The organism is Sorangium sp. So ce1036, assembly GCF_051369805.1.
GTDB lineage: Bacteria > Myxococcota_A > Polyangia > Polyangiales > Polyangiaceae > Sorangium > Sorangium cellulosum_F.
In genome coordinates this window covers 1813881-2042645 of the sequence record NZ_JBBMOX010000001.1, presented here as the reverse complement: position 1 = coordinate 2042645, position 228765 = coordinate 1813881, and the positions used below count along the sequence as shown (strand labels likewise).

Here is a 228765-nt window from a genome sequence, read left to right as displayed (position 1 = left end):
AGCGGCGGCTTGAGCAGGCCGGCGGCGCCGAAGAGCGCGCCGGCCACGACGAGCGCCGCCGCGGTCGGCGAGGGCCGCGGCGCGCCGGCGCTGCCGCGCGGCGTGGCGGCGAGCAGGGCGAAGAAGGTGAGCATGCCGCCGAACGACTCGGGCTGGGCCGTGTGCCAGAAATCGAGCTGGGCGTGCACGAGCACGGCGAGCGCAGCGGCGACCACGCCGATCCGGCGATCGCCGAAGGCGCGCCCGGCGAACGACGCCATCGCGAGGCACATGCCGGTGAGGCCGAGGACCTCGAGGACGCGGATGCCCCACTGCGCCGGGCCGAAGAGGGCGCGCGCGAGCGCGTAGAGGACGAAGATGCCGGGCGGCTTGAAGTCGAACGCGTCGCGGTACGGCATGCCGCCGTCGAGCACCGTGCGCGCGACCATGGCGTAGATGCCCTGATCGCGGCCGAAGCCGTAGGTCAGGATCTGCAGCAGGAAGAACGCGATCACGCCGAGCGAGAACGCCTCGAGCGCCGGCGCGCCCGCGACGCGCGCCCGCGCCAGCGCCGGCGACGACGGCAGGCGCTCGCGCGCGGTGTCGCTCGAGGTGGCCCGGGGACAGCGGGCCGCGGTCGCATCCGGCGCGGCGTCACGCACCGGGGTCTTTTACCGGGTCGGGCGCGCCAGCGTCTACGCAGGATTCCCGCCGTCCTGCGTCGGGGGGCGCGGCGGCCGCGTGCGGCGCGCCCTCGCCGGGGCGGCCCGCCCCCGCCGGCTGGCCGGCGGATGGGCGCGGCGCGGCGCCTCGGCTGGCCGCGGGGTGTCAGGGCGCGGCGCGGCCCGGAGTGTCCGCGCCCTGCGGCCGCGCGCTGACAGAGGATGTACATCGGGCGAACATGTGCCGTTGCTCTCGAAGGGCGGGCAGCGTATACGACCGTGCCGCTCTGCCCTGAGAAACGGGCGCTCGCGGCGGCGCACATTGGAGGAGCGAGAAGCGATGGTGGATGTTCGCATGCCACAGCTCGGCGAGAGCGTGCTCGAGGGGACCGTGTCGAGGTGGCTCGTGCGCGAGGGCGATTTCGTCAAGCGCGAGCAGCCGCTGCTCGAGGTCGCGACCGACAAGGCAGACACGGAGATCCCGGCGCCGACAGCGGGGCGCGTCGCGCGGATCGCGGTGGCGGAAGGGACCATCGTCGCCAAGGAGGGCCTGCTCTGCCAGATCGATGAGACGGCGGAGGCGGAGGCCCAGCCGGCCCAGGGCGCGGGCGCCGCCGCCGAGGCGCGGCCCGCGGCGCCGGCGCCGGGCAGCAACGGGCACGACGAGGGCGCCCGTCCCCTGTCGAGCCCCTCGACGAAGAAGCTTGCGCGCGAGTCGGGCGTCGACCTGCGCGAGGTGCAGGGGACAGGCGACCGCGGCCGGATCACCCGCGACGACGTGATGCGCGCGGCGCAGGGCGCGGCGAGCCCGGCGGCCGCCGCGGCGAGCCCGGCGTACCCGGCGGCCGCCGCGGCGAGCCCGGCGGCGGAGCTGTCGCAGCTCATCCAGGCGAGCGGCGGGTTCGTCCCGCCGGTCCCCGGCGTCGGGTTCGGCGCGTACAAGGTGCCGCCCTACACGCCCAGGCCGGGCGACAAGGTGGTGCCCTTCAGCCGGCGGCGCCGCATCACCGCGGACCACATGGTCTATTCCAAGGTGACGTCGCCGCACGTGGTGACGGTCGCCGAGGTCGACCTCCACGAGACGTCGAAGCTGCGCGACCAGCACAAGGACGCGTTCAAGAAGGCGGGCTCGTCGCTGACGTTCCTGTCCTTCGTGTGCGCCGCGGCCGTCCGCGCGCTGCGGGAGCACCCCGAGTTCAACGCGCGCGTGCTCGAGAACTCGTACGTGGTGCTGCGCGACGTCAACCTCGGCGTGGCGGTGGACACGCCAGGCGGCCTCATCGTCCCGAGCATCAAGCAGGCGGACGAGCTCTCGCTCCGCGGCATCGCGCGGAGCATCGACGAGCTGGCGGGGCGCGCGAAGTCCGGCAAGATCACGGCCGACGATCTCGCGAACACGACGTTCACGGTCTCGAACCCCGGCCTGAAGGGCAACCTGTTCGGCGGCGCGATCATCTCGCAGCCGAACGTCGGCATCCTCAGGATGGGCGAGATCAAGAAGCGCGTCGTGGTGGTCACGAAGGACAAGGAGGACTCGATCGCGATCCACCCGGTCATGTTCCTCGCCCTGTCGTACGACCACCGCATCATCGACGGGGTGCTGGCGAACTCGTTCCTCTGGCGCGTCGCCGACATCCTTTCACGCGGGGAGTTCGAGGTATGAGCGTGAAGAGCGACGTGCAGGGCTTGCGGGCGCTGAGCGAGGTCGATCCGGAGATCGCCGAGCTCATCCGGAGAGAGGAGCGGCGGGAGGCGGACACGCTCCGGCTGATCGCGAGCGAGAACTACGTGTCTCGGGCGGTGCTCGAGGCGACGGGCTCGGTGCTGACGAACAAGTACTCCGAGGGCTACCCGCACAAGCGCTATTACGAGGGCCAGCAGCAGATCGACGTCGTCGAGGAGCTCGCGCGCACGCGGGTGGCGAAGCTGTTCGGGGCCGAGCACGTGAACGTGCAGCCCTACTCGGGCAGCCCGGCCAACCTCGCCGTCTACCTCGCCTTCCTGCAGGCCGGCGACACGATCATGGGCCTGGGCCTGCCCGCGGGCGGGCACCTGACCCACGGCTGGACGGTGAGCATCACCGGGAAGTACTTCAAGAGCGTGCCGTACGGCGTGCGCGAGGGCGATCACCGCATCGACCTGGATCAGGTCCGCGATCTCGCGCGCGAGCACCGGCCGAAGCTCATCTGGTGCGGGACGACGGCGTACCCGCGCACGCTCGACTTCGCCGCGTTCCGGGCGATCGCGGACGAGGTGGGGGCGATCCTGGCGGCGGACATCGCCCACATCGCGGGGCTCGTGGCCGGCGGGGCGCACCCGTCGCCGGTGGGCATCGCGGACGTGGTGACGTCGACGACGCACAAGACGTTCCGGGGCCCGCGCGGCGCGATGATCCTGTGCAAGAAGGAGCACGCGAGCGCGATCGACAAGGCGGTGTTCCCGGGCCTCCAGGGCGGGCCGCACAACCACACGACGGCGGCCATCGCGGTCGCGGCGAAGGAGGCGTCGGAGGACGGCTTCCGGGCCTACGCGAAGCAGATCGTGGAGAACGCGAAGGCGCTCGGGCGCGCGCTGGAGGCGCGCGGCTTCCGGCTCATCACCGGCGGGACCGACAACCACCTCCTGCTCATCGACATGACGCCGAAGGGGATCGGGGGGAAGCCCTACGCGCAGGCGCTCGATCGCGCGGGCATCGTCGCCAACTACAACTCGATCCCGTTCGATCCGCGCAAGCCGTTCGATCCGTCGGGGCTGCGCATCGGCACGCCCGCGGTGACGTCGCGCGGCATGGGCGTCGCCGAGATGGAGCGCCTGGCGGGCTGGATGGACGAGGTGGCGCAGCACATGAACGACGAGGCGCGCCTCGCCCGGATCGCCGCCGAGGTCGAGGAGCTCTGCCGCGGCTTCCCTGCGCCCGGCATCCGCCTGTAGACCTGTAGATCGGCCGCCCTCCCACCACGCCACTTTCAGATCAGCGCGGGTAGGTGCCGGCGCCGGGCGCGTCGTCCGGCGCCCGGCTCCGTGTCGCATCGCCTCCTTGGCGCGGGCCTCGCTGTGGGGGAGGCCTCGCCGGGGGCTTACGCCGGTAGATGGGTCCACCGTCCGCCCCAATCCCGTCAGACGCGAGATGGGCACGTATCCGAAGCGGGAGGCCGCTCGCTACTTCACGTAGAGCTGGGCTGCGGCGACGCCGGAGCCGGCGGTGGCCTTGACGATGATCTTGGCGTTGATGCCCACCGGCAACGACCAGCGGTAACAGTTGCCACGGCCGCCGAGCGAGGCGTTGGAGCCGCTCGAGTTGTCCTGCGCCAGCACCGACGAGCCCATCGGGATCGGGGTCAGCGCCACGAGGCTGATGTCGAGCTCGGTGATCCCCGCGCCCACGCCGAGGACCGTGTAGCACTTGCCGGGCATCAGCTGGATCGGATGCTCCAGGGTCTGCCCGGCGCTGAACTGGCCCGCAATCGGTCCCCCCTCCTTCGTCATGCCCTGCGCCTCGCTCGCGGCAAGGGCGTTCAGAGGGATGGTCGCGGCCGAAGCGAGGTTCGGATCGATCGGCGTGGCGCCGCCCGCCGTGCTCCCACCCCCGCTCGGCGCAGGCTGGCCGCCGGGCTGCTGACCCCCAGGGAGCGGGAACGGCCACGGAAAGCCGCCAGGCTGCGCGGGCTGCTGCGGCGCAGGTTGCTGCGGCGCAGGCTGCTGCGGCGCGGGCTGCTGCGGCGCGGGCTGCTGCGGCGCAGGTTGCTGAGGGTACGGCTGCTGGTAGCCAGGCTGCTGCGGGTACGGCTGCTGGTAGCCGGGCTGCTGCGGGTACGGCTGCTGGTAGCCAGGCTGCTGCGGGTACGGCTGCTGGTAACCAGGCTGGCTCGCATAGCTCGGCGGCGGGGATGCCTCTCGCTGTTGACAACCGACGGCGAGGGCTGCGGTGAGGATGATGCCAGGCAAGACGCCCATCGTACGGAGCAAAAGAACCTCCTCAGACTCTGCGGCGGAACGCCGCGTTCATTCTCACTGACGCGCCCCCGACGCAACGGGTCCCTCGCAGCGAGCTCCCCGGAGCAACCCCCCGGCGCCCGATCCACCGAGCTCCGAGGTCGTCCGCCGGATGTCGCTTTGGACGGGCAACGCCCCCGCTTTCATCGCATCCACCCGGCGGAATCATGCCGCTTCCGCCACGATTTCCGGGCCCCGAAGCGCCCAGCCGCGGCTGGCCACGAGAAAAAAGTGAGGTAGCCTACGGCATGACCGACCACGGCTCCCGTGCGAAGTTCGATCGTCCCGGAGAGTTCTCGCAGCGGTTTCTCGAGCGGGAAATTCTGGCGAGCGCCGGCATGGGGATTGCGGCCGACAGGGCGCAGCTCCACCTTGGGCGCGCGGTCTCCTTCCTGGAGCAGGGAATGCTGCGGGAGGCGCTGGTCGCGGCCAACTCCGCCGCCTACCTCGACGATGCGGTCCGTCCCGAGGCGCTCCTCGTCGCGCGCATGTGCATCCTGCGCGAGCTCGCCGGCGGGCCCGGCGGCTGAACGACAGACGGCCGCGCTCTGCCCTGGAGCCGCCGCGCCCTGCCCTGGAGCCGCCGCGCTCTGCCCTGGAGCCGCCGCGCTCTGCTCAGGTCGGCCCCGCGAGACGCCTCGCACATAGCCCCCAGCCGCTGTCGGGTGTATGAGCGCCCGTGAGCACAGTTGTCCCCGGAAGCGGAGCCGCAGAGTGCGGCACGGCCGTGCTCGAGGAGGGCGCAGATGACGGTGACGGGTAGGTCGTTGGGTTCAGCAATGCTCTTGGCTCTGGCGGCGGCGCTGGGCTGCGGCGGCGGCAAGGAGCCGGAGTTCGCGGACGACACCCCCCCGGACGCGGGGACGCCGCCGCCCCCGCAGCCGACCGCGTCCGTCCCGCCCCCGGACGCCGGCCTCCCCCCGGCCACGGTGCCCACCGCTGCGCCCTGCGATGGAGTCCAGTCCCTCGCGATGACCACGATGTTCCAGGGCCGCGCCCCCGGCGAGGCGCCGAGGATGCAGCCGGAAGGGACGCCCGTGTGCAACGTGGTGCCCGAGGGACAGACGGCCTCCGGGCAAACCTTCATGCTCCAGCCGGGCCACTGCTACACGTTCCTGGCGCAGGCGCTCCCCACGGTCACCGAGGTCGATCTCCAGCTCGAGCTCGACCTCAACGCCGGAGGCCAGCCGGCGCTCGCCGCGCTCAACCTGAAACCGGTGCTCGCCGTCGACTCGGACACCGGCCCGACAGCCGCCATCGGTGCCAAGCAGAGCTGCTACCAATGGCCCTTCCCGATCCCCGCCACGGTCAAGCTGGTTGTCAAGGCGCGCACCGGCTCGGGCCCGGTCGCAGCCCAGGCCTACAGCCGCAAGAAGTGAGCTCCGCGCGGGCCGCGCCGCGCCCCGCGCCCCGCGCCGAGGAGCCGTCGGGGCGCGGCGGGCCGAGGAGCCGTCGAGGCGCGGCGGGCCGGATGGCCTCCTGCCGCCACGGGCGCCCCGCGCGGAGCCTCGCGCCCCGGGCACGGAGAGCCCCGGCCGCCCGGAGCGCGGTTCCCCCCCCGCCTCCGGTACGAGCCCCCCCGAGCGGCGGTCACCCGCACAGGAGACGGGTCCAGCTCGGCGTTTTCGGCGCGGAAGCGCACTCCAGTGCGCTGAGCACCGAAAACGTCGAGATGGGCCCGTATCCGAAGCGGGTGACCGCCGCTCCCGCTCGAGCAGGAACGGCCACGTTGCCGTGGCCGCTCTGCGCTCCGCGGTGAGATCCGGCAGGCTACAGGAGCGCGTCCTTGATGGCCTTGATCGGCCGAGCCCGGACCGACTTGCTCGCCGGCTTGGCGGCGAACGTCATCGGCTGCTTGGTAAACGGGTTGATCCCCTGGCGCGCCTTCGTCGCAGGGCGCTTGACCACCCGGAACTTCGCGAAGCCCGGCAGCGTGAACACGCCCGACTTCTTGAGCTCGCGATGACCGATCGTGATGAGGGACTCGAGAACGTTCTTCACCTGCTTGCGGCTCAGCTCATCACCGGCAGCTTCGGTGATGGCCTGGATCAGGCCGCTCTTGCTCAACGTCTTCTTCGCGCCGCCCCCGGCCGTCTTCTTGGTTGCCATGGCACTCTCCTCGGACATGAGCTCGCGCGCGACACCTCGTCGCGCACAGCCTTAGCGAACCTTACACACGGCACAGGACAAAAAAAGACAAAACTGCGGGGAGAAATCGCGATTTCTGAGCTCGGGCATCGCGCGGACCCCTGAAAGGCCGCGCCGGAGCGGCGCGCCAGAGGGGGGTGCGCGCCGCGGGGATGGTCGGCCTGCGCGGCGCCGCCGCCCGCCGGAGAGAGCCCCAAGAGCGCCGAAAAGCGCATGGATTCGAGGGCTTCCGCCCCTCCCGCGCGCCGCCTCGGGCGGCCGCAAGGCAGGTCGCCGCGACCAGGGCATACAGGACGAGGCGCGCGGAGGGGGGTTTAGCCGGCGGGGACTCGGGGCACGCCCTAGTCCCACCCGTCCGGAGTCCGGCCAGCGATGGCCGGACTTCTGCGCCGCTTCGCGGCGGCTCCGCACGGGCGGGCCTAGCCTTGTTTCCTCGGGCCTCCGCCCCGAGCCCCGGCGCCCGTCGCGCAGCCGCCCCGGTCCCGCGCGACGGCGATCCCGCGCGGGATCGCCGTCGCGCGGAGCGGGTCTGCCCGGCGCCGGCCAGGCGCTGCTCGGCGCCTTCAACCGGCGCGCAGCTCGTCGAGCAGCGCCCGGGCCGCCTCGAGCGACCCATCCTCGGAGACCGACCTGTCGAGCATCAGGCGAGCTTTCCGGCGATCCCCGGCGGCGAGCGCCATGGCCCCGAGGTGGTAATAGGCCACCGCGCGCGCGGCCGGCGTGGTGCCGCCTTCTCCCGGCTCGGTGGCAATCTTCATCATCGTCACCGCCCGGTAAGCGCGCGCCGCGAGGTCCTGCTCCCCGAGCTCGAGCGCGCTCTCGCCAAGCTCCATGGCGAGCCCGCCGTTCTGTGGGTCGTTCTCGAGCGCCCTCGAGAGCGCGGTCAGCGACTCGCGTGCATTGCCCTCGGCGGCCTCGATCCGCGCGATGCGGTGGTAGACGGCGCCGAGCAGCCTCGAGCGACGACCCTTGTTGGCGGCGATGAGCTCCAGTGTGACGGCGCGCGCCTCCGCGGGGCTGCCCGCGATCGTCAGCGCGTCGATGAGCAGGAGGGCCACGTCGTGCTCCTCCGGCCTGAGCGAGCGCGCCTCCCGGAGCACGGGGATCGCCTGCGCCGCGTCGCCGGCGTCGAGGAGCAGGCGGCCGGCGCGGACGAGGAGCGTGAAGCGGCCGGCCACGTCGGACGCGGCCGCGGCGTCCTCGAGCGTCATGGCGGCGAGCTCGCGGCTCGCGCCGATCTCCGCGTACAGCGCGCGCAGGCGGTCGCGGATCTCGGCGTGGCCCGGCGCGGCGCGGAGCGCGCGCTCGAGCCCGCCGCGGGCGTCGGCCAGGTGGCCCGCGCGCGCGCAGGCGTCGGCGAGGCGCAGCGCGGTGGCGACGAGCGCGTCGCCCTCCTCCAGCGCGATGAGCCGGCGGTAGACGGCGCTCGCGGCGTCCCACCGCCCGGCGGACTCCTCGAGGCCGGCGAGCGCCCTGAGCGCCGCGCGATCCCTGGTGTCCGCCTGGAGCAGGTCGCCGAGGTGCGCGCGCGCGCGGTCCCGGTCGCCCGCGCGCGCGAGGATCTCGGCCAGGCGGAGCCGGAGCGACCGCGGCGTGACCGCTCCCGCGCCGCCCGGCGGGGGCGCCGCGGCCGCGCCCTCGCCCTGGCCAGGCCGCGCGATCGCGCGCTCGAGCGCGCGCTCGAGCTGCGCCACGAGCTCGCCCGCGTAGTCGGCGCCGCCGAGCGCGTAGGCGCGCTCGAGATCGGCGAGCGCTCGCTCCCCCTCCCCGAGCGCCTCGTGGACCTCGGCCCGCGCGCGGTAGAGCCACGGGTCGTCCGGGCTCGCCTCGAGCGTCGCCGTGAGCGCGCGGACCGCGCGGGCGTGCTCTCCCGCCGCGCCGCACGCGTCGATGAGCGCGCAGAGGACGTCGCGATCGCCGGGGGCGACGCCGAGGGCGCGCTCCAGGAGCTCGGCCGCGGCCGCGGCGTCGCCCGCGCGGTCGCGGAGGATCTCGGCCGCGCGGCACAGGCGCTCGACGCGCGCCGCGGCCGAGCCCTCGACCTCGGCCGCGAGGACGTGGAGCTCCGCGAGCGCGGGCCACGCCTCGCGGGCCGCGTAGCGCGACGCGAGCTCGTCGCGGAGCCGGTCGCTCGTGGGGCAGGCGGCGTAGCCGGCCCTGAGGGCGGCCTCGGCCGCGGCGTCGTCGCCCCGCGCGCCGTGGAGCTCCGAGAGCTCGAGGGCGAGCCGCGCCGCCTCGCCCCCCTGCTCGAGGCGCAGCAGCTTCTCGAGCGCGTCGATGAGGTCGTCGGCGCTGCCCTGCGCGCGGCCGAGCCGCTCGAGGGCGCGGAGGACGTCGCGGCTCTTGCCGTCCCAGTCGGCGGCCGCGAGGTAGACGTCGCGCGCGGCGCGCGCGTCGCCCCGCTGCTCGAGCAGGGCGCCGAGGCGCATCGAGATCGACACGATCGAGGCGACGTCCGCGCGATCCTTCGCGGCGTCGAGCTGGAGCGCGAAGAGCTCGGAGAGCTCCTCGGTGCGGCCGGCCTCCTCGAGCATCGTGGCGAGGAGGATGGCGGCCTCCACCTGCGCCGGGTCCTCGTCGAGGATGTCGCGGAGCAGGAGCGCCGCCTCGTCCGGGGACTCCCGCGCGAGCAGGCGCGCGCGCTCCAGGCGCAGCGCGCAGCGCTCGGAGATGTCGTCGACGAGCGGGATCGTCTCCTCGAGCAGCGCCGACAGGCGCGCGGCGTCGCCGCTCCGCCGGTACACGCCGGCGAGCGGCATCCAGATCTCGCGCTCGGCGGGCTCGCGGCCGCGGAGCTCCTCGTAGAGCCGCGCGGCCCGGCGGAGGTCGTCGAGCGGGCCGGCGGCGAGCCCCGCGGCGCGCAGCAGGAGCGCGCGCTCCTCGTCGGGCGCCGACACGCGCGCGGCGCGCTCGCACAGCCACGCCGCGGCCGCGACGTCGCCGGCCTCCTCGCGCAGCTCGGCCAGCGAGACGAGCGCCCACGCGGCGCCGGGCGGATCGGACGGGGGGGACGAGGCCGAGGCGACGATGCGCTGCAGGATCGACTCGGCCTGCTCGCGATCGCCGAGCGCGCGGGCGGTGCGGACCGCCTCCTCGAGGACGCCCGGGCCCTCGATCTCCGCGAGCAAGAGGAGCGCGTCCACGAGGGCGCGCGGGCGCCCGCTCTGCCGCGCGAGGCGCTCGAAGAGGCGGATCCCGCGCGGGTGCCTCGGGTCGGTGCGGAGCGCGCCCCGCAGGATCGCCTCGGCGCGATCCGGCTCGGCGTCGAGCTCGAGCGCCTCCTCGAGCAGCGAGATCGCCTCGTCGACCGCCGCCGCGTCCGACGCGAGCAGCGCGGCCAGGCGGTAGCGCGGGTCGGCGCGATCCGCGCGGCCGGGCGGCGCGCCCTCGGCGGACGCCGCGCGCGGGGGCGCGGGCGCCGCGTCGGCGAGGTCGATGCGCTTGCGGAGGACGTCGGCCAGCGCGGCGCGGTCGCCGAGGCGGTCGTAGAGGCCCTCGAGGGCGCGCCACAGCGCCTCCACCTCGGCGCGCGCCTCGCCCGCGGCCGGCGCCCTGGCCGCGATCCTCGCCTCGGCGCGGCGGTAGACGGCCACGGCGCGCTCCGGGCCCTCGGGCGCGAGCTCGAGGGCGCGGCCGAGGCGCAGGAGGAGCGCGACCTCGTGCGGCTCGCCCGCCGCGCGGGCGACGAGCCGCTCGAGCAGATCGAGGACCCTGTCCGTCTGGTCGAGGCGGCGCGCGAGCTCCAGGGCGGCGTCGTGGGCGGCGCCCGCGCCCGGCGCGAGATCGAGGGCGCGGAGGCGGGCGCCGAGCGCGGCCTCCGGGCGATCGAGCGGCCCCTCGTAGAGCGACGCGAGCTCGGAGAGCGCCGCGGCGGCGTCCTCGGCGGGCTCCAGGATGGGGCCCGTGAGCCGGGCCTCGAGGGCGCGGGCGAGCAGGTCGTGGCGGCCGCGGGCGCGCAGCGCGGCGAGGAGCTTCTCGTGCTCCGACTCGCTCTCGCGCGCGGCCTCGAAGGCGGACTCGACGTACTCGGCCTCGCGCTCGGGCGCGCCCTGCCGCTCCGCGATCTCGCCGAGGGCGAGCAGGACCTCGGCCCGGCTGAACGACGTGGCCGAGGGGCGGCTCAGGCTGGAGCGGGGCGGCAGCGTGCTCCGCCGCGCGCCGGAGGGCCCCTCGCCCTCGTCCCGCGGCCGGCGCGCGACGAGCAGGAGCGCGCGGTAGGCGCGGTGCGCGCGCTCGAGCTGGCCGTCCTCGAAGGCGAGGCCGGCGAGGCCGTGGAGCGCGTCGGGGTGCGCGGGATCGACGCGCAGCGCGTTGTCGAACTCCGCCATGGCGCGGGCGCGATCGCGGGTGGCGAGGGCGACGCGCGCGAGCTCGTAGTGGACGAGCGCGCGCTCCTTGGGGCGGCGGCCGCCGAAGTCGGCGATGATCCCGCGCAGCTCCGCGGTCGCGTCCTCGGTCCTGCCCGCGGCGGAGAGCGCCCGGCTCCGCGAGAGGCGCAGCGAGAGGTCGTCCGGGGCGAGGGAGATCGCCTCGTCGAGGAGCGGGATCGCGGCGGCGGGCGCGCCGCCGCGCGTGAGGTAGAGGTCCGCGGCCTCGCGCAGGAGCGCGAGGCGGGCCTGCGCCTCGTCCGCGCGCGCGGCGTCGCCCGCGATGAGCTCGGCCAGGGCGATCCACGCGCCCGCGGCGCGGTAGAGGTAGGCGAGCCGCTCGCGGAGGGGCGCGGGCTGCGCCGCGCGGGGCAGCGCCCGCTCGAGGGCGGCGCGGGCGCGATCGGCCTCCCCGGCGGAGAGGTGCGCCTCGGCGAGGCGGAGCGCGGCCGCGTGCAGCTCCTCGGGCGGCGCGCACGCGGCGAGCCGCTCGAGCGCCTCGGCGGCCGCCGCGTGCTCGCCGCGGCGCGTGAGCAGGCGGGCGAGGGCGTCGAGCGCGCGGGCCGAGCCGAGGTCCGCGGCGCGGCGGTAGCTCGCGATCGCGCGCTCGGGCTCGGCGAGCTCGTGCTCGGCGAGCGACGCCGCCTTGAGCCACAGCTCGGCGGCCGGGGGGCCGCCGCCCTCCGCCTCGCGCGCGGTCGCCTGCTCCTCGCAGAGGAGCATGAGCTCGCGGTGCAGGCCGCCCTCCTCGAGGAGCGCGGCGAGCCGCTCGATCGACGCGGCGTGGCCCGGGCTCTCGGCGAGGTTCTCGCGGAGCCGGGCGATCGCCTCGGCGCCGCGCCGCGCGGCCGCGAGCAGCTCCGCGGCGTCGCACCGGAGCGCGACGCGGCGCGCGGCGTCGCTCGAGGCCGCGATCTGCCGCTCGCGCAGGCGCACGAGCGCCTCGCGCCGCGGGGCGCCGGCGTCGCGGAGCAGCGCCGCGAGGCGCTCGCCGACCGCCTCGTCCGCCGGATCCTCGTCGACGAGCGCGCCGTAGAGGGCGATCGCCTCCTCGGGCTCCGCCGCCTCGGCGGCCACGCGCCGGAGCCGCCGCCGCTCGCCGGACGGGAGCGGGAGCGCGGCGCCGCGCCGGCAGAGCGCGACGATCTGCGGCCGCTCGCCCGCGTCCGCGAGCATGCCGACGAGCGCGTCGATCGCCCACAGGGCGGCGCGCGCGGGGGGCCACGCGGCGGGGCTCGGCGGCGGCGCCTCCTCGTCGTCGTGAAGGCGCCGCGCGGCGAGCTCGAGGAGCTCCGCGGCGATCTCGCGGGCCCGCGCCGCGTCGCCCACGACGTCGCGCGCGGCCTCGACGGCCTCGCGGTAGAGGGCGAGATCGTGCCCGGTCGCCGCCGCGAGCCGGAGCAGCGCCGCGACGAGCGAGGGCCCGGGCCGGCGCCGCCTGAGCTCCACGAGCTCGAGCAGGATCGCGCTGTCCCCGGGGTCGTGGAGGAGCGCCTGCTCGAACGCGCGCTCGGCGGCGTCCTCGTCGGCGCGCGCGTCGCGGTGAAAGCGCCCGACCCGGAAGGTGAGGTCGCGGAGCGCGGCCGCGGGGACGTCGCCGCGGCGCTCGAGCGCGGGGAGCGCGTCGGCGATCGTCTGCCAGCGGCCCGCGGCGTCGGTGAGCCGCATCAGGTCCACGGGCGGCTCGGCGCCGGGCGACAGGAGGAAGGCGCGGAGGGCGAGCTCGAAGGCGCCCTCGCGATCGCCGCCGCGCTCCTCGAGCAGCGCCGCCGAGGCCTTCAGGACGGCGACCCGCGCGGCGTCCGTCTCGGCCGCGGCGAGCCGCGGCTCGAGCAGCGCGATCTGGCCGCGCCAGTCGTCCGCGGCGACGCAGAGATCGAGCAGCGCGGAGACCGCGGCGACGAGCGCGCCGCGGTGCTCGGGCGAGGCCGGATCGACGCGGCGGAGCAGCTCCGCGAGGCCCGCGCGGGCCGAGGGCGCGCCGGCGTCCTGGACCCCGCCGACGTCCCCGACCCGGCCGGCGCCGTCGCCCTGTCCGCCGTCGCCCCATCCGCCGTCCGCGCCCTGCGCCGCGCCCTGTCCCGCGGCGTCCTCCCCGTCCTGCCCGCGCGCGGCCTGCTCGGCCTCGTGCGCGCGGCGGTAGGCGGCGACGGCGCGCTCCCACGCGAGCGTGCGGTCGCGGTGCACGTCGCCGAGCCGGAGGTAGAGCGCCGCGCGCCGCGCCGCGCCGGGGCCGGAAGGAGATGCGCCGGCCGCCGACGCCTCGGCCTCGAGCAGCGCGACGAGGTCGTCCCAGCGCTCGGCGCGCGCGTAGAGCGCGGCCAGCGCATCCCCGCTCTCCGGGTCGGGCGCGAGCTCCTCGCGGACGCGGCGCCAGACGGCGATGGCCCGCTCGGTGTCGCCGAGCTCGCGCTCGAAGAGGCGCGCCACGCGCCCGAGGTCGCGCCGGGCGCCCTCGCCGCCCCGCGCGGCCGCGCGGCGCTCCAGGACGGTCGCGAGCTCGCGGAAGCGGCCGGCGCCCTCGAGGATCGCCACGAGGCCGTCGAGCGCCTCGAGGTCGTCGCCATCCTCGGCGAGGCGCGCCGAGTACGCCGCGATCGCCCGCGCCTCGTCGCCCAGCCGCGACGAGGCGAGCCGCGCGAGCTCGCCCAGCGCCGCGCGCCGCGCCGCGGGGTCCCTCTCGAGCGCCGCGAGCGTGTCGAGCACGTCGCACCGCTCGGCCGCGCGGTCGCCCTCGGCGAGGAGCCGATCGAGCGCGCGGGCGGCGCCGAGCGCGGCCTCGTCGTCCCCGTGGCGCTCGGCCAGCGAGGAGAGCCGGCGGAAGAGCGCGATCGCCCCGTCGATGTCGTGGAGCCGGTCGCGGCGGAGGAGCGCGGCCTCGCGCACGAGCGCGAGCGCCTGCGCCGCGCCCTCGGCGCGGGGCTCGGCCGCGGCGAGCACCTCGGCGAGGCGGTCGTGCCGGCCGAGGCGCTCGGCCAGCTCGGCGAGCTCGGCGCGATCGCCCTCGCCCGCCGGGCTGAGCTCGACGAGCTCGGCCAGCCGCTCGAACGCGCCCGGCTCGTCGCCGAGGGCGTCGCGGCGGAGGCGCACGATCTCGCGCAGCAGCGCGGGGCGATCGCCCGCGCCGGCGCCCTCGAGCTCGATCTCGAGCACGCGCGCGAGGTCCTCGGGCCTCCCCTCGGCGCGGTAGCGCTTCGCGAGCAGGACGGCCGCGCGCTGCCGCGCCGCGCGCGCGGGCGCCGCGCCGGCCCCGCCGGGGGTCGCCTGCTCCTCCGGGATCGCCGCGAGGATGCGCTCGAGCAGATCGAAGGCGGCGCGCGGCGCCGGGACGCCGTCCAGCATCTGCTCGACGACGGGGAGCGCCGACGCGGCGTCGCCGACGCCGTCGATCCAGAGCAGCGCGACGCGCTCGCGGAGCCGCTCCGCGGCGTCGCCGGAGAGCCTCGGCAGCTCGGCCGCGAGGAGCTCGATGAGCGCGCGGTGCCGGCCGTGCCGCTCGTAGAGCCGCTCGAGCGCGGCGCGCGTGCGCGCGTCGTCCTGCAGCGGCAGGAGCAGCTCCAGGTACCGCATGGTCCGCTCGCCGTCGCCGGCGAGATCGCGCGCGACGGCCGCGGCGTCCTCCAGCAGGAAGACGCGATCGTCGGCCGACGAGGTGCGCTCGAGCGTCGCGTCGTAGAGCGCGAAGAGGTCGTCCCAGCGCTCGGCCGCGTTGTAGGCGAGCTTCAGCCGCTCGAAGCCCCAGAGCGAGCCGGGCACGAGCTCGACGAGCCTCCGGAGCAGCGACAGGACGACGTCCGGCGCGTCGAACCACTCCTCGTGGTGCTCGACGGCCCGCCGGCCGATCTCCTCGACGATGTCGGGCGGGAGCGCCGCGCCCGCGCGCTCGTCCGCGAGCGCCGCGGCGTACGCGGCCGCGACGCGCTCGGGCTGCTCCGCGCGGCGCCCGAGGTCCTCGACCCGATCCCAGAGGGAGAGCTCGCCCGGCAGCTCGGAGACCGCGCGCAGCGCGACGTCGAGGCCCCGCGCGGGGCGCTCCTCGTGGAGGTCGAGCAGGCGCTCGAACCAGCCGCGCCGGATCGCGGCGCCCTCCTCGGCGGCGAGCCTGCCCGCGTCGAGCGCGCCGCGCAGGGAGCCGAGCGGCGCGGTGTCGGCCGGCGCGCGCGGCGCGGCCTTCATCGCCGGCGCGGGCGAGCTCGCGAGGAGCGTCTCGAGCAGCGCGGCGCGCGCCTCGGGGTCGTCGAGCGCGTCGCACGCCCGCTCGAGGAGCAGCGCGGCGCGCGCCTGCGTCTCGGGGCGCGCGAGCGTGCGCTCGGCGATCTCGAGCACCGCGGGCTCGACCGTCCCCGCCTCGATCGCGGGCGCGATCGCGTCGAGCGCCTCCGCGGGCCGATCCAGCCGGTCGAGCAGGAGCGTCGCGAGCTCGACGTCGAGCGCCACGCGCGCGCCGCCCTCGCTGCGCTCGCGGCGCGCCGCGAGCACCTCGGCCGCGCCCTCGTGGTCGCCGAGCTCGGCGAGCAGGCGCCCCCGCGCCGCGAGCGCGTCGTCGTTCTCCGGATCCGCCTCGAGCAGCCGGGCGTAGAGCGCCGCGGCCGCCGCGCGGTCGCCGATCTCCTCCTCCCACGCGGCCCACGCGGCGAGCGCCCGGAGGCGCTCTTCCTCGCGCGCGCGCTCCGAGAGCAGCGTGAACAGCCACCGCCGGTCCACGCGGCGCGCGAGCGTGTCGGGGCTCTCTGCGAGGAAGCCGCGGAACGCCTCGAGCGCGGCGGGGTCGAGCGGCGCCGGCGCGGCGTCGCCCTCGGCGGGGGGCGCGAGCAGGCGCCGGTAGACGACGGCGGCGTCGTCCTGCCGGTCGGGATCGGCGGCGAGCACGCGCGCGAGCGCGGCGTCGATCGAGCGGACCCGCGCCGCGGCCTTCGCGGCGGGCGCGCCCGAGGGGGGCCCGCCGGAGGGGGGCGCGCCGCCGTCCCCGCCGGCCCGCACGCGGTCACGGAGCCAGAGCGCGGCGTCGACGAACCGCGACGTCGCGCGCGCGCGGGTCGCCGCGCCCTCGAGCGCGGCGAGCGCGGCGAGCGCCTCCTCGTCGCTCGGCGCGGTGTCGAGCATGACCTCGCACACGGCGGTGAGCCGGTCCCAGGCCCCCTGCCCGCGGTAGAGCGACACGAGACGGCCGGCGGCGTCGCGGTGCCTGGGCGAGACGGAGAGCACGCGCTCGTAGAGCTTCTGGGCCCGCTCCGGATCCGCGAGCGGCCCCTCGGCGAGCGAGGCGGCGCGCTGCCAGGCCGCCACCGCGGCCTCGACGTCGCCCTCCGGGGCGGTGCCCGCTGGCGCGGCCTCCCCGGGCGCGGCGCTCGCCGGCGCGGCCTCCTCGGGCGCGGCGCTCGCCGGCGCGGCGCCCGCGCCGCCGATCCCGAACGCCGCCAGATCGCCGAGCCGCTCCAGCCAGAGCACCTCGTCGTGCGGATCGGCCGAGGCGGCGACGCGCCGCTCGAGCGCGTCGCGGAGCAGCGACGCGTCGCCGGCCGAGCGCGCGAGCGCCTCCATCGCGGAGAGCGCCGCCTCGGAGAGCGCGGCGCCGCTCGCGAGGATCGCGCGGTAGTGGGCGGCCGCGCCCGGCGCGTCCCCGCCGCGCTCGGCCGCCTCGGCCATGCGCAGCTCGTGCGCGACGCGCTCCCCGGGCGCGACGGCGGGGAGCCGCTCGGCGAGCGCGCCGTAGAGCGCGTCCCACGCCTCGCCCGCCGCGTACGTCTCGAGCAGCGCCTCGTACGCCGCGTCGTCGTCCGCGTCGTCCTCGATGGCGGCGCGGTAGGTCGCGGCCGCGCCGGAGAGGTCGCCGAGGTCGCGGCGCTGGATCGTGCCGATCGCGTGCAGGAGCTCGCGCCGCCGGGCCGGCGGGCACGGCTGCGCGAGCGCCTCGCGGTAGAGCGCGAGCCGCTCCTCGGGGCTGCCCTGCTCGCGCAGGAGCGCGTCGACGCGCGCGATGAGCTCGGGCGACGAGGGCTCGAAGGCGAGCGCCCGCCGGTACAGGGCGAGCGCCTGCGCCACGTCGCCGTTCGCGAGCAGCGCCTCGCCCGCCCGCCGCGCGAGGTGCGACAGCGCCGGGCTGTCCACCGCGCGCTCGCCGAGCGCCCCGGCGAGCGCCCGCGCGCGCCGCGCCGACTCGCCGCCGTGCTCGGTGAGCCGCTCGATCTCGGCGACCCACCGCGCGATCTGCTCGGGCGCGGCCGCGGTCGCGAGGGAGAGCCCTCGCGTCGCGAGCTCCAGCGCCTTCCTCGGGTCCCTGAGCTCGCGCTCGGCCACGGAGGCGGCCTCCTCGAGCGCCGCAAGCCTGCCCGCGGCCGCGGCCCCGGCCGGCGCGCCCTCGGCCTGCGCGGCGGGCGCGATCTCCGCCCGCGTCTCGAGCACCCGCACGAGCAGCGGCGCCGCGCCGTCGGCGCGCGCGACCGGCTCGAGCACCGCGCAGGCGGCGAGCCGCAGCGCGTCCGGGAGGAGCAGGCGGGCGCTCGGGCGCGACGCGGCCGGCTCGGCGCCGCCGCTGGGGCGCGACGCGGCCGGCTCGGCGCCGCCGCCCGGGGGCGGCCCCAGCATCTTCTCGACCGCGAGCCGGCTCGGCCGGTCGGTCGGATCGAGCGCGAGCGCCTCGCGGTACGCGGCGAGCGCGCCGACCGGATCGTCGAGCCGCGCCATGCGGATCGCGCCCACCCGGGCGAGGACCGCGGCGCGCTCCTTTCCGTGCGCGAGCTCGGCCTCGGCCTCGAGGAGCGCCTCGAGCTCGGGCCAGCGCCGCTCCTGCTCGAGCAGCGGGATGAGCCGCGCGTGCGCCTCGCGCGACGCCCCGAACGCGGCGATGAAGCGGCGCCAGGCGGCGACGGCGGCCGGCGCGTCCGGGAGCCGGGTGCGCAGCTCGGCCGCGCGGAACGCGAGCTCCCGCGCCGCGCGCCGGTCCGGCTCGGCCTCGGCGCGCCGCTCGAGGACCCACGCGAGGCCCTCGTGCGCGTCGGTGGCCTCGTACAGCCGCTCGAGCGCGGCGAGCGCCGCGGCCTCGCGCGAGGATCCCGCCTCCGCGAGCCTGCGGTAGGCGGCGATCGCGCCGGCCGTGTCGCCGAGCTCGTCCTCGTAGAGCCGCGCGAGCCGCTCCGCCGCCCCCTCGCGCGCCACGGCGTCGGCCTCGGCCTCGACGAGCCGCTCGAGCGCGGCGGCGAGCCCGCGCGTGTCGCCCTCGCGCTCGCAGAGCCGCCCGAGCCCGCGCGCGGCGCGCCGCACGGCGGCCGGATCGGGCTCGCCGTCGAGCGCCTGCTGGTAGGACATGCGCGCCCTCCGGGCGTCGCCGAGGCCCTCGTACAGCTCGCCGAGCTCGGCGGCGATGCGGGCGCGGAGCGGCTTCTCCTTGGCGGCGGCGGCCGCGCGCGCGAGCACCCGCGTCGCGTCGGCCTTCCGGTCGAGCGCCGACGCGAGCGCGAGGTAGCGCTCGCGCACGACCTCGTCGGCCGGGTCGACCGCGAGGATCTGCTCGGACAGCGCGAACGCCGACGCGAGATCGCCGAGCTTCTGGAACTGCAGATCGACGAGGCGCCGCTGCACCTCGACGCGGCGCGGCCCGCGGAGGTTCTCGATCTGCAGGGACATCATGCGGGCCGCTTCCTGGGCCCTGCCGAGCCGCAGGTACGCCGCCTCGAGCGCCGCGGCCGCGCGCACCAGGACGGTCTTGCGCGCGAGCAGGGCCTCGCCCGTCCGGAGGGCGGCCTCGTGGTCCGGGGCCTGCGCGAGCACCTCCTCGACGTGCGGCAGCGCCCGGTCGATCTCCTTGAGCGGCCCGCTGTAGAGGTCGATGAGGCGCGCGCGGATCTCGAGCGCGTCGGGCGGCGCCGCCTCCGCGGCGAGCGCCTGCTCCAGCATGCGCGCGACCTCGGGGAGCCGCCCGGCGCGCGCGTAGCGCGCCTCGAGCGCCCAGCGGGCCGCGGCGTCGCCGGGCTCGATCCGGAGGATCTGCTGGAGCAGCTTGACCGCGCGCTCTTCTTCCTTGCCGCTCGCCTCGATGAGCGCGTGGGCGCGGCGGAGCAGCTCGAGCTGCTCCGCGCGGTCGGCGCGGCTGCCCGCGGCGAGGGCATAGAGGTCGGCGAGCCTGGGCGGCTCGTCCGCGTCGAGGAGGATGCGCTCGAGCCGGGCGAAGGCCTCCTTGTGGGACGGCTGGGCGGCGAGGGCGCGCTCGAGGTAGGGGCGGGCGCCGCCGGGGTCGCCGAAGGAGTCGGCGAGGAACTCGGCGGCGTGCACGAGGACCTCGGCCTGCGCGGCGGGCGGGAGCATGCCGAACCTCCGCTCGCCCACGAGGCGCTCGTAGGCGAAGGCGAGCTCGGAGAAGCGGTCGTGGGCCGCGGCCGACTCGTGCAGCTTCGCCCACAGCTCGGGGTGCGGGCTCCCCTTGGCCGCGGCGGCCACGAGCACGTCGAGCGCGGCCGGTTCGTTGTCGATCCCCTGCTCGAGGGCAGCCTCCAGGTTATCGAGACGAAACGAGACGCGCGCGCTCTTCGTGTCCTGCTGCATGCTCTCCGGACCTCGGCTGTCGAAGGGGCGCAAGGCCGGCGATCCGGCGCTGCCCTCGGACCTGCGCTCGCATCCGCTGCGAGCGATGCCCAAGGTAACAGGAGCGTTTCCCCGTGGGCTCTGCGAAAGGACGCCCGGGCCGGGCGGGATCGCGCGGCGGGCGCGGGCCGCGCGCGGGCGTGCGGCGTTGCGCGGCGGGCGCTGGCTTTCGCGGCGCGGCGCGGCGCGGCAGCGGCGAAGGCTGGTGAGGAGGGAGGAGCTACGACACCGGAGTCCATGTCGATGCATGGCGGCGCCGCGTCGGACAGGCGCGCTTCGCACCTGGATGTGCGGAGGTCGTGTCGCTCGGCCCGGGCCGAGGCGACCCGACGCGGTGCGCGTACTACCCGCCCACCGCCACGCGCTCCCACGTGAACGGCACCGGCGCGCCTGGATCGACGGTGAGCCTCAGCCACTCGCTCACGGTCTCGCCCTCGACCACCACCCGCGTGAGGTTCGGCACCGGCGCTGCCCGCCTCGAGCGGCCGATCCACCCGGTCACGGTGCGAGTCGCCCTGCACGAGCAGGACGGGACGAACGAACCTGCGGGCGCGCGTCGCGAGGCGCTGGACGATCTCCACGAACCCGGTCGTGGACCCCGAGAACGTGTCCGCTTGCATGAGATGCCTCCTCGATCGACGCGCCGCTCGTAGCGGGACCGCGTGCGCGATCGAGGATACCGGCTCAGCCTCGGGTCCGCCGACGGCTCACTGCGTGACGACCTGCTTCCAGCCGGTGGCGCCGGGGGTTGCGCCCGACGCCGCGACCTTGCGGTACGAAACGCCGCTCGTCAGATCGACGTACTCGGACCCGAGCGGCGCGTAGAGGCTCCCCTCGGGCGCGCCGTTGCCGATCAGGCGGAAGTAGCCCGTCGGGATCGCCCCGTTCGGGTACGCCTGCGCGAACGAATGCTGGACGCCGGGGACCTGGGAGACATCGACGTCCAGGATGCGAAGCCGCTGCGGCGGGGTGCCCGTCGCGACGAGGTCCTCGGGGAACAGCTTGATCCCGTTCAGCTGCGTCGGCGTGGCCTGGTCGTCGAAGATCTTGCCGCCGGAGATCGTCACGTCGGTCGTCCCGACGATGGAGATCCCCTGCTTGTAGGCGTCGCCCGCCGCGGTCAGCTTCATGTTGTTGTACACGATCGGGTTCGTCACGGAGACCTGCTGCAGGATGGCCCCCGCATGGCCCCTGAGGCTGAGGCCCGGTTCCCCGTTGTCGTGGAGCGTCACGTCGTCGATCCTCAGGTTCTTCACGGCCGTGACGCGGATGCCATGCTGGTCGTTGTCGAACACCTGGGCCTGGCTGATGGCCACGTCGGTCGGCGCATTGCCCTCGTGTACGCTCCCGATCAGGATGCCGTTCTGGCCGTTGCCCCAGAACTGGCCCCCCAGGATCTGGATGTCCTTCGCCGCGGTCCCCAGGCTGTTGTCCGGGGGATAGCTGACGACCGCGATCTGCACCCCGTCGCCCGCGTTGTTGTAGGACTGGCAAGACGACACAATGACGCGCGACCCGCCCCAGATCGCGATGCCAGGGGCGGGGCCCGCGCCCCCCGTGATCATGTTCTTGAACGTGCTGTTGATGATGCGCAGCCCCCCCGACGCCGAGCCGTCCAAGGCGACCCCCGTGCGGTAGGAGGCCTGGATACCCGGCTTGCTCATCCCGTCGACGACCACCCCGTCGATCGTGCCCGTGGTCCCATTGCTCGTGCTGATGCCGTTGATCCTCCTCGACGTGGCGGACGGAGAGCCCAGGATGCGCACGTTGCGAACCGTGCAGTCGACGCAGTTGTTGAGGTTGAGGACGCCCGCGTTGTCCTGCCCATGACCGCTCGTCGCGTCGATGGACAGGTTGTCGATCGTGACGTTCTTGACCGGGAGAAACTCGTTCGACGCGGACAGCTTGGTGACCGTGAGCGCGATGACATCCGCGTTGAGCTGCAACGTCGCCGCGGTGCCGCCAAGGAGCGTGAGGTTGTCGACCTTGGCGTTGATCCTGTTCTCCACGCAGTAATTGCCCGGCGGGAAATACACGACCGGATACGGGGTCCCGCACTGCGCGGCGCTGTCGATGGCGCTCTGGATCTCGTCGGACTCGTCCCCGGTCACAGCGCACCCGCGGCCGGTCGCGCCGTAGTCCCTCACATTGATGACCGACATGCCGCCGATCACGGACGGCGCGCCGCCATCGGGCGAGCACGAGAGCTGGCCGACGGCCTCGCCGACCTCGAGATACGGCGTGCCCTGCTCCGGCGTGCAGGCAAGGAGGATCAAACAAGCAGGAGCGATCGCTCTGGTTGCAATGGTCATCAAGGTCTCCTCGGAAAGGATTGCGCGCCTTGTGTCGCGATGAGGTTCGAGCACGACAAGGCATGAGGCGACGTCCCGAGGACTGCGCGCGGCGCGCGCCGAGGCTGGGGCCGCGGGCGCGCCCCGGACAGCGGCGGGGGACGTCGCCACCGCCCCTGGCAAGGACGGCGCCAGCCACGTCCACCGGCGTGGCGCGGCCGGGCGGCCCGCCCAGGCGCCTTGTCCAGCGCCGCAGATCGATCGGCCCCGGTGCGAGCGCCGCGCTGGCACCGGGGCACGTGCCACGCTGGCACGCTGGCACGTGGGTCGCCGCCTCCGAGGAGCGCTTCCGGGATGTCGAGGTGGAGGACACGGGCGAATCGTCGTCGCTGGCGAAGCCGTGGGATCCCTCGAAGATCCGGATCAACACGAAGCCGTTCTCCCTGCGGCAGGTCGTCGACATGATCAATGACGACGACATCGATCTGGCTCCGGATTTCCAGCGCCTCTACGTCTGGAAGCCGGCGCAGCGGTCGCGGCTGTTCGAGTCCGTCCTGCTCGGTATCCCGCTACCTGCCTTCTACTTCAACCAGGACTTCCAGGGGGCGATGCAGGTGGTGGATGGGGTCCAGCGCCTCACCACGATCCATCGCTTCGTGGCAGGCGGTTAGCCCCTCGCCGATCTCGAGCACCTCAAGGACCTCGAGACTCGGACATTCAACAAGCTCGACGTCGTCCTGCGGCGGCGCTTCCAGCAGAGCCAGATCTTCGTCAACGTCATCGAGCCTCAGACGCCCGATGACGTGAAATTCGACGTGTTCCGGCGGATCAACACGGGGGGCAGCCCGCTCACCCCCCCAGGAGATCCGGCACTGTATGAGCCGCAAGCGCTCGCGGGACCTGCTCAAACAGCTGACGAGCCTTCCCGCGTTTCACCAGGCGACCGACGGGGCTTTCCGCCACGAGCGCCGGATGGCGGATCGAGAGGTGGCGCTTCGTTTCTGTGCGTTCCGCTCGCTCGGGGACATCGACGAGTACCGCGAGTTCAGCAGCCTCGATTCGTTCCTGCTCGACTTCACGCGCCGCGCGGACGGCATCCACCCCTCGAAGCCGAGCCTGTCGGACGAGGAGCTCGCGAAGCTGTGCGCGGATTTCGATCGCGCGATGCGCGCCGCGTCGGTGGTGTTCGGCAGCACCGCGTTCCGCAAGTTTCCCACGTGAGCGAAGCGACGCGGCCCCAACGATCGCTCCCTGTTCGAGAGCTGGGCGGTCGCGCTGGCCGACTACGAGCCCAGCCAGCTCGAGCCGTTCAAGTCGGCCATCGTGAGCGCCGCGCGCGAGCGCATGGGGAACTACGATTACAACGGGGCGATCAGCCAGGGGACCGGCGATCTCTCCAAGGTCGAGCTCCGCATCGGCGTGGCGCGAGAGCTCCTGAGGGGCGCCGCGGGATGATCACGTCGCTGGAGATCACCGGGTTCAAGCGCTTCTCCTCGTGCAAGCTCGACCTCGCGCCCCTCACGGTGCTGACAAGGCTGAACGGGGCTGGGAAGACCACGGTCATCCAGGCGCTGCTGCTCGCGCGGGAGGCGAGCCTCTCGGAATCCGGCTCCGTGCCGCTCAATGGGCCCTTTGGTCTGGAGCTGGGGAGCGCTCAGGACGTCCTCAATCTTCACACCGCGCTCGAGGCATCCGAGCTCGCCATCTCCGCAGTGATGGATGACGGCAGCGCGGCACATTTTCTCCTCGACGCGCGTGAAGAGCGCCTGTTGCACCTCCCCATCAAGGAGCGGCCGGCACGGTGTCCGCGGGCGCTGGGCGGTCCTCACCGGGCGTTCCCGTATCTCTCCGCCGAGCGGCTCGGTCCGCGCGACGTGCTCGGCGCCAGCGCCAGGCCCACCGACGATCTCGGCGTGGGGATCCGCGGCGAGTACTGCGCGCACGTGCTCGCCGTCCACGGGCTCGCGCACAAGGTCGTGGGCGCGCGGCTGCACCCCGACCGACGAAGCGAGGCCGATATTTTCCTCAAATATCAGGTCGAGGCCCGGCTCTCCGACATCGCCCGTCCCGCGGAGATCGACACGGTCTGGTTCCCCAACACCGCGGTCACCGCGCTCCGCTTTCGGTCTCCGGGAGGCGACTGGGTGCGAGCGCCGAACATGGGCTTCGGCGTGAGCTACAGCCTCCCGATCGTGCTCGCAGGGCTGTTCGCTCCAGAGCAGCACGGGCTGCTGCCCGCGAGGTAGCCGATGCGCTTCGTCTTGGAGGAGGCGAGCTGGGCCTGGGATGGTGAAAACAGAGATGCGTACATCGAGCGGATAGAGCAGCTCCTCGATCGGCTGGACGTCGCCCGCGAGCGGGAGGAGCGCTGGGCCGCGAGCCGGGAGCTGCTGGAGCAGAGGGTCTTCGGTGCGTACAAGCTCATGGACCTCCTCTGGCCAGGGAGGACAAGCCGGTCACGAAACCCATCACCCATGAGCTCGTCGAGCGGCGGTTCAGGGGATGGAGGCTCGAGATCGCCCCCGAGAACTCCGATGTGCAGGCTGACGGAACGTGCCGCCGGGCCAGGGAGCGGATGCTCGGAGGGCGGAAGCTGTACTGTGAATGGCATTACAAGCTCGAGAGGCATACCAATCGCGCCCACATACATGCGCCTGTCCCTGAATCCGGCGGGAAGGTCATCGTGGCGATCTTTCGTGATCACTTGCCGCTCCCGGGCGACAAGTAGGCGGTCGCGCTCGTCGCCGCGGCCTCGCGCGGGTGGCGGGGCAGCCACCGCTGCACCTCAGCTTCGCCTGCGCGACGCTGCCCTGCATGGTTTCCGCGATATCCGTGCTCATCGATATCGTGCTCTGGCGGACCGCTCCGTTCGCGTCGGCCGTCGGATATCCTGAGATCCATCCGAGGGCCCTCTTCGACCGGTTGGACGGCTGGCGACGGCGGTCCTGTCGGCGGACGGCGGCCATCGCTTGCAAACGAGGCGGACCTGTCTCGACGGCGATCTTCAGGATCGCCAGCGGAGCCGCCATGTCCATCAGGAGGCCTGTAGGGATCCTGCCCGCGCCCGCGCGCGAGGGGACGACGACAGTCCTTGTTCGTCGCGATGCTCCGGGCGCGCACGGCTCGATCGTGCACAACGCGGCGCGCGGTACGTCGGTTGCTCCGAGCCCACCGCGGCCGCGGAGGCGGTCGCACTTACAAGGAGAGAACGAATGAACCGACTGACTCGAATCGGTGCGCTCCTCGCCGCCCTGTCGATCGTCGCCTGGAGCGACAGGGATGTGGAGGCAGCTCCGATATCTGCCGCCGTGAGCAGCAAGCAGCTCAAGGACCTGACGGACGGTGACGTCGAGCTCGCGTGCCAGTCGCTCACGGAGAGGGTGGCGCTCTCCAGGGAGGATGCCTGCGAGTTCGCCGGCGTCCTGTGGTCCACCCTCGGGGGGGCGTGCGACACGGTGAAGGAGAAGTGCATGGCGGCGCCCGAGGAGCCGCCCGCGCGCGAGGGGGAGGCGGCGCCCCCCGAGGCCCCGGCCACGAGCTGTCTGCCGCCGGTCGAGGCGCGCGATGGCTGCACCGCGACCGTGGCCGAGTTCGAGGCGTGCCTGCTCGCCCACGCCGACGTGATCCGGTCGCTCACGTGCGACTCCTCCATCAGCGCGCTCGAGGCGCCCATCCCCGCGTGCGACCTCATCCTGCAGAAGTGCCCCGCGCTCGCCGGCGCGCCCGAGGACGACGACCAGGGCCAGGGGACCGCCCAGCCCTGACGCGGCGGCGCGCGCAGGCCCTGCCGGCGCGCGCGCTCGGCCCCGCTCATCCGACCCGGCCCCGCGGACGCGGCGATGCCCTGAGCGGTGCGCGGCCGCCTGCGGACGGACGGAGCGCACGCCCCGATCTTCCGGGGGCGGCCGCGCCATCTGCGCAAGATCCCGTGCAACTCGCGCAACTCACGCAAGGACACGCGCTCAACTCGCGCAACTTGCGCAACGACGCGCGCGCAACGGGCCTCGTGCGCGCCGCGATGCCCCGGGGGCGCGCGCGCTCACGGGGCTGGCGTACGGCTTGCTGAGCTCCCGCGCGGGGCCGTGAACCGCGCGGCGCGCCGCCGCCGTCCCGGAGGAGGAGGTCTGTCGGGTGCAACCCCCCCGCGCTCCTCGCTCCGGACGGCCCCGAAGGAGGTCTCGGTACCGTGAACGGACATATCGCGCCCACTGGCTCCTCATGCATGGATCGAGAGATGACAGCACGGAAACAGGACCTGCGCGACGCGCGCGCGTTCCTGGCGCAGGTCGAGGTGGACAGGGACCTCGCAGAGAAGATGGCGCAGGCCGACGGGGACATGACGCGCATCCTCGCGATCGCCGCGGAGGCGGGCCACGCGTGCACCGCTCGGGAGCTCACGGCGGCCTATGAAGAGCTCGTGCGCTCCGCGCCCGAAGCCTCGGCCTGCGACCTCGGTGATCCGGGGATCCATCCGCTCCGCGCGCCGTCGGATCTCGGCCATGCGGCGGTGTACCTGAGCCTCCGCGCGCCGTCGGATCTCGGCCATGCGGCGGTGTACCTGAGCCTCCGCGCGCCCGCCGAGCGCTGCTGTCCGGCGTCCCCCTGAACCGCCGCGCCCCCGCGCGCGCAGCGCGGGGCGCGCCCTCTCCTCACCTTGGCGTTCCGGGATGGGAAGCGTCGCCGGGCGCTTCAGGAGATGAGCCCATGATCCAGGCACCTGGTCCGAAGGGACACCCGCTGCACGGCTCCTGGCGGGAGTTCCGGGACGACCCGCTCGCGTTTCTGCTCGACGGCGCGCTGGCGTACGGCGATTTCTTCCGGTTCCGGCTCGGGCTGACGCGGTGCTTCGCCGTCTCGGATCCGGCCGCCATCCTCGCGGTGTTCACGGACCGGGACGGGTTCACGGACAAGACCCCGTCGCACCGCATGCAGGATGCTTATCCGCGGAGCGTGGCCCGCCTCGAGGGGGGCGACCACCTCGAGCGGCGACGGGCGCTCGCGCCGGCGTTTCAACGCGAGGCGCTCCTCGCGCGGGCCGGAGGGGCGATGCGCGCCGTGCGCGGTGGGCTCGGGCGCCTCCGCGCCGGGGAGCCCCGCGCCGTGCTGCCGGTGCTCGAGGACGTGGCGCTGCGGAGCGCGGCGATGCTGCTCCTGGGCGACGCGGGTGGAGAGGTCGTGGAATCGATCGCGACCGAGCTGCCGCGGGTGGAGGCGTGGCTCGGTCACGCCGCGAGCGACGAGGGGGCGTATCAGCAGGCCAGGGCCGCGCTCGCGGGCGCGATCGCGCGCGCGGCGGAGCGCCGGCGGGCCGCCGGGAGCCCGGCCGCCATGGACCTGCTCGAGGCGCTGGTCCGCGCCGTGGACGCCGGCCGGATGTCCGAGCAGGACATGATCGACGAGATCGTGATGATGCTGGTGACCCACGTGCCCACGGCCGCGGCCTCGGCCTGGGCGCTCGTCGAGCTCGCGCGGCACCCGGAGGTGCGGAGCAGCCTGGAGGAGGAGCTCGACGCGCTCGCCCCGGAGGGAGCGGACGTGGAGAGGGCGCCGCTGCTGTCCAGGGTGGTGCTCGAGACCTTGCGGCTGCACCCGCCGGTATGGGTGCTGGCGCGCGAGGCGCGGCGGGAGTTCCGTCATGGGCCGCACGCGGTGAGCGCCGGGGACGAGGTGCTCGTGAGCCCCTACGTGATGCAGCGCCTTCCGCGGTACTGGGAAGATCCGGAGGCGTTCCTCCCGGATCGCTTCGATCCGGCCTCTCCGGGGCACGGCGCGCGCCCCTCGGCGGCGTTCCTCCCGTTCGGGCTCGGGATCCGCAAATGCATCGGCGAGCGGACCGCGCTGCTGCAGATGAAGCTGATCCTGGCCGCCTCGCTGCGGGAGCTCCGGTTCGAGCTGCCCGCGGGGTACGAGGCTTCCGTGGACGGCCGGCGCCCGCTCGTGCCCCGGGATGGAGCGCCGATGGCCGTGGAGCGGCGCCGGGCGGTGGGGCACGTCGGGTGCTCACCTCTGGAGCTTGCGTTCCGGTGAGCCCCTTTGATGGCTCGCCTGCACGAGCTCCCCCTCCGGAGAGCCCTCGGGTTGCCCCAGAATCCGGCGCAGCGTCCACCACGGACGCGCCCCATGGATTCCCGCAATGCGGGCTCAGAGCGCGGCGGGGCTCGAGTCCAGCGCGCCGCCGAGCGAGCTCCAGTCCGACCAGTCGTTGTCGCGGCGCCTGTGCCAGATGGCGTTGTCATGGCCGCGCGCCAGCACGACCAGGTGCCCCTCGGGCGTGATGGCCGATCCGGGCTGATCGACCATGTGGCCGCCGAGCGAGCTCCAGCCCGACCAGTCGCGGTCGTGGTGCTTGTGCCAGATCGCGCTGTCGGTGCCGCGCACGAACACGGTCAGGCGCCCGTCGGCGGTCACGACGGCCGAGGGCCCCGCGGCGAGGCTTCCGCCGAGCGAGCTCCAGCGCGACCAGCGGCTGCCGTTGAAGGAGCAGTGCACGAGCGAGCCGCTCGTGTGCCTCGCGAAGACGACGAGGCGGCCATCGGCCGTGACGGTCGCCGCCGGGTCGTGCGTCGTCGCGCCGCCGAGCGAGCTCCAGTCCGACCAGCCCTGGTCGTAGTACCTGTGCCAGATCGCGTTGTCGTCGCCGCGCGCGAACACCGCGAGGCGCCCCTCGCGCGTCACGGCCGCGGCGGGCGCCGACGCGAAGTCGCCGCCGAGCGAGTACCAGCCGGACCAGCCGCCGTCGTAGAAGATATGCCAGATCGTGTTGTCATCGCCCTTGGCGAACACGACGAGCCGCCCGTCCGGCGCCATCGCCGCCGCGGGCGCCGAGGTCAACCTCCCGCCGACCGAGCTCCAGGCCGCGCCCGCGCTGTCGTAGAACTTGTACCAGAGGGCGTTGTCCGTGCCCTTCGCGAACACGACGAGCGTCCGCGCGGTCGTATCGCGGACGCCCGACGACCGGCTCGAGAGGAAGGTCGTCCCGACTCCGGACGTCGGGGTCGAGGCGGCGGTCCCCTCGCCTCGTGCCGCGGGCTCCAGCGGATGCAGTCCGGAGACTCCGCCCTCGGCCGGGGTGGAGACAGCGCTCGGCTCCGTGCAGCATGCGACCGAGACGAGCAGACTCGAACCGACGAGACCATGGATACACCTGCTGTTCATTGGCCTCTCCTGCACAGCCTCACGGCCGGGGTGGTGGTCAATTCACCTTCCATGCACCACATGTGCCTACCCGAACTGCTCCACGCGCGGTGATCCGTCCGGTCTGCCGGGCGCGCGGCGTGGGGGCGCATGCCGGTCGGGTCCGGGGGCCTATACTCGGGCGCGGGCTGGCGCGCGCCTCGTCGCGGCAGCCGCCCTCTCCCCGGACACGGAGCGCTGCATGCGGCATTCTTCTGGCTCGATCCCCCCTCCCGGGGGCCCCCGCCTCGCTTCCGCGACGACGCGCGCGCGGCGCTCCTGGCTCGGGTGGGCCGGCTTCTCGGGCCTGCTCCTCGCGGCCATCCTCGTGCCCTTTTTCCTCTTCGCGGATCGCATCGAGGCGACGGCCCGCGAGCACCTCGCGGCGCCGCCGTCGGGCGTCGGGACGGCGCTCTTGCTGGGCGGGCTGCTCGCGGGGGATGTCGTCCTGCCGGTGCCGTCGAGCTTCGTGAGCACGGCCGCGGGCGGGTTGCTCGGGTTCTGGCGGGGGACGGCGGTCTCGTGGGCGGGCATGATGGTGGGCTCGGGGGTGGGTTACTTGCTCGGCGCGCGGGCGGGGGCGCCGGCCTTGCAGCGGATGGTGGGCGAGGCGGAGCTGTCGCGCCTGACGCAGGCCGCCGGACGGCACGGCCCCTGGTTCCTGCTGCTCTTCCGCGGCGTGCCGGTGCTCGCGGAGGCCTCGCTCTTCTTCGCCGGCGCGGGGCGCATGCCGGTTCGCGCCTTCGTCGCTGTGACGGCCCTGGCCAACCTGGGCGTCTCGGCGAGCTACGCGGCGGTGGGGGCTTCCGCCGCGCGGCTCACGTCGATCCTCTTGCTGCTCTCGGGGATCGTGCTGCTCCCGGGGCTCGCGCTGCTGCTCGTCCGCCGCCTCCGGTGAGCTCCTTTCGCTCGTCGCTGCGCGGGAGCTCCCGGGGGGGATGCCGTCCTGCCGTGATCTCGAGGCCGCCTGGCTCGCCTGGAGCGGAGGCGATTGAACGTTCCGCGAGGGTCCGGGCACCGAGGTCTGTTCGGTCGCGCATCGGGGCGAGCCCCTGAAGGGATCTCCGGGGCGCGCGGACGACGAGGAGTTACGGATGAAGATGGTTTCGTCTGCCCGTGCGGCGCGGAGCCCCGCGCCGCGATCTGCCCGGCGCAGGCTCATGAAGCCGCTGCTCGGCCTCGCGGCGTTCACGGCGCTCTTCGGCGTGCTCGCGTGGCGGCTGGACAGGCCCTCGTCGGCCGCGAGCCTCGCCGGCGCGGCCGCCGGGAACCCGCTCGGCCAGCTCTCCCGATCCGACATCGATCGCGCGCCCATCACCGGCGTGGTCGAGGAGCGGCTCCCGGCGGGCTCGTACACGTACCTGGCCGTGCGCACCGACGCGGCCGTCGTGTGGGCCGTCACGCTCGGCGACGCGCCGCCGCCCGGCGCGCGGGTGAGGGTGCGGAGCATGGGCAGCCGCACGAGCTTCCATTCGCGTCGCCTCGACCGGACGTTTCCCACGCTCGTCTTCGGGATCGTCTCGCGCATCGACTGATGTCCACCGGCGGCACACGAGACAGAAAGGACCATGAGAATGCACCTGCGCACATTGAACGATGGAATCGTCGCCTCGTCACGCCGGCTCGCCGCCGCGCTCCTTGCAGGGCTCGGTTTGCTGGCCTCGGGGTGCGGATCCGATTCCAAGGAGGGGAACGAGGCGGCCGACTCGCCCTCCGGGTGCGTGGGCGGCGCGCTCGAGGCCGATCTGGAGGCGCCGCCGCTGAGCGGGCCTGGCGTCGATCCCGGGACCGGGGAGGTCCGGCCGCGTCCGGATGGATCGTCGTACGTGGTCAGCACGACCTACGGGATACCGAGGTCGGGCGACGACGTGAGGGAGCGATACCTGCAGTATTTCGGGGCGATCCAGGAGCAGCTCGCGTCGCAGCCGGGCCTCGTCGCATTGCAGCTGGGGCTGTCGGCGTCGTGCGGCTCCGGGCGCACGCTGGCGGTGTGGGAGTCGTCCGAGGCGATGTACGACTTCGTCATGAGCCCGGCCCACCTGGCGGCGATGGACGCGGCCGACGAGCTGCTCGAGCCGGGGTATGGGGTCACGCACTGGGAGACGGCCGATCCGGAGGAGATTTCGTTCGCGGAAGGGGCGCGTCGCATCAAGGCGGCCTCGGCGCGGTGAGCGGGCGCGGCCGACCTCGGCCGGCCGACCTCACCCAGGTTGACCTCCACCCGAAACAACGCAACGCGTCATCACAAACCTCGACCCCAACCCCGGTCGGCCTGCCTCATCGACCCCAACCTCGGTCGGCCCTCGACCCCAACCTCGGTCGGCCCTCGACCCCAACCTCGTCGACCCCAACCTCGGTCGGCCCTCGACCCCAACCTCGGTCGGCCCTCGACCCCAACCTCGGTCGGCCTCGTCGTTGACCCCAACCTCGGTCGGCCTCTCGACCCCAACCTCGGTCGGCCCGTGGTCCGCGAGCCCGCCTGCTATCGCCCTCTCCCGGCGAGACTGCCCGCGCAGAAACGTCGTTCGCCTCGTCCTTGGCCCGCGCGGCGGGTCAGGCGGGGCGGGCTGGGCCATCGCGGCGCGCCGGCCGTCCTCGCTGTCGTGGCCATGGTCCGGAGCGCGCGTACCTCGATGTCGTCGGCGATGCGCTCTTCGAGGAGGCGCATCGGCGAGCCTGGAGCTCGCGCGCTCGCCCACAGGACGGCCGCGGCCTCCCTCGCCGGCGCTGCGGTGCGCACGCTCGCCCAGCGCGAGGCGAGCTCCGAGACGCAGAGCCCGTGGTAGCCGCACGCCTCGTTGAGGAGCGCGGCATCAAGCACGCCCGCGAGCCGGCGCGCCGCGCGGGCGTTCGTCGTCACGCGGTCGATGAGGACGCGCAGCGCCTCGCCGGAGCGTTCCTCCTCCTCGTGACCCCCCTCCCCTCCCGCCACCGCGCCGGTCTCTTCGCACGAGAGCGCGAGCGCGACGATCAGCCGGAGAACGCGCGGCGAGCAGTACCACGGGCGCGCGTCGTCGAGCCCGTGCGGACACAGCGCGCACACGCGCGCCCCCTCGCGCGCCGTATCGCTCCGCGGACCGCCGCTCACCCAGCACCGAGGAGCCGCCGCGGGAACGCGGCAACGTGACCCCGGTACAGTCGCCCCCTTCACGACCGCCCCCGTCCGCCGCACGCGATGCCGCGAAACGCGCGGCACCCGGTGCCGCGAAACGACAGCTGCCGCCAGAAGGCGCCCGCCTCCAGCCCGCCTCCGGAAACCGCCCAAGCGCGCACCAATTTGATAATGAACTTCATTTTCAATAACGGTATCCAGCGCATCGGCACAGGTCAAGGAAATTTGGAGCCGACCTGACCGTGGAGCCGACCAGCCGACCCGACCGTGGTTGCGGTAGCCGACCCGACCGTGGTTGCGGCAGCCGGCAACCGACCGGACACGACCTTTGTTGCGGCAGCCGACCGTGGTTGCGGCAGCCGACCGTGGTTGCGGCAGCCGACCGTGGTTGCGACAGCCGACCGTGGTTGCGGCGGCTCCCCCCACCCCCGCCCCCGCACCACGCTCCCCCACCCCCGGCCCCCTACCAGGCCGTGACCTCGAACCCCTCTCCGGCCACGAGCCGGACCGCGTGGAGCTCGTCGAACCCCTCGGCGAAGGACGGTGCCTCGAAGCGCCTGGCGGTCGCGAAGATGGCCACGTCCGGCACGCGCAGCGTCCCCTGCCGTCCCCGGTTGCGCTCCAGGCACTCGTCGACCCGCACCACGAAGCAGTACCCGACGACGAGCGCGCCGTGCGCGCGGCCGAGCGCCACCAGCGGCGCCCGGACGAGCGCGGTCGGATGGGTGTTGTCCACCACCACCGACCGGCCCTCCCCGAGCGCCGCCGCGATGAGCCGCTCCTGGCGCGCGTCCTTGTGCTTCGCCCGCCGCGGGAAGTGGTCCTTGCTGACGTGAACGTGCCCGCCGGGCCACCGCGCGCGCGTGAAGCTCGTCTTGCCCGCGCCTTGCAGGCCCATGAGCACGACCAGCGTCAGCTCCGGCCGAGCGCCCTCTTCCGTGACCATCGTGGCCGCTCCGTCCAGCGTCCTTTCACCGGACGCCCCGCCGCGCAAGGCCCCCCTGCGGTGGTGGTCACGTTTGGGGTGCTCACCTCCGGGGCTTGCGTTCCGGCGGGCCCCTTTTGTGGCCCGCCTGCACTCCAGCCCCTCCGGTGAGCACCCCAAACGTGACCACCACCCCCCCGCCGGAGCGGCGGCGGGCGATCAGCGCCTCGTCATGTAGAAGGTGCCGAGGCACATCTCGTCGGTCGTGCCCTCTCCCCAGACGACGTCCCTCGGCACCTGCGGCCTCCCGTCGACGAGCGGCTGGTTCTCCGGCGTGTTGTCCCAGCGGCACTCGAGCGACAGCCTGTCGCCCGGGTTCAGCACCTTGGGCGCCGCGAGCTTGTAGCTCCCCTGCCAGTGAAAATCCCAGCGCGGGATGTCGAGCACGCACTCGGAGCTGCCGTCCGCCCGCTCGATCGCGAGGCGGCCGCTCCGCCCCAGCGTGTGCATGTGGAAGCCCGCGATGTGGATCTCGAACGGCTCGCCCCCCGTGAGCGGCCGCGTCGGGTCGATCGCCCAGCGATGGACCACGTCGCGCTCGAACGCCGGGATCGCCATCAGATCGGTGTCGATCCAGGCCGGGTTCGCCCAGGGCTGAAAGACGCCCTCCCGCTCGACCGAGCTCTCCATCATCACATCCATTGCCGAGCGATCCGGCAGCTTGCCCGCGGTCAGCGTGTTGTAGTGGATCTGCAGGATCAGCCGTGATCCCGACGCGACCCGGATGCCCGTCCCCGGCGGGAAGGTCACGGGCCCGGCGCCCGGGACCCAGGCGCCGAGCCAGCGCGGCCTGAGCCCCGGCCCGCCGAAGCACGGATATCCGGGCCCCGCGTCGGACGCATCGAGGGCGTCGACCGTGGCGAGCTGATCGGGGTCCGCCACGAAGGCGATCACGTGGTGGACGGTGCGCTGCTCCCCGGGCCTGACCCGGAAGCCGGTCACGTAGCGCGTGCCCTCCGCGGGCCAGTCGACCACGAAGCACCGGTAATCGTCCGGCTCCTCGACCGGGGTGTACTCGGTCGGCATCTCGAGGGAGAGGTCCACGCGCGCGAGGTCGTCGCCGGCCGGCCCCCCGAGCGGCGGGCCCTCCTCGGCCGGGTCGCCCTCGACCGCGCCGCCGTCGACCCACGCGGCGATCGTCTCGATCTGCTCGTCGGACAGCGAGCGATCGCCCACGTACTCGGCGCAGGCGTCGTCGGCCAGCCAGGGGGGCATCGTGCGATCGACGACCGCCCGCTTGATGGCCGCGGCCCAGGGCGCCGCCGCGTCGTGGCGCTCCAGGGAGAACGGCGCGATGCCCCCTGTGGTGTGGCACCCCGCGCACTTCGCGTCGAAGATCGGCTTGATGTCCCGGTAATAGGAGAGGTTCGCCGGGGCATCGCCGCCCGCCGCGGCCTCGCGCTCGCCGCCGCCGCAGCCGGCGACGGCGAGCGCGATTCCCATCCATGCCCATGACCCCGTGGAGCCCGCGCGCATCATCAAAGGAGCAACCTCCTGCCATCCGACCCGATCCGGACGGCCATCGAATGGCGTACCCCGCGCGCCCTCGAATGGGAATGCTTTTCCAGCCGACCGACCCCGCCCGACGCCGCCCCCCTGTGTGGGCGGCGCGCGGACGGTCGCTCTTCCATCGCAGCTCCGGGGGCGCCGTGACCTGGGCCTCGGGCCTCGCTGCACGGCTCACCCGCGGAAGCGACGGAAGAACGCGCGCACGTCTCCGATGAACAGATCGGGCTCTTCCATGGCCGCGAAGGTGCCGCCGCGGTCGAACTCCGACCAGTGCACGATGTTCTTGTTATCGCGCTCGGCGAACCTGCGGATAGGCGCGATGATGTCCCGGGGGAACACCGCGACGCCGGTCGGCAGCGTGGAGGGCTCCACGTCGGCGGCGAGATCCGCGTCCTCGGGGGTGTCCGGGGTCTCCACGAACGAGCGCGAGGACGAGGCGGCGGTGTTGGTGAGCCAGTAGAGCATCACGTTGGTCAGGAGCCGGTCGCGGCCCACGGCCTCCTCGGGGGTGTCCTCGCAGTCGGTCCACTCCTTGAACACGCTCGTGATCCAGGCGAGCTGTCCTGCCGGTGAATCCGAGAGGCCGTAAGCGAGCGTCTGGGGTCGGGTCGACTGGATCTTCTTGTAGCCGTAGAGCTCCTTCATGTAGTAGCCGGTGAACGCGAGCCGCGCCTGCTCCGTGTCGGTCAGGCCGGAGAGCTCGTCGGGATCGCCGGACGGCCACGAGATGAGCCCGTTCGTGTGCACGCCGATGACGTGGTCGGGGTCGACGAGCCCGAGCTCGCGGGAGATCCACGTGCCCCAGTCGCCGCCCTGGGCGCCGTAGCGGGGATAGCCGAGCCGGCGCATGAGCTCGGCCCAGGCCCGCGCGATCCGGCGCGCGCCCCACCCCGGCTCGCGGGTCGGCCCGGAGAGCCCGTATCCCGGCAGCGAGGGGATGATCAGGTGAAAGGCGTCCGCCGGATCCCCGCCGTGCGCGCGCGGGTCGGTGAGCGGGCCGATGACGTCGAGGTACTCCACGATCGAGCTCGGCCAGCCGTGCGTCACGATCAGCGGCAGCGCGCCCGGCTCGCGCGAGCGCACGTGCAGGAAATGGATCCTCTGGCCATCGATCGTGGTCGTGAGCTGCGGGAGCGCGTTGAGCTGCGCCTCGTACCTGCGAAAGTCGTACGCGGTGCGCCAGTACGCGGCGAGCTCCTTCATGTACGCGAGCGGGACGCCGTACGACCAGCCGCCACAAGGCAGCTCGTCGGGCCAGCGGGTGCGGGCGAGGCGGTCGCGCAGGTCGTCGAGGGCCGCCTGCGGGGTGTCGAGGCGGAAGGGCCGGATCTCGAGGTCGGTCGGCGAGGTCGAGGTCATCCGTACGGTGTACGGTACCGTGAACGAAGCGTCAACCGGCCGCGTGCGGAGCGCGCGCGGCGGAGGGCCAGGGCGCCGATCGCGGCGGCGGCGAGCGGGGTGCCCCACCCCGGGCCGCCGCCGGAGGGCGGCGCCGCGCTGCACGTCACGATCTGGTCCTCCGCGCACTCCGGGGAGAACCCGTGCGGAGGAAGCGGGTTGCACTCCACCGCGGAGAGATCCCGCGGCGGATAGATCTGACAGATGCCCGCGATGTCGTCCGCGTGCAGCGTCCGGAAGCTCAGCGGGTCCCACGCGTCATACATGAAGTGCATGGTCGCCTCGGGACCGGCGAGGGAATGATCGAGGCCCAGGAAATGCCCGACCTCGTGCGTGACGATGGAGAGGAGATCGTACTTCGGCGCAGGCGCGCCCTCGTCGAGCGAGAAATCGAAGAGATCGGTGTTGATCTCCATGTCGGCGCCCCAGATATTGCCCGTCCTGGTGTCGAACTGCACCGTGGTGAGCGCGAGCATCTTCGGGTTGTGGCTCGCGTAGGAGAGCCAGCTCATGTCGCGGAAGACGACCACGTTGGCGTTGCCCGGCACGAGCCCGTCGACGATCCGGGTCTTCTTGTCCCTGGCGTTCAGCTCCACCTTTCCGCACGTGACCGGCCCGAAGTTGTGCGCGCGGATGCTCGGCGTCCCGTCGCCGCAGGGCGCGGCCTCCCACGTCCTGAACGCGGCGTCGAGCGTGTCGGAGATCTGCGGGTAGGAGATCTCGCGCGACGCGTCCTCCTGGACGGCGAAGCCGATACAGGGGTTGGGCCAGCGGAGCGGCATGCACGTGCCGATCGGCTGGTCGTCCTGCAGGCACAGGCTCGTGTCCTTGCAGCTGTTGGAGCGGCAGTAGGCCGACGCCCGCGGCGCGCTCGCCAGGACGGCCAGGACAGCGGCAGCGCAACAGGACATCACACCCTTCGTCGACATCGAGCCCTCCACAAACCCCTGACGCCAGGGCGAAGGTAGCAGCGGGCGAGCGAGGCCGGGGGCCTTTCGCTTGCGGCGCCTTGCCGCCCGCCGGCCCCGGGCCATCCTGAGCCCCATGGGCGGGCGCGGGGACGAGGCGGACGGCGGGGCCGGACCGGCAGAGGACGGGCCGGCGGCGCCGAGCTTCCTGTGCGACGCGATGCTGGGCGGCCTCTCGCGCTGGCTGCGCGGCGCGGGGTACGACGCGGCCTTCGAGCACGGGATCGACGACGGCGAGCTCGTGCGCCGCGCCCAGGAGACGGGCCGGCTGCTCCTGAGCTCCGACGCCGGAGTGTTCCAGAGGCGCCCGCTGCGCACGGCGGCGGTGCGCGGGATCTACGTGCCCCGCGGGCTCCGGCCGATGGAGCAGGCCGGCTTCGTGCTGCGGGAGCTCGGGCATCATCGTCGCGACGGCAAAGGTCCACGACTGCTCCCTGACGACGGCGGACCACGAGATCCTTGCCTACCCTCACGTATCCGTCATTCCAGCCAGCTGACCTTGGCAGGCCGGCGTCCCGGTGGTGCTGGCCTCGCGCTGCCCCGGCGGCCGGGTCACGCCCACGTACGGCGCGCCAGGCGGCGGGCGGCGGCTGCGTGAGCTCGGGGTGATCGCCGCAGGCGCGCTCTCGGGACCGAAGGCGCGGCTCGCGCTGATGTTCGCGCTGGGGGCGGGGTTCGATGCGGCGCGCTTGCGCGACCACTTCGAGCAGCATACCGGGTAGGCGCGCGCCCGGGGCGAGCGCGGGAGCCGCTGCCGGCAGGCGCAGCGCCGCGAGCGCCTCAGACCCCGGCCGCCTCGTAGATCGAGCGCCAGAAGTCCACGAACGCCGGCGGCGCGCTGGGCGAGTCCATCAGCCGCTGGGTCATCAGCACGCCGATCACGCCCGTCTCCGGATCCCAGTAGCAGGAGGTTCCATAGCCGCCATCCCAGCCGATGCCGCGCGGCTCGCCCGGCTCCGCCCGGGTGACGACGGAGAGCCCATAACCCCAGCCGTGTCGGTCCCAGAAGCCGGGGCCGAAGGGCGAGATGGCCTTCTGCTCCGGGGTGATGTGATCCCTGGTCATGAGCTCGACCGAGCGCTCGGAGAGCAGCCGTTTCCCCTCGTGCGCGCCCTGGTTCAGCATCATCCGCGCGAAGGCGAGGACGTCGTCGGCCGTCGACACGAGGCCCCCCGCGGCCGACTGGAAGCCGGGCGCGCGGCTGAACCGGCTCTCGGGGCCGGCGGGATCGAAGATCGCGAACGCCCCCGTCCCGGGATCTCGCGCATAACACGCGGGCAGGCGATGGAGCTCCTCGGCCGGCACGCTGAAGCCGGTGTCCTTCATGCCCAGCGGCGTGAAGATCCGCTCGCGCAAGAGGGCCTCCAGCGGCTGGCCCGAGGCCCTTTCGATCAGCACGCCCAGCACGTTCATGCTCGTGTCGTACATCCATGCTTCGCCCGGGTGGTGCATCAGGGGCAAAGAGCCAAGGCGCTGCATCCACGCCTCGGAGCTCGGCGCGTCGGGGAGCCGAGGCCCGACGGCCACGCCCTTGTCGATCATCGCCTGGACGATCGGGTGGTCGCCCGGCTCCATGATCGCGCCCATGCCCATGCGAAGGGTGAGAAGATCGCTGACCAGGATCGGACGCCGCGCGGGCTCGGTGTCGTCCACGGGGCCGTCCAGGGCTCTCAGGACCCTGCGGTTCGCGAGCTCCGGGAGCAACGAATCCACCGGATCCTCGAGCCGGAGCTTCCCGTCCTCGACCAGCATCATGGCCGCTGCGCCCGCGATCGGCTTGGTGAGCGACGTGATCCGGAAGATCGCGTCGCGCCGCAGGGGCTCGGCGTCGCCGAAGGCCATCGCGCCGATCGCGTCCGCGTGCGTCGCGTCGCCCCGGCTGACCAGCGTCACGACGCCGGGCAGGTCGCCCCGCTGCACGTGAGCCGCCATCACCGCGTGCATCCGTTCCAGTCCCGCCCCGGAGAACCCTCGCTCGCCGCTCACCTGCTCCTCCTCCTCCTCGGGGCGACAGGCGCCCCACGCCCCTGCGGCCATCAGCGCCGCGAGCCTCGACATCGCGCGGCGGCGATCGACGCATCCCAGCGCCGCGCCCCCTCCTCGACCCCGCATCGCTCCCTCCCGCTCGAGCGCCAGAACCGATTGCGAATCGCAACCAGTTGCAGGTTAGAATTTCTGATGCGAGGATGCAACCGGTTTTTGGAGGAGCCGCAGTTCTGGGAGCCGCGGGATGAGCGCCACGCACCGATCGGGCTGTCCGATCAATCTCTCGCTCGAGGTGTTCGGGGATCGCTGGAGCCTGATCGTCCTGCGCGACATGATGTTCGGTGGCCGCCGCCACTTCCGTGAGCTGCTCACCCGGTCGGAGGAGCGGATCTCCTCGAACATCCTCGCGGATCGCCTGAGGTCGCTCCAGGAAGCGGGCATGATCACGAAGACCGACGACCCCACCCACAAGCAGAAGGCGGTCTACAGCCTGACGGAGAAGGCGATCACCCTGGTCCCCATCTTCGCGCACCTGGGCGCCTGGGGTCGCCGGCACCTGCCGGTGAGCGAGGAGCTCAGCATCCGCGCCCAGCTCCTCGAGGAGGGCGGACCGGCGATGTGGGACCAGTTCATGGACGAGCTGCGCGAGGCCCACCTCGGCGTCCCGGCCCGCCGTGACGGCCCCACCGTCGCCGAGCGGCTGCAGGCCGCCTACGAGGCAATCTGCAGCCGCTCGGCGCGGCGTCGGTGACCGCGACGGGCGCGGAGCCCGCCGACGCCGACGGCCGAGCGAGCGCGCGCGGGCGTGCGCTCAGCTCCGCCGCGCGACGCCGCGCGCCCCCGGCAGCGCGCTCCGCCATCGCTCGATGGCGTCGGGCAGGGCGCGCACACTCGCACGCGGACAAGGAAGAGACGTCGTGAGGCCTCGTCGGCGCCCCGACGCCCGAGCGCGGCCGCGCCGGGCCCTCAGCACGCGAGGGCCGCGGGGTGGCGCCATCGCCAGAGGGCGAGGCGAATGCGCAGCACGGCCGCGAAGAGGCGCATGAACGGGCTGTCGGACCGGGGCAGCGGCTGCACCCGGGTGTTCTGAAATGACGCCACCCGCCAGCGCCCGTCGTCGCCCCGCGTCACCACCAGCGTCTGCCGCGATCGCCGGCCCGCGGGCGCCGCCTTCTGCCAGGGCCACAGCACCGCGCCGGTGCTGACGACCACCGCCGTGTCGGGGCCGAGGAAGCGCACGCCCTCGACCTCGCCGACCAGGCGGGTGCCGGCGAGCACGCCGGCGAAGAGCTCCTCGTGCGCCCTGCGGTTCGCCTCGCGGCCGCGCAGCCACGAGCCGTCGAACGTCACGTAGTCGGAGTCGGGCGTGTAAAACGCGTCGACGGCGCTCGCGCCCTCGCGCGCCCACGCCTCGCACAGGGCCTCGAACATGCGCCGAATGGCCGCCTCGTCGGTCGAACGATCCATGAGGGCTCTCCTTGCCAGTTAACTCTCTTAGTAAGTAAGATAGTTACCACGACTTGTCAAGCCGGCGGCGGCTCGGGTAGAGTGCGGGCGGATCGAGGCGAGAGGCGATGGCCGCGAAACGGGCGAGCGCGAAGGCGGTGAGCGAGCTGATCGACAGCCTGGGCGACCGGCTGGGCCGCGAGCTGAGCACCCAGTCGGTGCTTCTTCACCAGGCGATCGCCGAGCGGCTGGGGCTGAAGGGCACGGATCACAAGTACCTCGACGTCCTCCGGCGGGCGGCGGAGGCGGGTCCGGTCACCCCGGGCGACCTGGTGCAGCTCACGGGGCTGACCTCGGGGGGGGTGACCGGGGTCCTCGACCGGCTCGAGGCGGCGGGGTTCGTGCGCCGCGTGAGGCACCCGACCGATCGGCGGCAGCTCGTGGTCGAGCCGGTGGCCGAGCGCTACGCCGAGATCAGCGCGCTCTTCGCGCCGTTCCGCGAGCGCTGGGCGGCGCTCTGCGCGCGCTACTCGCTCGACGAGCTGCGGCTCATCTGCGACTTCTTCGAGCAGGCGACCGCGCTGATGGCCGAAGAGATCGCCCGCATGCCTCGCCCGGCCGCGCCCGGAGCCGCCCCGGCGAGCGACGCGCCGCGCGCCGGGGCGCGCACCGCCAGGGGCACGAAGGCGCGCCCGCGCCGGGCCCCCTGATCACCGCAGCCGTGCCGGAGCCGGGAGCCGGGGCTGAACGCCGCGAGGGCCTCCTGCTCCGGGGCGCGCCTGCCCCCGAAGGGCCGGGCGTGATCAGACCGGCACGCCCCGGGCATTTTGCGGGCTGCATCAGCGAGCTGCGATCCGGGGGCTTCAGCCCGCCTCGCGCGCAGCCACAGACGAAACAAGCACGGTGATCCATCGCGGCCCTCGCGACAGCGAGGACCTGCGCGCCTGTGTCTCTGCGCGCGCGAGCGCACCTCGCGCGTGCGCCGGGTCATCCCTTCTCGTGAACAGCCGGGGAAGCCACCACATGACACGTATCGAGAAAGATTGCATCGACAGCGAATCGACGCGACGACGGGGAGGAGCCGCCCGCGCGTGTCGCGCCGGTCGCCCCTGCGCTGGTCCGGGCAGGCGGACGCTCGGCGCGCTCCGGGAGAGCGTTGGGCCCGTGTTACGGACGGCGCTCCTCTGCGGTCTCCTGCCCCTCTCCGTGTCCGTGCTGGGGGGTTGTTCGGGCTCGGACGAGGCGTCGTCGACGTCCGGCGGAGCCGGCTCCCAGACCGGAGATCCGGGCGCGCAGCCTGGCGCTCCGGGCGGCTCGGGCGGCTCGGGCGCGCAGCCTGGCGGTCCGAGCGGCTCGGGCGGCTCGGGCGCACAGCCCGGCGGTCCGAGCGGCTCGGGCGGCTCGGGCTCTCAGACGGGAAATCCGGACGAGTCTCACCCGGAGGATCCGAAGCCGTACGTCGCCTTCGAGCCCGGCCCCGACACCTTCCCCCTGGTCGCCGCGGGCGAGGCGGCGCCGCTCGTCGTGAGCGCGAGCGACTATCCGGGCGTGATCCGGGTGGTGAACGACCTGCAGACCGACATCGACCGGGTCACCGGGGTCGAGCCCCAGATCTCGGTCGACACGATCCCGCAGGTCGAGGACGTCGTGCTCATCGGGACCCTGGGCAAGAGCCCGCTCGTCGACCGGCTGGTGACCGAGAAGAAGCTCGACGTCACCGGCATCGAGGGCCGGTGGGAGACATCCCTGCTGCAGGTGGTGGACGACCCGGCCCCGGGCGTCCGCCGCGCGTTCGTGATCGCCGGCAGCGACCAGCGCGGGACCATCTTCGGCGCGTACGACGTCTCGCGGAACATCGGCGTGTCCCCCTGGCACTACTGGGACGACGTCCCGGCGCACGAGCACGGCGAGATCTACATCCTGCCCGGGCGCTTCTCGCAAGGAGAGCCGAAGGTGAAGTACCGCGGCTTCTTCATCAACGACGAGAACCCCGCCCTGGGCACCTGGGCGCGCAACACGTTCGGCGACGCGCCCAACCCCAGGGCCCCGGACGGCTTCAACCACGAGCTCTACGCCAAGGTGTACGAGGTCATGCTCCGCCTCAAGGCCAATTACCTGTGGCCGGCCGTGTGGGGCAGGTCGCTCTTCGACGACGACCCCGAGAACCAGAAGCTCGCCGCCGAGTACGGGATCGTGATGGGGACCTCGCACGAGGCGCCGATGATGCGGGCGCAGCACGAGTGGGACCGCTACGGCAGCGGGCAGTGGAACTTCGACAACAACACGGAGTACCTGAAGAAGTACTGGGCCGACGGCATCCGGCGGATGGGCGACTACGAGAGCGTGGTGACCGTCGGGATGCGCGGCAACGGCGACCTGCCCATCGACAACGGCGGCAACATCGATCTGATGCAGCGGATCGTGGCGACGCAGCGGGAGATCCTGGCCGACGTGACCGGCAAGGACGTCACCACCATCCCGCAGGTCTGGACGCTCTACAAGGAGGTCCAGGCCTTCTGGGACGACGGCATGCGGGCGCCGGACGACGTGATCATCAACTGGTGCGACGACAACTGGGGCAACATGCGCGAGCTGCCCGACCTGTCCGCGCCGAAGCGGTCCGGCGGCTACGGGCTCTATTACCACTACGACTACGTGGGCGGCGGGCGGAACTACAAGTGGGTGGACACGGCCCTCCTCCCCAACGTCTGGGAGCAGCTCCACCTGTCCTATCGCTACGGCGTCGATCGGCTCTGGGTGGTGAACGTGGGCGACATGAAGAACGCCGAGCACCCGCTCGAGTTCTTCCTCGACTACGCGTGGAACCCCGAGCGGTGGCCGATCGAGCGGCTCCCCGTGTGGGAGCGGCGGTGGGCGGCGCAGCAGTTCGGGCCGGAGCACGCGGCCGAGATCGCCGAGGTCCTCACGATGTATTCCCGGCTCCAGTCGCGCCGCAAGCCCGAGCTGCTCAACCGGGTCATCACCCTCAACCCCGGCGCCGACATCCGGAGCAATCCCGACAGCGCCGTGGTCTACGCCCGGCGGGGACAGCCCGCGCCTCGAGTACAGGATGCACCTCTTCACGGGCGGGAGGGTCACGGTCTGGGCGTACCTCTCGCCGAGGAACAACGTGCTGCACACCGACGGGCTGAAGTACGCCGTCTCCATCGACGACGGGCAACCGCAGATCGTCAATGTCACCACCGCGCTCAACGGCATCCCCATGAACAAGTCGTGGGAGAGGAACACCTCCGACAACGTGAACCGCACGTCGACCACGCACACGATCGACGCGCCCGGCGAGCACGTGCTGAAGTTCTGGATGGTCGACCCGACCGTGGTGGTGCAGAAGCTGGTGGTGGACACGGGTGGGCTCAAGCCGAGCTACCTGGGCCCGCCGGAGAGCTACCGCAAGGAGCGGTAGCGAACCCCACCGCCAGCGCGCGCCGCGCGCTCCGCGCCGCGGCGGCCCTGCCGCGCTCCGGGGCGAGATCGTCCCGGAGCGCGCGGCGAGGTCGCCCCGGAGCGTCGCCGCGGGTGCTCCGGAGCGCCTCGATCGCAGCGCGCGCTGCGCCCGGCCCGGGAGCGCCGCCGCCCGCCGCGCGAGTCCCCCGGAGATCGCGCAACGCGCGGCTTCCCGCCCCCCGCCAGGGGGTGGTATAACGGGGCGTGCTTCCCTTCTTCCCTGCCCAGCTACCGCGCGCCTCCGTCGACGCCATCGGCTGCTCCTCCAGCGATGCGCCGCGCGGAGGCTCCGGTCCGGCCGGCGCGGGCGAAGCCCGTGGCGGCCCCCGCACCAGGCAATCCATCGCCGGCTGAAGTGCGCTCTCGAGTCGACGTGATGATAGTTACTACGCTTACATCATGTCCCATGAGGCACCGAATGTGGGATCAGATCGGCGCTTTGCGGGAATATTACGCCGCCTAGGTCCATCGAGCGCCGCCCCCTCTCGGGCGGGATCGAAAGCCGGCTTGTTCTGAAGAAATTTCCAGCAACGGTCAATGAGAGCCTGCGGCTCCGTCCATCGACACGAACGGGACCACCGCGGGCGCACATCTTAGAGGGACTTGGACGATTGCCCAGGAGCGGCTGGCCTCGGCGCCGGATATCACGACGCATGCCCGGCGCGGGCGAGCCGACGACACGGGTCTGCCGCATCAACGAGGAAAACACCGTCATGAGCTACGCACGCATTGCCATCACGAGGGGTCGGATCAGATCCTCGCTACTCTGCTTGTTGCTTCCCTTGTCGCTCGCCATGGTGCCGGCCTGCGGGTCGGACGGTGAGAAGGGCGATCCGGGGGAGAAGGGCGAGCAGGGGGAGCAGGGGGAGAAGGGCGATCCGGGGGACAAGGGCGACCCGGGCGACCCCGGCCCGAGCGGCGGTACCGACGTCCCGCCGACGGGCGTGGGCGCCCCGGACAAGTACGTTTCGACCGAGTGGGGGGCGGATCGTTTCCCCCTGTCCGTGGGCGGCAAGGCCGCTCCCCTGGTCGTCAGCTCCGACGACCACGAGGGCGTGATCCGCGTCGTGAGCGATCTCGCGGCGGACGTCGAGCGGGTGACCGACGTCCGGCCGGAGATCTTCCAGGACGAGGTCCCGGAGGCGGCGACCGAGGTGGTCCTGATCGGGACGCTGGGCAAGAGCCCGCTCATCGATCAGCTCGCGGAGGACGACAAGCTCGATGTCGACGCGCTGACGGGCAAGTGGGAGACGTTCGTCACGCAGATCGTCGAAGATCCCATGGAGGGCGTGGATCGAGCGCTCGTGATCGCGGGCAGCGACCAGCGCGGCGCCATCTTCGGCGCGTACGACCTCTCCTCGCAGATCGGCGTGTCGCCCCTGTACTGGTGGGATGACGTCCCGCCCCAGAAGAAGCACGCGCTGTACGTGTTGCCCGGGTCCCACAGCCTGGGCGAGCCCGCCGTGAGGTTCCGCGGCTTCTTCATCAACGACGAGAACCCGGCGACGGGCAACTGGGCGGCCAAGATGTTCGGGCCGGGCAAGGCGGAGGGCTTCCCGGGGGGGCTCAACCACCTCTACTGGGAGAAGGTGTTCGAGGCCGCGCTCCGCATGAAGGCGAACTACATCTGGCCCGCGGTGTGGGGCAGGGCGTTCGCGGAGGACGACCCCGACAACCACAAGACGGCCACGCGGTACGGCATCGTGATGGGGACCTCGCACGAGGCCCCGATGATGCAGGGGATCGAGGAGTGGAATCGCCACGTGATCCCGGAGGTGAAGGACGCGGACGGCAACGTCGTCACCCCGAAATCGGATCCGTACGGCGGCACCGGCGACTGGCGCTTCTCCGTGAACGCCGACGCGCTGAAGGCGCACTGGACCAAGGGCATCGAGCGGATGGTCGACGAGAACATCGAGGGCGTCGTCACGCTCGGCATGCGCGGCCCCGGCGACGTCAGCCTGCCCCCGGAGGACGGCATCCCGCTCATGGAGGAGATCATCGCCTCCCAGCGGAAGATCCTCGCCGACGTGACCGGCGAGGACGTGACGACCATCCCGCAGGTCTGGACGCTGTACAAGGAGATCCAGGGCTACTGGGACGCCGGCATCCGCGTGCCGGACGACGTCACGGTCGTGTGGGCCGACGACAACTGGGGCAACATGAGGCGCTTGCCGAGGCCCGGCCAGGAGCGGGAGGGCGGCTACGGCCTCTACTACCACTTCGACTACGTGGGCGGCGGCCGCAATTACAAGTGGGTCGACACGACGCTCCTGCCGAACGTCTGGGAGCAGCTCCACCTCGCCTACAGCCACGGCGTGGATCGGCTCTGGGTGGTCAACGTCGGCGACTTCAAGAACGAGGAGCTCCCGCTCCAGTTCTTCCTGGATTACGCCTGGGATCCGGATCGCTGGCCGATCGAGAAGCTCGGCGAGTGGGAGCGGCAGTGGACCGAGCAGCAGTTCGGCGCGGAGCACTCGGACGTCATCGCGGACATCCTGCACGGCTACTCGCTCCTGCAGTCCGATCGCAAGCCGGAGCTGACGAACCGGAGGATCACGGTCGACTACGAGCTCCTGTTCAGCGAGCCCACGACCGAGGTAACAGATCCCGACACCGCGGCGGTCACGTACGACGACAGCGCGAGCCCGTTCAGCCTCACCAACTACCGTGAGCTCGAGCGGGTCACGGAGGAGTGGGAGTCGCTGGCCGCGCAGGCGGAGTTCGTGGCGAACCTCCTGCCGGACGAGGCGCAGGACGCCTACTTCCAGCTCGTCCTCTACCAGGTGAAGGCGAGCGCCAACATGTATGCGCTGCGCCTGGCCGGGTTCAAGAACCGGCTCTACGCGGAGCAGGGGCGCGCCGCGACGAACGACATGGCGTACATCGCGGAGGAGCGGCTCCAGGACGATCTGGATCTCTCCTACTACTACAACCACGAGCTCGCGGGCGGCAAGTGGGAGGGCTTCCAGACGCAGCCGCACCTCAGCTACGGGGCGCCCGGGAACCCGTCGTGGCAGCAGGCCGAGTACCAGTACAACAACATCCAGGAGTTCATCTGGCCTGAGCTCCAGACGATCAGCGTCCCCGCGGAGGCGGAGCTCGGCGTGGCGATCGACGGCTCGAGCAACTACTGGACGGCGGCCGGGGCGGGCAACCCGACCAGCACGGCCGACGCGCAGCCCGTGCTGCCGACGTTCAGCCTGTACCAGACCCAGCCCCAGCAGTACATCGAGGTGTTCAACCGCGGCGGCGCGCCGCTCGAGTACACGATCGAGGCCGCGCTCCCGGTCGCGTGCCCCTACGGCTGGAACGGGGATCCGAGCAACGACAAGGACGGCTGGGCCGGCGAGGCGCCGTGCCGCCCGTGGCTGACCATCTACCCGAACCAGGGCGTCGTCGACAAGGAGGTGCGCGCGACGGTGAGGGTGGACTGGAACCTCGTTCCCACGACGTACGCCGATCCTGAAGACGGGTCGCGGCAGCTTCCGCTGGAGTTCCCGCTCGAGGTCCCGATCACGGTCCGGGGCTCGGACGGCAGCGAGGTGGTGGTCACGGCCTACGTGGACGACCCGCGGCCGCTCCCCTGGGCGCCCAACCGGTACATCGAGGCCAACGGCTATATCTCGATGGCGGCGGACCGCCACAGCAAGGCGGTCGGCACGGACGAGATCTGGTGGAAGCGCCTGCCGAACATCGGCCGCACCGGCGACGGGATGACGCCGTTCCCGGTGACGGCGGAGCCCCAGGAGCCGGGCGGCGACTCGCCTCGCCTGGAGTTCAACGCGCACTTCTCCACCGCCGGCGAGGTGACTGTCTGGACGTACATCTCTCCCAGGAACAACTTCCAGAACTGGGAGGAAGGGCTGCAGTACGGCGTGTCGATCGACGATGGGCCGATCCAGCTGGTCGACGCGACGTATGCCATCGATCTCAACGGCGGTGGGAACAAGATCTGGGAGAGGCACACGTCGGACAACGTCAACATCATGCCGACCACGCACACGATCGACGAGCCGGGCGATCACGTGGTGAAGTTCTGGATGGTGCATCCGGGCGTGATCCTGCAGAACATCGTGGTGGACACGGGTGGCCTGAAGTGGAGCTACCTGGGGCCGCCCGAGAGCTACTGGATGGGCAAGGGTCCGGAATAGTAGCGGAGCGGTCGTAGGCCGTCCGAGAGCCCGCCGCGCACGAGGTGTGCGGCGGGCTCTCGCCTTTTGTGGCCGGGGGCGTCGGAGAGGAGGTTTTGGTGGCGCCAGCGCCGCAAGACGTCGTTGATGATCGCCTCGTGCCGGGTAATGGAGTCGATGTCCAGCTTGACGACGCGATGCATTCGCACAGGAGATCACGCGCAATTTGCGCCGCCAGCGCGGTGCCCCGCCGACACCGGGGATGATGGCCTGACCGACGCGAGCAGCATGGGATCGAGGCTCGCCTCCACGATGAGACCTCCACGAGACAAGCCGCGGCATCACCGGGCAATCGACGGAACGCGCCCGTGGCGCGACGCCGCGCAGACGCCGATGGCAAGGAGTCAGCGCGCCGCCACGTGCGACGCGATCAGCGCGGCTCCCCGATCGACCCGTCGCGCCCGCAGCGCACCCGCCGGAGCAACGCGTCGCGCTCCGCGGCATGCCCTCCGCGACCACGGCGCTCGCGATGCTCGTGCAGGAGACGGCACGCCGAGAGCTGTCCCTCGATGGTCCCGAGATCGAGCATCGCCCGCGCACGCTCGATCACCGGATCGATCCGAGCATGCGCGGCGCCGATGCGCCCCGGGGGCGCACGCTTGACCGCGGCGGAGATCCCATGGGTCGTCGTGGTGCTGCCCTGATGGGCGGACACGACGGCGGCCGTGACGGCACCTCGCCCGATCGCGCTCCCGGGTTGGCTCGGTGGATTGCCGTGCTGGTCAGCAGGCGCCGCCCGGGTCTCGATCGCGGGCTGCGCGCGCCTCGAGGCCGCGAGCAGCGGCGCGTCGGCAAAGCCAGCCGCTGGGCCGGGCCAGGCGGCGCCCGCCCCGAGCACCAGCCCCGCGGCCGCCGTCCCGTGCAGCCTGAGCCGGCGAAGCCCGCGCAAGGCGTCGTGAAGCCAGCCGCCAGGGAAGAACGGCAGAAAACACGGCGCCACAGGCTGCCTGCGCCGGCGCTGCTCCGCCTGCCAGCGCGCCCTCTCCTGCTCGATCCTGTCCCAGGCGGCAGCGAGTCGTGACTTGACCGTGTTCTCGGAAAGCGCTTGCGCCGCGGCGATCTCGGCGAGCGTCCGGCCCAGGAGCTCGTGCTCGATGAAGACCGTGCGGCGCGCGTCGTCGAGCTTGTCGATGAAGCGCCACAGGACGGAAACCCGTTGGCGGGCGATCACCGAGGCCTCCGGGCCCGGCCGCTCGTCCGAAGGATCCTCGTTCTGGAGCGGCGCGATCACCTCTTGCCGGCGGCGATCGCGCCGCCGGCTGGTGCGCGCCTCGTTCCTGACGATCTGGTCCGCATACGCCGCCGCGTCCGTCGCCAGGCCGATGCGCGCGCGGTTCTCCAGGATGCGAAGCCACGCCTGCTGAACCACGTCGTCGACGTCCTGCGCCGGCACGCGCATCGCGCGCGCGAGCCGGCGGAAGCGATCGGAACCAGGCGGACCTGGGGCTGCGATGTCCAGGCGCGTCGAGGTGCTCACGTCCATGCACGTCCAGATGATTCAGGCGCGAAAAGAGGTGACCCGATCGACCACCGCGACGAAGAACGGTGCGCGAAGGTGCGTCCACAGGGGGATGACGACAGGGCGGCGCCTCGGCGGAGCACATTACGAGGACGATGTCGGATCCGTCATGCAAAAGCGCGGTGCTCGGTGTGGCAAGCGCGCTTGCTGGGCCGGCGGCTTCGTCGGTACAGTGCGCCGCATGACGCGCCTGCGTTCGATCCTGTCCGGGATCTGCCTTCTCGGCGCGCTGGGCAACGGCATCGGGGTCGCGCACGCGGCGCCGGCGCCTCCGGGGTCGACGGCGGCGGCGAGCACGGAGGCGGCGAAGGCGCGCCGGAAGGCCCAGCGTGCCTTCGGTGCACGGCGGTGGGCCGAGGCGGAGGCGGGCTTCGAGGCCGCCCTGGCAGCACCCGACGCGGCCGAGACGACCGCGGTGCGGCGGGCCGAGGTGCTCGGGTATCTCGGGCTCTGCGAGCTCGAACAGGGCAAGCACCGGGAAGCCGCCGAGCACCTGGGGCAGAGCCTCGAGCAAGACGCCTCCCTGGATCGGGGGCTCGTTCGCTGGTTCACGCGCGCGTTCAACAGGGCAGTCGAGCACGTCGGGAGGATCTACGTGGCGGCCTCCCCGCCCGACGCCGAGATCGGACGGGGAGCCCATCGGCACGGGCGCCACGGTCCACGAGCTGTTCGTCGCGCCGGGGACGTACACGCTCCGGGCCCGGCTGTCGGGGCATGGGGAGGTCTCGCAACGGGTCGAGGTCGCTGCGGGGAGGACCGTCGGCGCGGCGCTGCAGCTCGCGCGCCTGCCCGACGCGCCCGCGCCGGAGCCGGTCGCGAGGAAGAGCGAACCGGTCGCGCCGGCGGCGGCCCCGGCCGCGCGCGCGGCGGCGCCGGGGCCGTGGGCGTCCTGGCCGGGGACGCTGCGGATCGCGGGGATCGCCGTCACGACGGCCACCGTGTCGGCGGGGGCGGTCTTCATGCTCCGCGCGAGCCGCATCGACGGGGATCTCGGCGAGCGCATCGACGGCCTCCACCGCGATCCGGCGTGGACCTCGGGCGCCTGCCGCGCAGCGCCGCAGCCCCCGGCGTGCCCGGAGCTCCACCGCCTGCGGGAGCAGCGCGATCGGGCCGGCGCGATCGGGACCGCCCTGGTCGCGACGGGGGCCGTGGTCGGTGCGGCGACCGCCGCGTCCTTCTTCGTGGATCTCTCATCTCAGGGATCGACGCAGGCCCGGAGCGGGCTCCGGGTCGTCCCGGTGATGGCGACGCAGCAGGTCGGCGTGATGGCGCTCGGGCTATGGTGAGCGGGCCGGAGACGGGTGTGGTGAGCGGGCCGGAGACGGGTAGGGTGAGCGGGCCAGCGGCGGGCATGGAGAGCCTGGACGCGAGCATGAGGTGGGCTCGGGCGGCGCGGAGGGCACCGGTGTCGCTCGCGATCGCCGCGCTGGGCGCGTGCGGCGCGGGCGCGGTCTCGGGATGCATGTACCTGGGGGATCACTGCTGGGAAGAGCAGACGTGCGACGAGCCCTCCCCCCCGGCGCCGCCGCCCGCGGCCTCGCCGTGCGATGACGATCCACAGGGGGCGCCGGCGCTCGACGGTTGCGGGGTGTTCGTGCGCGTGGACGGCGACGATCGCAACCCGGGCACGCGGAAGCAGCCCGTGAAGACGCTCCAGCGCGCGATCGTGCTCGCCGCGAGCGAGCGGCGCGACGGCGAGGCGCCGACCCGGCGCGTCTACGCGTGCGGCGAGACGTTCGAGGAGGCGATCGTGCTGCCCTCGGGCGTGGACCTCTGGGGAGGGCGCCGCTGTGCCGACGGGGACTGGTCGTTCGGAGGGGCCGACCAGTTCACCACCATCGCCCCGGGGCCGGCGAGGGTCCCGGTCCGGGTCCTCGACGGGGGAGGGGCAACGTCGACCATGTTCGGGGTCCGCGTCGTGGCTGCCGAGGGGTCGGCGAGCGACGAGAAGTCGTCGATCGGGATGATCCTGAGCCAGGGGGCGAAGCTCCGGCTGGTGGAGAGCCGGGTCCACGCGGCCGATGGAAGGGACGGGGAGCGTGGGAAGGACGCCCCGCGCCTCCGGGCGAAGGACGGGACGTACGGGGAGGACGGGGTGAACGCGTGCACGGCGGACGTCGCGACCGGCGCACCCCCCGTGGTCACCGAGTGCGATGGGGGCATCGAGTCCATCGGCGGACAGGGAGGCGACGGGTACGTCGAGGAAGGTGGCGACGGCGAGCGGGGCGCGCCTTCCTCGGCGGAGAACCCCGCAGCGTCCGGCGAGGGGGGGCTCGGCGCGGGCGCCGGGCGATGCACAGCCGGAGCGCCGGGCGCGAACGGTGAGCCGGGGCGGCACGGCCCGGGTGCGAGCGGCCTCGGCAGCCTCGACGTGACCGGGTGGGTGGGCGTTCGAGGCGCCGATGGCGCCCCCGGAGGCATCGGCTGGGGTGGCGGGGGCGGCGGCGGGAGTCGATCCAGGGTCGACATGATCCAGTGCCGGCCCGGAGCACCTCGGGGCGGCGCTGCCGGCGGCTCCGGAGGCGGCGGTGGCTGTGGTGGAAAGGCGGGCCAGGGAGGGGGCTACGGGGGATCGAGCCTTGGGATCGTGGCGCTATGGGGCGCCGAAATCACGCTCGACGCCACCACGGTGGTGACCGGCCGAGGCGGCAACGGCGGGGCCGGCGGGACAGGCCAGCTCGGTGGCAGGGGCGCGGCGGGTGGCGATGGTGGGGAATATCTAGATCATATGGCTTGGCAGGCATGCGACGGGGGTACAGGAGGCAAGGGTGGCGACGGTGGCGACGGCGGAGGCGGCCTGGGTGGGCACTCGATTGGCATCGCCACAGTGGGCGTCGCCAAGGTGAGCTTTGAACAAGGCGCGGGAGTCAGGCACGGAGAGCCTGGCGCCGGCGGCCCGAGAGGGGCGTTCTCTGGCGATGAGGGAACAGGCGCGACAGGCGAATCGGCCGTTTGGCTGGCGTTCCCTGCGGTGGCCTGGGATCAGGAGCGACCTCGATGAAGGTCTCCACGCGGGGCGCCACGTCGAGAGGGCCCATGAGGATCATTCGAACCACACCATGGCTCCTGCTGGTGCTGCTCGCGGCGGCGGGGTGCGGCAACGATCTCGGTCCCTACGAGGAGGAGCAGCCTCCTGCGCCGTGCGGCGGCGCGACGCCGTGCGCGCCTGCGGCTCCGCCCGAGTCGGTCTGTCGCGCGTACCTCACCGCCGAGCAGGCCGAGGACGGCTGCGGCGTGTTCGTCAGCTCGGTCTCGGGCGACGATGAAAACCCCGGCACGCGGGACGAGCCGGTGCGGAGCCTGCCGCGCGGCATCGCGCTGGCGCGCACGGGGCGCGGGCGCGTGTTCTTTTGCGGTAGCCATACGGGCGCGATCACGCTGCCCTCCGGCGTCGATATCGTGGGGACCTTCGACTGCCTGAACGACTGGAAGAGGAAGGTCCTGAGCAGCGACTCCTCGCTCCAGACACGCGACACGACCGTCCCGCTGACCATCGAGCCCGCGAGCCCCGGCGACACAGGGGCCGCGGACGGCGTCTCGACGCTCGTCAACTTGCGGGTATGGGGCGGGTGGGAGGTCGGGCTCTTCGTCCGGTCCGGCACGGCCGTGGAGATCGTTCGGAGCGAGATCCAGGGGAATTACAGCTTCAGAACGGAGCCGGGGGAGGATGCGCCGAGCCTCCCCGAGGCGCCCGAGGGCGCGGATGGCAACCACGGTGTGGAGAGCTGCTCCGCGGCCCCCGCGGCCGGCGGGGCGCCGGTGACGACCTCCTGTGAGGATGGCGGCGTATCGATCGGTGGCAAGGGGGGAGACGGCGGAGCGGACGAGGCCGGCGACGGCACCGACGGTGCGCCCGCGCCGAGCCCCGATCCCGATGCCTATCCCAGGGGCGCCGGGGGGACCGGAGATCAAGGGAGTGGCCAGTGCATGGACGGGGAGCAGGGGCAGGATGGCGCGCCGGGCGCTGACGGCGCGCCGGGACAGGGCATCGGACGTCTCAGCGAGGATGGCTGGCTAGGAGACCGGGCCGGGGACGGCGCCAGGGGCGCACCGGGCCAGGGGGGCGGCGGGGGCGGCGGTCTTCGCGGGCGCGCTGCCCTCTGCGGCGCGACCTCCCGGTCGGGACCGTCCGGAGGCTCGGGCGGCGCCGGCGGCTGCGGCGGCAGCGGCGGGAAGGGGGGTGGCAACGGCACCCCGAGCATCGCGATCCTCGCGCTCCACGCCAAGGTCACGGTGCGCGACAGCCGGATCTGGACGCGTCCGGCCATGCGTGGCGCCAACGGCGGGGAGCCTCAGCGCGGCGGTCGCGGGGGGCGCGGGGGGGTCGGCGGTTACTGGCCCGAGGCGTGGGGCCATGCGTGCGACGGAGGCGACGGCGGCCTCGGCGGCCTCGGAGGTTACGGCGGCGGCGGGCGCGGCGGGGACTCCATCGGCATCGCCTACCTCGACGAGGACCAGCTCGTGCTGGAGAACGTCACGTTCGAGCTCGGCGAGCCCGGCAAGGGCGGCATCGGCAACCCCGAGGATCCCGCGACCTGGGGCGAGGACGGCCTCGCCGTCGAGACCTTGCGCTTCCCCGAGTGAGCCCCCTGGGCGCCCCGCATCCCGCATCGACGGTACGGACCGGTGGCCTGGGTAACGGTTCAGACCGGGAGCCTGGGTAGCACCCGGACGGACCGGGAGCCTGGGTGACACATGTCGTAGAGGGTCGGCGACGGAGGATCGCTGGTGCCCTGGAAAGAGACATGTTCAGTGGACGAGAGGCTTCAGTTCATCGCGCAGGTCAACGAGTCGGACGAGACGTTCGCGGAGCTGTGCCGACGGTTCGGCATCAGCCGGAAGACGGGGTACAAGTGGGTGGAGCGTTACGAGCAAGCCGGACCTCGTGGTCTGGAGGAGCGGCGGCCCGTGGCGCACACGTTCCCGCATGCGACGCCAGCGGCGATCGTCAACGCGCTGGTCGAGCTGCGGAAGGAGCGACCCACCTGGGGTCCGAAGAAGCTGCGCGCCCGGCTGGAGAGCATGGGCCTTGAGGGGCTGCCGGCGACGAGCACCATCGGCGAGCTGCTCAAGAAACACGGGCTGATCCGGCCCCGGCGGCGCCGCGTGGTGATGCCGACGTCAGCGATGCCGTCGACGCTGGCTCCAGCGGAGCAGCCTAATGACACATGGTGCGCCGATTTCAAGGGGCATTTCGCGCTTGGCGACAAGACCCGGTGCCACCCGCTGACGTTGACGGACCAGGCGTCGCGGTACTTGCTCAAATGCGAGGGCGTAGCGAAGCCGGACGAGGCCTCGGTGCGGCCGCACTTCGAGCGCGCGTTCCGCGAGTTTGGGCTGCCGAATCGTATCCGCTCCGATAACGGCCCGCCGTTCGCCACGCAGGGCATTGGAGGGCTCTCGGCGCTGTCGGTGAGCTGGATCAAGCTCGGCGTGGTTCCCGAGCGCATTGAGCCCGGCAAACCGCAGCAGAACGGCCGGCACGAGCGCATGCACAAGACGCTGAAGGCGGAGGCGACATCGCCGCCCGAAGCCACGCTCGCGGCGCAGCAGCGCGTCTTCGACCGCTTCCGGCACGAGTACAATGACCAGCGGCCTCACGAGGCGCTCGGCCAGAGGACGCCGGCTTCGCGCTACACGCCGTCGCGGCGGACGATGCCGAGCAAGCCCTCCTCGCCGGAGTATCCGGACACGATGGCCGTGCGACGCGTGGGGGACATGGGTCGGCTTCAGTTCGGTGGCGCGAACACCTTCGTCTCCAAGCTGATCGCCAACGAACCCGTGGGGCTGCTTCCGATCGCCGACGACGTCTGGGAGCTGTACTACGGGCCGGTTCTGCTCGCGCAGGTCACCTTGAAGAACAAGGAGCTGCAGCTCGCCAAGGCACGGTGACCTGCGCGCACTCACGCCGGAACGTGAGGAGAGGCTCGCGTGTACCGAGACCGCGGGAAGCGGTTCGTGTATAGATCCTGGCGGTCCGAGAGAGCGCGGTGAGCGTGTCGCGTCGACGAGGATCCGGCCCCTGTTCCCAGTCCTCCCGGAGCAGGGGCCCGTAGCTCAAGGAAGTGTCACCGCTGCTCCCGGTCAGAACTGTTACCAGGGCTCCGCTCGTACAGACCTGACCCCCCTCCGAGGCCCTCCCGGTCGATCCTGGATCGACCTACCCCCCCTTCCGAGGGCCTCCTGGTCGATCTCCGATCGACCTGACCCCCCTTCCGAGGCCCTCCCGGTCGATCTCCGATCGACCTGGCCCCCCTTCCGGGCCGGCTCCGGCACGTCTCGACGTCCCCACGCCGCCTTCCAAGGCCCTCCCGGTCGACCCCGGATCGACCCGCCCCCCCTCCCGGGCCGGCTCCGGCACGTCTCGACGTCCCCACGCCGCCTTCCAAGGCCCTCCCGGTCGATCCCGAAACGATCCGCTCCCCCTCCCAGGCCGGCTCCGCCACGTCTCGACCTCTCCGCGCCGGCCTCGGTCGCCCAGGCCGGCCATCACGATATCCCCAGAGCGCCTGTGCAATCCCCGCGCCTCTCCCTTCCCCTCCCCTCCTCTCCGCCGCAGCAAGAAACCGGCGCAGCTCCCGCTTGACCATCTCTCTCATTGCGACTTCCATTGCGCATTTGTCCGCAATCCTTTTTTCGGACATTGCCCGCATCACCCCACCCAGGAGGTGTATTTCATGCTGAAGCATCTGAACCTCGATGAAATGGTCGCGCTCCTCGCCCCGTGGGTCGAGGAGCCGAAGCAGCGCAAGCTGTTCCTGTCGATCCCCGAGATCGCGGCGCTCCACCCGAGGGTCATCGAGGCCCACGACGCCGTGCTCGCGGTCCAGCCGAGGAGCGCCGGGACATCGCCCCGGCTGCGCGCGATCCTCGACAAGAGCAACGCGGCGGATCGGCTCCACGATCGCCTCGCCCGGGCCGTATCGTACGGCATCGACGCGCACCGCGAGATCTGCCTCGCCGAGGAGCCGTCCGACGCCGCCCGGGCCGCGCAGTGCGATGTCGTCCAGAAGAAGCTCTTCCCGAACGGCCTCAGCATCCTCAACGCGTCGCCGCTCGCCGAGGCGGGCAACACGAGCCGCATCGCCCGCCTCCTCGAGGAGGAGCCCGAGATCGCCGCCTTCCTCAAGGGCATCCCCGCCCGGGGCAAGACGTCGCTGCTCGACGTCGTGAAGCGCTGGATCCGCGCGGGTCGCGAGCTCCAGACGCTCGATCGCGCCCGCGTGGAGCTCGAGGCGACCGAGACCACGACGCCTCCCGCCAAGACCACGATCCAGTCGGCCCGCAGCCAGTGGTTCAAGGTCGTGTCGCTCGTGCTCTCCAACCTCGAGATGTCCCGCGCCCCGGCGCGCGATATCGAGATCCTCCGCGCGCCGGTGCTCCAGGCCTCCAGCCGGGCGGGAAAGCGGTATCTGACCAGCACGTCCGAGGAGGCCTCGCCGGCCGAGCCGGAGGAGACCGACGCGCCCGCCTCCGAGCCGGAGCCGGAGCCGGCCGACGAAGACGACGACGGCGACGACGAGAGCGACCGTCCCTGAGCCCACCCCGACCTCCGGGCCGATGTCTCCCGTACAGCGATGGCCCGGGGGCGCCAGCCTTCCGTGGGCGCTCCTCCCGCACGAGGAGCGCCAGGCCGTGAACGCCAGGCCGTGAAGGAGTAGATGCGGCGCATCGTGCGATCGCGTGGCACGCGTCGATACCCCCGCGCCCTCAAGCCGAAGCAACGTACCAGTTCAAGGGCAATGTCGCTCAAGACATCACGGTTCGGCTGTTCGATCTCAAGCAGGTGCGCAGCGCCGACAGCTCCGCGCCGTGGGACATCAGCGTGACGATCACATGGGGGGGAGAGATCGCCTTCGATCGACCGCTCTCCGGCGCGGCTCCGCTCCACGCCGTGGAGCTGGCTGCTCGATTCGCAGCCAGCTACCTCCGCGGCCGAGCGCAAGATGAGGGCGGCACGCTCGATCCACCCATCTGGCCCTGAAGGAGTGGATCCTTCGGGCCCGAACGCCCCGCCCCTGCCCCTGCCCGACCGACCTCATCGAGGCCACGCGCTACGTGCGGCTGCCCGCGCGTGGGGAGGCCATCTCGCCAGGCTTGCGATCAACCCTCCGACCCCCTGGCCGGCAGCAGCACGCCGGGGCCTCTCCACGCGCACGCCGGTCGCTTCCAAAGATGAGGGTGGAGCCCCGCCCCGACAGAGGCCGGCTTCACCGGGCGCAGCGGCCGTGATGCAATGCCCCCGTGACCGCATCCAGCAAGCCCAGGGCGCCCGAGGGCGATCTCGCCACCTTCGAGCGCGAGCGCTTCACGCACGGCGGGACCACGCACGACGTCTACCGGAAAGGAGCGGGCCCCGCGGTCCTCGTGCTGACCGAGATGCCGGGCATCTCTCCGCAGGTGCTCGGGTTCGGCGACCGGGTCGTCGCGCTCGGCTGCACGGCCGTGCTCCCGAGCCTCTTCGGGACCGCGGGCCGCGACCCCTTCCGAGCCGGCGCCTCGACCACGCTCTATCTCCTCTCGACGATGGTCAAAACCTGCATCAGCAAGGAGTTCACCTGCCTGGCGACGGGGCGCTCCTCGCCCGTCGTCGACTGGCTCCGGGCCCTCGCCGCCTCGGAGCACGCGCGCTGCGGCGGGCCGGGCGTGGGCGTCGTGGGGATGTGCTTCACCGGCGGCTTCGCGCTCGCGATGGCGGCGGACGCCCGGGTGCTGGCGCCCGTCATGTCGCAGCCGTCGCTCCCGCTCAGGATCACGAGGAGCCGGCGGCGAGCCGTCGACTGCGACCCGGCGACCCTCGACGCGGTGGCGCAGCGCTGCGACCGGCAGGGCCTCCGGGTGATGGGGCTCCGCTTCAGGGACGATCCCTATGTGCCGGAAGAGCGGTTCCAGCTCCTCCGCGAGCGCCTCGGGGACGGGTTCGTCGCGGTGGAGCTGGAGCAGGCCGACGGGCACCCCGACGGGCCTCTCGAGAAGCACCACGCGGTGCTCACGTCGTCGTTGATCGATGCCCCGGGCGAGCCGACGCGCGCCGCGCTCGACCGGGTCCTCCAGCTCCTTCGCGACAGGCTGCTGGCGGCGTAGCGCGGCCCGATCCAGCCGCCACGCCGCGCCGCCGGCGCCGCGATCTCCGGCGCGAGATCGCCCGCGCCGACCGAAGAATGGGCGCTACTGCGCGCTGCACCCCTCGAGCTCGGCCATCATGCGCCAGAACGCGCTCGCCTTGTTCTCGCAGCTCGCCTGCGTCGTGTGCGTGTGCTCGTACTCGGGGTTTCCCGACGTGTCCACGGCGAAGCGCGGGTGCTCCATCGGGATCTCGACCCCGTCCACCACCGCGGTGTGCCGCTCGCCGTTCCAGTGCGCGTCCAGGTCCTCGAAGTCGAAGAGGATCTTCCCGTTCGCGCGGCAGAAGTCGCGGATCTGCTGGTTGCGCTCCGCGCGGTTCACGCCGTTGTACTCCTCGTCCGCGGGGCCGGTCATGTAGATGAACGTGACGTTCGGGAACTCCCGACCGAGCGCGTCGAGCGTCTCCAGGTAACGCTGCACGTCCGCCTCGGTCTGCTCCGAGATCTCGAACGACCAGGCCCACATCGAGTACCGGATCTCCGGGTTCTCCCTCAGGATCGAGCGCAGGTTGTCGACCCCGTCCTCGGTCCCCCAGTAGTGCTCTGCCCGGACGAGGTTGTCGCTGATCATCCCGTCCCACATCGGGAAGACATCGCTCTCGGACGGGACGCCGCAGTACTCGGCCTTGAAGCCGTAGTCGGCGTTCTTTGCCTCGAGGCTCTCGGCGCCGACGATGATCTGCGCGCCGTGCGAGCGATGGCCGTAATGGAAGACGAAGTCGCCCGACTTGAGCGCGTCGATGCAGCGCGCCGGGATGTCCTCCAGGCTCGCATGGCGGTGGTCGAAGGTCCGCGCATCCGCAGGATTGCCGCCGGTCGAGCTGCTCCCCGTGGTGCTGCTGCTCCCGGTCGAGCTGCTGCCCGTGGTGCTGCTCCCGGTCGAGCTGCTGCCCGTGGTGCTGCCGCCGCCGCCGCCGCCGCCGGTCGAGCTGCTGCCCGTGCCGCTGCCGCCGCCGCCGGTCGAGCTGCTGCCCGTGCCGCTGCCGCCTCCGGTGCTGCTGCCGCTCGTCGTCGCGCCGTCGCTGCTCGAGTCGTCTCCTGCGCGGCGCTCGCTGTCGGAGCTATCGCCGCAGGCCGTCGCAAGAGCCAGGGTGGTTCCAAGGAGGATGATGTTCAACTGACGCAAGAATTGTGTCATGGCATTTTGGATGCTAAACGGCCGCCGGGAAAGCGCAACAGATCTCGCGACGGTTCTTTGCCGGCGCCCTCGGCGGCCCGGCGTCGCGGGCGCCGTGACGCGCCGCCGCGGCGCGGCAGCGCGTCACGGCGCCCGCGCAAGCACATCTTCTGAGCGGGAGGGCAAGCGAATGGCGGAGTCGTTGAACAAGGAGAAGGCGCGGCGAGCCGCGTCGCACCCGGACCGGCCGGGGGAGCGGTGCCGGGCCGAGCCCGGCGCGTTCCGGCCCGTGGTGAACCGGAACCGGTGCGAGGCGAAGGGCGATTGCGTCGAGGTGTGCCCTTACCAGGTCTTCGAGGTCGCGCGCATCGAGCGCGCCGACTTCGACGCCCTCTCGCTGCGCGGCAAGCTCAAGGTGCTCGTCCACGGCCGGAAGACGGCCCACACGCCGAACGCGGCGCAGTGCCAGGCGTGCGGCCTCTGCGTCGTCGCCTGCCCGGAGCGGGCGATCGCGCTCGTGGCGGCGCCGGCGGCAGGGTGATCTGCCCAGCGAGGACGGCGCCATGGCGGCCTTGCAAGGATGCGAGCCCGTGCGTAACAGGATCGAAACCCCCGAGCGACGTGCCCGCGACGGAACGGCCCAGATCCCGGGGTGATGCGACTGGCACGGAGGGTGCTTGGTCGCTCGGCAGCTCCGCCGGCGTCCTTACGCCAGCGCCTGAGGCCCCGGCGGCGCTGCCGATTTCACGTCTTGTCGGGCCAGCGCCCTGCAGCCACCCGCGCCTCTGTGCAGCGGGTGGCTGCAGGGCAAACGAGGGCGTCGATGCCGCGGTCGCCGATCGCTGCGCCGGTGGAACCGGGCGCCCGGGCGCCTCGGGTCCGCGCGCGAGGCGCGGCGCTCCGCGTGCTAGCGTGCGCCGCATGGCGATGAACGAGACGGAAGAGGGGACCGGGGCCGGTGAGGTCCGCAGCGTCGACGAGAGCGTCCTGAAGGATCTCGAGTCGAAGTACGTCGACGTGGCCTGCCCGGTGCACGGCGGTCCGCCGACCTTCGAGCTTGCGCCGGACGGGTCGGTCGTCGAGCGCTTCTGCTGCGAGACCTTGCTCTCGATCGTGCGCGAGCTCCAGGTCGCCGCGGGCGAGCGGCCCGCGCCCGCGCGAGACGACGACGAGGAGGGCGCGGACTAGCCCCTGGGTCAGCGGCTCACGCCGCCGGGCGCTCGCGCAGGCCCCGGAAGAAGGCGCGCACGTCCTCGAGGAGCAGGTCCGGCGCCTCCATCGCCGCGAAATGCCCGCCGCGCGGCATCTCGGTCCACCGCACGAGGTTCGCCCGCGCCTCGACCCAGGCGCGCGGCGCGCGGTAGATCTCCTTCGGGAAATCGGCGACGGCCGTCGGCGCCGAGATCTTCTCGTGGATATACGACGGCACGATCCCGTTGCGCACCGTCTCGTAATAGAGGTTCGCCGCGCTGGCGATGCTGCTGGGCGCCCAGTAGAACATCGCGTTCGTGAGCAGCTGGTCCCTGGTGAACACGCGCTCGACATCCCCGCCGCAGTCGCTCCAGGTGCGGAACTTCTCGACGATCCACGCGAGGAGCCCCGCGGGCGAGTCCGCCTGCGCGATGGCGAGCGACATCGGCTTGCTCCCCTGCAGGTGGCTGTAGCCGGTCTCCGCGGCCTGGAAGGCCGCGGCCTCCTCGAGCGCGCGCCTCGACTCCTCGGTCAGCTCCCCCTCGGGGGGCGTCGCCATGATCAGGTTCAGGTGAACGCCGATGACGTGCTCGGCGTGCGCCGCGCCGAGGCGCGCGCCCACGATGCCGCCCCAGTCGCCGCCCTGCGCGCCATACCGCGGATAGCCGAGCGCCTCCACCATCAGGCGGTCGAACGCCGCAGCGACGCGGCGGATATCCCACCCGGCCTCGCGCGGCTTGCCGCTCCAGCCGTACCCCGGCAGCGACGGGATCACGACGTCGAACGCGTCCGCCGGGTCGCCGCCGTGCGCGGCCGGATCCGTGAGCGGGCCGATGAGATGGTGAAATTCGTAGATCGAGCCGGGCCAGCCGTGGACGAGGAGCAGCGGCAGCGGCCTCGGCCCCTTGCCGCGCACATGAAAGAAATGGAGGTCGACGCCATCCACCTCGCAGAGATACTGGGGGATCCGGTTGAGCGACGCCTCGTGGCGCCGCCAGTCGTAACGAGCGCGCCAGTGCTTGCAGAGCTCGCGCACATAGGCCACGTCGGCCCCGTGGGCCCACCCTCCGCCGGGGAGCGGGTCCGGGAAGCGGGTCATCGCGAGGCGGCGTCGGAGATCGTCGAGCGTCGCCTCAGGCACATCGATGTGGTAAGGGCGTACTTGCATCCTTCCACGCTAGACGGGTCCGGGGGCGAGGAGCAAGCGCGGGGCAAGCCGTCGCCGCCCGGAGGAGCGCACGGGTAGCGCCTCGGCGTTCAGTGGACGCGATCGATGCCCTTGGCAAGGAACGAGCTGCGCGCCCCGGACAGCGAGGTGCGCGCCCCCGACAGGCTCGGGCGCGCGGCGGCCGCCGGCGCCGCGCAGAGCATCTGCGCCATGTCGTTCGCCCGGCGCTCGCCCCTGGCCCCGGGGTGAGCGCGAACGCGGCGCGGGCGACCTCGCCGCGAGCGGCGCGGGCGAGCCCGAGAGAGCTCGTCCAGGCGGCGCGTGATGCGTTAAGGTTCCCGGAGAGGAGTACGAGAAATGCTTAGACTCTCGGCAGCGAACATCATGGTGCTTGCATTCACGATGGCTTCGGCCATCGCGTGCTCGGGATCGAGCGACGGCCCCGCGGAGGCCGGCGGCGGCGGGAGCGCCGGTGAGGACCCGAGCGGCAGCGCGGCGGCGACCGGAGGACACGACGCGGCCAGCAGCGGCGCCGGTGGGCGAGACGGAGCGGGAGGAACCGCAGCAGGGAGCGGCGGCGCGGGCGGCGCGGACGGCGGGACCGGCGGCTCGGGCGCGGGCGGCGCGGACGGCGGCTCGGGCGGCTCGGGCGCGGGCGGCGCGGACGGCGGCTCGGGCGGCTCGGGCGCGGGCGGCGCGGGCGGCGGCTCGGGCGGCTCGGGGACCGGCTGCACGGAGATGGGCCGGATCACCTACACGCTCGCGCGGGCGCCCGCGCCCACGGCAGAGCAGCAGTCCGCGTACGACAGGATCACGAGCGCCATGGATGAAGCGCTGTCGTACTACAACTGCCACGCGAACATCGAGAAGCGCCTGTCGGTATCTTACGTGCCCTCGGTCGCGACGGCCGACGGCAATGTCAACGGCTCGATCCGGTTCGGTTCGGACGCATCCATGAACTACATCACCGCCATGCACGAGATCGGCCACACCCTGGGGGTCGGGAGCCGTGAGTTCGGAGCGCTTGTGAGAGACGGCATCTTTACAGGCCCGAAGGCGACGAGCCAGCTCAGGGCCATCACGGGCAACCCGGAGGACGTCGTGCACGCAGACGCCCAGCACTTCTGGCCGTACGGCCTGAATTACACCTCCGAGGTCGAGTCGACCGCCGACCTCGTGAACCACTGCAAGATGGTGGTCGCCATCCGGGAAGACATCGGCTTCTGACCGCGCCCCGGGCCGCGCCGCACCGCGTCGCGCTCGTGTTCGGCAGCGCTGCACGTCGGGTTCGTGCTCCGGGCGGCGGCGCTGCGCTCGAACGCTAAAATCTGCGCTTCTCGAGCCCCTGGCGGCATCAACCCTCAATGATGTGGTCAACCCAACAACCCGGGGTCTCACCCCGTGGGTGAAGTCGATCATCGGGCTCGACCATCGTCTGCCGCCGTGGCATCACCACGCGCGCTGTCGCTCGATCGCTTCGCGCTCTCCACCGCGCGCCTCCGGCGTCGATGGGTGCCTTGGCGTCGATGCGCGACCGCAGCGGCCAGCACGAGCGCACCGTGCGACCTCATGCGCACGGCCGGCATGTCCAGAGATCTTGAAGTGCGCCCGACACGCTCCTAGCTTCCCGGCACCATGAAATCGAGCCTCGGGGGAGGTCGTCCGACAGGGCTGGCTCGCCTGTCGTGGATACCGCTCTCGAGTTCGTACTCACACCTAGCAGGATTCAACCTATGCGTACGATCACCACGCTCATCGCTCTCCTCAGCGCCCACGCGCTCCTCGGCTGTTCGAGCTCGGATCCCACCCCTTCACCGGGTCCAGAGGACAAGCTGCTGGAGGCGCCCGCCCCCGGCGAAGGCGTCCAGTACCGGATGACCTCCGTGATCGAGCCGGGGCAGGAGATCGAGCGCTGTCAGCTCTTCGTGGCGCCTCCCGAGGGGCTCAACATCCAGCGGGACGAGGTGCGGTACTCGGGCGGGAGCCACCATGTCCTCCTGTACGCCACGAACTATACCGAGATCCCGACCGAGACGCGCCGGGGCGTCCCGATCGACGCGGCCCAGGTTCATGATTGCAAGGACGGGGTCACGGCCGACTGGGAGGTCTCGGGCGTGATCTCCGGCTCCCAGTCTCCCGAAGGCAACTCCTTGCTGGGCCCCCTGCCGGAAGGCGTGGCGGTCAAGGTCAAGCCGGGCACGGTGCTCGTCATGAACACCCATTACCTGAACTCCTCGCTCGATCCGATGGAGACCGACGCGCGCATCAACCTCTACACGATCCCGGACGAGGAGGTGAAGACCGAGGCGGGCATGCTCTTCCACTACAATCCCGTCATCCGCGTGCCCGCGCGCGGGGAGTCCTCGGCGCGGATGCGATGCACGACGGAGCAGGACATCTCCGTCGTGCGGATACAGTCGCACATGCACCGCCGCGGCGTCGGTTACGTGGCCAACCTGGTCAAGAGCGACGGCTCGACGCAAGAGCTCTATGCCCACGACAAGTGGGAGCAGGTCCCGTCCGGGGAGTTCGCCCCGGTCCTCGAGGTCAAGGCGGGCGAGGCCCTCGACTACCGCTGCGATTACAGGAACCCCGAGGACCGCGACGTGGTGCAGGGCCAGACCACCCGGGATGAGATGTGCATGCTCGTCGGGCCCTACTATCCCCGCTCGCCGAGTTACGAGAACTGCCTGAACGGCGACGGCGAGTTCGCCGGCACGTGGATCGGCTCCGGCACGGCGACGTGCGCGGAGTCGCTCGCGTGCCTGTCCGGGGCAAGGTCGCCCGACGAGGACCAGGGCTTCGACTACTATGGCTGCGTGGTGGACAGCTGCGCGGGGGCCGGGGAGGAGCTCTCGGCGGTGCTCCAGTGCCAGTGGAGCCAGGGACACGGCGCCTGCACGGACGCGTGCGCCGAGAGCCCGGAGGCGTGCGGCGCGTGCATCGCCACGGCGTGCGCCGACGCGGTGACGGCCTGCGAGGCCGCGGCGTGCGAGTGACGCAGCGGTGAACGGCGCCGCAGGGCGGCCCGGCTCCGCCCTGCGGCGCGGCCGCAGCGCCCGCGCGGCGAGCGCTGCGCCCTCAGGGCGCGGCGAGGAGCTCGGCCGCACGCTGCTCCCCGAGCTCCGCGGCCTGCGCCTGGTCCTCGATCACGCTCACGAGCGCGTCCGGACCGGAGAAGGCGAAGTAGGTGACGCCGCTGTCCACGCCGGGGCGCCCCGGTTCGACGTTGATGCCGAGGCGCTTTGCCATGGCGTGCGAGGCCATCCCGATGGCGTCGCACGGCCCCACGTCGCCGAGGACGCCGTAGGCGAGCTGGTCCCGGTAGACGACCGCGACCACGCTCCCCATGGCGAGACCGGCCTCGTCGTAGCTCCACGGCACGCCGGGGCACCCCTCCACGGCGGTGGCGGCAGGGACGACCACGAACGGCAGCGTGAGCGAGTCGAGCGCCTGTCCCGTCGAGTCCGTCGCCGCCGTGTGGGCCCCCTCCGAGGGGCACTCCGGAGAGTCGTGGGAGAGGCCGTCGCAATCGATGCCCATGCCGGCCTGCCAGAAATAGGCGCCCTCCAGGGCACAGACAGGGATGCTGGGCTCCGGGACGGGGTCCCTCGCGTTCCGGTAGAGCCCCGAGGAGACTTGCTCGCACGAGGCCGTGAGCGCGAGCAGATCCGCGGCGCTCGGCGCGGGCGGCGGCTCGACCTCGCCCGGGTCGTCGATGAACTCGAGATCGTCCACCCCGGAGAGCATCGTGCACGCGGAGCCCCCGGACAGCGCGAGGACCGCGAGCGCCCCCACGCGACAGGTCGCCCGCGCGCGCGTGGCCGTCGTCGCTGCCGTCGCTGCCATTGCTCCCGCCGTTCCCGGCGCTCCCGTCGTTCCCATCAGAACGTCGCCTGGAGCTCGATCCGACCGATGCCCACCCCCGCGCGCCACGCCACGCCGCGCGGCGCTCGGCGCGCCTCGCCCGCGGCGTCGGGCGCGGGGTCGCCGCCGGGGCGCAGCACGAGCAGCACGACGCCCGCCGCGGCCGAGGCGGCGCCCACGAGGAAGCTCGCCGTGGACACGTGGCCGAGCGTGGTCGCGGCGTCGGCCTCGCCCTGGAGCGCGGCGGGGCAGCGCCGGCCGTCGCACTGCGCCTTGAGGTCGGAGACGCGGGAGAGCGACAGGATGCCCGTGACGGCGCCGACGCCGAGGCCCACCGCCCCGAGCCCGAACGCGAGGCCCGCGGGCAGCAGCGAGCCGCCGCCGCGGTCCGCGCCCGCCGGCGCCGGCGCGGCGGGGGGCGGGGCCGCCGCCGCGGGCGGCGCGAGCGCCGCGCGCACCGCGTCGAGCTCGACCTCGGCGTCCCGGCGCGCGTCGAGGAACGCCGGCGGCGCGTCGTCCGGGAGCGGCTCGGCGAGGACCTGCTCGTAGAGGGCGCGCGCGTCGGTCAGCTTGCCCAGCTTGCGCTGGCACCGCGCCATGTAGAGCACGAGCGTCGGCGCGTGGTAGAGCCGGTCCGCCTCCTGGAAGGCCTCGAACGCCTCCTGCCAGCGGTCCGCGCCGTACAGCTTGAGCCCCTCGTGCGCCTTGGCCCGGGCGAGCTCCTGGGCGCTCTCGGTGGCGCGGTCCGGCGGCTCCGCCGAGAACGCCGGGGCTGTGGCCAGCACCGTCACCACGAACGCGCACCGACGGAGACACTTCGCGAGCATCATCATCCTTTCAGTCGAGGGCCGGAGAGGGGCTGTCCTTGCGACCTGCTGCGCGACCCCGCTCGCCGCGATCGACGGGCTCGCCGCGGCGAGGATCGATGAGCAGCGGCGGGTCGCACACCAGGGGCCAGCGCCCAGGCCGGGATGCTAACAGATTTCGGCGTGCCGGATGCGCGGCCGCGGTGAGGCCGCGCGCGCCCGGAGCGCGGCCGCGTCGCGCGCCGCGCCGCGCTCCTGCGCGCCGCGCCGGTCGCGCGCGCCGCGCCGCGGCGGCGCCGCGCCGTTCGAGCCACCGGCGCGATGTCGCGCCGAAACGAAGCCGACACGCGGCGCGTGCTAGCGATGATGCGAGGAGGTGTCTCATCAAACCGTCCGACGAATCCGTGAGCAGGACGGGCGTGGGGGTCGACAGCGTCCTTGCCGACGAGCGATCGCTCGTGGAGCTGCTCCGGGTGGTGACCGTCGACGTGCACGAGGCGGCGAGCGTCGAGGCGGCGCTGCATCGCACGATCGTGCACATCTGCGGCCGCCTGGGCTGGCCGGTCGGCCACGTGTACGTGCCGGCCGCGGATGATCCATCGCTGCTCCTCCCGACGGCGCTCTGGTACCTCGACGATGAGGTCAAGTTCGCGACCTTCAAGGCCGTCACGGAGGCGACGCAGTTCACCCGCGGGGTCGGGCTGCCCGGGCGGGTGCTCGCGAGCAAGCAGCCGGCGTGGGTGCGCAACGTGAGGGAAGACGCGAACTTCCCGCGCGCCAGGCTCGCGAAGAACCTCGGCGTCAAGACGGGGTTCGCGTTCCCCGTGGTGATAGGCGCCGCCGAGGTGGTGGCCGTGCTGGAGTTCTTCTCCGACGCTGAATACGGGGACGACGGGACGTTCCTCGCGACGATCGGCCGCATCGCGCGGCAGCTCGGTCGCCTGTTCGAGCGCAAGCACGCGCAGGAGATGCTGAGCAGGGAGCGGGACTTCCTGGCGGGGGTCATGGACCTCGTGGACGGGCTCATCGTGGTGCTCGACGCGCGCGGGCGGATCGTCCGGATGAACCGCGCCGCCGAGCGGGCGCTGGGGCGCGCGCTCAGCCTGTTCGGGCCCCGCCACCTGTGGGATCTCACGCCCGACCCGGCGGCGTCGGCCCGGCTCAGGGCGCTGTTCGAGGAGCTCGGTGCGGGCGGGCGGAGGCAGCAGGTGGAGGTCCCGTGGACGGCGGGGGACGGCGCGCGCCGGGTGACCGCGTGGTCCGGCGCGGTCCTGCGCGGCAAGAACGGCGCCTCGCGGTTCGTGATCATGACCGGCATCGACCTGACCGAGCGCAGGCGCGCCGAGGAGGAGCGCGCGCGGCTGCAAGAAGAGGTGATCCGGGCCCAGGACGCGGCGCTGGCGAAGCTGTCGGTGCCGCTCATCCCCCTCGGCGACGGCGTGGTGGTCCTGCCGCTCATCGGCCCGCTGGAGGCGCAGCGCGCTCGCCGCATGATCGAGGCGCTCTCGCGCGGCATCGCGGCGCGGCGGACGCGGATCGCGATCGTCGACCTCACCGGCGTGGACGACCTCGACGCGCCGGCGGTGCAGACATTGCTCGATCTGGTGCGCGTGGCGCGCCTGCTCGGCGCGCAGGTGGTCATGACGGGCATCCGCCCCGAGGTCGCCCAGCGGCTCGCCGCCGGCGGCACGGACGTGAGCCGCCTCGTGGTCAAGGGCTCGCTGCAGAGCGGCATCGCGTTCGCCATGCGAGGCCGCTGAGGGCGCGCCCGCCCCCGGCGTGCGCCGCGCCGCGGGCCGAGGCCCCGGCGTCTTACCGCGCGACGGCGCCGCTGTCGCGGGCGCGCACGCGCTCGGTCGGCCGAGCTCGGCCGTTCTGGACAGGGGATGAGGCCCGAGGTGGTTGTCATCCGTTCTCAACCAAAGAGGCACCCTGCCTGGCACGAGAGCCAGCGCAGGATGCCTCCAGGTGAGCTCCTGATCATGCCGTCATGGAACGAAGCCGAGAAAGGTCCGGGACGACGAGATGCCAGCGACGACTCTCTTTTTGAAGCGGTATGCGGCGGTGCGCCTGCCGCTCCTCGTGGCAGCGCTCGCCGGGGTGGCCTGCACGACCGACGCGCTGCCGGACGGGCGAGCCCCCGAGGTGGTCGTGGTCGGCGAGCGCAGCGACGCGCTCTCGACGCGCGTCCGGCTCATGGCCGCGAACATCACGAGCGGCAGGTACCAGAGCTACGATCCCGGTCACGGCATGCGCATCCTGCAGGGCGTGAAGCCGGACATCGCGCTGCTGCAGGAGCTCAACTACGGTGACAACAGCGCGGCCGACCTGGGCGCGTTCGTGACAGCCACGTTCGGCGCGGGGTTCAGCTACTACCGCGAGGGCGGGGCGCAGATCCCGAACGGGATCGTGAGCCGGTGGCCGATCGTCGCCGCGGGCGAGTGGGATGATCCGCGGGTGGGGAACCGGGACTTCGCCTGGGCGCGCATCGACATCCCCGGCCCGGTCGACCTCTGGGCGATCAGCGTCCACTTCCTGACGGCGAACGCGACCGAGCGCGACCTGGAGGCGCAGTCGCTCGTGTCGTTCATCGACGCGCACGTGCCCGAGGGCGATTACCTGGTCATCGGCGGCGATTTCAACACGGGGAACCGGTCCGAGAGCTGCCTCTCGACCCTGTCGAGCGTCGTCGTCACGTCCGGGCCCTACCCCGCGGACCAGAACGGGAACACGGACACCAACGCGGGACGGACCAAGCCGTACGACTGGCTGCTCGTCGATCCGGATCTGAGCCCGTTCCATACGTCGGTCGTGATCGGCGGGAGCAGCTTCGCGAACGGGCTCGTGGTGGATACGCGCGTCTACACGCCGCTCGCCGAGATCAGCCCGGCGCTCTGGTCGGACAGCGGCAGCCAGAACATGCAGCACATGGGCGTCGTGCGCGACTTCGTGATCCCCTCCGACGGGGGGACCGGCTCGGGCGGCGGGGGCGGCTCGGGCGGCGGGACCGGCTCGGGCGGCTCGGGTGGCGGGGCCGGCGCCGCCGTCGTGATCCTCAACGAGGTGCTCGCGAACGAGCCGGGCAGCAACCCGATCGGCGAGTTTGTCGAGGTCGTCAATGTCGGCGACGAGGCTGCGGCGCTCGGAGGCTTCACGCTCCACGACAGCACCGGCATCACGCGGCACACCTTCGCCGCGGGGACGACGCTCGCGCCCTCCACGGCCATCCTGGTGTACGGCAGCGCCTCGGGCATTCCCGCCGGCGTGAGCGGGGCCGTGGGCGCGTCGTCGGGCGCGCTGGGCCTCAACAACGGCGGGGACACGGTCACGCTGCGGGACGCGCTGGGCGCGACGGTGGACGCCGTGACCTACTCGAGCGCGCTGGCGTCCCAGAACGGCGTCTCGATGAACCGCAACCCCGATGCCACGCCGGGGACGCCCTTCGTGCTGCACGGCGCGTTCGGGGCCGACGCCTCGCCCGGCCGGCGCGCGGACGGCTCGGCGTTCTGAGCCGCGTCGCGGCGCGCTCCGCAGCGTCCAGCGTCGCGGGACGAAGGCTCTCTTCGAATGCGATGCGCGACATGGTCTCCTCCAGCATCGTTGGATGCTCGCGGCAGGGGAGCCCTGCCGCCTGCCCTGGGCCACGAAAGGCGACGATCGAGACAGACCTGGTCCCGCGGCCTCGGTTGATCCATCGACGGATAACTGAGCCGTCGTACCGCGGAGTGGGCGTGGTCGCCGCCCCCCCTCCGCCATGGCGCCGCCACCCCCTGAGCTGGCCCTCTCCTCGCGTTCTCCCGTCGTTTCGTGTCGGCATGGGGCGTGCCCAAGGTCGGTGTCATGCCGACGCTCGAGCACAACGCCCTCGTCGAGATGTTCCGTGAGCGCCCGGAGCTCGCGCCCCATGTCCTCGCGACGCTCTTCCATGTCGAGGTGCCGCCGCACACCTCGGTCGCGGTGGTCGAGTCGTCGCTCGACCAGCTCATCCCGGCGGAGCTCCGCGCGGATCTCGTGCTCGAGCTGCGCGACGCGAACGGCAAGCTCGTGCTGGCGATCGTCCTCGAGGTCCAGCGCAACGTGGACCCGGACAAGAAGTTCTCGTGGCCGACGTACGTCACGGGCGTGCGCGCCAGGAGGCGCTGCGCCACGGTCGTCCTCGTGGTCGCGCCGGATGCCCGCGTGGCCGCCTGGGCGGCGGAGAGCATCGACCTCGGCCTGGGCCTCGGCACCGTCAAGCCGCTGGTGCTCGGTCCGACTGTCGTCCCCGAGATCACCGACCCGGCCGGCGCGGAGAAGGAAACGGAGCTCGCCGTGCTGTCGGCGGTGGCGCACGGCAACGGGCCGAACGGGCTCACCGTGCTCCAGGCGGCGCTCGCGGCCCTGGGCCGGCTCGACCAGGAGCGCGCGATGGTCTATTTTCAGCTCATCTGGGACGGGTTGCGCGAACCCATGCAGCAGGCTCTGGAGGCGTTGGTCATGGAACGGCAGATCGAAGGCGAGGCGAAGCTTCCCCCGTTCGTGCAGAGGCTCATCGACCGCGGCATGCGCGAGGGAAAGCTCGAGGGCATGCGCGAGGGAAAGCTCGAGGGCATGCGTGAGGGCGAGCTCAAGGGCAAGAAGGAAACCCTGCTGCGGCTGCTCGCGCGCGCAGGGATCGTGCTCGCCGAGAGCGAGAGCGCGCGCATCCAGGCCTGCTCGGACATCGCCATCCTCGACCGCTGGATCGAGAACGTCCTCGGGGCGAAGACCGCCACCGAAGTGCTCTCCTGACGGCTGGCGGATGCAACCCAACAAGGCAATGAATCAGACGGGCCTCGCCAGCTGATCATCGCCGGGTCGTTCGGGCATCGATGGATCAGCCCATCTGGGGGGCTCACAGCTCACTGGTGCGGACCGGGCGGGTGAGCTTGGTCGTTCGGCAGGCGGACGTTGCGTCCGTCAGGGCAGGTGGCTCGTCAGCCCTCAGCGTTGAATGCCGGGTGGTAGGACACTCTGCCTGAGGGTACTGCACCACGGAGAGCGATGGCCTGGAAGTACTCCGGCGGGACATCGGGCAGGACGAGCGTAGGCTCAGCTTTGAAGCCGAAGCGGCCATAGTAGCTCGGATCTCCAAGCACGACACAGCCAGCCGCGCCCAGCCTGCGCAACTCAGCCAGAGCCCGCTTCATGAGCTGGCTACCAATGCCTTGACCCTGGCGGTCTGGCGCCACCGAGATCGGCCCCAGGCCATACCAACCCTCAGCGCCATCGGAGATCGACACCGGCGATACGGCGACATGCCCAACGATAGCGCCATCGACCTCGGCAACCAGAGAAAGGACCAGCTGGCCGGCTTCCCGCAACGCATTGACGATGAAGTGCTCCGTGTGACTGCCATGTGTCGCACCGCGAAAGACCGCGACAGTCATCGCTTCGATGGCCCCAGCCTCCGACGGCTCTTCATCTCGTATCTTGACGTCCATCCGAGCTTGTTCCTCCCTGGGCCAACGCCACGCCTCAGGGGCGCGTTGCGTTGAAACCGTCGCCTGCAAGCATTTGTCTGCTGCGGCCCTCACCTGAGCTCTGCTGCCATCGCTTGAACCACATCGCTGACGCTGCCTCGAAGCAAACGAGACTCATAGCCGCACGCGATACACTCGAAGATCGAATCGTGAAACGCAAGAATAAAATGTCTCAGATCCACATACAAGGAAGCCGAGTGACACGGGTGAACACGGTTTCGTCGATCGAGGGCTCGGAGCCACGACGACCGAGTGACCTCAAAGGCGCCGTACGGTTGCAGTCCGCGACTGGCCAGAGGATGCCCGCTGAACGCTTCGTCGTTGGGCGGGCCAAAGAAATGTGCGCTGGGGCGGACGAACTGAACGACGGCGATCGTCTCGTCTTCGCTTCGGGGAGTCACACTCCGGATCGCCGTTCCGTCCCAGCCTTGTCGTTCGACGATGTAGGTGACGTAGACCTGATGTTCGTTCGCGAGCACTACCGGAAGCGGCGCCCCGACGGAACTTTGCGCCAGATCCGACAGCTCCACCACACCATCATTTTCATCGACTTCGTACATGTTGTCTCTGAGCAGCCAACTATCCATCGATTGGTCAAACGAAGCCGCCGGACCAGGTCTGTCCAGATCGTCGCCTTATGTAACCTCCCCCCACGAGAAGTCTCATGGCTCGGCTCTGCGCCGCAAGGCCCAAACGCTATCCATCGCCATAGAGGAGCTCCGTCTGACAGCGGTGGCAGTCGCCGCCTTTCCGGGGGGCCCGGGGGCGCCTGGAGGGGCGCGGCAGACGCGCAGCCGGAGGCGTGGCGCCGCGTAGCGTCCGGGTGACACGGCGCGGCCAGAAGCCGTGCCCGCTCCCGGGCCAGCTCGACCCTGGCTGCTGCCTCGACCCATCGCCGGACGCCAGCGGTGGGCCGAGGGGCCGACCGACGCATCTCCAGTGCCACGACACCGCCTCGGGATGATGCTCGCGATCGCGCGCTGCGCGAGCCTCCGAGGCTGCGGATCGCGCGTTCCAGGCTCCCGAGGCCGTCTGGCTCGGTCGCGGATCGACCTGACCCCCCTCAAGGCCGCCTCCGGCACGTTGCAACCTCTCCACGCCCCCTCCAAGGCCGTCCGGCTCGGTCGCGGATCGACTCGACCCCCCCTCCAAGGCCGTCCGGCTCGGTCTCGGATCGACCTGACCCCCCTCCAAGGCCGGCTCGGGCACGTCGCGACGTCCCCGCGCCCCCCGCCCGGGCCGACTCGGGCACGTCGCGACCTCTCCATGCCCCCCTCCATCGCCCACCTCGGCCATCACGACCTCCCCGAGGCTCCCGCGCACTACCGGGTCCTCGCTCCCCTCCCCGCTGCCACGGCGAGCAATCCGCGCGGCGCCCTCCGACGCCGCTCGGGCCGGTGGCCGCGGTGGCCGAACTGGCCCCGGCGTGATCCCCATGAGCGCGGAAACGCAGAACGATCCAGCCTCCGCCCCCGCCGCTCGACCCCTGTCGTTATTCTGAGCCACCCGGAGCGCCCCGCGACCACTCACCTGCGCAACGCGTGCTCTCGCCCGATCCTGCCCCCGCGCCCCGCCTCACGCTCGTCCGCGCGCCCGCCACCGCGGCCCTCGACGACGCCAGCCTCGCGCGCGCCGCCGCGGAAGACCTGCCCGGCGCCGCCGGCGCCGTGTGGGATCGCTACGGCGCCATGGTGCACGGCCTGCTCCGCCGGGTGCTCGGCCCGGGCGGCGACGTCGAGGACCAGGTCCAGGAGACCTTCCTCCAGTTCTTCCGGGAGGTGAAGAGGCTCCGGGATCCGGCGGCGCTGCGGCCGTTCCTCCTCGGCATCGCCGTGCGCGTGGCGCGGTCGGCCCTCCGGCGCCGGCGGTTCCGGCGCTGGCTCTCGCTCACCGACAGCGGCGTGCTCCCGGAAGCGCCCGCGGCCGGCGTCGACGAGGGCGCCCGCGAGGCGCTCGCCCGGCTCTACGCGATGCTCGACACGCTCGACGACAAGGCCCGGCTGCTCTTCGCGCTGCGCCACATCGAGGGGCTCGATCTCGCGGACACCGCCGCGGCGAGCGGGCTGTCGCTGGCCACCGTCAAGCGCCACCTGGCGAAGGTCACCGCGCGCGTCCACGCGATGGCCGAGCGGGATCCGGTGCTCGCCGATTACCTCGTCGCCACGGAGGAGGACCGACATGGCTGAGCCCACCCCCAGGCCCGCGCCGGAGGTCGCCCTGCGGCGGCTCACCGCGCTGGCGCGCCGCGCCGGCGCCGTGGGGCGGGCCGATCCCGCCCTCGCGCGCGGTCGCGCGCGGTTGATCGACGAGATCGAGCGGCCCAGGCTGCCGCTCGAGCCGCGGCGGCCATGGCTCATCCCCGCCGCGCTCGCGCCGCTGCTGATCGCCGGGGCGATGATGGTGCTCCGGCCCGCGCCGCGGCTCGACTACCGGATCGACAGCGCCACGGCCGCGGAGAGCTACGTGCACGCCGGGGCGAGCGGGGCGACGGCGCGCTTCAGCGACGGGACGACCGTCCGCTTCGGTCCGGACGCGCGCGGGCGCGTCGCGGCCGTCACCGCGCGCGGGGCCCGGATCCACCTGGAGCGCGGCGCAGCGCGGTTCAAGGTCACCCCGCGGCCAGGGGCCGAGTGGTTCGCCGAGGCGGGGCCGTTCACCGTCACCGTGACCGGCACGGAGTTCGACCTCCGCTGGGAGCGCGAGCGGCTCGAGCTGACGATGCAGCGCGGCGCGGTCGTCGTCCGCGGCCCGCTCGCGGCGGACGGCATCGCGCTCCACGGCGGCCAGCGGCTGGTCGCGGACGTCGTCCGCGGCGAGCTCACGATCGCCGAGATACGCGCCGCGCCGGTCGCACCGCCGACCGGCGGCGCTTCGCCGGCGCCCGCGAGCGCCGCCGAGGAGCGCAGCAGGAGGGCGGCTCCCGCGGCCGGCGGGGGCGCCGCGGACGGTGCGGCCGCGGCGGCTCCGGCGCCGGAGAAGGCCGCCGCGCGCGCGCCGGCGGGCGCCGCGCCGCGCTCGCCCGTCGCGCAGGACGCGACCGGGGGCGACGCGCCGGCCCCTCGGAGCTACCGCGAACGCGTCGCGCGCGGCGACTTCGCCGGGGTGATCGCGGACGCGGAGGAGCGCGGCATCGACGCCACCATCGACGGGAGCCCGCTCGCCGAGCTCGCCGCGCTGGCGGACGCCGCGCGGTATGCGGGGCGGAACGACCTCGCGCGGCGCGCGCTGCTCGCCGAGCGCTCGCGCTTCCCGGGCTCGCCCGAGGCACGCTCGGCCGCGTTCCTCCTCGGGCGGCTCTCGGAGGCGAGCTCGCCCGCAGAGGCCCTCTCCTGGTACGATCGGTACCTCGCCGAGTCGCCGGAGGGCTCGCTCGCGAGCGAGGCGCTCGGCCGGAAGATGCTCGTGGTGCGCGCCTCCGGCGGTGACGGCGCCGCCCGGCCGATCGCGCAGGAGTACCTGAGGCGCTATCCCCAGGGGACGTTCGCCGTCAGGGCAGCGGAGGTCCTCGACGGTCGATGAGAGCGGGCTGGCTCGCGCTGGTGCTGTGCGCGGCGCTCCTCGTGCCGCGAACGACGGGCGCCGCCGCAGGGATCGAGGTGATCCTGGTGCGCGCGCCGCGCGTCGGGGCCGTGGTCGGGGAGGCGACCGTGCGGCTCGCGGCGGAGCTGCGCGCGGTCGGCTTCTCCGTGCGCCTGATCGACGGCGCGCCGGGGGTCGACGGACGCGCGCTGGTCGAGGGCGCAGGGGCCCCGGTCGCCACGATCGTCCTCCTGGAGACCGACCGCGGCCCGGTCGCCGACGCGTGGGTCGCCGATCGCGTCACGAAGCGGACGCTCGTCCGGCGCATGGAGCTCGGCGATCCCGGCGTGACCAACGCGGCGAGCGATCTCGCCGTGCGATCGGCCGAGCTGCTCCGCGCCAGCCTGCTCGAGCTGAGCGGCGCGCAGCGGCGGGAGCTGCCGGCGCAGGTGGCGCAGTGGCTCGCCGACGCCGCGCCGCCGCCCACGGCCGCGCCGCCGACGCCCTCCGCGCCGCCGACGCCCTCCGCGCCGCCGACGCCCTCCGCGCCGCCGACGCCCTCCGCGCCCCCGACGCCGCCCGCCGCGCCGCCGCGACGGGCTCCCAGGAGCACGGTGCCGCCTGCGCGGCCGGACGGAGATCGCCGGCTGAGCCTCGAGGCAGGGCTCGCGGCGCTCGCCGGCGACGTCGGCATCGTCGCGGGGCCTTACCTCCGGATCGAGCACGACCTTGCGGCCGGCTTGTCGCTCCGGGGGACGCTCGTGCCGGCCATCGCCGAGAAGCGCCTCGACGCCCCCGCCGGGCGCGCGGCGCTGCGCCAGACGGCGGCGTTGATCGGCCTCGCCTACGCCGCCGGCGGCGACGAGCGGCGGATCTATCCGCTGCTCGCGCTCGGCGCCGGCGTCTATCACCTGACCGTCGAGGGCGAGGCGAACTCGCCCCACCGGGACAAGCACCAGGCCTGGTTCACCGCGGGGATCGCCGCGGGGGCCGGCGTCGGGATCCGCATCCTGCCGTACCTCACGGCGCTCGCGGAGCTCGACGTCCTCCTGCTCGCGCGAGAGCCGAGGGTGACCATCGCGGGCGCAGAGGTGGGCCGCACCGGGCGCCCAGCGCTCCTCCCTTGCCTCGGCCTGAAGCTGAGCCTCTGAGGCGCCGGGGCGTCCGGGGCCTCGATTTTCGTGAGCCACGGCGAGGGCGTCACGCTCACTTACCCGAGCGAGGCCGGATTGCTTCGCTTCGAGAGGGAGAACCATGAGCACTCATCTTCTATCGCGCCGTCCGCCCCTCGGCGCCGCGGCGCTCCTGCTGATGCTGCTGCCCGCCTGCAGCGCCGAATCCCTTGAGGCGCTCGACGCCGCGCTCGGCGGCGATGGTTCGGTGGACGGGCCGTGCTCCGGCGCCGATGCCCCCTCCGCGGGCTGCCCGAAGGACCCGCCGCCCCCCGGCGCCGTCTGCGGAGACGGCGCGATCGACGGCATGGAGCAGTGCGACGACGGCAATACCCACGACGGCGATGGGTGCTCCGGCGCCTGCGCGCTGGAACCTGGCACGGATCCAGGCGCCGCCTGCGGAGACGGCGTGATCGAAGCCCGAGAGCAGTGCGACGACGGCAATACCCACGACGGCGACGGGTGCTCCGGCGCCTGCGCGCTGGAACCTGGCACGGATCCAGGCGCCGCCTGCGGAGACGGCGTGATCGAAGCCCGAGAGCAGTGCGACGACGGCAATACCCACGACGGCGACGGGTGCAGCAGCGACTGCACCTCCGGCACCGTCGCCTTCGCCTTCAGCGGCGCCGTCGTCAAACTAGGCAACGGCCCTGAAACTGGCGAGGACCCCCTCAAGACCGGGGTCCAGGTCGGCGATCCCATCCGCGGCGTCTATCGCTTCAATCCGCACAACGTCGCCGACCACAGATCCTTCTCGAGCTCGCACCAATCGCTCTATGCTTTCCATAACACGCCCGGGTCCTTCGAGATGGAGACGCAGATCGGTCCGCTGAGCGTGACGTCGATCCATGTCCCCCCGATTCAGGTGGACAGCGAGGACCCGTGGTACTCCTACGGCTCGGCGTTTACCCTCTGGAACGGGGTCACGGGCGCCCCGTACGACTCGGCCGACAGCTACCGTCTCGACGTCCGTCACAACGCGGTCGCGGGCATGGACGTGGGTCGTCCTCTCGTGCTCGTCGAGCTGACCATCGAGCTCTCCGGCCTCCGCGACCCATCCGCGATGACGTCCACCGCCCTGCCGACCACGCCGCCGGAGCTGGGCCGCTTCGATGAGCACAGGGCGATCTGGCTGATTCTCATGACGGACCTCGGCGTGAAGTCCTATATCTACGGCGAGCTGACCTCGCTCACGCTCGCTCCGGGCGACTGAGCTCACCGGGCGCGTGCGTCGAGCAGGCCACGCGGCGTCCCCGGGCGCCTCGCGGCGCAGGGCGGCGCGCTCCCCGATCAGCCGGCGGGGGGCGCCGCCGGCGGGGCCGCGTCGCGCGGCCTCGCCGGGGGGCGCCGGAACGACTCGGCGATGCCGAGCAGGACATAGGCGCTGATCAGCCAGACGAGGACGAACGCCGGCTGCCATCGGGCCGAGATGATCGCGCTCGACCCGAGCGCGAGCGCCGCCAGCAGCGCGGTGCGGGCGTCGAGGCGCAGATCCTTGAACGAGCGGAACCGGACCGTCGACACCATGAGCAGCGAGAGCAGGACCGTCGTCGCGAGGACCGCCGGCGCGACGCCGGCGCCGCCAGGTTGCCCGTCCGCGGCGGCGTGGGTCAGGACGATCGCGACGAGGACGCCGGCCGCGCCGGTGACCGGGAAGCCGACGATGTACTTCGGCGGGACCGCGGGCCTGCCCGCCTCGCCCGCCGAGAGGACGTTGAAGCGGGCGAGCCGGATGGCGCCGCACGCGGCGAACACGAACCCGCCGAGCACGCCGAGCCCGTCGAGGCGGTGGAGCGCCCACTGGTACACGAGGACCGACGGGGCCACGCCGAACGAGATGAGGTCAGCGAGCGAGTCGAGCTGAAGCCCGAAGGCGCTCTCTGTCCTGGTCATCCGCGCGACGCGGCCGTCGAGCGTGTCAAAGAGCATCGCCAGGACGATGAGGAGGGCGGCGCGGTGGAAATCGTCCTCCGAGCGCGCCGAGGCCGAGCGACGCAGGGAGTCGAAGCCGCAGAAGACGGACGACAGCGTGATGAGGTTGGGGAGGAGATACCAGGTCTTGCGCGGCCGCTCCCGCGGGCCCTCGCCGCGCGCCGGCGCCGGACGGCCGGTGGCGCCTGGCCCGGCGGCCGCGGCGCGCGGCGCCTCCATGCGGGGACTTCGTCTGCCTGGAGTGCATTCGGACATGGTGGCCATCCCGGCGGGCCGACGATGTCGCGCGGCGCTGGACCGGCGATCCGACGAGCACGCCCGGCCGGCGTCCTATACACGACGCCGCGCAGCTTCAAGCGGGAGCGCGCCCGCAGCGCTTCCGACCTCCACGGGCTCCCTCGCGCTCTCGAGGTTCCGGAGGACAGGAGACGAGCCGCGCCGCGCGCCGCCGCGGGTCCAGGGCGTCGGCCTCGTGCCCCTGGCGACGGAAGCGTTGCGGTGAAGGATGACCCTCAGCAGGCCTCCCCCTCACGGCGCCTCACGCGCCTGGGCTCGCCGAGACAAATCGCCACGGAAAACTCATGTGAGTCGGCGGAATGCGCGCAGCTCGCCAGGACGAGGTGGTGAGTGGCTGAGCTTGCCGGAATCGGATTGACAACGCCGCTCTCCGGCCCCCTGATACCGGAACACGGATACACGCCAATCGACATCTACGGTCATCCCTGAAGTCGGTAAGGCAATTCCGCAGGAACCCTGGTCTGTTCAGAGCACTTTGATGCAGAGCCCGGAGACAGCGCGAGACGGCACGAGGCGAGATCCGACAACGATCCTGACGAAGCTCGCTTGCAGGTCCTTCTGAACCATGTTAATCGGATGTCGTCCCGGTCATCGCTTGTACATCGTCCACGACGCGCAGACCGGGGCAGGGCGACGCGGAGAAGGGGAAAGGCGCGGCGTCGCTGCGACGGCGCCTCGTGGAGCTCGCCTCGTCCGAGCAGGTCCGCGGCGGCCCCGTCACGCGTCGAATCATCGACCCAATCGACCCAGAGGAATATGGCCAGTCACGTCCTCATCACCGGCGGCGCTGGGTTCATCGGCTCTCATGTGGCCGACGAGCTCCTGCGCCAGGGGCACCGCGTCCGGGCGCTCGACAACCTCACACCCCAGGTGCACGGCCCCGAGCGCCGCCGCCCGGCCTACCTCAGCCCGGAGGTCGAGCTCATCGTCGGCGACGTCCGCGATCGGGAGGCGGTGAGATCGGCGCTCCGCGGCGTGGACGTGGTCTATCACTTCGCGGCCATGGTCGGCGTCGGACAGAGCATGTACAGGATCGAGGAGTACACCTCGGTCAACAACCTCGGGACGGCCGTGCTCCTGGAGGCGCTCGCCGAGCGGCCCGTCGCCCGGCTGGTCGTCGCCTCCAGCATGAGCGTCTACGGCGAGGGGCTCTACCGGACGGCGACGGGCGCGGTGGTCCCGGGGACGAGCCGCCCGCTGGAGCAGCTCAAGCGCGGCGACTGGGAGGTCCGGAGCGAGGCCGGCGAGGCGCTCGCGCCGATCCCGACCCCCGAGTCCAAGACGCCGTCGCTCGAGTCGGTCTATGCGCTCTCCAAGGTCGACCAGGAGCGCCTGTGCCTGCTCCTCGGGCGCGCTTACGGCATCCCGACCGTCGCGCTCCGCTTCTTCAACGTCTACGGCCGCCGCCAGGCGCTCTCCAACCCCTATACCGGCGTCCTCGCCATCTTCGCCGCGCGGCTGCTCAACGACCGTCCGCCCCTCATCTTCGAGGACGGGCTGCAGCGGCGCGACTTCGTGAGCGTCGCCGACGTGGCCCGCGCCTGCGTCCGCGTCCTCGGCGCGGAGGCCGCCGTGGGCCAGGCGCTCAACGTCGGCAGCGGGCGGTCGTACAGCGTCCGCGAGGTCGCCGAGCACGTCCGGAAGGTCATGGGGAAAGAGCGGATCGAGCCCGAGATCACCGGGAAATCCCGGCTGGGCGACATCCGGCACTGCTTCGCCGACATCGGCGCGGCCCAGCGCACGATCGGCTATGAGCCCCAGGTCTCGCTCGAGGAGGGGCTCTGCGATCTCGCCGGCTGGCTCGAGGGACAGGTGGCCCGGGACGCGGTGGCCGAGGCCCGCGCCGAGCTCGACGCCCGGGGGCTGACGGTATGAGCGGCGCAGCGCTCGACCTCCCCGGCCCCGGCGGCGCGGACGGCCGCCCGGCGCTGATCACCGGCGGCGCCGGCTTCGTCGGGGCGAACCTGGCCCACCGCCTGCTCCAGGCGGGCGAGGCGGTGATCCTCCTCGACAACCTCTCCCGGCCCTCGGTGACGCGCAACGTGGACTGGCTGCGGCGCGCCCACGGCGACCGCGTGACGCACATCGCCGGCGACGTGCGCGACGCCCGCGCGGTCGCCGAGGCGGTCCAGCGCGCCTCCTCCGTCTTCCACTTCGCCGCCCAGGTGGCCGTGACCACGAGCCTCGCCCGGCCGGTGGAAGACTTCGAGATCAACGCCCGCGGGACGCTCAACGTCCTGGAGGCGATCCGCGCGCAGGGCGCCCCGCCGCCGCTCGTCTTCACGTCCACCAACAAGGTCTACGGCGGCCTCGCCGACGTCCCGCTCCAGTGCAGGGGCAGGCACTACGAGCCCGAGGACGCGAGGCTCCGGGCCTCCGGCATCTCCGAGGCGCGCGCCCTCGACTTCCACAGCCCTTACGGCTGCTCCAAGGGCGCCGCGGACCAGTACGTCCTCGATTATGCCCGCACCTTCGGGCTGCCGGCGGCGGTGTTCCGGATGAGCTGCATCTACGGACCTCGGCAGTTCGGGAACGAGGATCAGGGCTGGGTCGCCCACTTCCTGATCCAGGCGCTCCGGCGCGCGCCGATCACCCTCTATGGCGACGGGATGCAGGTCCGGGACGTGCTCTTCATCGACGATCTCGTCGACGCCTTCCTCCTCGCCCGCAAGCACATCGGGCAGATCTCCGCCTCGGCCTTCAACATCGGCGGAGGCCCCGAGAACACCCTGAGCCTCCTCGAGCTGCTCGATCTCATCGAGGAGATCGAGGGCAGGCGGCCGGTGACCGGATTCGAGGCGTGGCGCCCCGGCGATCAGCGCTACTACGTCTCGGATTGCCGCCGGTTCTCCGCGGTCACGGGCTGGTGGCCGCGCGTCCGGGCCCGCGAGGGCGTCCGCAAGCTCCACGGCTGGCTGCGGGAGATGCTCGAGGCGACCGGCAAGGCCGCCGCCCCCGCGGCCGAGGAGCCGTGCCTGGAGGGGCTCCCGTGAGGCTCGCGCTGATCAACCCGCCCTGGAGCTTCGACGGGAGCATCTATTTCGGCTGCCGCGAGCCCCACCTGCCCCTCGAATACGGCTATGCCAGGGCGCTGCTCGAGGCCGCGGGCCACGAGGCCGTGATCGTCGACGCCCAGGCCCGCGCCCTCTCCAACGGGGCGCTCCGCGACGAGGTGGCCGCGCTCCGCCCCGACGCGCTCGTCGTGACCACCGCGCCGAGCTACCTCTTCTGGCGCTGCGCCCCGCCCGAGCTCCGGGTCCCGCAGGAGACGCTCCGCGCGCTCCGCGACGTGCCGGGCCTCCGGTTCGCGGTGGGGCCCCACGCCTCCACCACCCCGGCCGCCACGCTGCGCAAGCTCGGCGTGGACGCGGTGGTGATGGGCGAGTGCGAGGAGGTGCTGGTGGCGCTGGCCAGCCTGCCGCGCGCGCGCTGGGGCGAGATCGCGTCGATCGCGACCGTGGACGGCGGGGAGCCGCGCGTGCAGGGCGGCCCGCACGCGTCCGACGTGCGACGGCTCCCGGCCCTCCGCTGGGACGACGCCGCGGTGGCGCGCCACGCCCACCACCACCACCGCTTCGACGCGGCGCCGGTCGGCCCCGGCGCCGAGATCGAGGCGTCCCGGGGGTGCCCGTACCACTGCACCTTCTGCGCGAAGGACAACTTCCGCGATCGCTACCGGAAGCGGCCGCTGCCGGTGATCCTCGACGAGCTCGACGGGCTGCTCGCCCAGGGCGTCCGCTACGTCTACTTCGTCGACGAGATCTTCCTCCCGGACCGCCCGCTGCTCGAGGCGCTGGCCACGCGGGAGGTGGCCTTCGGCGTCCAGATGCGCGTCGACAACTGGAGCCGGGAGATGCTCGACCTGCTCGGCGAGGCCGGCTGCGTCTCGATCGAGGCCGGGGTGGAGAGCGTCACGCGGGAGGGCAGGAGCCTGCTCGCCAAGCAGTGCCGGCTCTCGACCGCGGAGCTCGGCGAGCTCTTGATCCACGCCAAGAGGAGCGTCCCCTTCGTCCAGGCGAACCTCATCCGGTCGCAGGCCGACGATCCCGCGGACGTCGCCGCCTTCCGGGAGCGGCTCCGGGAGCACGGCGTCTGGGCCAACGAGCCCGTGCCCATGTTCCCTTATCCGGGCTCGCCCGAGTACACGATGCGCTGGGGGAAGCCCGACGATCAGGCGTGGGAGCGGTCGCTCGCCCACTACCTCGGTCAGTTCGATCATTTCAGCGACCTCCAGGAGAGCCGCCCCTTGCCCCTCGCGGAGCTGGAGGCCGCGACACCCGACCATGGTTGACGCCCCGCGCGCGCCCGGCTTCGTCCTGATGACCGCCGACACGGTAGGCGGCGTCTTCTCCTACGCGATCGAGCTCGCGCGCGCGCTCGCGGCGCGCGGGGTCCGGACGGCGCTCGCCACCCTGGGCGCGCCGCTCTCCGCGCCGCAGCGCGAGGCCGCCGGCCGCGTGCCGGGGCTCGAGCTGTTCGAGAGCGCCTTCCGGCTCGAGTGGATGGACGACCCGTGGGACGACGTGGCCCGCTCCGGCGAGTGGCTGCTCGAGCTCGAGGAGCGCCTCCGCCCAGACGTGGTCCACCTGAGCGGCTACGCGCACGGCGCCCTCGGTTTCCGCGCGCCCCGGCTCGTGGTGGCCCACTCTTGCGTCCTCTCCTGGTGGGCCGCCGTCCTCGGCGAGGAGGCGCCGCCGCGGTTCGATCGGTACCGCCGCGAGGTGGCCCGGGGGCTCGCCGCCGCGTCCGCGGTGGTGGCGCCGACCCGGGCGATGCTGGACGCGCTCGCGCGCCATCACGGCGCGCTCCCGTGGGCCGCGCGGGCGCTGGTGATCCCGAACGCCGCCGCCCCCGAGCGGTTCCCCCCGCGCACCAAGGAGGCGTTCATCCTCGCGATCGGGAGGCTCTGGGACCAGGCCAAGAACGTCGCGGCGCTGGGCGAGGTGGCCGCCCACCTGCCCTGGCCGATCCGGGTGGCCGGGAGCGACGTCCACCCGGACGGCGGCGCGCGGCCCCTCGCCGCGCTCGAGCGCCTCGGCGTGCTCTCGCCGCCCGAGATCGCCGCCGCGCTGGCGCGCGCCGCGATCTACGCGCACCCCGCCCGCTACGAGCCGTTCGGCCTGTCGGTGCTGGAGGCGGCGCTCGCCGGCTGCTCCCTGGTGCTCGGCGACCTCCCCAGCCTGCGCGAGATCTGGGGGGACGCCGCGCTCTACGTGGATCCCGCCGACACCGCGGCCCTCCGGCGCGCGCTCCAGGCGCTCATCGACGATCCCGGCGCGCGGCAGGCGATCGCGTCCCGCGCCCGGGCCCGCGCCCTCGCCTTCTCGCCCGCGCGGATGGCCCAGGGCTACCTGCGCCTGTACGGCGAGCTCCTCGCGCGCGGCCCGGCCGCGAGCCCCTCCCCGGCCCTGCAGGCCGCGAGCCCGGCGACGGAGGCGCCCTGACCGTGCGCATCGCCCTGTTCTGTCACTCGCTGCTCTCCGACTGGAACCACGGGAACGCGCACTTCCTCCGGGGCGTCGTCGCCGAGCTCGCCCGGCGCGGGCACGAGGTGCGCGTCTTCGAGCCGAGGGACGCGTGGAGCCTCCAGAACCTCGTCGCCGACCACGGCGAGGCGCCGCTCGCCGAGGTGAGGCAGGTCTACCCCGCGGTCGCGCCGGTCCGGTACGACCTCGCCTCGCTCGACCTGGACCGGGCGCTCGAGGGCGCGGAGCTGGTCCTCGTCCACGAGTGGAACGAGCCCGAGCTGGTCGCCCGCGTCGGAGCGCACCGGGCCCGCGCGTCGTACCGGCTGCTCTTCCACGACACGCACCACCGGTCCGTGACGGACCCCGGGGCCATGGCCCGCTACGACCTGACCCGCTATGACGGCGTCCTCGCCTTCGGCCGGGTGATCCGCGACCTCTACCTCGCGCGGCGCTGGGCCCGCCGCGCCTTCGTCTGGCACGAGGCCGCCGATACCCGGGTGTTCCGGCCGCGCCGCGCGCGGGAGCCCGAGCGCGATCTGGTCTGGATCGGCAACTGGGGCGACGACGAGCGGGCCCGGGAGCTCGACGAGTTCCTGATCGGCCCGGCGCGCGATCTCGGCCTCTCCGCCCGCGTGCACGGCGTGCGCTACCCCGAGCACGCCCGCGCCGCGCTCGCCTCGGCCGGGATCGAGCACCGGGGCTGGCTCGCCAACCACCACGTCCCCGAGGCGTTCGCGCGGGCGCGGGTGACCGTGCACGTGCCCAGGAGGCCCTATGTCGAGGCGCTCCCGGGCATCCCGACGATCCGGCCGTTCGAGGCCATGGCGTGCGGCATCCCGCTCGTCTGCTCCCCGTGGAGCGACGCGGAGGCGCTGTTCTCGCCCGGGCGCGACTACCTCGTGGCCAGGGATGGCGGCGAGATGAAGGAGCACCTCCGGGCCCTGCTCGCCGATCCCGCCCTCGCCGCCGAGGTGGCCGAGCGGGGCCGGCAGACCGTCCTCGCGCGCCACACCTGCGCCCACCGGGTCGACGAGCTCCTCCGCATCGCCGCCGATCTCGGCCTCGGCGCCGCCCCCGGCCCCGACGCCGCCCCCGGCCCCGACGCCGCCCCCGGCCTCGAAACCGGCGCCCCCGCGCCCGCCACCTCCGCCCAGCGAGCCACCCCATGAACCGACGCCCGAGCCGCCCCCTCGACATCGCCTTCTTCGGATCGAGCCTGGTCTCCGCCTACTGGAACGGCGCCGCCACGTACTACCGCGGCGTCATCCGCGCCCTCGCCGCGCGCGGGCACCGGGTGACCTTCCACGAACCGGACGCCTACGACCGGCAGAAGCACCGCGACATCGACGATCCGCCGTGGGCCCGCGTGGTGGTCTACTCCGGCACGGACGCCGCGGAGCCCCGGCGGCTCGTCGAGCAGGCGGCGAGGACCGCCGACGTGGTCGTCAAGGCCAGCGGCGTCGGCGTCTTCGACGAGCTGCTCGAGGCCGAGGTCGCCGCGCTCGATCGGCCCGGGCTCACGACCGTCTTCTGGGACGTCGACGCCCCGGCCACGCTCGAGCGGGTCCGCGCGAGCCCAAAGGACCCGTTCCGCGCGCAGATCCCCCGCTACGACCTGGTCTTCACCTACGGCGGTGGCGATCCGGTGGTGCGCGGCTACGAGGCGCTCGGCGCCCGGCGCTGCGCGCCGATCTACAACGCGCTCGACCCCGAGACCCACTTCGAGGTCGCGCCGGATCCGCGCTTCGACTGCGACCTCGCGCTCCTCGCCAACCGCCTCCCGGACCGGGAGCGGCGCGTGGAGGAGTTCTTCCTCCGGCCCGCCGCCGCGCTGCCCGAGCGCCGCTTCCTGCTCGGCGGGAGCGGCTGGCAGGACAGGGCGCTGCCCCCGAACGTCCGGTGCGTCGGGCACGTCTACACCGCGGATCACAACGCGCTCAACGCGAGCGCCCGCGCGGTGCTCAACGTGGCGCGCGACAGCATGGCCTCGGTCGGCTTCTCGCCGGCGACCCGGGTCTTCGAGGCCGCGGGCGCGGCCGCGTGCCTCATCACCGACGCCTGGGAGGGGATCGAGCTCTTCCTCGAGCCCGGGACCGAGGTGCTGGTCGCCCGGAGCGGCGACGAGGTCGCGGAGCTCCTCGGCGCGCTCACGCCCGCGCGGGCCCGCGCCATCGGCCAGGCGGCGAAGCGGCGCGTGCTCGCCGAGCACACCTACGCGGAGCGCGCCCGGCAGGTCGAGGCGCTCCTCGCCCGCCCCGAAAGACCCCTCACCGCGGCGGCGCCGTGAAGCCCCTCTCCCTCGTCTTCCTGGGCCTGTCGATCACCTCGTCGTGGGGCAACGGCCACGCGACCACGTACCGCGGGCTGCTCAAGCGGCTGGCGCAGCGCGGTCACCGCGTGCTGTTCCTGGAGCGGGATCTCTGGTTCTACGCGGAGAACCGCGACCTCCCGCGCCCGCCGTACGGCCGGACGGAGCTCTACCACGGCCTCGACGACCTCCGCGCGCGCTTCGGGGGCGCGGTGCGCGACGCGGATCTGGTGATCGTCGGCTCCTACGTGCCCGACGGGGTCGCGGTCGGCGCCTGGGTGACGGAGACCGCGCGCGGGAGGACCGCGTTCTACGACATCGACACGCCGGTGACGCTCCGGAAGCTCGAGCGCGGCGACGCCGAGTACCTGGCCCCGTGGCTGATCCCCCGGTTCGACCTGTACCTCTCGTTCACCGGCGGCCCCACGCTCGACAGGCTCGAGCGCCGCCACGGCGCGCGGCGCGCGCGCCCGCTCTACTGCGCGGTGGACCCGGACGAGTACTTCCCCGAGCGCGCCTCGCCGCGGTGGGATCTCGGCTACCTCGGCACGTACAGCGAGGATCGCCAGCCCACGCTGGACCGCCTGCTCGTCGAGCCGGCGCGCCGCTGGGCCGAGGGCCGCTTCGCCGTGGCCGGGCCGCAGTACCCGGCGGAGATCGCCTGGCCGGCCAACGTGGACCGCGCCGATCACGTCCCGCCGGGCGAGCACCGCGGCTTCTACGGCGCGCAGCGCTTCACGCTCAACGTCACGCGGAGGGACATGATCGGGGCGGGGTACTCGCCCAGCGTGCGCCTCTTCGAGGCGGCGGCCTGCGGCGTGCCCGTGATCAGCGACGCGTGGCCGGGGCTCGACGAGTTCTTCGAGCCCGGCAAGGAGATCCTCGTCGCCCGCTCCACGGAGGAGGCGCTCCGCCTGCTCCGCGAGCTCCCGGAGCGGGAGCGGGCCGCGATCGGGCGGCGGGCGCGCGAGCGCGTGCTCGCCCGCCACACGGCCGCGCACCGCGCCGAGGCGCTGGAGAGGTATGCCCGGGAGCTCGCGCCCTCTCCCGGAGAGGAGGTCAGAGAGACATGAGCGCTGCGCTGCGCATCCTGGTGACCGGGGGGGCCGGCTTCGTCGGCTCCCACCTGTGCGACCGGCTGATCCGCGAGGGCCACGAGGTCGTCGCGCTCGACGACTTCTCGACCGGCTCCCGGGCCAACGTCGCCCATCTGCTCCGCCACCGCCGCTTCCGGCTGGTGGAGCACGACGTGAGCCAGCCGTACGACCTCGCGGTCGACCGGATCTACAACCTCGCCTCGCCGGCGAGCCCGCCCCATTACCAGCGCGATCCGGTGCGGACCACGCTGGTCAACGTGGTCGGCGTGTTCCACGCGCTCCGGCTGGCCGAGGGCCGCGGGGCGAGGGTCTTCCAGGCGTCGACCAGCGAGGTCTACGGCGATCCCGAGGTCCACCCCCAGCCGGAGAGCTACCGGGGCGCGGTGAACCCGGTCGGGATCCGCGCGTGTTACGACGAGGGGAAGCGCTGCGCCGAGTCGCTCGTCATGGACTTCCACCGGCGCCGCGGCGTCGAGGTCCGGCTCGCGCGGATCTTCAACACCTACGGGCCGCGGATGGCGCTCGACGACGGCCGCGTGGTGTCGAACTTCATCGTCCAGGCGCTCCGCGGCGAGGATCTCACGGTCTACGGCTCGGGCGCCCAGACCCGGAGCTTCTGCTACGTGGACGACCTCGTCGAGGGGATCGTCCGGCTGATGGAGCACCCCACCGAGGCGGGCCCCGTGAACCTGGGCAACCCCGAGGAGTTCACGGTGCTGGAGCTCGCGGAGGAGGTGCTCCGCCTCACCGGGAGCCGGAGCCGGATCGTGTTCCGCCCGCTGCCGCAGGACGATCCGCGGCAGCGGCGGCCGGTGATCGATCACGCGCGGCGGACGCTGGGGTTCGCGCCGAAGGTGCCGCTCCGGGTGGGGCTGCGCCGGACGATCGAGGGGTTCCGGGGCGCGCTGGGGCCGGCGCGGCCCGCGCCGGCGCTCGCGCCACCGGAGAGCGATTCGCCGCTGCCCCGGGCCGCCAACGGCTGAGCGTTCCCGGGCCAGCCGCCAGCGGCTGAGCGTTCCCGGGCCACCTGACGAGGGAGAAGAACCGATGAAGCAGCCGGAGACCGTCACGAAGCCGCAAGGGAAGCTGGCCGTGCTCTTGCCCGGGCTCGGGGCCGTGGCGACCACGACGATCGCGGGCGTGATGCTCGCGCGCCGCGGCCTCGGCGCGCCGGTCGGGGCGCTCACCCAGCTCGGGACGATCCGGCTGGGCAAGCGGACCGACGACCGCGCGCCGCGGATCAAGGACTTCGTCCCGCTCGCCTCGCTCGATGAGCTCGAGTTCGGCGGCTGGGACATCTTCCCCGACAACGCCCACGAGGCGGCCGTCGAGGCGAAGGTGCTGGAGGCCGCGCACCTCGAGGCCGTGCGCGAGGAGCTCGAGCCGATCCGGCCGATGAAGGCGGTGTTCTACCCGGATTACGTGCGCCGGCTGCACGGGCCGCACGTGAAGACCGGGCGGAGCAAGGCCGACATGGTGGAGCAGGTGCGCGACGACATCCGCGCGTTCCTGCGCGAGCGCGGGGCGAGCCGGGCCGTGGCGGTGTGGTGCGGGTCGACCGAGATCTTCATCGCGCCGGCGGAGGTGCACCGGTCGGTGGCCGCGTTCGAGGCGGGGCTCCTGGCGAGCCACCCTGCGATCTCGAATTCGCAGATCTACGCCTGGGCGTGCCTCAAGGAGGGCGTGCCGTTCGCGAACGGGGCGCCGAACCTCACCGTGGATTTCCCGGCGGCGTGGGAGCTCGCGCGCAGCCGGGGGGTGCCGATCGCGGGCAAGGACTTCAAGACGGGGCAGACCCTGATGAAGACGGTGATCGCGCCCGCGCTCAAGGCGCGGATGCTCGGGATCTCCGGCTGGTTCTCGACCAACATCCTCGGCAACCGCGACGGCGTGGTGCTCGATGACCCCGACGCGTTCCGGACCAAGGAGGCCTCGAAGCTGGGCGCGCTCGATCGGATCCTCCAGCCGGAGCGCTACAGGGAGCTCTACCAGGGGCTCTATCACAAGGTGCGGATCGAGCATTATCCGCCGCGGGGCGACGCGAAGGAGGGGTGGGACAACATCGATCTGTTCGGGTGGCTCGGCTACCCGATGCAGATGAAGGTGAACTTCCTCTGCCGCGACTCGATCCTGGCGGCGCCGCTCGTGCTCGACCTTGCGCTGTTCCTCGACCTCGCGGCGAGGGCCGGGTTCAGCGGGACGCAGGAGTGGCTGAGCTTCTACTTCAAGAGCCCGATGACGGCGCCGGGGCTGTACCCGGAGCACGACCTGTTCATCCAGTCGATGAAGCTGAAGAACACCCTGCGGTGGATGATGGGGGAAGAGCTCATCACGCACCTGGGCAACGAGTACTACGATTGATCATGGCGGCCGAGCGGCCGATGAAGAGCGAGATTCGCCCTACCGTCCGGGACCGCCTCGCTGCGCTGCGCTGGTCCTCGATCCCGATCCGGACGCTGCTCCTCGCCGTCGGGTGGTGGGCGCTGACCGAGGGGGATCGGGCGGGGCTCGCGTTCGGCGCGCCCGTGGTGCTCCTGGCCCTCCTCGCGAGCGTGAGCTTTCCCATGCCCCGCGCGCCCCGGTGGAGCCTGCTCGGCCTGCTGCGGCTGGCCCTCCTGTTCCTCACCGGCTCGGTTCGCGCCGGGTTCGACATCGCCCTCCGCGCGCTCGCGCCGCGGCCTCGGATCGATCCCGCGATGATCCGGTACACGCTCCGCCTGCCCGCGGGCGCGGGCCGGCCGCTCTTCGTCGGGTTGATGAACCTGATGCCCGGGACGGTGTGCGCGGAGTTCGACGGCGACGAGCTCGACATCCACGTCCTGATCGACGAGAGGGAGGCGCTCGTCGAGCAGCTTCGGGCGCTGGAGGCGCGTGTGGCTCGCGCGCTCGGCGAGCCGCTGGAGGAGCCCCATGCATGACGTGAGGACGGGCGTCGCCCTCTTTCTGTTGCTGAACGTCCTCGCGTGCCTCGTGCGGGTCGCCCGGGGCCCCACGCTCGCCGATCGCCTCCTGGTCGCGCAGCTCTTCGGCACGTCCGGCGCGGCCGTGCTCCTGCTCCTCTCCGCGGCGCCAGGGATGTCGGCGATGCGGGACGTGGCCCTGACGTTTGCCGTCCTCGCGCCGATCACGGTCGTGGCGTTCGTCAGGTACGCCGCTGGGCGGTGGACCGGAGGCGACCCGTGAGCCTCGCGGAGCTCGGGGCCGCCCTGCTCCTCATCGTGGGCGCGTTCTTCTTCCTCGCGGGGACGGTGGGGCTCCTGCGATTCCCGGACGTCTACACACGGCTGCACGCGCTGACGAAGGCGGACAACCTCGGCCTGGGGTTCGTGGGGGCGGGGCTCGCGCTCTCGGCCGGTGATCTCGCGGTGGCGCTCGAGATCGGGATGGTCTGGGCGCTCGTCCTGCTCTCCGGCAGCATTTGCTGTCACCTGATCGCGGGGGCCGCGCGGCGCGGCGGAATCCGCGTCTGGAGGCCCCGGTGAGCGGGGTCGATCGGGCGATGGACGTGGTCCTCGCCATGATCCTCCCGTTCCTCGCGTGGCGAGCCCTCCGGGCCATCGACCTGGCGAAGACCGTGGTGCTCTTCATTGCCTTCGGCCTCCTCTCGGCGATGGCCTGGGCTCGCCTCGGGGCCCCCGATATCGCCCTCGTCGAGGCGGCGGTCGGCAGCGGCATCACGGGCGCCCTGGTCATGAGCGCGCTCGGGTGGGTCGGCCCGGCGCGGCCTCCTCCGCGGCCGCCGTCCTGGCGTCTGCGCGCCTTGCTCGCGCTGCTCCTTTGCGGGCTGGTCCTCCTCGTCGGCGCGGTGGTGTTCTCTTTGCCGGACCCGAGCCGTGGCCTGAGCGACGACGTGCTCGCCCACCTCGGCCCGTCCGGGGTCTCCCATCCCGTCACCGCGGTCCTCCTCAACTTCCGCAGCCATGACACGTTCCTGGAGATCGTCGTCCTGCTCGTCGCGGTGCTCGGCGCGCAATCGCAGGTCCGGTCGGCGGAGGAGCGCGACCGCATCGCCCCGATGAGGCCTCTGCTCCCCGTGCTGGTGCGCCAGCTCTTTCCGGGGATCCTCCTCGTCGCCGGTTACCTGCTCTGGAAAGGCGCCCACGCGCCCGGCGGAGCGTTCCAGGCGGGAGCGATCCTCGGCGGGGGAGCGATCCTCCTGATGCTCGCGGGGACGGTCCCGCCCCCCCCGCTCTCTTCACCTGTCGTCCGGATGGCCCTGCTCGTCGGCCCGACCGCCTTTCTCGCCGTCGCCACGGCGCCGCTCTTCGCCGGCAGGCGCTTGCTCGAGTACCCGCCCGAGCACGCCGGGCTCTTGATTCTTTGCGTCGAATCGGCCCTGGCGATCTCGATCGCCGCGATCCTGGCGATGTTCTTCCCGGCGGTGGCGCCCGCCGGCCGATCGGGCGAGCGCGCTCGCGAGGAGGGCAGGTCATGAGCCAGTGGACCCCCTATGCGCTCTCGGGTGTCGTCGTGATGGCCGTGGCCCTGTTCGGGCTTTTCTCCTCCGGACACCTCGCCAGGAAGATCATCGCGGCCAACCTCATCGGAAGCGGCGTGTTCCTGTTCCTCGTCGCGCTCTCGCGACGCGCTCGCTCGGGCCTCCCCGATCCGGTGCCGCACGCGCTCGTCCTGACGGGCATCGTGGTGTCCGTCAGCGCGACGGCGCTGGCCCTGGCGCTGGCGAGGCGCCTCGGCGGCGCGGCGGACGACGCCGGGCCGTCCGGATCCGCCGGGGGCGACATGGATGAGCCATGAGCCCCGAGCTCGCAGCGTCGATCCTGGTCCCGCTGATCGGGGCCGTCCTGTGCTTGCTCTCGGGGCCGCGCGGCGAACGATGGGCGTTCGGCGCCACGATCCTGGGGACCGCGGGCGTGGTCTCCTCGGTCGCGTGGTCCGTGGCCACGCGCGGACCGCTCCGCCACGCCGTGGGCGGCTGGGGCGCGCCGCTCGGCATCGAGCTGCGCGCCGACGGCCTGGCGGCGGTGATGCTGCTCGTCGCCGGCGTCGTCGGCGCCCTGACCAGCGCGCAGGCCATCCTGGATGGGCGCGCCGACCGCCGCCCGGCCGGCAGGTTCTTCGCGATCTGGCTCGCCGCGTGGGCGGCCCTGAACGCCCTCGTCCTGTCAGCCGACATCTTCAACCTGTACGTCACGCTCGAGGTGACGACGCTCGCCGCGGTGGGGCTCATCGCCGTCGACGACGACCGCGACGCCCTCTCGGCGGGGTTACGCTACCTCCTGGTCGCGCTCCCGGGCTCGCTCATTTACTTGCTGGGCGTCGCGATCCTCTATGGAACGTACGCCACGCTGGACCTCTCGATCCTCGGGGCGCGGCTCTCCTCGGACCTCGCGACGCGGGCCGCGCTCGCGCTGCTCACCCTCGGGCTCTGCCTCAAGGCCGCGCTCTTCCCGCTCCACGCCTGGCTCCCACCGTCCTACGTGAGCGCGAGATCGACCGTCAGCGCCTTCGTGGCCGCGCTCGTCGGCAAAGGCGCGTTCTACATTCTCCTGAGGATCTGGCTCGCGGCCTTCCCCGCGGATCTCGCGCCCCGGGTCGGGCAGGTCCTCGGGGCGCTCGGCGCCGCGAGCGTCGTCTGGGGCGCGCTCCTGGCATTGAGACAGCGGCGGCTGAAGGCGCTCATCGCCTATTCGAGCATCTCGCAGCTCGGTTACTTCTTCCTGCTCTTTCCGCTCGACACCCCGGGCGCCTGGTCGGGCAGCGTGTACATGGCGATCTCGCACGCCGCCGCCAAGGCGTCGATGTTCCTGGCAGCCGGCACGATCCATCGCGCGGTCGGTCATGACGACCTCGATGGGCTGCGGGGCCTGTCCGAGCAGCTCCCCCTCACCTCCTGCTCCCTGGTGCTCGCGGGCGTCAGCCTGATGGGAATGCCGCCCAGCGGTGGATTCGTCGCCAAGTGGCTGCTCGTCCGCGCGGCCATGGAGCGCGGCGCGTGGTGGCTGGCCGTCGTGGTCCTGGCGGGCGGGCTGCTCGCCGCGGGGTACGTGTTCCGGATGTTACGCCGCACGCTCAGGCCCTCGCCGCGCGACGCGCGCCCCTGCCCGCCCCCGCGCCGCGAGGAGCTCGCCGCCTTCGCGCTCGCCCTGTTCGCGCTCCTGCTCGGGGTCGCGCCGGAGGCCCCGCTCGAGCTCCTCCTCGTGAGGCTGCCGTCGTGAGCCTCGACGAGCTCATTCCCCTCCTGGTCGTCCTGAGCTCTCTCCTGCCTGGGCTCGTCATCTTCCTGCTGACCGAGGAGCAGCACGTCACCCGGACCGTCCTGAACCTGGCCTCGGCCATCGTGAAGCTCGTGCTCACGGGGGTCCTGGTCTGGGGGGTCCTGCGGGGTCGACTTTACGAGACGCGCCTGCCGTTCCTCCCCGGCGCGGATCTGCTCCTGCGCGCCAGCTCGTTCAGCATGCTCTTCGTCACGCTCTCGGCGGTCCTCTGGCTCGTGACGACCGTGTATGCGGTGGGCTACCTCGAGGGATCACCCCACCGCAGCCGCTTCTTCGGCTTCTTCTCGCTGAGCGTCGCCTCGACGATGGGCGTCGCGCTCGCGGGGAACCCGCTCACGTTCCTCCTCTTCTACGAGATGCTCACCCTCGCCACGTACCCGCTCGTCGTCCATCGCGGCACCGAGGAGGCGCTCCGCGCCGGCGATCTCTACCTCCGCTATACCATCCTCGGCGGGACGTTGCTCCTCGCGGGTGTGATCTCCCTTTACGCGCTCGTGGGCTCGTTCGAGTTCACGGAGGGAGGGGCGCTCCCCGAGCTCGAGCCGCAGCGGAGGTCGATCCTCATCGTCGTGTTCGCGCTCCTGATCGGGGGCCTCGGGGTGAAGGCCGCCCTCTTTCCGCTGCACGCCTGGCTGCCCGTGGCCATGGTGGCGCCGGCCCCGGTGAGCGCCCTTCTCCACGCGGTCGCCGTCGTCAAGGCCGGGGCCTTCGGGATCACGCGCGTGGTCTACGACGTGTACGGCGTCCGACTCGTGCATGAGCTCGGCGTCACCGCGCCGCTCGCGCTCCTCGCGGCGACGACGATCCTCTACGGCTCTCTCAAGGCCCTCTTTCAGGACGACCTCAAGTCGCGGCTGGCCTACTCGACCGTCAGCCAGGTCTCTTACATCATCCTCGGCGTGGCGGTGTTCGGCACGCTGACCACCATCGGCGGCATCGTCCATCTCGTCCACCAGGGGCTGATGAAGATCACGCTGTTCTTCTGCGCCGGGAACCTGGCCGAGGAGCTCGGGCTCCACAAGGTGAGCGAGCTGCGCGGCGTGGGCCGGCGGATGCCGTTGACGATGGGCGCCTTCACCCTGGCGGCGCTGGGGATGGTCGGCGTACCGCCGCTCGCCGGGTTCGTGACCAAGTGGTACCTCGGGATTGGCGCGCTCGAGGCGGGCCAGCCGTGGGTCGTCGGCGTCCTGCTGGTCAGCAGCTTGCTCAACGCCGCATACTTCCTGCCGATCGTGTGCGACGCATGGTTCCGGGAGCCGGCGGCGCCCTGGCCGGGAGCGGGTCGCCGCGTGGAAGTGGGTCTGTCCCTGCTGCTGCCCACGCTGGTCACGGCGGCGCTCGCCCTCGCGGTCGGGCTCTTCGCCGACACGCCGCTGAGCCCCCTGGGGTGGGCCAAGTTGATCGCCGAGCGGGAATTCCGCCCGTGAGCCGCGTCGACACGGCCGCCTGGACGACCGTCGCGGCGTTCGCGTTCCCCCTGCTCCTCGCGGCGGTCATGCCGATTCGCGCCCTTCGGCCCCTGACCACGGCGCTCGCCCCGTGGGCCGCGCTGCCGGCGCTGCTTCTCGCCGTGGGCCTGCGGGGTCGCGCGACCGTCGACTGGGCGTCGGCCGTCTTCGGGGTGCAGCTCGGCGCTCAGGGCATGGTGGCGCAGGCCTTCTTGCTCTTCACGGCGTGCCTGTGGCTCGCCGCCGGCCTCTTCGCCCGCGCCTACATGGCGGAGGATCCGCATCGCCCTCGTTTCTGGCTCTTCTTCCTCGCCACGTCGAGCGGGAACATCGGGCTTGTGCTCGCCCGGGACGTGGCGACCTTTTATCTCTTCTATTCGCTCATGACCTTCGCCGCGTACGGGATGGTCGTCCACGACCGGACCGAGGCGGCGCTCCGCGCGGGTCGGGTCTACCTCGTGATGGCCCTTGCCGGCGAGATGCTGCTCCTGACGGCATTCTTCCTCATCGTCGGCGCCGCCATCAACATCGGCCTGGAGGACGTCCCGCGCGCCCTGGCCGCCTCGGGACACCGGGAGATCCTCGGCGCGCTGGTGCTCGTCGGCTTCGGGGTCAAGGCCGGGGCGATCCTCCTGCACATGTGGCTTCCGCTCGCGCATCCGGTGGCGCCGACGCCGGCGAGCGCGGTCCTGAGCGGCGCGATCATCAAGGCGGGCCTCCTCGGCTGGCTGCGCTTCTTGCCCCTCGGCGAGGTCGCGCTGCCCACCCACGGCGCTGCGTGCGTGGTCGCCGGGGCCAGCGCGGCGTTCTACGGCGTCGCGCTCGGGCTGACACAGCGAGATCCGAAGACGATCCTGGCCTACTCCAGCATCAGCCAGATGGGCTTCATGACGGCCGCGATCGGCGTCGGCCTCTCGAATCCAGCCGTCGTTCCCTCGGTGATCGCGGCGATCGTCTTCTACGCGACGCACCACGCCGTGGCGAAGGGGGCGCTCTTCCTCGGCACCGGCGTGGCCAGGGCGACGGGCTCCGGCTGGCCGGGGCGCCTCGTGACGCTGGGCCTCCTGTGGCCAGCGCTGGATATCTCCGGGGCGCCGCTCTCCAGCGGCGCGCTCGCGAAGATCTCCCTCAAGAGCGTGGTGGAAGAGGCGTCCTGGGGGACCACCCCGCTGCCCTGGCTGCTCTCCGTCGGCGCCGTCGCCAGCACGGTGCTGATGATCCACTTCCTGCATCGCACGATCCCTCGCTCGACCGAGCCCGGCGCGCCCAGGGCGGGGCTGTGGGTCCCCTGGGCGTCCCTCCTCGTGCTGGATCTCGTTCTCCTCGCGAGGCCGCCCGTCACGCCGGAGGACACCGCGCTTCTCTTGCATGCCGACAAGATCTGGGGTGCGGCCTGGCCCGTGATCATGGGCGTCGTGGTCGCCGCCGGCGTCGGGGTGCTGCGACGACGAGGCGCGCGGCTCCGCGTCCGTGTGCCGCCTGGAGATCTGCTCTACCTGGTGGACGCCGCCCTGCCGAGGCTGGAGCGGGCCGTGCTCGCCGCCAGGGAGGCATGGATAAGCGCACCGCTCCGGAAAGGGCGTGCGCTGCAGGCCTCGATCGCGCGGGTCTCGGATCGTCTGCTGCAGGCAGCGGAGAGGGTCGAGGTCGATCTCGCTGCGTTCAGGACGATCGGTATGCTGTTCCTCTTCGGGATCCTTGTCCTGGCCGCGCAGCTCCTGTCGACGTCCATGGGGGGCCGTTGAGGCTGCGTGAGGGGTCTCGCCAGGCTGCCCGGCCCCCCCGGGGGCGCAATCGCCCCCCGGCGGGGCCGGCCGGATCTGCCGGTCAGTACTCGGTGTTGTTGGACGTCGTGATCCTCGACCCGGACAGCCCCATGAACAGCTCCTTGCCGATGTCGCTGTAGCGCGTGTTCGTCATCGTGACGGTGCTCGTGCTGCTGTCCGTCCTGAAGATGGCCTCCTTCATGCGGGAGATGTCGCAGCGGTCGATGAACACGTCGACCTTGAACTTGGTGCCGCCGTTCTGCCGGATGAACTTGCCGGCGTTCGAGGCCCTGAAGTTCGAGACCCGGAAGGTGCTGGCCGCGTTGATCTGGAACACCTTGTCGTCGCCGTTCACGGCCGAGCCGCCGTTCAGCACGACCGTGCCGGACTCCTTGATCGTCAGGGCGTCCTCCCCGATGTCCTCCCAGACGATGTTCTCCAGCGTGACGTTCCCGTAGGTGTGAATGCCGTCGGCCGCCGGCGCGCCGAGGACGACGTTCCTCAGCACCGCGCCGTTCTCCAGCTTGAACACCGGCTTCTGCCCCTCGGACTGGCTGCCGTCGCCGAGCGCGCTGCCGGCGATGAAGCGCTTGCCACCGCCGTCATACACCTGGCCGGATTTCACGACGATGGTGGCGCTCACGACCCCGCCGTTCCCGATCGTCGTGCTGCCCCCGCCCCCGCCCCCGCCCGAGCCGCTCGACGAAGAGCTCGACGTCGAGCCGCTGCTGCTCGATCCGCCGCCGCTGCCGCCGCTGCCGCCGCTCCCCGTCGGCACGAGCTCGATGTGATCGATCTTGAAATCGTAGTCCTTCGCGCTGGAGCTCTTGCCGGTGGAGACCAGCCTGAACGCGACGGTGCCCGACAGGCTCCTCGTACCGAGGTTCACGACGTTCCAGCGGTCGCTCGACGAGGAGGAATATCCGTCGAGGCGCCCCACCGAAGCGTTGTTCAGCCGGAGCTCGTAGTTCCCGTACACGTTGCGCTGCGCATAACGCACCACGACCTGGTACTGCCCCGCGGGCACCGATCTCGAGAACTGGAAATAATCGCCGCTGGCGTTCGCCTGGAGCCTCACCGTGCTCGAGCTCGCGTCGACCTTGTCCCCCGACGAGGTGGACCAGGTCTGCGACTCGCCCTCGAACCGCGTGGCGCTCACCGCCTCGCTCGCGCTCTCGATCTCCATCATGGCCTCCTCTTCCGAGAGGCAACCGGCCGCGATGGTCCCAGCCAACCCCAGCGTCAGCAGCACAGGAGAAGCGAAGGTTCGTCGAAAGTTCATGTTCACGTTCCTCATGTTGTCGCAAGTTGGCGCATAGCCCATGCGCTCGCTGGACGACCTCGCGGCGAGGCGTGCGGAGCGGTCGTCGAGCTCCCCACGCCGCACGCCAGGTGTGCTCCGGCGCTGCGCTGGTCGCACGTGCCTCCATGGCAACGCGCAGGCCATACGCTGGTTGGTCCGAGATCGTCAACATCACACGATCTTGCTGGATCTTTCCTCGATGGAGCCATGATATGCTTTCTCGTTCACGGCGGCGCGCTGGCGCGCTGTCACGCGCGGGTGGAACAGTGTCAACCTGGAGTTGACAGGCATCGACCTCGACGAGCCGACCGCCGCCGGACGATGGGTGACGCAACGCGGCGATTCCAGCACGATCGCAGCGCGCGTAGCGTGAGCACAACGGGTTGCCGTCGAGTCCGCCCTCGTACATAATCAGCCATGCTTCGACTGCTTCGATATCGCACGTGCGGGGTCGTGCTGACCCTGGCGCTGGCGGGAGTCGCCGGCTGCCTTGGAGATCTCGGAGATCCCGGCGCCTCCGGGTCGAGCTCGTCCGGACCGGGCCCCTCCGGCTCGGGCTCCGCCGGCTCGGGCTCCGCCGGCTCGGGCTCCTCGGGCTCCGCCGGCTCGGGCTCCTCGGGCTCGGGCGGCGGCGTCACCCTGCCGGATGGAACGGAGAGCGTGACGCTCCTGCCCGCGCGGGTCCGCCGCCTGACGAACGCCGAGTACGCCGCCTCGGCGCGCGCGTTGACCGGGACCACCACGAACCCGAGCGAGCGCTTCGCGCCGGACTCGCGGCAAGGCGGCTACACGGTGAACGACGCGCAGCGCGTGGATCCGGTGCTGGCGAAGCAGCTCGCCGCCTCGGCCGAGGCGCTCGCCGCGGAGGTGAAGGGCAAGCTGACGGAGCTCGCCCCCTGCGCGGATCCGGGCACGCAGGCCGAGAGCTGCGCCCGGGAGTTCATCCGGTCGTTCGGCGGCCGCGCCTACCGCCGCCCGCTCGACGCGGCGGAGGCCGACGCGCTGTTCACGGTCTACCAGGTCGGCGCGAAGGGCGCGACGTACGCCGACGGGGTCGAGCTCGTCGCGCGCGCGGTCCTGCAATCGGCCGGCTTCCTCTACCTGACCGAGCTCGGCGACGGCTCCGGCGGCGAGGTGCTCACCCTCACGCCCCACGAGCTGGCGAGCTCCCTCTCGTACCTCGTCACCGCCGGCCCGCCCGACGACGCGTTGCTCGAGGCCGCCACGTCGGGCGCGCTGCTCACGCCCGAGGGCCGCGAGGCCGAGGTGCGCAGGCTGCTCCAGACGTCGCCGGCGCGCGAGCGCCTCGTGCGGGTCGTCCGCGAGTGGCTCGGCGTCGACCGGATCGCGGTGACCGGGAAGGACTCGAACGTCTACCCCGCGTTCGCGGGCGCCAGGGAGGCGATGGAGCGCGAGACGGAGCAGTTCGTCTCGGAGGTGCTGTGGGGCTCCACCGGCACGGTCGGCGAGCTCCTGGGCGCCGACTGGAGCGTCATCGAGGCGCCGCTCGACCAGGTCTACGGCGCTGCCGGCACCGGGCGCGTGACGCTCCCGAACCGGCGCGGGCTCCTCAACCAGGGCGCCTTCCTCTCCGTCTACGCGCACGCCACGGAGACGGCCCCGGTGCTGCGCGGGGTGGCCGTCCTGCGCCGCGTCGCCTGCACCGACATCCCCTCACCCGTCGAGCTCAACATCAACGTCGTCCCGCCGGTGCCCGACCCGACCAAGACCACGCGGGAGCGCTTCGAGGTCCACGCCACCGACGCGGAGTGCAGGGGGTGCCACAACCTGATCGATCCGTTCGGCTTCTCGTTCGAGGCGTTCGACGGCATGGGCATGGCCCGCACGACGGACAACGGGCACCCGGTCGACAGCGCCGTGACCGTGGCGATGGGCGCCGACTTCGACGGCGCGTACCCGGACAGCAACGCCCTCGCGGTCACGCTGTCCACGAGCCCGACCGTGCGCTCGTGCTTCGCGCGCAACGTGTTCCGCGCCTCGGCCGGCCGCGCCGACAAGGACGCCGCCGAGAGCGAGGCGTCGTTCCTGAAGGTCTGGGAGACCCTGCCGGAGGCCGAGCAGGGCAAGCTCGTCGAAACGCTGATTGCCTACGTCAAGAGCGATCTCTTCAGCCATCGGAGGCCCCAGTGATCCGCCGGTCGACAACACGCCGCACGTTCCTCCGCGCCATCGGCGCGGGCCTCGCGACGCTCCCCTTCGTCAGCATGCTCGAGGACTCCGTGGCCCAGGCGAGCGGCGAGGAGCTGCCGCTCAAGCTCGTCGCGATCTATCACCCCCACGGCATCGCCGCCGAGTACTGGGCGATGCGCGAGGGCGAGACGGAGACGAGCTTCGATATCACCTACGAGAACTGCTCGCTCCAGCCGTTCGACGATCCGGCGACCTTCGGCAAGAGCTTCAAGGACAAGATCCTCGTCGTCGAGGGGATCGACCACCTGTCGAACGCCAACGGCCACGACTCGGCCGGAACCATCCTGACCGGCAGCCGCATCGACGGGCAGAAGCCGCTCAACATCTCGCTCGACCAGTACCTCGCGGTGGAGAAGGGCCTCGGCGCCGACACCCGCATCACGAGCGTCGCGCTCGGGGTGGGCCTGGACGGGACCGCCTCGGGAGAGACGCTGTCCTTCGGGGCGGGCGGCGCGCCGCTGCCGAAGATCATCCACCCGGCCGAGGCGTTCGAGCTCCTGTTCGCGGGCCTCGTCGTCGGCGACGACCCCGAGGCGCAGGCCCGCGCGGCGCGGCAGCGCGAGCTCGGGCAGAGCGTGATCGACTTCGTGCGCGGCGACATCAACCGCCTGCGCGGGCGCCTCGCGCCGGCCGAGCAGCAGAAGCTCGATCAGCACCTGACGTCGCTCCGCGAGCTGGAGAAGCAGTATGCCGCGCCGAGCGGCGGCGGGCAGGCGTGCGCCTTGCCGCCCAGGCCCGACGCGTCGAAGTTCCCGTCCGTGAAGCAGTGGAACGGCGGCGAGCCGTACTTCGACGCCATCACCGACGCGCAGGTCGACCTGCTGGCGCAGGCGCTCGCCTGCGGGGTCACCCGCTTCGCGACGCTGTTCACGAACGACCTGGCGTACGAGGGGAACCCGCTGGGGTTGCCGAAGGACAACCACGGCTCGGTCGCGCACACGTACGACGCCTCGCCCGTCGGGAACAACGGCCGCCCCGGCGCCGGCAACCCGTCGACGTGGGTCCCGCTCGCGAAGTTCAACCGCTACAGCTACTCGAAGATCGCGCGCCTCATGCAGCGGCTCGACGCGCTCGGCGTCCTCGACAGCACGCTGATCTACGCGTCGAGCGATATGGGCAACCCCGCCCTGCACAGCACGCGCAACGTGCCCACGCTGCTGGCGGGCGGGGCGAACGGCAAGTTCCGGATGGGCCGGCGCATCAAGCTCAAGGCGGACTGCCCTCCGGATTCGCCGTGGTGCGGCGAGGCCGACGCCACGTTCACGCCCGTCACGAACAGCCGGATCCTCGTGTCGATCGCCCAGGCGTTCGGCGTCGAGATCGACTCGTTCGGCTCCCAGCCCGATCCGAAGCTCACCACGGGCGCGCTCAGCGAGCTCACGTGAGCCAGACCCGGCGGCGCGGTCGCACTGCATGTCCTGGACGACCGCGTCCGCCTGCTTCAGCGCGCGGGCGTCGCGCAGCGGCGAGTCGCCGGACCTGCGCGAATCCTCGCGGCTGAGCTGCGAGGCGCTCTTGTCGCCGACGCGGAACGCGGAGGCCTCGGCGCCCACGCCCTCTTCGACCATCAGGCGGCGCGCCTCGAAGGTGTTGAATATCAACCAATGCGTGCGGCGTGGTTGTACGGTGCGACGGCCGCCACGAGGAGCTTGAATTTCGGATCGCATTCGGATCTCCTGGCCTCATGAAGCGAGCAGCCGTCGTATTGTCCTTGTTGCTCATGCCGAGCTGTACCGACGCCATCGATGTTGGCGAAGGTGCCCCCGAAAGCGTGGGAGGGGAAGGCGGGCAGTCATCGAGCAGCGGCCCCTCGGGGGCGAGCGAGGTCGCGACGGGTGCGGGACAAGCGGGGTCAGAGGGCTCGGGGCAAGCAGGACCGGGTGGCTCGGGGCAAGCGGGGTCAGGGGGCTCGAGCTCCGCAGGCTCACCGAGCGAACCAGCGGCGGGGGCGGGAGGAGCCGAGCAAGGCTGCAATTCCGACCTTTTCGTTGGCTACTTGCACGTCACGAGTCAGGCGGAGCTCGAGCAACTGCGCGGGGTGAGCGTGCTCCGCGGCACGCTCGAAATCACGGGCGACGTGCCCGACCTGTCCCCGCTGGAATGTCTGACGACCGTCGACGGTGGACTCGTGATTCGGGAGAATCCAACGCTGCGCGATCTCGATGGGCTGCGTAGCCTGGAGGAGGTTGCGCGTACCATCAAAATTTTCGATAACCCAATGCTCGAGAGCGTTGCGGGCGCCGCGGCGAGGGCACCCATGTGGATGATCGCCCGCAACGCTTCCCTCGAGTCCCTGTCAGGCTTCGAGGAGGTCGAGGCGGGCGTGCTCTGGCTCAACGGGAACGCTCGGCTCGCGAGCCTGAGCGCGCTCGGCAACTTGCGCGAGGGTGGGATCACGCTGATCGACAACGATGCGCTCACGAGCCTCGATGGGATCAACGCCTCACGCCTCGACACGCTCCACATCTCCAAGAGCGACGGGCTCGTCAGCTTGAAGGGGATCGACGGGCTCGAGACCGTCGGGGTCCTGGAGCTGTTCGAGAATCCGAATTTGAGCTCGCTCGAAGGGCTCGAGGAGCTCCGGACCGTCAGCAACCTGCTTTTGTGGCAGAATCAGAGCCTGAGCTCGCTCGAGGGCCTCGAGAGCCTCGTTCACGTGGACTACCTCGACATCTCGGAGCTCCCGGCGCTCACGGACCTGACGGGGCTCACCTCGCTCGAATCCCTGCGCTCGCTCGGCGTGAACGGCAACTCGGCGCTGGTCAGCCTGGACGGCGCGCCCGCGCTGCGCACGGTCGAGCACGCCGTCATCGAATCGAATCCGGAGCTCGTCAGCGTGAACGCCTTCGCGCAGCTTCGCCCGGACCAGGACCCACCGCTCTCGCTTACTCTGTCCAGCAGTCCGAAGCTCACCAGCATCGACATCGGTCGGGCGACGCGTCTCAGGGATCTTTACCTGTCCGGTCTCGCGCTCACGGACTTGTCGGCGTTTGCTGGCGTTTCCGAGCTGCGCTCGCTCTCCGTGGGGAGTAACCCCGAGCTCGTGAGCCTCAGGGGGGTCGAGCAGATCTCGGCGCTCTTCAAGCTGGGAATCTCTCGAAACCCACAGCTCACGAACCTCGAGGGCCTGAGCGGGCTCCGCTTCGTGGAGAGCGGGATCACCATCAGCAACAACGCCGCGCTCACCAGCCTCGACGGGCTTGGTCCCCTGAGCTCGGAGGGCACGGGGATGAACGTGGGGGTGGCCCTCCGAGGCAACCCTCGGCTCGTCGATATCGACGCTTTACGCGGGATCCTACGGATGAACCAGCTCGTCATCGAGGACAACGATGCGTTGCTCGATCTGACGGGGCTCGAGGATCTGCGCGATCTCCTGAGCCTGAGCATCAGGAGCAACCCGGCACTCACGACGCTTCGCGGCCTGGGCGCCCGGACCATCTTTGGGATAACGATCACGGGCAACCAGAGCTTGACGAGCTGTGAGATCGCGGCATTCATCGCGGGCCTCCAGGCTTTCAACGATGTCCGCGAGGAAGAAAACGCCACGGGCGCCTGCTCCCCTTGACCAGGGTCGCAGACGACGTCTCCGACCGGGCGGACACCGCAGAGGAGCGCTCGTCCGCATCGGCAGGGCAGGGCTCTGTATCCTATCGAAGCACGGGATCCGGTGTCGCCGCGCGCCGCTCACGCCTCGCGCAGGATCCGCAGGTAGACCTCGATGTACGCCGCCGCGGTCCTCTCCGCCGAGAAGCGCTCCTCCGCGGCGCGGCGGCATTCCGCGGGATCGATCCGGTCCACCGTCGCCATCGCCTCGGCCATCTCCTCGGCGCCGCCCACCAGGTAGCCCGTCCGGCCGTGCTCCACGATCTCCGGGAGCGCGCCGGCGCCGCGGAGCGCGATCACGGGCGTGCCCGAGGCGAGCGCTTCCATGGCCACGAGCGAGCTGGTCTCCTGGACGAGGCTGGGCACGAGCAGGCAGCGCGCCGCGGCGAGGAGCCGGCGCTTCCTGGCGAGGCCGATCGGGCCGAGGAAGCGCCGCGGCGGGCCGCCTCCGGCGTGGAGCAGCGGCAGGAGGACCTCGTCGAGGTACCGCGTGTGCGCCTCGTACCCGAACGCCTGCCCCGCGACGAGCAGCGGCACCCCGGCGCGGGCCGCGGCCTCCACGGCCACGTGGTAGCCTTTCTCCGGGCAGATCCGGCCGAGCGCGAGGGCGAAGCCGCGCTTGTCCCGCCGCGGCCGGTAATGCTCCAGCCGGACGCCGTTCGGGATCTCGGGCAGGAGCTTGGCCCCCGGCGGGCACGCGCGCCGCTGCGTCGCGGAGACGCAATGCAGGAAGGTCTCCGGGCGGCCCAGCCGGAAGACCTCGGGCGCGTAGAAGCTCGGCGGGAGGTGCAGCGTGACGAGCGCCGGGACGCCGGGCCCGGGCAAGTAGCGGTCGAAATCGACGCCGTGGAGGTGGACGAGGTCGATCGGATAACGCTCCAGGGCGCGGGCGATGGCGCGCCGGTGGTGGTGGTGCGCCGTCGCGGTGGCCGCCTCGTCCAGGACCGCGCCCGGCGGGGCCGCCGGCGTGGCGAGCAGCGTGCCCGCGCACGAGGAGCCCTGCGGGGCGACCACGAGGGAGCGGTGACCGCCGCGGGTGAGCGCCTCGTCGAGCATCGAGACCACCTGCTCGACGCCGCCGACCGCGTCGGGCCCGACCGGCGCGAGCGGGTAGCCGACGAGCAGGATCGTCAGAGGCATGGCGCTCGCCCGAGGCCGAGCCGCGCGAGCGCCTCCGCGGCGAGCTCCCGGAAGCGGGCGCCGTCGATCGGGAAGCCGAGCCGCTCGTAGTGGAGCGTCCCCTCGTGCGGGGGGCGCCGGAAGTCGTACGCGGGCGCGGGCCGGAACCGCTCGATCGCCGCGCCGAACGGGGCGAGCGTCTCCCTCTGGCTGACGAAGCAGGCCAGCATCGCGCGCTTGCGCGCTGCCTCCTCGCCGGAGAGCCGGAGGGCGACCTCCTCGAGGGCGCCCGGATGCGGGAGGAACTCCCCGACGACGAGGTGCCCCCGGGCGGCGTGGTACGAGGCCGCCTCGACGATCCGCGGCGCGGCCGCGCCGCCGCGGCGCGCGAGCAGCGCCGCCGCGTGGACCGCGAGCGCGGCCGCGTCGTGGTCGGGGTGGCCGCCCTCGTAGGGGTGCGTGATCACGACCTCGGGCCGCGCGCCGTCGAACAGCTCCAGGAGCTCCCGGGCGAGGCGCGGGGCCTCCTCGATGGCCTCCTGGTCGACCGCGCCGAGGCACCGGAGCCTCGGCGCCGGCACGTCGCCGAGGGCGAGCGCGCGGGCCAGCTCCTCGCGCCGGAGCGCCATGTAGCGCTCCCGCCCGACGCCCGCGAGCCCCGGCGGCAGGAAGCGGCGGTCGCGGGGCGCCCCGTCGGTCACGTGCACCACCTCGACCGGATCGAGCCGGCCGAGCCGCGCCCCGAGGCCGATGGTCTCGTCGTCCGGGTGCGCGACCACGACGAGGCAGCGCGGCGCCGGGCCCGACGAGAGCCATGCGTCCGGCGGCGAGGCGGGCGCCGGGGTGATGGGGCCGCCCCTCTGGCGGAGCGCGGCGGGCCTCATGGCGTCGCCTCGCCCTACCCCGCGTAGCGCCGGGTCATCCGGGCGCAGAACTCCGCGAACTCCTCGATGCGCTGCGGAGGGCTCGTGTGGTGCGGCCTCACGCCCGCGTGCTCCGGGGTGAAGCAGTACGTGAGCGTGATCTCGAACGGATCGAGGGCCCTCATCTGTCGATCGAACCACGCCTCGGCCCCGGGCCGGAAGCTGTCGGCCCAGCTCAGCCCGGTGCGGAGGTGGCGCACCCCGAGCTTCTTCAACCACGCCACCGCGTCGTCGAGCCGGTGGTCCTCGTAATGGAACCACTGACAGATGCCGAAATCCGGGGCGTGCTCGGGGAAGAGCCGGAGCGCGCGCTTGGGTGTCCCGTCCTCGCGGAGCAGGCCCATGTAGAAATGGCGATAATAGGACGACCCCTCGGCCTCGCGGTGACGGGTCGTCGCCGGCCAGGCGCGCGGCAGGTCGTAGAGGCTGTACCAGTGGACCCTGTCGACCTCGCCGCGGAGCAGCTCGGCGCTCCGCCGGAGCCCGAACTCCTGCACCTCCTCGGCGCCGAAGGTCGACACGCCGATCTCGGTGATCCAGAGCGGCCTGTCGGTGACCGCGCGGATCTCCTCCAGCTTGCTGGGCCACTCGTGGATCTGCCAGTGATTCCAGTCGAGCGGAAAGCCGTGCACCGCCACCACGTCGACGTGCTCGAGCACGCCCTGGCGATCCATGTTGGCGATGAACCCCGGGTCGATCGGCGAAATGCCGCCCAGCACGCGGGGCAGGCCCGGGCGCTCGCTCCGGATCGCGTCCGCGGCGAGCTTCACCATGGCGCCGTATGTCGTCCAGTCCGGGTCGATCTCGAAATCCCAGTGCGACTTGTTGTTGGGCTCGTTCCAGAGCATCACCGCTTCGATCATGCCTTCTCTCCGTTCACGCCCGTCACGGCGGCTCGCCTGGCCGGGTAGACCGCGCCCGGCGCGCCGCGGTCCTTCTCGCGGCGACGGCAGATGTAGACCTCGGCCTCGGGGTGGCTCACGATCTCGAAGCCGGCGCTCCGGAGCATCGCCTCGGCGCAAGCCCGGTTGGGGATCCACCAGTTGGTCGGGTCGTGCGAGTAGCTGTCCTCCACGAAGTGGAGCCGCGGATAGCCCGCCTCGTCGAAGATCCGCGCCTCCGAGAACGGGTAATCGCGGAGGAGCGGCGCCACCTCGGCGCTGCCGCGCTGCATGCTCTGGAAGACCAGCGTGTGACCGACCACGTGCTCGTGGAGCAGGTCGAGCGCCAGGAGCGGGTGGCGGAGGTGATAGAGGACGCCCATGAACAGGACGATATCGAACCGCTCCCCCAGGCGGCCCACGTCGTAGACGGAGAGGTTCCGGAGCTCGATGTCCGCCCCGGAGACCTCGGCGGCGAAGCGCGCCTGCGCCAGGTAGTCCTCGTCGCTGTCGATCCCGAGCACCCGCGCCGCGCCGCGCCGCTTCATCTCGAGCGAGTAGAACCCCGCGTTGCACCCGATATCGAGGACCGTCTTGCCCGTGAGGTCCGCCGGGATCGCGTGGGCGAAGCTCTTCCACTTGAACGCGGGATAGTCGCCCAGGAAGTGATCCGGCGCCGTCTTCACCCCGCCGAGATCGATGTTGTGGAACCACCGCCCGAGCCGGCGCACGCGGTCCTGGATCTGCTCGCGGGTCAGCTTCGTCGCCCGCTCGACGCTCCTCTCCATGACGCCTCCCATCACCCCGCCGCCCCGCTGAGGAGCTGGATGGCCTCGCGGTAGCCGTGCAGCGTCCCCACGTCGACGTACGCCTCGCCGGCCCGCACCGCGCGCGCGCTGCCGCCGCGCGCGAGGTGCTCGTTCACCAGCGTCCCGATGTACACATCCTTCTTCCCGCGCTCGCAGAAGAGGTCGTATAGCGCCCGCATCACCGCGCCCGTCAGCCTGAAGGCGCCCCAGACCCACTGCGAGCGCGCACCCGCCTGCTTCACCTGGATCTCGAGCACCCTGCCCTGCTCGTCGGTGACGACCGCATCGAACAGCTCCGGGTGCGTGACCGGAAAGAGCAGGAACGACAGGCCCCCGCCGTCGAGATGACACAGCCCGTGCTCCGGGAACCAGACCGTGTCGGGCAGCCCCACGAGGACCTCCTCCTCGGGCCGGATCCACGGCAGCGCCCGGAAGATCGCGTCGCAGAGCCCGGCGGCGACCGGCTGCACCACGTAACAGACGTGCGCCGGGCCCACGCTCCCCCCGTAGTACTCGAGGATATCCGACTTGCCCGGCGAGATGACCATGCAGATCCTGGTCGCGCCGGCGAGGATCATCCGGTCGATGAGGTACTCGCTCACCGCGCGCGGCCGCTCCACGTCGCCGTCCCTGCGGGTCCCCACCGGGAGCAGCTCCTTCGAGAACGCGAGCGGCTGGATCCTGCTCCCCAGGCCCGCCGCCGGAATCACTCCCCACATGGCCCTCTCCCTCCCTTCATTGCCCTGACACCGACTCGAGGATGGAGACGAGCTCCGCCGCCCGCCGCGCGGCGCTGTGCTCCGCGAGCACCCGCTCCCGCGCGGCGCGGGCGATCCTCGCGATCTCGCCCGGAGGCAGCGAGAGCGCCGCCACGGCCTCGTCCGTGGTCGTCGCCACGAGGATCTCCTCGCCCGGCGTGAAGAACGCATCGAGCCCCTCCCAGCGGTCGCTCAGGACCGGCGTCCCGCACGCCGCGGCCTCGAAGAGCCGCCCCGAGGGGCAGTAGCCCATCGCCGCCATCGCGCCCCGGGTGACGTTGAGCGTCAGCGGGGAAGAGCCGTAGAACGCCGGGTGATCCGGCGGCGCCACGTGGCGCACGTAATAGAGGTTCTGCGCCCAGGGGAAGCCCTCGGGATAGAGCGAGCCGCCGAGGACGAACCGCTTCGCCGGGAGCCTCCGGGCCGCTTCGAGGAAGAGCGTGGAGAGCGCCTCCTGCCGGTCGGCCGCGTACGTCCCCAGGTACGAGAGATCGCCGCGGAACGCGTCCCGGGGCGGGACGGGGCGGTACACCTCGGGATCGGCGCTCCCGTAGAGCGGGAACACCCGCCTCGCGCCGAGCCGCGTCCGGAGCTCCGCGAGCGCCTCGCCGCCGGTGAAGCTGAGCACGCAGTCGAAATCGACGAGCCCGCGCGGGCCGAGGTAGCCGACCGGCTGGCCGGTGCTCAGCCGCTCCAGCGTGACCGGCGTGTCGAGGTCGTAAAAGACCTTGAGGCCGCGCGACTCGAGGACCAGCTCCGTCGCGGCGATCCCGTCGGGGCAATACGAGGTCACCATCGCCGCGTCGGCCTCCCGGGCGGCGCGCCGGGCCTCGGGCAGGATGTCCTCGAGCGAGGTGTAGAGCCGGAGCGCGTGGCCGTGCGCGAGCGCGGTCAGATCCCGGTGCGAGGCGTAATAAGGGACGTCGCGCTCGAAGAAGGTGACGTGGTGCCCGGCCCGCCCGAGCGCGTCGACGAGCCCGCGCCACAGCGTGGCGTGGCCATTGCCCCAGGAGGAGCTGATCGTCAGGCCGAAGATGACGAGCCGCATGGCGAAACCGGACCTCCTCTAGGTCTGCGCCACCGCGGGCGCCGGCGCCCCGGCCCTCTTCAGCTCGTCGATCTCGCCGAGGATCATCGCCGCCACCTCGGGGCGGCAGCGGATCCGCGGGAGCCGCGCCCTCGCGGCCGGCCGGAGGCGGCGGAGCGAGTAAGCGACCTTGGCGCGGGTGTGCTCGGGACCGTAGTAGTCGAGGAACCCGGCGCTGTTCAGCGAGAAGAACGAGAGCGCGTCGGCGTCGTTGAGCAGGGCGAGCTCGGCGTCGTCCCCGGGCCGCTCGTGCGCGCCGATCAGCGCGCCGATCCGGTCGAGATCCCCGGGCGACAGGCCGAGGCCGTCGAGCGCGGCGCGGGCCAGCGCCGCCCCGCGCCGCGCGTGCTCGTCCTTGAAGACCTGGTAGTCCGGGGCGCGGTGCTCGACGCGGACGAGCGCCTCCGAGGCCAGCCGCTCCACGTCGTGGAACAGCGCCGCCGCCTGGGCGGCGAGGCGCGCGCCCGGATCGAGGCGGAGCATCCACTGCCACACGTCGATCGCATGATCGTGATCGGCGCGGACAAGGGGCCTTTCGAGATCGTGGAGCGCCCGGTGCCGCGCGAGGAGCCGCGCGAAGACCGCGGTCGCCGAGGCGACGTTCCGCCTCCGGATGAACCGCTGGCAGCGCGTGAGGACCTCGAAGGCCACCTGGGCGGCGCCCTCCCGCGCGACGCCCTCGATCAGGAGATCGAAGTCGCCGCGGGCGTCGAGCGCGTGCAGCGCGGTGTCGAGCGCCCACAGATCGAGCCTGGAGGCGCGGAAGGCGCGCGCGTCGACGACCGCGCGGCGCTCGCCGCCGGGCGGACAGGGCGCGTCGATCTCCCCACCTGGGAGCTCCACGCCAGGGAACTCCCCGGCGAGCTCCGCCCTGTCGGAGGGGGAGAGGAGCGGTGCGCTGTGGGCCGGTGGGTCATCGCTGCTCGACGGCGAGCCGGCGACGAAGATCAGGCGCTTGAGCATGAGCTCGCTCTTCGGTCTGCGGCGGGCAGGCTCCGGGCGTGGCGCTCGGGACGGCTCCCACGAGGGCGCTCGCCGCGGACGAACCAGGGGAACGACCGCGTGAACCTATCGCCGCGGGGCTCACCGCACCATCGCGGAAATTCCGCACAGCAGGGTCGGGAGAGAAATGAGACCGAGACGCGAGCGCCGTAGCCGCGCTGGCGCATCACCCGAGATCTCCCGCTGAGCCCGCGGGGCGGAGGCCCTCGATCAACGCCAACGCCGCGCGGTAGCGCCGTCGCGCCGCGACGAGGCGCCGCACCTCGGCGGGATCCTGGAGCGCCCCCGCGGCCATCGCGGCATATCCCAGGCGGAAGAGCGCGTACGCCGCGAGATACGCCCGGAGGCGCGGCCCGGGGCGATCGCCCGAGCGCTGCCGATACCGCTCCAGGAAGACGCTCTGGGCGTCGGCATCCATCCGCCACTCGATGATGGCCCCGGCCAGATCCCAGGCGATGTCCGCGGGGCCAGGCAGGAAATGATCGTCGCCGTGCGCGGTCGCGTCCACCTTGAAGAGCTCGTCAGGGCCGGAATCGGCGCCGGAGGAGGCGCGGAGCCACTCGTGAGGATCCATCTTGCCGTCGACGATTGCAGGACGGGCGACCTCCAGGGGGAGATCCGCCGGGAGGTCACACCCCATCTCGACAGAGAAATTGGTGCGAGTCATCGTAATGAGCTCCTCGGAAGGAGCGCTCGGGACCGGGAAGGCCGAGGCGCGGAACGCGCAGTAGTCGGCGAGGCGCTCCAGCACCGCCGCGGAGAGGTCCTCGGCCTGGAGCGGCGGGGCGGCGAGCCGGGACGTGGAGAGGAAGCCCTCCCCCTCGTCGCGCGGCGCGGGCCCGAAGCCGGCCTCGGCGATGGCGCGCGCGCGCTCCAGGCACTCGGCGCCATGGCGGCCCATGCCCTCGAACTTGAGGATCCGGCGGCCATCCCGGGAAAGGAACTTGAGGCGCTCCAGCGTCGTCCAGGAGGCCGGCCAGCGCGCCTCGTCGTCGTAGGCGAGACGGCGCCATGCCCCGCCGCCGAGGGGCTCACCCACGTCGCGCGGGGGGCGCGCCCCGCCCTCGACGCGCTCCGAGCGGAAGGATCGCCACCTCCGGGCGCCGTCCGGCGCGATCAGCGCGTCGGGGTCGGGCGCGCGGCTGCCCAGGAAGACGATGTGATCGCGCGGGGCGCCGGCGGAGGCCAGGGCGTCGCCGGCCGCGAGGAACGAGGAGCCGCTGAGGCCTGGCCCCTCGTCCACCACCCAGAACCGCGCGCCCTCGGCGAGGCCGTCCTGGACCCAGCGGCGCTCGCGGGCGGCGAGCTCGACCCGTCGATCATAGGGGTGTCCGACCGGACGCACGGTGACGCGCTCGGCCTGGATCCCCTGCCGCCGGAGCGCCGCGACGGTCACCGCGCCCAGGGTGGTGCCGATGCTGCGAATGCCGACGACGCGGACCGGGGCCCCCGGGGACGCGAGGCGCTCGGCCAGCCGGGCGAAGTCGAGCGGGTGGAGCGCGTAATAGGAGAACCCTTCCGGCGGCGAGGTGGAGACCGTCGCGGGCACGGGGAGCGCGGCGAGGGCGTCCGGCGAGATCGCGAGCGCGGCCCGGCCGTCCGCGCCGCCACCGACGAGGAGGCTCGCGAGCTCGTCTGTCAGGCGCGCCAGGAGGGCGGCGGCGGCCGCGCCGGCGTCGGCGAGGATCGACTCGAGCTCACCCGCGCGGATCAGGGCGCGGAGCACGCCCCGGCGGAGGGGCTCGGCGCTGGCCGGGGCCGCGACCGCCCGGAGATCGTCCGCGAGCTCGGCGGTGAGCCGCTGCCCCGGGACGTCGCGGCGGCCGCCGCGGAACACGTACATGCGAACTCCGGAGCTGTCGGTCATGGCCGGTCCGCGCGAGGGCGCTCATGCGCACGCCGCAAGGACCGATGTCGCTGCGGGGTGTGCAGCCCTATCACGGCGCGCGCCCGCGCGGGATCTCCTGGCACGATGCGCGCCCGGACGCCACGCCCGGCCGCCGCGACGGCGCGCGCCGCGCGGCTCAGCCCGGCGAAGCGCGCATTGCGTCGACCACCCCCCTTCACTACGATGCCCCTGGATGATCGTCCGCCGCGCACGGCGCCTCGTCTGGATCGTCGACGACAGCCGCCTTGATGCCGAGCGGGCGCGTCGGGTGATCGCGTGCGAGCACGACGTGGAGGTGTTTCATGACGGGCCGGCCGCGCTCGAGCGGCTCTCGTCGTCCGCCGCGCCGCCGGACGCGATGGTCCTCGACTGGATCATGCCGGGCATGACCGGCGTCGACGTGTGCCGCTTCCTGCGCTCCGCGCCCGCGGGGTTCCAGAAGATTGGCATCCTGCTGCTCACCGCGCATCGCCACGTCGATCAGATCGTGGAGGGGCTGTCCGCCGGCGCCGACGATTACCTCGCGAAGCCCTACGAGGACGAGGAGCTGCGCGCGCGCGTCGCGTCCCTCATGCGCTGGCGGGCGCTGCTCGAGCGCGTGGAGCAGGCCGAGGCGGCCAATCGGAGGCTGCTCGAGATCGCCCCCGACCCGCTGCTCGTCGTCGACGCCGAGGGGCGCCTCTCGTTCGTCAACGAGCAGGCGGCGTTCGCGCTCGGCGTCCCGCCGGACGCGCTGCTCGGCAGGCCGCTCGCGGAGCTGATTCCCGATCTCCCCTCGCCCGGTCTCCCGTCGAACGAGCCCGAGCCGCTCTCCGGAGAGGGCGCGTTGCCCACCGCGGACGTCGAGATCCGCGGGAGGGTCTTCTCACCGACGCTGAGGGTGCTCCCCGGGGAGGGCGCCCCGAGCACGATCATCTCGCTCCGCGACGTCACCGAGCGGCGCATGCTCGACGAGCGGCGGCTCGATTTCTACTCCATCATCGCGCACGACCTGCGCACGCCGCTGAACGCGATGACGCTGCGGATCGCCTGCATGCTCGGCGACGAGGAGCTCGATCGGCAGCCTTCCCTGCGCGAGGGCATCCACAAGCTCGACGAGCGATTGCAGTCGCTCGTCGTGCACATCAATGATTTCCTGGAGCTCGCGAGCCTGGAGGGCGCGCGACACCGCATGGAGCGCAAGGACGTCGATCTGGTGCGCCTGATCGGGGACACCATCGAGGACTTCCGGCCGCTCTTGGACGAGAAGGGGCTCACCTTCTCCGCCCCGGCCCCCCGCGCCGACGCCGTGGTGCTCGGCGACCGGAAGCGCCTGGCCCAGGTGCTCTCCAACCTCATCGGCAACGCCATCAAGTTCACGCCCCCGCGCGGCGCGATCACGGCGCGCGTCGACGTGAAGAGTCGCTTCATCGAGGTCTCGCTCGAGGACACGGGGAGCGGCATCGCGCCGGAGCTCGTGCCGATGCTGTTCCAGCGCTACCAGCGGGCCGAGCACAAGGTCGGCGGCTCCGGGCTGGGGCTCATGATCGTCCGAGAGATCGTCGAGGCGCACGGCGGCGTGGTCGGCGTCGAGAGCCACCTCGGGCGAGGGAGCCGGTTCTGGTTCCGCCTGCCGCGCAGCCGGCGGGAGCGCAGCGCGCCTTCCTGATCGTGCCGCGTGAGTTGACCCGGCCCTGCGCCGATCTGCTCACGGCTCCTGGCGTCGATTCCGATGTTGATCTCCATGGATGTCAGCCGCGGGACGACGCGGCGGCGCGGCGTATCCGGCTCTGGGGAACGCCTCTCGCGGCGGCGCGGCGTATCCGGCTCTGGGGAACGCCTCTCGCGGCGGCGCGGCGTACCCGGCTCTGGGGAACGCCCTTCGCGGCGGCGGCGCGGCGTACCCGGCCGTGGCGAACGTCCCTCGCGGCGGCGGCGCGGCGACTCTTGCCCTGGGTCCCGCCGCTCGGGCCGGTCCCCCTCAAGCGACGCACGCGCGCGCCACCGGAGGCAGCCCCGGAGCACCGCGTCGCGGCCTCCCCCGGCCGGCGCCGGCACCGGCGGCCGACCCGTCGACACGCTCGGGCGGCAGGCGCCCGCTCATGAAGCCGCAGACCGCCGCCGCGTCGCCGTTGAGGCAACGTGGAACGCCGTGGACAGACGAGCGTGGCCGCGCGAACCCGCCATGACGCGGCGCAGGAGTCCGGCGACCCCTGGCCGGGCTCCTGGCAGGCGGAGCCGGTCCCCTCGCCTCGAGAGATCACCTGGCAGGGAGCCTCTCCGGGACAGCCGGCCAGCGCGGCCGCCTTCCGGAGCCGGGACTTGGCCCGACGGTGCTCGATCACCACGAGCGCCATGCAGAGCGCCACGAAGCTCAGGTCACGGGCGCTCGGGCGTGGCTGCGACCATGCCAGCCACGCGAGCGCGAGCGCCATCATGGCGCTGCAAAGGATCCACGATTCGGCGAGCTCATCGCGCGCGGACGTCACCGCGCGGGTCAGCGTCCCTGCGGCGAGAGGCGACCGTTGCGGGGCCTCGTCGCAGTGAACCGCCTCCATCGCGAGTGGGACCTGCGGCGCGCCGTCGTCTGGGACAGGAGGCATCGCGGGGGCGGCGTCAGCTTCCGTTGCCTTGATGCGAGGTCTACAGGGCATAGGAACTCCTCCCTGCCTCCGCGGTCGCGGAGCGCGGATCAATCTGGGCAGCCCGGACGCGTGTGCCGGAGTTCGTTCACCATCGGAGTACGAGGATCAGAATAGGGAACCCCGTCGGCCGAGGAAATCGCTGAGCGAGGCCCCGCAGCGCGCGAACGCGCCCGATCGTGCGCGGGCTCACACCCGCCCCGCAGCGCGCCGCGCCGCCCGCAGGCCGCGATAGGAGGCCATGGTCGTCGTGCTCAGGGCCCCTCCGCCCACGCCGTCGAAGTCCACGGTCCCGAAGCGTCCGAGGGTCCCGACGACGATGACATGATCGGGCCCCTCCACGACGACGTCGTACGCCCCCCGAGGCGCAGAGTCGCCGAAAGACGCGCTCCGGCGGTGAGCCAGCGATTGCGCCGCGGTCCCGGCGCTCTCGAAGGGGCGGACGCGTCTTCGCCCGACGACGTGCCGCCGCTATGTTGTCCCCCCGAAGCTCGTCCCGGGGTCGTCGCTCACGGGGCCTGCGCAGGCGGGCACCTCTCGTGGCCCGCCTGCGCTCCGGCCCCTCTGCGACGACCCCGGGACGAGCTTCGGTGACGCAGGACTAGGCCTCTCCGATGCTCCGCATCGACATCACGTCGATCGGGCGCAGCCCGAGCAGGGCATAGGCCTGCTCCCAGCGCTGGTCCGCCGCCACGTCGAACAGGATGCGCTCGTCGAGCGGGGTCGGCAGCCACGCGCCGGAGGCGATCTCCCGCTCGAGCTGGCCGGGCCCCCACCCGCTGTAGCCGAGCAGCACCGTCCGCCGCCGCGGATCCACGCCGATCGAGCCGCGCACCGCGTCGGCCGCGAGCGCGTCGAACGCGCTCCGGGACGACGTGACCCGCACCCGGGCGCCCACCGGGATGACGCCGCTCTCGTCGGCCTGGAGGTTTGGATCGAGGCACAGGATCCACCCCGAGCTCGGCTGCACCGGCCCGCCGAGATAGACCGGCGCCGGATCCTTCAGCTCGGTCCCGTAGCCCGCGAACGACAGGAGCTCCCCGAGCGACATCGGCGCCGGCCGGTTCACCACGAACCCGAGCGCCCCGCTCTCGCTGTGCACGGCCAGCAGCACCACCGTCCTGTCGAAGTTCGGATCCCCGAGCGGCGGCGACGCGATGAGGAACCCTGGGGCCAGCACGCTCGCTTCGCTCTTCATCGGCGATCCTCCCTGGCAACGGCCAACCGGTCGCTGCGTCCCGCACGGACCTGCCCGGCCAGCGCGGGCAGGTGTGACGACCGTCTGCACCTTACTCCTGCGCGCCGCCGCGCGCGATTGGGATCTCCCGCCGGCGCCGGGACGCCGGGTATAGTGCGGCCCATGTACACGGTCGGCGTCCGCGATCACATCATGGTGGCCCACAGCCTCAAGGGGGAGCCGTTCGGCCCAGCGCAGCGGCTGCACGGCGCGACCTACACGGTCAGCGTCGAGGTGGAGCGCGAGGAGCTCTCCCCGCTCGGCCAGGTCATCGAGACGAGCGTGCTGCGCGACACCCTGCGCGGCGTGCTCGCCGAGATCGACTACCGCAACCTCGACGAGCACCCGGCGTTCGAGGGCAAGCGCTCGACGCCGGAGCTCATCGCCCGCTACATCCACCGCGAGCTCGGCCGGAGGCTCCCGGTCAACGCCGGCACGACCCTCACGATCACGCTGCACGAGTCCCCCCTCGTGTGGGTAAGGTACCGCGCTCCGGTCCGGGGCGCCTCGCTCATGCCCGCCGAGCTGGCCTGATCGCCTCGCTCATGCCCGCCGAGCTGGCCTGATCGCCTCGATCCTGCCCGCCGAGCTGGCCTGATCGCCTCGCCCGCGGCTGCCGGGCCGGCCTGGCCGCTCGTTCGCCGCTTGGCACGGCGCCCGGACCGCGGCAAAAGAGCGCGCCGATGACCGCCCCGGTCCGCACAGCGCCGATCGTCCTGACGTTCCAGGGCGGCACACTCCGGATCGAGGGGCTCGCGCCCGCGGGCGACGCGCTCGACCCGGCGTGCCTCCCCGCCTCGTGCCGCTGGGACGCGCGCGAGCGCGTCCACCGCGTGCCCGCCATCGACTACGCCGAGCTCGTCCTGCGGCTCCGCGCCCGCGGCGTCCCGTTCACGGACGCCGCGCGCAAGTACGAGGCGCTCCCGCTCGCGCCGCTCGCCAAGCACGAGCCGTTCCCCTACCAGCGCGAGGCGCTCGAGGCGTGGGCCGGCCGGCGCAGCCGGGGCGTGGTCGTGCTCCCGACCGGCGCGGGCAAGACGTACGTCGCGACGCTCGCGATCGCCGCGCGGCAGCGCAGCACGCTCGTGGTCGTCCCCACGCTCGACCTCCTGAACCAGTGGTACGACGGGCTCTCCGCCGCGTTCGGCGTCCCGATCGGCCTGCTCGGCGGCGGCTACCACGACGTCCTCGACCTGACGGTGACCACCTACGACTCCGCGCACGCCCACATGGACCGGCTCGGCGCCCGCTTCGGCCTCGTGATCTTCGACGAGTGCCACCACCTGCCGAGCCCCTCGTACGCGCTCGCCGCGAAGATGTGCCTCGCGCCCTTCCGGCTCGGCCTCACCGCCACCCCCGAGCGCGCCGACGGCCGGGGCTACGACGACCTCATCGGCCCCATCGTCTTCCGCCGCGAGATCACCGAGCTCTCCGGGCAGTACCTCGCGGCCTACGACGTGGTCCGGCTCGACGTGCCGCTCTCGGACGACGAGCGCGCCGCGTACGAGGCCGCGCGCGGCGTGTACATCGGCTTCCTGCGCGCGAACGGCATCCGCATGCCCGAGGGGTGGGGGCAGTTCATCCTGCTGAGCTCGCAGTCCGACGCCGGCCGGCGCGCCTTCGAGGCCTACCGCCGCCAGCGCAGCCTCGCCCTGTGCGCCCCGGGCAAGATCGACGTGCTCGCGCGGCTGCTCCACGCCCACCGCGCCGACCGGACGCTGGTCTTCACCGAGGACAACGCCACGGTCTACCAGATCTCGCGGCAGTTCCTCTTGCCGGCCATCACGCACCAGACCCGGGTGAAGGAGCGCAGCGCGATCCTCGAGGCGTTCAACCGCGGCGCGCTCTCGGCGGTGGTCACGTCGAAGGTGCTGAACGAGGGGGTCAACGTGCCCGAGGCGAACGTCGCGATCGTCCTGTCGGGCAGCGGCTCGGTGCGGGAGCACGTCCAGCGGCTCGGCCGCATCCTGCGCCGCAGCGAGAACAAGACGGCGATCCTCTACGAGCTCGTCGCCCTCGGCACGAGCGAGCAGCGGGTGAGCGACAAGCGCCGGGAGCACGTTGCTTACCAGTGATCTCGTCCGCGTCCGCCGCCGGGGCGGGCTCGTCGTCCCGCAGTACCTGCGCGGCGCGGCGGCCGAGCGGCTGCTCCCGGTCGCGCGCGCGTACGTCGACCTCCTCGCCGCGCGCGTCGGCGAGCGCCGCGACGACGTCGAGGCGGCGCTCGACGCGGTGGAGGTGCCGGCGCGCGACCGCGTGGCCGCGCTGGGGCTCCGGAAGGTGCTCGAGGACGCCTGCGAGTACGAGGTGCAGGAGGGCGTCGACCCCGAGGCGCTCCGGCGCGAGCTGTTCCTCGCGGCCGCGGCGGCGCACCGCGCCCTCGACGTGCGCGCCCGCTTCGATCGCGCCGCGGTGCTGGACGAGGTGGCCGCCCGGCTCGGCACGACGCCGGCGGCGATCGAGGCGGGGCTCTACGCCGACCTGCGCGGGGCCGAGATCCTGCGGCGCGCGGCCGCGGACCCGCCCGAGGTCGTGCTGGACCGGTACAACCTCGCGCTGGCGCAGTCGATCCTCCTGCGGGCGACGCGGGTGTCGATCCGCGTCGAGGGCGAGAGCGCCCCGCGGTACCGGAAGCTCTTCCGCGCGGCCCGGTTCCACGGGCTCCTCCACGTGGTCCAGGGCGATCCGGCCTCGGGGTACACGATCACGCTCGACGGCCCGTTCAGCCTGTTCGACGCGGTCCAGCGCTACGGCCTCCGGCTCGCGATGTTCCTGCCGTCGGTGCTCTCGTGCGCCTCGTTCCGGCTGCGCGCCGACCTGCGCTGGGGGCGGGACAAGGAGCCGCTCGCGCTGGAGATCGGCCCCGCCGACGGGCTCGTGTACCACGGGCGCGAGCTGGCCGAGACGACGCCGGAGCTCGAGGCGTTCTGCGAGGGGTTCCGGAAGCTCGGCTCGCCCTGGACCGTAACGCCGAACGAGCGGCTGTTCGCGCTGCCCGGCGAGGTCGTGTGCGCGCCGGATCTGGTGTTCGAGAACACGGAGACCGGCGAGGAGGTGTACCTGGAGGCGTTCGGCTTCTGGAGCCGGGACGCGGTGTGGCGCCGCGTGGAGCTCATCCGGAAGGGGTTCCCGGCGAGGATTCTGCTCGCGGTCGGCAAGCAGCTCCGGGTGAGCGAGGAGGTGCTCGGGGAGGACGACGCCGGGGAGATCTACGTGTACCGCGCGACGATGTCGCCGCGGGCGGTGCTCGCGCGGCTGGACGGCAAGCGCGGGGGCGGCTGAGCGTCCGCGCCGGGAGCGCGGGGGGGCCGGGAGCGCGGGGGACGGCGGGCCTTCGGGGGGCGCGAGCCTGCCGGGGCAAAAAAGATCGCGAGGCGCGTAGGGCGGGCCGGTCGGCGCGCGTCGTAGGAGCAGAAGCCGGCAAGAACACGCTGGCCCTTGCGATCAAGGAGCACGACCCATGACGATTTCGCCTCTCTTCTCGAAGACCCGCAGCACGTTCCGTCGCCTCGTCCTCGGCAGCTTCCTCTCCGTGGCCGTGCTCGCGGGCAGCGGGGCGGCCCTCGCGGCGAGCGGCGCGCCCGACAAGGCGGGCAAGTCGGAGCAGCGCCATGACAAGGACGCTCGCCGCAAGCACGGCCCGAAGGACCCGGCCCGCCTGATCCAGCGGGCCGACAAGAACGGCGACGGCGAGCTGGCCGTCTCCGAGCTCCCGGAGCGAGCGCAGAAGCGGCTGGGCAAGGCGGACACGAACAAGGACGGCTTCCTGTCGGTGGAGGAGCTGAAGGCGCACGCCGAGCAGCACAAGAAGGAGCGGGCAGCGCGGCAGAAGGAGCGCTTCGCCAAGCGCGACACAAACGGCGACGGCTTCCTCACGAAGGACGAGGTGGGCGAAAAGCGCTGGGCGCGGGTGAAGGCGGCGGACCAGAACCACGATGGCAAGGTGAGCGCCGACGAGCTGCGCGCGGCGCGCGGCGCGCGCAAGCACAAGGCCGCGCGGTAGCGCCGGGGCGGCTGAGCTCTCGTGCCGGGAGCGCGGGGGGACGGCGGGGTTGCCGTGGGGAGGCAACCCTGCCACGGTAGATGAAGCATGGGTCATTGTGGGGTAGATGTGTACCCGATCCGCGAGGTGTCTCCTCTCTGGCGCGCCGGAGAGGAGCCCATGGGTACCAAGCGCAAATTCTGGTGCGAGGCCGATGATGGCCGCAGCTATCTCTTCAAGTATGCTCGGATCGGCACTGGAGAAAACTGGTCAGAAAAGATCGCCGCCGAGGTCGCGGGCGTTCTGGGGATTCCGCATGCGGAGGTGGATCTCGCCATCTGTGAGGGGCACCCCGGGACGCTCACGCTTGCCATCACAGACGGCCAGCTCACTTTGACTCATGGGAACGAGCTCCTGCAGGAGCGCCGTCCAGAGTACCCCGCTCGCATTGCGTACGGGGCATCGGAGCACACAGTCACCTGTGTGCTCGACGCCCTTCGCCAAGGTTTCATTCATCCGCCCGAGGGCACGACGTCGACCGCTCTGATCACGGCGGTGGATTGGTTCCTGGGCTATCTCATGCTGGATGCCTTGATCGGCAATACGGATCGTCATCACGAGAACTGGGCAGTGCTCGTCCGCAGCGACCATCGTGACCGCTATGCGGCGCTGGCGCCGAGCTACGATCATGCGTCGAGCTTGGGTCGCGAGCTGAAGGACGAGGAGCGGCGCGCTCGGCTCGATGGTCGAGACCGGCGGCGCACTATCGAGGCATACTGCAAGAAGGCGCGCTCGGCGCTGTACAGGGACAGCCAGGAAACTGCGCCCATGAGCCCCGTGGATGCATTCCGCGAGGCGACGCGGCACGCGCAACCGGCCGGCCGGCACTGGCTCGATCGACTCGGCGCGACGGAGCATGCTACACTGTCCTGCATCGTGGATCGTATCCCTTCCCAGTGCATCAGCGAGCCCGCTCGCCAGTTCGCCATCGCCGTGATGGCGACTAACCGCCGTGCGTTGCTCTCGCTGCAGGAGGCGCGGCCATGACAGCCGACCGATCTCTCGTCGTCACATGGCTCGACCCCAACCGTCGCTCGATCATGCCTGTCGCCCGCCTGGTCCATCGCGGCGGGAGAGAGGGTGATCTCTACGAATTCCGGTACATCCGTGGCGCCCTGGAGGCGGCGGAAAGAGGTTTCCAGCCGTTCATTGCGTTTCCTGAGCTCGACCGCGTCTACCGGAGCCGGTCGCTCTTCCCCTTCTTTACGAATCGGGTCATGCCCACGACCCGCCCCGACTATATGGAGTACGTCAAGGTGCTGGGGCTCGATCCGACAGAGGCGGACTCGATCGCGATCCTCGGCCGGAGCGGGGGGAGGCGGGAGACGGATCGCATCGAAGTGGTGCCCATGCCGATGCGAGATGAGGCCGGGGGCTATACGACACACTTCCTCCTCCGTGGTGTCCGGTATATCCCGGGAGCAGAGGAGCGCATCGCACGCCTCGCCCCCGGTGAACGGCTATTCTGGATGCTTGATGCACAGAACGAGTCGAACCCTGGTGCCGTTGCGCTCCGCAGTGCGGACAAGCGCTTGCTCGGTTACATCCCGGACTACCTCGTCACGGACGTCGCGACCCTCGTCGCGCGCGAGGTGCCCATGAACGTATTTGCCGAGCGGGTGAACCTACCCCCCGCACCGCTCCACCATCGCGTTCTGTGTCGGCTTGAAGCGCGCTGGCCGGACGGCTTCGTCCCGTTTCAAGGCGAGCGCTTCCAGCCAATCGATCCGTCTCCCGCGCCAGTTGCTCAGGCGAGCCGCGCTTTGTAGCTCGTGCCCCGCGTGGGCCCCTCGTGGAGCGCCGCCGCTCGTCTGGACGGGGGCGACTCCGCCGCAGCCCCGTTCCCCCGGCTTCACTCCACCGTCGCATAGGCCTGCGTCCACGCCCGCTTCCCGTCCGGCTGCGTGATCCGCGCCCGCACGTACCGCTCCCCGCCGCGGAGCCGGTACGCCGGTACGTCGCCCGCCCCGTCAGGAGCCGCTGCCGCTCCAGCACGCGACCGCCCGCCCCGACGAACTCGACCACCGCCCCGGCGGCCGCCGGCCAGACCGAGAGCGCGTCCTCCGCGACCGACAGCCGCCTGAGCCGCGCCCCGGTCGACGTTCTGCGAGCGGTTCCGGTGCCAAACGCCGCGAGGCCGGCTACACTACCCCGCTACACGGAGGTCGCTGATGCGAACGGTGGAAGAGCTTGTCCAGGAAGTCCGGTCGTTCCCTGTAGCGGACCGCTTGCGACTCGTGGAGCGCATCGTCCACGAGCTCGCGGACGCTTCGTCGGGCGCTCGCGAGGCATCACCGCCCGGCCCGAAGGTCTCCCCGCTCGGCTGGCTCGCCGATGATCCCGAGCTCGCCGATCAGCTGGAGAAGCTCACGGCGGGAGCGCGCGCGCGAGGCAGGGCGAGAGGGCTCGATGATGAGAACCCTCGTTGACACGGATATCTGGTCCGAGATCTTCAAGGGGAAAAACGCGACAGTCCTCGCGAGGGCGAGCGTCTATCTCTCGCAGCACGGGCGCTATACGCTGACGGCCATCACGGTCTTCGAGGTCATCCAGGGCCTGCAGCAGGTGCAGCGCGCGAGCCGGATCGACGAGTTCCGCAGGATGCTCGAGGATATCGAGGTTCTGGAGCTGGATCAGCGATCGGCCGACCTCGCGGCGGTCATCTATGGCGAGCTCGAACGAACCGGTCGCGGGATCGACGTGGGAGACGCCCAGAACGCCGCAATTGCTCTCCGCCACCGCGTTGGCGTCGCGACCGGCAATATCCGGCACTACTCCCGGGTCCAGGAGCTGGGCTATCCCCTCACCATCGAGAACTGGCGAGATGCGCCATCGTGAGCCGCTCGCTGTCGCTGAAGGCGTGGAGATCGCGAGAGGCGATGTGCCTGCTTCCTACTCCACCGTCGCGTAGGCCGGCGTCCACGCCCGCTTCCCGTCCGGCTGCGTGATCCGCGCCCGCACGTAGCGCTCCCCGCCGCGGAGCCGGTACGTCGCCCGCCCCGTCAGGAGCCGCTGCCGCTCCAGCACGCGACCGCCCGCCCCGACGAACTCGACCACCGCCCCGGCGGCCGCCGGCCAGACCGAGAGCGCGTCCTCCGCGACCGACAGCCGCCTGAGCCGCGCCCCGGTCGACGCGTACAGCCGCCCCCGGGCGAGCGCGCTGCAGATCGCGGCGCTCGACGCCTCGCGCGCGAACACCTCGACGAACCCGCGCCCCGGCCCCGCGGGCGGGCTGCTCGACCCGGGCACGAGCTGGTGCATGTCGTCCACCGCCACGCCCGCGATCCCCCACCCCGAGGCCCCGCCCGCCGTCAGCACCGTGTCCCACAGCGCCTCGTGCGACGGCCGCGTCGCGTCGCCGCGCGTGTGCACGTACGGGTGCCCGCTCCAGATCTCCAGGAGCTCCGCCCCCGCCGCCCCTCCCCTCCGGGCCGCCCCGAGCAGGTCGCCGGCCGAGAGCGCCCAGTCGAAGTTCGGATGGTTGATGAGCGCCACGCCCCCCTGGGCCCGCACGCGCCCGATCGCCCACCGGAGCGCCTCGCCCTTGGTCGCGAAATGCCCGCCGCCGATCGTCCGCCGCGTGCAGAGCGCGTTCACGTGCACGGGCCGCCCCTCCGCCGTCATCGTCACCTCTTCCCCCGGGACGACGGTGAAATCCGGCGCGCGCCGGAGCTCCTGGAACATCGCGGGATCGACGCGCTGGTTGTGGTCCGTCAGCGCCACGAAGGCATACCCGTGCTCGCGATACCAGCGGACGACATCCAGCGGCGCGCTGTCCCCGTCGCTGCGCGACGTGTGCGTGTGCAGGTTGCCGCGCTGGAACACCTCCACGTCGAGCCGCTTCTCGAAGCGCAGGGGGCGCGACGGCCCCTCCAGGCTGGGCGCGGAGGAGGCGCCCCGCCGGGAGCCGGCGAGCGCGAGGATCCCCGCCGCGCCGAGGAGCAGAAGAGCGAGCCAGCGTCCACGATGCCTCATGAGGCCGATCGTCAGTTTATACCGAAGGGCCCCACGAAGGGAACGCGGAACGGGCGCTGCCCCGCCGCCCAGCGCCGGTTTCCCGCGGAACTGGCGCTGCCCCGCCGCCCAGCGCCGGTTTCCCGCGGAACTGGCGCTGCCCCGCCGCCCAGCGCCGGTTCCCCGCGGAAGGAGCGCTGATCCGCCGCGCGCCGCGCGGCGCTCAGCCGTGGTCGTCGTCCTTCCCGATCCAGCCCTTGTGGCGGTAGTAGGTGAACAGCCCGAGGACGCTCGCCAGCATCAGGAGACAGACGAGCGGATAGCCGTAATACCAGTCGAGCTCCGGCATGTTGTACGGCGAGCTCTCGCGGTGGAAGTTCATCCCGTAGATGCCCGCGATCGCGGTGATCGGGAGGAAGATCGTCGAGATGATCGTGAGCACCTTCATGATCTCGTTCATCCGGTTCGACATCCCGGAGAGGTGGAGATCCATGAGCCCCGAGCAGAGCTCGCGGTACGTCTCGACCATGTCCATGAGCTGCACCGCGTGATCGTAGGTGTCGCGCAGGTGGAGCCGGGTGTCCTTGGTGATCATCGGGTTGTCCTCGCGGAGCAGCGTGTTCACGAGGTCGCGCTGGGGCCAGATGGCGCGCCGCAGCGTGAGCAGGTCCCGCTTGAGGTCGTGGATCGGCCTCGACATCGGGCTCTTCGCGGTCAGGACCTCGGTCTCCAGGTCCTCGATGCGCTCGCCGAGCCGCTCGAGCACCGGGAAGAAGCCGTCGATCACCGCGTCGAGCAGCGCGTAGGCGAGGTAGTCGGCGCCCCGCGCCCGCACCGCGCCCCGGCTGCCGCGGATGCGCTCCCGCACGACCTCGATGACGTCCCAGTCGGCCTCTTCCTGGACCGTCAGGACGAAGCTCCTGCCGAACAGGATCGCGATCTGCTCGGTGCGCAGGTGGCCGGCCTCGCTCGCCTGCGCCATCCGCGAGATGACGAGGATCTGCTCGCCCCCGTAGACGTCCGCCTTCGGCCGCTGGGGCACGTTGACCATGTCCTCCAGCGCGAGCGGGTGGACCTGGAAGATCTCGCCCAGCCGCTCGAACGTCGGCTTGTCGCCGAGCCCCCGGACATCGACCCATGTGATGGAGGGGCGGTCGTCCGTGAGGTAGGGGATACACTCCTCCACGCTCTGGATCTCCTTCTCGACCACGACCTCGGCGTCGTAATCGATGACGAAGATCCTCGGCCGCGCCGTGCCCTCGATGACGAGCGTCCCGGGCGGCGACGCCGGCGGCGGCTCGTGCACGAGCCGGTCGCGCCTGGGGCGCTGCGCCCGGGCGATCTCGGCCTTCTCGCTGGCCCAGGAGGTGCGCAGTTGCGGCTCGCTGCGCCGCGGCTCGGGAGGCAGGCTGGAGGTCGTGCGACTCGTGCTCGTCACGGGGCGGATGGTAGACCAGGTTGCCGCCGCATCGAGGGGCTCTCTGGCGCTCGCGCCGCGAAGCCCCGTGGCGTATGCTGCCGGATCGCTGGGGGGACGAACGGGCGCTATCCAGGCCGGCTCTTCCTCCCTGCCCTGCTGGCCGGGGGAGCTCCGTGGGGCGCGCCGGCCGGCGCTGCGCGCCGCCGCGCGCGTTGCCCGTCCGGAGGTCCATGGGAACGACCCTCGACATCGCGATCGGCCTCGTCAGCGTCTTTTTCCTGCTCAGCGTCCTCTGCTCCGCCATCTACGAGGCGCTCGCCGGCGTCTTCCGGCTGCGCGCGCTCAACCTGGCGCAGAGCATCGAGATCATGCTCGCGGATCGCGCGCTCGACCCGCACGTGCGCCGGACCCTCGCCGCCCGCGAGGGCGCGCTCCGCGAGGCCGCGCTCCGCGAGCCCGCGACGAAGCGCGCGCTCCGCCGGGCCGCGGAGCTCGCGCGCACCCGCCTGATGCCGGGGCCGCCCCCCTCCCCGCTGGCGGAGGCGCTCCGGCTGCACCCGCTGATCAAGGATCTCAAGTACGGCTGGGTGGGGCCGTCCTACATCCCGTCGCACGTGTTCGTGGCCGCGCTCCTCGACACGCTGCGGCAGATCGACTGGCCCGGCGCCCCCGAGGCGTCGCCCGCGCTGCCGCCGCCGGGCGCCGCCGCGGCCGCGCATTCGCCCCCCGGCGCCGCCGCGCCCGCCGCGCAGACGGAGGGCGCCACCGCCGCGCTGCCCGGCGCCGCCGCGGCCGCCGGGCAGACGGAAGGGGGTACGGCCACCGTGCTGCCCACCGCCGCGGCGCCTGCGCCTCCGACCGAAGGCGCCGCCGCGCCCGCGCCTCCGCCCGAAGGCGCCGCCGCGGCCCCGTCCGCGCCGGGCGGCGAGCCGGCGCTGCCGGGCTGCGAGCAGGACCCGCTCGACGACCTGCGGCGCCTCATCGCGCGGATGCCCGGGGAGAGCGATCTCCGGCGCGCGCTCGCCACCCTCGTCGACTGCACGGTCAGGGACGTGCGCGAGGCGAACGTGCGGCTGGAGCGGTGGTTCAACGACGCCATGGACCGGGCCGCCGGCCGCTACAAGCGCCGGGCGCAGCTCATCATCAGCGCCACGGCGCTCGTCCTGTGCGTGGGGTTCAACGCCGACAGCCTGAAGCTCGCCGGCGCCCTCTCGCGCGACGCGGTGGTGCGCGCGGGCATGATCGCGGCGGCGCAGGAGATGGCGAAGTCAGCGCCCCGCCCCGCGCCGCACCAGGGCGGCCTCGACCAGGACGAGGACGTGATGGCCGCGCTCTCCCAGGGCGGCAGCGCGCACAAGCGGCTCACCGGCCTCGACCTCGAGATCACCTGGGGCGTGGAGCCCCCCGCGGAGATGAGCTTCCCGAAGCTCTGGGGGGCGCTCTCGTCGCTCCTCGGCGAGGGCGTCGTCCGGTGGCTCCGCGGCGTGCTCGACCGGATCGTGAGCCCCGGCATCCTCATCACCGCGGCCGCGGCCTCGCTCGGCGCGCCGTTCTGGTTCGACCTGCTCAACAAGCTCGTGAACCTCAGGACCGTCGGCAAGAGCCCCGAGCCGTACGAGCCGCCGAAGGGCGGCGGCCCGGACGAGAGCGTGACGCGCTGATCCGGGCGCATCCCCGGTCGATTCCTCTCGTGCCCTCCCGATCCTTGCGATGGCGGGTCCTGCTCGCCAGCTCACCCGCATCCTGAGACGCACGAAGTGTGCGTCTACCAGTCGTCCGAAAACAGGCAGTCGTAAAGCGTCGCCTCCCCCAAGGGGCGGCTGTCCGTGGCCACATCGGGCACGATGATTCTTCCGACCTCCGGCGGCATCGGCTCGTATCCCCAGGTCGCCACGATCTCCTCGGCGATCCCCGCAGCATACGGCTGCTCGTCGGGCGACAGATCGAAGCTGACGTCCTGCCGTCGCTCTGGCTCCTCGGGTGGCGGCTCGACGAGCTCGGGCCTGACCAGCCTGATCAGCTTCCCGACCCATGCGGGCAGGACATAGACCGTATCATGAACGAAGATGGTGACAGCGCGAGGCGACGTCGCGCGGAGCGCCTCCCCCTCTTCGGTCTCCTCGACAGCATCAACCAGGCGCGATCTGTAGATAACATAATAAGGAACCAAATACTCAAATTCAAATTAATCATACGCCGATATTCACCGACACTCTCCGGAAGATAGAGAGCCCCGGAATAGCAGGCATCGAACCTCCCCGTCGCCAGATGGACCGACAAATTTTCGATAGCGTTCTCTGGAAACCGCTCACGCAGGCGCCGCAACATACCAAGCCACCGCTCGCAATCGGCCCCGGCTCGACGACGCGCGTCCTCCAGCCGTCGATTCTCTTCCGTTTGCATGCGGCCCAGCTCCTCGTACGGCCGCCCCCGAGGATAGTGGCCATACACGACATCGAACAGCTCTTCGATCGAGTGCTTCATGGCTGGGTAACCCTGGCTCCATCCACGCGCTCGCGGAGCCTGGCGTGCATTTCCTCCTTTAGCTTGATACAGTAGATCCCCTGTGGAATAGTGAGGTTTTCCCTCATCACCTTTCGCGTAGCTCTGGTCGCTACGCCGGCACTGATGCGCGCGGCCTCGTCTGCTGGAATATATCCCTGGGTTCTGTTTCGCACTGGCATCCCAAACGTCATCTGCGGACATTCCCAGAGCTCCGGAAGCACGTCGACCCACCGCTTGATCTTCAGACGAACGGAAGCCTGTTGCCAGCCTCCCGATGGGCCGGTCCCATAGTCCGTGATAGTCGTGACAGATCTCCAAATTGCCTGTTTGACGCGAGCGCGCGAATGCTTGCCTGGCTCCTGGCATCGGCGGCCCGTCCATCTCGCCGTGATGGCGCACGGACGATCCCAGCGCGCCCCGAGCTGCATCACGCCCCCGGTGCGCCAGCATCGCCCGCGAGCGCGGCCGTCGCGGGGCCGTCCGCCGACTACCGTTGACGGCGCTCTGGCGGCCGCGCGGACGGAGCTTCCCATGCGCCAGCGTCGCCCGCGAGCGCGGTCCGTGTCAGCGCTGCCCGTACGCTCTATAGGGTGGCTGGAGGCCGCTTTTCGCTCAGGCGGGAAATGGCTTGCTCGCACGCGCGATAGCCGTCGACCAGCCCGAGCGAGAGAGCATCAACCAGGTGGATTTCCAACCGTTATCGGGATGGGCTTCTCGAAGACGTACCGATCGCGGGCCGGGTCGCCCGTGGCCGGCTCGGGCCGGGGGACGCCCAGCACGTCGCAGAGCTCCGCGAGGAAGAGGTCCTTGTTGGCGCGCTCGGAGGCGCCCGAGGCGCTCCACTTCTCGACGAAAGCTGCAACGTCCATGGCGGAAGCGAGAGGGTAGCCCACGAACGCGATCGGCAGGAAGAGCCGATCGCTTCACGAGACGAGCGAGCCGTTGACCTGCGGGGCCTCGTGCTGGTACTTGACGTCACAGATGTTCGTCGGTCCTCCTTCGGCTCGCGCCGCAGGAAGTGACGCTCGAGCACGTCTAGCCGCGCAGCACGCCGACCAGCTCGCGGAACACCTCGCGGTCGATGCGTGTCTTGGACGCTGGGTCAGCGCCAGCGCCTCCCTGGCGATACGCAGCGGCTCAGCGTCGTGTGCGGACTCATCCCGCGCCGCCGGCCGTACGCCGAGACGCTTCTCCGGGTCGCCCACGGAGAGGAGCGCCTCCAGCTACCAGGTCGGCAGGTCGGCCATGGCCTCCAGCACCTCATGCGCCGCGACCTGCGCCTCCAGGATCGAGCCGACCCGCGCGCGGAGCATGCCGAACGGGCTCGGGGGGAGGACGGCATGACGCACGTACGCGCTCTTGAGGTAGTGCGACACACGACGCCGGCGGACGCCGTAGAGCCGGGCACGGAGCGCCGCGTGCAGCTCGGCGTTGGAGGCCGGCCGGTACATGCCACGACACATCGAGCGCCGGGCTGCCAGCACGATGCCCTGCTCCACGTCGGGGCGGTCGCGCTGCGGCACGCGCTGGTTGCGCCCGGCCACCCGGTGGGCGGCAGCAACGCCGAGCGCACCGACGCGATCCTCGGTCCAGCGAAGCGCCGGCCGCGGCTCGATCCGCAGGTGCAATCACAATGCGAACACATCTGCGACTTGGGTCACCGTTGACGCCGCCTTGCTGCTGAGAGAGCGGTGTGCTCACCGGGATGTGGAGGAAGACATGGGATATGGCTTGGAACGGAAGGCGAGCGCGCTCGTGCTGTGCGGCGGGCTCATGATGGTCCTCGCGTCGGCGTGCGATTTGTCCTACACCTGCGACACAGTGGAGCCGGGAGGTGGGGGTGATGAATACCCGACAGGATCCGTAGGGGCGGGAGATTTCCCGAGCAACGGTGAAGAAGACGACGGCGGAGGCGAAGAAGTGGGCAGTGAATCGTCCGCACTGATGGCAGGCTGCACGCCAGTCCACGCATGCACCGAGCGCTACGAAAAATGTTATGACATTGGTGGACACTGCACGCGTAGGGGCGTTTATGGTCATGGCATTACCCTTTGCGAGATCTGCCGCGACGACTGCCAACTAGACAGACCGTACACATATGAGGCTTGTTTCAGGTGCGGATTTTAAGGAACATGGAGAACACCCCGACTCTTCTGAGTGGAACGCACGTCACCTTCGACCTGCCAACAGCGGAGCGTCTGGTAAACCTCGGTGCCACCAACATCGTGCGTGCACATGAAAACCTTCTCATCGGACCGAGCCATAGGGATCCCCTGGAGCACACCCGGGTGCGCGAAGCGTGGTTTTTTTCGTGTGAAGAGTGTTCGGACAAAGACGATTCAGGCGAAGGCTTCGATCGGCTTTACTCCTCCGATGTCCGCTGGGAGCCGCCCATTGTCTTGTGGGCATCCGAGAGCCTGGACGACCGGGTGAACCTCTGGCGGATCTGTAGCTGGCTGCGGCACCTGGGAATCGCGCACAACGACGTCCTCGTCCTCGAATTCGAGCTCGTATTCGGCACAGCGAAGAGATTTCCAGGACCACCGAGGATACCGCCGTTCAACTGCTCGGCGTCGGCGGCCAACCACCCGGACGACATCCTTCTGGACCGTCTCGGCAAGGCCCGCCCCTGGGCACAGGAACGCTATGATCGTGCCGTTCGTCTCTGGGACAGCTACGTCGATGAGAACCCCTTGCCGTTCGCGGAGATCTGCGTGCGCGGCGTCGAGGGATTTCCAGAGCTTGCCCCCTTGTGGGGGCTTCTGTCTTGCTTTTTTCCACGAAGGATTACGGATGGCCCCCTGCGCCTCAGCCGATACGACGACCTCCTGTTGACCATCCTGTCGACCGAGGCGTGGCAGGCACCAGTGCGTGTGATCTGCGACCGATCCCAGCTCGGCGTGGACTTGCGGGATCTCGTCTCCTGCACAGGGGACCTGTTCTTGGGAGATCGTCTGGCCCAGTGGGCACGACACGACTCGGGCGCCGCTGTGGAGCGCGCTCCCGGTCCGAAACCACCTGGCCACCCGATGCTCTCGAAGGTCTATCGCCTCACCGAACGTGGACAGCAGCTCCGGGACGAGGGGCTCGATCGACTCACGGACGCGCCGAGCCTGCCCATCGCCGGGACCGAGGCGTACTCGGCTTCAGCCCCCTGGGTGCTGCTCGACGATGGCCGGCTCGCTCGGTTGTAAGGGGTGATAGCGCTCCGCCCGAGGCGGGCGGCGGAATGCGCCCGCCTCGGTGGGCTAGAGCGACAAACGGGTTGAACCCCCCTGAAAATGCAGAAATTCGAACCGCCAAGGCGCCATGGACGCCAAGGAGAGAATCAATTCTTGGCGTCCTTGGCGCCTTGGCGGTTGATCTCTCGCTTGTTCAACGTGATCGGTGCTCTAGGAGGCGGGACGACTCATGATCTCGGCCGGTCGCGAGCCGTTCACGGCGACGCCGCTGCGGGCTCCTCGTCGACCTCTTCCTCGTCGGCCTCTTCCTCGTCGACCTCCTCCGCGCCGGCTTCTTCCTCGTCGGCCTCCTCCTCGCCGACCTCCTCCTCGTCGTCCTCCTGCTTCCCCGCGGCCTTGACGACGCGCGACTGGAGCTTCGGGGTGACGTCCTCGAAGGCATCGCCGAAGAAGTAGTAGCCGATCTTCCGCAGGTGGGCGTGGCGCCGGACCAGGAGCGTCCAGAGCCGGTCGCGCATCGCCTCGGCCTCGCCGCGCTGCTTCGCGGCGGGCCGGCGGGCGCCGTCGGGGGTGAGGTTGTCGAGCAGCCACTCGCTCGCTTCCCGCAAGAGGTCGAACTCCTCCCGCGTGAAGGGGTGTTTCCCCCGGAGCGCCTCCGCGTGCTCGTCGTACAGATGGGCCAGGGCCATGCCGTCGCTGGCCATGTCGTACTTCCCGGAGCCGGCGCGGATCTCCGCCACGACGTCCCTGGGCAAGAGCCCTCGCCTGGCTAGGGTCTCGGCGAGCGACAGCATCGGCTCCCGGAGCTCGGCCACCGCCTTGAGCTTCGCCTCGATCTCGCGGTTGCTCGCCGGCCTGGCGGTGACGCGCGTCGAGGCGAACACGAGCGCCCGGCCGAGATCCGGCAGCGCGAGCACCTCATCGAGCGGCAGCTCGGGCAGCGCCCGGCGGACCCGCGCCGGATCGGCGCAGGTCGCCGCGACGCCCTGCTTCACGTTGGCGAAGGCGATCCGGACGTCGGCGCGACAGAGCTCGACCTCCCGGTCCGGAAGCGCAAGGGCCTCCGGGGCGAAGCGCTTGTAGCAAGCGCGGTAGGAGTGCTTCTCCGCGGGAGGCGACGCAGGCGCCTTCCCCGTGTCTTTGTTCTTGGTCTTGGCTTTGGCCATCCTGAAGGTGTACCGCCGCCGGGCGCGGCCGTGACCTGGCTTTCATTGAAAGCAAGAAAGCAACGCGCAGGTGCTCGGCAGGAACGCCTCGCACCGCCCCGCTCCGGTGCGCAAGTCCATCAGCATCCCGGACTGTGAACGCGCGGGCACACGTAGTGTCATTTCGCATGCTCTCCTGTAAACGCTCGGGCACACGTAGTGTCATTTCGCATGCTCTCCTGTAAACGTTCGGGCACACGTAGTGTCATTTCGCATGCTCTCCTGTAAACGTTCGGGCACACGTAGTGTCACTCCGGCAGGTGCCGGGACAGCGCGCCGATCGCGCGGCCCCGCGGTCTTCGCGGCGGCTCTCGTTCCGTCCATCCCGGATCCCTGAGGAGACGACTTCGCCAGCGCGAACCGTTGCGATCTGCCGGCCGCCCCGGGCTCTCAGGGGAGCGTGACCCGGCTCGGGACCCCTCGGAAGCCATGTCGCCAATGCGAGCCCAACCGGCGGGCAGCGCGCCCGTCCTGTGCGTCGGGTTCAACCGGAGCACCAGCGCGGACTACCCGTGCACATCCGGGCTCCTCGCGAGCTTGTAGATTTGCGCGGCCCAGGACAGAACCGCATGCGCAGCGCGGGCGGCGGGGTCCTTGGCGCCCATCGCATCCAGGATCGCAAGCACCCGACGTCGACCCTCCTCGTCGCCGTCGACCCAGTGATTCATCGCCTCCTCGAGCGGCGCGATGCGGCAGATCGGCGCGCGGGTCTCAGCCACTTCAGGCTCGTTCCGACGCCCAGGGGTCGCCTCGTCCAGGACCCGTCGAGCGAACGTCAGCAGGGCCGTCGCCACCTTGCCGGCCGGAGCGCTGTAATACGCATCGAACCCCTCCTCGATGAGCGCCTGCACATGCCCCTTGCTCAACGGAACGACGCGCCACTCCATCTGCTGAACCAATGACTTGAGCCTGGATCTCTGGTCGTCGGATTCCACTCATCCTCCCTCGAGCTGTCCCCTGGGCTTGCCCTCCTGGCCCTCCGATGGCCTTCCGGATGCAGCGCGCGCTCCCAAGCGCAGCCCGCTCCCATCGAACGCGTGTCGCAGCTAGGCTGCGCCATGGCTCCCCACGCCCGGCAGGGTCGTGTTCAGCGGTGAGCCCTCGACGTCCTCCCCATCGGATCCGCGTCCAGGGCTGGAGCCGCGCTCTTCATGCTTCAGCGGGAAGCTCGTCAGGTTGACGGCACGACGCGCGAGCTCGGCTCCCGCCCCGGCGCGAGCAGGGAGCGGCGACCGCAGCCGCGGCTGGGGCGGCTGCGGGAGCCTTGCCCGTGGGCTCCCGGCAGCGAGCTCCAGCGATGGCACCACGGGCGGGGGGACATCGAGCGCACGAGGCGGCATCGCGGGGGGACTTGGCGGCACCGGGATCGACGTGGACAGCGCCGCCGGGCGCGCCGAGCTCTCGCGCCGGGCGCGGGCGATGGGCTCACCGCGCGGGATCACCACGGTGTCGTCCGCGTCCGTCCGGTGGTCCTCGTGCAGCCGCCACAGGCGCTCCCAGTACCGAGCAGGCGTGGCCGTGAAGGCCTCCAGCTGCGCGGCCAGGCCGGGCGTGATGGGCAGATCGCTCCTCAGGAGGCGCTCCAGATCTCGCGGTGCCAGCCCGGTGCTGTCAGCCAGCTTCCGATGCCAGCCGGGCACGGTGGCGCAGAACGCCTCGAGGATGCGGCCTGGCCGCGGGGCGGGGCGCGCGTGGACGTCGGTCGTCGCGGCGATGAGCGCGTCGACATGGCAGTCCAGCAGACGACGGGTTCGGTCCCGCTCCCGCTCGGCCCTCTCCTTCGCCTCGGTGAGCGCTGCCGCCTCGTCCTGATGCGCCTCCTCGCGCGCCTCGCGGAGCCCGCGCTCGCGCCCCATCGCCTCGCGCGCCGTGACCGCGAACCCGATCGCGACGCACGCCATCATCGCGAGGACGACCGGCGATACGAGCCACAACGCACCCAGCATGTCTTCCATGATCCATCGCCTCCTGGACGTGAGCATCCCTGTCCGACAAGGCGGATCCCCGCCCTGCGCTGCCCGAGGACAGCGCCGTCGTCCGCCCCTGCTCGGCTGTCGATGGACAGCCGACGATTCAGCGAAGCTGCCTGAGCATCTCCTCGCGCTCCCCGGCGAGCCACCCTCGCGGGAACTCCTGCGCGTGGGCTTCGAGCAGCCGGCGCGCCTCGAGGTCCGCCTCCGCGGTGTGGTCCTCGAAGGCCCTTCGGGCTCGGCGGATCAAGCTTTTCTCGCGCGCGCTGATGGCTTCCGGCCTCGAGATCGCCGGCGGCGGGGCGCCGCGGGATGCCGCGATCGACGGCGCGTGCGGCCTGCTCGCCCTGGCGCCGGCCTGCACGTCGTCCCGGTGCTCGGCGAGCGGCGCCCCGTCGCTCCCTGGGGGCGCAGCGACGGGTCCCCCAGCGCGTCCGTCGCTCGGCGCCGCCGGGCGCGGCACCGGAGCCTCCGCCGCCGGGCGCGGCACCGGAGCCTCCGCCGCCGGCTCGGTCCGATGTTGTTCATCGACGGCCGAACGGAACCACCACGAGAAGCTCGACGGGAAGATCAGCTCCGTGACGACGGCGCCCGCGATGGCGAGGGTTGCGCCCTGGAACACGATCCTCCAGCGCCAGCGGCCCAGGGAGCTGACCCAGCCCTCGCGGCGGTAGAGCCCCAGCGGAGCGACGCAGGCGGCGTCGTCCCATCCGCGCGAGCGTTGCTGCGCTCTCCAGCGTTGCGTCACCGCCTCGAGCTGCTCGAGCGCGCGACGGTGCTGCGTCTTCACGGCCTCGGGGTGGAGACCCAGCTCCGCGGCGATCTGGGCGAGCGGGATCCCCTCCAGGTCGTGCTTGATCAAGACGTCCCGGTACTTCGGGTCGACCTGGCCGACGAGGCGGCGCATCAACGCTTCCCGCTGCCGAGCACGGAGGAGCTCTTCCGGCGTCGGCTGCTCCGCCCGGATCTCGCGCTCCTCGAACGACGTCAGGACCTCGCCCCGACGGCGCGCATCACGGACATGATTGCGCGCCCGGTTGCACGCGATCGTGACGCGGTACGGCGCGTCATCCCCGTCCGGCCCGATCCCCCGGTTCGCCTCCAGCGCGCGCAGGAGCGCGTCCTGCGCCACATCTTCGGCATGTCGCGCCGGCACCCCATGACGCCTCGCGAGGCGCCGGAGGAGCTCGAAGGTGCCCGAGAGGCCCGATGGCTTGCCCACGCCCGTAGCACACCTGAGCGGGGCTCTCGGGGTCGGCAAAGTGCACGGACGAGCCCACTTCGGTCGGACAATGTAGGACAGATCGCCGCTTCCCGCCGTGATTCGGCCACGAGATCACCGGCGCACGGAGCGGACGGACCCATTCCACCATCCGACCACGAATTCTCGACCAAACGGCTATCTTGCGGCGCTTTGTGCCGGTTGACACCGAGCGTCGGGCGTCAGTACCGTCCCCCCATGCGTTGCGGTGCGCACCTGCTCGTGATTGGGCTGGCGGCTTTCGCGTCCACGGGCTTGGCCGGTGCGGCCAGCGCAGAAGAACCGTATCCATTGCCAGGACAGAGCGACCGTTCCACGGTCAAGGACCATGTCCGGCGTGGCCGTCGAGCGCGCGAGGCCGGGCGATGGAACGAGGCATACGCCGCTTACAGGGCAGCGCTCGAAGCAGCCACCCCGCCGTCCAGCACGGAGCGAGAGCGCGCGGAGATCGCCGGCGAGCTCGGCCTATGTGAGCTCGCATTGCGCAAGTACCGCGATGCGGCCGAGCACCTGGCCTGGAGCCTTGAGCAACGTGAGGCGCTGCCGGTTGCGCAGCAGAAACGATTCGAGCAGGGACTGCGCAAGGCAGCGCCGCATGTCGCGACACTTTATCTTTCCGTCGATCCGCCGGACGCCGAGGTGCTCATCGACGGCGAGCGCCTCGGCCAGGCCGCGCGGACCTACAGGCTCTTCTTCGAGCCGGGTCAACACATGGTGCGGGCCCGGGCGCCGGGGCGCGAGGAAGCGTTTCATTCGTTCGGGGCTGTGGCCAAGACCGAGTACAACGTCACGATGCATCTACCGCGCGCGGCGGCGGGGGCGGTGAGCAGCGAAAAGGAGGGCGCGCCGGGATCCCCGAAGGAAGCGCCGTTGGCCCCGAGCGCTCCGGCGGCTGCGCGCACGGGGCCTCCCAGCCGGTGGGCTTTCTGGCCGGGGACGGCGCGGATCGGCGGCATCGCGGTGACGACGGCGACGGCGGCGGCCGGCGCGGTCTTTCTCCTGCGCGCGCATGTCGTCCATAGCAATCTGCGCGAGGGAGACGTCGTGCGTCGCGCGCAGGGGTGGACGTCGCACACCTGCCGGGAAGCGAGCGCCCCGGCGGCGTGCGCCGACATTCGCGATCAGGTGAACGAGCGAGACCTGTTCGCCACCCTCGGCAAGGTGTCGCTGGTGACGAGCGCCGTGTTTGGCGTGGCAACGGCGGCCTCTTTTTTCACGGAGGTCGCGGTCTTCGGTGGCGGGCCGAGCGCCGCTGGCGTCCGCGTCGTCCCCATGGCAACGAGCGAACGGGCGGGCGTGCTCCTCGAAGGAGCCTGGTGAGGCGGAGGCGAGATCATGCGTTCTAGATCCACGGGTCGAGGGGTCCTCCGCTCGCTGGCATCCATCGCGCTCGGTCTGGCCGGAGCGGCCAGCAACACGGGGTGCTACTCGGATAGCTGCGCGGACGCCTACCTGTGCGAGATTCCGCCGCCGGAGCCGTCTCCTTGTGATGGGGATCCGGCGACAGCGGGGGCGCTCGACCTGTGCGGGGTGTTCGTCAGCGAGGAGGGCGACGACAACAGCCCCGGCACGAAGGACGCGCCGGTGAGGACGTTGCAACACGCGATCGGGCTCGCGGCGAGCGGTCGAAGGCGCGGCGAGGCGCCGACCCGGCGCGTGTACGCGTGCGGCGGGTTGTTCGAGGAGGCGATCACGCTCCCTTCGGGGGTCGACCTCTGGGGCAGCCGTCGCTGTGATTCCGGCGGCGATTGGTCGTATGACGGGTCGTTCGGCGGGCCGAATGAGCTCACCGTCATCGCACCGCCCGCGGGGATCCCGGTGCGGGTCCTCGGGGGCAAGAGCGGTGCGGTCCTCGCGGGGGACGACGCGATGTCCATGATCTTCGGCGTGCGGGCCAAGGCGGCGGATGCGTCCGCGAGCGATGGCAAGTCGTCGATCGCGATGATCCTGAGCGCCGGGGCCAGGGCGATCGTGCGGGCGAGCGACATCCTCGCAGGCGATGGCAAGGATGGAGAGCCGGGCGAGGACGCGTCGAGCTTCCGCGCGAGGTCCGGCGTGGTGGGGAACAACGGCGCGGACGCCTGCACCGCGGACGTGGCGCCGGGCGCCGCTCCGGTCGTGACCGTGTGCGGCGATGGCATCGAGTCGACGGGTGGCTACGGGGGCGATGGAGGCCTCGAGACGGGCGGCGACGGGACGTCAGGACTGCCGGAACCGGTCGGTACTCCGGAGAACCGCGGCCTGCCTGGCAGGGGAGCGTCCAGCATGCCGTGCACGCCAGGACTGAACGGAGCCGCCGGCGCCGATGCAGAGCACGCAGCCGGCGCGGTGGGCGCTGGCCTCCTGGACGTCGACGGATGGGTCGGCGTGCGCGGAGAGGACGGGAAGAAGGGCGGCGTCGGTCAGGGCGGCGGCGGTGGTGGTGGCGGCAAGGGGCGCGACTCCACCATGAACGCGTGTCCGGCAGGTCGGCCCCAGGGCGGTGCTGCCGGCGGGTCGGGCGGCAGCGGCGGTTGCGGGGGCAAGGGGGGCCAGGGGGGCGACTACGGCGGCGCGAGCATCGCGATCGTGGCGTTGCAGGGGAGCGAGCTGACAGTCGGGGCCGGCAGCACGGTCCTCGGGGCGAAGGGCGGCGATGGCGGGGTCGGCGGAACGGGCCAGTGGGGCGGCCTTGGCGGCGGCGGCGGCCGAGGTGGACGCAGTCTTTTGACTGACACGGCGCGAGGGTGCGACGGCAGAGCCGGCGGCAACGGCGGCCGCGGGGGCGATGCCGGCGGCGGTCTCGGGGGCCATTCGCTCGGCATCGGATCCGTGGGCGCCTCCGTGACCATCGCGCAGGATGCGACGGTCTCGCCCGGACAAGCCGGTAAGGGGGGCCGCGGCGGAAATACAATCCAGGAAAGCGGCGCCGGCCAGGGGGAAGAAGGGATTGCGCTGTTCTGGTACCGGTTCGATGCGCCAGCCGTGGAACCGCCTCGATGAACCGTCCCGTATTGACATCGCACGTCAGGAGACGCACATGAAAGAGAGCGCCGCAGCGACCTTGGTCCTTCTGCTGTCCCCGTGGGCGATCGGCTGCGGAAATGCCCACGGCGTGAACGACCCTGGCGTGACGCTTTGTGAAGGCACCTCGTGCGAGGACGAGCCGCCCCCGGAGTCGGTCTGCATCGAGCGCGTCGCCGCCGACATCCTCGACGATGGGTGCGGCGTGTTCGTCGCCGGAAACTACGGTGGCGGCGACGACAGCAACCCCGGAACGAAGGCGAAGCCGGTGTACACCATCGACCGTGCCATCGAGCTCGCGCGCGCAGGACGAGGGCGCGTGTTCCTCTGCAACGAGGGGTTCATCGTGAATCAGATCAGGGTGCCCTCCGGCGTGGATCTCCGCGGGGGCTTCCACTGCCGGAAATGGGTGCGCGACCCCATGCGCCCATGGACCCTGTTCAACCACAGGGCGGTCCACGGCCCCGTGGTGATCGTCGAGCCCGCGGGCCCCGAGGACATCGGGGCCGCGGACGGGGTGTCGACGATCGCCGATCTCCACATCCCATCATGGGGCCCGGTCGGCGTGCTCGTTCAGTCGAGCACGGCGGTGGAGATCCTGCGGAGCGAGATCTCCGCCAACGCAGGAGAGGGAGGCATCGATGGTGAGCGGTGGCCGCACCTCCAACCGGACGGACCGGATGGCATGTTCGGTGGGGACGCGTGCTCGTCGACCATCGTCGCCGGCGGGCCTGCGCCCGTGAACCGGTGCGAGAGCGGGCACACGAGCGTCGGCGGCAAGGGAGGCGATGGGCTGCCCGACAGCGCCGAGGATGGAGGCGACGGGGAGCCTGCCTATGCGTCGCCCTCGCGCGGCGGTCTCGGGGAGCGGGAGAACCAGAGTTGCTCCACCGGATTCCCTGGGGGCCCGGGGGCTCCGGGAACACAGGGCGCGCCCGGCACGGGCATCGGACGCCTCACCGAGACCGGATGGGAGGGCGACACGGGGGGCGATGGCACCTGGGGCACGCCGGGCCAGGGCGGCGGCGGCGGTGGCGGTCGCTGGGGTGGGCTCGCCCGGTGCGGCGTGGCCTCCCAGGGAGGCCCAAGCGGAGGCTCGGGCGGGGCCGGCGGTTGCGGAGGCCGCGGGGGCCGCGGGGGTGCGAACGGACAGCCGTCCATCGGCGTCCTCGCGCTCCACGCCCGGGTGACCGTGCGCGACACGAAGATCACGACCGATTTTGGCGCCTCGGGCGGCGACGGCGGGCCACCCCAGGACGGCGGCAGAGGCGGCAGAGGCGCACCGGGCGGAACGCTGCGGGATGAGCTCGCCGCCTGCTCCGGCGGCCAGGGCGGCGATGGCGGGCCCGGCGGCTACGGCGGCCCAGGTCGCGGCGGCGACTCGATCGGCATCGCCTACCTCGACGAGGACCAGCTCACGCTCGAGGGCGTCACCTTCGAGATCGGATTGCCGGGCCCGGGCGGCACGAGCTGGAACCACGATGGCAGCACGACGGTGGGAGAGAGCGGCGAGGCCCACGAGACGCTTCGGTTTCCTGAATAGCCGCGGTCACATCACGGGACGACAGCGCGGAGCTCGCACGACGGTTATGAGGAGGCTTTGGGGTCCGAGTCCACGAGCCCACTTGCCAGAAAGCTCGAGGCCCAAGCGACCATGGAGACTGGCGGCTCTCCTTCACCATCCCACCCAGCGACCAGCGCTTCGAGCTCGCGGATGGCAGCTTCGAGCTCGCGCTTGGAAGCGATGCCGCGGGGAGTCTTCGGCGGATCCATGAGCACCCGAATTTTCGCAAGCACTCTCATTACTTCATCTTTGCGCAGGACCCCATCTGTTGTCACCCCCCCGAAAAAGGCTCCCCGCGCTTGAGCCTCCTGTACCTCTGGCGTCAGCGTCCACAAGATGCGGTGGAGTGACGCGAGCACCTCGAGGACGGCGACGAATCGCCCTGTCAGGCTGCTCGCATCGACGTCTACGCCAGGTGTCCGCACTTCACATGGCGAGGAGGGCACCCATTCAGCACCGGCCGTAAAGAGGCAGTCATAGAGTCTAGCGTCACCGACAGTCGGTAAGTTCACCGTCACGTCCGGCACGAGCACGACGCCGATCTCAGGCGGCATGCGTTCACAACCGAAGGTCGCTTCAATGTCGCGGGCGATCCACTCTACATACGGCAGCTCGTCGGCCGACAGCTCGAAGTCAATAAACGATTCATCGAACGTGACACTCATTAGCCTTTCTTCATCGGAATTCAACACGAGCCCCGGGTCGCGCGGACTTTGTGAAACGAAGAACATTATGCCGCCAACGACAGTCCTAAATCTCTCTGGCCGCCTCACAAACTGGACCCGGCGGTAACCATAGACAATATAGTAAGGAGCGAGGAAACTAATTTTGAACCATAATGTTCGACCGGTTGCTGCCAGAGAAAATGAAAAAGAGTAGCAAGCGTCCAAGCACCCCGTAGGCAGGTGCAGCGAATCGTTCATGACATGGCTATCAGGGAATCGCCCTTCGATCCGACGCAGCAAGGCGGGCCAACGTTCGTCCGCTGCCGCGCGCCGCCGCGCGGCGACCAGACGGCCGTACTCCTCGGTTTCCTTGTAGCGCTGAATGTCGGCTTGCTCGATCCCGCCAATCCCACGTGGGTAATATCTGTAGACAACGTCCAGCAGATCTCTAACACTGTGCTTCATAGCCGTACCGCCTCCGCCTTGAGTTCGGGCGCGAATGTTCTCTTCCTTCTCCGTCCCATCCCTGCCTCCTATTAACCCCGGGGGCGTCTGGGGAAGTAGGGGAGGATCAATTCATAAGTCTGGCACCGAGGCCCTTGTAATTTTCATCCTTCTCAAACCGTCGGCGCATCTCACCCTTGAATTTCTCGCAGAACACACCAGGCGGAAGATCGGTGATCCCTTCTTCATAAAACCTTGCAGCTATCTGATTCACCAGATCGGAACTGATGAGCGCTGCCCTCTCCGCCGAGATATCCCCCCAAGCCGCAGATCGCAATGGCATCCCGATGTGAACCATACACGCGTCGACGCCTCGGACATTTCGTCTGAACACCAACCCCGCCTTCGCCTCCTGCCAACCGCCTGCCACGGTGCCGTCGTAGGCTACGATCGTAACAAACTGAAACATCGACGGTTCGAACACCGAAATGTTGCAACCCATTTGCGGAGCGCCGCTCTGCTGGCAGGGATCTGGCGGGCTCGTCGGGCTAGCAGTGGGCCTCTCCGAGCTGTCGCTCTGGCTCTCCTCGTCGTCGTCCGTTTTGTTGCACTGGATCTTCCGCCCGCTGCCATCTCGCGGGCCGTCCGGCGGCGCGTCGCCGAAGTCCCCGGATGCGGAGGAGGTGTAGATGGGAACGGGCGGTCCGACTGGGCCACCTGCACCTGCACCCCCTTCCCACTCCTCGCGGGGATAGCAGTCTCCTACCGTCCAGTTGCATGCCGTTAGGAACCAGATGGCGATAGCCAGAATCGGTAGCAAAATTCTTTTTGCGTTCATTTCACACTCCATCGAAGCACGGGGCCGGCGACAACGAGCACCGACACGTAACCTGGGAGCACAAGGCTGCTCCCGCCGATCCAGTCCACGTTCGCGCTTACCGACACGCCGAGCGGTCCGGCAACGTACGCGGTGGTTTGCGCATGCGCGCCTGCCGCCATCCCGGCAACGTGCCCACACAAGACACTTCCGCATGCCGGCATGTAGTAGATCGCAAACGATGGGCCCACGCTGAAATCGCCATTCTTCCAACCAACTCCGAGCGCGACCATGGCGCTGTTGTAGACACCGGCCCCACCTATCTGAATTGGCGGCACGACGCTGAGCAGATCGTGAACATGAAGCAGGATGTTGCTCTTGATGCGCCACGATATTCCCGCATGCGGGCTGACCGCGAGGCGGGTCGCGGTGCCAGCCTGGATCCACCCCAAGCCAATTCCGGCGCTCAGCTCCGATGCGTCGGCCTGCGCCGGAACGGCACCGAGAACGAATGCGAGCCCTGTCGCCGATAGGATCTGCCGGCCTGTCGTCCTCATCGATCCCCTCCCCTCTTCCGCAGGATGCGAGCAACGTGGCGACGCGGGCCATTCTTCTGATGGCAGGATTCGAGGTCAAACGGAAGTTAGCCGAGAGCACCACGATGGACGTGGGTCGGACCGTCCAGAGCGTGCGCCAGTGCGCGGCTGCCCGCGCGGCTCGCGCGAGCGCTTGCTAACCCGCTGGCGCCGGCTGCCGGTCGGGGCCGCTGGGGCACGCCGGGGCAGGGCGGCGGCGGCGGCGGCGGTCGCCGGGGCGGGCTTGCCGTGTGCGGCGTGGCCTCCAAGGGAGGCGCCGGCGGAGGCTCAGGCGGGGCCGGCGGTTGCGGAGGTCGCGGGGGCCGCGGGGGAGCGAACGGACATCCGACCATCGGCCTCCTCGCGCTTCACGCCCGGGTGACCGTGCGCGACAGCGTGATCACGACGGTCACCGGCGGCTATGGCGGCGACGGCGGGCCCCCCCAGGAAGGCAGCCGAGGCGGTCGAGGCGCACCGGGCGGAGCGCCGGGGGATGAACTCGGCGCCTGTTACGGCGGCCGGGGCGGCCAAGGAGGGCCCGGCGGCTACGGCGGCCCGGGGCGCGGCGGCGACACGATCGGCATCGCCTACCTCGACGAGGACCAGCTCACGCTCGAGAACGTCACCATCGAGACCGGGCAGCCGGGCAAGGGCGGCACGAGTTGGAACCACGATGGCAGCACGACGGTGGGAGAGAGCGGCGAGGCCCACGAGACGCTTCGGTTTCCCGAATAGCCGCGGTCACGCCCCGGGAGGACGGCGCGGATCTCCACGTCGGCTACGAGGACGCCCCGGGATCCGCGCCCGCGAGCCAGTTATCCAGGAAGCTGGAGGCCCAAGCGACCATGGTGGCCGGCGGTTCGCCTTCACCGTCCCACCCAGCGACCAGCGCTTCGAGCTCGCGCGTGGCGGCGTCGAGCTCGCGCTTCGCAGCGATGCCGAATGAAGTCTTCGGCGGCTCAAGGAGCACGCGAATCTCCGCAAGAACCTCTACCACATCCTCTTTGCGCAGGACTCCATTCGTTTCGACTATGCAGTAACAAGAACCGCGCTGCATCTCTGGCATCAAAGCCCACAAGATGCGATAGAGCACCGCGAGCACGGTAAGCACCGCGACGACCGACTCTGTCAGGTTGCTCTCTTCGATCCGGACGCCGGGTGCCGGCACATCAGACGGCGATGGCTCCACCCACATGTGATAGTCCGTGAACAGGCAATCGTAGAGTCTAGCCTCCCCTGGGAGACGCAGGCCCGGCATCACGTCCGGCACGAGCATGGTCCCGATCTCCGGCGGCATGCGTTCGCAACCGAAGGTAGCTTCGATGTCGCTGGAAATCCACGCCGCGCACGGCTGCTCGTCGGGCAAGAGATCGAAGGTGGCGTACTCCCTCCTGATGATGGCGAATTTTTGGCTATCGTCCGGACGCGAGACGAACCTCGGATCGAGCGGGCTGCGCGGAACGATGAAATGTAGACCTCGAAAGTCGACCGAGAAGGACTCCATCGTTTGCTTCACGATATCGACCGTGCTCGAGCTATGGACAATGTAGTAAGGAACCAAAAAGCTCACGTGAAACCACAGCACTCGCCCCGTGGACTCCGGCATATCGATCGCAAAAGAGTAGCAGGCGTCGCTGTCGCCGGCGGCGAGATAAAGCGAATGATTCATGAACCTACCAGGAAATCCGTCTTCGAGGCGACGCCGCATGGAGCGCCATCGCTCTCCCTTCGATGCCTGGATCCGCGCGGCCACGAGTCGGTCGTGCTCCTCCGTGTGCCTGCAGCGCTCGACGTCGATATCGCCATCATCGGTGATCCCGACCCCACGGGGATAGTATCGATAAATAATACCAAACAGCTCATCGATGCTGTGTTTCATAGAATCACAATCATGAAACCGATGTGTCTGCTCCGTCCATCCCATAGCGTGCTCGGCCATGCAGGCGGCGTCCACCCAGGGGAACCGCTACGGATCCACCCAAGTCCACACGACCGAGAAGAGACACACGTAGATCGTCGCCTCGCCCATCGGCGCCCCGTCCATCTCCACATCCGGCACCACCTCATTACCAAGCTCCGGCGGGATCGTCTGGTAGCCGTGGTATGTGACCTCGATCTCTTCTGCGACCGCCGCCGATATCGCGTCGGGCTCGCCCCTGTCGTGGATCCCATAATAGGGCCCAAGGAGGCTCACGTGGAAGCTGAGCGAAGCCCTCCTTCTGAGCGAAGGAGCGGGCTCGAAGTCCTTGGGGCGATAGATGCGGGCCGAGTAGGCGGGATCAACCCCTCCCGCGAACAGGTTGAGCGACTCGTTTTGAAGGCGGTATCGATCCCCCAGACGGCGAATCATCGCTTTCCATGTTGGGTACTCCGCTCGCCCGCGGTTCGCGGCTTCCACCAAGCGGCGGTGCTCCTCCGTGTCGTCGTAGAAGGGCTCGTTGGGAGGCACGTAGATGCGATCGAAGTTGCGCACGCCCCGCGGATAGAAGCGGTAGACGACATCGAGCAGCTCGGCTCGAGACACCATCATCATTTCGTCACCCTGGCGCCGAGGTCCGGGTACCTGAACTTAAACGCAGCGTCCGCATTGTCGATAAACCTTCTACAGAAGATCCCCGGCGGTAGTTCATAGTCCCTGCGCATGTTGTATGCAACATACTCCGTAATTTCTTCACTGAGGCTGGCTGCACGTCCCGGATCGATTAGTTCCATCTCCTTGGTCCGGATCGGCATTTTGATGGTGAACGCACAGTACCAGGTGTTGGTGCCGCCCGGAACATCAGCGTGCTCGAACTTCAGGTTGGCCTTGGCCTCTTGCCACCCGCCGCCTTCGTCCTTGCCGTCATCCTTGACAATGGTGACGAACCGGAATTCCGACGGATCGAAATCTACGTGTATGAATTGAGCCATTCCAGGCGGACACTTCGAGCTGCATGCATCGCTACAGCTCAAGAAGGTCGCTCCGTCTCCGGCCATGTCGCCGACTTCAGGGCACGGATCTTGCGAGCTCTCCGGTCTGTTTGTCGGCCTCTCCGAGGTGTCGCTCGGTCTCTCCTCTTCGTCTTCGAGGTCCCACTCGTTGCACGCGATCTTCCGCTCGCCACCACCTTGCGGGTCCGCCCCGAAGTCACCGGATGCGGAGGTGGTGTAGATGGGAACGGGCGGTCCGACTGGGCCACCTCCACCTGTACCCCCTTCCCACTCCTCGCGGGGATAACAGTCTCCTACCGTCCAGTTGCATGCCGCTAGCAGCCAGACGGCGATAGCCAGAATCGGTAGCAAAATTCTTTTTGTGTTCATTTTACACTCCATCGAAGCACGGGGCCGGCGACAACAAGCACCGACACGTAACCTGGGAGCACAAGGCTGCTCCCGCCGATCCAGTCCACGTTCGCGCTCACCGACACGCCGAGCGGTCCGGCAACGTACGCGTTGGTTTGCGCATGCGCGCCTGCCGCCATCCCGGCAACGTGCCCACACAAGGCACTTCCGCATGCCGGCATGTAGTAGATCGCAAACGATGGCCCCACGCTGAAATCGCCATTTTTCCAACCACATCGGAGAGCGACCATGGCGCTATTGTAGACACCGGCCCCACCTATCTGGATTGATGGCACGACGCTGAACAGGTCGTGAACATGAAACAGGATGTTGCTCTTGATGCGCCACGATATTCCCGCATGCGGGCTGACCGCGAGGCGCGTCGCGGTGCCAGCCTGGATCCACCCCAAGCCAATTCCGGCGCTCAGCTCCGATGCGTCGGCCTGCGCCGGAACGGCACCGAGAACGAGTGCGAGCCCTGTCGCCGATAGGATCTGCCGGCCTGTCGTCCTCATCGATCCCCTCCCCTCTTCCGCAGGATGCGAGCAACGTGGCGACGCGGGCCATTCTTCTGATGACAGGATTCGACGTCAAACGGAACCTATCCGAGAACACCACCATGGACGTGGGTCGCACCGTCCAGAGCCTTCGCATGCTCTCCTGTAAACGTCCGGGCACACGTCGTGTCACTCCGCCGGGTGCCGGCACGGCGCGCCCATCCCCGGGCGTCCCCGGGCTTCCTGGCCGCCACCGTCCCGTGCCTTCAGCCCCCCCGGCGGCCTCTCTCCCCAGGTCGCTGCGCTGTACCCGGCGCGCCCCGCGCGCCCTCGACGCGGCCGCCGCGCCTCCGCGGCCGCCGCGCCTCACCGCGCGGCCCGCTCGAGCCGCCCCGTCAGCCGCTCACGCCCCGGCCCGCTCGAGCCACGCGCGCGCGTCCCGCTCCATCAGCGGATCCCCGAGCCGCACGCTCAGCTCGAGCAGATCCTCGAACTCGCGCCGCGCCAGCGCGTCGTCGCGCGCGTCCTTCAGCAGCATCGCCGCCGCCCAGCGGCCGCGCAGCACGTCGTGCCAGGAGCACCCCGCCTCCGCCTGCTCGATGAGCTCCTTCAGCCGCGCGCGCGCGTCCCCCACCCCCTCCACGCCGTCGAGGTACGCGATGTACATCCGGGCCCCCGAGTCGTCGACCGGCCCGAGCGCGTCGAGGTCCAGCGCCGCGCGCCGCGCGCGCGCGAGCTGCCCCTGCATGCACGAGACCTCGAGATCGACCCTCAGCGCCTCGCGCAGGAGGTCGCGGTCATCGAGGGCCATCTCGAGGGCGGCGTCGAGCAGGTCGTGCGACATCCGGGACCGGTCGGTCGCGCCGAGCGCGCGCGCGAGCTCGACGCGGCTCCTCACCCGCAGCTCGAGCGGGGCGGCCGCGTCGATGCGCGACAGGATGCGGTCCGAGGCCGCGGGCAGCGACGGCGCGCGGCGCGCGTGGCCGACGGCCTCCGAGAGCGTCGCGACCCACCGGCCGAGCTCCTCCGGATCGCGCCGCGCCACGTCGCAGAGCTCGAACGCCCGCGTCATCGCGGCGATCGCCGCGTCGAACCGGCCGAGGCGCACGCGGACGCCCGCCGCGCGCGCGAGGTGCCCCGCGGCGCCGTCGCCCTTGCCCAGCGCGAGCGCCTCGTCCGCCGCGCGCGCGAGGTGCCCATCGACGAGCGCGAGCACCGCCGGGTCCTCCCCGCCCGCCCGCTCCAGCCACTCGGCCGCCAGCCAGTGCCCGAGCGCCCGGTCGGCGTCGGTCAGCATCTCGTAGGCCGCGTCGCGCACCAGCGCGTGGCGGAACGCGAGCTCCGCCTCGCCGTGGATCATCGACTCGGACCGCGGCACGATGAGCTCGCGCTTCTCGAGCGTGAGCAGCCACGACTCGAGCTGCGGCACCTGCGCGCCCCCGCCGAGCAGCGCCTCCAGCGCCCCGCGCCAGAACACCTCGCCGAGCACCGCGGCCGCCCGCAGCACCCGCCGCGCCTCGGGCTCGAGCGCCGCGATCCGCGACTGCATCATCGCGAGCACCGTCTCCGGCACCTCGCCCGACCGCCGCTCCGCCGCCGCCCGCACGAGCTCCTCGAGGAAGAACGCGTTGCCCGCCGAGCGGTCGACGAGCGCCGCGACCTCCTCGTCCGGGAGCGCGTCGCCGAGGACCTCGCGCACGATCCGCTCGCACGCGCGGCGCGAGAGCTCCCCGAGCCGCATCTCCGTCGCCTCGCGCTCCTCCCACAGGTCCGGGAACGCCTCGCGCACGCCGGGCCGCGCCAGCGCCAGGACCAGGAGCGGCCTCTGCCGGAGCTGCCGGAGCGCCGCGTCGATGGCGTCCACCGTGCCGCGATCGCCCCAGTGCAGGTCCTCCAGCACGATCAGCACCGGCCGCGCGTCGCACTCGGCCCGCAGGAAATCGAGCCACGCGCGCCGCATCTGCTCCTCCATCACCGCGCGCTCCTGCCGGGCCGCGCAGAGCGACGGGCTCTCCGGGAACGGCGCCCCGATCATCTCGCCGAGCAGCTCGGTGACGCGCTCCCGCGCGGCCGCGTCCACGTGCCGGGCGACCCGCGCCGCGAGCTTCCGCCGCCGCTCCTCGAGCGGCTCGTCGTCGGCGATCCCCGCCGCGCGCCGCACGATCTGCGCGACCAGCCCGAAGGGCGCCCTGGCGCGCATCGGATCGCCGTACGCGCACCACACCTCGACCGGCTCGCTCCGCGCCTCGACGCGCCGGATCAGCTCGTGGCCCAGGCGCGACTTGCCCACGCCGGCCCCGGCCGTGACCAGCACCACGCGCGCGACCCCCTCGGAGGCGCACTCGTCGACCAGATCCTCGAGCGCGCGCAGCTCCCGCTCGCGCCCCACGCACGGCGTCGGCTTGCCGAGCAGCGTGCGCGCGGCCGAGAGCCCCGGCTGCGCGCGCGCGCCGAGCAGCGTCGTGCCCTGGCTGCCCGCGGCGACGTCGAAGCGATCGCCGAGCAGCGCGGCCGTCATCCTGTCGATGAGCACGGGCCGGCCCGAGCCCGGGTCCTCCGCGGCGTTGCGGACGCGCGCGTCGAGCAGCGCGCCCACGCGATCGATGACCTGCCCCACCGCCTGCGTCCCGGCGATGACGTCCCAGCCGGTCGCCAGCGCCACCCACGCGCCGGGCAGGAGCGCGTGGATCGACAGGGCGCAGCGGGCGGCGTTCGCGGCGAGGTCGGTCGGCGAGCCCGCGCCGGCGACGACCGCGGCGACCGAGCCGTCGGCGAGCACCTCCAGGGCGGCGCCGTGGGCCTGCGCCGCCTGCCGCACCTCGTGGAACGAGGTCGAGGGCGGCGGGGCGGGCCTGTGCCGCACCGGCGGCGCCGGCGCGTGCGCGCCCGGGGGCGAGGCCTCCTTGCCGCCGGGGGCGACGGGATCGCCCGCGCCCGAGGAGAGCATCGTGTCGCCGGCCCTCGGCGGGCGGGCGCCGGCGCCCGGGCCCGCCTGGGGCCGGGTCGAGGGCGGCCCGCGCCGGCCCGCGCGCATCTCGGCCGCGAGGACGACGCTGACGAGCCGCCGCTCGCTCTTCGTCAGCGCGGGGGTCGGCAGGCCGCTGCCGGACGACATGCTGCCCTCGATGGCGCTGAGCATCCGGAGCTCGGATGCGACCTCGCCGGCGTCGGCCGGGCGCTCCGCCGGGTTCTTGGCGAGCAGCCGCGTCACGAGCAGATCGAGCGGCGGCGGGATGTTCGGGCAGAAGGCGCTCGGGCGCGGCGCCGCCTCGAACAGGACCTTGGCGAGCACCGACAGCGGGTGCTGGGCCACGAACGGCGCCCGGCCGGTCATGCACTCGAACAGGAGGCACCCGATCGAGTAGAGGTCGGCGCGGGCGTCGACGTCGAGGTCGCCGCGGACCCGCTCCGGCGCCATGTAAGCGGGCGTGCCGATCGCCGAGCCGGTGAGGGTGAGCTCGTAGGTCGCGTCGGCCTGGCGCGCGATGCCGAAGTCGATGAGCTTCGCGCCGCCGATGTCGCCGCCGGGCAGGAACACGTTGGTCGGCTTGAGGTCGCGGTGCACGATGCCGCGCGCGTGGACGGCGGCGAGCGCCTCGGCGACGCGGCCGACCAGCATGAGGCTCGGCTCGATCCCGAGCGGGCCGCGCGAGAGCCGCTCGCCGAGGTCCTCGCCCTCGAGCCACTCCATCGCGAGGTAGTAGAGCCCGTCCGAGGTGACGCCGTGGTCGATGTAGCGGGCGACGGCGGGGTGCTCGAGCTCGGCGAGCAGGCGCGCCTCCCGCTGGAAGCGCACGACGTGCTCCCTGCCCTGGTTGAAGATCACCTTGAGCGCGACGACATGGCCGCTCTCCCGGTCCAGCGCCCGCCACACCGCGCCCATCCCGCCGGAGCCCGCGAGGCGTTCCAGCTGGAAGCGGTTGGCGATGACGTGACCTGAGTGCATGGCGCAAGTACCGATGTGCGAATCTTCGCGGTCCAGGCGACCAGGGCGCGCGCGGGCAGCGCTGCGCGGGCGCACCGCCCGCGCAGGATCACGAGAATACCCATCCTGCGGCGCCGCTACGAGCCTCGAAGCTCCCGGCGGGGCGGCCGGCCGCCGCGCGCAGGCCGGGCGCCGCGCGGCCCATCGTGTGGGCGCCGCGCGCACGGGCGCCCGCGGGACGGCGCGCCCCCCGGCGCTCCCGGTCCTCCCCGCGCATCCGCCGCGCGGCGTCGTCGCGGGGAGCGTGCCTGTCGTCCGTGGCCCACGGCGGGCGCCGGGGCGGCGGCGCGCTGCGCCCGCGCGCCGCCGCGGGGCCCTCAGCTCGCGAGGCGCTCGAGCCGCGCGTCGACCTCGCGCTCGGCCCTCAGCCAGTCCTCCACGGGGTTGTTCCGGAAGCCGGCCCTCTCCGCATATCCATAGGCCACGCTGGCGATCATGCGGTGCCGCTCCTCGCGCGACACGGGCGGGGGCGCGATCTTGAGCGAGGCCGCGCGCCCCGCGGCCGGAGAGGGCGCCTCGACGGCAAAGGGGGCAACGGCCCCGCGATCCTTCGGCGCGGCGCTCGGCGCCGCCGAGGCGACCGGGGCAGCGAGCGGGCTCCGGGCCTTCGTGGTCTTCGTGCGGGCCGGGGTCTTGCGCTTCGAGCTCATCTCGTCGTCTCTCCTTTCGGGTACACGGCTCGACTAACCCAGGTCCGCGCGCACGAACAAATTTCGAGCGAGGGGCAACTCGACGCGCCGTCGCCACAGCGCCGCATCTCCCCGGCGCTCCGCCGGGATATCCTCTCCGCCGCAGCGTGGCTCGCGGTGAGGTCGATGTCGCTGACCGGGTGAGATCCTCCGGCGACTGCCATCCATGGTCCGTCATCGCGGCAGCGATCACCCCCCTGCGCTGAAGACGGCATGGCGACGTGGCGCCGTCAGGACGCGACGCGCACGAGCAGCTTGCCGAAATTCTTGCCCTTGAGCAGCCCGATGAACGCCTCGGGCGCGCTCTCGAGCCCGTCGACGATGTCCTCGCGGTACCGGAGGCGGCCCTCCTGGAGCCAGCGGCTCGTGACGCGGAGGAACTCGGGGAACTGCTCGGCGAAGTCGCTGACGATGAAGCCGCGCAGCGTCAGGCGATTCATGAGCACGAGCTGCATGAGGCCCGGGAGCCGATCGGGGCCGGGCGGGGGCGCGGCGTCATTGTAATGGGCGATGAGGCCGCAGACCGGCACCCGGGCAAAGGGGTTCAGGAGCGGCAGCACCGCGTCGAACACGGCGCCTCCGACGTTCTCGAAATACACGTCGATGCCGGCCGGGCAGGCGTCCTTCAGGCGCTCGGCCAGGTCGGGGCGGTGGTGGTCGACGCAGGCGTCGAGCCCGAGCTCGTTCACCACGTGCTCGCACTTGCGCTGCCCGCCGGCGATGCCGACCGCCCGGCACCCCTTGATCTTGGCGATCTGCCCCACGACCGAGCCCACCGCCCCCGAGGCCGCGGCGACCACCACGGTCTCGCCCGGCCTCGGCTGACCCAGGTTGAGCAGCCCGGTGTACGCCGTCATGCCCGGCATCCCCAGCACCCCGAGCGCGGTCGACACCGGGCCCAGCGCGGGATCCACCTTGCGCAGGCCGCCGCCGTCGGAGATCGCGTACGCCTGCCAGCCGGTCTGCCCCTCGACGATGTCTCCCGGCGACAGGCCCGCGACGCTGGACTGGAGCACCTCGCTGACGGTGCCCCCCACCATCACCTCGCCGATCTCGAGCGGCGGCGCGTACGACTTGCCAACCCTCATGCGGCCACGCATGTACGGGTCGAGCGAGAGGTAGAGCGTGCGGAGCAGCGCGCGGCCCGCGCCGGGCGCGGGGAGCTCCTCCTCGACCAGCTCGAAATCCGACGTCCTGGGCTCGCCGACCGGCCGGGCGGCGAGGACGATCTTGCGGTTGCGCAGGGGGCTCATGGTCCGCTGGATCCTGCGCGATCGGGGACCGCTTTCCAGGGGGATCGGCGGCGGGCAGGGCTCCGCGGCACAGCCCCCCTCGGCCGGCGGCCGGGGCCGGTGAGGGAGCTCGGCCGCGATGGCCGGTTGAGGTCCGCTGGCTGAAAGGGTATGTCGAGGCTGCACGATGGAGCCGCTCCCCGCGATCCGGTTGCCCGAGGCGCTCCGCGACCCGCCCCCGCGTCGCTGGGCGGCCCTGTGGCACGCGCGGCACCAGCTCGCCGGCCTCGGGGCCGGGTTGCTCTTCTGGGGCGGGCTCCTCGTGGCGAGCTCGCTGTTCCTGCACATCGACGCCATCGCGATGGCGTTCTGGTTCTCGCTGGCCGCCGCGCCGCTCCTGCTGCTGTACCAGGGGCTCGGCTGCTACGCCGCCTGCCAGGTCGCGCTGCGCGGCGCCCCCTCGGCCGCCCAGGTGTACGAGGGCGTCGTGGTGACGAGGTTCACGACGGTGAAGATATGGCACGTCGTCGTCTCCGGCGAGCACGTGCGGATTCGCGCCGATGCGCCGCTCGTCAAGAGCATGGTCGTCCTCGTCACGCCCGAGACGCGGAGAGGGAAGCGCAGGATCGGCGTGTATCATCCCAAGGTGGGTATCTGCACATCGATGGTCTGAGCTGAGGCGCGCTCCTGCCCTCCCGGCCGAGGGGGGCCGCCGCGCTGAACGCACCGCCAGCCCCCCCGGGCGCCTCGTCGCCGGCGCGCGCGCGTGACGCGGCACGGCGCGCGCCGCCTCGCGCGGTCGGACCCCGCGTGAGCGGTCCTACCGCGGTCTCGCCCATGTTACCGATCGTAGCGCGACGCCTCCGGCGTGTTACCGATCGTAACGTGACCTCTTCGGGCGATCCCCCCGCTGCGCGATCTCCAGGCGACGAAACGAGTAGTCCCTCGATCCCTCGCATGTTAAGGGGATTCACTCGTCAATGAGCGTGTTCGCCAACACGGAGCGTCACTCTTGACAAGGCCAAGTGGATCGATGGGGATATCCCGACCTTGAGCCGGATGGGCTGAAGGAGCAGAGGGCCTGAGGTCGCTGCGCCGCGGGATGGCTCGATCGATCACGAACGAAGCAACCTCACGAGCGTATAGGACCATGAGAAAAACTCTTTGGGCTCTGCTGTTCTTGTTGATCCCGGCTTGCGGCGATGACTCCTCCGACGCCACGACGTCGAGCGGCACGACGGGCACGGGCGGCGCGACGACGACCTCCGGCACCGCGGGCGGCGGGGGCACGTCGGATGGCGGCGGCGGCTCGTCCTCCTCCGGCGAAGGAGGCGCCGACGGCACCGGCGGCAACCAGGGCGGCGCGGATGGAACCGGCGGGACGGACGTGTCCAGCGGCACCGCGGGCGGGGGCGGCGCCGGCGGCGAGGCCGAGGCGCACTGGGTCGGGACCTGGACGACCGGCCCGCAGCTGACCGAGCCCCACAACAATCCTCCAGAGCCGGGCCTCACCAACAACACGCTGCGCCAGGTGATTTACACCTCGATCGGGGGCAGCTCCGTGCGGCTCTTGCTGTCGAACGAGTTCGGCGACGGTCCGGTGACCATGGAGGCCGTCCACATCGCGGACTCGACGACCGCGGACGGCATCGAGGTGGAGACCGACACGGCGCTGACCTTCGCGGGAGAGCCGTCCGTGACCATCCCGAAGGGCGAGACCGTCTTCTCCGATCCGGTCGACTATGCCGTCAAGCCCCTCACCAAGCTCGCGGTGACCATCAAGTTCGGCGCCGTGCCGAGCGGGATCACCGGGCACCCGGGCTCGCGGACCAACTCGTACCTGCAGACCGGTAACGGGGTCTCGTCAGCGACGCTGTCGTCGCCGGTGGCGACCGCTCACTGGTACTACATCACCGGCCTCGACGTCGCGGCGGATCCCTCGGCCGGGGCGGTCGTCATCCTGGGCGACTCGATCACCGACGGTCGCGGCTCGATCACGGACGAGAACACCCGCTGGCCGGACTACCTGTCCCGGCGGCTGCGCGCCAACGAGGCGACCGCCAACGTGGCCGTGCTGAACCTGGGGATCGGCGGGAACAACGTGCTCACCGGAGGGCTCGGGCCGACCGCCCTGGAGCGCTTCGACCGCGACGTCCTGGGCCAGCGCGGGGCTCGCTGGCTCATCGTGTACGAGGGCGTGAACGACATCGGCACCAGCTCGGATCCGAACGTCGCCGACCGCCTGATCGAGGCCTACGAGACCTTCATCGACAAGGCGCACGACAAGGGGATGAAGGCCTACGGGGTGCCGATCCTGCCGTTCAACGGCAACGGCTATTACAGCCCCGAGCACGAGGCGGCCCGTCAGAAGGTCAACGAGTGGATCCGCACGAGCGACCGGTACGACGCGGTCATCGATCTGGACGCCGCGGTGCGCGACCCCAACGACCCGAGCAGGCTGCGCGAAGAGTTCCTGTTCGAGAACGACTGGCTGCACCTGAACTCGAAGGGCTACGAGACGATGGCGGGCGCCGTCGACCTCAAGCTGTTCACCGAGTAGCGCCGCGAGGAGCTCGCGACGCCGACGGACCCGGGCGTCGCGAGCGCGCGCCGGCGCCCGCCTCCAGCCGGCGCTGTGACTCCCTGTCTGACAGGATGAGACGGCCCCCGTCCCGTGAATCAGGGCGGGCGGCGATGGATCGGGGCCCTGGACGAGCCCCTGGGCGTCCGCCCTCAGACCGCCGACTTGAGGAGGCGCAGCCGCTTCTCCGCCCGGCCCCGCTCGCTCAGCCGGAGCTCCGAGGCGGCGGGCGCGCGGCGCCGCACCGGCTGGTGCAGCCGGGCGCTCGCCAGGATGGCCTCGCACAGGTCGCCGAACTCGTAGCCTGACGCCGCCGCGATCTTCGGCAGCAGGCTCGTCGGCGTCATGCCCGGCAGGGTGTTCACCTCGAGCACGTACTCGTTCTCTCCGCCCGTCACGAGCAGATCCACCCGCACCGCGCCGGTGCAGCCGAGCGCCTGGGCCGCGCGCTCCGCCAGGTTGAGCACCCCGCGGTACCGGGTCGGCGGGAGGCGCGCCGGCATGTGGTACTCGGTCATGCCCGGCGTGTACTTCGCCTCGTAATCATAGAGGCCCTTCTTCGGGACGATCTCGATGGCGCCGAGGACCTTGCCGTCCAGGATCCCCACGTTGACCTCGGTCCCCGCCACGAACCGCTCCACGATCACGGCGTCGTCGAACTCGAACGCGAGCGCGAGCGCGGCCCCGAGCTCCTCGAGCGACGCGGCCTTGGTCACGCCGAGGCTCGATCCCTCGCCGCGCGGCTTGACGATGACCGGGAACCCGAACGAGCCGTGGATCGACTCGAGATCTTCCAGGTCCTGGCGCGCGTCCACCGTGTAGTAGGGCGGCGTCGGTACGTTGTGCAGGCGGAACATCTCCTTCGCCTTGAGCTTGTCCATCGCGAGGGCGCTCGCGAGCACGCTCGACCCGGTGTACGGGATCTGCGCGAGCTCCAGGACGCCTTGCACGCAGCCGTCCTCGCCGAGCCGGCCGTGCAGGGCCAGGAACGCCGCGTCGAGCCGCGCGCGCTGCAGCGTGGCGCAGAGCTCCGTGCCGAACCGGTCCCCGAGCGTGATCCGGACGACATCGTGCCCGCGCGCCTCCAGCGCCTCGGCGACGGCCGCCCCCGAGCGCAGGGACACCTCGCGCTCACCCGACGAGCCGCCCATCACGACGCCGACCCGCCTCCGGACTTGCCGCTCCACCATCGAAGAACCTCCGTCGCCTTCCCGTGCGAACACCAACACCACGCCAGCTCCTTCCCGGTACAGCCAAGCTGCCAGAGAGGTGCTGCGCAAAAACCAGGCCAGCTGCTTTCGAGGCCACAAACCGCGGCGGCCCTGCAGCGGAGGGCGGTATTCCTGAAGCTGAGGTTGAGGAAAACTGCGCCCGCCCGCCGTGTTCACCTGCCCACGGCGCGCTGACCGCCAACCCGGTATCAAGGCCCGCGGCGGAGGTCAACTAAACGGAGCGAACGTGCCGTCCGGGGTGGACGCGGCCGGCCCCCCGTGGACCGCCCCGGGACGCCGGACATCAGGGCTCGCCGGCGAGCTTCTTCACCGCGGCGAGCAGCAGGTCAGGCTTGAACGGCTTGATGATCCAGCCCTTTGCGCCGGCCTTCCGGGCCTTCTCGATGAGCTCGGGCTGCCCCTCGGTGGTGAGCATGAGGATCGGCAGGCCGGACGCGAGGCCCTTCTCCCGCAGGCTCTCCAGCATCTCGATGCCGTTCATCACCGGCATGTTCACGTCCGCGATGATCATGGCCAGATCGTCCTTGTGGGCGGCGACCGCGGCGACCGCGTCCCGGCCGTTGTCCGCCTCCACGATGCCATACCCCGCGCCCGACAGGAGGATACCGACCTGCTGGCGGACCGTGTTCGAGTCCTCGACGAGAAGAATCTTCTTGGCCATCTATCGTGTCTCCTTTGGCGCGCGCTGCCCCGCGGCTCAGAACAGCAGCACTTCGCCCTCGCGCTGCGGATCGGGCGTGATCACTTCCTTCAGCTTCAGCGTCGTGTCCTGGGCGCGCGCGTCGAACAGCACGGCGAGCCGGTCGATCCCCGCGTCGAAGACGAGCCGCCGGAAGCCCTCGTTCTGCTCCTCCCTGGCGCGCAGGTGCTCGCCGATCGCGGCGCTCGGCGTCGAGAGCACGACGACCAGCCCGAGGGGGCGGAGGCGGTTCTTCACCCGCCCGAGGAGCTGATTGGCGAGCTCGCTCGCCCAGTCGCACACCATGTCCTCGTCGAGCTCGCGCCGGTCCCGCAGCGGGTGGCAGCGCGTGATGAGCGGCACGGGCGCGACGATCGTCAGGCTCCCGCAGAGGTGATCCCCCGTGAAGCCGATGAACGAGACCACCGCGTTGCCGGGCGTCGCCTCCGACTCCGCCTCCTCGACCAGCCGGAGCTCGACGCCATTGTCACGAAACAGGTGGACGCACGACGCCGCAAGCTCGTCGTAGATGCGGTGCCAGCTCTCCGAATTCATTCCGCTCTCCTCGATCTCTCGCCCTGCACTGTCGATGCGCTCACTACGCCACGCGATCCGGGCTGCCCGCGCCCTCTGCCGCGCCCGGGCTCGCTCCGCCGCGCGAGGGGCCGGCGAGGAGCGCGCCCCGCGCGCTCGCAGGCCCCTGCGAGGCAGAGGGCGGCGCGCCCGCGGACGGGGCGGCCTCGCCCGGCTCCCGGGGGAAATGGAAGCGGAAGGTCGTCCCCTTGCCGCGCTCCGTCTCGATCTCCACCCGGCCCGCGAGCCGCCGGCACTCGTGGAGCGCGACGCCGAGGCCGACGCCGCGGCCCGAGACGTCCGTGACCTGCTCGGCGGTGCTGAAGCCGGGGGAGAACAGCGCGGCCTCGAGATCCCGCCGCGTGGCGCTCGGCAGCCCGACGGCGGCCGCCTTCTCGCGCACCCGCCCCCAGTCGATGCCCGCGCCGTCGTCCCCGATCTCGATGACGATCTCGCCCGCCGTCGCGCGCGAGCGGAGCGTGAGCGCGCCGTTCGGCGGCTTGCCGGCCCGCTCGCGCGCCTCCGGCATCTCGATGCCGTGGTCCATCACGTTGCGCACGACGTGGCACAGCGCCTGCCACATCGCGGCGAAGCGCGGCGCAGGGAGCCGGACGCCCCCGGCGTCGATGCGCACGGCGGGCTTCGGCTTGCCGAGCTTGCGCGCCAGGGTCTCGGCCTGGTCCCTCATCCGGTTGAAGCGCACCTCCGTCCGCTCGTCGCGGAGCGCCCCGATGGCCCGCTCCAGCTCGGCGGGATCCCGGCGCGCTCGCGCCATCTCGAGCAAGGCCTCGATCTCCTCGTGGCCGACGTCGACGCGCGTGGCCTGCGCCGTCGAGGCGAGCAGGCCGCTCACGCGCGACGCGAACGCCCCCCACGCGTCCCGCAGCGCCCCGATCTGCTCGTCGGACGGCAGCGCGCGCTCCTCGACGACGAAGCTCTCGATCTCGTGCGCCACGTCCGCCACGCTCGTCACGTCCCAGAGCCCGGCGTTGCCCTTGATCGTGTGCACGACGCGCATCACGTGGTCCACCTCGGTGACCGCGCGCGAGCTCACCGCGTCCACGAGCTTGGTCGTGTCGTTCACGAACCCGAGGAGGCCGAGCCGGTCCTTCACCGCGCGCTCGAACACCTTGATGTACTCGCGCTGCTGCTCGTACTCCCGCAGCGAGTCGATCGTGGACGTGACGTCCGTGATCACCATCAGCGCGCCGCTGAACTGGCCGTCCTGGGACAGGATCGGCTTGAAGCCGAGCGCGAGGTGGCGGCCCTCGCGGCGCAGGGCCTTCGGGAGCTGGTCGAGGACGACCTCGAGCGGGAGGAAGCCCTCGCAGGCGGCCTCCCACCCCATCCTGAGGAACGCGCGGGCCCGGGGGTCGTGGTCGGCGATGCGGTCGGCGAAGTGCTCCCCGGCCGCCGGCGCGCCGAAGAGGCGCTCGAAGGCGGCGGAGTGCACGGCGTCCATCGTGCCGTCCCGGCGGATGGTCACCAGGGCCTGATCGACGTTGTCGAGCACGAGGCGCATCACCCGGTTGCGCTGCTCGAGCTCGGAGGTGCGCTCCGCGACGACGGCCTCGAGGTTCTGCCGGTGGCCCTCGAGGACCTCGTCGCGCGCCTGGATGCCCGCCAGCATCTCGTTGAACGCGTCCGTGAGCGCCCCGAACTCGTCGTCGGCGGTCTTCCGGGCGCGCGTCGTGTAGTCGCGCGTCCGCCGGACGTGGGCCGCGGCCTCGCCGAGCACCTCGAGCGACCGGGAGATCCCGCGCACGAGGACGAACGCGAGCGCGACCGACATGAGGAGCACGAACGCCGAGACCGCGACGCCGTTGCGCACCGTCCGCCGCGTCTCCGCGACCTTGGCCGCGGCGGCGCGCCGCATGCCGGAGATCGCCTCGTGCCCGATCGCGGCGAGCCGGTCGAGGCGCCCCTGCTGCGCCTCGAGCCACACCTCGTGGTCGACGGACAGCGCCTCGTCCGTCGACGCGATCGCGGCGGAGCGCAGCTCGTCGGCGCGCAGCGCGCGCGGGTCCGAGCGGGCGGCGCGGTAGAGCGCGCGCGCCGCGTCCGACGCGTTGGCGCTGAACACCTCGTGATAGAGCTGCTCCTCGGTCATCAGCGTCACGAGCGTCTTGAAGGCGCCCGGCTCGAACTGCGTGGACGCGAAGGTGTGCGCGAGCAGCGCGTGCTGGCGGCTGGCGCGCTCGGCGAGCTCGTGCACGGCGACGATCGACTGGATGCTGCGCAGGAGCTCGCCCTCGTCGCTCAGCTCGGACAGCCCCGCGTTGGCCCGGATCAGGCTCACGTTGATGGCGCCGAACAGCTTGAGCACGCCGTCGAGCGGCACCGCCTTCGCGTCGGCCTGATCCCGGAAGGCGGCGAGCTCGCCGACGCGGGCGCGCGCCTCGGCGAGGTAGCGGGCCAGCCGGGGCGAAGGGAGCCTGGAGAGGTCGCGCGCGGGCGCGGCGAGGAACGCCTCGAGGTGGGCGAGGCTCGCGTCGGTCGCCGCCCGCGCGGCGGCGAGCTCGCCGCGCGCGCGCAGGAGCGCCGCGGCGCGGTGGGGCGGCGGCGCCTGGCCCTGCGCGCCGTCGGCGTGGCTCGTGTCCGGAGGCCGGACCTCCAGCCCCTCCACCACCGCGGTCCACGCCCGCTCCTTCTGGAGCGCGTGCAGCGGCTCCGCCATCCTGGACGAGAGCTGCGCGAGGTCCTCGATCGTGCCGATCGCCGCCGCCCTCGCCGCCTGCTGCCGCGCGTCGCCGACGATCATCGCCGAGAGGAGCAGGGCCCCCGCGACGGGCACGCCGGCGAGCGACCACAGCTTCAATCGAATCGAAGCGCTACGCCATCTCGGCATGCACACTCGTCCCCCTGGGATGGCCCGTGCGGCGGAGAGGCCGCGCGCCCTTCGTGTGCTTCACGACAAGGGGCTCCGCGCGAGCGCCGGAGACCCCGCGCCGCGCCCTCGCCTGGAGCATCGGACGAATTGGACGTCGCATGCGATCATCGAGGCACCTGGACAGAGGGCCGTCGTCGGCCCTTCCGCGCGCACCATGTGCGTCCTCGTGATTCAGGCTCTTTCTTGTTGCGACGTTTCACGTGCCCTGGTGCGCCGGTGATCAGGGCGGGGCGTGTCGAACCCCACCGCGGATCGTTCCTGTGTATGCTACGCGTGAAGGTCGCGAGTCCGCAAGAGCGCGTGCGGCGCCGGCTGGTGCCGCAACGGAGGCTCGGCGAGCACCGAGAAAGGAACGATGATGGGTCGGAGTTCACAGCGGCGAGCGCGCGCAGGGCGGCTCGGACGCGCTTCGGGTGTTGCGATCGGAGGAGTGCTCGTCACGGCCTCTCTCGCGCACGCGCAGAGCCCCGGCGCCGGCCCCGCGCCGGGGGACGCCAGAGCGCCTGCAGCGCCCGCCGCGACCGGAGCGCCCGCCGCGGGTGGAGAGGCCGCCGCGGGTGGAGAGGCCGCCGCGACGCCCGCCACGACCGGAGCGGCCGCCGCGGCGCCCGCCACGACCGGAGCGGCCGCCGCGGGTGGAGAGGCATCCATCGCCGAGCGGCTCGCCGCGGCGGAGCGGCGGGCGGCGGAGCTCGAGAAACGCCTCTCGGCGCTCGAGGACGCGCAGCTATCGCCGGAGGAGGACGACGACAAAGACCTGCTCCGGATCTACGGATTCGTCGACGTCGGCGTCCAGCGCTCGTGGATCGACGAGAACTTGGATCATGCGGCCCTCATGCCGCAATCGAACGCCCTGAACTTTGTCGTGGGGAACTTGAACCTCTACCTCGACGCGCAGCCAAGCAAGGAGTTTCGCTTCCTCGGGGAGCTCAGGTTCACGACCGCGCCCGGCGGCACCCCGGTCCCCGTGAATCCGCCGCCGCCCGGCGTGCTGTACCGGACGGGCACGCAGAATTTCGGGACCCTCGACTCGACCTCGCTCAACGTGACGAGCACCTTCGGCGGGCTGGTGGCGATCGAGCGCGCCCACGTCGACTGGACGCGCTTCAACCTCTTCAAGCTGCGCGTCGGGCAGTTCTTCACCCCGATCGGCATCTACAACGTCGACCACGGGAGCCCGGTGCTCATCACCGCCGACATCCCCTATTTCATCACATCGAGCATCTTTCCCACGCGGCAGACCGGCATCATGGCGTATGGCAGCGTGTTCGCGGGCCCCTGGGAGCTCGGGTACAACGCCTATGTGAGCAACGGGCGCACCGAGAACGCGCCGTTCTCCTTCGACGACGACCGCGGGTTCGGCGGCCGCCTGCACGCCAGCTACGAGGATCCCGGCAAGCTGGCGCTGAAGCTCGGGACCTCGTTCATCCTCAGCAAGGCCCGCGACTGGGTCGTCGACTACACGCCCGGCGAGCAGCTTGGCGAGCTCGATCGGACGACCCACTCGACATGGTCGTACCGGGAGTACATCGGGGCCGGCGATGTCTCGCTCGACGTCGGCAGGACGCGCCTCCGGGCGGAGGCGGCGGTCGTCCGCCAGATCTACGACCAGCGCGCCGGCGACGGGTTGCCCGGGTTCTACCCGCCGGACGCGTGGAAGACCTCCACGTACGCGCTGGCGGCGCACCGGATGGACTTCCTGAACATGGAGCCGTACGTGATCGGCGCCTTCCTGCGCGCGCCGTTCATCGACCACGACAGCATGTTCCAGCTGGGCGGAGGCTTGAACTTTTACATCACCCCGAGCGTCACACTTCGGACCCAGGCGATGCAAACGATCCTCGACACCCTGCGCCACGAGAGCGTGAAGCCAGCGGTCTCCCACACGACCGCGATCGCCCGTCTGATCCTGGCTTTCTGAGAGAGGCTCGACGCAACCATGAAGCGTTTATCCCTTCTTCTCCTCCTGGCCCTCCTCGGCATGACCCCGGCGCCTCCGTCGTTCGCGGTGGAGGACGAGATCGTCGTCGTCGTCAACCAGTCCAACCCTGTGCGGGCGGCGGGGCGCGACACGCTCCGCCCGATCTTCCAGACCACGCGCACGGAGTGGTACGGCAGGTCGGCGGTGCCGGTGAACCTGCCCGAGGACTCCCCGCTGCGCCAGCGCTTCGACATGGCGGTGCTGGGCCTCGATCCCGATGGCGTCGCCCGCTACTGGATCGATCGGAAGATCCGCGGCGGCGAGCGGCCGCCGCGCAAGGTGGCGAATCCGAGCGCCGTTCTCCGCGTCGTGGGCGAGGAGGCCGGCGGCATCGGGTATGTCGCCGCCAGCGAAGTCAACCCCACCGTCAAGGTGATCGCGCGCATCCGCGACGGCCAGGTCGTGCCGCCGTGAGCCCGTCAAGAGAGGAACGAACGATGGACCTTCAGCCGTCTCGCATCAAGCCGCCCGTCCGCCGCGGGGCGCTGGTCGTCGCCGTCGGCGCCGTCTGCGCGGCGATGCTCGTGGGATGCTGGGATTCGGATCCCTGCGATCCGGGCCAGCTCGTCATCTCGAACGCATGCTTTGTACCTTTCCCGGAGGGCGGCGTCACCGGCAGCGGCGGCGCCCCCAGCAGCGGCGTCACCGGCAGCGGCGGGAGCGGCGGCGACGCCACCGGCAGCGGCGGGAGCGGCGGCGACGCCACCGGCAGCGGCGGGAGCGGCGGCGACGCCACAGGCAGCGGCGGGAGCGGCGGCGACGCCACCGGCAGCGGCGGGAGCGGCGGTGGCGCCACAGGCAGCGGCGGGAGCGGCGGAGCCTAACGCTACTGCGGGAAGTCGGGCCGAGAGGCGAACCGCCATGACGCCAAGGGCGCCAAGAAACCAGGGAAGTAGAAGGGGAAGATGGAGGGACAACCCTTCCCCTCTCTTCTTGGCGTCGTTGGCGCCATGGCGGTTCTTCTCTGCATCGCGGGGAGTCGACCGAGCGGTCCTCTCGGAGGCCAGTCCGGCTTCGGCGCGGGTCGGCCCGGGGGGCGCGGGGAGCGCGCTCAGAACAAGATCACCTTGCCATCGAGCGGCAGCGGGGACGCGTTCGAGAACACGAAGAAGCCCTCATCGAAGTCGCCGCTCAACGTGACGAGCACCTCGCCCTTCAGCGTCCGGAATGAATAGAAGAACTGCTGCTTGCAGCTCCGGTTCCGACGATCCACGTCGCTCGGGTGGCGCAGCTGCGGCAGCTCGGCGTGAAGCGCGACCTGGAACCGGGCGAGGCGGCTCTTCACCTTCCCCATGAGCTGATTCATCACCTCGCGCATCCAGTCGCCGGTGCCCTCGAGCATCGGCGGCAACCCCGTCATGGAGCGAAACACGCCAGGATTCGCGGACAGGGCCAGCACGCCGGAGAAGCCTGGCGCTGAGAAATCGACGGTGCTCGCGGGATCGCCGTGAAGGCGCGCCTCCTCGCGGAGATCTCCGATGCTCGCCGGCGCTATGGCGACGCCGTAAAAATGAAAGAGCTCCACGGTCGCCCCCTGAACGAGGACGTCGATCGTCCGCACCTTGCGCGATGGAGGCGGTCGAGAGGTCGAGGCCGGGGGCACGGTGGACCCGCCGGGATGCGCAGGCACGGAGGAGGGGGGCCTGGTCCGACGGGACGAGCCCGGATCGCTGCGCTCGACGCTCGACCCCTCCTGGAAGGTGTGCTCCGGCCGCGTATCGGACAGGTGCTCCCGAGGAGTGATACGCCGACGCCTCATCAAACGCACAGCGTAGCCCATCTGTCTATCCTGGAGCAACTCTGTTCGCCACAGAGGCCCACAGACACATCGTTATACACCCTCCCACTCCGGTCGGCGCACACCACGCCTCGTGATGAGCGTTCCCGGCCGCCGAGCTCTCCCATGCTCCAGCGGGGAGCGGCCCCTCGGTCCTGCCGCGAGCCCCCCGCGCCGGGCTCGTCCGTGGGCTGCGACAGCGGGCGCGCCCGGGGCGCCAGAGTAGGATAGTAGGGCCCGGTGCTCGTCTCCGATCTCGTTACCACCTCCGACCGTGTCGCCACGACCTCGCGCCGCCTCGAGAAGGTCGGCGCGCTCGCCGGCCTGCTCCGCCGCCTCTCGCCCGACGAGGTGGAGATCGGCGTCGACTGGCTCGCCGGCCGGCTACGTCAGGGCCGCATCGGCCTCGGGCCCGCGATGATGGCCGACGCCCGGCGCGCCGGGCCCGCGGCCGCCGCGCCCGCGCTCACCCTCACCGAGGCGGACGCGGCCTTCACCGACATCGCCCGCACCTCGGGGCCGGGCTCCGCGGCGCGGCGCCGCGCCGCGCTCGGCGGTCTGTTCGCCCGCGCCACCGATCCGGAGCGCGACTTCTTCACCCGGCTCCTCGTCGGCGAGCTCCGTCAGGGCGCGCCCGAGGCGGTCATGATCGAGGCCGTCGCCCGCGCCGCGTCGGTGCCGGCGCCGTCGCTCCGGCGCGCCGTCATGCTCGCCGGCGACGCCGCCGAGGTGGCCAAGGCGGCGCTCCTCGACGGGGCGAGCGGCGTCCGTCGATTCTCGCTCCAGCTCCTCCGCCCCGTGCAGCCCATGCTGGCGCAGGCCGCCGACGACGTGACCACGGCGCTCGAGCAGCTCCGCGCCGTCGCCCTGGAGTGGAAGCTCGACGGCGCGCGCGTGCAGGTGCACAAGGCGGGCGACGAGGTGTGCGTCTTCAGCCGCAGCCTCAACCCGGTCACGAAGGCGGTCCCCGAGATCGTCGAGGCGGTGCGGGCGCTCCCGGTCCGCTCGCTCGTGCTCGACGGCGAGGCGATCGCGCTCCGCGAGGACGGCGCGCCCCACCCGTTCCAGGTCACGATGCGCCGCTTCGGTCGCGCCCTCGACGTGGCCGCGCTGCGCGCCCAGCTGCCGCTCCGCGCCCTGTTCTTCGACGTGCTGCACCTCGACGGCGAGGACCTGCTCGATCGGCCCGGCCGCGAGCGCGCCGCCGCCCTGCGCGAGGTGCTCGACCGATCGCTGCGGGTCCCGCGCATCGAGCTGCCGACGCCGGCCGAGGCCGAGGCCTTCTTCGCCGACGCGCTGGCGCGGGGCCACGAGGGCGTGATGGCCAAGGCGCTCACCGCGCCCTACGAGGCCGGGCGGCGCGGCGGCTCCTGGATCAAGGTCAAGCACGCGCACACGCTCGACCTCGTCGTGATCGCGGCGGAGTGGGGCAGCGGCAGGCGCCGCGGGCTCCTCAGCAACCTGCACCTCGGCGCCCGCGACCCGGCCGCGGGCGCCTTCGTCATGCTCGGCAAGACCTTCAAGGGCATGACCGACGAGGCGCTCTCATGGCAGACGGAGAGGCTCCTGGAGCTCGAGATCGCGCGGGACGCGTCCACGGTCCACGTGCGGCCGGAGCTCGTCGTCGAGGTCGCCCTCGACGGCGTGCAGGCGAGCTCGCGGTACCCCGGCGGGGTCACGCTCCGCTTCGCGCGCGTCAAGCGCTACCGCCCCGACAAGACGGCCGCGGACGCCAGCGCGATCGACGAGGTGCGCGCGCTCCACGCCGGCGCGCTCGCGCGCGACCGGGGCACGTCACGCCTCCTCGCGTAGCGTCAGCCGAAGCTCGTGTCCTACGGCGCGGCGCCCGCGCGCCCGCGCGCCGAGGCGGCCGCGGCGGACGGCTTGCCCGACGCGACCGCGGTGGCCGGCTCCACCAGGTCCTCCAGATCGAGCATCAGCGAGGTGCTCCGCTCGATCCACTCGATCGGGTCGGCCGGCTCGTTGCGCAGGATCTTCTCGCTGATGGAGCGATACATGGTCGCGTAGCTCTCCATCTTGTTGATCCGCGCCACGCGGAGCACACGGTCGTTGTCCTCGGCCATGTAGCGGCTCCCGTTGTCCACCCGGACCGTGATCCCGCCGGCCCGCAGCTGGATGTGATCCTGGACGCCGATCCGGCGGCTGCCGATGTCGGTCAGCACCATGCTGAACACGGCCCTGTTCGCGAGCTCCACGCTGACGTGGAAGTCGCCGTTCGCCCCGCGCCAGAGGTGACGGCGCACGGGCGGAGAGAAGCCGTTCATGAACAGGAAGTGATCGAGCCAGTGGCAGCCGTTGCTGACGATCCGGCTCCGGGAGCTCGGCCACTCGTACCAGTGCTTCCGGGCGAGCGGGATCTCGTACACGACGCAGCTGTAATGGACCGGCTCCCCCGGACGCAGCTTCAGGTCCGCGCGCGCCAGGCCCCAGAGGGGGTTATAGCGCATGTGGAAGCACCCGAAGAGGCGGCCCGGGTGCGCGCGGCACGCGGCGAGCAGATCGTCGAGCTGGGCGCGCGTGGTCACGAGCGGCTTCTCGACGACCGCGTACCCGCCGCGCCGGATCGCGTGGGCGGCGAGGCCCGCGTGCGTCGCGTGGTAGCCGGCGATGCAGTAGACATCGTAGTCCTCGTCGGGCCGGGGGGTCGCGCTGGTGTCATGGGCGGGGCCGGCGGACGGCACCGGGCCGATCTGGGTCGGGTCGATCTCGTGGATCGCGCGGACCTGGATGCGCGGATCGATGTTGGGCAGGACGTTCGTCTTCGCATAATGCCCGAGCCCGAAGAGCACGGCCGTCTTGCTGGGGCGCTCGCTCCCCTGCGCGCGCGGCGAGCGCTCCCGCACCGGGCTCGGGGGCGAGAGCGGCAGCTTGCGCAGGCTGGCCGGATCGAGGCGGGCGAGCGCCCCTGTCGCCCACTCGAGCAGCGGCGCCGCCCGGCCGCCGATCGCCTCGCCCGAGAAGGGGCTCCATCCTGCGATGTCGCCGGCGTCAGCGTTCCTGTCCGGCGGCCGCGTGCACAGGTGGACATCCTCCGAGCCCCGGTATCGCTGGAGGAGCCCGCTCGGCGCGCGGGCCACGAGCTCCGCGGGGAGCACGATCCGCTCGACCGCGCGAGGGTGACACGGGGCCACGAAGATCACCCCGTCGCCCGGGACGAGGTCCGAGGCGCGCCCCTCGACGATCTCGCCGATGCCCACCGCGAGGAACTGCTCGTTCCGGGCCCGCTCCTTGAGCCTCGAGCGGACCTTCCTCGCGGTGTTCCGCGGGCCCACCTCGACCACATAGGCCAGGAGCCGACGGAGGCTCCGGGGCTGGGCAAGCTGGGTGTCCGCGAGCCTCTGAAGGGGCCAGTAGCAGCGGACGCGGATACGGACTTGATCCGCGGGAAGGTGATAGTCGAGGAAGCCGTCGCGCCAGCGGTCTGCGAGGATGAACATGGGCGGGTCTCGGGGTGCCATACCATGGCCGTGCCGGCCCCGCGTGAAATCATGAGGCGATCGAGCGCCCGGAGCCTGACCGCGGCGCCCCGGGCGGAACCGGGGCCGCGGCACCCCGACCGGAACCGGACCGCCACCCGGAACCGGGTTGCGGCGCCCCCTCTCCCGCCGTTGCGCCCCGCCCCGTTCGTTGTGCCCGCACCGCCGTCGTTCTGCTACACGGCAGCGCGTGCCCGATCTGATCGTCCACCCCGCGGAGCGGCCGCTCATCGGGAGCGTGCCGGTCCCCGCCGACAAGAGCATCGCCCACCGGGCGCTCCTCCTCGCCGGGCTCGCCACCGGGCGGAGCCGCATCCGGTGCGGGGCGCTGGGCGGCGATCACCGCTCGACCCTGGACGCGCTGCGCGCCCTGGGCGTCCGCGTCGAGGAGCCCTCGCCCGGCGAGCTCATCATCGAGGGCGCCGGGCTGAACGGCCTCGGCGCACCGGACGGCCCCATCGACTGCGGCGGCTCGGGCGCCACGATGCGGCTCCTGGCGGGCGTCCTCGTCGCCCAGCGCTTCGCGACGCGGCTCGTCGGCGGCGCGTCGCTCTCGCGCCGGCCCATGGAGCGCGTGGCGAAGCCGCTGCGGCTCCGCGGCGGGCGGATCGAGGGGAAGCTCGACCCGCGCAAGATCGGCGAGATCACGGCGCCGCTCGAGATCGGGCCGCTCCCCGCGCCGCACGTGCTCTCGTCGATCGAGTACGAGCTGCCGGTCCCGTGCGACCAGGTGAAGAGCGCCCTCTTGCTCTCCGGCCTCTACGCCGACGGCCCCACGTTCGTTCGCGAGCCGATCGTCTCGCGCGACCACACCGAGCGCATGCTCACGGCGCTCGGCGCGCCCGTCGACTCGGTGGGCGCCGTGGTCCGCCTCGACGCGGCCCGCTTCTCGGGCGCGCTCCCGGCGTTCGACGTCGACGTGCCCGGCGATCTCTCCGCGGCCGCGTTCCTCGTCGCGGCCGCGCAGATCGTGCCAGGCAGCCGCGTGACGGCGCGGCGCGTGGGCCTCAACCCGACGCGCGCCGGCCTGCTCGAGGTGCTGCGCGACATGGACAGCGGCGTCGCCGTCGAGATCAAGGGCGACGCCCTCGGCGAGCCCACCGGCGACCTCCACGCCGCCTCCGCCGCCCCGCGCGGCGGGCGCGTCGGCGGCGAGCTCGCGTCGCGCGCCATCGACGAGCTGCCGATCCTGCTCGGGCTCGGCGCGCGGGCGCGCGGCGTCACCGAGGTGCTCGACGCCGGGGCGCTGCGCGCGCACGAGGCCGACCGGATCGCGGCGATGGCGTCGGTGCTGGGCGCCTTCGGCCTGCGCTGCGAGGAGCGGCCCGACGGGCTGCTCGTCGAGGGCAGGCCCGACCGGCCACTCGACGCGGCGGACGTCGACAGCCGCGGAGATCATCGCGTCGCCATGACGGCCGCGGTGCTCGGGCTCGCCGGGAGCGGGCCCACGCGCGTGCGCGACGCGGGCTGCATCGCGACGAGCTTTCCTCTCTTCGTCGGGACGTTGCGCGCCCTCGGCGCGCGCATCGACGTCGAGAGCGCCGCGGCGGCGTGAGCGAGGAGGATCGCAGGTGACGGAACGGCAAGGACACGACGGCGCGCGCCGCCTCACGGCGCACGGCGAGCTGCGGCGGCTCCGCGTCGCCATCGACGGGCCGGCCGGCGCCGGCAAGGGCACCGTGGCGCGGGGCCTCGCCGAGCGGCTCGGCTACCTCCTCGTCGACACGGGCGCGCTCTACCGCGCCGTCGCGCTCGCCGTGCAGCGCGCGGGGTTCTCGTGGGACGACAGCGGCGCGATCGGCGCGCTCGCCGAGGAGCTCGCGCGCGGCGGGCGCATCGCGCTGGAGCGGGGCGCGGCGGGCGCGGCGCCCGACTCCACGGAAGCCGCGCAATCCGCTCCGGGCAGCGGCCCGGCCTCCACGAGCCTGCTAGGGGGCAGCGGCCTCAGGGTGCTGCTCGACGGCGAGGACGTCTCCAGCGCGATCCGCGCGCCGCAGGTCAGCCTCGGGGCGAGCCGCGTCTCCGCCGTCCCCGCGGTCCGGCAGGCGCTGCTCGCGATGCAGCGGCAGGCCGGCGCCGAGGGCGGGGTCGTGCTCGAGGGGCGCGACATCGGCACCGTGGTGTTCCCCGACGCGGAGGTGAAGTTCTTCCTCACGGCGCCGGCCGAGATCCGCGCGAAGCGGCGGTACGACGAGCTCGTCGCGCGCGGCATGTCCGTCAGCTTCGAGGCGACGCTCTCCGACGTGCTCCGCCGCGACAAGGCCGACAGCGAGCGCGCCGTCGCGCCGCTCCGCAAGGCCGACGACGCGATCCTGGTGGACTCCGGCCACAGGAGCCCGCAGGAGATCATCGACGAGATGGCGCGCGTCGTGGAGACCCGTGCGCGGGGCGGCTGATCGTCGCGCCGCCGCGGCCTCCGCCGCCGCCCTGCTCGCGCTCTCGCTCGCGCTCCCGGCCTGCGGGGGCGCCGCGCCGCCGCGCGCCGGCGAGGGCGCGCGCGGCGCGGAGAGCGAAGCCGGCGCGCGGATCGTCCCGCGGATCGAGCCAGCCGATCTCCTGCCGGCCGATCTCGACCTCGTGGTGCGCGTCGACGTCGCCCGCATGCGCGTCGGCCTGGGCCAGGCCGCCGCGGACGAGCTCGCGCGGCGCGCGCTGGACGACCTCCCCGACGAGGCGCTGAAGGGCGCGCTCCGGCGCGCCGACGTCGCCTGGCTCGGCCTGCGGCTCGCCGATCTCGAGGAGGGCGACCGCGTGGTCGTCCTCGAGGGCCGCATGGCCGGGCTCGCGCCCGATCCCGGGCGCTGGGAGGAGGCGCGGGCGAGGCTGGGCGGCGTGTCCATCTTCGACCGCCGCGGCGCGGCCGCCCTCCCGCGCGCGGACGTCGCGCGGATCATCGCGCTCGGCGATCGCGCCGTGGCGCTCGTGTCCGCGGTCGAGGTGAGCAGCGTCGCGCGCGTCCTCCGCGACGGCCCCGACGAGCGCCGCGGCGACCCGGCCGCCGAGGGGCTCGTGAGCGTCGACCTGCGCGGGCGCCGGCTGCCTCCCCACCTCGCGCGGCGCTTCCCCTCGCTCGGCGCGCTCGTCGCCGGCGTGGAGCGTGTGCGCGCCGTGGCGTCCCTCCACGACGAGGGGGTGCGCATCGACGCGGAGATCGTCGGGGTGGAGGCGGCCGCCGCCGAGCGCGCGCGCCGGTTCCTCGAGGTGCTCCGCGACAACGTCGAGGATGTGCGTTACGCAGATCTCATGAAGGCGCTCTCGATCGAGCAGGTGGAGCGCACCGTGCGGCTCCGCTGGCTGTTCCCCGCGCCCGTCGTGCTTGCCCTGCTCTCCCGGCGCGCGCCCGGCTGAACCGACGATGTCCGACACCCTGATCGACCCCGTCCGACCGACCGTGATCGACGACACCGCCTCCGCGCCGGCGCCCGGGGGCGACGCCGCGGAGGCGGGCCCTGGAGCGCCCGGCGGCCGCGCCCCCGGCTCCCCGGCGCGCCCCGGGCGGGGCGCGTATCTCCTGGCAGCGCTCGCGTGCCTCGTCACGCTCGCGGGCGCCGCGCTCGCCGTTTACTTCTTCTTCTGGCGCTACGAGCCGACGGCCCGGCGCCACATCCCGGGCGACGCGAACATCGTCGTCCGCCTCGAGGCCGCGGAGCTCGCGCTCTTCGGCCCCGTGCGCCAGCACTTCTTGCCGCTGCTCGACGAGGCGCCCTCCGGCGCGCCGCGCAGGGCGCGCGTCGAGGCGGCCACCGGCCTCGATTTCCCCGCGGACCTGCGCGAGATCGTGATCGCCTCGACCGACGCCACGAGCTGGGTCGCGCTCGCGGGCGGGCGCATCCCGAAGGGGCGGTTCGTCACCGGCATGGAGAAGATCGCCCGCGAGGAGGGCTGGCTCGGCTGGCGGCGCGAGGGCGATCTCCTCGTCGGCCCGCGCGCCGCGATCGGCCAGGCGGAGGACGGCACGCTCGTCCTCGGCACGGACGTCGAGATCGTGAACGCCGCGCTGCCCGCGTCGGACGAGTGGCAGCGCCTCGGCCTGCCCGAGCAGGGCGCGATCACCTTCGCGCTCACCGGCGCCGCGTGGTCCGGCGCCGCCGGCGCGATCAGCGCCGCGCTGCCGCGCGCCGCGGCGCTGTTCCGTCGCATCGATCACGGCGCGGGCACCTTGACCCTCGGCGCCGACCCCACGCTCGTCTTCCGCATCGCGCCCGCGTCGGGCGAGGCCGCGGCGGCGCTGGCCTCCGATGCGCAGGCGCTGCTCGGCAACCTCAAGCTCACCCTCGCCGTGGTCCCCGACGTCGCCGGCATGAAGGCCGCGCTCGAGGGGGCCCAGGCCGTGGCGCGCGGCGACCGCGTGGAGATCCACACGAAATGGCCTCACGAGGACCTGGATCGCGCCTGCGCGGAGCTCGCGCAGCGGGCCCGCGCCGCGCGCGACGCCGCGCCCGGAGCGCCCGGCCCCGGGTGGTGAGGGCGCACGGGGCAGGCCCCTGATCGCTGTGCGGCTTTGGGCCAGCGGCCTCATCGTTTCTCGCGAAAATGACAAAAACCGCTGGTGGCTCGGTCGTTGCATTGACAGAGGCACCTCCTCAGACTACAGGCTCGCCTCTCCCGAGGGGCCGGGTGTAGGGTACGCGTGCGCCCGCTCCTCCGTCGCTCGTGCGTGGCACCAGGGTCCACGCCTACGCCCGCAGCGGCGAATCCCAGGGAAGGAAAGGAACCAAGAACGAACAACATGACTAGCAACATCATCACGGAGGCAGGCTCGTCCGGGGCGAGCATGGAGAGCTTTGCCGCGCTCTTCGAACAGAGCGTGGAGGGGGGCGATTTCGCGCGTGAAGGAGAGATCATCTCCGGCACCGTGGTCGCAGTGAACCGCGACTCCGTCGTGGTCGACATCGGCGGCAAGAGCGAAGGCGTCATCGCGCTCCGCGAGTTCGCGGACGCCGCGGGCCAGAGCACGGTGAAGGCGGGCGACAAGGTCGACGTCTACATCGAGAGCCGCGAGAACGACGACGGCCTCGTCACCTTGTCGAAGGAGAAGGCCGACAAGATGAAGGTCTGGGATGAGATCTCGAACGCCTGCGAGGCGGACGAGCTCATCGAGGGCACGATCAGCCAGCGCGTGAAGGGCGGCCTCTCGGTCACCATCCGCGGCGGCGTGAAGGCCTTCCTCCCGGGCTCTCAGGTCGATCTTCGCCCGATCCGCAACTTGGACAAGCTGATCGGCCAGACCTACAAGTTCAAGGTCATCAAGTTCAACAAGAAGCGCGGCAACATCGTGCTCTCGCGGCGCGTGCTCCTCGAGCGCGAGCGCGACGAGATGAAGGCCAAGACGCTCGAGACGTTGACCGAGGGGATGACCGTCAAGGGCACCATCAAGAACATCACCGAGTACGGCGCCTTCGTCGACCTCGGCGGCATCGACGGCCTCCTGCACATCACGGACATGTCGTGGGGCCGCGTGAACCACCCGAGCGAGGTGTTCCAGGTCGGCGACGAGGTCCTCGTGAAGGTCCTCAAGTACAACGCCGACACCGAGCGCGTGTCGCTGGGCCTCAAGCAGACCCAGGAGGACCCCTGGAACCACGCCGAGGAGGCGTACCCCGCGGGCAAGAAGGTCCGCGGCAAGGTCATGTCGATCACCGACTACGGCGCGTTCGTCGAGCTGGAGCCGGGCGTCGAGGGCCTCATCCACGTGAGCGAGATGAGCTGGACCAAGAAGGTCAAGCACCCGTCGAAGCTCCTCGAGGTCGGCCAGGAGCTCGAGTGCCAGGTGCTCGAGGTCGACGCGCGCGCGAAGCGCATCAGCCTCGGCCTCAAGCAGCTCGAGCCGGATCCGTGGATGCTCTTCACGGACAAGTACCACCCCGGCGACAAGATCGCGGGCAAGGTCCGGTCGCTCACCGACTACGGCGTCTTCGTCGGCATCGAGGAGGGCGTCGACGGCATGGTCCACAAGAGCGATCTCTCGTGGTCGGTGCGCGTCAACAACCCGAGCGACCTCTACCACAAGGGCGACGACGTCGAGGCGATCATCCTCTCGATCAACCACGACGAGAAGAAGGTCTCCCTCGGCATCAAGCAGCTCTGGGACGACCCGTGGCCGACCATGCTGCAGGAGTACCCGCCCGGCCGCGTGCTCGAGGACGCCCAGGTGGTGAGCATCGTCGACTACGGCGTGTTCGTGCGGCTGCGCGAGGGCGTCGAGGGCCTCATCTCGCAGAGCGACGTGCAGGAGCCCGAGGACGGCAAGCTCAAGGTCGGCGACAAGGTCCGCGCCGAGATCTCGTCGCTCGACACGGTCGATCGCCGGCTCTTCCTGACGATGAAGAACATCGGCATGGAGCGCCCCGCGCCGGTCCAGCGCCAGCAGCAGAAGCGCAAGGACGACGACGAGAAGCCGGTGGCCGGGACGATCGGCGATCTCATCAAGGAGAAGCTCGGCGGCAAGCTCGACCTGAAGTGACGCGCTCGGCGTGCGCGCGCCGCCACGGCGCGCCGCGCGCCGCGCGTCAGGTACGGCGGGCTGAAAGCGCCCCCGGTGCCGCTCGGCTCGCCGTGTGGACCCGATGAAGCGAGCGAGAGGCGAGGCTCTTCCCAGGGCCTCGCCTCTTGCTTTTTCCGACATGCCGCGGACGATGCTCCCGATGAGAGGCCCCCTCGCGCGCGCTGCCGTCGCGGCGCCAGTCCTCGCTGCGGTGGTCCTCGCCGCGTCGCCCGCCCGGGCCGAGGCCCCCCTGCCCGCGGCGGCGCTGCCCCTCGCCCCCGCCGCGCCGCTCGCGCCGCCCCCTGCGCCGCTCGCGCCGCCCCTCGCGCCGTCCCCTGCGCCGCTCGCGCCGCCCCTCGTGTCGCCTGCGTCGGCCGCGCCGCCCCCCGTGCAATCCACGTCACAGGCGCTGACGCGCGATCCCGATCCGTGGTTCGGCCCGGACAAGGCGCTCCATTTCTGCGCGTCGGCCGCCCTGGCCGGCGGCGGGTACGCGCTCGGCGCGCTGGCGACCGAGGACGTCGCGAGCCGGCTCGCGGCGGGCGCCGTGCTCGCGCTCGGCGCGGGCCTGGCCAAGGAGGCCCTCGACGCGGCCGGGGCTGGCACCCCCTCGTGGCGCGACCTCGCCTGGGACGCGCTCGGCGCCTCGGTCGGGCTTGGCCTCTCGGTCTGGTTCGATCTGGCGGTGATGCCCGTCTCGTTTTGAGGCCCGCGGCGGGGGCCGCGGCGCGACAGCGAAAGAGGCGCGGTGGTCCCGCGCGCGCGGTCGCCGTGCTAGCGTCTCCGCGAGATGGGCAATCCGCTGTGGGCGCCCTGGCGCATCGAGTACATCCTTGCGCCGAAGGGCCGGGCCGACTGCATCTTCTGCGGCATCCCCCGCGCCTCCGAGCAAGAACAGCGCTCCCGGCTGGTCGTGGCAACGACCCGCCGCGCGTTCGTCATGCTCAACCGCTACCCGTTCGCGTCGGGGCACCTCCTCGTCGTCCCGCACGCGCACGTCGCCTCGCTCGACGCGCTCGACGCCGAGGACCACGAGGCCCTCTTCCGCCTCGTGCGCGAGTCGGCGACCCGCCTGCGCGCCGCCGTGAAGTGCGAGGGCATGAACGTCGGGATCAACCTCGGCACGGCCGCGGGCGCCGGCATCGCCGAGCACCTGCACGTGCACATCGTCCCGCGCTGGTCCGGCGACACGAACTTCATGCCGGTGCTCGCCGACGTCCGCGTCGTCCCGCAGGCGCTCGAGGCGACGCGCGATCACCTGCTCAGCTTCTTCGCCGATCTCCCCGTCGCGCGCATCGACGGGGACCACGGATCGGGGCCGGCCGCGCGCGGCGGGGTGCCGTGAGCGAGGGCCCCGCGCGCCGCACCGTGTTCCTGACGATCAGCGCCGTCCTGACGGTGGCGTTGCTCGTCGTCTCCCACGCGGTGCTGCTCCCCTTCGTGCTCGCGCTCGTCGTCGCGTACGTGCTCACGCCGGCGGTCCTCCGGATCGAGCGCGCGCGCGTCCCGCGGTGGGCGGCGATCCTCATCGTGTACGCCCTCGCGATCTCCGGGGTCGCGGGCTTCGTCGCCGTCAGCGTCCCGCGGCTCATCGCCGAGGGGAAGGCGCTCACCGTCGAGGCGCCGCGCCTCGCCGCGCGCTTCCGTGAGGAGTACCTCCCCGCGCTCGACGCGCGGCTCCGCCGCTGGTCGGGCCGGGATCTCGCGCCGCCGCTCTCCGCGGCGCCCGGGGTCGACCCGGCCCAGGCGCCCGACGAGATCGCCGCGCCGCCCCCCCGCGCCGCCGCCCCGGAGGAGAGCCGCGAGGGCCGCCCGCCGGTCCGCATCACGCCGCGGCCGGACGGCTCCTTCGACGTGCGGGTCGCCGACGACGTCGAGATCCGGGAGACCGGCGACGGCGTCTGGCAGATCACGCAGGGGCGCCCGTCGCACCCGCTCTCCAGCGCGAACATGCTGCAGGAGGGGTTCGAGAAGGCGGCCGACTACCTGCGGGAGAACTCGCTCACGGTCCTCAGGATCGGGCAGGCCATCGCGACCGCCATCTCGCGCGGCATCTTCAACCTCTTCATGACGTTGATGCTCGCCGGGTACCTGATCCTGACGCACGAGAAGATCCTCCGCTTCTTCCGCGAGCTCTGGCACCCGAGCTCGCGCGACTCGTTCGATCGCTTCCTCCGCCGGCTCGACCGGGGGCTGTCCGGGGTCGTCCGCGGGCAGCTCCTCATCTGCCTCGTGAACGGCGTGCTCTCGGCCATTGGCTTCTGGCTGTTCGATCTCAAGTACTGGCCGATCCTGTCGATCGTCGCGGGCGTGATGTCGCTGATCCCGATCTTCGGCTCGATCCTGAGCTCGATCCCGGCGGTCGTCATCGGCCTCACGCAGTCGTTCGGCACGTCGGTGGGCGTGCTCGCGTGGATCGTCGGGATCCACCAGCTCGAGGCGAACTTCCTGAACCCGAAGATCATCGGCGACGCGGCGAAGATCCACCCGGTCCTCGTGGTGCTCGCGCTCCTCATTGGCGAGCACTTCTTCCAGATCACGGGCGCGCTCTTCGCGGTCCCGTGCCTGTCGATCGCGCAGACGGTCTTCCTCCACTTCCGCGAGTCCACGCTCGGCCTCGCCGACCCGACGGCCTCCGTCCCCCCGCAGCGCGGCTCGCCGTTCCCCCCGCCGATCGAGCCCCTGCCCCCGCTGCGCGGCTTCGAGGCGGTCCGCCCGGCGGCCACGCCGGTGCCCGCCTCGGGGGCCGAGGACGACGCCGGGGCGCGCGCGCGCGACCCCGACACCGCCGCGGGCTAACGCCGCCCGGGCGCGCCCCTGATCCGCCCCCGCAGGCCCCTGGAGCGCGGGTTTGCCGCGCGCGAGGGGTGGATGAGCCTGGGCGACGCCGCGCTGCCCCGGCCGGCGCCCGCCGGGCGTGCTGGCCGCTCCCGCGCAGGCCAGCTATGAGAGCCCGCCCCCCGCGGGAGCGGGAACGCCAGATCCACGACCCCGATGAAGACCCCAGGCAAACCCAATCCGAAGAAGCAGAGCCCCAAGCAACAGCGCGAGCAGGCCATCGCGGCGCTCCGCGGAAAGCCGCCGGCCGATCCCCTCGCTCAGCTGAACCCCCGCTCGCTCGCCCTCCGCGTCGGCATCCCGGCGCTCATCATCTGGGCGATCGCCCTGGCCATCCCCGGGATCTGGCCGAAGGTCGTCGCCGGCGTCCTGACGGTCGTCGTCGCGGGCGTCCTGCTCTGGGCGATGCGCTTCGCGAACCGGACGCGCGCCGTCGCGAAGATCGTGCACACGGCCGACACCGCCGAGGCCCGCAAGGACGCGATCGCCAAGCTCGACACGGAGTTCAAGAAGGACGACGCGGCCGCGACCTTCGCGAAGGCGCAGCTCCAGATGCAGGAGGATCCGCGGGCCGCGCTCCGGACGCTGGAGACCATCAACCTCGACAAGGTGATGGCGCCGATGGCCGACGAGGCGCGCGCGCAGCGCGGGATGATCCACCTCATCCTGAGCGAGACGGACGAGGCGCGGGCGCTCGTCGACAAGATCGACATGACCCGCCACAAGGAGCCGCGGATCCGCGCCATGATGGCGGCCATCGTCGGCGAGGCGTGGGCCCGGACCGGCCAGGCCACGAAGGCGGTCGAGCTGCTCGAGACGTTCGATCCGAACGACGAGGCCTACACCGACCTCAAGCCGCAGCTGCTCCGCGCGCGGGCGTTCGCCTACGCGTGGTCGAACAACACGAAGCAGATGAAGAGCACGCTGCGGAGCCTGAGCTCGCTGAACCCGCAGTACCTGAGCGGCTTCGTCACGAAGAAGAAGAGCCCGATGGGCGTCCCGCCGCGCGGCGTCCACCCGATGCTCGAGAAGGAGGCGTTCGAGATGCTCATGCGCTCCGGCGCCATCCCCCGCAAGATGCAGCAGATGAAGCGCGGCTGAGCGGCGGCCGGGCGAGGCCAGCGTCGGCGCGCTGGCCGGTCGGGCGCGCGGCCCCTTGACGAGGGGCGCGGAGCGCAGCTCAACTGCGCGCCCCGATGAGAGCGACCGCGCTGATTTACAGCTCGCACAGCCGCTGCAACGTCATCCACAACGACCTCATCGTGCAGCGCGCCCTGCACGGTCGGGACAACAAGCGCATCCTGTTCCTGCCCATGTCGGAGACGCCGCGCGACGGCGACGAGCGCCCGCGGCAGGAGTTCTCGTACGAGAGCTTCCGGTGGTTCTTCCGGTTCTACGAGCGGTTCGGCCTCGAGCACGCGCCGTTCTACTGGACCAGCGACCTGCGCAAGGAGGACGTCGACGTCCTCTGGCGAGCGCTCGCGTCGTCCGAGGTCGTGATCCTCGGCGGCGGCCACAGCACGACGGGGCTCTGGCGCTACAAGGAGCTCGGCGCGCGGTTCGACGGGGAGCCCGGCAAGTTCGGGCGCATCCTGCACGAGCGCCGGAAGCGCGGCCTGCTCACGGTGGGCTTCTCCGCCGGGGCGGATCAGCTCTCCCAGCACCTCTTCCGCCGCGTCTGGGACAGCCCGGGCGACAACGACGGGTTCGGGCTCGCGCGCAACACGCTCGTGACGCTCCACCACGAGCCGAGCCGCAACGGGGATCTCTGGCACGCGGCGAGGCGCTTCCCCGACTGCTTCGTGTTCGGGCTCCCGAACGATTCGGCGATCCAGGTGGACTGGGGTGTGCTCCCGTCCGGCAACATCTGGCAGCTCTACGAGCTCGTCATCGACACCACCTGGGACGAGCCGAGCGACGCGTTCCACGTCAAGACGCGGCAGGGCGCGCTCATCGATCATTTCGACCACCTGGGGCGCCACTGGGCGTTTCACGGCGGCGACCGCGTCGTGCGGATCACATCGCAGGACAACCGCTACGACCGAGCCTGGATGACCGCCGGCGGGCGAATCCTGGACTACTGGACCCGCGAACCGAGCGTCCACACCTCCGTCGAGGACATCCTCGCGAGCCACTGACCTCGCCGGGGCCACGCGGGCTGGCGTGGCGTGCGGCCCGGGCCGCGGGCGGGCAGGCATTGACGTCGGGCACGAGGAGCGACATCGACATCCAGGTCGCCATGGCCACTCACCCCTGCCTCTTCTGCGAGATCGCCCAGGGAAGAACACCGGCGCACGTGGTGCTCGACGAGCCGAGCGTCATGGGATTCCTGGATCATCGTCCGCTATTCCCCGGACACTGCCTGCTCATCCCACGGACGCACCACGAGGTGCTCACCGATCTCCCCGCGGACCTCGTCGGACCGCTCTTCACGACGGCGCAGCGCCTCGCGCGCGCCGTCGAGGCGGCGCTCGCGGCAGACGGCTCCTTCGTCGCGATCAACAACCGCGTGAGTCAGAGCGTCCCCCACCTGCACGTTCATATTGTGCCGCGCCGCCAGAAGGACGGTCTCAAGGGCTTCTTCTGGCCCCGTTACAAATATTCGGGCGAGCAGGAGATGACGAATCTTCGTGACGCCATCGCGACGGCGTTCGCTTCATGTTGAACGCCGTCCCCGTTGCGGTTATTTGGTACGGAGCGGCTGATGTGGCGCGGCCCTCGCGAGGTCGAGGCGTGCACCCCGGCCGCGGCATTTCGCCGCACCGAGTTTTTGTCCGTGGCATCTTGCGACGCATCAACGGCGCTGCCAAGTTAGGGAATAGACTGGGACCCGCCCTGGTTCGCACGGCCGACTGGCGCCCCCCCCCGCTGACCGATGCTAACCCTCCGAGCATTTTTCCCCCGGATCGCGCTGCTGCTGCTGCTGGCCTTCGCGCCGGTTTCGCTCACGCGGGGGAATGCCAGCGTCATCGAATCGATCGAAGCTGATGTTTCGGGGGCGTTTCGCACCGGTTTCAGCGAGATCGACCAGGGCGAGATCAAGCTCTTCCAGCCGTCATTCCGCGACGCAATACGGCGCGCTCGCGCGATACGGGCAGCGGTCACCGCGGGCGAGAAGCATCGGCGATTCACCATCGTCGCCGATCTCAGGCCCACGCGCATCGCATGCCCTGTCCAGCGCCCTCCTGTCCGCCGCCCTCCAGATCGCTTCCTGAATTGAGCGGTCAGCTCCGGTCCGAGGCCGCTCGCTCGGATCGGAGAGGCCGTGAAAGGAGGATCCGAAGGCAATCAACGCGCCGAATCGGCGCGATCGGCAGGAGTGTATCCAATGCAAAAGCTGGTTCAGGGGCTGCACAAGTTTCATAACGAGGTCTGCATCTCGCATCAGGATCTATTTCGCCACCTCGCGAACGGGCAGCACCCCGAGGCGCTGTTCATCACGTGCTCGGACAGCCGCATCAATCCGAACCTCATCACGCAGACGCAGCCGGGCGACCTCTTCATCCTGCGCAACGTCGGCAACATCATCCCCCCCTACGGCGCGGGCAACGGCGGGGAGGCCGCGGCGATCGAGTTTGCCGTCGCGCACCTCGGGATCCAGCACATCATCGTCTGCGGGCACACGCATTGCGGCGCGATGCGCGGGCTGCTCGATCCCGCGGGCCTCGACGATCTGCCGGCGGTCAAGGGGTGGCTCCAGCACGCCGAGGTGACGCGCCGCCTGGTGCAGGAGAATTACCCGGGGGTCGAGGGGCAGGCGCGCCTCACCGTCACCGTCGAGGAGAACGTCCTCGCCCAGATCGAGAACCTCCGGACGCACCCGACGGTCCGGGCGAAGCTCGCGCGCAGCGAGCTCTGCCTCTACGCCTGGGTCTTCAAGATCGAGACCGGGCAGATCTTCCAGTACGAGCACGAGAGCGGGCAGTTCATCCAGATCTGCGAGGCGGCGCCGCCCTCGGCGCTGCCGGCGGCGCCGCGGCTGCGGCGCGTCGTCTGAGCGCCTGACTGGCACGGACCCACAACTTCACTCGGAAGAGAGGACCCGTTCCGATGCAGTCACACGACGTCGCGCACGCAAGTGCCGTATCTGCCCCCCTCGATGCCTCCTCGCGAAGCGCTCAAGGCGCCGCGGCGCGGGAAGCGCCCGCCGGCGCGCCGGCAGGCGAGGGCGCGCCGCCGCTCGACCCCCGCCTCAGCGCGAACCTCAAGTTCGACATCCCCGCCGGCGTGGTCGTCTTCCTCGTCGCGCTGCCCCTGTGCCTGGGCATCGCGCTCGCGTCCGGGGCCCCCCTGCTGTCGGGCGTCATCGCCGGCATCGTGGGCGGCCTCGTCATCCCCCTCGTGAGCCGCGCCGCGCTCAGCGTGAGCGGGCCTGCCGCCGGCCTCGCCGCCATCGTGGTCGCGGGCATCGGCACCCTCAAGAGCCTCGAGGCGTTCGCCCTGGCGGTGGTGATCGGCGGCGCCCTGCAGCTCGCGCTCGGGCTGCTGAGGGCCGGCGCGATCAGCCACTTCTTCCCCTCCTCGGTCATCAAGGGGATGCTGGCCGCCATCGGCGTCCTGCTCATCCTGAAGCAGCTCCCCCACGCCATCGGCTTCGACCAGGACAACTTCGCCTCCGCGTCGTTCCAGACCGAGGGCGGCAACACCTTCACCGTGGTGGTGCAGGCGGTGCAATCGCTCGAGTGGGGCGCGTTCCTCCTCAGCGCCGTCAGCCTGGTCCTGCTCGTCGCCTGGGAGAAGTCGCGCCTCGCGAAGATCTCCTGGCTGCCCGCGCCGCTGGTCGCCGTGCTCGTCGCGACGCTCGGCAACGAGCTGTTCAAGGTGGCGCTCCCGTTCCTCGCCCTGGAGCAGAAGCACCTCGTCTCGCTGCCCACAGGCGGGGCGCAGGGCCTGGTCGACACGCTCCGGCTGCCGGACTGGTCCGCGGTCGCGCGGCCCGAGGTCTGGGTGCTCGGCGTGACCCTGGCGATCGTCGCCAGCCTCGAGACGCTGCTCAACCTCGAGGCCGTCGACCGGATCGATCCTTGGCGGCGCAAGTCGCCCCCGAACCGGGAGCTCGTGGCGCAGGGGATCGGCAACATGCTCTCCGGCCTCGCCGGGGGTCTCCCGGTCACGTCGGTCATCGTCCGGAGCAGCGCCAACGTGAACGCCGGGGCGCGCACGCGGGTCTCCGCCATCGTGCACGGCGCGCTCCTGCTGCTCGCCGTGGTGTTCGCGGGCGCGCTGCTGTCGCACATCCCGCTCGCGTGCCTCGCGACCATCCTGCTCGTGACCGGCTACAAGCTGGCGAAGCCGAAGCTCTTCGCGGAGATGTACAAGCTCGGCCTCAGCCATTTCATCCCGTTCGTGGTGACCATCGTGGCGATCGTGCTGACCGATCTCCTGAAGGGCATCGCCATCGGCCTCGCCGTCGGCGTCTTCTTCGTCCTGAAGGCCAACATGTCCCGGGTGTTCGACGTGATCCACGAGGGGGCGCGCGTGACGATCCGGTTCAACAAGGAGGCCTACTTCTTCACCCAGGGCAAGCTCGTCGCGCTGTTCGATCGGCTGCCGCGCGACGTGCACGTGGTCGTCGACACCCAGGCGGCGTCGTACATCGATCACGACGTGGTGGAGCTCATCCGGCGCTTCCAGCAATCGGCGCCGGAGCGCAACATCAACGTGGAGGTCCGCGGGCTCTGACCCGACGGGCTCCGACCCGAAGGGGGCCAGCTTGCCCCCCCACGCCCGGCAGAGCGTACGCCGGATCCGGCTGCGCCTCATCGAGCCGAGCTCGCGCGCCCGCGAGCTCGGCGGTCGGGCCAACCTGGTGAAGCACCTCCACGCAACAGCGGAGCAGCTTCAGGCGGTGTACGCGCACGCGCTCCAGGGCTCGTCCGCCTGAAGCGGCTCGTCGGTCCGGACGGGCCGCTGCGCAACGAGCTCCGCGAGCGGGTGTTTCCAGCGCACTTCTGTCCAGCACAGCCGGTCGTCCGCCCTCGGCCACCTGGCGACGGGAGGTCTTGAGAGGCGCTCCAAACCTCGCTGGTTGGGATCTTGCACGGTCCTGCAGGTGAGGGTGAATGCCTATGGCAGGCCGTCCGCAGCAGGCTCGATCGATCGTCGCGCACGGCGGCGGCAGGCCGGGGTGGGCACGACGGCGGCAGGGCGTGCTCCCGCCGCTGATCTCGCTGGCGGTCGTCGCGTGCCGTGGGGATCGCCCGCGCATCGAGGCCACGGAGCAACGCGCCGAGGCGCAGGCGAGCCCGGCGGACGCCGGAAAACCACCTGAAGACGCCGGAAAACCATCGGAGGACGCCGGAAAACCACCGGAGGACGCCGGAAAACCAGGAGAGCCGCCGCGCCCCGCGCCGACCGCGGTCTCCATCCCGGCGCCGTGGCACCTCACGATCCAGCCGACCGGAGGCCCCGGCGCGAGGATCGCGAGCATGGATATTCGCAGCTTCGTGACGCCGCTCCTGGAGCCGGGCGATGTCATCCTCGCGGTCGACGGGCGGCCGGTCGACTCGAGCGCAGCGCTGGTGAGCTACCTGCGCGCCTGCTCGCCCGGCGACATGGTGGTGCTCACCGTGCGGAGGAACGAGACCACGATCAACTACGCGATGCTCCAGGTCCCGAAGAGCGATGCGCCCCCCTCGCCGGCGGGCGCGGCGGAACAAGACAGGCCCCCAGGCGGCGGTTGATGGGCCCACCTGGCCGGATGGCGCAGCAGGTGATTCCCTCGTCGAGCTCCCCCGGAGATCCTCGGCAGGTCAGAGGTGCAACGCGACGCCCGCCCCCGAGGGCCCCCACCACGGCGTCACCGAACCCGCCCTGAGCGGGCCCGACGCCGGCTGCTTCAGCAGCAGGAACAGCCCGGCGCCCACGGTCGCGATGCCGAGCCCGCCGAGGACGTCGCCCACGATCCCCTTGGTCCGCGCGCCGTCGCTTCCGCGCCGTCGCGGCTGGCAGCGCGGCTCGCCTGATCCAGGCCGGCGAGGCCGAGGACCGCGCCCTCGGCGAAGAGCGCGGCGCCCACCCCCATGACGACGATCGGGACGGTCCGATCCGGCGAGGCGCTGGACGCGTCGGCCACGGGGGGCAGGCCACCTCGAGAGTCCATGATGGGATGAACGGCCGCTGTCTCCGGCGTGAGCGCGATCCGGACCTCGATCGAGCGGCCCGCGTCAATGCTGAACTGGACAGCGGCGTCGCGGAACCCCGGGGCACGCGCGACGCTCTCGTGTGCGCCCGGATCCAGCTCGACGGCCCGATCCGACGCTGCGCGCGGCGGCTCTCCATCCACAGCCAGCGTGAGCCCGCCGACATGGCCTGGCGTGACCGAGATCGTCGCCCGGCCAACGTGCCGCTCGAGCGCAGCGATCGCCTGGCGTGCCGGCCCGGCGTAGGGCGCGGTCGTCGGCGTCGCCGGCTGGGCCAGAAAGGCGCGGAAGCTGGCGAGCGCGTCCGCGATGCGCCCGGTCTCCTTCTGCGCGACGCCGAGGCTATACCGGGTGTTCGGGGCCGGCTTGATCGCGAACGACCGGGCGTAGAGCGCGCGCGCCTCCTCCCAGCGACCCTGCCTGGCCCGCTCCGCGCCCTCGATGAACAGCGCGCGCGCGGGCCACCTCCTGCTCGCTCTGCGCGGAGGCGAGGCGCGGGGACGCGGCCGAGAGCAGCGCCACGACGACAAGGGTGCCCATCCGACGGGATCGAGCAAGGCGTCGCGCGTTCATTCACACTCTCCCTGGTGGCACCGGCTGTCGTCCGAGCATGCGTTGCCGCAAGATCCACAGTTGTCCGCGGCGACCTGCGGCTCCGCCCCCCTCGCGAGCCAGTGATGCGTGAGCGACGTCCCCGCCACGTCCGCGGTGATCCCGCGCTCGACGGCCCAGCTCGCCGGCGCGCGACCGAGCGCGCGCATGCTGGGCCACCGCTCGGCCGGCGACTTGGCCAGCCCCCGCCGGAGGATCTGCCAGAGCGCATCGTCGCCCGCCGCGAGCTCGGTCGTGGGCACAGGCTCCTTGTTGAAGATCGACGCGATGACCGCGCTGAGGCTCGCCCCGCTGAACGGCCGCGGTCCGGTGATGAGCTCGTACAGCACCACGCAGAAGGCCCAGACATCGGCCTGCTCGCCGACCTCCAGCGCGCCGTCGGCCTGCTCCGGCGACATGGACTCAGGGCTGCCGACGATCACCCCTCTCTGCGTGATCGCCGGGCTGTGGACATTGGCCACCTCGGCGATGCCGAAGTCGACGACCTTGGGCACGTGTCCGCCCGCCCCGTCGGGCACGATGAGGATGTTCGCGGGCTTGATGTCGCGATGGACGACGCTCTGCGCATGCGCGGCCGCGAGCGCGCACGCGACCGGCAAGAGCATCTGGACCGCCTGCTCCGCCGGCATCCGGCCCCGCCTCTCCAGCCAGCTGGAGAGCGACACGCCCTCGAGGAGCTCCATCACCAGGAACGGCTCGCCGGATTCGGTCTCTCCGAAATCGAACACGCGCACGATCGCCGGATGGCCGAGCCTCGCCAAAGGCCCGGCCATCGCATCCGATGTGGCGAAATCCACCATGAACGATTTCTTGTCAGGAGGATCCTCCTCGTCGCAGGCTCGCGGTACACTCCGTGGCGACGTGGTGCCCGCAGCACCCCCGACAACCCTGGACGACTCGGTCGGGGCCGTCTCGGAGCACCTGCGCACGAGAGGGCCGACGCCTGGGCTCCTGCTTGTCTTCTCGGTGGACAGCCCCCGCTGCGATGTCCTCCCGCTGACGGACGGCGAGATCGAGCTCGGGCGCGGTGAGGTCGCGGGCGTGCCCCTCGACGACCTGCGGATGTCGCGCCGGCACGCGCGCGTGCGCTGCGAAGGGGGCCGGTGGGAGATCGAGGATCTCGACAGCCGGAACGGCACGTCGCTCGACGGCATCCCGCTGACGGGCGTCCGCGCCGGCGCCGATCTGCGGGTCGTGCGCACCGGCTCGTCGGTGTTCCTGCTCGAGGCCGACGTGGAGCCGTTCCGGGTGGGGATCGTCCGCTCCGGAGGCACGATCCGCGGGGCGACGCTCAGCCGCGCGTGGGGCGCCATCGACGGCGCGGCGCGCTCCGGGACGACGCTGCACATCACCGGCGAGAGCGGGACCGGCAAGGAGCACGCGGCGCGGGCGTTCCACGCGCTCGGCCCGCGGCGCGGCGGGCCCTTCGTCGCCCTGAACTGCGCCGCCATCCCCGACGGCCTGGCCGAGCGGCTGCTCTTCGGCGCGCGCAAGGGCGCGTACTCGGGCGCCACGGCCGACGCCGAGGGGCACGTGCAGGCCGCGCACGGCGGGGTGCTCTTCCTCGACGAGGTGGCCGAGCTCGACCTCGGCGTGCAGGCCAAGCTGCTCCGGGCGCTGGAGACGAGGGAGGTGATCCCCCTCGGCGCCTCGCGGCCCCTGCCGGTCGATTTCGCGCTGGTGTCCGCGACCCACAGGGACCTGCGGGCGCAGGTGGCCGCGGGGAAGCTGCGCGAGGATCTCTACTTCCGCATCGCGCGGCCGGCGGTCCGCATCCCGCGGCTGAGCGAGCGGCTCGAGGAGATCCCGTGGCTCGTGGACGCGGCGCTGCGGAGCGCCGGGGCGGCCGCGGCGCCCGGCCAGGAGAGCGCGCCGCCCGCGGCGCACGCGTCGCTCATCGAGGCGTGCCTGCTGCGGCCGTGGCCCGGCAACGTGCGGGAGCTCATGGTGGAGATCCGCGCGGCGGCGCAGGAGGCGCAGCTCGCGAGGTGCCCGGTGGTGCAGGCGCGGCACCTGTCGCCCTCGGCGGGGAAGATCTTCACCCCGTCCACGACGAGCGCGCCGGCGCCGTCCGCGCCGCGCGCGGCGCCGATGGCCTCGCAGCCGCCGCAGCAGGCGCAGCAGGCGCCTGGCGAGCGGCGGCCGCGACGGGCGGCGGCGCTGCCCGCCGACCAGGTCATCGAGGAGGCGCTGCGCCGCGAAGACGGGAACGTGGCGCGCACGGCCCGGGTGCTGGGCGTGCACCGGACGCAGCTCCGCCGCTGGATCGAGCGACGCCTCACGGGCGCCGGCGGCGGCCGCGACGAGGACGCGGGGGGGTGAGCGCCCCCTGCCCACGGCCCCGGGGACGCGCGGCCGTGAGCGCGCCAGCTCGTCCTGGCGCCCGGGGAGGGCGAGCGTGCTCCGGTCGAGGCCCTCGCTCTCGATCTGCTCGGTCGTGCCGACGACCACGATCGCGATGTCCGACGCGCGGAGACGCCGCCCGGGGAGGCGGCGTGAGCACGGGACTTACCAGGTCAGGGAAACGCCAGGCTCACAGGGGAGTGACGGTCACGGGGGCTGGCGACCTCGGCCCAGATGGGGAGAGGGCGATGACCCGTGCTGGCGCGCGGGCGACTCAGCGGTTGGAGGCGTCTGCGGCAGGTGCTCTCAAGGGCAGGCGCAGACGCCGCCGTGGTGCGAGCAGCACCCGCGCTTCACGTAGGTGCAGGTCGGCGAGAGCGTGCCATCGCAGCAGCAGACGCGGCCCACGGACGCCGGCCGCGGCGCGCCGGCGCGCGGGGGCCGCGCGAGGGCGGGGGCCTCGGCGGCCCCCTGGGCGCGCGACTCCCCGGCGGCCCGGAGGGCCTCGCGCTCCGCGATCCGCCGCTGCCCCTCCTCGTGGGAGGCGCGCACCTGGGCCGCCCGCGGGTCGAGCGGGGTGGCGCCGGCGAGGTAGCGGAGGAGCGCGTCGCAGGCCGCGGTGTCGCCCTGCTGGGCGCAGGCGAGCTCGCTCGCGGCGAGCTCGAGCTCGGCGGCGTGGGCCGCCTCCTCGCGCCGGCGCGCGTCCTCGGCGGCCTCTAGCTCGGCGCGGCGGCGCTCGGCCTCCGCGGCCTCGCCGGCCCGCCGCCGCGCCTCGATCTGCGCCTGGCGCGCCTCGCGCTGCCGCCGGTGGCGGGCGACGAGGGCGCTCGACGCGCGCAGCTCGGCCTCGGCCTCCTCGCAGGACGACGCGCATCGATCGACGCGGGCCTTCGCCTCGAGCTGCAGCACGAGGCAGTCGGGCTCGCTCCTGCAGCCGCGCGCCAGCCGGGCCCGGAATCCGTCGTCGTGGCGCGCTCCGTCGCGATGAGCGCAGCCGGCGAGGAGGAGGACGAGGGGGAGCCAGGAGACGGAGCGGCGGAGCACCGGGCGATTGTCCTTTGTTGCGCTGGGGCGGGAAAGGCGCAATCCTCCCCGGACGCCTCGCGGGTGGTGGCCTCGTCTGGGGTGCTCCCCCCCCCCGCGCGCGCGAGGCATCCGCCATGAGCCTTTCCACCGTGCTCCGCGTCATCGGCCGCGCGGACGGCGAGGTCCACAGCGTGTTCCGCACCGGGTCGCGCGTGTACGGCACCGCGACCGCGACGTCCGACGAGGATTTCGTCGCCGTCCTCGCGCGCCGCGACGCGAGGCAGGATCTCGCGTTCGCGCCCGGCATCAACGTCGTCCTGCACGGGCTCGACACCTTCCGCGACGCCATCGCCGAGCACAGCGTCTTCGCGCTGGAGTGCCTGTTTCTCCCGCCCGAGCACCGGCTCAAGGAGACGAGACCGCCCTTCCCGTTCAAGCTGGACCGGAAGAAGCTCGCCGCGTCGGCCGGGAGCCGCTCCGCGTCCGACTTCAAGAAGGCCGGCGCCCGCTTCGACGACGAGCCGGAGGCCTCGAAGAAGAAGCTCTTCCACGCGATCCGGGTGCCGCTCTTCGCCGTGCAGATCGCCGAGACCGGCGCCATCCACGACTACGGCGCCGCGAACCCGACCTGGCGCGAGATCGTCGCGGACGAGCGCCTCGACTGGGAAGACTACCGCAAGACCTACGGCCCGCTCCGCGAGAGGCTCTGCGAGCGGCTCGCGACGCTGGCCTCGCGGCGGTAGCCGCGCCGCCGGCCCCCTCACCGCGGGGGCCGCGCCGCCGGCCTCAGGGCGGCGGCCTGCCGGCCGGACCCGCCGCGAGCCTCTGCGGCCGGATCTCCTGGTGCATCCAGTGCTCGTCCGTCTGCACGTGCCCGCGCCGCACCCACTTCGCGAGGCAGCGCTGGAACATCGCGTCCGGGAACTCCCCCGCGACCCGCGCCACCACCCCCTCGCGCGGGCCGCCGAACGCGGAGGGCTCGCGCGCGAGCGCGCTCGTCAGCGCCTCGAGCTCGCGCTCGCTCTCGACGCTGCCCCGGAACAGGACAGGCACCGTGGGGAGCCCCAGATCCTTCGCCTGGGCCACGACCATGTCCCACTCCCAGAAGAGCCCCCGCGCGTCGTCGCGCACGCCGAAGACCAGAGAGTACCCCGGCAGCGCCTCGTACTCGATGGAGTGGACCGCATAGCAATACTCGCAGAAGAGCGATATGCCCTCCGAGAGCAGGTGAGCGATGCTCGCGTGCGTGGCCTTCGCGAGATCGAAGCTCGGGTGGGCCGGAGGGCCCGCGTGCGAGCGGGAGAAGACGCTCTTCCGCGTGTACGTGAGGTTGCTCCCGTCGCACTTCTCGGTGATGACGATCTCGACGCCGAGCAGCCCCGACACGTCTGCCATCCTCTTGTCGTCCGACGTGCCGCCGGGCGACCATGGCAGGTGGAACGAGCGCGGATATTTGGCCGACATGGCGGCGTCAGGGTAGCACCGCCCCCCGGCGCGGACATGCTACGATCCTCGCGCGCTGCGCGCCTGCGTCCGGTACGCGCTCGCCACGGGGTGCACCGTCATGTCGTCCGCGTCCTCGCTCCTCGACCTGCTCAAGCCCGATCCGGAGCGTGTGCCCTGGGACGAGCTCCAGGTCTTCGACTGGGTCCGCGCGCTCGAGGGCTGCCCGCAGGACCCGATCCACCACGCCGAGGGCAACGTCTGGATCCACACGCGCATGGTGCTGGAGACGCTCCTCGGGCTGCCCGCGTGGCGGGCGCTGCCGGCGGAGGAGCAGCGCGTCGTCTACCTCGCGTGCCTGCTCCATGACGTGGCGAAGCCGGCGACCACCCGCGAGGAGGACGGGCGGATCACGGCCAAGGGCCACTCGCGCGCGGGCGAGCTGCTCGCGCGCCGCCTGCTCTGGGAGCTCGGCGCGCCGTTCGCGCTGCGCGAGCAGGTGTGTGCGCTCGTGCGCTACCACCAGATCCCGTTCTATCTGATCGAGCGCGACGACGCGCGGCGCATCGCGGCCGAGATCAGCCTGGCGACGCGCTGCGATCTGCTGGCGCTCGTGGCCGAAGCCGACATCCGCGGGCGCGTCTGCGCGGACATGGGCCGCGTGGTCGACAACATCGAGCTCTTCCGCGAATTCTGCCGCGACGAGGGGTGTTACCAGGCGCCGCGCTCCTTCGCGTCGGATCACACGCGCTTCGTGTACTTCCGCTCCGCCCACGCTGGCGGGCGCCACCCGGGCGTGGAGGTCTACGACGACACGCGCGCCGAGGTCGTGGTGATGAGCGGGCTCCCGGGCGCCGGGAAGGACACCTATGTCCGCGACCACCTCGCCGGCTGGCCGGTCGTCTCCCTGGATGCGCTGCGGAGCGAGCTCGAGATCGATCCGACGGGCACGCAGGGACAGGTGGTCCAGGCGGCGCGGGAGCGGGCGAAGGAGCACCTCCGGCGCGGCGAGCGATTCGTGTGGAACGCGACGAACCTCTCGCGGCAGCGGCGCGGGCCCGTGCTGCAGATGGCGGCGGACTACGGGGCGAGGATCCGCGTGGTCTACGTGGAGGTGCCGGCGGCGGTCCTGTTCGCGCAGAACCGCGCGCGAGCGGCGGCGGTGCCCGAGGCGGCGATCCGCCGGATGATCGAGCGCTGGGAGATCCCGGCGAGGACCGAGGCGCACGAGGTCGTGCTCTCGGTGCGCGAGGCGGGGTAGCCCGGTCCGGGCCGCCCGGTCATCCATGGTTGAGCTCGCGGAGGAGGTCGTCGCCGTGGGTGCCGATATCAGCCCCGGCTCTCCGCTCCCCGCCCCTGCACCGGCCGACCTTGCTCACCTCTCGGAGCCCGGGTGCCAGCCCCGCGCGGGCCGGCCGGCTGCGCTCGCATGCGCGACGCGGTACGCTGCGCCCTGGAGCGACGTATGCCCTTCCAGAGCGAGAACTCTCCCGTCCCGATTCCCCCGCCCGGCGAGGACGAGCTCCCGTACGACGATGGAGAGCCGATGGAGTCCGAGCGCCACCGCGCCCAGATGGACATGCTCATCGAGGTGTTGAAGCTCTTCTGGCACGACCGCGACGACGTCTACGTCGGCGGCAACATGGCCATCTACTTCAGCGAGCTGCAGGCGAAGAAGAACGACTTTCGAGGCCCCGACGTGTTCGTCGTGCTCGACACCAACCGGCGCGAGCGCAAGTCGTGGGTCGTCTGGCAAGAGGACGGGAGGACGCCCGACGTGGTGATCGAGCTGCTCTCCGAGAGCACCGAAGCCGTCGATCGCGGCGACAAGATGCGCGTCTACGCGAAGCTCCTGCGCGTGCCGGAATACTACCTGTTCGATCCGTTCTCGGGCGCATTCGAGGCCTATGCGCTCGATCGGGCCACGCGGTCCTACGTGCTCGTGCCGCCCGAGGCGAACGGTGACGTCGTGAGCGCCTGCCTCGGCCTGCGGCTCGGAGTCCGCCATGGCACCTACCTCGGCCTCGAGGCCGACTGGCTGCGGTGGCTCGACGCCAAGGGGCGCGTGCTGCCGACCGCCGAAGAGCAGGCGCGCGCCGCCGAAGAGCAGGCGCGCGCCGCCGAAGAGCAGGCACGCGCCGCCGGCGACGAGGCGAAGAGGCTCGCCGCTCGGCTCGCGGCGTACGAAAAGCACTTCGGGCCGCTGCCGGGCGGCAGCTCGGACTGAAGCGCGACGAAACCCATCTTCGTCCTGCCGCCCGTGGCGCCTCCTGCCGCCCGTGGCGCCCCCTGCCGCCCGTGGCGCCTCCTGCCGCCCGTGGCGCCTCCTGCCGCCCGTGGCGCCTCGGTGGTCCAGCCCGCCCGTCGCTCTACGAACCGGCCGCGCCGCTCACGCGCGCCTCCCCCAGGCGGCCAAGGATCTCGTCCACGGTCTCCGCGACCGTGAGCTCCGATGTGTCCAGCCAGAGGCCCAGCCGCGGCGTCTCCGCGCGCAATACGCGGTCGAAATCGAGGACCGCCGAGGTGTCCTGGTAGCCTCGCTTCGCTCGACCCGCCTCGCGCGCCGCGACCACGGCGGGACGCGGGCAGAGGACGACGACATGCAGAGGACGATCCGCGTAGTACCGCACCACCTCGGCCAGCCCCGGTCCCAGGACGATGTCCTGGTGGACCACGGTAAACCCGGCCTGGAAATACAGATCGGCCGCCGCGGCCGCGACGCGGTACCGGAGCCGTAGCTGCCGCTCGGCCTCCTCCGAGAGCTCGAAGCCCATCTCGGCCTGCCCGCTCACGATCATCCGGCGAAACACGTCGCCCCGGAGGTGCACGCTCCTCGGCAGCCGCTCGGCCAGCCGCTGCGCCACGGTCGACTTTCCGGCGGCCATCAGCCCCGTGATCAGGATGATCGACGGCGAATCCGACCGGCTCTCGCGCTCGTTCACGGGGACCCTCCTCCCGGGCTCTCCGGAGCCCCTGCTCGGTTATCTCCGCCCCGACCCCGCCGCCACCATGGCCGCCCGCCGGGCGGCCCGGTCGCTCCCTGTTCGGGAACGCGTCCATCGCCGCCCGCCGGGCGGCCCGGTCACTTCCTGCTCAGGAACGCGTCCATCGCCCGGCGGTGCTCCGGGCCGTTCCACTGCTCGGCGAACGCCCGCCGCTCGACCTCGACGGCCGACGCGCGCAGCGCCTCGCGCACCTTGCACAGAGACCGCTTCATCGCGGCGACCGTCGTGCGCGGGTTGTCGGCGATGCGGTTCACCTGCGCGATCGCCCGGCCCCGCGCCGCGCCCGTCGGAACGACCTCGTTCACGAGGCCGATCCGGAGCGCCTCGGCCGCGTCGACCTTCTCCGCCGTCAGCAGGAGCCGCGTCGCCTGGAGCGGCCCGACCCGCTCGCAGAGCCGCGTCAGCCCGCCCCAGGCCGGCGACAGGCCCATCTTCACGTGGCGGAACGAGAGCGCGACGTGCTCCTCGACGATGACGAAGTCGCAGCGCAGGAGCAGCTCGCACCCGCCACCCAGCACGTCGCCCTGCACCGCCGCGACCACCGGCACCTCGCTCTCCTCGAGCGCCGAGAACCCCTCGAACATCGACAGGACCGCATCCCCCCCCGCGCCGCCCGACGCGAGCGCGTGGAGCTCGCGGATGTCGCCGCCGGCGACGAAGATCTTGCTGCCCTCCGCCGTGATCACGACGCCGCGCACGCGCGGGTCGGCCGCGGCGAGGCGGATCGCCTCGCCGAGGCGCCTCGCGTACGCGCTGTCGATCGCGTTCCTGCAGCCGGGGCGATCGATGGTGAGGACGACCGCGTCGCCGGCCGCCTCGACCCGCAGGCTCACGAGACCGCCCTCCGCGCGCCCCGGCCGTTCGCGAGCATCGCGGCCTTCCTGCGGCTCGCGCCCGCGCCGTTCTCAGCCGCCCGGCTGAGCCGCCGCGGCGCCGGCATGCGCTCGTCGTGGATCACCTCCGCGATGCGCGCCTCGAGCGCGCGGCGGCTCAGGCCGCGCTGCTCCGCCGCGTACCGCTCGGCGTAGTCGATGATCGCGCCGGCGACGTCGACGCCGCTCGCGCGCTCGATCCCCTCCAGCCCCGGCGAGCTGTTGATCTCGAGGATCTTGGGCCCGGAGCGCGCCTCGAGCATGTCGACGCCCGCGACCTCGAGGCCCATCGCCTTCGCGGCGCGGATGGCGACGCTGCGGTAGGCGCGCGGCAGCTTGAGCCGGTCGCCCTTGCCGCCGCGGTGCAGGTTCGAGCGGAACTCGCCCGGCTTGGCGACCCGCCGCATCGAGGCGACCACGCGGCCGCCGACGACGATGACGCGGATGTCGCGCCCCTTCGACTCGCGCACGTACTCCTGGAGCACGATGTCCTGGCCCATGGCCCAGAACGTCTCGAGCAGCGCGTGCACGGCCTGGGGCGTCTCGGCGAGCATCGTGCCGATGCCCTGCGTCCCCTGCTGGAGCTTCACGATCGCGGGGCAGCCGCCGACGAGCGAGAGCGCCGCGTCGACCCCGGCCGGGCTGCGGGCGCACACCGTGATCGGCACGTTGAGCTTGCGGCGCGTGAGCAGCTGGAGCGCCCGCAGCTTGTCGCGGCTCCGGGCGATCGAGACCGCGCCGTTCAGGACCGGGACGCCCATGAGATCGAACTGGCGGACCACGGCGAGGCCGTAGTTCGTGATGCTGGCGCCGATGCGGGGGATCACGATGTCGAAGCGGGGCACCGGGGAGCCGCCGACGAGCAACGACGGGCGCCCGCGCGACACCACGATCTGGAAATCGAGCGGATCGATGACGCTGACGTCGTGACCGCGCGCGCGCCCCGCGAGCACGATCCGGCTCGTCGAGTAGAGGGACGCGTTGCGCGACAGGACGAGGAATCGCATGTGGCCCGGAGGCTAGCAGAGCCCGCACAGCGCGTGGATGGGCGCGCGCGCCGATCCGCTTTTCACGCCGCCTCGCGCGTCGCCGCGCGTCGCCGCGCGTGAGTTCCGTCGCGCGCCGCGCCATTGGCCGCGTTTTCCATGCGGAAGACCCGACGCGGGCGTAAGCGCGGGAGGAGGGCGCGTCCGGGGTGCTCACCGGAGGGGCTGAAGTGCAGGCGGGCCACAAAAGAGGCCCGCCGGAATGCAAGCCCCGGAGGCGAGCACCCCGGACGCGGCCACCTCCCGCGCTCGGGGCGCTGCGCTTGCGCTGGAAAATGTTTCGTGTACGAATCATTCCGATTCTGCTGACGAGGAGGGGTTCGCGATGTGGCAGCCGTTCACGGAAGAGCACCAGCAGTTCAGGAAGACGGTGCGGGCCTTCGCGGAGAAGGAGCTCGCTCCGCACGTCGAGGAGTGGGAAACGGCGGAGTGCTTCCCGAGCTGGGTGTTCAAGCGCGCCGGCGAGCTCGGGATCCTGGGCGCGCACTTCCCGGAGGAGCACGGCGGCGCCGGGCTCGACTACTGGTTCTCGGCGGTGAAGGCCGAGGAGCTCGTGCGCTCCACGATGGCGGGCGTGTCGATGGGGCTGCTCGTCCAGAGCGACATGGCGACGCCGGTGATCAGCGACATCGGGACGAAGGAGCAGATCGAGGAGTTCCTCCGGCCGGCGCTCGCGGGCGACAAGATCGCCGCGCTCGGCGTCTCCGAGCCGGCGGCCGGCAGCGACGTGGCCGGGATCCGGACGACCGCGCGCAAGGACGGCGACGACTACGTGCTGAACGGGCAGAAGACGTTCATCACCAACGGGACGCGCGCCGACTTCGTGACGCTGCTCGCCAAGACGTCACCGGACAAGGGGGCCCACGGCTGCTCGTTCTTCCTCGTGCCGACGGCGCTCCGCGGCTTCAGCGTCGCCAAGAAGCTGAAGAAGATCGGCAACAAGTCGTCGGACACGGCGGAGCTCTTCCTCGAGGACGTCCGGGTGCCGGGGCGCTACCTGCTCGGCGAGCCGGACCAGGGCTTCATGTACCTGATGCAGAACTTCCAGACCGAGCGGCTGATCGCGGCGGTGGGCGCGATCGCGAGCTCGTTCAAGGCGCTCGACGACGCGGTCGCGTACGGGCGGGAGCGGGTGGCGTTCGGCAAGCCGATCATCAAGCGCGAGTCGTGGCAGCACCGGTTCGTGGACCTGTACACGCGCTGCGAGGCGGCGCGCGCGCTCGTCTACAAGTGCGTCGACCACTACAACGACGAGCGCTACGTGCGGAAGGTGCCGATCAGCTTCGACACGGTGAAGCTCATCTCGATGGCGAAGATCCTGGCCGGCGACGTGGCCGACGACGTGATGGACACCTGCCTCCAGTTCCACGGCGGCTGGGGGTACATCGAGGACTTCCCCATCGCGCGCGCCTGGCGCGACCAGCGGCTCCTGCGCATCGGCGGCGGGACGACCGAGACGATGAAGTACTACCTGGCGAAGCTGATGAATTTCTGAGGGCGCCTCGATCGCGCCCCCGGGTGGCGCTGCGCGCCTGGGTGGTCACGTCCGGGGCTTGCGTTCCGGCGAGCCCCGGACGTGACCACCCAGGCGCGCAGCGCCACCCGGGGGCGCGGGCAACGGGCGACCAGCAGTCGACACGTCGAAAAAAACGACACGTCGGTCGAAAAAAAATAGAGACAGGCGGCGCGAGAGGCTGTAGATACCCGGCTCCCAACGACGGGGCTGTAGCTCAGCTGGGAGAGCGCATGACTGGCAGTCATGAGGTCAGGGGTTCGATCCCCCTCAGCTCCACCGATAGGATCCAGGGGTTCCCGCAGGAGCCCCCCACGCCGTGCCCGTCTGCCGGCGTGCTCGCTTAGAAAGCACCGAGATACCGGGGCGGTAGGCCGGTTTGCGGATCGGCGCGGAAGGCGCCCACATGCACGAGGGCGCGGGGGTCGGCGCCGACGTCGAAGCGGTGCACGACGCCCCCGTCGGTCTCGGCGTCCGCGACGAGGCAGCGCCCGCAGGCCTCGGCGCAGCGCACCTCGCCGAGCGAGAACGGCAGCTCCTTCGAGCGCAGCAGGACCTCGGGCGCTCCGCGCTCGCCCGCGGCGAGGTCGACCGCCGTCAGGGTGTCGTCGACCCGGGGGTCGCCGCCGCTCGCGTCGCGGCCGAGCGTCGTGAACAGGATCCGATCCTCGGACGCGAACGCGACGGAGAAGCCGGGTGACCCCTCGCCGAGCTCGCTCGCCGGCCACCGCCGCTCCTCGGTGAGGCCCTGCTCGCCCCGCGCGAGGACGACGAGCCCCGCCTCGGCCAGGTTCGAGCTCGCGTCGCCGCCGAACGATCCGGTGCACGTGACCGCGAGCCGCGCGCCGCTGTCGGGCGCGGCGAGCCCGGCGCAGCCGCGCAGCCCCTCCAGGACGGTGACCGCCGCGATCGTGTCGTCGCGCGTGTCGATCTCGACGAGGCGCGATGCGGCCGTCTCCAGGAACGAGGCCGACGACGGCGCGAGGAGGACGTAGAGGCGCCCCTCGACCAGCACCGCCCGGCCCGGCCGCGGGTGGAGCGCCGGATCCTCCCCGACCATCGCCGGCGCGAGGTCGACGCGGCCGACGACGGCGAGGGCCCCGGGATCGAGGACGAGCACGTCGCTCCCGCCGTCGAACGGCTCGGCGCCCGGGGCGAGGTTCGGCTCCAGGCGCGTGACGTACGCCTTCCCGGGCGAGACCTCGACGTAGTCCTGCGGGTTCGCGGCAAACCCGGTCGCCACGGAGAGCTGCCCGGTGACCTCGCCGCTCCGCGCGTCGAGCCACGTGAGCACCGAGGTGGACCGGTCGAGCAGCACGACCCGACCGCCGCGGACCGGCATGGTCGGCGGGGTGACGTCGCCCGACAGCGGCGCCGAGAGCCCGATCGGCGCGGAGCCCGACGACACGATCGACGCGGAGAGGACCGCGCCGTCCCAGCCGAGCAGGCCGACGTTCGTGGACTGGTAATCATTGCTCACGACCACGGCGCCGATCCCGCACGGCCCCTCCGGCGCGTCCGTGCCGCCCGTGTCCTCCGGCGGCTCCGGCGCGTTGCACCCGAGCAGCGCGGCGAGCGCCCCCGCGGCGAGCGTCCGCGCCGAGCAGGCCGGGAGCCCGCGCAGACGGACCCGATCGAAGCGAGACAGCAGCATCTTCCTCGTCATCACCACCACGTCCTCCTCGTCATCACCACCACACCTCCATCGCTGCGTCGACGCTCCGCCCCGGGAGCGCGAAGCCGACCGCGTCGAGCGCGCTCGCGTCGAGGGCGTTCTCGATCACGAGGCGCGCCGACAGGCTCCGGTCGAGCGCGAGCGCCGCGAGCTCCACGTCGACCGTCGCCTGCTCCGGGAGCACCATGAGCCCCGCGGCGTTCCTCTCCCCGATCTCCTCCGGCCCGGCCGCCTCCGGTGCGCGCGGATCGACGGGGGCCACCATGCCCTCCGCGCGACCGCCGTCGGTCTCCCGGGCGCGCGCGCCCCGGGAGAGGCCCACGGCGAGGAGCGCGGCGCAGGCGAGCGCCCCGGGGCGCCTCACCGACGCGGCGCGCGGACGGCGCCCACCGCGGAGACCGACGAAGAGGACACTCACCGACATCCTGGACCCTGCTCGAGTGAGATCGCGCCGTGCAGGAGGCGCTCCCGCATCCGGAGGGTGGCCGGAGCGCACCCCTCGAGACGCCCCGTCTCCGCGCGTCCTCCGGGCGCTCCCGCAAGGGCCCTCTTCGGCCGGATGGCGGCTATCATGACCCCTCGGTATGGTCAACGTCCTTCCCCGGGCTCTCACGGAAGAGTAGAAATCCTGACAATGGCTTCCTCGCCTCCCTGGGTGTTCCCGGAGCACGACGCGCGCGCGGCCGCCACGGCGCGCGCGCGGCAAGACACGCTGACCAAGCCGCGCGGCAGCCTCGGGGCGCTCGAGGATCTCGCCGTCGAGCTCGCCAGCATCCAGGGCGGGCCGCCCGCGAGCCGTCCGGCGGCCGCGGTGGTGTTCGCCGCCGATCACCCCGTCACGCGGCACGGCGTCTCGGCCTATCCCGCCGAGGTCACGGCGGCGATGATGACGAACTTCGTGCGCGGCGGCGCGGCCGCCAGCGTGCTCTGCAGGCACCTCGGGGTCGAGCTGCGGATCGTGGACGTCGGCGTCGCCCACCCGTACAACCCCATCGATCTCGGCGGCGCCGGCGCGCGGCTGCGCCGCGATCCGGTCGCCGGCGATCCGATCGGCGACCTGCGGGTCGAGGACGCGCTGTCGGAGGCCGTCTACGAGCGCGCGCTCCGCGCCGGCGCCGCCGAGATCGACGCGCTCCCCGGCGACACGCGCGTCGTCCTGCTCGGCGACATGGGCATCGGCAACACCACCGCGGCGGCCGCCATCACGGCGCTGCTCCTCGGGCTCGCGCCGGAGGACGCCGTCGGGGCCGGGACGGGCGTCGAGGGCGCCGCGCTGGCGCGCAAGATCGAGGTGGTGCGCGACGCGCTCCGCCGCGTCCAGGACGGCGATCCGCACCGCGTCGTGCGCGCGGTCGGCGGCAAGGAGATCGCCGCGCTGGTCGGCGCCGCGGCCCGGGCGATCGAGCGGCGCATGGCGGTGCTCGTCGACGGCTTCATCGTCTCGGCGGCGATGCTCGCCCTCGTCCGGATGGACGCCCGGGCGCGGCGGGGCATGCTCTTCGCCCACCGCTCGGCCGAGCGCGGCCACGCCCGCATCCTCTCGGCGCTCACCGCCCGCCCCCTGCTGGATCTGGGGATGCGCCTCGGCGAGGCGACCGCCGCGCTGGCCGCGCTGCCGCTCCTCGACGCCGCCTGCGCGCTCCACACGGGCATGGCGACGTTCGCGGGCGCGAGCGTGCCCGATCGCGCGCAGCCCGGGCGGCCATGAGGGCGCCGCCGATCCTGCGCGGCGCCCGGGCAGCGACCACGTTCCTGACGCGCGTGCCGGTCGGCGGGTTCCCCTACGCCGAGGCGGACTGGCGCTGGGCCGCAGCGTGGCTCCCGTTCGTTGGCGCCGGCCTCGGCGCGATCCAGGGCGCGGCGTGGCTGCTGGTCGACCGGGGCGGCGCGCTCGTCGCGGCGACCGTGACGGTCGCGCTGAGCCTGCTCCTGACCGGCGCGTTCCACGAGGACGGCCTGGCGGACACGGCCGACGCGCTGGGCGGCGCGTTCGATCGCGCGCGGATGCTCGACATCCTCAAGGACAGCCGCATCGGCTCCTTCGGCGCCGCGGCGCTCATCGTGGTGCTCGTGATGCGCATCGCCCTGCTCGCGCGCCTCGACGCCGCCGCGCCCGTCGCGCTGGTGCTGACGCAGTGCCTCTCGCGCACGCCGCCGCTCTGGCTGATGGTCGCGCTGCCGTACGTGACCCAGCACGCCGCCTCGCGCAGCAAGCCGGTCGCGCAGGCGGGGCTGCCGCAGGCGCTGCTCGGCTCGCTCTGGCCCGCGCTGGCGCTCGCCGTGGCGCACGGCGCCGGGGCCGTCTCGAAGGCCGAGGCGGCGGCCATGCTCGGGGCCACGGCCGTCGCCTCGACGATCTGCGGCCTCCGCTTCCGCGCCCGCGCGGGCGGGATCACCGGCGATTTCCTGGGCGCGACGCAGCAGATCGCCGACTGCGCGGCGCTGCTCGCCCTCGCGCTCGTGCGGGGCGGCTGAGGCGGAGGCGCGCCGCGCATGGATCCCCTCCCCCACGATCCCGTCCACGATCTCGTCGCGTTCCGCCACGCGCCCGTCTCGCTCCCGGGGATCTGCTACGGTCGCCTCGACGTGGCGGCGGCGCTCGCCCCGGCCGAGGCGGCGGACGCGATCGAGCGCGCGCTCCAGGGCCTCGGCGTGCGCCCCGGCGTGATCTGGTCGTCGCCGCTCTCCCGCTGCGCCGGCCCTGCCGCCGAGCTCTCGACGCGGCTCGGCGTGCCGCACGTCGTCGACGAGCGCCTCCTCGAGATCGCGTACGGCGCCTGGGAGGGCCGCGCCTTCTCGGACATCGAGCGCGAGGATCCGTCGGCGTACGCCGCCTGGCTCCGCGACTGGGAGCGCGCCGGCCCGCCGGGCGGCGAGTCGGCGATCGAGGTCGAGGCGCGGGTGCGGTCGTTCTGGCGCGAGCTCGGCGCGGGGTCCTGCGCGTCCTGGCGGGCATCCGGGGCGCCCTCGCACCTGCTGGTCGCGCACGCGGGCGTGCTGCGGGCGCTGCGCGTCGTCGCCTGCGCCGCGACCTGGCCCGCGGCGATGAGCGCGCCGGCCCCGCACCTCTCGGCCGAGCGCTTCCCGATGCCGGCGTCCGCCGTTCCGCTGGCGGCCTGCCAGGGAGCGCGTACCCTGCGCGCATGACCCCGCAAGAAGAGCTCGCGCTCCTGCTGCGTCCGGCGGCCGGGGGCCTCTATCTCGTCTCGACCGGGCGCGCCCAGCAGCTCGAGGTCCAGCGGCGCCTCTACGGCGCGCGGACCGACGACGAGGTCCGCGCGCGGTTCCGCGCGTCGCTCGACCGGATCGCCGGCGCGCGCGCGATCCTGCTCGGCGTGCCCTCCGACGTCGGCGCGGGATTCCTCCGCGGATCCAACCTGGGCCCGCAGGCGGTCCGAACCGCGCTCCTCGAGGCGCTCCCGGATTTCCGCGAGCGGGCGCGGGGCGCCGGCCTGGTCGACATCGGCGACGTGTTCGTGGTGCCGCAGCTCCTGCACGACGACATGCTGTCCGAGGGCCAGAAGGCCGCGTCGCGCCGCGCCCTCTACCCCGACGTGCCCGAGCCCGAGGCGTCGCGGCTGCCGGTCTCGCCGCTCTCCATCGCCGAGCGCGCGCTCGATCTCGTCTTCGCGATCAACCCGGAGGTCGCGCCCATCGTGATCGGCGGCGACCACTCCACGGCCCTGCCGGTCGCGCGCGCGCTCGCCCGTGCGCGGGGCGCGCGGCGGCGGCCGTGGGGCATCGTGCAGCCCGACGCCCACACCGACCTCCTCGAGGAGCGGCTCGGCATCAAGTACTGCTTCGCCACGTGGTCGTACCACGCGAACGAGCTCGTGGGCCGCGGCGGCCGGCTCGTCCAGGTGGGGATCCGCGCGTCGCAGAGGCCGCGCGAGCACTGGGAGGGCCGCTACGGTGTGCGGCAGTTCTGGGCGGCCGAGTGCCGCGCGGATCCCGAGGCGGCGCTCGACGCCATCCTCGCGCACGTCAAGGGCACCGGCGTCGAGGGCGTCTACTTCTCGAACGACATCGACGGCACGGACGCCGCGCACGCCGACGCCACGGGCACCCCGGAGCCGGACGGCCTGTCGCCCGATTTCGTGGTGACGCTGATCCGCCGCCTCGGCCGCGAGGTCGGCCTGATCGGCGGCGATCTCATGGAGGTCGCGCCGGCGCTCGCGCCGACGCCGGAGGGCGCGGCGCGCACGCTCGCGCTGGCCGCGCGTTACCTGCGCGAGACGATCGAGGCCACGCTCGGCCGGGCGCTCGCCTGATCGTTCAGGGCTCCGGCCCCGCTGCCGCGGGCAGCGCGGGGTCCCGAGCCCAGTCGCTCCACGAGCCCTCGTAGAGGATCGCGTCCGCGCGGCCGAGCAGGGCCAGCGCGAGCAGGTCGTGGCAGGCGGTGACGCCGGAGCCGCAGTAGCAGACCACCTTGCTCGCCTCGAGCGCGCCGAGGTCGCGGTAGCGCCGCTCGATCTCGGCGCGCTCGCGGAACGGACCGGAGGGCGCGCGGAGGTTGTCGGCGAACGGGGCCGAGCGCGCGCCGGGGATGTGGCCCGGGCGCGCGTCGACGGGCTCGCTCTTTCCCTCGTAGCGCTCGCGGGCGCGCGCATCGAGGATCACCGCCGCGGGATCGCGGCGCAGCGTGTCGACCGCCGCCTTGTCCACGACCGGGGCGCCGCCCGGGGTGAGCTCCATCGCAGGCGCCTCGGGGATCGCGGGCGCCTCGGTCGAGAGCGGGTGGCCCGCCGCGGTCCACGCGTTCAGGCCGCCGTCGAGCACGCGTCCGCCGCCGTGGCCGAAGTAGCGCAGGAGCCACCAGAGCCGGGCGGCGATGGCGCCGCCCGCGTCGTCGTAGCTGACGACCAGCGAATCCGGGGCGACCCCGATGCGCGCGAGCACGCGCGCGAACGCGGCGGCATCCGGCAGGGGGTGGCGCCCCGGTCCTGCCTGGGCCGGGCCGGAGAGGTCGGCGTCGACGTCGAGGTGCACCGCGCCCGGGATGTGCCCGCGGGCGTACTCGTCGGCGCCGCGGCGACCGCCGAGGTACCAGCGGCAGTCGACCACGCGGACGCGGGGGTCGCCGGCGTGGGCTGCGAGCCAGGGGACATCGACGAGCGGGCCGGCGGGGTTCGGCAGGGGGTCACGCATGCGGGGCATGCTAGCCCAGGTCCGGATCGTCCAGGGTCGTTCCCGGGCTTGGGGCCGCCGCCCGAGCCCAACCTGGGACAGGGCGACCTCGGCGACCTCAACCTGGGACAGGGCGACCTCAACCTGGGACAGGGCGACCTCAACCTGGGACAGGGCGACCTCAACCTGGGACAGGGCGACCTCAACCTGGGACAGGGCGACCTCAACCTGGGACAGGGCGACCTCAACCTGGGACGGGACGCCCCCGATCCCATCCCGGGACGCCCGCCCCCAACCCCAACCTGGGGCGGCGACCCCTGGGACGGCGACCCCCCGGCAGCCTGGCGCTGTCGGTCTCGTGCGGCGCTCTTACCCCCCCCGACGCGCTCGCCTACAGTCCACCGCCGAGCGCGTCCGTCCCTCCACCCCGGCGCGCAGCGACCCCGTGAGCCCCATCCTCTCCCTCTGCGACGGCTACCAGCTCGACCTCTCCGACTACGCGCGCACCGGCCTGCGCGTCGGCATCTGGGCCTCCTCGGGGCGCGGCAAGAGCTTCGGCGTTGGCGTCCTCTGCGAGGAGCTGCTCGCGGCCGGCGTCCCCGTCGTCGCGATCGACCCCGAGGGCGAGCTCCACACGCTGCGGGAGCGGTTCCGCGTCCTCGTCCTCGGGGGCGCCCACGCCGACCTGCCGCTGCCGTCCGGCGAGCGCGCGGCGGCGCTCACGCTCGCGCGGGTGCTCGACGAGGGGCTCGGCCTCGTCATCGACCTGTCCGATCAGCCGACGAACCGCTCCCAGCAGGAAGCCGCGCTCCCGTTCCTCGAGCGGCTCTGGGTCCTCCTGTCCGAGCGCCGCGCCCCGGCCGCCCTCGTGGTCGAGGAGGTGCACATCTTCGCGCCGCAGTCGGGCACGTCGCTCACCTCGGACATCCTGCACCGCTTCGCCAAGCAGGGCCGCAAGCGCGGCGTCCTCCTGGTCGTCGCGAGCCAGCGCGCGCAGGCCGTGTCGAAGGAGCTCATGAGCCAGCTCAACTTCCCGGCGATCGGCGGCTTCGAGATCGAGCGCGATTACGACGCGGTGAAGGCGCTCGTCGACGGGCACCCGTTCGAGGAGTTCCGCGCGCTCCCGGCCGGCGAGTTCTTCCTGCCCGCCGCCGGGCGCTTCGAGCGCTGGCGCGCCCGCCTGACCGCCCACGGCGGCGACGCGCCGAGCTTCACCGGCGAGCCCGGCGGCGCGCCGCAGCCCGCGGATTCCCGGCTGAGCACGCTCATCGACGAGCTGCGCGCGGCGCTCGCCGAGGAGCTCGAGCGCCTGCGCGCGCCGGATCCGAGCGCCCCGCTGCGGGCCGAGATCCGCCGCCTCAAGCAGCAGCTCGACCAGGCCGAGGAGGCGCGCAGGGAGGCCGAGGCCGAGGCCGAGCGGCTGCGGATCGCGCTGCAGGTGGCCGGCGTCGTGAAGGTCGTGATCCAGAACGAGGTCGTGGTGCGGGCCAGCCAGGGCGAGCCCGCGCGCCCGCCGGCGCTCGCTCCTCCCGGCGCGCCCCCCGCCGCGCCGAGGGATCGCGCCCCCGCGGCGGCCTTGGCCGCGCCCGCGCCCGCTCCGGCGCCGGTCGCCACGGCGGCGAGGGTCGTCGCGAGGCCGGCCGCGCCGTCGCTCCGGGATCTCGCGATGCCGGCCGAGGCGGTGCTCGAGGCGCGCGGCGTCAGGCAGATGGTGCTCGCCGCGAGGAAGCACGCGCGCCGGCGATCGCCCCGGTCGGTGGCGCACGTCGCCCTGGCCGCGAAGGTGCTCGTCCGCGGCGCGGCGCTGACCGCGGAGGAGCTCGCCGCGCGCTTCGGCTCGCGCAGCCAGGTCGAGATCCGGCGCGCCGCGCACGCGCTCGCCGCGCTCGCCCAGGCGGGCTTCGCCTCGATCCAGGGCGGTCGTCACGCGCTGAACGAGGCCGCCGTGCTCCGCGCCATCCAGGCGGGCTGACGAGCGTCGGCGCTCGATCGCGTCACGGGCAGCCGGCCACGATGAGCAGGCGGGCCGTCGCGAGCGCGCCCAGCAAGAACAGCCCCGCGAGGAAGATCCTCCGCTTGCGCCGCAGCTGCTCCGCGCTGAGCCCCACGTCCGCGACCTCCTCCGCAGCGGAGGCGCGCTCGGCAGGCGCGAGACCGGGGCGCACATCGGACGCGGCCGCGGGGCGCTCGCCGGCCGAGCGCGCGGCGTTGCCCGCGGCGCGCCCCCGCGGGAGCTCGTCCCCCGGCGTGCTCGGCCTCGCGTGCGAGCGCACCACCGCGTGCGAGCGCGCCGGCACGTCCGACGGTCCATCGAAATCGAGGTAGTGCACCGACAGCGAGCTCCCGGCCGCGAGCGGGCGCGGCGCTCCGCTCGCGCGGGGCGGCGGCGCTCCGCTCCTGCGCGAGGGCGGCGGCGGCCTACCGGACGTCGACGCGGACGCGATGTCTGGCGACGATCCCCGTCGCGGCGAGCCCCTCCCCGCCTGCCCCGGCACGCTCGCGGGCGGGAGCGACGGGTGCGGGTAGCCGGAGCCGCTCACCGGGCCCGTCCTGGCGATGTACGTCTCGACGCGCTCCTTCACCTCGTTCCGCGCCTCCTGCTCGGCGCCCGGACCCATCTCGAGCAGGGCTCGCTCCAGATCGGCGGCGAGCTTGCCGGCGCTCGGGGTCCGCTTGTCGACGTTGAACTCGGTCGCCGCGTCGAGCGCGTCCGCGAGCGGCGCGCACAGGCCGGGCAACAGCTCGCGCGCGCGGGGGATCGGCGTCGAGGCGACGCGCAGGATGAGCTGCGTCTGGGTCTCGGCCTTGCGCACCCGGCTGCCGAGCAGCGCCTCCAGGAGCGTGAGCCCCAGGGAGAATACGTCCGCGCGGCCGTCGAACGGCTCGCCGCGCGCCTGCTCCGGCGGCATGTAGGGGAGCTTTCCCTTGAACACGCCGCTGTCGGTCTGCTCGTCCGCGAGGCCCGGGACCCACGCGACCCCGAAATCGGTCAGGCGCACGCGGCCGTCCCGCGCGATCAGGATGTTCGAGGGCGTGACGTCGCGGTGGACGACCGCGCAGCTCCGCCCGTCGTCCTCGCAGAGGGTGTGCACGGCCTCGAGCGCCCGCGCCATCTCCCGGCCGATGTACGCCACGGCGCGGGGCGAGAAGGCGCCGACCTTCCTGAGCACGCGATCGATGGCGGGGCCGTCGATGTAGTCGAGCGCGAGGTACACCGAGCCCTCGCAGGTCCCGAGCTCGATGAGCCGGACGACGTTGGGGTGGTCGAGCCGCGCGATCACCTGGGCCTCGGCGAAGAACGACTCCCGCGCGTAGTCGCCGAGCTCGGGCCGCGAGGCCAGCCGCTTCAGCGCGACGCGACGCCGGAAGTTGCGAGGGCCCTCTTCCTCCGCGAGCCACACCTCGCCCATCCCGCCCTTGCCGAGCATCCGGATGAGCCGGTACTTGCCGGCGAACAGCCCCGGCGGCGGCTCGGACGCGGCGTTGTGGGGGCGCGGGCGTGAGGCGGGCATCTCGTGGTGTGCAGCGCTCGATCGCGGCCTCTCGAGGCTACCCCTCCTGCAGCGATTCCAGAAGACACAGGTGAGCCCTACCGGCGCCTATCGCCGCCCGCGGACCGCTGGGATCGGCGCGGTCGTACCCTGTGCGGATCGGCCCGCATCGCCTGCATGCCGGCTCGCCGCGGACGGCGCCGGGGGCGCTGCGCGCCGGGGGCTCCCCTCCGGCGCCCGCGTTCCGGCGAGCCCCGGTCGTCGCTCGCCTGCGCGAAGGCCCCCCGGGGAGCGCCCGGCGCGCAGCCCCCCGGCGCAGCTCAGTCCTGGGTGTGCTCCTCGCGGATCGGCTCCCGCATGGTCGTCGCCGGGAACCACTCGAAGAAGCGGTGGATGAGCTGCCGCCGCTCCGGCTCGATGTACTCGAACACGGCGCCCCGGTCGTTGATCTCCCAGAACTCGTTGCTCGTCACGGCGAGGAGCTCCGCGCGGATCGAGCGCAGCCGGTCGGGCCGCTCGTCGCGCATGTCGCGGTAGATCTTCCGCGCGAGCGCCTCCTCCCCCTTCTGCAGGTAGTAGGTGGCGAGCTTGACCTGCGCCTTGCGGACGCCGCGGAGCGACGGCTCCTGCTGGTCGAGCTCGACCTCCTTGTCCACCTCGAGGAAGATCCGGAGCAGCTCGTCCCGCGCGGGGGCGTGGAGGTCGTAAGCGCGCTCGTTGATCACGCAGAGGTCGAAGGCGACCGTCTCGGTGACGAACGCGAGCCCCATCGCGTGCGCCGTCTGGGCGTAGTACTTGAAATATCTCGCGATATCGACGACCTGGTCCCCCCAGCCCGCCTTGAGCAGCTCCTCCGCGAGGTAGCGGTACTGGTTCAGGTTGTTGTAGGCCGCGGCGATGTCCTTCGCGTTGAGCGCCCTGCGCATGTAGGTGTTGAAGAACTTCACCACGACCGCGACGGCCGCCCGGTCGCCCGCGGCGATGGCGGTCTGGCCGATGTAGCGCGTGTCAATCGCGATGCGCGTGATGAGGTCCGGCATCGCGGTGAGCGCCTCGCGGTAGACCATCAGGAACTGGCGGAGCGCCTTGTACTCGAGCCAGGTCCGCGTGGCCGAGAGCTTGCCGAGCGCCTCGGCGTTCATGCTCACGAAGTCCGTGTCCCGGGCGAGGCGGTCGCGGATCTGGAACCAGCGCGGGTCGAGCGCCTTCTTGTTCGGCAGGTACGAGACGACGAGCTCCGACAGCGAGTCGACCGTCTTCGACGCGATCCCCTTGTCCTTCTGGTCGAGCGCGTTCAGCGCCACGTCGGCGAGCTGCTCCAGCGACGAGAGCGCCGCGACGCGCCGCTCGTCCACCTCGCCGTCGCTCTCCCCGCCCGCCGGGCGCAGCGCCTGCTCGACGCCGGTCTTCTTGATCCGCCCGACGACGTTGTCCGGCTCGAGGAAGTCGAACACGTACCCGAAGTAGGGCGCCATCATGAACAGGCACGCGGTGAGCAGCCCCATCGTGATGAGGACGCCGTGGTGGGGGACGAACGCGTGCTCGGTCGAGCCGCTCGCGCCGTCGCGGATCGAGAAGTTGACCCAGAGCGAGAACACCGCGCTGACGACGAAGAAGCCCATCACGAGCAGGTTCGTCCGGTCGCGGAAGAACATCTCGGTGATCCGCGGCGTGTACCGGTTCGCGGCGAGCTGCACGATGATGGAGGCGACCGTGATCACGATGCCGAGGATCGCCGCGATCACCTCGCCGATGCCGCCCATGACGTGCTCGGCGTCCCCCGGCGACATGTGCAGGAACACCTCCCAGAACGAGAGGCTCGCGTTCTGGTGCCGCACGAGGTCGATCAGGTAGACGACGCACAGGGCCGCCATGCTGACGCCCAGCAGGGACGACAGCGGCCGCAGCCAGAGGCGCACAGCGGCCGCGCCCGCGCCGCGCGGCTCCTCGGCGTCGCCTGCGGTCCGATCCCCCTTCATGACACGAACGCCGCTCGATCCACGCCCACCCTGGCACGCCCACGCCAGGCGGCGGCCCGGCTACTTCTTCTCCGAGGGGCTGTCGAGATCTTCCGCGAGGTAGCTGAGGATCACCTCGTCGAGCGACTTCTCGCTGATCAGGTCCTCGCCGAAGATGGAGGCGCCCTCCGACGGCCGGTTGGTGGCGAAGATGCTGGCCGGGCGCGACGCCGCGTAGCGGCCCGAGCCGGAGCCGCCCGAGAATTGCTCGATCTGGACGGCGGGCGCCGGGGTGACGGGCTGCTCCGGGTGCACGTTGCTGTAGACCCCCGCGCCCGAGGTCGCGGCCTCCGTCCGCCGCCCGATCACCGACGCGGGCGGCGGCGGCAGGTCCTGGATCTGCTGGAAGAACGGCGTCTGCGCCTCGGCCGCGGCGCGCTCCAGCGCGTCGAGATCCAGATCGATGGACGGCTCGGGCTTGATCTCCGCGGGCGCCGGACGCACGGCCCTGCCGGCCGGCGGGCTGGCCGCGTGCCCGCTGCCGAGCGCCTTTCGCGCCCCCGGCTCGGGCTCGAGCCGGGGGCGCGCGCCCTGCGCCGCGGGGGCCGGCTCGACCGCGGCGGCGCGAGGCGGCGGCCCCGGCGGCGCCACCCCGATCGGCGCCGCCGCGGGCCGGGCGGGCGCCGGGTGCCGCGGCGGCGGCGTCGGCGAGGCGGCGGCCTTCGGGCGCGGCGGCGGCTCGGGCGCGGCCGGCCGCGCGGCCGGGCTCGGCGTGCTGATCGGCTCGGGCGACGACGGCGCCGCCGGCCGCGCGGGCTTGCTCGGCTCGGGCGGCGCCGCGGCCGCGGGCGGGGCGGCGTTCTCGTCGAAGAGGTAGTCGAAGTGGCCGTCGCGCAGGGCGATGAACATCGCCTTGTGCTGCTCCTTCATCATGCCGCGCACCGTCTCCGCGAGCGATGCCTGGCCCACGTGCTCGGCGTACGAGGTCTTCGTGGTCTTGAGGATGCGGCCGCCGTCGGCGAAGAGGTGCGTGATGATGTGAGGATGGCGAATGCCGGAGTCCTCGGTCTGTATATGGAACAACCGACCCTTGTGCCGGACGTTGTTGTTGAAGCCGAGCAAAGGCGACGGGGCTTTCACGACGGGCAATCCGAGGCTGAGGAGGGGAGGAGAACGCGCCGGAGGGGAGCGCTCGCCACGGCCGAGACTATCACAGCGCGACGCGCCCGGAACGATTCGCAGCGCGCAACGTGTCCAGCACGTGAGGGGCCCATGTCGGAGCCGGTCGCCCGCCGGCCGCGCGCTCACCGCATTCGCCCGCCGGCCGCGCGCGCCCGCCGCATTCGCCCGCCGGCCGCGCCCTCACCGCATCACGGCAGGCAGCGTTCGAGGTCGTCCGCGCTGCCGGCCTCCAGGGCGCACGCCACCTCGGCCCGGGTGAGATCGGCCTCGCAGCGGGCGAATCCGCGCTCGCCTGCCGCGTTGCGCGCCAGCGCCTGCCGCTCGGCCACCATGGACGGAGCGGGCTCAGGCGTGGCCGCGCGCAGGACGAGCTCGACGTAGCGGTCGAGGAGCGCGGCGCACGCCTCGGGCGAGGGGCGCGGGGCGAGGCGGCGGAGCGCGGCGCGCCCCGCGACCACCCCGGCCACGAGCAGCACGATCGCGAGCGTCGCCAGCACGTCGACGCGCGTCGCGGGGCGCGCTACTCCAGGCACCGGTCGACCTGCTCCGGGGTCGTCGCCTGCCGCACGCACGCGAGCGCGGCGTCCGTGATGCGCCGGCCGACGCACCGGTCGATGAGCTCCTTGCCGCGGGCCTCCCGCACGGCCGCGGTGCGCTCCGCGACGATCTTCGGATCGACCACGTTCTGGGCCCGGAGCTCGATCTCCGCGCTGCGCTGGAAGATGGCCTCGCACTCGTCGCGGGTGGCGGGGTGCCCGCACCCCGACGCGGACACCAGGCCGCCGAGGCAGGCCAAGCACGAGGCGATCCACACGACGGAGCCTCGACCCGGGCCACCGGAGACGATGAAGGGAGGCGTCCTCCTCTGAAGGGAAGTCGAGCCAGGGCGGCAGCGCATGGCCGCGACGATGGCGCCACGTCCGGTGGGGCGCAACCAGGTCGAGCCGCGATCGAATGTGGAAAGGTCGTGTCCTGCTGGAACGCGTGTGCAGGTCTGGTAAGATTGCTTTCTGTGCGCAAAGCGAGCGGGCACGGGGAAAGCATGGGTGGCGCTCGATCCGTCCGTACGGGCACCGAGGGTGCGCGACGGCGCAAGAAATCGAAATCGACGCGCGCGGCTGCCGGGAGCGGAGGCGACGCCGGCCCGGGCGGGGCGCCACGAGAGAAACGGTCGAGCAACGCCGCCCGACGGCGCACGCCCGCGGCGGCGCTGAGCGCCGAGGAGATGCTGCGGCGCGCGCTGGGCGCGCCGACGCCGCGTTCCCGCGCGCTGTGGGCGCGGCGCGGCCTGTCGCTCCGGGGGCCGCTCGATCGGACGACGCAGGCGCTGCTGCTGCGGCAGCTCTACCTGGCGTACTTCGAGACGCGCCGCTTCGAGAGGGCGGCCGAGGTGGCGGAGCAGATCGTCGCGCTCGACGTGCTGCGCGACGTCGCCCACCAGGACGCGGCGCGGGCGAGGCAGGCGCTCGGCGATATCGAGGGGGCCGTGGGGCACCTCCGCCTCGCGGCGCGCACGGGGCCAGCGAGCCGCAGGGCGTTTCACTGGTGGACGCTGGGCAGCGTGTATCACCTGGCGCGCCGGTACGACGAGGCGATCGGCGCGCTCACGCGCGCGGCGCGCTGGGGCACGCGGGACAAGCCGCTCTACCAGGGGCACCTCGCCGTCGTGCAATGCGAGAGCGGCGCGACGGTGGAGGGGCTCGGCGCGCTCATCGACCGGCTCTCCGAGGTGCCGGCGGGCCAGGGCTACGGCCGGTTCGTCCTCGGGCAGATGGCCTACTTCGACCGGCGCTGGGACGAGGCCAGGAAATACCTGGAAGCTTTCGTGCAGCGCAGCACCTCGGGGCGCGCGGCGGTCGCGATCGCGCTCGGCGGCGAGATCGAGGCGGCGCGAAGGACGCTGGCGTCGCTCCCGAAGCGCTGACGCCGGCCTGCGCGGACGGCGGCGCGCGGCCCGAACGGACGGCCGCGCGCCGCACGACCGTACCGGCTTTGCTATAGAAACCCCGTGATGACCGCTTCGACCCGTCTCAAGAGACACGCCGGCGCCCTGCCGGCGGGATTCCGGCGCGGCGCGCGCTCCGGCGCGCAGCTCACGCTGGCCGCGCTGGCCGCGCTGGCCGTGCTCATGTCCCCGGCGGCGGCGCTGGCGAGCGAGCCGGCGGACCTGTTCACGCGCGGTCTCGAGGCGGGCCCGCTCTTCGCCGGGCTCGCCGCGCTCGCGGGCGGCCTGCTCACGTGCCTCACGCCCTGCGTGTACCCGATGATCGCGATCACGGTGAGCATCTTCGGCGCCCGGGAGGCGAAATCCCGGCGCGAGGCGATGCTGCTCTCGACGAGCTTCGTGCTCGGCATCGTCGTGCTCTTCACCGCGATGCTCGTGGTCGCGGCGCTCACCGGCAGCCTGTTCGGGAGCGTGCTCTCGAACCGATGGGTGATCGTCGGCATCGCGATGGTGTTCATCGCGCTCTCGCTGTCGATGTTCGGCGCGTTCGAAATGACGCTGCCCGACTCGCTGATGCAGCGGCTCTCCCAGGTCGGCGGCATCGGCTACGGCGGCGCCTTCCTGCTCGGGCTCGTGAGCGGCCTGGTCGCCGCACCGTGCACCGGGCCCGTCCTCACGGGCATCATTCTCTGGATCGGCAAGACCCAGAGCATCGGCCTCGGGGCGCTGGTCGGCGCCACGTTCTCCCTCGGGCTCGGGCTGCCGTTCTGGCTCGTCGGCACGTTCGCGGTCGCGCTGCCGAAGGGGGGCAAGTGGATGCTCGGCGTGAAGTCGTTCTTCGGGATCGTGATGCTGATCGTGGCGCTCTACTTCCTGAAGACGACGTTCCCGGCGCTGTCGGCGCTCGCGCAGCCCACGCCGCAGTTCATGGCCGTCATGGCCGGCCTGGTCGCGATCGGCCTGGCGCTCGGCGCGGTGCACCTGTCCTGGGACGACGGCGGCCTCGGGGTGAAGGCCCGCAAGGGGCTCGGGATCGCGCTCACGGTGACGTCCGGGTTCCTGCTCGTCGCGAGCCTGGACCTGCCGCGGCTCGCGTCGCCCGTCCCGGCGGCGGTGGCCGGCGAGGCCGGGGCGCGGCAGCTCACGTGGCTTCACGAGGAGCCCGTGGCGGTCACGAAGGCGCGAGCGGAGAAGCGCCCGCTGCTCGTGGACTTCACCGCGGAGTGGTGCGGCGCCTGCAAGCAGCTCGCGAAGGAGACCTTCTCGGATCCCCGTGTCATGGCCAAGGCGGCACACTTCGTCGCGGTGAAGGTCGACGCGACGGACGACGAGGATCCGCAGGTCGACGCGGTGATGAGCAAGTACAAGGTCGTCGGCCTGCCCACGGTGGTGATCTACGACTCCAGCGGGACCGAGCGGAAGCGCTTCAACGACTTCGTCGGCCCGGACGTGTTCCTCGCCGCGCTCGAGGGCATCCAGTAGCGCGGGCGCCCGGCGCGGGCGCCCCGCCGGCGCGCGGATTGCCTGGACGTCGCGGACCGGACATCGCGAGGAGGGCGCGCGCTTCATCCCCCCTCCCCGTTTGTCCCCTCCCCGTTCGCCCCCCTGCCGGTGAGGTCGCCATGAACATGCGCTCCGTCCTCTTCGCCGTCCTCGTGCTCTGCTCCCTGGTCCTCGCTGGCTGCGCGCCGGCGGCGCCGACCTCCGGCACCGTCGTCGTGGGGGTCACGAGCGAGCTCCGCGCCGGGATCGACATCGACCGCATGCGCGTGCTCCTGCGCGCCGGCGGCGAGGTGCGGGGCGACAGCGCGCTGACCCACGCGAGCGGACAGCTGTTCTTCCCGAAGGAGTTCATCTTCCGCGATCTCGCGGACGGGACGGCGGTGGAGATCACCCTGGAGGCGTTCGGGGCCGCCGACGCGGTGCGGCCGAGGCTCGTCCGCACCGCGTCCACCCGGGTGGTCGGCGGCAGCACGCTGCTGCTCCCCGTTCGCCTCGAGCAGGAGTGCGTCGTCCCGCCGGGGAACGATGCGTGCCCGGCCCCGCAGACCTGCATGGCCGGCGGGTGCAGCGCGCCCGACGTGGATCCCCGGCAGCTCGACCCGTACAGCGCCTCCTGGGCGGAGGAGGAGGTCGCCGGCGCGCCGGACCTCTGCAAGCCGAAGGACGCAGGCGAGCCTGTGGTGATCGTCGGCGAGGGGCAGGCCGACTACTTCCCGCTCGACGATCTCGACGAGGTCCAGGTGGAGGCTGGGCCGCAGGGCGGGTACCACATCTTCGTCGCCATCCGGCTCAAGAACCTCCGCCGGTCCGGCTCGATCACCGTGGTCGGCGGCACCGTGCCCGAGCTGGGGCACACGCTCGACCCGCTCCGGGTGATCTTCACCTTCGACGAGGACGAAGGCGGCTTCTGCAAGCTCGCAGGGCTGCGGTTCCGGCTGGACAGCAGGGAGGTAGGCATCGACGCGCTGCTTGGAAAGGTCGTGGAGGTCGACGTGACGGTCACCGATAGCGAGGGGGACACGGGGACCGGCAAGCGCAAGGTGACGCTCTCGCGGACCATCCTGTAGCCCGAGGCGCCCTCACTCGCGCGCGGCCCGGTGGCGCGTCATCCAGCCTCCGGTGAGCAGGTCGAGCGACGCTTCGGCCTCGAGCGCCGCCAGCGTCGCGTCGCGGAGCTCGTCGGGGCTCCCGCCCGGGTCCGCCGAGCGCGCGACGGCGCGCTGCCAGGCGAAGAGCAGCTCGAGCACGCGCGCCGTGAGCTTGGTCTGCAGCTCCGCGCGCTCGCGGCGGAGGCGCTCGAGCGCGATCTCCTCGTCGGCGAAGAGCACGCGGTCGAGCCGCCAGGTCGCGCGCGCCTCGAGCCAGAGGCTCGTGCCGCCGGAGGCGGTGCGGCGCGCCGGATCGTACTCCGTGGGGGCCAGCTTCTCGTCCTCGTCGACGAGGCGCGAGACGCGGAGCCGGAGCTCTGGCAGGAGCGACGCGGACCGGGCGCGCGACGCGATCGCGTCGACGCGCGCCCCGGGATCGAGCAGGCGCGCCTGCCGGAGCGCCGCCTCGACGGCCGCGCGGGCCATCTCCGGCGTGACCCGGACCGGCAGCGGGAGCGGCGGCTCGACCTCGGCGGGCGGCGCGGGAGGCGGCACGTCCGGGGGCTCGAGCGACGGCGCCGCGCGGGCCGGGTGCGCGGCCGCGGGCGCCGGTTTCAGCCGAGGCGACTCGGCTTCGGCGGCGACGGCGCGGAGCGAGGATGCGCCGGGGGAGCGAGGCAGCGCGCCGCGGCGGAGCTCGCGATCGGCGAGCCGCTCCAGCGGAATGCTCGCGAGCAGCATGCCGCTGAGGGAGCGCTCGCCCCCGCCGAGCTGCGAGATCCCGAGCTGGAGCGCGACCCAGAGCGGTTGCGCGCGCCCGGGGACAGCGGCCCAGAGCTCATGGGGCGCGGCGTCGAGGCGGCCTCCGCGCGGGTCGAGCGCCGTGGGGTCGTCGTCCAGGGGGAGCTCGGCGCGGGCCCGCGATGCGGACAGGGCGCAGGCGAGCGCGCAGGCGAGGAGGAGGGTGGAGCGTCCGGTGGTGCGGTGGTTCGGTCTCACGCGAGCTGGGTCGACCGCCGTGCGTCGCCAGTTGCGTGCGACGCGGGCCGCCTCGCTCAGCGAGCCGAGGGCGGCGGGCGCTTCCGGCCGGTGAAGCTGCGCCAGAGCTCACCGCCACCTTCCGGGGGCCGCGGGCGCTCGGCGTGCGGCCGCAGGGCCTCGCTGCCAGGGGACTGGCCGCTGCGCCAGCCCTCGCCGCCCGGCCGCACGAGCTCGCTGGCGCCCCCGCCCGGCCGCACGAGCTCGCTGGCGCCCCCGCCCGGCCGCACGAGCTCGCTGGCACCGCCGCGTGTCGCCGCGACCGCCTGCGCGATCTGCTCCGGGGTCGGCACCGTGCCGGATGGGAAGCGTGGCGGCTCCATCCGCGAGGGGACGGGTGCCGACGCCGAGGAGGCGGGCGCCGGCGCCGCAGGCGCGGGCGCCGCGACGAGCATCGGCGCGCCCGCCTCGGGTAAGGGACCGCTGCCCGCGGCAGGCGCGACCGGCTCGGGTTCGCCGCTCGCGGCGGGTGCGGCGCCGCTGCCCGCGGCAGGCGCGACCGGCTCGGGTTCGCCGCTCGCGGCGGGTGCGGCGCCGCTGCCCGCGGCAGGCGCGACCGGCTCGGGTTCGCCGCTCGCGGCGGGTGCGGCGCCGCTGCCCGCGGCAGGCGCGACCGGCTCGGGCGCGGGCTCGCGGCTTGCCGCAGGCGCAGGGCGGATGCTTTCGGCCGCGACGACCGCATCGAGGGCCGCGCCGCGCCCCTCGGCCGTCACGCTCGGAGCCGGCACGGGCGCGCTCACGACGTCTGCGCTCGCAGCGCGCGCGACAGCGGCGGGCTCCGCCCCGGCGTCGCCCGCACCGGAAGGTGGCCCGTGCGCCGCGGGCGCGTCGGACGCGACCGATACCGAGGAGGGCGCCTCGCCGGCGTCTCCATCGGAGCGCGGCACCGCATCGCGCTGCGCGGTGACGGCGTCGCTCACCGCGCTCTCTCCCGGGAGCGCCGGCGCGGCGGCAGGCACCTCCGGGGACGGCCCCGGGGCGACCGGCAGCGCGCGGGGCGCAGCGACCTCGAGGCCCACCGCGAACGGCTCGAACGACTCGCCCGAGAGCCACCCCGTGCTCATCCGGAGGTTCGCGCCGGAGGGGATGTCGCGCACGAACATGTCCCCGAAGAGCGCATCGATGGCGAGGTCCCGCTGCGCGACCACGGGCCTCTCCCAGCTCGGGAGCACCGCGACCACGCGGATCACGAGCTGCCCGTCCGGGCGGCGCGCGCGCGCTCGCGCGAGCGTCCTGGGGCGCACCTCCCAGTAGAGGTAGAGCGTCTCCGGATCGACCGCGAGGCCGACGATCTCGTCGAGATCGTACCTCGCCGGCAGCTCCTCTCGCTCGTCCAGCGAGGCCGCCGCGAGGCTCATCGCCGCGCTCGCGACGCCGCCTTCCGCCACGGGCGACGCCTGCTCTGGAGCGTCCGCGGGCGGCGGCTGCACCGGCGACGCGCCGTCCGGAGGCGCGGGCGCCGCCTCGGGACGGCCATCCTCGCCTGCGGATGCCCCGGCGAGCGGCTCGCCGGGGCCGGCCTCCGCCGCGCCCTCGACGCCGGCCTCCTCCGCCTCCGCGCCCGCCTCCGCCGCGCCCTCGACGCCGGCCTCCGCCGCGCCCTCGACGCCGGCCTCCTCCGCCTCCGCGCCCGCCTCCGCCGCGCCCTCGACGCCGGCCTCCTCCGCCTCTGCGCCGGCGTCCTCCGCGCGCTCCCCCTGCGCGCGCTGCGCCTCCTCGATCAGCCGCGCGCGGAGCTGCCTGGCCTCCTCGTCCTGCGGCGCGCGCGCGAGGATCTCGTCGAGCACCGCGACGGCGCGCTCCGCGTGCCCCTGGGCCGCGTAGATCTCGGCGAGCGTGGTGGTGGGCAGCGGCGGCGGCGGCGATGGCCGAGGCTCCGGCGGGGGCGCCTCGCGCTGCGGTCGCGCCGCCTCCGGCAGGTGCAGCCCCCGCTCGACCACGCGCGAGAGAAGATCGCGCGCGCGCCCGAGGAAGCCGCGCACGCGCGCCCGCTCCGGCTCGCTCTGCGCAGCGCGCGCCAGGATCTCGTCGACGAGCTCGGCCTTCGTGAGCACGCGCGGCCGCGGCACCCCGAGCCCCTCGGCGCGCGCTATCAGCTCCTCCCGCGTCAGCCTGTCGAGCTCCCGCCGCTCCATCGCGGCCGACGCTACCATATCCGATGCGCGCTCACCGCCGGGCGGCGCCCGCTCCGTCAGCGGAAGGCGCCCCCCGCCGTCGGGTCCGGGGTGAGCGGCGCCAGCCGCGCGCGCGCGGCCTCGGCGTCGCGCGCGATCTGCGCCTTGAGCTCCGGGAGGCCCGAGAACCGCCGCTCCTCGCGCAGCCGGGCGATCAAGTGCACGCGCAGCGCCGCGCCGTAGAGATCCTCGTCGACGTCGAAGAGGTGCACCTCCAGGTTCGGCCGCGCCTGCCTCGAGGGCTCGACGGTCGGCCGCACGCCCAGGTTCGCGACGCCCCTCGCCAGCGCGATCGCGCGGCCCGACGAGGTCACCCGGTCGACCAGCGTCGCGTAGACGCCGAACGGCGGCAGCGCCTCCTCGATCGCGTCGAGGTTGCAGGTGGGAAAGCCGATCGTCCTGCCCCGCTTCGCGCCCTGGGCCACGACGCCGGACAGCATGTGCGGGCGGGACAGCATGCGCTCGGCCGACTCGAGATCCCCGCGCGCGACGGCCTCGCGGACGCGGGTGCTCGACCAGGGCCCCTCGGCGTCGCCGACGAGCGGGTGTGATCGCGTCTCGAAGCCGAGCGCCTCGCCGAGCCGCCCGAGCGTCGCGAAATCGCCGGCGCGCCCGCGGCCGAACCGGAAGTTCGCGCCGACCAGGACGACGCGCGCCGCGAGCCGATCGAGCAGCGCGCGCCGGACGAACTCCTCGGGCGTCTGGGCCGCGAACGCGCGATCGAACGTCATCACGTCGACCCGGACCGACGGCTGCGCACGCTGGATGAGCTCGATCTTGCGCGGCAGCGCCGTCAGCGTCGCCGGCGGCGTGCGACCCAGGGTGATCGCCGGGTGGGGCGAGAAGGTGAGCGCCACCGGCTCGAGCCCGCGACGCCCCGCGTCCAGCGCCGCGTCGGCGAGCAGCGCCTGGTGCCCCCGGTGGACGCCGTCGAAGTTGCCGATGATCACGAGGCTGCCCCGCGGCCCGGCCGCGACGCTCCCGTCCCGTCCGCTCGCGGCGGCAGTGAAATACTCCACAGACGCTACCTAACCTGAAGCACCGCCCGGCGAAAAGCGGGTGAACAGCGAAGCCGACCGGCACGATACACCTGTCCAGCCAGGCGATCGATGTACGAGCTGCTTGACGGGTCCACGTCTGACTGATAGAGCCGCGCTCCCAAAACCGGCCTGGAGGCGCGCCGTGTTCAAGAGAGTCAGTATCTTCTCCGGCAACGCCAATTTCGCGCTTACCCAGGAAATCTGTCAGGTTCTCGAGCAACCGATGGGGAAGTCGCGCGTGTCGCGCTTCTCGGACGGGGAGACGTTCTGCGTCATCCAGGAAAACGTCCGAGGCGTCGACACGTACGTTGTGCAGCCGACTTGCTCGCCGGTGAACGACAGCGTGATGGAGCTCCTGATCATGGTCGACGCGCTCCGCCGCGCGTCGGCCGGGTCGATCACGGCGGTCATCCCTTATTACGGCTACGCCCGGCAAGATCGGAAGGTCGCGCCGCGGACGCCGATCACCTCGAAGCTCGTCGCCGATCTCATCGTCGCGGCCGGGGTGAACCGGATCGTGGCGCTCGACCTGCACGCCGGGCAGATCCAGGGCTTCTTCAACATCCCGTTCGACCACCTGTTCGCGATGCCGGCGCTGCTCGAGCATCACCTGCGCGAGCACTACGGCAAGGACGTGGTCATCGTGTCGCCGGACGCCGGCGGCGTGGAGCGGGCGCGCGCCTACTCGAAGCGCCTCCAGGGCACGCTCGCGATCATCGACAAGCGCCGCGAGCGGGCGAACGAGAGCGAGGTCATGAACATCATCGGCGAGGTGGCCGGCAAGCAGTGCCTCATCCTCGACGATCTCATCGACACCGCGGGCACCCTGGTCAACGCCGCCAACGCCCTGATGAAGCAGGGCGCGAAGAGCGTCGCGGCCTGCGCGACGCACCCGGTCCTGTCCGGCCCGGCGGTCGAGCGCATCAAGGACTCTCCCCTCACCGAGGTGGTCGTGACGAACTCGGTCCCGCTCTCGGACGAGGCGAAGGCCTCCGGCAAGTTCAAGGTCGTCTCGGTGGCGCGGCTGCTCGCCGAGGCGATCCGTCGCATCCATCACTCGGACTCGGTGAGCTCGCTCTTCGTCTGATCGGCTGCGCGCGTCCGGCGGTACGGCACGGCGGCGGCGAAGGTCGCCCCCGCGCCCCCGCCACAAAATGCGCCCAGCGACGACGAAGGCTCGACTCGCTCGTCTCTTCTCTGCTATAGCGCCGCACCCTACGCCGGAGCGGGCCGCGCATCGCGGACGTCCGGACCACTTCTGGAGCCGTCGTCATGGAGATCATCAAGCTCAACGCCACGAAGCGCGAGGAGAGCGGCAAGAGCGCGTCGAGCCGCCTGCGCCGCACCGGAAAGATTCCCGCCATCGCCTACGGGCGCGAGCTCGCGCCGGTCTCGGTCGCCATCTCGCCGAAGGCGCTCCTTCAGGTGCTCGGCTCCGACCACGGGAAGAACTCCGTGGTCGAGCTGGCCGTCGAGGGCGGCGAGACGTTCACCGTCATGGTGCGCGACTACGACTACCACCCGATCTCCCGCGAGCTCGTGCACGCGGACTTCGTCCAGGTGAAGCTCGACCAGCCCGTCGACGTCCAGATCCCCTTCCGCTGCGTGGGCAAGCCGAAGGGCGTGGTCACCGGCGGCGTGCTCCAGCAGATCTTCCGCACGATCCCGGTGCGCTGCCTGCCCGAGCAGATCCCGTCGGTCATCGAGGTCGACGTGACCGAGCTCGACATGGGCGAGGCGTACAAGGCCGGCGGGCTGAGGCTGCCGGAGGGCGTGAAGGTCATGCTCCCCGACGAGCAGACGATCGTCGTGGTCAACGCGCCCGAGAAGGGCGCTGAGGACGAGGCGAAGGCCGCCGGCGCGGCGGCAGCCGGCGCGGCTGCGCCCGCCAAGGGTGCGGCTGCGCCCGCCAAGGCCGCGGACAAGAAGAAGTAGCCACGGCGCGGGCCGCCCGGCGCCTCCGCGGCGCGCGGCCCGCCCGCTCCCCGTTGCCGCCTCGCCTCGCCCGCTCAAGGGATCCCGCGGAGCCCGCTCGTCATGCTGCTCGTGGTCGGCCTGGGAAATCCGGGCAAGGAATATGCTCCGCACCGGCACAACGTCGGCTTCATGGCCGTCGATGCGCTGGCCGACGAGGTCCGGGCCGATCCGTTCCGCGAGAAGTTCTCGGGCCTGCACGCGAAGGCGGAGATCGCTGGAGAGCCCGCGATCCTGCTCAAGCCGATGACCTACATGAACGAGTCGGGGCGGAGCGTCCAGCCGGCGATGGCCTTCTTCAAGATCGCGCCGTCGTCGCTGATCGTCCTCCACGACGAGCTCGATCTGCCGTTCGGCACGGTGCGCCTGAAGACCGGCGGCGGGCACGCCGGACACAACGGGCTGCGATCGATCATGGCGCACTGCGGGACGGGCAACTTCGGGCGTGTCCGCATCGGCATCGGCCGGCCGCCGGCCGGCTTTCGGGGCGAGGTCGCCGACTACGTCCTGTCCGGCTTCGACGCGGTCGAGCGCGCGAGCCTGCCCGACGGCTTGAAGCAAGCCGTCCAAAGTGTGCTAGAAGTCGCCGCCCGCGGCTTCGACGCCGCGATGAACGTTCGAAACACCCGGCCCAGGCCGGGCAAGAGGCCCAAGGGCGAAGGGGACGGGTCGGCCGATCCGGCCCCGGCTGCGAAGGGCGAGAGGGTCCCCCTCCCCCCGACACAGAAGCCCTGAGCCTCGCTGGAGACAGCGCGTCGGGCGCGGCGATCCGCGCGTCGCTCGGCGGGCTGCTCCTTTCCTCGTCCCGGGGCGTCGCCCCGGGGCCATTGGCCGAGAGGGAAGACTGAATGAGCCGACAGGTAACGGCGCCCGGGCGCGCCAGAGAATACGAGACCATCTACATCCTGCGACCCGACATCGACGCCGACGGCGCCGAGCGCATCGGGACGCGCATCGCCGAGGTCGTCGGGCGCGAGGCCGGGCGGCTGACCAAGGTCGAGACGTGGGGGCGCCGCCGCCTCGCCTACGACATCTCCAAGCACCGCCGCGGCGTGTACGTGTACCTGAAGTACCTCGGGGGCGGGAAGGTCGTCTCCGAGGTCGAGCGCAACCTGCGCCTGTTCGACGGCGTGCTGAAGTACCAGACGGTGCTCGTGCGCAACGACGTCGAGGCCGAGGGCGTCACGATCGCGGAAGAGGACGTGAAGTTCGAGCGGCTGGAGCTCGCGCCGCTGGAGGACGATCGCGACGACTCGCGCGAGCGGCAGCTCGGCCTCGTCGAGCCGGAGCGGCGCCCGGAGCGGGCCTCCGAGGCGGCCCCGGCGGGCGACGCGGAGGAAGGCGAAGAGGCCGAGGCCGAGAGCTCCGGCGACGAGGAGGAGAGCTGAGCAATGAACGGCCGCAACACCGACATGGGCCGCAGCAGCGGCGCTGACTTCGACGATCGCGACTTCGGTCGCACGCCCGACCTGAACGCGGACGCCCCCGGGCGCCGCCGCACCGGCCGCAAGCGCGTCTGCCGCTACTGCGCCGACAAGTCGCTGGTCATCGACTACAAGGACCCGCAGGCGCTCAAGTACTTCATCTCGGAGCGCGGCAAGGTCGTCCCGCGCCGCATCAGCGGCAACTGCGCGCTCCACCAGCGCAAGGTGACCCTCTCGATCAAGCGCGCGCGCAACATCGCGCTCTTGCCGTTCACCGTGACGGCTTAGGAGGTCCGTTATGGCAAGCCACATCCACGTGGTCCTCACGGAGGACCTCCACAACGTCGGCAAGAGCGGCGAGCTCGTGAAGGTGCGCCCCGGCTTCGCGCGCAACTACCTCATCCCGCGCGGCCTCGCGGTGGGCGCCACCGCCCAGAACGTGACCCGGATCGAGCACGAGAAGCGGGTCGCCGAGGCGCGCGCCGCGAAGACGCGCTCCGAGGCGGAGCAGCTCGCGGCCAAGCTCGGCCAGGTCAAGCTCACCATCAGCCGCCCGGTCGGCGAGGGCGACAAGCTCTACGGCTCGGTCACCGCGCGCGACATCGAGGAGGCGCTGGCCACGCAGGGCTTCAGCGTCGACCGGCGCCGCATCGAGACCGACACGATCAAGACGCTCGGCGCCCACCCCGTCGTGATCCGCCTCGCCCCCGCCATCACGGCCACGGTCGAGGTCACGGTCGCCGCCAAGTAGGCGCGCGCCGCCCGCGAACGTCGCGGGCGGCCCGAGCCCTCCGCCCCGCTTCCGCCTCACCCCCGCTTCCGCCTCACCCACGCCCTCGCGACGTCATGTCCACGCGCCACGGCGCGGAGCATGAGCGCCGCGTCGGTCCAGCGATCGCGGCCTTGCCACACCAGGGTCGCCAGCATCCCGGCGCAGAAAGCGTCCCCCGCGCCTGTCGGATCGAGCGGCCGCACCGGACGCGGAGCGACCGCGCGCTCGCCGCCGGGGCCGAGCACGAGCGTCTCGCGCGCGCCGTCGGTGACGACCAGCGTGGCCTCGGTGCGCAGGTGCTTGCGCAGCGCGGGCGCGGTCGTGCCCAGCACCTCGAGATCCCCGGTGCTGCACTTCACGAGGTCGGCCTGCCCGAAGAGCCGGAAGCAGCCGCGCACGCCGGCGCCGGGGGTGGCGCCGGCGCGGGCGCCGGCGCCGGGGGTGATGCCGGCGCGGGCGCCGGCGCCGGGAGTCGTGCCGGAGCGGGCGCCGGCGCCGCCCGGGAGCGCGCTGCGCCCGACGCGCGGCCACATCCGCGGGCGCGCGTTGATGTCCACCGCCACGGCGCACCCTTCCCGCCGGGCGGCCGCGGCGGCCCGGACGAGCGCGCCGATCGCCCCGCGGACCGGCGCGATGCCGGTGAAGTGCACGACCCGGGCCTGCCACCGCGCAGGCAGCGCCGCGGCGAGGGCACGCGCCTCGAGCTCCCCCTGCCTGTACCCGACGAAGCGCGCCTCGCCGCGCTCGATCGCCACGAGCATGAGGCCGGTTCGCGCCGCGCCCAGCGCGAGCCGCCCCACGTCGATGCCGGCCGCGGCGACCTCATCGCGCAGCCCGCGCCCCATCGCGTCATCGCCCAGCGCGGCGCACAGCCCCGACGGCACCCCGAGCCGGACGAGCGCCATCGCGGTGTTCACCGCGCCGCCCCCCGGCACCCGGCGCAGCAATTTCGCTTGCTCGAGCGGAATGCCCTCCGGCGCATAGAAGTCCCACAGCGCTTCACCGACGCAGACCACCTCGACGGGAGCAATCCTTGTTTGACGCGTTTTGTGATCCACAATGTGCGGCTCCTCGTGATGGTTCATGGCAAGGCGCGAAGCGTCATGGCAGCCGAGTCAAGCGCGAAGGAAATTCGCGATGAGGCCGGGGTTGCCCGGTCCCCAACCCCGATCGCCGGCGGCGCCTCGTCGCGCCGTGCCGGTCCTCCGCGATCGGGGGAGCGCCCCTCGAGCGCGGAGCCTGCATTGGAATGCCCACCGCACGAACGCACGCTGCAATGCAAACAGAAACTCTTCTCAGGGCTACCCATGTTCTGATAGACGGAAATCGACCCTGCACCCGACGCCCTGAAGGACCGTTGCGCCTTCAGGGCGTCGCCCATTTTGGCCCCTGTGGAAAAGCTCGGGGCGGGATGGGGGGAATCGGTGGGGAGGAGATGCACGGATGATGAGAATGATGGAGCGCCGCGGAGCGCGGCCGCAGAGGATCGAGCCTCCCATCGTCGCGGGGCGCGTGCCGCCGCACGACCTCGACGCCGAAGCGGCGGTGCTCTCCGCCATCCTGCTGCACCGCGACGCGCTTGACCGGGTGCTCGAGATCCTCAAGGCCGAGCACTTTTACAGCGAGGCGAACAGCCGCATCTACGAGGCCGCGCAGGAGCTCGCGGCCGCCGGCACGCCCATCGACATCGTCTCGGTCGCCTCGTGGCTGCGCGATCGGGAGCGCCTCGCCCAGGTGGGCGGCGCCGCGTACCTCGCCCAGCTCGCGGACGCGACGCCGGCGGTGGCGCACGTCGCGGCGCACGCGCGGGTCGTCTACGAGAAGTGGCGCGTGCGCCAGCTCATCGCCACCTGCCAGCGGGTCGCGGCCGAGGGGTACGGCGACGTCGGGGTGGTGCAGGAGTTCATCGACGGCGCGGAGCAGGCGGTCTACCAGCTCGCCCGCACGCCCCAGGGGACGACGACGCAGCCGCTCGCCCAGGTGCTCAAGGCCGCGTTCGAGCAGATCACCGCGGCCGCCGAGCGCGGCGACCGCATCACGGGCATCTCGACCGGGTACGAGAAGCTCGACGCCAAGACGGCCGGCCTGCACGACGGCGACCTCACGATCGTCGCCGCCCGCCCCGGCATGGGCAAGACGTCGTTCGTCCTCAACCTCGCCGTGAACGTCGCGTCGCCGCGCACGGTGAGCTCCCCCGGCCCGGACGAGGCGGGGCACGGCGTCGAGCGGCACGAGCCGGGGTTCGGCGCCGCCGTCTTCTCGCTCGAGATGCCGCGCGAGCAGCTCGCGACCCGCATGGTCTGCAGCGAGGGCCGCGTCGACGTCGGCAAGCTCCGCCAGGGCTTCCTGCAGCCCGACGACTGGCGCCGCCTGACCGAGGCGGCGTCCTTCCTGTCGACGCTGCCGATCTGGATCGACGACACGCCGGCGATCTCCCTCCTCGAGCTGCGCGCCAAGGTGCGGCGGATCCAGGCCGAGTACGATCGGCCGCCGGGCGACGGCAGCTCGGGGCGGCGCGTGGGGCTGGTCGTCATCGACTACCTGCAGCTCATGAAGGGGCGCGACGGCGTGAGCAGCCGCGAGCAGGAGATCAGCGAGATCTCCCGCGGGCTGAAGCAGCTCGCGAAGGAGCTGAAGGTGGCGGTCATCGCGCTCTCGCAGCTCAACCGCGCGGTCGAGACGCGGACCACCAAGGACAAGCGGCCTCAGCTCTCGGACCTCCGCGAGTCCGGCGCGATCGAGCAGGACGCCGACAACATCATCTTCATCTACCGCGACGAGTACTACAACGCGGAGACCACCAACCAGAAGGGCATCGCGGAGCTCATCGTCGCGAAGCAGCGCAACGGGCCGACGGGCAAGGTGCTCACGCGGTTCACCTCGTCGTGCACGCGGTTCGACAACCTCGCGCCCGGCGACTACCCGGACATGGTGGACGACGAGTGACTTGCGGGCGGCGGGGCCCGCGCGTCGGCGGGCGGCGGGGCCTGCGCGTCGGCGCGTGGCCCTGCGGATCGTCGTGGCCCCCTGCTAGGGTGCGCGGCATGTCTGTCTGGTACGTCCCCGCCGTCCTCGCGGCGGTCTGCATGGCCGGCCACTACCTGATGCTGCGCGCGGCGGCGGGCCGGGTCGGAGACGCCCTCGGCGCGCTGTGCGTCGAGGGCACCGCGGCCGCCGGGATCCTCGCCTACCTGCTGCTCCGCTCGGGCGCCGAGGCCCCGCCGACGACCGCGGGGATCCTCTGGGCGTGCGGCTCCGGCCTGTTCATCAGCTTCGTGACGACGCTCAGCTTCATGGCGCTGCGGATCGGCGGCCCGGTGACCGCGACCGGGCCGATGGTGTTCGCCGGCGGCATCGCGCTCGCCGCGCTCTTCGCGCCGCTGCTCTTCGACGAGGCGTTCACCGCCCGCCGCGCGCTCGGCGTGGGGCTGGGGCTCGCCTCCCTCGTCGTGCTCGCCACCGAGCGCGCCTGACCCAGGCCGCGCGGCGGCCGCGCATCACCGAGCGCGCCTGACCCAGGCCGCGCGGCGGCCGCGCATCACCGAGCGCGCATGACCCAAGCCGCGCGGCGGCCGCGCATCGGAACGGGACCGATGATCCGCTCGCCCGAGAGACCCCGCCACCTCCGCCCCGGCCCTGCGCGCCCCCGGCGCGCCGCGCGCGGCCGCCCGGGGCTCTGCGGCCTCGCCGCGCTCTCGCTCGCCGCCGCCACCTGCGCGCCGCCCCTGCAGAACGGCAGCGTGGTCGTGTCCCCCGGCGCGGCCGAGCGGCTCGGCGTGCTCTGCCGGTGGGGCCAGGGCGGCGCGGCGGCGGGCGGGCTGTGTCCGGGCGACGCGGACGCAGCGCGGCGCGCGCTCTCCGGCGCCGGCCAGCTCGATCTCCGGGTGCGCGAGCGCGGCGCCCCGGCGCCCGCCGCGGCCTCCGCGCTCCTCGACCCGCTCACCCCGGCGAAGGTCGGCCTCTTCGACGCCGCCACCGGCGCCGCCGTGTCGCCGCCCTGGCTCACGCTCACGGGCGAGCTCCAGCTCCTCCTACCCCCGGGGCGGATCCGGGTCATCGCCTCGCGCGGGCCCGAGTACACGCTCGCCGAGGCGACGATCGACATCGTCGATGGCGGCAGCGCGCGGCTCGATCTCACGCTGGAGCGGGTGGTCGACACGACGGGCTACATCGCCTGCAACCTCCGGCAGCCCGCCGCGCGGGGCGCCGACGCGGGCATCGACGCGGCCACGCAGATCGAGTCGAGCGCGGCGGAGGGCGTGGAGTGCGCGGTGACGAGCGAGCACGACCTCGCCTCCGACCTCCGGCGGGACGACGCCGCCCTGCGGCTCGGGACGCGGCTGCGGATGCTCCCGGGCGTGGAGCTCACGAGCCGCCGGAGCGGCGCAGGGCTCGGGAGCCTCAGCGTGTTCCCGCTCGGCGGCGAGGCGGCCGCATCCGGCGAGGGCGCGCTGCGGTGGGTTGACGGGTCCGCGGACGAGATCCTCCGCGCGGTGCGCGCGCTGCCCGGCGAGCGCGTCGTCCAGGTGAGCCGGCCTCATGGCGGCGGCCCCCTGCTGCACGCGCCCGGAGCGCCGCGGAGCGCTGGGGATCAGGGCCCGCGCCACGAGGGCCTTCGTCACGAGGGCCCGAGCCTGCTCGCCCAGATCGTCGGGGACGGCGACGGCGCCGATGCCGTCGAGGTGTGGACCGGGCGCGAGGCTGCCGCGCGGGATCGAGCGATCGAGGAGCTCTGGGCGCTGCTCCGCGCGTCGCGCCCGGTCACGCCGACGGCGAGCAGCGGCCCCCACGGACGGCTCGGCGCGGAGGCGGGTTCCCCGCGCACGTACATCGCCGTGGCCGACGACGATCCGGCCCGGCTCGACGTGGCCGATCTCGTCGCGGGCCTGCGGCGCCGGCGCGACGTCGTGATCACGAACGGGCCGTTCGTGACGATGCGCCTCGGCGACGTCCGCCAGGGCGGCGTCGCGTCGGCGCGGCGCGGGACCGATGGCGGGCGGATGTCGCTCTCGATCCGGGTCGAGCGCGCCCCCTGGGTCGACGCGCGCGAGCTCCACGTGCTCGTCGGCGGCGTCGCGAGCGGCGCGCCGATCCCCCTGGACGGCGCGCGCACCACCCCCGCGGGCGCGCTCCTCGACGAGATCGCGATCCCCGTCGTCCTCGGCGCCGGCGGCGGGCGGCGCCCGCCGGGGCCCGGCGCCCCCACCGGCGGCGCGCTCGGCGACCGCCCGCCCGGGCAGGGCGCGCCCGGCGCGATCTTCGTGGCGGAGGACACCTT

At 72.4% G+C, this 228765-nt stretch carries 192 protein-coding genes, 1 tRNA gene and 2 pseudogenes (2 of these 195 running past the window's edge); 118 read left to right on the top strand and 77 right to left on the bottom strand.

From position 1 onward, the window contains the following. Positions 1 to 641 carry the start of a glycosyltransferase family 39 protein gene (locus WMF31_RS07690; RefSeq protein WP_436601304.1) on the bottom strand. The gene continues 1132 nt to the left of window position 1, outside the view, so 641 of the gene's 1773 nt are visible here — the first part of the coding sequence; it begins with the start codon at positions 639 to 641; its stop codon lies beyond the left edge, outside the window. A 340-nt stretch (positions 642 to 981) separates the two neighbouring features. On the opposite strand from WMF31_RS07690, the gene WMF31_RS07685 reads away from it, so the two are divergent. Together WMF31_RS07685 and glyA are read left to right on the top strand one after the other, a co-directional pair. Then, a complete protein-coding gene (locus tag WMF31_RS07685; RefSeq protein WP_436601303.1) occupies positions 982 to 2304 on the top strand; it encodes a dihydrolipoamide acetyltransferase family protein in 1323 nt (440 codons plus the stop codon). Then, positions 2301 to 3572: a serine hydroxymethyltransferase gene (glyA, locus tag WMF31_RS07680; RefSeq protein ID WP_129352287.1), complete on the top strand. Its 1272-nt coding sequence runs from the start codon at positions 2301 to 2303 to the stop codon at positions 3570 to 3572. Before WMF31_RS07685 ends, glyA begins: the two co-directional genes overlap by 4 nt. 228 nt (positions 3573 to 3800) lie before the next feature. On the opposite strand, the gene WMF31_RS07675 is transcribed toward glyA, so the two are convergent. Next, the gene (locus tag WMF31_RS07675) at positions 3801 to 4607 is read right to left on the bottom strand and encodes a hypothetical protein (protein ID WP_436601302.1); all 807 of its coding nucleotides are present in this window, start codon (positions 4605 to 4607) and stop codon (positions 3801 to 3803) included. A gap of 275 nt (positions 4608 to 4882) precedes the next feature. Between WMF31_RS07675 and WMF31_RS07670 the strand changes: the two genes are divergently transcribed. Both WMF31_RS07670 and WMF31_RS07665 read left to right on the top strand, forming a co-directional pair. Next, on the top strand, positions 4883 to 5164 hold the full coding sequence (locus tag WMF31_RS07670) for a hypothetical protein (RefSeq protein ID WP_129352289.1): 282 nt from the start codon (positions 4883 to 4885) through the stop codon (positions 5162 to 5164). A gap of 249 nt (positions 5165 to 5413) precedes the next feature. Beyond that, positions 5414 to 6013: a hypothetical protein gene (locus WMF31_RS07665; RefSeq protein WP_436601301.1), complete on the top strand. Its 600-nt coding sequence runs from the start codon at positions 5414 to 5416 to the stop codon at positions 6011 to 6013. A gap of 391 nt (positions 6014 to 6404) precedes the next feature. Here WMF31_RS07665 and WMF31_RS07660 read toward each other — a convergent pair whose 3' ends face one another. From WMF31_RS07660 to WMF31_RS07645, 4 genes are all read right to left on the bottom strand, one after another. After that, the gene (locus WMF31_RS07660; protein ID WP_020739698.1) at positions 6405 to 6743 is read right to left on the bottom strand and encodes an HU family DNA-binding protein; all 339 of its coding nucleotides are present in this window, start codon (positions 6741 to 6743) and stop codon (positions 6405 to 6407) included. Between the two features lie 602 nt (positions 6744 to 7345). Then, positions 7346 to 19687: a tetratricopeptide repeat protein gene (locus WMF31_RS07655; protein WP_436601300.1), complete on the bottom strand. Its 12342-nt coding sequence runs from the start codon at positions 19685 to 19687 to the stop codon at positions 7346 to 7348. 382 nt (positions 19688 to 20069) lie between these two features. Further along, a complete protein-coding gene (locus WMF31_RS07650; RefSeq protein WP_436601299.1) occupies positions 20070 to 20228 on the bottom strand; it encodes a hypothetical protein in 159 nt (52 codons plus the stop codon). Positions 20229 to 20433: 205 nt separating this feature from the next. After that, positions 20434 to 22038: a right-handed parallel beta-helix repeat-containing protein gene (locus tag WMF31_RS07645; RefSeq protein ID WP_436601298.1), complete on the bottom strand. Its 1605-nt coding sequence runs from the start codon at positions 22036 to 22038 to the stop codon at positions 20434 to 20436. 278 nt (positions 22039 to 22316) lie between these two features. Between WMF31_RS07645 and WMF31_RS07640 the strand changes: the two genes are divergently transcribed. From WMF31_RS07640 to WMF31_RS07610, 7 genes are all read left to right on the top strand, one after another. Beyond that, positions 22317 to 22688: a DUF262 domain-containing protein gene (locus WMF31_RS07640; protein ID WP_436601297.1), complete on the top strand. Its 372-nt coding sequence runs from the start codon at positions 22317 to 22319 to the stop codon at positions 22686 to 22688. A gap of 301 nt (positions 22689 to 22989) precedes the next feature. Next, the gene (locus tag WMF31_RS07635) at positions 22990 to 23238 is read left to right on the top strand and encodes a hypothetical protein (protein WP_436601296.1); all 249 of its coding nucleotides are present in this window, start codon (positions 22990 to 22992) and stop codon (positions 23236 to 23238) included. Between the two features lie 102 nt (positions 23239 to 23340). Beyond that, the gene (locus WMF31_RS07630) at positions 23341 to 23472 is read left to right on the top strand and encodes a hypothetical protein (protein ID WP_436601295.1); all 132 of its coding nucleotides are present in this window, start codon (positions 23341 to 23343) and stop codon (positions 23470 to 23472) included. After that, the gene (locus WMF31_RS07625) at positions 23469 to 24263 is read left to right on the top strand and encodes a hypothetical protein (protein ID WP_436601294.1); all 795 of its coding nucleotides are present in this window, start codon (positions 23469 to 23471) and stop codon (positions 24261 to 24263) included. Before WMF31_RS07630 ends, WMF31_RS07625 begins: the two co-directional genes overlap by 4 nt. Before the next feature lie 966 nt (positions 24264 to 25229). Further along, positions 25230 to 25781 carry a hypothetical protein gene (locus WMF31_RS07620; RefSeq protein ID WP_436601293.1) on the top strand — a complete coding sequence of 184 codons (552 nt, stop codon included), beginning with the start codon at positions 25230 to 25232 and terminating at the stop codon, positions 25779 to 25781. A 470-nt stretch (positions 25782 to 26251) separates the two neighbouring features. Further along, the gene (locus tag WMF31_RS07615) at positions 26252 to 26623 is read left to right on the top strand and encodes a Nif11-like leader peptide family RiPP precursor (protein ID WP_436601292.1); all 372 of its coding nucleotides are present in this window, start codon (positions 26252 to 26254) and stop codon (positions 26621 to 26623) included. Positions 26624 to 26721: 98 nt separating this feature from the next. Continuing rightward, the gene (locus tag WMF31_RS07610; protein ID WP_436601291.1) at positions 26722 to 28044 is read left to right on the top strand and encodes a cytochrome P450; all 1323 of its coding nucleotides are present in this window, start codon (positions 26722 to 26724) and stop codon (positions 28042 to 28044) included. Positions 28045 to 28158: 114 nt separating this feature from the next. Here the strand turns inward: WMF31_RS07610 and WMF31_RS07605 are convergent, their stop codons facing one another. Beyond that, positions 28159 to 29172 (bottom strand): hypothetical protein, encoded by a 1014-nt coding sequence (locus WMF31_RS07605; protein ID WP_436601290.1) that lies wholly within the window; start codon positions 29170 to 29172, stop codon positions 28159 to 28161. 220 nt (positions 29173 to 29392) lie between these two features. On the opposite strand from WMF31_RS07605, the gene WMF31_RS07600 reads away from it, so the two are divergent. From WMF31_RS07600 to WMF31_RS07590, 3 genes are all read left to right on the top strand, one after another. After that, complete coding sequence (locus WMF31_RS07600) at positions 29393 to 30088, top strand: TVP38/TMEM64 family protein (RefSeq protein WP_436601289.1); 696 nt, start codon at positions 29393 to 29395, stop codon at positions 30086 to 30088. 196 nt (positions 30089 to 30284) lie between these two features. Beyond that, complete coding sequence (locus WMF31_RS07595; RefSeq protein ID WP_436601288.1) at positions 30285 to 30725, top strand: hypothetical protein; 441 nt, start codon at positions 30285 to 30287, stop codon at positions 30723 to 30725. 39 nt (positions 30726 to 30764) lie between these two features. After that, positions 30765 to 31361, top strand: coding sequence for an antibiotic biosynthesis monooxygenase family protein (locus WMF31_RS07590; protein ID WP_436601287.1), 597 nt, complete (start codon positions 30765 to 30767; stop codon positions 31359 to 31361). Positions 31362 to 31672: 311 nt separating this feature from the next. Here WMF31_RS07590 and WMF31_RS07585 read toward each other — a convergent pair whose 3' ends face one another. The 5 genes from WMF31_RS07585 to WMF31_RS07565 all read right to left on the bottom strand — a co-directional run bounded on the left by WMF31_RS07585 (position 31673) and on the right by WMF31_RS07565 (position 37123). Continuing rightward, positions 31673 to 32233 carry a hypothetical protein gene (locus WMF31_RS07585; RefSeq protein ID WP_436601286.1) on the bottom strand — a complete coding sequence of 187 codons (561 nt, stop codon included), beginning with the start codon at positions 32231 to 32233 and terminating at the stop codon, positions 31673 to 31675. A 532-nt stretch (positions 32234 to 32765) separates the two neighbouring features. Beyond that, positions 32766 to 33248: an AAA family ATPase gene (locus WMF31_RS07580; RefSeq protein ID WP_436601285.1), complete on the bottom strand. Its 483-nt coding sequence runs from the start codon at positions 33246 to 33248 to the stop codon at positions 32766 to 32768. A gap of 198 nt (positions 33249 to 33446) precedes the next feature. Further along, a complete protein-coding gene (locus WMF31_RS07575) occupies positions 33447 to 34730 on the bottom strand; it encodes a c-type cytochrome (RefSeq protein ID WP_436601284.1) in 1284 nt (427 codons plus the stop codon). 237 nt (positions 34731 to 34967) lie between these two features. Continuing rightward, entirely contained in the window at positions 34968 to 36155 is a 1188-nt protein-coding gene (locus WMF31_RS07570; protein WP_436601283.1) for an epoxide hydrolase family protein, read from the bottom strand. Next, positions 36152 to 37123 (bottom strand): matrixin family metalloprotease, encoded by a 972-nt coding sequence (locus WMF31_RS07565; protein ID WP_436601282.1) that lies wholly within the window; start codon positions 37121 to 37123, stop codon positions 36152 to 36154. The genes WMF31_RS07570 and WMF31_RS07565 overlap by 4 nt, the downstream gene beginning before the upstream one ends. A 115-nt stretch (positions 37124 to 37238) precedes the next feature. Between WMF31_RS07565 and WMF31_RS07560 the strand changes: the two genes are divergently transcribed. Then, entirely contained in the window at positions 37239 to 37760 is a 522-nt protein-coding gene (locus WMF31_RS07560) for a Mut7-C RNAse domain-containing protein (protein ID WP_436601281.1), read from the top strand. Further along, complete coding sequence (locus WMF31_RS07555) at positions 37681 to 37884, top strand: hypothetical protein (RefSeq protein WP_436601280.1); 204 nt, start codon at positions 37681 to 37683, stop codon at positions 37882 to 37884. Before WMF31_RS07560 ends, WMF31_RS07555 begins: the two co-directional genes overlap by 80 nt. 58 nt (positions 37885 to 37942) lie before the next feature. On the opposite strand, the gene WMF31_RS07550 is transcribed toward WMF31_RS07555, so the two are convergent. Continuing rightward, positions 37943 to 39274, bottom strand: a complete 1332-nt coding sequence (locus tag WMF31_RS07550) for a serine hydrolase domain-containing protein (RefSeq protein ID WP_436601279.1) — start codon at positions 39272 to 39274, stop codon at positions 37943 to 37945. Positions 39275 to 39392: 118 nt separating this feature from the next. Here WMF31_RS07550 and WMF31_RS07545 point away from each other — a divergent pair, with 118 nt between their 5' ends. Then, positions 39393 to 39899 carry a winged helix-turn-helix transcriptional regulator gene (locus tag WMF31_RS07545; protein WP_436601278.1) on the top strand — a complete coding sequence of 169 codons (507 nt, stop codon included), beginning with the start codon at positions 39393 to 39395 and terminating at the stop codon, positions 39897 to 39899. A gap of 215 nt (positions 39900 to 40114) precedes the next feature. On the opposite strand, the gene WMF31_RS07540 is transcribed toward WMF31_RS07545, so the two are convergent. Continuing rightward, positions 40115 to 40615, bottom strand: coding sequence for an SgcJ/EcaC family oxidoreductase (locus WMF31_RS07540; protein ID WP_436601277.1), 501 nt, complete (start codon positions 40613 to 40615; stop codon positions 40115 to 40117). A gap of 107 nt (positions 40616 to 40722) precedes the next feature. On the opposite strand from WMF31_RS07540, the gene WMF31_RS07535 reads away from it, so the two are divergent. The 4 genes and pseudogenes from WMF31_RS07535 to WMF31_RS07520 all read left to right on the top strand — a co-directional run bounded on the left by WMF31_RS07535 (position 40723) and on the right by WMF31_RS07520 (position 48213). Then, positions 40723 to 41304: a MarR family winged helix-turn-helix transcriptional regulator gene (locus WMF31_RS07535; RefSeq protein WP_436601276.1), complete on the top strand. Its 582-nt coding sequence runs from the start codon at positions 40723 to 40725 to the stop codon at positions 41302 to 41304. Between the two features lie 781 nt (positions 41305 to 42085). Then, positions 42086 to 43648, top strand: a pseudogene (locus WMF31_RS07530) (glycosyl hydrolase 115 family protein); the annotation flags it as partial. A 16-nt stretch (positions 43649 to 43664) separates the two neighbouring features. Then, complete coding sequence (locus WMF31_RS07525; protein WP_436606530.1) at positions 43665 to 44018, top strand: hypothetical protein; 354 nt, start codon at positions 43665 to 43667, stop codon at positions 44016 to 44018. Between the two features lie 814 nt (positions 44019 to 44832). After that, positions 44833 to 48213: a glycosyl hydrolase 115 family protein gene (locus WMF31_RS07520; RefSeq protein WP_436601275.1), complete on the top strand. Its 3381-nt coding sequence runs from the start codon at positions 44833 to 44835 to the stop codon at positions 48211 to 48213. Positions 48214 to 48622: 409 nt separating this feature from the next. Here the strand turns inward: WMF31_RS07520 and WMF31_RS07515 are convergent, their stop codons facing one another. Continuing rightward, a complete protein-coding gene (locus WMF31_RS07515; protein WP_436601274.1) occupies positions 48623 to 49729 on the bottom strand; it encodes an RNA polymerase sigma factor in 1107 nt (368 codons plus the stop codon). 371 nt (positions 49730 to 50100) lie between these two features. On the opposite strand from WMF31_RS07515, the gene WMF31_RS07510 reads away from it, so the two are divergent. The 6 genes from WMF31_RS07510 (at position 50101) to WMF31_RS07485 (ending at position 58855) form a co-directional block, all read left to right on the top strand. Next, on the top strand, positions 50101 to 51057 hold the full coding sequence (locus WMF31_RS07510) for a PEGA domain-containing protein (protein WP_436601273.1): 957 nt from the start codon (positions 50101 to 50103) through the stop codon (positions 51055 to 51057). Between the two features lie 119 nt (positions 51058 to 51176). Further along, positions 51177 to 52772, top strand: a complete 1596-nt coding sequence (locus WMF31_RS07505; RefSeq protein WP_436601272.1) for a DUF1565 domain-containing protein — start codon at positions 51177 to 51179, stop codon at positions 52770 to 52772. A gap of 35 nt (positions 52773 to 52807) precedes the next feature. Beyond that, positions 52808 to 54355, top strand: a complete 1548-nt coding sequence (locus WMF31_RS07500; RefSeq protein ID WP_436601271.1) for a hypothetical protein — start codon at positions 52808 to 52810, stop codon at positions 54353 to 54355. A 144-nt stretch (positions 54356 to 54499) separates the two neighbouring features. Further along, positions 54500 to 55663 carry an IS481 family transposase gene (locus tag WMF31_RS07495; protein ID WP_129346352.1) on the top strand — a complete coding sequence of 388 codons (1164 nt, stop codon included), beginning with the start codon at positions 54500 to 54502 and terminating at the stop codon, positions 55661 to 55663. 785 nt (positions 55664 to 56448) lie between these two features. Then, positions 56449 to 57309: a hypothetical protein gene (locus WMF31_RS07490; RefSeq protein WP_436601270.1), complete on the top strand. Its 861-nt coding sequence runs from the start codon at positions 56449 to 56451 to the stop codon at positions 57307 to 57309. Between the two features lie 706 nt (positions 57310 to 58015). Then, positions 58016 to 58855, top strand: a complete 840-nt coding sequence (locus tag WMF31_RS07485) for a dienelactone hydrolase family protein (RefSeq protein WP_436601269.1) — start codon at positions 58016 to 58018, stop codon at positions 58853 to 58855. 84 nt (positions 58856 to 58939) lie between these two features. Here the strand turns inward: WMF31_RS07485 and WMF31_RS07480 are convergent, their stop codons facing one another. Further along, positions 58940 to 60034: a hypothetical protein gene (locus WMF31_RS07480; RefSeq protein WP_436601268.1), complete on the bottom strand. Its 1095-nt coding sequence runs from the start codon at positions 60032 to 60034 to the stop codon at positions 58940 to 58942. A gap of 169 nt (positions 60035 to 60203) precedes the next feature. Here WMF31_RS07480 and WMF31_RS07475 point away from each other — a divergent pair, with 169 nt between their 5' ends. Both WMF31_RS07475 and WMF31_RS07470 read left to right on the top strand, forming a co-directional pair. Then, entirely contained in the window at positions 60204 to 60554 is a 351-nt protein-coding gene (locus WMF31_RS07475) for a 4Fe-4S binding protein (RefSeq protein ID WP_436601267.1), read from the top strand. Positions 60555 to 60934: 380 nt separating this feature from the next. Continuing rightward, positions 60935 to 61201, top strand: coding sequence for a hypothetical protein (locus tag WMF31_RS07470; RefSeq protein WP_436601266.1), 267 nt, complete (start codon positions 60935 to 60937; stop codon positions 61199 to 61201). 16 nt (positions 61202 to 61217) lie between these two features. On the opposite strand, the gene WMF31_RS07465 is transcribed toward WMF31_RS07470, so the two are convergent. Then, positions 61218 to 62372, bottom strand: coding sequence for an epoxide hydrolase family protein (locus WMF31_RS07465; protein WP_436601265.1), 1155 nt, complete (start codon positions 62370 to 62372; stop codon positions 61218 to 61220). Between the two features lie 105 nt (positions 62373 to 62477). On the opposite strand from WMF31_RS07465, the gene WMF31_RS07460 reads away from it, so the two are divergent. From WMF31_RS07460 to WMF31_RS07450, 3 genes are all read left to right on the top strand, one after another. Then, positions 62478 to 62621, top strand: coding sequence for a hypothetical protein (locus WMF31_RS07460; protein WP_436601264.1), 144 nt, complete (start codon positions 62478 to 62480; stop codon positions 62619 to 62621). Positions 62622 to 62729: 108 nt separating this feature from the next. Next, complete coding sequence (locus WMF31_RS07455; RefSeq protein WP_436601263.1) at positions 62730 to 63599, top strand: hypothetical protein; 870 nt, start codon at positions 62730 to 62732, stop codon at positions 63597 to 63599. A 506-nt stretch (positions 63600 to 64105) separates the two neighbouring features. Beyond that, a complete protein-coding gene (locus WMF31_RS07450) occupies positions 64106 to 65371 on the top strand; it encodes a hypothetical protein (protein WP_436601262.1) in 1266 nt (421 codons plus the stop codon). A gap of 82 nt (positions 65372 to 65453) precedes the next feature. On the opposite strand, the gene WMF31_RS07445 is transcribed toward WMF31_RS07450, so the two are convergent. Both WMF31_RS07445 and WMF31_RS07440 read right to left on the bottom strand, forming a co-directional pair. Next, positions 65454 to 66221, bottom strand: coding sequence for a glycoside hydrolase family 75 protein (locus WMF31_RS07445; protein WP_436601261.1), 768 nt, complete (start codon positions 66219 to 66221; stop codon positions 65454 to 65456). 35 nt (positions 66222 to 66256) lie between these two features. Beyond that, a complete protein-coding gene (locus WMF31_RS07440; protein WP_436601260.1) occupies positions 66257 to 67066 on the bottom strand; it encodes a tetratricopeptide repeat protein in 810 nt (269 codons plus the stop codon). A gap of 383 nt (positions 67067 to 67449) precedes the next feature. Between WMF31_RS07440 and WMF31_RS07435 the strand changes: the two genes are divergently transcribed. From WMF31_RS07435 to WMF31_RS07425, 3 genes are all read left to right on the top strand, one after another. Continuing rightward, on the top strand, positions 67450 to 68805 hold the full coding sequence (locus WMF31_RS07435; RefSeq protein ID WP_436601259.1) for an STAS domain-containing protein: 1356 nt from the start codon (positions 67450 to 67452) through the stop codon (positions 68803 to 68805). Positions 68806 to 69070: 265 nt separating this feature from the next. Next, positions 69071 to 70555, top strand: coding sequence for a lamin tail domain-containing protein (locus tag WMF31_RS07430; RefSeq protein WP_436601258.1), 1485 nt, complete (start codon positions 69071 to 69073; stop codon positions 70553 to 70555). Positions 70556 to 70885: 330 nt separating this feature from the next. Continuing rightward, complete coding sequence (locus WMF31_RS07425; RefSeq protein ID WP_436601257.1) at positions 70886 to 71815, top strand: hypothetical protein; 930 nt, start codon at positions 70886 to 70888, stop codon at positions 71813 to 71815. 185 nt (positions 71816 to 72000) lie between these two features. On the opposite strand, the gene WMF31_RS07420 is transcribed toward WMF31_RS07425, so the two are convergent. Together WMF31_RS07420 and WMF31_RS07415 are read right to left on the bottom strand one after the other, a co-directional pair. After that, positions 72001 to 72507: a GNAT family N-acetyltransferase gene (locus WMF31_RS07420; RefSeq protein WP_436601256.1), complete on the bottom strand. Its 507-nt coding sequence runs from the start codon at positions 72505 to 72507 to the stop codon at positions 72001 to 72003. 89 nt (positions 72508 to 72596) lie between these two features. Then, positions 72597 to 73106: a hypothetical protein gene (locus WMF31_RS07415; protein WP_436601255.1), complete on the bottom strand. Its 510-nt coding sequence runs from the start codon at positions 73104 to 73106 to the stop codon at positions 72597 to 72599. 981 nt (positions 73107 to 74087) lie between these two features. Between WMF31_RS07415 and WMF31_RS07410 the strand changes: the two genes are divergently transcribed. The 4 genes from WMF31_RS07410 to WMF31_RS07395 all read left to right on the top strand — a co-directional run bounded on the left by WMF31_RS07410 (position 74088) and on the right by WMF31_RS07395 (position 78450). Then, positions 74088 to 74732: an RNA polymerase sigma factor gene (locus WMF31_RS07410; RefSeq protein WP_436601254.1), complete on the top strand. Its 645-nt coding sequence runs from the start codon at positions 74088 to 74090 to the stop codon at positions 74730 to 74732. Continuing rightward, entirely contained in the window at positions 74725 to 76065 is a 1341-nt protein-coding gene (locus tag WMF31_RS07405; protein WP_436601253.1) for a FecR domain-containing protein, read from the top strand. The genes WMF31_RS07410 and WMF31_RS07405 overlap by 8 nt, the downstream gene beginning before the upstream one ends. Next, on the top strand, positions 76062 to 77216 hold the full coding sequence (locus WMF31_RS07400) for a hypothetical protein (RefSeq protein WP_436601252.1): 1155 nt from the start codon (positions 76062 to 76064) through the stop codon (positions 77214 to 77216). Before WMF31_RS07405 ends, WMF31_RS07400 begins: the two co-directional genes overlap by 4 nt. A 103-nt stretch (positions 77217 to 77319) precedes the next feature. Beyond that, the gene (locus WMF31_RS07395; RefSeq protein ID WP_436601251.1) at positions 77320 to 78450 is read left to right on the top strand and encodes a DUF4215 domain-containing protein; all 1131 of its coding nucleotides are present in this window, start codon (positions 77320 to 77322) and stop codon (positions 78448 to 78450) included. Between the two features lie 77 nt (positions 78451 to 78527). Here WMF31_RS07395 and pssA read toward each other — a convergent pair whose 3' ends face one another. Beyond that, a complete protein-coding gene (gene pssA / locus WMF31_RS07390; protein ID WP_436601250.1) occupies positions 78528 to 79388 on the bottom strand; it encodes a CDP-diacylglycerol--serine O-phosphatidyltransferase in 861 nt (286 codons plus the stop codon). Between the two features lie 834 nt (positions 79389 to 80222). On the opposite strand from pssA, the gene WMF31_RS07385 reads away from it, so the two are divergent. From WMF31_RS07385 to WMF31_RS07305, 17 genes are all read left to right on the top strand, one after another. Next, complete coding sequence (locus WMF31_RS07385) at positions 80223 to 81341, top strand: NAD-dependent epimerase/dehydratase family protein (protein WP_436601249.1); 1119 nt, start codon at positions 80223 to 80225, stop codon at positions 81339 to 81341. Further along, positions 81338 to 82459: an SDR family NAD(P)-dependent oxidoreductase gene (locus WMF31_RS07380; protein WP_436601248.1), complete on the top strand. Its 1122-nt coding sequence runs from the start codon at positions 81338 to 81340 to the stop codon at positions 82457 to 82459. Before WMF31_RS07385 ends, WMF31_RS07380 begins: the two co-directional genes overlap by 4 nt. Beyond that, on the top strand, positions 82456 to 83757 hold the full coding sequence (locus tag WMF31_RS07375; protein WP_436601247.1) for a TIGR04295 family B12-binding domain-containing radical SAM protein: 1302 nt from the start codon (positions 82456 to 82458) through the stop codon (positions 83755 to 83757). The genes WMF31_RS07380 and WMF31_RS07375 overlap by 4 nt, the downstream gene beginning before the upstream one ends. After that, positions 83750 to 84910: a glycosyltransferase family 4 protein gene (locus WMF31_RS07370; protein WP_436601246.1), complete on the top strand. Its 1161-nt coding sequence runs from the start codon at positions 83750 to 83752 to the stop codon at positions 84908 to 84910. Before WMF31_RS07375 ends, WMF31_RS07370 begins: the two co-directional genes overlap by 8 nt. Positions 84911 to 84912: 2 nt before the next feature. Continuing rightward, positions 84913 to 86103 carry a CgeB family protein gene (locus WMF31_RS07365; RefSeq protein WP_436601245.1) on the top strand — a complete coding sequence of 397 codons (1191 nt, stop codon included), beginning with the start codon at positions 84913 to 84915 and terminating at the stop codon, positions 86101 to 86103. Further along, positions 86100 to 87221 (top strand): CgeB family protein, encoded by a 1122-nt coding sequence (locus WMF31_RS07360; RefSeq protein ID WP_436601244.1) that lies wholly within the window; start codon positions 86100 to 86102, stop codon positions 87219 to 87221. Before WMF31_RS07365 ends, WMF31_RS07360 begins: the two co-directional genes overlap by 4 nt. Next, complete coding sequence (locus tag WMF31_RS07355; RefSeq protein ID WP_436601243.1) at positions 87218 to 88315, top strand: CgeB family protein; 1098 nt, start codon at positions 87218 to 87220, stop codon at positions 88313 to 88315. The genes WMF31_RS07360 and WMF31_RS07355 overlap by 4 nt, the downstream gene beginning before the upstream one ends. Further along, positions 88312 to 89322, top strand: a complete 1011-nt coding sequence (locus WMF31_RS07350; protein WP_436601242.1) for a UDP-glucuronic acid decarboxylase family protein — start codon at positions 88312 to 88314, stop codon at positions 89320 to 89322. The genes WMF31_RS07355 and WMF31_RS07350 overlap by 4 nt, the downstream gene beginning before the upstream one ends. Before the next feature lie 64 nt (positions 89323 to 89386). Beyond that, the gene (locus WMF31_RS07345; protein ID WP_436601241.1) at positions 89387 to 90700 is read left to right on the top strand and encodes an inositol-3-phosphate synthase; all 1314 of its coding nucleotides are present in this window, start codon (positions 89387 to 89389) and stop codon (positions 90698 to 90700) included. Between the two features lie 2 nt (positions 90701 to 90702). Then, positions 90703 to 91257, top strand: a complete 555-nt coding sequence (locus WMF31_RS07340; RefSeq protein ID WP_436601240.1) for a Na+/H+ antiporter subunit E — start codon at positions 90703 to 90705, stop codon at positions 91255 to 91257. Beyond that, positions 91250 to 91522 (top strand): monovalent cation/H+ antiporter complex subunit F, encoded by a 273-nt coding sequence (locus WMF31_RS07335; protein WP_436601239.1) that lies wholly within the window; start codon positions 91250 to 91252, stop codon positions 91520 to 91522. Before WMF31_RS07340 ends, WMF31_RS07335 begins: the two co-directional genes overlap by 8 nt. Beyond that, a complete protein-coding gene (gene mnhG / locus WMF31_RS07330; protein ID WP_436601238.1) occupies positions 91519 to 91821 on the top strand; it encodes a monovalent cation/H(+) antiporter subunit G in 303 nt (100 codons plus the stop codon). The genes WMF31_RS07335 and mnhG overlap by 4 nt, the downstream gene beginning before the upstream one ends. Beyond that, on the top strand, positions 91818 to 92774 hold the full coding sequence (locus WMF31_RS07325; protein ID WP_436601237.1) for a hydrogenase subunit MbhD domain-containing protein: 957 nt from the start codon (positions 91818 to 91820) through the stop codon (positions 92772 to 92774). The genes mnhG and WMF31_RS07325 overlap by 4 nt, the downstream gene beginning before the upstream one ends. Next, a complete protein-coding gene (locus WMF31_RS07320) occupies positions 92771 to 93094 on the top strand; it encodes an NADH-quinone oxidoreductase subunit K (protein ID WP_436601236.1) in 324 nt (107 codons plus the stop codon). The genes WMF31_RS07325 and WMF31_RS07320 overlap by 4 nt, the downstream gene beginning before the upstream one ends. Continuing rightward, complete coding sequence (locus tag WMF31_RS07315; RefSeq protein WP_436601235.1) at positions 93091 to 94515, top strand: complex I subunit 5 family protein; 1425 nt, start codon at positions 93091 to 93093, stop codon at positions 94513 to 94515. The genes WMF31_RS07320 and WMF31_RS07315 overlap by 4 nt, the downstream gene beginning before the upstream one ends. After that, the gene (locus tag WMF31_RS07310) at positions 94512 to 96002 is read left to right on the top strand and encodes a proton-conducting transporter transmembrane domain-containing protein (protein WP_436601234.1); all 1491 of its coding nucleotides are present in this window, start codon (positions 94512 to 94514) and stop codon (positions 96000 to 96002) included. The genes WMF31_RS07315 and WMF31_RS07310 overlap by 4 nt, the downstream gene beginning before the upstream one ends. After that, a complete protein-coding gene (locus tag WMF31_RS07305) occupies positions 95999 to 97768 on the top strand; it encodes a complex I subunit 5 family protein (protein ID WP_436601233.1) in 1770 nt (589 codons plus the stop codon). Before WMF31_RS07310 ends, WMF31_RS07305 begins: the two co-directional genes overlap by 4 nt. A gap of 82 nt (positions 97769 to 97850) precedes the next feature. Here the strand turns inward: WMF31_RS07305 and WMF31_RS07300 are convergent, their stop codons facing one another. After that, positions 97851 to 98450: a pectate lyase gene (locus WMF31_RS07300; protein ID WP_436606529.1), complete on the bottom strand. Its 600-nt coding sequence runs from the start codon at positions 98448 to 98450 to the stop codon at positions 97851 to 97853. Between the two features lie 1059 nt (positions 98451 to 99509). Here WMF31_RS07300 and WMF31_RS07295 point away from each other — a divergent pair. The 3 genes from WMF31_RS07295 (at position 99510) to WMF31_RS07285 (ending at position 104868) form a co-directional block, all read left to right on the top strand. After that, positions 99510 to 101243 (top strand): DUF1592 domain-containing protein, encoded by a 1734-nt coding sequence (locus WMF31_RS07295; protein WP_436601232.1) that lies wholly within the window; start codon positions 99510 to 99512, stop codon positions 101241 to 101243. Beyond that, the gene (locus WMF31_RS07290; protein WP_436601231.1) at positions 101240 to 102688 is read left to right on the top strand and encodes a DUF1552 domain-containing protein; all 1449 of its coding nucleotides are present in this window, start codon (positions 101240 to 101242) and stop codon (positions 102686 to 102688) included. Before WMF31_RS07295 ends, WMF31_RS07290 begins: the two co-directional genes overlap by 4 nt. A 299-nt stretch (positions 102689 to 102987) precedes the next feature. Beyond that, on the top strand, positions 102988 to 104868 hold the full coding sequence (locus WMF31_RS07285) for a leucine-rich repeat domain-containing protein (RefSeq protein WP_436601230.1): 1881 nt from the start codon (positions 102988 to 102990) through the stop codon (positions 104866 to 104868). A gap of 119 nt (positions 104869 to 104987) precedes the next feature. Here the strand turns inward: WMF31_RS07285 and WMF31_RS07280 are convergent, their stop codons facing one another. The 8 genes from WMF31_RS07280 to WMF31_RS07245 all read right to left on the bottom strand — a co-directional run bounded on the left by WMF31_RS07280 (position 104988) and on the right by WMF31_RS07245 (position 113352). Then, complete coding sequence (locus tag WMF31_RS07280; RefSeq protein WP_436601229.1) at positions 104988 to 106046, bottom strand: glycosyltransferase family 4 protein; 1059 nt, start codon at positions 106044 to 106046, stop codon at positions 104988 to 104990. Next, complete coding sequence (locus WMF31_RS07275) at positions 106037 to 106909, bottom strand: PIG-L deacetylase family protein (protein ID WP_436601228.1); 873 nt, start codon at positions 106907 to 106909, stop codon at positions 106037 to 106039. The genes WMF31_RS07280 and WMF31_RS07275 overlap by 10 nt, the downstream gene beginning before the upstream one ends. A 14-nt stretch (positions 106910 to 106923) precedes the next feature. Next, positions 106924 to 107811, bottom strand: a complete 888-nt coding sequence (locus tag WMF31_RS07270) for a glycosyl hydrolase (protein ID WP_436601227.1) — start codon at positions 107809 to 107811, stop codon at positions 106924 to 106926. Beyond that, the gene (locus tag WMF31_RS07265) at positions 107808 to 108617 is read right to left on the bottom strand and encodes a TIGR04290 family methyltransferase (protein ID WP_436601226.1); all 810 of its coding nucleotides are present in this window, start codon (positions 108615 to 108617) and stop codon (positions 107808 to 107810) included. Before WMF31_RS07265 ends, WMF31_RS07270 begins: the two co-directional genes overlap by 4 nt. Positions 108618 to 108628: 11 nt before the next feature. After that, the gene (locus WMF31_RS07260; protein ID WP_436601225.1) at positions 108629 to 109357 is read right to left on the bottom strand and encodes a sugar phosphate nucleotidyltransferase; all 729 of its coding nucleotides are present in this window, start codon (positions 109355 to 109357) and stop codon (positions 108629 to 108631) included. Positions 109358 to 109373: 16 nt separating this feature from the next. Continuing rightward, the gene (locus WMF31_RS07255) at positions 109374 to 110444 is read right to left on the bottom strand and encodes a CgeB family protein (RefSeq protein WP_436601224.1); all 1071 of its coding nucleotides are present in this window, start codon (positions 110442 to 110444) and stop codon (positions 109374 to 109376) included. Positions 110445 to 110462: 18 nt separating this feature from the next. Beyond that, complete coding sequence (locus WMF31_RS07250; RefSeq protein WP_436601223.1) at positions 110463 to 111446, bottom strand: DUF4202 family protein; 984 nt, start codon at positions 111444 to 111446, stop codon at positions 110463 to 110465. 205 nt (positions 111447 to 111651) lie between these two features. Next, positions 111652 to 113352 (bottom strand): hypothetical protein, encoded by a 1701-nt coding sequence (locus WMF31_RS07245; protein ID WP_436601222.1) that lies wholly within the window; start codon positions 113350 to 113352, stop codon positions 111652 to 111654. A 214-nt stretch (positions 113353 to 113566) separates the two neighbouring features. Here WMF31_RS07245 and WMF31_RS07240 point away from each other — a divergent pair, with 214 nt between their 5' ends. Then, complete coding sequence (locus tag WMF31_RS07240) at positions 113567 to 115021, top strand: ATP-binding response regulator (protein ID WP_436601221.1); 1455 nt, start codon at positions 113567 to 113569, stop codon at positions 115019 to 115021. 1162 nt (positions 115022 to 116183) lie between these two features. On the opposite strand, the gene WMF31_RS07235 is transcribed toward WMF31_RS07240, so the two are convergent. Together WMF31_RS07235 and WMF31_RS07230 are read right to left on the bottom strand one after the other, a co-directional pair. Continuing rightward, the gene (locus WMF31_RS07235; RefSeq protein WP_436601220.1) at positions 116184 to 116336 is read right to left on the bottom strand and encodes a hypothetical protein; all 153 of its coding nucleotides are present in this window, start codon (positions 116334 to 116336) and stop codon (positions 116184 to 116186) included. A gap of 259 nt (positions 116337 to 116595) precedes the next feature. After that, positions 116596 to 117192 (bottom strand): YqgE/AlgH family protein, encoded by a 597-nt coding sequence (locus WMF31_RS07230; protein WP_436601219.1) that lies wholly within the window; start codon positions 117190 to 117192, stop codon positions 116596 to 116598. 162 nt (positions 117193 to 117354) lie between these two features. Between WMF31_RS07230 and WMF31_RS07225 the strand changes: the two genes are divergently transcribed. From WMF31_RS07225 to WMF31_RS07195, 7 genes are all read left to right on the top strand, one after another. Next, entirely contained in the window at positions 117355 to 117765 is a 411-nt protein-coding gene (locus tag WMF31_RS07225) for a 6-pyruvoyl trahydropterin synthase family protein (protein ID WP_436601218.1), read from the top strand. A 149-nt stretch (positions 117766 to 117914) separates the two neighbouring features. Beyond that, a complete protein-coding gene (locus WMF31_RS07220; protein WP_436601217.1) occupies positions 117915 to 119306 on the top strand; it encodes a DEAD/DEAH box helicase family protein in 1392 nt (463 codons plus the stop codon). Next, positions 119293 to 120513, top strand: coding sequence for a DUF790 family protein (locus tag WMF31_RS07215; protein WP_436601216.1), 1221 nt, complete (start codon positions 119293 to 119295; stop codon positions 120511 to 120513). Before WMF31_RS07220 ends, WMF31_RS07215 begins: the two co-directional genes overlap by 14 nt. 178 nt (positions 120514 to 120691) lie before the next feature. Next, a complete protein-coding gene (locus WMF31_RS07210) occupies positions 120692 to 121234 on the top strand; it encodes an EF-hand domain-containing protein (RefSeq protein WP_436601215.1) in 543 nt (180 codons plus the stop codon). A gap of 159 nt (positions 121235 to 121393) precedes the next feature. After that, positions 121394 to 122260, top strand: a complete 867-nt coding sequence (locus WMF31_RS07205; protein WP_165373436.1) for a HipA domain-containing protein — start codon at positions 121394 to 121396, stop codon at positions 122258 to 122260. Continuing rightward, positions 122257 to 123042, top strand: coding sequence for an HIRAN domain-containing protein (locus WMF31_RS07200; protein ID WP_436601214.1), 786 nt, complete (start codon positions 122257 to 122259; stop codon positions 123040 to 123042). Before WMF31_RS07205 ends, WMF31_RS07200 begins: the two co-directional genes overlap by 4 nt. 640 nt (positions 123043 to 123682) lie before the next feature. After that, on the top strand, positions 123683 to 124111 hold the full coding sequence (locus WMF31_RS07195) for a PIN domain-containing protein (RefSeq protein ID WP_165373437.1): 429 nt from the start codon (positions 123683 to 123685) through the stop codon (positions 124109 to 124111). Between the two features lie 54 nt (positions 124112 to 124165). Here WMF31_RS07195 and WMF31_RS07190 read toward each other — a convergent pair whose 3' ends face one another. Beyond that, positions 124166 to 125248, bottom strand: a complete 1083-nt coding sequence (locus WMF31_RS07190) for a PHP domain-containing protein (RefSeq protein ID WP_436601213.1) — start codon at positions 125246 to 125248, stop codon at positions 124166 to 124168. A 202-nt stretch (positions 125249 to 125450) separates the two neighbouring features. Continuing rightward, positions 125451 to 126665, bottom strand: coding sequence for a magnesium/cobalt transporter CorA (corA, locus tag WMF31_RS07185; RefSeq protein WP_436601212.1), 1215 nt, complete (start codon positions 126663 to 126665; stop codon positions 125451 to 125453). 212 nt (positions 126666 to 126877) lie between these two features. Between corA and WMF31_RS07180 the strand changes: the two genes are divergently transcribed. Beyond that, positions 126878 to 128308 carry a hypothetical protein gene (locus WMF31_RS07180; RefSeq protein ID WP_436601211.1) on the top strand — a complete coding sequence of 477 codons (1431 nt, stop codon included), beginning with the start codon at positions 126878 to 126880 and terminating at the stop codon, positions 128306 to 128308. 104 nt (positions 128309 to 128412) lie between these two features. Here WMF31_RS07180 and WMF31_RS07175 read toward each other — a convergent pair whose 3' ends face one another. The 3 genes from WMF31_RS07175 to WMF31_RS07165 form a co-directional block, all read right to left on the bottom strand. Then, positions 128413 to 128817, bottom strand: coding sequence for a hypothetical protein (locus WMF31_RS07175; protein ID WP_436601210.1), 405 nt, complete (start codon positions 128815 to 128817; stop codon positions 128413 to 128415). Positions 128818 to 129826: 1009 nt separating this feature from the next. Continuing rightward, a complete protein-coding gene (locus WMF31_RS07170) occupies positions 129827 to 130021 on the bottom strand; it encodes a hypothetical protein (protein WP_436601209.1) in 195 nt (64 codons plus the stop codon). A 354-nt stretch (positions 130022 to 130375) separates the two neighbouring features. After that, positions 130376 to 130780, bottom strand: coding sequence for a hypothetical protein (locus tag WMF31_RS07165; RefSeq protein ID WP_436601208.1), 405 nt, complete (start codon positions 130778 to 130780; stop codon positions 130376 to 130378). 504 nt (positions 130781 to 131284) lie between these two features. Here WMF31_RS07165 and WMF31_RS07160 point away from each other — a divergent pair. After that, complete coding sequence (locus WMF31_RS07160) at positions 131285 to 132346, top strand: hypothetical protein (RefSeq protein WP_436601207.1); 1062 nt, start codon at positions 131285 to 131287, stop codon at positions 132344 to 132346. 242 nt (positions 132347 to 132588) lie between these two features. Here WMF31_RS07160 and WMF31_RS07155 read toward each other — a convergent pair whose 3' ends face one another. From WMF31_RS07155 to WMF31_RS07140, 4 genes are all read right to left on the bottom strand, one after another. Continuing rightward, positions 132589 to 133500 (bottom strand): hypothetical protein, encoded by a 912-nt coding sequence (locus tag WMF31_RS07155; protein ID WP_436601206.1) that lies wholly within the window; start codon positions 133498 to 133500, stop codon positions 132589 to 132591. A gap of 545 nt (positions 133501 to 134045) precedes the next feature. Then, a complete protein-coding gene (locus tag WMF31_RS07150) occupies positions 134046 to 134474 on the bottom strand; it encodes a hypothetical protein (protein WP_436601205.1) in 429 nt (142 codons plus the stop codon). Positions 134475 to 134585: 111 nt separating this feature from the next. Further along, positions 134586 to 135485, bottom strand: coding sequence for a helix-turn-helix transcriptional regulator (locus tag WMF31_RS07145; protein WP_436601204.1), 900 nt, complete (start codon positions 135483 to 135485; stop codon positions 134586 to 134588). 127 nt (positions 135486 to 135612) lie between these two features. Further along, complete coding sequence (locus WMF31_RS07140; protein ID WP_436601203.1) at positions 135613 to 136731, bottom strand: sigma-70 family RNA polymerase sigma factor; 1119 nt, start codon at positions 136729 to 136731, stop codon at positions 135613 to 135615. A gap of 237 nt (positions 136732 to 136968) precedes the next feature. Between WMF31_RS07140 and WMF31_RS07135 the strand changes: the two genes are divergently transcribed. The 3 genes from WMF31_RS07135 to WMF31_RS07125 are packed head-to-tail and all read left to right on the top strand — an operon-like array spanning position 136969 to position 141316. Further along, positions 136969 to 138090 carry a hypothetical protein gene (locus WMF31_RS07135; RefSeq protein WP_436601202.1) on the top strand — a complete coding sequence of 374 codons (1122 nt, stop codon included), beginning with the start codon at positions 136969 to 136971 and terminating at the stop codon, positions 138088 to 138090. Between the two features lie 15 nt (positions 138091 to 138105). Beyond that, positions 138106 to 139752 carry a hypothetical protein gene (locus WMF31_RS07130; protein WP_436601201.1) on the top strand — a complete coding sequence of 549 codons (1647 nt, stop codon included), beginning with the start codon at positions 138106 to 138108 and terminating at the stop codon, positions 139750 to 139752. Positions 139753 to 139789: 37 nt separating this feature from the next. After that, positions 139790 to 141316 carry a hypothetical protein gene (locus WMF31_RS07125; RefSeq protein ID WP_436601200.1) on the top strand — a complete coding sequence of 509 codons (1527 nt, stop codon included), beginning with the start codon at positions 139790 to 139792 and terminating at the stop codon, positions 141314 to 141316. 44 nt (positions 141317 to 141360) lie between these two features. On the opposite strand, the gene WMF31_RS07120 is transcribed toward WMF31_RS07125, so the two are convergent. The 3 genes from WMF31_RS07120 to WMF31_RS07110 all read right to left on the bottom strand — a co-directional run bounded on the left by WMF31_RS07120 (position 141361) and on the right by WMF31_RS07110 (position 143820). Continuing rightward, entirely contained in the window at positions 141361 to 142467 is a 1107-nt protein-coding gene (locus WMF31_RS07120; RefSeq protein WP_436601199.1) for a hypothetical protein, read from the bottom strand. A 106-nt stretch (positions 142468 to 142573) separates the two neighbouring features. After that, positions 142574 to 143284 carry a hypothetical protein gene (locus WMF31_RS07115; protein WP_436601198.1) on the bottom strand — a complete coding sequence of 237 codons (711 nt, stop codon included), beginning with the start codon at positions 143282 to 143284 and terminating at the stop codon, positions 142574 to 142576. After that, the gene (locus WMF31_RS07110; RefSeq protein WP_436601197.1) at positions 143281 to 143820 is read right to left on the bottom strand and encodes a hypothetical protein; all 540 of its coding nucleotides are present in this window, start codon (positions 143818 to 143820) and stop codon (positions 143281 to 143283) included. The genes WMF31_RS07115 and WMF31_RS07110 overlap by 4 nt, the downstream gene beginning before the upstream one ends. 195 nt (positions 143821 to 144015) lie before the next feature. On the opposite strand from WMF31_RS07110, the pseudogene WMF31_RS07105 reads away from it, so the two are divergent. Then, positions 144016 to 144573, top strand: a pseudogene (locus WMF31_RS07105) (hypothetical protein); the annotation flags it as partial. 43 nt (positions 144574 to 144616) lie between these two features. On the opposite strand, the gene WMF31_RS07100 reads toward WMF31_RS07105, so the two are convergent. The 7 genes from WMF31_RS07100 to WMF31_RS07070 form a co-directional block, all read right to left on the bottom strand. Next, entirely contained in the window at positions 144617 to 145717 is a 1101-nt protein-coding gene (locus WMF31_RS07100) for a hypothetical protein (RefSeq protein WP_436601196.1), read from the bottom strand. Positions 145718 to 145804: 87 nt separating this feature from the next. Further along, positions 145805 to 146371 carry a hypothetical protein gene (locus WMF31_RS07095; RefSeq protein ID WP_436601195.1) on the bottom strand — a complete coding sequence of 189 codons (567 nt, stop codon included), beginning with the start codon at positions 146369 to 146371 and terminating at the stop codon, positions 145805 to 145807. Beyond that, complete coding sequence (locus WMF31_RS07090) at positions 146368 to 147138, bottom strand: hypothetical protein (RefSeq protein ID WP_436601194.1); 771 nt, start codon at positions 147136 to 147138, stop codon at positions 146368 to 146370. The genes WMF31_RS07095 and WMF31_RS07090 overlap by 4 nt, the downstream gene beginning before the upstream one ends. Continuing rightward, entirely contained in the window at positions 147135 to 147674 is a 540-nt protein-coding gene (locus tag WMF31_RS07085) for a hypothetical protein (protein ID WP_436601193.1), read from the bottom strand. Before WMF31_RS07085 ends, WMF31_RS07090 begins: the two co-directional genes overlap by 4 nt. A 385-nt stretch (positions 147675 to 148059) precedes the next feature. Beyond that, the gene (locus tag WMF31_RS07080) at positions 148060 to 151602 is read right to left on the bottom strand and encodes a protein kinase domain-containing protein (RefSeq protein WP_436601192.1); all 3543 of its coding nucleotides are present in this window, start codon (positions 151600 to 151602) and stop codon (positions 148060 to 148062) included. Positions 151603 to 151958: 356 nt separating this feature from the next. Further along, positions 151959 to 152291: a DUF2934 domain-containing protein gene (locus WMF31_RS07075; protein ID WP_436601191.1), complete on the bottom strand. Its 333-nt coding sequence runs from the start codon at positions 152289 to 152291 to the stop codon at positions 151959 to 151961. A 269-nt stretch (positions 152292 to 152560) separates the two neighbouring features. Beyond that, on the bottom strand, positions 152561 to 153583 hold the full coding sequence (locus WMF31_RS07070; protein ID WP_436601190.1) for an NADP-dependent oxidoreductase: 1023 nt from the start codon (positions 153581 to 153583) through the stop codon (positions 152561 to 152563). A 166-nt stretch (positions 153584 to 153749) separates the two neighbouring features. Here WMF31_RS07070 and WMF31_RS07065 point away from each other — a divergent pair, with 166 nt between their 5' ends. Both WMF31_RS07065 and WMF31_RS07060 read left to right on the top strand, forming a co-directional pair. Further along, the gene (locus tag WMF31_RS07065; protein WP_436601189.1) at positions 153750 to 154235 is read left to right on the top strand and encodes a hypothetical protein; all 486 of its coding nucleotides are present in this window, start codon (positions 153750 to 153752) and stop codon (positions 154233 to 154235) included. Between the two features lie 477 nt (positions 154236 to 154712). Continuing rightward, complete coding sequence (locus WMF31_RS07060) at positions 154713 to 156122, top strand: SGNH/GDSL hydrolase family protein (protein ID WP_436601188.1); 1410 nt, start codon at positions 154713 to 154715, stop codon at positions 156120 to 156122. Between the two features lie 173 nt (positions 156123 to 156295). Here WMF31_RS07060 and WMF31_RS07055 read toward each other — a convergent pair whose 3' ends face one another. The 4 genes from WMF31_RS07055 to WMF31_RS07040 all read right to left on the bottom strand — a co-directional run bounded on the left by WMF31_RS07055 (position 156296) and on the right by WMF31_RS07040 (position 161445). After that, complete coding sequence (locus tag WMF31_RS07055; RefSeq protein ID WP_436601187.1) at positions 156296 to 157333, bottom strand: D-alanine--D-alanine ligase; 1038 nt, start codon at positions 157331 to 157333, stop codon at positions 156296 to 156298. Between the two features lie 325 nt (positions 157334 to 157658). Then, a complete protein-coding gene (locus WMF31_RS07050) occupies positions 157659 to 158036 on the bottom strand; it encodes a response regulator (protein WP_436601186.1) in 378 nt (125 codons plus the stop codon). A gap of 36 nt (positions 158037 to 158072) precedes the next feature. After that, the gene (locus tag WMF31_RS07045) at positions 158073 to 158609 is read right to left on the bottom strand and encodes a chemotaxis protein CheX (protein ID WP_436601185.1); all 537 of its coding nucleotides are present in this window, start codon (positions 158607 to 158609) and stop codon (positions 158073 to 158075) included. 43 nt (positions 158610 to 158652) lie between these two features. Next, entirely contained in the window at positions 158653 to 161445 is a 2793-nt protein-coding gene (locus tag WMF31_RS07040; protein WP_436601184.1) for a nitrate- and nitrite sensing domain-containing protein, read from the bottom strand. Positions 161446 to 161947: 502 nt separating this feature from the next. Here WMF31_RS07040 and WMF31_RS07035 point away from each other — a divergent pair. Genes WMF31_RS07035 through WMF31_RS07025 form a run of 3 tightly spaced genes read left to right on the top strand, consistent with a single transcriptional unit; the run spans position 161948 to position 164322 of the window. Then, a complete protein-coding gene (locus WMF31_RS07035) occupies positions 161948 to 163438 on the top strand; it encodes a hypothetical protein (RefSeq protein WP_436601183.1) in 1491 nt (496 codons plus the stop codon). A gap of 18 nt (positions 163439 to 163456) precedes the next feature. Then, positions 163457 to 163912 carry a hypothetical protein gene (locus WMF31_RS07030; RefSeq protein WP_436601182.1) on the top strand — a complete coding sequence of 152 codons (456 nt, stop codon included), beginning with the start codon at positions 163457 to 163459 and terminating at the stop codon, positions 163910 to 163912. Between the two features lie 23 nt (positions 163913 to 163935). Beyond that, the gene (locus tag WMF31_RS07025; protein WP_436601181.1) at positions 163936 to 164322 is read left to right on the top strand and encodes a hypothetical protein; all 387 of its coding nucleotides are present in this window, start codon (positions 163936 to 163938) and stop codon (positions 164320 to 164322) included. Positions 164323 to 164549: 227 nt separating this feature from the next. Here the strand turns inward: WMF31_RS07025 and WMF31_RS07020 are convergent, their stop codons facing one another. After that, positions 164550 to 165059: a chemotaxis protein CheX gene (locus WMF31_RS07020; protein WP_436601180.1), complete on the bottom strand. Its 510-nt coding sequence runs from the start codon at positions 165057 to 165059 to the stop codon at positions 164550 to 164552. A 456-nt stretch (positions 165060 to 165515) separates the two neighbouring features. Between WMF31_RS07020 and WMF31_RS07015 the strand changes: the two genes are divergently transcribed. Further along, on the top strand, positions 165516 to 167087 hold the full coding sequence (locus WMF31_RS07015; RefSeq protein ID WP_436601179.1) for an ATP-dependent DNA ligase: 1572 nt from the start codon (positions 165516 to 165518) through the stop codon (positions 167085 to 167087). 20 nt (positions 167088 to 167107) lie between these two features. Here the strand turns inward: WMF31_RS07015 and WMF31_RS07010 are convergent, their stop codons facing one another. Further along, positions 167108 to 168733: a Gfo/Idh/MocA family protein gene (locus WMF31_RS07010; RefSeq protein ID WP_436601178.1), complete on the bottom strand. Its 1626-nt coding sequence runs from the start codon at positions 168731 to 168733 to the stop codon at positions 167108 to 167110. Positions 168734 to 168962: 229 nt separating this feature from the next. On the opposite strand from WMF31_RS07010, the gene aroA reads away from it, so the two are divergent. The 16 genes from aroA to WMF31_RS06930 all read left to right on the top strand — a co-directional run bounded on the left by aroA (position 168963) and on the right by WMF31_RS06930 (position 184777). Continuing rightward, a complete protein-coding gene (aroA, locus tag WMF31_RS07005) occupies positions 168963 to 170327 on the top strand; it encodes a 3-phosphoshikimate 1-carboxyvinyltransferase (protein WP_436601177.1) in 1365 nt (454 codons plus the stop codon). A gap of 16 nt (positions 170328 to 170343) precedes the next feature. Beyond that, entirely contained in the window at positions 170344 to 171168 is an 825-nt protein-coding gene (gene cmk / locus WMF31_RS07000) for a (d)CMP kinase (RefSeq protein WP_436601176.1), read from the top strand. Then, positions 171152 to 172120 (top strand): hypothetical protein, encoded by a 969-nt coding sequence (locus WMF31_RS06995; protein ID WP_436601175.1) that lies wholly within the window; start codon positions 171152 to 171154, stop codon positions 172118 to 172120. Before cmk ends, WMF31_RS06995 begins: the two co-directional genes overlap by 17 nt. Positions 172121 to 172127: 7 nt before the next feature. Continuing rightward, positions 172128 to 173237, top strand: coding sequence for a hypothetical protein (locus WMF31_RS06990; RefSeq protein ID WP_436601174.1), 1110 nt, complete (start codon positions 172128 to 172130; stop codon positions 173235 to 173237). Between the two features lie 264 nt (positions 173238 to 173501). Continuing rightward, positions 173502 to 175235, top strand: a complete 1734-nt coding sequence (locus WMF31_RS06985) for a 30S ribosomal protein S1 (RefSeq protein ID WP_129352505.1) — start codon at positions 173502 to 173504, stop codon at positions 175233 to 175235. 181 nt (positions 175236 to 175416) lie between these two features. Continuing rightward, entirely contained in the window at positions 175417 to 175962 is a 546-nt protein-coding gene (locus WMF31_RS06980) for a hypothetical protein (RefSeq protein WP_436601173.1), read from the top strand. Between the two features lie 84 nt (positions 175963 to 176046). Then, positions 176047 to 176601: an HIT family protein gene (locus WMF31_RS06975; protein ID WP_436601172.1), complete on the top strand. Its 555-nt coding sequence runs from the start codon at positions 176047 to 176049 to the stop codon at positions 176599 to 176601. Further along, on the top strand, positions 176598 to 178055 hold the full coding sequence (locus tag WMF31_RS06970) for an AI-2E family transporter (protein WP_436601171.1): 1458 nt from the start codon (positions 176598 to 176600) through the stop codon (positions 178053 to 178055). Before WMF31_RS06975 ends, WMF31_RS06970 begins: the two co-directional genes overlap by 4 nt. Positions 178056 to 178250: 195 nt before the next feature. Continuing rightward, entirely contained in the window at positions 178251 to 179195 is a 945-nt protein-coding gene (locus WMF31_RS06965; protein WP_436601170.1) for a hypothetical protein, read from the top strand. Positions 179196 to 179290: 95 nt separating this feature from the next. Beyond that, a complete protein-coding gene (locus WMF31_RS06960) occupies positions 179291 to 180232 on the top strand; it encodes a hypothetical protein (protein ID WP_436601169.1) in 942 nt (313 codons plus the stop codon). A 101-nt stretch (positions 180233 to 180333) separates the two neighbouring features. Then, entirely contained in the window at positions 180334 to 180759 is a 426-nt protein-coding gene (locus tag WMF31_RS06955; RefSeq protein WP_436601168.1) for an HIT family protein, read from the top strand. Positions 180760 to 180969: 210 nt separating this feature from the next. Continuing rightward, positions 180970 to 181314, top strand: a complete 345-nt coding sequence (locus WMF31_RS06950) for a hypothetical protein (RefSeq protein ID WP_436601167.1) — start codon at positions 180970 to 180972, stop codon at positions 181312 to 181314. A 108-nt stretch (positions 181315 to 181422) separates the two neighbouring features. After that, positions 181423 to 182091, top strand: a complete 669-nt coding sequence (locus WMF31_RS06945; protein ID WP_129352521.1) for a carbonic anhydrase — start codon at positions 181423 to 181425, stop codon at positions 182089 to 182091. A gap of 53 nt (positions 182092 to 182144) precedes the next feature. Further along, positions 182145 to 183776 carry a SulP family inorganic anion transporter gene (locus tag WMF31_RS06940; RefSeq protein WP_436601166.1) on the top strand — a complete coding sequence of 544 codons (1632 nt, stop codon included), beginning with the start codon at positions 182145 to 182147 and terminating at the stop codon, positions 183774 to 183776. 31 nt (positions 183777 to 183807) lie between these two features. Further along, entirely contained in the window at positions 183808 to 183978 is a 171-nt protein-coding gene (locus WMF31_RS06935) for a hypothetical protein (protein ID WP_436601165.1), read from the top strand. Between the two features lie 184 nt (positions 183979 to 184162). Then, positions 184163 to 184777 (top strand): PDZ domain-containing protein, encoded by a 615-nt coding sequence (locus tag WMF31_RS06930; RefSeq protein WP_436601164.1) that lies wholly within the window; start codon positions 184163 to 184165, stop codon positions 184775 to 184777. Positions 184778 to 184932: 155 nt separating this feature from the next. Here WMF31_RS06930 and WMF31_RS06925 read toward each other — a convergent pair whose 3' ends face one another. Continuing rightward, positions 184933 to 185766 carry a hypothetical protein gene (locus tag WMF31_RS06925; protein ID WP_436601163.1) on the bottom strand — a complete coding sequence of 278 codons (834 nt, stop codon included), beginning with the start codon at positions 185764 to 185766 and terminating at the stop codon, positions 184933 to 184935. A 39-nt stretch (positions 185767 to 185805) separates the two neighbouring features. Beyond that, on the bottom strand, positions 185806 to 186621 hold the full coding sequence (locus WMF31_RS06920; RefSeq protein WP_436601162.1) for a serine/threonine-protein kinase: 816 nt from the start codon (positions 186619 to 186621) through the stop codon (positions 185806 to 185808). 88 nt (positions 186622 to 186709) lie between these two features. Here WMF31_RS06920 and WMF31_RS06915 point away from each other — a divergent pair, with 88 nt between their 5' ends. Continuing rightward, entirely contained in the window at positions 186710 to 188170 is a 1461-nt protein-coding gene (locus WMF31_RS06915; RefSeq protein WP_436601161.1) for a sigma 54-interacting transcriptional regulator, read from the top strand. A 327-nt stretch (positions 188171 to 188497) separates the two neighbouring features. Here WMF31_RS06915 and WMF31_RS06910 read toward each other — a convergent pair whose 3' ends face one another. After that, positions 188498 to 189235 (bottom strand): hypothetical protein, encoded by a 738-nt coding sequence (locus WMF31_RS06910; protein WP_436601160.1) that lies wholly within the window; start codon positions 189233 to 189235, stop codon positions 188498 to 188500. Positions 189236 to 189351: 116 nt separating this feature from the next. Between WMF31_RS06910 and WMF31_RS06905 the strand changes: the two genes are divergently transcribed. After that, positions 189352 to 189960 (top strand): hypothetical protein, encoded by a 609-nt coding sequence (locus WMF31_RS06905; protein ID WP_436601159.1) that lies wholly within the window; start codon positions 189352 to 189354, stop codon positions 189958 to 189960. 43 nt (positions 189961 to 190003) lie between these two features. Here WMF31_RS06905 and WMF31_RS06900 read toward each other — a convergent pair whose 3' ends face one another. Continuing rightward, a complete protein-coding gene (locus WMF31_RS06900) occupies positions 190004 to 190681 on the bottom strand; it encodes an RNA ligase family protein (protein ID WP_129352537.1) in 678 nt (225 codons plus the stop codon). Positions 190682 to 190781: 100 nt separating this feature from the next. Between WMF31_RS06900 and WMF31_RS06895 the strand changes: the two genes are divergently transcribed. Beyond that, positions 190782 to 191921 (top strand): AAA family ATPase, encoded by a 1140-nt coding sequence (locus WMF31_RS06895; RefSeq protein WP_436601158.1) that lies wholly within the window; start codon positions 190782 to 190784, stop codon positions 191919 to 191921. A gap of 204 nt (positions 191922 to 192125) precedes the next feature. Continuing rightward, positions 192126 to 192887 (top strand): Uma2 family endonuclease, encoded by a 762-nt coding sequence (locus WMF31_RS06890; protein WP_436601157.1) that lies wholly within the window; start codon positions 192126 to 192128, stop codon positions 192885 to 192887. A gap of 142 nt (positions 192888 to 193029) precedes the next feature. Here the strand turns inward: WMF31_RS06890 and WMF31_RS06885 are convergent, their stop codons facing one another. From WMF31_RS06885 to WMF31_RS06875, 3 genes are all read right to left on the bottom strand, one after another. Beyond that, positions 193030 to 193602: an AAA family ATPase gene (locus WMF31_RS06885; RefSeq protein ID WP_436601156.1), complete on the bottom strand. Its 573-nt coding sequence runs from the start codon at positions 193600 to 193602 to the stop codon at positions 193030 to 193032. A 140-nt stretch (positions 193603 to 193742) separates the two neighbouring features. Beyond that, positions 193743 to 194498, bottom strand: a complete 756-nt coding sequence (locus tag WMF31_RS06880; RefSeq protein ID WP_436601155.1) for an enoyl-CoA hydratase/isomerase family protein — start codon at positions 194496 to 194498, stop codon at positions 193743 to 193745. Next, on the bottom strand, positions 194495 to 195544 hold the full coding sequence (locus tag WMF31_RS06875) for a RimK family alpha-L-glutamate ligase (RefSeq protein WP_129352545.1): 1050 nt from the start codon (positions 195542 to 195544) through the stop codon (positions 194495 to 194497). Before WMF31_RS06875 ends, WMF31_RS06880 begins: the two co-directional genes overlap by 4 nt. A 364-nt stretch (positions 195545 to 195908) precedes the next feature. On the opposite strand from WMF31_RS06875, the gene WMF31_RS06870 reads away from it, so the two are divergent. Together WMF31_RS06870 and WMF31_RS06865 are read left to right on the top strand one after the other, a co-directional pair. Further along, complete coding sequence (locus tag WMF31_RS06870) at positions 195909 to 197078, top strand: acyl-CoA dehydrogenase family protein (RefSeq protein ID WP_129352547.1); 1170 nt, start codon at positions 195909 to 195911, stop codon at positions 197076 to 197078. A 224-nt stretch (positions 197079 to 197302) separates the two neighbouring features. Next, positions 197303 to 197375 (top strand) — tRNA-Ala (locus WMF31_RS06865). Between the two features lie 64 nt (positions 197376 to 197439). On the opposite strand, the gene WMF31_RS06860 is transcribed toward WMF31_RS06865, so the two are convergent. Both WMF31_RS06860 and WMF31_RS06855 read right to left on the bottom strand, forming a co-directional pair. Continuing rightward, positions 197440 to 198762 (bottom strand): hypothetical protein, encoded by a 1323-nt coding sequence (locus WMF31_RS06860; RefSeq protein ID WP_436601154.1) that lies wholly within the window; start codon positions 198760 to 198762, stop codon positions 197440 to 197442. Between the two features lie 22 nt (positions 198763 to 198784). Further along, positions 198785 to 199195 carry a hypothetical protein gene (locus WMF31_RS06855; protein WP_436601153.1) on the bottom strand — a complete coding sequence of 137 codons (411 nt, stop codon included), beginning with the start codon at positions 199193 to 199195 and terminating at the stop codon, positions 198785 to 198787. A gap of 210 nt (positions 199196 to 199405) precedes the next feature. Between WMF31_RS06855 and cobT the strand changes: the two genes are divergently transcribed. Genes cobT through WMF31_RS06835 form a run of 4 tightly spaced genes read left to right on the top strand, consistent with a single transcriptional unit; the run spans position 199406 to position 203042 of the window. Beyond that, positions 199406 to 200479 carry a nicotinate-nucleotide--dimethylbenzimidazole phosphoribosyltransferase gene (gene cobT / locus WMF31_RS06850; RefSeq protein ID WP_436601152.1) on the top strand — a complete coding sequence of 358 codons (1074 nt, stop codon included), beginning with the start codon at positions 199406 to 199408 and terminating at the stop codon, positions 200477 to 200479. Further along, positions 200476 to 201246 carry an adenosylcobinamide-GDP ribazoletransferase gene (locus tag WMF31_RS06845; RefSeq protein ID WP_436601151.1) on the top strand — a complete coding sequence of 257 codons (771 nt, stop codon included), beginning with the start codon at positions 200476 to 200478 and terminating at the stop codon, positions 201244 to 201246. Before cobT ends, WMF31_RS06845 begins: the two co-directional genes overlap by 4 nt. 18 nt (positions 201247 to 201264) lie before the next feature. Beyond that, positions 201265 to 201918 (top strand): histidine phosphatase family protein, encoded by a 654-nt coding sequence (locus tag WMF31_RS06840; protein WP_436601150.1) that lies wholly within the window; start codon positions 201265 to 201267, stop codon positions 201916 to 201918. Beyond that, positions 201915 to 203042, top strand: coding sequence for an arginase family protein (locus WMF31_RS06835; RefSeq protein WP_436601149.1), 1128 nt, complete (start codon positions 201915 to 201917; stop codon positions 203040 to 203042). Before WMF31_RS06840 ends, WMF31_RS06835 begins: the two co-directional genes overlap by 4 nt. A gap of 4 nt (positions 203043 to 203046) precedes the next feature. On the opposite strand, the gene WMF31_RS06830 is transcribed toward WMF31_RS06835, so the two are convergent. Continuing rightward, positions 203047 to 203919, bottom strand: coding sequence for a sulfurtransferase (locus WMF31_RS06830; RefSeq protein ID WP_436601148.1), 873 nt, complete (start codon positions 203917 to 203919; stop codon positions 203047 to 203049). A 424-nt stretch (positions 203920 to 204343) separates the two neighbouring features. Between WMF31_RS06830 and WMF31_RS06825 the strand changes: the two genes are divergently transcribed. Further along, entirely contained in the window at positions 204344 to 205870 is a 1527-nt protein-coding gene (locus WMF31_RS06825) for a helicase HerA domain-containing protein (RefSeq protein ID WP_436601147.1), read from the top strand. 22 nt (positions 205871 to 205892) lie between these two features. On the opposite strand, the gene WMF31_RS06820 is transcribed toward WMF31_RS06825, so the two are convergent. The 5 genes from WMF31_RS06820 to WMF31_RS06800 all read right to left on the bottom strand — a co-directional run bounded on the left by WMF31_RS06820 (position 205893) and on the right by WMF31_RS06800 (position 211343). Then, on the bottom strand, positions 205893 to 207410 hold the full coding sequence (locus WMF31_RS06820) for a serine/threonine protein kinase (RefSeq protein WP_436601146.1): 1518 nt from the start codon (positions 207408 to 207410) through the stop codon (positions 205893 to 205895). Between the two features lie 299 nt (positions 207411 to 207709). Then, complete coding sequence (locus tag WMF31_RS06815) at positions 207710 to 209368, bottom strand: DUF2254 family protein (RefSeq protein WP_436601145.1); 1659 nt, start codon at positions 209366 to 209368, stop codon at positions 207710 to 207712. Between the two features lie 60 nt (positions 209369 to 209428). Continuing rightward, positions 209429 to 210487 carry a hypothetical protein gene (locus WMF31_RS06810; RefSeq protein ID WP_436601144.1) on the bottom strand — a complete coding sequence of 353 codons (1059 nt, stop codon included), beginning with the start codon at positions 210485 to 210487 and terminating at the stop codon, positions 209429 to 209431. Between the two features lie 230 nt (positions 210488 to 210717). Next, entirely contained in the window at positions 210718 to 211062 is a 345-nt protein-coding gene (locus tag WMF31_RS06805; RefSeq protein ID WP_436601143.1) for a hypothetical protein, read from the bottom strand. Further along, positions 211050 to 211343, bottom strand: coding sequence for a hypothetical protein (locus WMF31_RS06800; RefSeq protein ID WP_436601142.1), 294 nt, complete (start codon positions 211341 to 211343; stop codon positions 211050 to 211052). The genes WMF31_RS06805 and WMF31_RS06800 overlap by 13 nt, the downstream gene beginning before the upstream one ends. Positions 211344 to 211754: 411 nt before the next feature. Here WMF31_RS06800 and WMF31_RS06795 point away from each other — a divergent pair, with 411 nt between their 5' ends. The 3 genes from WMF31_RS06795 to WMF31_RS06785 all read left to right on the top strand — a co-directional run bounded on the left by WMF31_RS06795 (position 211755) and on the right by WMF31_RS06785 (position 215044). After that, positions 211755 to 212453 (top strand): tetratricopeptide repeat protein, encoded by a 699-nt coding sequence (locus WMF31_RS06795; protein WP_436601141.1) that lies wholly within the window; start codon positions 211755 to 211757, stop codon positions 212451 to 212453. 87 nt (positions 212454 to 212540) lie between these two features. Then, entirely contained in the window at positions 212541 to 213956 is a 1416-nt protein-coding gene (locus WMF31_RS06790) for a protein-disulfide reductase DsbD family protein (protein ID WP_436601140.1), read from the top strand. A 140-nt stretch (positions 213957 to 214096) separates the two neighbouring features. Then, positions 214097 to 215044, top strand: coding sequence for a hypothetical protein (locus WMF31_RS06785; RefSeq protein WP_436601139.1), 948 nt, complete (start codon positions 214097 to 214099; stop codon positions 215042 to 215044). Positions 215045 to 215056: 12 nt separating this feature from the next. Here WMF31_RS06785 and WMF31_RS06780 read toward each other — a convergent pair whose 3' ends face one another. From WMF31_RS06780 to ribF, 3 genes are read right to left on the bottom strand one after another with little or no spacing between them, the layout of a single operon-like run. Continuing rightward, positions 215057 to 216064, bottom strand: a complete 1008-nt coding sequence (locus WMF31_RS06780; RefSeq protein ID WP_436601138.1) for a hypothetical protein — start codon at positions 216062 to 216064, stop codon at positions 215057 to 215059. A gap of 56 nt (positions 216065 to 216120) precedes the next feature. After that, positions 216121 to 218238 carry a tetratricopeptide repeat protein gene (locus WMF31_RS06775; RefSeq protein WP_436601137.1) on the bottom strand — a complete coding sequence of 706 codons (2118 nt, stop codon included), beginning with the start codon at positions 218236 to 218238 and terminating at the stop codon, positions 216121 to 216123. Positions 218239 to 218294: 56 nt separating this feature from the next. Then, on the bottom strand, positions 218295 to 219296 hold the full coding sequence (ribF, locus tag WMF31_RS06770; RefSeq protein ID WP_436601136.1) for a riboflavin biosynthesis protein RibF: 1002 nt from the start codon (positions 219294 to 219296) through the stop codon (positions 218295 to 218297). Between the two features lie 163 nt (positions 219297 to 219459). Here ribF and WMF31_RS06765 point away from each other — a divergent pair, with 163 nt between their 5' ends. The 6 genes from WMF31_RS06765 (at position 219460) to rplI (ending at position 223466) form a co-directional block, all read left to right on the top strand. Continuing rightward, entirely contained in the window at positions 219460 to 220404 is a 945-nt protein-coding gene (locus tag WMF31_RS06765; RefSeq protein ID WP_436601135.1) for a ribose-phosphate pyrophosphokinase, read from the top strand. A 185-nt stretch (positions 220405 to 220589) separates the two neighbouring features. Then, a complete protein-coding gene (locus tag WMF31_RS06760) occupies positions 220590 to 221252 on the top strand; it encodes a 50S ribosomal protein L25/general stress protein Ctc (protein ID WP_436601134.1) in 663 nt (220 codons plus the stop codon). A gap of 102 nt (positions 221253 to 221354) precedes the next feature. Further along, positions 221355 to 222026, top strand: coding sequence for an aminoacyl-tRNA hydrolase (pth, locus tag WMF31_RS06755; protein WP_436601133.1), 672 nt, complete (start codon positions 221355 to 221357; stop codon positions 222024 to 222026). Positions 222027 to 222139: 113 nt separating this feature from the next. Next, the gene (rpsF, locus tag WMF31_RS06750) at positions 222140 to 222679 is read left to right on the top strand and encodes a 30S ribosomal protein S6 (RefSeq protein WP_436601132.1); all 540 of its coding nucleotides are present in this window, start codon (positions 222140 to 222142) and stop codon (positions 222677 to 222679) included. 3 nt (positions 222680 to 222682) lie between these two features. Further along, positions 222683 to 223003: a 30S ribosomal protein S18 gene (gene rpsR, locus WMF31_RS06745; protein WP_129352595.1), complete on the top strand. Its 321-nt coding sequence runs from the start codon at positions 222683 to 222685 to the stop codon at positions 223001 to 223003. A 10-nt stretch (positions 223004 to 223013) separates the two neighbouring features. Then, the gene (gene rplI / locus WMF31_RS06740) at positions 223014 to 223466 is read left to right on the top strand and encodes a 50S ribosomal protein L9 (RefSeq protein ID WP_436601131.1); all 453 of its coding nucleotides are present in this window, start codon (positions 223014 to 223016) and stop codon (positions 223464 to 223466) included. 56 nt (positions 223467 to 223522) lie between these two features. On the opposite strand, the gene WMF31_RS06735 is transcribed toward rplI, so the two are convergent. Then, positions 223523 to 224503, bottom strand: coding sequence for a PfkB family carbohydrate kinase (locus WMF31_RS06735; protein WP_436601130.1), 981 nt, complete (start codon positions 224501 to 224503; stop codon positions 223523 to 223525). A gap of 427 nt (positions 224504 to 224930) precedes the next feature. Here WMF31_RS06735 and dnaB point away from each other — a divergent pair, with 427 nt between their 5' ends. The 3 genes from dnaB to WMF31_RS06720 form a co-directional block, all read left to right on the top strand. Further along, a complete protein-coding gene (gene dnaB, locus WMF31_RS06730) occupies positions 224931 to 226433 on the top strand; it encodes a replicative DNA helicase (RefSeq protein WP_436601129.1) in 1503 nt (500 codons plus the stop codon). 98 nt (positions 226434 to 226531) lie between these two features. Beyond that, the gene (locus WMF31_RS06725) at positions 226532 to 226960 is read left to right on the top strand and encodes a hypothetical protein (protein WP_129352601.1); all 429 of its coding nucleotides are present in this window, start codon (positions 226532 to 226534) and stop codon (positions 226958 to 226960) included. Positions 226961 to 227080: 120 nt separating this feature from the next. Then, on the top strand, positions 227081 to 228765 hold the 5' portion of the coding sequence (locus tag WMF31_RS06720; protein ID WP_436601128.1) for a hypothetical protein. Its footprint extends 148 nt past the window's final position; only the first 1685 of its 1833 coding nucleotides appear in the window; its start codon is at positions 227081 to 227083; its stop codon lies beyond the right edge, outside the window.

Coding starts and splice junctions, on each gene's coding strand:
- WMF31_RS06900 (WP_129352537.1), bottom strand. CDS start 190,681: ATGTCGGCCAAATATCCGCGCTCGTTCCACCTGCCATGGTCGCCCGGC.
- WMF31_RS06775 (WP_436601137.1), bottom strand. CDS start 218,238: ATGGAGCGGCGGGAGCTCGACAGGCTGACGCGGGAGGAGCTGATAGCG.
- WMF31_RS06860 (WP_436601154.1), bottom strand. CDS start 198,762: ATGACGAGGAAGATGCTGCTGTCTCGCTTCGATCGGGTCCGTCTGCGC.
- WMF31_RS07100 (WP_436601196.1), bottom strand. CDS start 145,717: ATGAAACACAGCATCGATGAGCTGTTTGGTATTATTTATCGATACTAT.
- WMF31_RS06975 (WP_436601172.1), top strand. CDS start 176,047: ATGGGCAATCCGCTGTGGGCGCCCTGGCGCATCGAGTACATCCTTGCG.
- WMF31_RS07110 (WP_436601197.1), bottom strand. CDS start 143,820: ATGAGGACGACAGGCCGGCAGATCCTATCGGCGACAGGGCTCGCATTC.
- WMF31_RS07500 (WP_436601271.1), top strand. CDS start 52,808: ATGAGGATCATTCGAACCACACCATGGCTCCTGCTGGTGCTGCTCGCG.
- rpsR (WP_129352595.1), top strand. CDS start 222,683: ATGAACGGCCGCAACACCGACATGGGCCGCAGCAGCGGCGCTGACTTC.
- WMF31_RS07260 (WP_436601225.1), bottom strand. CDS start 109,357: ATGTGGGGAGTGATTCCGGCGGCGGGCCTGGGGAGCAGGATCCAGCCG.
- WMF31_RS07335 (WP_436601239.1), top strand. CDS start 91,250: ATGCATGACGTGAGGACGGGCGTCGCCCTCTTTCTGTTGCTGAACGTC.
- WMF31_RS07465 (WP_436601265.1), bottom strand. CDS start 62,372: ATGCAAGTACGCCCTTACCACATCGATGTGCCTGAGGCGACGCTCGAC.
- WMF31_RS07480 (WP_436601268.1), bottom strand. CDS start 60,034: ATGACACAATTCTTGCGTCAGTTGAACATCATCCTCCTTGGAACCACC.
- WMF31_RS06820 (WP_436601146.1), bottom strand. CDS start 207,410: ATGCCCGCCTCACGCCCGCGCCCCCACAACGCCGCGTCCGAGCCGCCG.
- WMF31_RS07045 (WP_436601185.1), bottom strand. CDS start 158,609: ATGAATTCGGAGAGCTGGCACCGCATCTACGACGAGCTTGCGGCGTCG.
- WMF31_RS07570 (WP_436601283.1), bottom strand. CDS start 36,155: ATGACCTCGACCTCGCCGACCGACCTCGAGATCCGGCCCTTCCGCCTC.
- WMF31_RS07180 (WP_436601211.1), top strand. CDS start 126,878: ATGGGAACGACCCTCGACATCGCGATCGGCCTCGTCAGCGTCTTTTTC.
- WMF31_RS06930 (WP_436601164.1), top strand. CDS start 184,163: ATGGCAGGCCGTCCGCAGCAGGCTCGATCGATCGTCGCGCACGGCGGC.
- WMF31_RS07645 (WP_436601298.1), bottom strand. CDS start 22,038: ATGACCATTGCAACCAGAGCGATCGCTCCTGCTTGTTTGATCCTCCTT.
- WMF31_RS06905 (WP_436601159.1), top strand. CDS start 189,352: ATGAGCCTTTCCACCGTGCTCCGCGTCATCGGCCGCGCGGACGGCGAG.
- WMF31_RS07350 (WP_436601242.1), top strand. CDS start 88,312: ATGAGCGCTGCGCTGCGCATCCTGGTGACCGGGGGGGCCGGCTTCGTC.
- pssA (WP_436601250.1), bottom strand. CDS start 79,388: ATGGAGGCGCCGCGCGCCGCGGCCGCCGGGCCAGGCGCCACCGGCCGT.
- WMF31_RS07400 (WP_436601252.1), top strand. CDS start 76,062: ATGAGAGCGGGCTGGCTCGCGCTGGTGCTGTGCGCGGCGCTCCTCGTG.
- WMF31_RS06875 (WP_129352545.1), bottom strand. CDS start 195,544: ATGCGATTCCTCGTCCTGTCGCGCAACGCGTCCCTCTACTCGACGAGC.
- WMF31_RS07275 (WP_436601228.1), bottom strand. CDS start 106,909: ATGAGGCCCGCCGCGCTCCGCCAGAGGGGCGGCCCCATCACCCCGGCG.
- WMF31_RS07455 (WP_436601263.1), top strand. CDS start 62,730: ATGCTTAGACTCTCGGCAGCGAACATCATGGTGCTTGCATTCACGATG.
- WMF31_RS07095 (WP_436601195.1), bottom strand. CDS start 146,371: ATGATGATGGTGTCTCGAGCCGAGCTGCTCGATGTCGTCTACCGCTTC.
- WMF31_RS06840 (WP_436601150.1), top strand. CDS start 201,265: ATGGATCCCCTCCCCCACGATCCCGTCCACGATCTCGTCGCGTTCCGC.
- WMF31_RS06990 (WP_436601174.1), top strand. CDS start 172,128: ATGTCCGACACCCTGATCGACCCCGTCCGACCGACCGTGATCGACGAC.
- WMF31_RS06940 (WP_436601166.1), top strand. CDS start 182,145: ATGCAGTCACACGACGTCGCGCACGCAAGTGCCGTATCTGCCCCCCTC.
- WMF31_RS07445 (WP_436601261.1), bottom strand. CDS start 66,221: ATGGCAGCGACGGCAGCGACGACGGCCACGCGCGCGCGGGCGACCTGT.
- WMF31_RS07205 (WP_165373436.1), top strand. CDS start 121,394: ATGGGTACCAAGCGCAAATTCTGGTGCGAGGCCGATGATGGCCGCAGC.
- glyA (WP_129352287.1), top strand. CDS start 2,301: ATGAGCGTGAAGAGCGACGTGCAGGGCTTGCGGGCGCTGAGCGAGGTC.
- WMF31_RS07625 (WP_436601294.1), top strand. CDS start 23,469: ATGATCACGTCGCTGGAGATCACCGGGTTCAAGCGCTTCTCCTCGTGC.
- WMF31_RS07395 (WP_436601251.1), top strand. CDS start 77,320: ATGAGCACTCATCTTCTATCGCGCCGTCCGCCCCTCGGCGCCGCGGCG.
- WMF31_RS07135 (WP_436601202.1), top strand. CDS start 136,969: ATGCGTTGCGGTGCGCACCTGCTCGTGATTGGGCTGGCGGCTTTCGCG.
- WMF31_RS07580 (WP_436601285.1), bottom strand. CDS start 33,248: ATGGTCACGGAAGAGGGCGCTCGGCCGGAGCTGACGCTGGTCGTGCTC.
- WMF31_RS07665 (WP_436601301.1), top strand. CDS start 5,414: ATGCTCTTGGCTCTGGCGGCGGCGCTGGGCTGCGGCGGCGGCAAGGAG.
- WMF31_RS07575 (WP_436601284.1), bottom strand. CDS start 34,730: ATGGGAATCGCGCTCGCCGTCGCCGGCTGCGGCGGCGGCGAGCGCGAG.
- WMF31_RS06890 (WP_436601157.1), top strand. CDS start 192,126: ATGCCCTTCCAGAGCGAGAACTCTCCCGTCCCGATTCCCCCGCCCGGC.
- WMF31_RS06920 (WP_436601162.1), bottom strand. CDS start 186,621: ATGGCCGGGCCTTTGGCGAGGCTCGGCCATCCGGCGATCGTGCGCGTG.
- WMF31_RS07245 (WP_436601222.1), bottom strand. CDS start 113,352: ATGACCGACAGCTCCGGAGTTCGCATGTACGTGTTCCGCGGCGGCCGC.
- WMF31_RS06760 (WP_436601134.1), top strand. CDS start 220,590: ATGGAGATCATCAAGCTCAACGCCACGAAGCGCGAGGAGAGCGGCAAG.
- rpsF (WP_436601132.1), top strand. CDS start 222,140: ATGAGCCGACAGGTAACGGCGCCCGGGCGCGCCAGAGAATACGAGACC.
- WMF31_RS07320 (WP_436601236.1), top strand. CDS start 92,771: ATGAGCCAGTGGACCCCCTATGCGCTCTCGGGTGTCGTCGTGATGGCC.
- WMF31_RS06785 (WP_436601139.1), top strand. CDS start 214,097: ATGAACATGCGCTCCGTCCTCTTCGCCGTCCTCGTGCTCTGCTCCCTG.
- WMF31_RS07620 (WP_436601293.1), top strand. CDS start 25,230: ATGAACCGACTGACTCGAATCGGTGCGCTCCTCGCCGCCCTGTCGATC.
- WMF31_RS06845 (WP_436601151.1), top strand. CDS start 200,476: ATGAGGGCGCCGCCGATCCTGCGCGGCGCCCGGGCAGCGACCACGTTC.
- WMF31_RS06965 (WP_436601170.1), top strand. CDS start 178,251: ATGAAGACCCCAGGCAAACCCAATCCGAAGAAGCAGAGCCCCAAGCAA.
- WMF31_RS07065 (WP_436601189.1), top strand. CDS start 153,750: ATGGAGCCGCTCCCCGCGATCCGGTTGCCCGAGGCGCTCCGCGACCCG.
- WMF31_RS07635 (WP_436601296.1), top strand. CDS start 22,990: ATGGCGGATCGAGAGGTGGCGCTTCGTTTCTGTGCGTTCCGCTCGCTC.
- WMF31_RS07475 (WP_436601267.1), top strand. CDS start 60,204: ATGGCGGAGTCGTTGAACAAGGAGAAGGCGCGGCGAGCCGCGTCGCAC.
- WMF31_RS07200 (WP_436601214.1), top strand. CDS start 122,257: ATGACAGCCGACCGATCTCTCGTCGTCACATGGCTCGACCCCAACCGT.
- WMF31_RS07075 (WP_436601191.1), bottom strand. CDS start 152,291: ATGAGCTCGAAGCGCAAGACCCCGGCCCGCACGAAGACCACGAAGGCC.
- dnaB (WP_436601129.1), top strand. CDS start 224,931: ATGATGAGAATGATGGAGCGCCGCGGAGCGCGGCCGCAGAGGATCGAG.
- WMF31_RS07030 (WP_436601182.1), top strand. CDS start 163,457: ATGAAGCGTTTATCCCTTCTTCTCCTCCTGGCCCTCCTCGGCATGACC.
- WMF31_RS07425 (WP_436601257.1), top strand. CDS start 70,886: ATGCCGACGCTCGAGCACAACGCCCTCGTCGAGATGTTCCGTGAGCGC.
- WMF31_RS07125 (WP_436601200.1), top strand. CDS start 139,790: ATGAAAGAGAGCGCCGCAGCGACCTTGGTCCTTCTGCTGTCCCCGTGG.
- WMF31_RS07280 (WP_436601229.1), bottom strand. CDS start 106,046: ATGCCTCTGACGATCCTGCTCGTCGGCTACCCGCTCGCGCCGGTCGGG.
- WMF31_RS07225 (WP_436601218.1), top strand. CDS start 117,355: ATGTACACGGTCGGCGTCCGCGATCACATCATGGTGGCCCACAGCCTC.
- WMF31_RS07250 (WP_436601223.1), bottom strand. CDS start 111,446: ATGCTCAAGCGCCTGATCTTCGTCGCCGGCTCGCCGTCGAGCAGCGAT.
- WMF31_RS07370 (WP_436601246.1), top strand. CDS start 83,750: ATGGTTGACGCCCCGCGCGCGCCCGGCTTCGTCCTGATGACCGCCGAC.
- WMF31_RS06955 (WP_436601168.1), top strand. CDS start 180,334: ATGGCCACTCACCCCTGCCTCTTCTGCGAGATCGCCCAGGGAAGAACA.
- WMF31_RS07685 (WP_436601303.1), top strand. CDS start 982: ATGGTGGATGTTCGCATGCCACAGCTCGGCGAGAGCGTGCTCGAGGGG.
- WMF31_RS07220 (WP_436601217.1), top strand. CDS start 117,915: ATGACCGCCCCGGTCCGCACAGCGCCGATCGTCCTGACGTTCCAGGGC.
- WMF31_RS06960 (WP_436601169.1), top strand. CDS start 179,291: ATGAGAGCGACCGCGCTGATTTACAGCTCGCACAGCCGCTGCAACGTC.
- WMF31_RS06835 (WP_436601149.1), top strand. CDS start 201,915: ATGACCCCGCAAGAAGAGCTCGCGCTCCTGCTGCGTCCGGCGGCCGGG.
- WMF31_RS07080 (WP_436601192.1), bottom strand. CDS start 151,602: ATGCACTCAGGTCACGTCATCGCCAACCGCTTCCAGCTGGAACGCCTC.
- WMF31_RS07090 (WP_436601194.1), bottom strand. CDS start 147,138: ATGAACACAAAAAGAATTTTGCTACCGATTCTGGCTATCGCCGTCTGG.
- WMF31_RS07070 (WP_436601190.1), bottom strand. CDS start 153,583: ATGAGCCCCCTGCGCAACCGCAAGATCGTCCTCGCCGCCCGGCCGGTC.
- WMF31_RS06830 (WP_436601148.1), bottom strand. CDS start 203,919: ATGCGTGACCCCCTGCCGAACCCCGCCGGCCCGCTCGTCGATGTCCCC.
- WMF31_RS07535 (WP_436601276.1), top strand. CDS start 40,723: ATGGCCGCGAAACGGGCGAGCGCGAAGGCGGTGAGCGAGCTGATCGAC.
- WMF31_RS07450 (WP_436601262.1), top strand. CDS start 64,106: ATGCGTACGATCACCACGCTCATCGCTCTCCTCAGCGCCCACGCGCTC.
- WMF31_RS07120 (WP_436601199.1), bottom strand. CDS start 142,467: ATGAAGCACAGTGTTAGAGATCTGCTGGACGTTGTCTACAGATATTAC.
- pth (WP_436601133.1), top strand. CDS start 221,355: ATGCTGCTCGTGGTCGGCCTGGGAAATCCGGGCAAGGAATATGCTCCG.
- WMF31_RS07385 (WP_436601249.1), top strand. CDS start 80,223: ATGGCCAGTCACGTCCTCATCACCGGCGGCGCTGGGTTCATCGGCTCT.
- WMF31_RS07315 (WP_436601235.1), top strand. CDS start 93,091: ATGAGCCCCGAGCTCGCAGCGTCGATCCTGGTCCCGCTGATCGGGGCC.
- WMF31_RS06790 (WP_436601140.1), top strand. CDS start 212,541: ATGACCGCTTCGACCCGTCTCAAGAGACACGCCGGCGCCCTGCCGGCG.
- WMF31_RS07380 (WP_436601248.1), top strand. CDS start 81,338: ATGAGCGGCGCAGCGCTCGACCTCCCCGGCCCCGGCGGCGCGGACGGC.
- WMF31_RS06855 (WP_436601153.1), bottom strand. CDS start 199,195: ATGTCGGTGAGTGTCCTCTTCGTCGGTCTCCGCGGTGGGCGCCGTCCG.
- WMF31_RS07525 (WP_436606530.1), top strand. CDS start 43,665: ATGCACCTCTTCACGGGCGGGAGGGTCACGGTCTGGGCGTACCTCTCG.
- WMF31_RS07655 (WP_436601300.1), bottom strand. CDS start 19,687: ATGCAGCAGGACACGAAGAGCGCGCGCGTCTCGTTTCGTCTCGATAAC.
- WMF31_RS06725 (WP_129352601.1), top strand. CDS start 226,532: ATGTCTGTCTGGTACGTCCCCGCCGTCCTCGCGGCGGTCTGCATGGCC.
- WMF31_RS07470 (WP_436601266.1), top strand. CDS start 60,935: ATGGCGATGAACGAGACGGAAGAGGGGACCGGGGCCGGTGAGGTCCGC.
- WMF31_RS07605 (WP_436601290.1), bottom strand. CDS start 29,172: ATGAACAGCAGGTGTATCCATGGTCTCGTCGGTTCGAGTCTGCTCGTC.
- WMF31_RS07550 (WP_436601279.1), bottom strand. CDS start 39,274: ATGCGGGGTCGAGGAGGGGGCGCGGCGCTGGGATGCGTCGATCGCCGC.
- WMF31_RS07295 (WP_436601232.1), top strand. CDS start 99,510: ATGCTTCGACTGCTTCGATATCGCACGTGCGGGGTCGTGCTGACCCTG.
- WMF31_RS07670 (WP_129352289.1), top strand. CDS start 4,883: ATGACCGACCACGGCTCCCGTGCGAAGTTCGATCGTCCCGGAGAGTTC.
- WMF31_RS07405 (WP_436601253.1), top strand. CDS start 74,725: ATGGCTGAGCCCACCCCCAGGCCCGCGCCGGAGGTCGCCCTGCGGCGG.
- WMF31_RS06945 (WP_129352521.1), top strand. CDS start 181,423: ATGCAAAAGCTGGTTCAGGGGCTGCACAAGTTTCATAACGAGGTCTGC.
- WMF31_RS07565 (WP_436601282.1), bottom strand. CDS start 37,123: ATGTCGACGAAGGGTGTGATGTCCTGTTGCGCTGCCGCTGTCCTGGCC.
- WMF31_RS07590 (WP_436601287.1), top strand. CDS start 30,765: ATGCACCTGCGCACATTGAACGATGGAATCGTCGCCTCGTCACGCCGG.
- WMF31_RS07415 (WP_436601255.1), bottom strand. CDS start 73,106: ATGTACGAAGTCGATGAAAATGATGGTGTGGTGGAGCTGTCGGATCTG.
- WMF31_RS07440 (WP_436601260.1), bottom strand. CDS start 67,066: ATGCTCGCGAAGTGTCTCCGTCGGTGCGCGTTCGTGGTGACGGTGCTG.
- WMF31_RS07460 (WP_436601264.1), top strand. CDS start 62,478: ATGCCCTTGGCAAGGAACGAGCTGCGCGCCCCGGACAGCGAGGTGCGC.
- WMF31_RS06870 (WP_129352547.1), top strand. CDS start 195,909: ATGTGGCAGCCGTTCACGGAAGAGCACCAGCAGTTCAGGAAGACGGTG.
- WMF31_RS07115 (WP_436601198.1), bottom strand. CDS start 143,284: ATGAACGCAAAAAGAATTTTGCTACCGATTCTGGCTATCGCCATCTGG.
- WMF31_RS06795 (WP_436601141.1), top strand. CDS start 211,755: ATGCTGCGGCGCGCGCTGGGCGCGCCGACGCCGCGTTCCCGCGCGCTG.
- WMF31_RS07240 (WP_436601221.1), top strand. CDS start 113,567: ATGATCGTCCGCCGCGCACGGCGCCTCGTCTGGATCGTCGACGACAGC.
- WMF31_RS07595 (WP_436601288.1), top strand. CDS start 30,285: ATGAAGATGGTTTCGTCTGCCCGTGCGGCGCGGAGCCCCGCGCCGCGA.
- WMF31_RS07430 (WP_436601258.1), top strand. CDS start 69,071: ATGCCAGCGACGACTCTCTTTTTGAAGCGGTATGCGGCGGTGCGCCTG.
- WMF31_RS07085 (WP_436601193.1), bottom strand. CDS start 147,674: ATGAGGACGACAGGCCGGCAGATCCTATCGGCGACAGGGCTCGCACTC.
- WMF31_RS07540 (WP_436601277.1), bottom strand. CDS start 40,615: ATGGATCGTTCGACCGACGAGGCGGCCATTCGGCGCATGTTCGAGGCC.
- WMF31_RS07230 (WP_436601219.1), bottom strand. CDS start 117,192: ATGAAGAGCGAAGCGAGCGTGCTGGCCCCAGGGTTCCTCATCGCGTCG.
- WMF31_RS07050 (WP_436601186.1), bottom strand. CDS start 158,036: ATGGCCAAGAAGATTCTTCTCGTCGAGGACTCGAACACGGTCCGCCAG.
- WMF31_RS07025 (WP_436601181.1), top strand. CDS start 163,936: ATGGACCTTCAGCCGTCTCGCATCAAGCCGCCCGTCCGCCGCGGGGCG.
- WMF31_RS07340 (WP_436601240.1), top strand. CDS start 90,703: ATGGCGGCCGAGCGGCCGATGAAGAGCGAGATTCGCCCTACCGTCCGG.
- WMF31_RS07490 (WP_436601270.1), top strand. CDS start 56,449: ATGCTGAAGCATCTGAACCTCGATGAAATGGTCGCGCTCCTCGCCCCG.
- WMF31_RS07615 (WP_436601292.1), top strand. CDS start 26,252: ATGACAGCACGGAAACAGGACCTGCGCGACGCGCGCGCGTTCCTGGCG.
- WMF31_RS07170 (WP_436601209.1), bottom strand. CDS start 130,021: ATGGACGTTGCAGCTTTCGTCGAGAAGTGGAGCGCCTCGGGCGCCTCC.
- cobT (WP_436601152.1), top strand. CDS start 199,406: ATGGCTTCCTCGCCTCCCTGGGTGTTCCCGGAGCACGACGCGCGCGCG.
- WMF31_RS07155 (WP_436601206.1), bottom strand. CDS start 133,500: ATGGCCAAAGCCAAGACCAAGAACAAAGACACGGGGAAGGCGCCTGCG.
- WMF31_RS07600 (WP_436601289.1), top strand. CDS start 29,393: ATGCGGCATTCTTCTGGCTCGATCCCCCCTCCCGGGGGCCCCCGCCTC.
- WMF31_RS07285 (WP_436601230.1), top strand. CDS start 102,988: ATGAAGCGAGCAGCCGTCGTATTGTCCTTGTTGCTCATGCCGAGCTGT.
- WMF31_RS07145 (WP_436601204.1), bottom strand. CDS start 135,485: ATGCTGGGTGCGTTGTGGCTCGTATCGCCGGTCGTCCTCGCGATGATG.
- WMF31_RS07160 (WP_436601207.1), top strand. CDS start 131,285: ATGGAGAACACCCCGACTCTTCTGAGTGGAACGCACGTCACCTTCGAC.
- WMF31_RS06980 (WP_436601173.1), top strand. CDS start 175,417: ATGAGAGGCCCCCTCGCGCGCGCTGCCGTCGCGGCGCCAGTCCTCGCT.
- WMF31_RS07210 (WP_436601215.1), top strand. CDS start 120,692: ATGACGATTTCGCCTCTCTTCTCGAAGACCCGCAGCACGTTCCGTCGC.
- WMF31_RS07360 (WP_436601244.1), top strand. CDS start 86,100: ATGAACCGACGCCCGAGCCGCCCCCTCGACATCGCCTTCTTCGGATCG.
- WMF31_RS06950 (WP_436601167.1), top strand. CDS start 180,970: ATGCTAACCCTCCGAGCATTTTTCCCCCGGATCGCGCTGCTGCTGCTG.
- WMF31_RS07195 (WP_165373437.1), top strand. CDS start 123,683: ATGATGAGAACCCTCGTTGACACGGATATCTGGTCCGAGATCTTCAAG.
- WMF31_RS07545 (WP_436601278.1), top strand. CDS start 39,393: ATGAGCGCCACGCACCGATCGGGCTGTCCGATCAATCTCTCGCTCGAG.
- WMF31_RS07270 (WP_436601227.1), bottom strand. CDS start 107,811: ATGATCGAAGCGGTGATGCTCTGGAACGAGCCCAACAACAAGTCGCAC.
- WMF31_RS07560 (WP_436601281.1), top strand. CDS start 37,239: ATGGGCGGGCGCGGGGACGAGGCGGACGGCGGGGCCGGACCGGCAGAG.
- WMF31_RS07345 (WP_436601241.1), top strand. CDS start 89,387: ATGAAGCAGCCGGAGACCGTCACGAAGCCGCAAGGGAAGCTGGCCGTG.
- WMF31_RS07660 (WP_020739698.1), bottom strand. CDS start 6,743: ATGGCAACCAAGAAGACGGCCGGGGGCGGCGCGAAGAAGACGTTGAGC.
- WMF31_RS07265 (WP_436601226.1), bottom strand. CDS start 108,617: ATGGAGAGGAGCGTCGAGCGGGCGACGAAGCTGACCCGCGAGCAGATC.
- WMF31_RS07190 (WP_436601213.1), bottom strand. CDS start 125,248: ATGAGGCATCGTGGACGCTGGCTCGCTCTTCTGCTCCTCGGCGCGGCG.
- WMF31_RS06985 (WP_129352505.1), top strand. CDS start 173,502: ATGACTAGCAACATCATCACGGAGGCAGGCTCGTCCGGGGCGAGCATG.
- WMF31_RS07610 (WP_436601291.1), top strand. CDS start 26,722: ATGATCCAGGCACCTGGTCCGAAGGGACACCCGCTGCACGGCTCCTGG.
- WMF31_RS07055 (WP_436601187.1), bottom strand. CDS start 157,333: ATGGTGGAGCGGCAAGTCCGGAGGCGGGTCGGCGTCGTGATGGGCGGC.
- WMF31_RS07420 (WP_436601256.1), bottom strand. CDS start 72,507: ATGGACGTCAAGATACGAGATGAAGAGCCGTCGGAGGCTGGGGCCATC.
- WMF31_RS07010 (WP_436601178.1), bottom strand. CDS start 168,733: ATGTTCATCCTCGCAGACCGCTGGCGCGACGGCTTCCTCGACTATCAC.
- WMF31_RS07255 (WP_436601224.1), bottom strand. CDS start 110,444: ATGCGGCTCGTCATCTTCGGCCTGACGATCAGCTCCTCCTGGGGCAAT.
- WMF31_RS06815 (WP_436601145.1), bottom strand. CDS start 209,368: ATGAAGGGGGATCGGACCGCAGGCGACGCCGAGGAGCCGCGCGGCGCG.
- WMF31_RS06895 (WP_436601158.1), top strand. CDS start 190,782: ATGTCGTCCGCGTCCTCGCTCCTCGACCTGCTCAAGCCCGATCCGGAG.
- rplI (WP_436601131.1), top strand. CDS start 223,014: ATGGCAAGCCACATCCACGTGGTCCTCACGGAGGACCTCCACAACGTC.
- WMF31_RS07060 (WP_436601188.1), top strand. CDS start 154,713: ATGAGAAAAACTCTTTGGGCTCTGCTGTTCTTGTTGATCCCGGCTTGC.
- WMF31_RS07130 (WP_436601201.1), top strand. CDS start 138,106: ATGCGTTCTAGATCCACGGGTCGAGGGGTCCTCCGCTCGCTGGCATCC.